General features: G+C 70.8%; 222 protein-coding genes, 1 tRNA gene and 11 pseudogenes (2 of these 234 cut by a window edge). 154 read left to right on the plus strand and 80 right to left on the minus strand.

Annotated features, from left to right (window positions below; translation table 11 throughout):
• From ACX25U_RS18275 to ACX25U_RS18285, 3 genes are all read right to left on the minus strand, one after another.
• A protein-coding gene (locus ACX25U_RS18275; RefSeq protein ID WP_454393398.1) for a hypothetical protein crosses the window boundary here: on the minus strand, positions 1–245 show its 5' portion. Its footprint begins 205 nt before the window's first position; the window shows 245 of its 450 coding nt (coding positions 1–245); the start codon lies at positions 243–245; its stop codon lies off the left edge, out of view.
• Positions 246–337: 92 nt separating this feature from the next.
• A complete protein-coding gene (locus ACX25U_RS18280) occupies positions 338–997 on the minus strand; it encodes a response regulator (RefSeq protein WP_454393400.1) in 660 nt (219 codons plus the stop codon).
• A 2-nt stretch (positions 998–999) separates the two neighbouring features.
• A complete protein-coding gene (locus ACX25U_RS18285; RefSeq protein WP_454393402.1) occupies positions 1000–1953 on the minus strand; it encodes a HAMP domain-containing sensor histidine kinase in 954 nt (317 codons plus the stop codon).
• 587 nt (positions 1954–2540) lie between these two features.
• Here ACX25U_RS18285 and ACX25U_RS18290 point away from each other — a divergent pair.
• The 7 genes from ACX25U_RS18290 (at position 2541) to ACX25U_RS18320 (ending at position 12782) form a co-directional block, all read left to right on the plus strand.
• Positions 2541–2867: a TraR/DksA family transcriptional regulator gene (locus ACX25U_RS18290; RefSeq protein WP_454393404.1), complete on the plus strand. Its 327-nt coding sequence runs from the start codon at positions 2541–2543 to the stop codon at positions 2865–2867.
• Between the two features lie 45 nt (positions 2868–2912).
• Positions 2913–3287, plus strand: a complete 375-nt coding sequence (locus ACX25U_RS18295; RefSeq protein WP_454393406.1) for a TraR/DksA family transcriptional regulator — start codon at positions 2913–2915, stop codon at positions 3285–3287.
• Positions 3284–4096 carry a rod shape-determining protein gene (locus tag ACX25U_RS18300; protein ID WP_454393408.1) on the plus strand — a complete coding sequence of 271 codons (813 nt, stop codon included), beginning with the start codon at positions 3284–3286 and terminating at the stop codon, positions 4094–4096. Before ACX25U_RS18295 ends, ACX25U_RS18300 begins: the two co-directional genes overlap by 4 nt.
• 32 nt (positions 4097–4128) lie before the next feature.
• The gene (locus ACX25U_RS18305; protein ID WP_454393410.1) at positions 4129–4782 is read left to right on the plus strand and encodes an Rv1733c family protein; all 654 of its coding nucleotides are present in this window, start codon (positions 4129–4131) and stop codon (positions 4780–4782) included.
• A 496-nt stretch (positions 4783–5278) separates the two neighbouring features.
• Positions 5279–7312, plus strand: coding sequence for an SPFH domain-containing protein (locus tag ACX25U_RS18310; RefSeq protein ID WP_454393412.1), 2034 nt, complete (start codon positions 5279–5281; stop codon positions 7310–7312).
• A 230-nt stretch (positions 7313–7542) separates the two neighbouring features.
• Positions 7543–12618 (plus strand): DNA repair ATPase, encoded by a 5076-nt coding sequence (locus tag ACX25U_RS18315; RefSeq protein WP_454393414.1) that lies wholly within the window; start codon positions 7543–7545, stop codon positions 12616–12618.
• A gap of 5 nt (positions 12619–12623) precedes the next feature.
• Positions 12624–12782, plus strand: coding sequence for a hypothetical protein (locus tag ACX25U_RS18320; RefSeq protein WP_454393416.1), 159 nt, complete (start codon positions 12624–12626; stop codon positions 12780–12782).
• 72 nt (positions 12783–12854) lie between these two features.
• Here the strand turns inward: ACX25U_RS18320 and ACX25U_RS18325 are convergent, their stop codons facing one another.
• Positions 12855–13511, minus strand: a complete 657-nt coding sequence (locus ACX25U_RS18325; RefSeq protein WP_454393418.1) for a phosphatase PAP2 family protein — start codon at positions 13509–13511, stop codon at positions 12855–12857.
• Between the two features lie 409 nt (positions 13512–13920).
• Complete coding sequence (locus ACX25U_RS18330) at positions 13921–14724, minus strand: hypothetical protein (protein ID WP_454393420.1); 804 nt, start codon at positions 14722–14724, stop codon at positions 13921–13923.
• 460 nt (positions 14725–15184) lie between these two features.
• On the opposite strand from ACX25U_RS18330, the gene ACX25U_RS18335 reads away from it, so the two are divergent.
• From ACX25U_RS18335 to ACX25U_RS18380, 10 genes are all read left to right on the plus strand, one after another.
• Positions 15185–16180 carry an AfsA-related hotdog domain-containing protein gene (locus ACX25U_RS18335; protein WP_454393422.1) on the plus strand — a complete coding sequence of 332 codons (996 nt, stop codon included), beginning with the start codon at positions 15185–15187 and terminating at the stop codon, positions 16178–16180.
• On the plus strand, positions 16177–17223 hold the full coding sequence (locus ACX25U_RS18340) for a beta-ketoacyl-ACP synthase III (RefSeq protein WP_454393424.1): 1047 nt from the start codon (positions 16177–16179) through the stop codon (positions 17221–17223). The genes ACX25U_RS18335 and ACX25U_RS18340 overlap by 4 nt, the downstream gene beginning before the upstream one ends.
• Before the next feature lie 76 nt (positions 17224–17299).
• Positions 17300–17539, plus strand: coding sequence for an acyl carrier protein (locus ACX25U_RS18345; RefSeq protein ID WP_454393426.1), 240 nt, complete (start codon positions 17300–17302; stop codon positions 17537–17539).
• On the plus strand, positions 17536–18768 hold the full coding sequence (locus ACX25U_RS18350) for a beta-ketoacyl-[acyl-carrier-protein] synthase family protein (protein WP_454393428.1): 1233 nt from the start codon (positions 17536–17538) through the stop codon (positions 18766–18768). Before ACX25U_RS18345 ends, ACX25U_RS18350 begins: the two co-directional genes overlap by 4 nt.
• Positions 18769–18785: 17 nt before the next feature.
• Entirely contained in the window at positions 18786–19751 is a 966-nt protein-coding gene (locus tag ACX25U_RS18355; protein WP_454393430.1) for an aldo/keto reductase, read from the plus strand.
• A 4-nt stretch (positions 19752–19755) separates the two neighbouring features.
• On the plus strand, positions 19756–21084 hold the full coding sequence (locus tag ACX25U_RS18360) for an HAD-IB family hydrolase (protein WP_454393432.1): 1329 nt from the start codon (positions 19756–19758) through the stop codon (positions 21082–21084).
• On the plus strand, positions 21071–22159 hold the full coding sequence (locus ACX25U_RS18365) for a 3-oxoacyl-ACP synthase (RefSeq protein ID WP_454393434.1): 1089 nt from the start codon (positions 21071–21073) through the stop codon (positions 22157–22159). The genes ACX25U_RS18360 and ACX25U_RS18365 overlap by 14 nt, the downstream gene beginning before the upstream one ends.
• Positions 22156–23724, plus strand: a complete 1569-nt coding sequence (locus ACX25U_RS18370; RefSeq protein WP_454393436.1) for an MFS transporter — start codon at positions 22156–22158, stop codon at positions 23722–23724. Before ACX25U_RS18365 ends, ACX25U_RS18370 begins: the two co-directional genes overlap by 4 nt.
• A complete protein-coding gene (locus tag ACX25U_RS18375) occupies positions 23721–25235 on the plus strand; it encodes an FAD-dependent monooxygenase (RefSeq protein ID WP_454393438.1) in 1515 nt (504 codons plus the stop codon). The genes ACX25U_RS18370 and ACX25U_RS18375 overlap by 4 nt, the downstream gene beginning before the upstream one ends.
• Entirely contained in the window at positions 25232–25621 is a 390-nt protein-coding gene (locus ACX25U_RS18380; protein ID WP_454393440.1) for a PPOX class F420-dependent oxidoreductase, read from the plus strand. Before ACX25U_RS18375 ends, ACX25U_RS18380 begins: the two co-directional genes overlap by 4 nt.
• 24 nt (positions 25622–25645) lie before the next feature.
• On the opposite strand, the gene ACX25U_RS18385 is transcribed toward ACX25U_RS18380, so the two are convergent.
• Positions 25646–26179 (minus strand): cysteine hydrolase family protein, encoded by a 534-nt coding sequence (locus tag ACX25U_RS18385; RefSeq protein ID WP_454393442.1) that lies wholly within the window; start codon positions 26177–26179, stop codon positions 25646–25648.
• Between the two features lie 63 nt (positions 26180–26242).
• Here ACX25U_RS18385 and ACX25U_RS18390 point away from each other — a divergent pair, with 63 nt between their 5' ends.
• The 5 genes from ACX25U_RS18390 to ACX25U_RS18410 all read left to right on the plus strand — a co-directional run bounded on the left by ACX25U_RS18390 (position 26243) and on the right by ACX25U_RS18410 (position 32532).
• Positions 26243–27142: an alpha/beta fold hydrolase gene (locus tag ACX25U_RS18390; RefSeq protein WP_454393444.1), complete on the plus strand. Its 900-nt coding sequence runs from the start codon at positions 26243–26245 to the stop codon at positions 27140–27142.
• A 22-nt stretch (positions 27143–27164) separates the two neighbouring features.
• Positions 27165–27404, plus strand: coding sequence for a hypothetical protein (locus ACX25U_RS18395; protein ID WP_454393446.1), 240 nt, complete (start codon positions 27165–27167; stop codon positions 27402–27404).
• Between the two features lie 199 nt (positions 27405–27603).
• Positions 27604–30990: a BTAD domain-containing putative transcriptional regulator gene (locus ACX25U_RS18400; RefSeq protein WP_454393448.1), complete on the plus strand. Its 3387-nt coding sequence runs from the start codon at positions 27604–27606 to the stop codon at positions 30988–30990.
• Complete coding sequence (locus ACX25U_RS18405) at positions 30984–32288, plus strand: MFS transporter (protein ID WP_454393450.1); 1305 nt, start codon at positions 30984–30986, stop codon at positions 32286–32288. The genes ACX25U_RS18400 and ACX25U_RS18405 overlap by 7 nt, the downstream gene beginning before the upstream one ends.
• A gap of 7 nt (positions 32289–32295) precedes the next feature.
• A complete protein-coding gene (locus tag ACX25U_RS18410; protein WP_454393452.1) occupies positions 32296–32532 on the plus strand; it encodes a hypothetical protein in 237 nt (78 codons plus the stop codon).
• A gap of 222 nt (positions 32533–32754) precedes the next feature.
• On the opposite strand, the gene ACX25U_RS18415 is transcribed toward ACX25U_RS18410, so the two are convergent.
• Positions 32755–33990, minus strand: a complete 1236-nt coding sequence (locus ACX25U_RS18415; protein WP_454393454.1) for a threonine/serine exporter family protein — start codon at positions 33988–33990, stop codon at positions 32755–32757.
• A 585-nt stretch (positions 33991–34575) separates the two neighbouring features.
• Positions 34576–34842 (minus strand): GlsB/YeaQ/YmgE family stress response membrane protein, encoded by a 267-nt coding sequence (locus tag ACX25U_RS18420; protein WP_454394352.1) that lies wholly within the window; start codon positions 34840–34842, stop codon positions 34576–34578.
• A gap of 248 nt (positions 34843–35090) precedes the next feature.
• On the opposite strand from ACX25U_RS18420, the pseudogene ACX25U_RS18425 reads away from it, so the two are divergent.
• The 3 genes and pseudogenes from ACX25U_RS18425 to mgtA form a co-directional block, all read left to right on the plus strand.
• Positions 35091–35640: pseudogene (locus tag ACX25U_RS18425) on the plus strand (TerD family protein); the annotation flags it as partial.
• Positions 35641–36135: 495 nt separating this feature from the next.
• Complete coding sequence (locus ACX25U_RS18430) at positions 36136–36522, plus strand: ArsR/SmtB family transcription factor (protein WP_454394354.1); 387 nt, start codon at positions 36136–36138, stop codon at positions 36520–36522.
• Positions 36515–39199 (plus strand): magnesium-translocating P-type ATPase, encoded by a 2685-nt coding sequence (gene mgtA / locus ACX25U_RS18435; protein ID WP_454393456.1) that lies wholly within the window; start codon positions 36515–36517, stop codon positions 39197–39199. Before ACX25U_RS18430 ends, mgtA begins: the two co-directional genes overlap by 8 nt.
• A gap of 436 nt (positions 39200–39635) precedes the next feature.
• Here mgtA and ACX25U_RS18440 read toward each other — a convergent pair whose 3' ends face one another.
• Entirely contained in the window at positions 39636–41192 is a 1557-nt protein-coding gene (locus ACX25U_RS18440; protein ID WP_454393458.1) for an LCP family protein, read from the minus strand.
• 155 nt (positions 41193–41347) lie between these two features.
• Between ACX25U_RS18440 and tatA the strand changes: the two genes are divergently transcribed.
• Positions 41348–41632, plus strand: coding sequence for a Sec-independent protein translocase subunit TatA (gene tatA / locus ACX25U_RS18445; protein WP_454393460.1), 285 nt, complete (start codon positions 41348–41350; stop codon positions 41630–41632).
• An 18-nt stretch (positions 41633–41650) separates the two neighbouring features.
• On the opposite strand, the gene ACX25U_RS18450 is transcribed toward tatA, so the two are convergent.
• Positions 41651–41881 carry a hypothetical protein gene (locus tag ACX25U_RS18450; RefSeq protein ID WP_454393462.1) on the minus strand — a complete coding sequence of 77 codons (231 nt, stop codon included), beginning with the start codon at positions 41879–41881 and terminating at the stop codon, positions 41651–41653.
• A gap of 253 nt (positions 41882–42134) precedes the next feature.
• Here ACX25U_RS18450 and ACX25U_RS18455 point away from each other — a divergent pair, with 253 nt between their 5' ends.
• The 5 genes from ACX25U_RS18455 (at position 42135) to ACX25U_RS18475 (ending at position 46367) form a co-directional block, all read left to right on the plus strand.
• Positions 42135–42710: a TerD family protein gene (locus tag ACX25U_RS18455; RefSeq protein ID WP_454393464.1), complete on the plus strand. Its 576-nt coding sequence runs from the start codon at positions 42135–42137 to the stop codon at positions 42708–42710.
• Positions 42711–43262: 552 nt separating this feature from the next.
• Positions 43263–43559 carry a GYD domain-containing protein gene (locus tag ACX25U_RS18460; protein WP_454393466.1) on the plus strand — a complete coding sequence of 99 codons (297 nt, stop codon included), beginning with the start codon at positions 43263–43265 and terminating at the stop codon, positions 43557–43559.
• 741 nt (positions 43560–44300) lie between these two features.
• Positions 44301–44549, plus strand: a complete 249-nt coding sequence (locus tag ACX25U_RS18465; RefSeq protein WP_454393468.1) for an SCO4226 family nickel-binding protein — start codon at positions 44301–44303, stop codon at positions 44547–44549.
• A gap of 328 nt (positions 44550–44877) precedes the next feature.
• The gene (locus tag ACX25U_RS18470; RefSeq protein WP_454393470.1) at positions 44878–45426 is read left to right on the plus strand and encodes a SigE family RNA polymerase sigma factor; all 549 of its coding nucleotides are present in this window, start codon (positions 44878–44880) and stop codon (positions 45424–45426) included.
• On the plus strand, positions 45423–46367 hold the full coding sequence (locus tag ACX25U_RS18475) for a hypothetical protein (protein ID WP_454393472.1): 945 nt from the start codon (positions 45423–45425) through the stop codon (positions 46365–46367). The genes ACX25U_RS18470 and ACX25U_RS18475 overlap by 4 nt, the downstream gene beginning before the upstream one ends.
• 123 nt (positions 46368–46490) lie before the next feature.
• Here ACX25U_RS18475 and ACX25U_RS18480 read toward each other — a convergent pair.
• Positions 46491–46673 (minus strand): annotated as a pseudogene (locus tag ACX25U_RS18480) (hypothetical protein); the annotation flags it as partial.
• A 218-nt stretch (positions 46674–46891) separates the two neighbouring features.
• Between ACX25U_RS18480 and ACX25U_RS18485 the strand changes: the two are divergent.
• Both ACX25U_RS18485 and ACX25U_RS18490 read left to right on the plus strand, forming a co-directional pair.
• Complete coding sequence (locus tag ACX25U_RS18485) at positions 46892–47083, plus strand: hypothetical protein (RefSeq protein ID WP_454393474.1); 192 nt, start codon at positions 46892–46894, stop codon at positions 47081–47083.
• 960 nt (positions 47084–48043) lie between these two features.
• Entirely contained in the window at positions 48044–49363 is a 1320-nt protein-coding gene (locus ACX25U_RS18490; RefSeq protein ID WP_454393476.1) for a phosphatase PAP2 family protein, read from the plus strand.
• 963 nt (positions 49364–50326) lie between these two features.
• Here ACX25U_RS18490 and ACX25U_RS18495 read toward each other — a convergent pair.
• Positions 50327–50591: pseudogene (locus ACX25U_RS18495) on the minus strand (MerR family DNA-binding transcriptional regulator).
• Positions 50592–50768: 177 nt separating this feature from the next.
• Here ACX25U_RS18495 and ACX25U_RS18500 point away from each other — a divergent pair.
• Positions 50769–51143, plus strand: coding sequence for a hypothetical protein (locus ACX25U_RS18500; protein ID WP_454393478.1), 375 nt, complete (start codon positions 50769–50771; stop codon positions 51141–51143).
• Positions 51144–51640: 497 nt separating this feature from the next.
• Here ACX25U_RS18500 and ACX25U_RS18505 read toward each other — a convergent pair whose 3' ends face one another.
• Together ACX25U_RS18505 and ACX25U_RS18510 are read right to left on the minus strand one after the other, a co-directional pair.
• The gene (locus ACX25U_RS18505; protein WP_454393480.1) at positions 51641–51844 is read right to left on the minus strand and encodes a cold-shock protein; all 204 of its coding nucleotides are present in this window, start codon (positions 51842–51844) and stop codon (positions 51641–51643) included.
• Between the two features lie 625 nt (positions 51845–52469).
• Positions 52470–54236 carry a SpoIIE family protein phosphatase gene (locus tag ACX25U_RS18510; protein ID WP_454393482.1) on the minus strand — a complete coding sequence of 589 codons (1767 nt, stop codon included), beginning with the start codon at positions 54234–54236 and terminating at the stop codon, positions 52470–52472.
• A gap of 846 nt (positions 54237–55082) precedes the next feature.
• Between ACX25U_RS18510 and ACX25U_RS18515 the strand changes: the two genes are divergently transcribed.
• Complete coding sequence (locus ACX25U_RS18515; protein WP_454393484.1) at positions 55083–55469, plus strand: type II toxin-antitoxin system RelE/ParE family toxin; 387 nt, start codon at positions 55083–55085, stop codon at positions 55467–55469.
• Positions 55466–55804: an XRE family transcriptional regulator gene (locus tag ACX25U_RS18520; RefSeq protein ID WP_073951158.1), complete on the plus strand. Its 339-nt coding sequence runs from the start codon at positions 55466–55468 to the stop codon at positions 55802–55804. Before ACX25U_RS18515 ends, ACX25U_RS18520 begins: the two co-directional genes overlap by 4 nt.
• A 407-nt stretch (positions 55805–56211) precedes the next feature.
• On the opposite strand, the gene ACX25U_RS18525 is transcribed toward ACX25U_RS18520, so the two are convergent.
• The 4 genes from ACX25U_RS18525 to ACX25U_RS18540 all read right to left on the minus strand — a co-directional run bounded on the left by ACX25U_RS18525 (position 56212) and on the right by ACX25U_RS18540 (position 59679).
• On the minus strand, positions 56212–56706 hold the full coding sequence (locus ACX25U_RS18525) for a hypothetical protein (RefSeq protein WP_458633812.1): 495 nt from the start codon (positions 56704–56706) through the stop codon (positions 56212–56214).
• Positions 56703–57338 carry a hypothetical protein gene (locus tag ACX25U_RS18530; protein WP_454393489.1) on the minus strand — a complete coding sequence of 212 codons (636 nt, stop codon included), beginning with the start codon at positions 57336–57338 and terminating at the stop codon, positions 56703–56705. The genes ACX25U_RS18525 and ACX25U_RS18530 overlap by 4 nt, the downstream gene beginning before the upstream one ends.
• 446 nt (positions 57339–57784) lie before the next feature.
• Positions 57785–58207: a hypothetical protein gene (locus ACX25U_RS18535; RefSeq protein ID WP_454393491.1), complete on the minus strand. Its 423-nt coding sequence runs from the start codon at positions 58205–58207 to the stop codon at positions 57785–57787.
• 92 nt (positions 58208–58299) lie between these two features.
• Positions 58300–59679: a hypothetical protein gene (locus tag ACX25U_RS18540; protein WP_454394356.1), complete on the minus strand. Its 1380-nt coding sequence runs from the start codon at positions 59677–59679 to the stop codon at positions 58300–58302.
• A 161-nt stretch (positions 59680–59840) separates the two neighbouring features.
• On the opposite strand from ACX25U_RS18540, the gene ACX25U_RS18545 reads away from it, so the two are divergent.
• Entirely contained in the window at positions 59841–61076 is a 1236-nt protein-coding gene (locus ACX25U_RS18545) for a molybdopterin-dependent oxidoreductase (RefSeq protein ID WP_454393492.1), read from the plus strand.
• A 322-nt stretch (positions 61077–61398) separates the two neighbouring features.
• Here ACX25U_RS18545 and ACX25U_RS18550 read toward each other — a convergent pair whose 3' ends face one another.
• From ACX25U_RS18550 to ACX25U_RS18560, 3 genes are read right to left on the minus strand one after another with little or no spacing between them, the layout of a single operon-like run.
• Positions 61399–62163 (minus strand): class I SAM-dependent methyltransferase, encoded by a 765-nt coding sequence (locus ACX25U_RS18550; protein ID WP_454393494.1) that lies wholly within the window; start codon positions 62161–62163, stop codon positions 61399–61401.
• On the minus strand, positions 62160–62897 hold the full coding sequence (locus ACX25U_RS18555; protein WP_454393496.1) for a TIGR04282 family arsenosugar biosynthesis glycosyltransferase: 738 nt from the start codon (positions 62895–62897) through the stop codon (positions 62160–62162). The genes ACX25U_RS18550 and ACX25U_RS18555 overlap by 4 nt, the downstream gene beginning before the upstream one ends.
• Positions 62894–63589 carry a glycosyltransferase family 2 protein gene (locus ACX25U_RS18560; RefSeq protein ID WP_454393497.1) on the minus strand — a complete coding sequence of 232 codons (696 nt, stop codon included), beginning with the start codon at positions 63587–63589 and terminating at the stop codon, positions 62894–62896. The genes ACX25U_RS18555 and ACX25U_RS18560 overlap by 4 nt, the downstream gene beginning before the upstream one ends.
• Positions 63590–63712: 123 nt before the next feature.
• Here ACX25U_RS18560 and ACX25U_RS18565 point away from each other — a divergent pair, with 123 nt between their 5' ends.
• Positions 63713–64447: a response regulator transcription factor gene (locus ACX25U_RS18565; protein ID WP_454393499.1), complete on the plus strand. Its 735-nt coding sequence runs from the start codon at positions 63713–63715 to the stop codon at positions 64445–64447.
• Positions 64448–64449: 2 nt separating this feature from the next.
• The gene (locus ACX25U_RS18570; RefSeq protein ID WP_454393501.1) at positions 64450–65562 is read left to right on the plus strand and encodes a sensor histidine kinase; all 1113 of its coding nucleotides are present in this window, start codon (positions 64450–64452) and stop codon (positions 65560–65562) included.
• Positions 65563–65596: 34 nt separating this feature from the next.
• Here the strand turns inward: ACX25U_RS18570 and ACX25U_RS18575 are convergent, their stop codons facing one another.
• The gene (locus tag ACX25U_RS18575) at positions 65597–66598 is read right to left on the minus strand and encodes an NAD-dependent epimerase/dehydratase family protein (protein WP_454393503.1); all 1002 of its coding nucleotides are present in this window, start codon (positions 66596–66598) and stop codon (positions 65597–65599) included.
• Between the two features lie 137 nt (positions 66599–66735).
• On the opposite strand from ACX25U_RS18575, the gene ACX25U_RS18580 reads away from it, so the two are divergent.
• On the plus strand, positions 66736–67479 hold the full coding sequence (locus tag ACX25U_RS18580; protein ID WP_454393505.1) for a flavodoxin family protein: 744 nt from the start codon (positions 66736–66738) through the stop codon (positions 67477–67479).
• A gap of 645 nt (positions 67480–68124) precedes the next feature.
• On the opposite strand, the gene ACX25U_RS18585 is transcribed toward ACX25U_RS18580, so the two are convergent.
• From ACX25U_RS18585 to ACX25U_RS18595, 3 genes are all read right to left on the minus strand, one after another.
• The gene (locus ACX25U_RS18585) at positions 68125–68850 is read right to left on the minus strand and encodes a hypothetical protein (RefSeq protein WP_454393507.1); all 726 of its coding nucleotides are present in this window, start codon (positions 68848–68850) and stop codon (positions 68125–68127) included.
• 381 nt (positions 68851–69231) lie between these two features.
• Positions 69232–69654: a PIN domain-containing protein gene (locus ACX25U_RS18590; protein ID WP_454393509.1), complete on the minus strand. Its 423-nt coding sequence runs from the start codon at positions 69652–69654 to the stop codon at positions 69232–69234.
• Positions 69651–69866, minus strand: coding sequence for a type II toxin-antitoxin system VapB family antitoxin (locus tag ACX25U_RS18595; protein WP_046249112.1), 216 nt, complete (start codon positions 69864–69866; stop codon positions 69651–69653). Before ACX25U_RS18595 ends, ACX25U_RS18590 begins: the two co-directional genes overlap by 4 nt.
• A gap of 678 nt (positions 69867–70544) precedes the next feature.
• On the opposite strand from ACX25U_RS18595, the gene ACX25U_RS18600 reads away from it, so the two are divergent.
• Positions 70545–70859 (plus strand): type II toxin-antitoxin system RelE/ParE family toxin, encoded by a 315-nt coding sequence (locus tag ACX25U_RS18600; protein ID WP_454394358.1) that lies wholly within the window; start codon positions 70545–70547, stop codon positions 70857–70859.
• A gap of 2 nt (positions 70860–70861) precedes the next feature.
• The gene (locus ACX25U_RS18605) at positions 70862–71212 is read left to right on the plus strand and encodes a helix-turn-helix domain-containing protein (protein WP_454393510.1); all 351 of its coding nucleotides are present in this window, start codon (positions 70862–70864) and stop codon (positions 71210–71212) included.
• Between the two features lie 478 nt (positions 71213–71690).
• Here the strand turns inward: ACX25U_RS18605 and ACX25U_RS18610 are convergent, their stop codons facing one another.
• Positions 71691–71942, minus strand: coding sequence for a hypothetical protein (locus ACX25U_RS18610; RefSeq protein ID WP_454393512.1), 252 nt, complete (start codon positions 71940–71942; stop codon positions 71691–71693).
• A gap of 889 nt (positions 71943–72831) precedes the next feature.
• Between ACX25U_RS18610 and ACX25U_RS18615 the strand changes: the two genes are divergently transcribed.
• The 4 genes from ACX25U_RS18615 (at position 72832) to ACX25U_RS18630 (ending at position 76771) form a co-directional block, all read left to right on the plus strand.
• Positions 72832–73236 (plus strand): hypothetical protein, encoded by a 405-nt coding sequence (locus ACX25U_RS18615; RefSeq protein WP_454393514.1) that lies wholly within the window; start codon positions 72832–72834, stop codon positions 73234–73236.
• Between the two features lie 8 nt (positions 73237–73244).
• On the plus strand, positions 73245–74756 hold the full coding sequence (locus ACX25U_RS18620) for a hypothetical protein (protein WP_454393515.1): 1512 nt from the start codon (positions 73245–73247) through the stop codon (positions 74754–74756).
• Complete coding sequence (locus tag ACX25U_RS18625; protein ID WP_454393517.1) at positions 74753–75475, plus strand: hypothetical protein; 723 nt, start codon at positions 74753–74755, stop codon at positions 75473–75475. The genes ACX25U_RS18620 and ACX25U_RS18625 overlap by 4 nt, the downstream gene beginning before the upstream one ends.
• Positions 75476–76474: 999 nt before the next feature.
• Complete coding sequence (locus ACX25U_RS18630) at positions 76475–76771, plus strand: hypothetical protein (RefSeq protein ID WP_454393519.1); 297 nt, start codon at positions 76475–76477, stop codon at positions 76769–76771.
• A 537-nt stretch (positions 76772–77308) separates the two neighbouring features.
• Here ACX25U_RS18630 and ACX25U_RS18635 read toward each other — a convergent pair.
• The 3 genes from ACX25U_RS18635 to ACX25U_RS18645 all read right to left on the minus strand — a co-directional run bounded on the left by ACX25U_RS18635 (position 77309) and on the right by ACX25U_RS18645 (position 79405).
• Positions 77309–77557: a DUF7660 family protein gene (locus ACX25U_RS18635; protein WP_454393521.1), complete on the minus strand. Its 249-nt coding sequence runs from the start codon at positions 77555–77557 to the stop codon at positions 77309–77311.
• 399 nt (positions 77558–77956) lie between these two features.
• Entirely contained in the window at positions 77957–78235 is a 279-nt protein-coding gene (locus ACX25U_RS18640) for a hypothetical protein (protein ID WP_454393523.1), read from the minus strand.
• A gap of 933 nt (positions 78236–79168) precedes the next feature.
• The gene (locus ACX25U_RS18645; RefSeq protein WP_454393525.1) at positions 79169–79405 is read right to left on the minus strand and encodes a hypothetical protein; all 237 of its coding nucleotides are present in this window, start codon (positions 79403–79405) and stop codon (positions 79169–79171) included.
• Between the two features lie 172 nt (positions 79406–79577).
• On the opposite strand from ACX25U_RS18645, the gene ACX25U_RS18650 reads away from it, so the two are divergent.
• Entirely contained in the window at positions 79578–80273 is a 696-nt protein-coding gene (locus tag ACX25U_RS18650; RefSeq protein ID WP_454393527.1) for a hypothetical protein, read from the plus strand.
• Between the two features lie 1317 nt (positions 80274–81590).
• Here ACX25U_RS18650 and ACX25U_RS18655 read toward each other — a convergent pair.
• Positions 81591–82685, minus strand: coding sequence for a DUF1152 domain-containing protein (locus tag ACX25U_RS18655; RefSeq protein WP_454393529.1), 1095 nt, complete (start codon positions 82683–82685; stop codon positions 81591–81593).
• Between the two features lie 85 nt (positions 82686–82770).
• Between ACX25U_RS18655 and ACX25U_RS18660 the strand changes: the two genes are divergently transcribed.
• From ACX25U_RS18660 to ACX25U_RS18720, 13 genes are all read left to right on the plus strand, one after another.
• Positions 82771–83511, plus strand: a complete 741-nt coding sequence (locus tag ACX25U_RS18660) for a GntR family transcriptional regulator (RefSeq protein ID WP_454393531.1) — start codon at positions 82771–82773, stop codon at positions 83509–83511.
• A 278-nt stretch (positions 83512–83789) separates the two neighbouring features.
• Positions 83790–84227, plus strand: coding sequence for an ATP-binding protein (locus ACX25U_RS18665; protein WP_454393532.1), 438 nt, complete (start codon positions 83790–83792; stop codon positions 84225–84227).
• A gap of 89 nt (positions 84228–84316) precedes the next feature.
• Entirely contained in the window at positions 84317–85045 is a 729-nt protein-coding gene (locus ACX25U_RS18670; RefSeq protein WP_454393534.1) for a GntR family transcriptional regulator, read from the plus strand.
• Positions 85046–85172: 127 nt separating this feature from the next.
• Positions 85173–85523 carry an SCO3933 family regulatory protein gene (locus tag ACX25U_RS18675; protein ID WP_254588188.1) on the plus strand — a complete coding sequence of 117 codons (351 nt, stop codon included), beginning with the start codon at positions 85173–85175 and terminating at the stop codon, positions 85521–85523.
• A gap of 5 nt (positions 85524–85528) precedes the next feature.
• Positions 85529–86902, plus strand: coding sequence for an FtsK/SpoIIIE domain-containing protein (locus ACX25U_RS18680; protein WP_454393536.1), 1374 nt, complete (start codon positions 85529–85531; stop codon positions 86900–86902).
• A gap of 83 nt (positions 86903–86985) precedes the next feature.
• Positions 86986–87615, plus strand: a complete 630-nt coding sequence (locus ACX25U_RS18685) for a DUF2637 domain-containing protein (protein ID WP_454393537.1) — start codon at positions 86986–86988, stop codon at positions 87613–87615.
• Positions 87616–87633: 18 nt separating this feature from the next.
• Positions 87634–87825 (plus strand): hypothetical protein, encoded by a 192-nt coding sequence (locus ACX25U_RS18690; protein ID WP_454393539.1) that lies wholly within the window; start codon positions 87634–87636, stop codon positions 87823–87825.
• Positions 87825–88016, plus strand: a complete 192-nt coding sequence (locus ACX25U_RS18695; RefSeq protein WP_254588184.1) for a mobile element transfer protein — start codon at positions 87825–87827, stop codon at positions 88014–88016. The genes ACX25U_RS18690 and ACX25U_RS18695 overlap by 1 nt, the downstream gene beginning before the upstream one ends.
• 9 nt (positions 88017–88025) lie before the next feature.
• Entirely contained in the window at positions 88026–88220 is a 195-nt protein-coding gene (locus ACX25U_RS18700; protein WP_390434180.1) for a hypothetical protein, read from the plus strand.
• Between the two features lie 14 nt (positions 88221–88234).
• A complete protein-coding gene (locus tag ACX25U_RS18705) occupies positions 88235–88492 on the plus strand; it encodes a SpdD protein (protein ID WP_454393542.1) in 258 nt (85 codons plus the stop codon).
• Positions 88493–88622: 130 nt separating this feature from the next.
• A complete protein-coding gene (locus tag ACX25U_RS18710; protein WP_454393544.1) occupies positions 88623–89924 on the plus strand; it encodes a replication initiator in 1302 nt (433 codons plus the stop codon).
• Positions 89921–90133, plus strand: a complete 213-nt coding sequence (locus tag ACX25U_RS18715; RefSeq protein ID WP_058916388.1) for an excisionase family DNA-binding protein — start codon at positions 89921–89923, stop codon at positions 90131–90133. The genes ACX25U_RS18710 and ACX25U_RS18715 overlap by 4 nt, the downstream gene beginning before the upstream one ends.
• Complete coding sequence (locus ACX25U_RS18720) at positions 90133–91302, plus strand: tyrosine-type recombinase/integrase (RefSeq protein WP_454393546.1); 1170 nt, start codon at positions 90133–90135, stop codon at positions 91300–91302. The genes ACX25U_RS18715 and ACX25U_RS18720 overlap by 1 nt, the downstream gene beginning before the upstream one ends.
• A gap of 49 nt (positions 91303–91351) precedes the next feature.
• On the opposite strand, the gene ACX25U_RS18725 is transcribed toward ACX25U_RS18720, so the two are convergent.
• Positions 91352–91425 (minus strand) — tRNA-Gly (locus ACX25U_RS18725).
• A 502-nt stretch (positions 91426–91927) separates the two neighbouring features.
• Here ACX25U_RS18725 and dcd point away from each other — a divergent pair.
• Both dcd and ACX25U_RS18735 read left to right on the plus strand, forming a co-directional pair.
• The gene (gene dcd / locus ACX25U_RS18730) at positions 91928–92503 is read left to right on the plus strand and encodes a dCTP deaminase (protein ID WP_454393548.1); all 576 of its coding nucleotides are present in this window, start codon (positions 91928–91930) and stop codon (positions 92501–92503) included.
• 15 nt (positions 92504–92518) lie between these two features.
• Entirely contained in the window at positions 92519–93016 is a 498-nt protein-coding gene (locus ACX25U_RS18735; RefSeq protein WP_454393550.1) for a phosphoribosyltransferase, read from the plus strand.
• 81 nt (positions 93017–93097) lie between these two features.
• Here the strand turns inward: ACX25U_RS18735 and ACX25U_RS18740 are convergent, their stop codons facing one another.
• Entirely contained in the window at positions 93098–94093 is a 996-nt protein-coding gene (locus tag ACX25U_RS18740; RefSeq protein WP_454393552.1) for a Yip1 family protein, read from the minus strand.
• Positions 94094–94186: 93 nt separating this feature from the next.
• Here ACX25U_RS18740 and ACX25U_RS18745 point away from each other — a divergent pair, with 93 nt between their 5' ends.
• On the plus strand, positions 94187–94537 hold the full coding sequence (locus tag ACX25U_RS18745) for an antibiotic biosynthesis monooxygenase family protein (RefSeq protein WP_454393554.1): 351 nt from the start codon (positions 94187–94189) through the stop codon (positions 94535–94537).
• A 101-nt stretch (positions 94538–94638) separates the two neighbouring features.
• On the opposite strand, the gene ACX25U_RS18750 is transcribed toward ACX25U_RS18745, so the two are convergent.
• Positions 94639–96921: a (Fe-S)-binding protein gene (locus ACX25U_RS18750; protein ID WP_454393556.1), complete on the minus strand. Its 2283-nt coding sequence runs from the start codon at positions 96919–96921 to the stop codon at positions 94639–94641.
• Positions 96922–97113: 192 nt separating this feature from the next.
• On the opposite strand from ACX25U_RS18750, the pseudogene ACX25U_RS18755 reads away from it, so the two are divergent.
• The 5 genes and pseudogenes from ACX25U_RS18755 to ACX25U_RS18775 all read left to right on the plus strand — a co-directional run.
• Positions 97114–98085 (plus strand): annotated as a pseudogene (locus ACX25U_RS18755) (MraY family glycosyltransferase); the annotation flags it as partial.
• A 631-nt stretch (positions 98086–98716) separates the two neighbouring features.
• Complete coding sequence (gene dnaK / locus ACX25U_RS18760) at positions 98717–100564, plus strand: molecular chaperone DnaK (protein ID WP_454393558.1); 1848 nt, start codon at positions 98717–98719, stop codon at positions 100562–100564.
• On the plus strand, positions 100561–101253 hold the full coding sequence (gene grpE / locus ACX25U_RS18765) for a nucleotide exchange factor GrpE (protein WP_454393560.1): 693 nt from the start codon (positions 100561–100563) through the stop codon (positions 101251–101253). The genes dnaK and grpE overlap by 4 nt, the downstream gene beginning before the upstream one ends.
• Positions 101254–101292: 39 nt before the next feature.
• Positions 101293–102471: a molecular chaperone DnaJ gene (dnaJ, locus tag ACX25U_RS18770; RefSeq protein WP_454393562.1), complete on the plus strand. Its 1179-nt coding sequence runs from the start codon at positions 101293–101295 to the stop codon at positions 102469–102471.
• Position 102472: 1 nt separating this feature from the next.
• A complete protein-coding gene (locus ACX25U_RS18775; RefSeq protein WP_454393564.1) occupies positions 102473–102919 on the plus strand; it encodes a heat shock protein transcriptional repressor HspR in 447 nt (148 codons plus the stop codon).
• A 91-nt stretch (positions 102920–103010) separates the two neighbouring features.
• On the opposite strand, the gene ACX25U_RS18780 is transcribed toward ACX25U_RS18775, so the two are convergent.
• Positions 103011–105419: a PA14 domain-containing protein gene (locus ACX25U_RS18780; protein WP_454393565.1), complete on the minus strand. Its 2409-nt coding sequence runs from the start codon at positions 105417–105419 to the stop codon at positions 103011–103013.
• 306 nt (positions 105420–105725) lie between these two features.
• On the opposite strand from ACX25U_RS18780, the gene ACX25U_RS18785 reads away from it, so the two are divergent.
• Positions 105726–106832, plus strand: coding sequence for a sugar ABC transporter substrate-binding protein (locus tag ACX25U_RS18785; RefSeq protein ID WP_454393567.1), 1107 nt, complete (start codon positions 105726–105728; stop codon positions 106830–106832).
• A gap of 196 nt (positions 106833–107028) precedes the next feature.
• A complete protein-coding gene (locus ACX25U_RS18790; protein ID WP_454393569.1) occupies positions 107029–108072 on the plus strand; it encodes a LuxR C-terminal-related transcriptional regulator in 1044 nt (347 codons plus the stop codon).
• Here ACX25U_RS18790 and ACX25U_RS18795 read toward each other — a convergent pair.
• Together ACX25U_RS18795 and ACX25U_RS18800 are read right to left on the minus strand one after the other, a co-directional pair.
• Positions 108035–109018 carry a helix-turn-helix transcriptional regulator gene (locus tag ACX25U_RS18795; protein WP_454393571.1) on the minus strand — a complete coding sequence of 328 codons (984 nt, stop codon included), beginning with the start codon at positions 109016–109018 and terminating at the stop codon, positions 108035–108037. The two genes, ACX25U_RS18790 and ACX25U_RS18795, sit on opposite strands and share 38 nt — an antisense overlap.
• A 19-nt stretch (positions 109019–109037) precedes the next feature.
• Positions 109038–109982 carry a helix-turn-helix transcriptional regulator gene (locus tag ACX25U_RS18800; protein WP_454394360.1) on the minus strand — a complete coding sequence of 315 codons (945 nt, stop codon included), beginning with the start codon at positions 109980–109982 and terminating at the stop codon, positions 109038–109040.
• Between the two features lie 170 nt (positions 109983–110152).
• Between ACX25U_RS18800 and ACX25U_RS18805 the strand changes: the two genes are divergently transcribed.
• Together ACX25U_RS18805 and ACX25U_RS18810 are read left to right on the plus strand one after the other, a co-directional pair.
• A complete protein-coding gene (locus tag ACX25U_RS18805; RefSeq protein WP_454393573.1) occupies positions 110153–110356 on the plus strand; it encodes a hypothetical protein in 204 nt (67 codons plus the stop codon).
• A 4-nt stretch (positions 110357–110360) separates the two neighbouring features.
• Positions 110361–110696: a hypothetical protein gene (locus tag ACX25U_RS18810; protein WP_454393575.1), complete on the plus strand. Its 336-nt coding sequence runs from the start codon at positions 110361–110363 to the stop codon at positions 110694–110696.
• 148 nt (positions 110697–110844) lie between these two features.
• On the opposite strand, the gene ACX25U_RS18815 is transcribed toward ACX25U_RS18810, so the two are convergent.
• Positions 110845–111264 (minus strand): pyridoxamine 5'-phosphate oxidase family protein, encoded by a 420-nt coding sequence (locus ACX25U_RS18815; RefSeq protein ID WP_454393577.1) that lies wholly within the window; start codon positions 111262–111264, stop codon positions 110845–110847.
• Between the two features lie 174 nt (positions 111265–111438).
• On the opposite strand from ACX25U_RS18815, the gene clpB reads away from it, so the two are divergent.
• Both clpB and ACX25U_RS18825 read left to right on the plus strand, forming a co-directional pair.
• Positions 111439–114045, plus strand: coding sequence for an ATP-dependent chaperone ClpB (gene clpB, locus ACX25U_RS18820; protein WP_454393579.1), 2607 nt, complete (start codon positions 111439–111441; stop codon positions 114043–114045).
• Positions 114046–114238: 193 nt separating this feature from the next.
• Positions 114239–114769, plus strand: a complete 531-nt coding sequence (locus ACX25U_RS18825) for a YbjN domain-containing protein (protein ID WP_454393581.1) — start codon at positions 114239–114241, stop codon at positions 114767–114769.
• A 116-nt stretch (positions 114770–114885) separates the two neighbouring features.
• On the opposite strand, the pseudogene ACX25U_RS18830 reads toward ACX25U_RS18825, so the two are convergent.
• Positions 114886–115323, minus strand: a pseudogene (locus ACX25U_RS18830) (aminotransferase class I/II-fold pyridoxal phosphate-dependent enzyme); the annotation flags it as partial.
• Positions 115324–115404: 81 nt separating this feature from the next.
• Here ACX25U_RS18830 and ACX25U_RS18835 point away from each other — a divergent pair.
• Both ACX25U_RS18835 and ACX25U_RS18840 read left to right on the plus strand, forming a co-directional pair.
• The gene (locus ACX25U_RS18835; protein ID WP_454393583.1) at positions 115405–115890 is read left to right on the plus strand and encodes a prevent-host-death family protein; all 486 of its coding nucleotides are present in this window, start codon (positions 115405–115407) and stop codon (positions 115888–115890) included.
• The gene (locus tag ACX25U_RS18840; protein ID WP_454393585.1) at positions 115887–116237 is read left to right on the plus strand and encodes a hypothetical protein; all 351 of its coding nucleotides are present in this window, start codon (positions 115887–115889) and stop codon (positions 116235–116237) included. Before ACX25U_RS18835 ends, ACX25U_RS18840 begins: the two co-directional genes overlap by 4 nt.
• A 99-nt stretch (positions 116238–116336) precedes the next feature.
• Here ACX25U_RS18840 and ACX25U_RS18845 read toward each other — a convergent pair whose 3' ends face one another.
• From ACX25U_RS18845 to ACX25U_RS18865, 5 genes and pseudogenes are all read right to left on the minus strand, one after another.
• On the minus strand, positions 116337–117305 hold the full coding sequence (locus ACX25U_RS18845; protein ID WP_454393587.1) for a hypothetical protein: 969 nt from the start codon (positions 117303–117305) through the stop codon (positions 116337–116339).
• The gene (locus ACX25U_RS18850) at positions 117306–117932 is read right to left on the minus strand and encodes a hypothetical protein (RefSeq protein WP_454393589.1); all 627 of its coding nucleotides are present in this window, start codon (positions 117930–117932) and stop codon (positions 117306–117308) included.
• A 36-nt stretch (positions 117933–117968) separates the two neighbouring features.
• Positions 117969–118733, minus strand: a complete 765-nt coding sequence (locus ACX25U_RS18855; protein WP_454393591.1) for a response regulator — start codon at positions 118731–118733, stop codon at positions 117969–117971.
• Between the two features lie 227 nt (positions 118734–118960).
• Positions 118961–120160, minus strand: a complete 1200-nt coding sequence (locus ACX25U_RS18860; protein WP_454393593.1) for a pyridoxal phosphate-dependent aminotransferase — start codon at positions 120158–120160, stop codon at positions 118961–118963.
• 125 nt (positions 120161–120285) lie between these two features.
• Positions 120286–120704: pseudogene (locus ACX25U_RS18865) on the minus strand (radical SAM protein); the annotation flags it as partial.
• A gap of 80 nt (positions 120705–120784) precedes the next feature.
• On the opposite strand from ACX25U_RS18865, the gene ACX25U_RS18870 reads away from it, so the two are divergent.
• Entirely contained in the window at positions 120785–121669 is an 885-nt protein-coding gene (locus tag ACX25U_RS18870) for a CPBP family intramembrane glutamic endopeptidase (RefSeq protein ID WP_454393595.1), read from the plus strand.
• 279 nt (positions 121670–121948) lie between these two features.
• Here the strand turns inward: ACX25U_RS18870 and ACX25U_RS18875 are convergent, their stop codons facing one another.
• Together ACX25U_RS18875 and ACX25U_RS18880 are read right to left on the minus strand one after the other, a co-directional pair.
• Positions 121949–122218 carry a three-helix bundle dimerization domain-containing protein gene (locus ACX25U_RS18875; protein ID WP_454393597.1) on the minus strand — a complete coding sequence of 90 codons (270 nt, stop codon included), beginning with the start codon at positions 122216–122218 and terminating at the stop codon, positions 121949–121951.
• A gap of 23 nt (positions 122219–122241) precedes the next feature.
• Positions 122242–122595 carry a hypothetical protein gene (locus ACX25U_RS18880; RefSeq protein WP_454393599.1) on the minus strand — a complete coding sequence of 118 codons (354 nt, stop codon included), beginning with the start codon at positions 122593–122595 and terminating at the stop codon, positions 122242–122244.
• A 416-nt stretch (positions 122596–123011) separates the two neighbouring features.
• On the opposite strand from ACX25U_RS18880, the gene ACX25U_RS18885 reads away from it, so the two are divergent.
• The gene (locus ACX25U_RS18885) at positions 123012–123452 is read left to right on the plus strand and encodes a DUF7144 family membrane protein (RefSeq protein WP_454393601.1); all 441 of its coding nucleotides are present in this window, start codon (positions 123012–123014) and stop codon (positions 123450–123452) included.
• A 385-nt stretch (positions 123453–123837) separates the two neighbouring features.
• On the opposite strand, the gene ACX25U_RS18890 is transcribed toward ACX25U_RS18885, so the two are convergent.
• Positions 123838–124302 carry an NUDIX hydrolase gene (locus ACX25U_RS18890; RefSeq protein ID WP_454393603.1) on the minus strand — a complete coding sequence of 155 codons (465 nt, stop codon included), beginning with the start codon at positions 124300–124302 and terminating at the stop codon, positions 123838–123840.
• Between the two features lie 18 nt (positions 124303–124320).
• On the opposite strand from ACX25U_RS18890, the gene ACX25U_RS18895 reads away from it, so the two are divergent.
• The 23 genes from ACX25U_RS18895 to ACX25U_RS19005 all read left to right on the plus strand — a co-directional run bounded on the left by ACX25U_RS18895 (position 124321) and on the right by ACX25U_RS19005 (position 147467).
• On the plus strand, positions 124321–125100 hold the full coding sequence (locus tag ACX25U_RS18895) for a GntR family transcriptional regulator (RefSeq protein WP_454393605.1): 780 nt from the start codon (positions 124321–124323) through the stop codon (positions 125098–125100).
• Positions 125101–125239: 139 nt separating this feature from the next.
• Positions 125240–125596, plus strand: a complete 357-nt coding sequence (locus ACX25U_RS18900) for an SCO3933 family regulatory protein (protein WP_454393607.1) — start codon at positions 125240–125242, stop codon at positions 125594–125596.
• Between the two features lie 3 nt (positions 125597–125599).
• Positions 125600–126955 (plus strand): FtsK/SpoIIIE domain-containing protein, encoded by a 1356-nt coding sequence (locus ACX25U_RS18905; protein ID WP_454393609.1) that lies wholly within the window; start codon positions 125600–125602, stop codon positions 126953–126955.
• A gap of 84 nt (positions 126956–127039) precedes the next feature.
• Entirely contained in the window at positions 127040–127702 is a 663-nt protein-coding gene (locus ACX25U_RS18910) for a DUF2637 domain-containing protein (protein WP_454393611.1), read from the plus strand.
• Positions 127703–127787: 85 nt separating this feature from the next.
• Positions 127788–127973 carry a hypothetical protein gene (locus ACX25U_RS18915; protein ID WP_454393613.1) on the plus strand — a complete coding sequence of 62 codons (186 nt, stop codon included), beginning with the start codon at positions 127788–127790 and terminating at the stop codon, positions 127971–127973.
• Complete coding sequence (gene repSA, locus ACX25U_RS18920) at positions 127966–129342, plus strand: replication initiator protein RepSA (RefSeq protein WP_454393615.1); 1377 nt, start codon at positions 127966–127968, stop codon at positions 129340–129342. Before ACX25U_RS18915 ends, repSA begins: the two co-directional genes overlap by 8 nt.
• 2 nt (positions 129343–129344) lie before the next feature.
• On the plus strand, positions 129345–129542 hold the full coding sequence (locus ACX25U_RS18925) for a helix-turn-helix transcriptional regulator (RefSeq protein ID WP_454393617.1): 198 nt from the start codon (positions 129345–129347) through the stop codon (positions 129540–129542).
• The gene (locus tag ACX25U_RS18930; protein ID WP_454393619.1) at positions 129542–130804 is read left to right on the plus strand and encodes a tyrosine-type recombinase/integrase; all 1263 of its coding nucleotides are present in this window, start codon (positions 129542–129544) and stop codon (positions 130802–130804) included. The genes ACX25U_RS18925 and ACX25U_RS18930 overlap by 1 nt, the downstream gene beginning before the upstream one ends.
• An 828-nt stretch (positions 130805–131632) precedes the next feature.
• On the plus strand, positions 131633–132160 hold the full coding sequence (locus ACX25U_RS18935) for a DUF2617 family protein (RefSeq protein WP_454393621.1): 528 nt from the start codon (positions 131633–131635) through the stop codon (positions 132158–132160).
• Between the two features lie 90 nt (positions 132161–132250).
• The gene (locus tag ACX25U_RS18940; protein ID WP_454393623.1) at positions 132251–133843 is read left to right on the plus strand and encodes a polyamine aminopropyltransferase; all 1593 of its coding nucleotides are present in this window, start codon (positions 132251–132253) and stop codon (positions 133841–133843) included.
• Positions 133844–133937: 94 nt separating this feature from the next.
• On the plus strand, positions 133938–134828 hold the full coding sequence (locus ACX25U_RS18945; RefSeq protein ID WP_454393625.1) for an SRPBCC domain-containing protein: 891 nt from the start codon (positions 133938–133940) through the stop codon (positions 134826–134828).
• Between the two features lie 616 nt (positions 134829–135444).
• Positions 135445–136233 (plus strand): aldose epimerase family protein, encoded by a 789-nt coding sequence (locus ACX25U_RS18950; RefSeq protein ID WP_454393627.1) that lies wholly within the window; start codon positions 135445–135447, stop codon positions 136231–136233.
• A gap of 10 nt (positions 136234–136243) precedes the next feature.
• The gene (gene pyrE, locus ACX25U_RS18955; RefSeq protein WP_454393629.1) at positions 136244–136792 is read left to right on the plus strand and encodes an orotate phosphoribosyltransferase; all 549 of its coding nucleotides are present in this window, start codon (positions 136244–136246) and stop codon (positions 136790–136792) included.
• 157 nt (positions 136793–136949) lie between these two features.
• On the plus strand, positions 136950–137981 hold the full coding sequence (gene fbaA, locus ACX25U_RS18960; protein WP_454393631.1) for a class II fructose-bisphosphate aldolase: 1032 nt from the start codon (positions 136950–136952) through the stop codon (positions 137979–137981).
• 123 nt (positions 137982–138104) lie between these two features.
• On the plus strand, positions 138105–139619 hold the full coding sequence (locus ACX25U_RS18965) for an MFS transporter (RefSeq protein ID WP_454393633.1): 1515 nt from the start codon (positions 138105–138107) through the stop codon (positions 139617–139619).
• Positions 139620–139623: 4 nt separating this feature from the next.
• Positions 139624–140037, plus strand: a complete 414-nt coding sequence (locus ACX25U_RS18970; protein WP_454393635.1) for a DUF3151 domain-containing protein — start codon at positions 139624–139626, stop codon at positions 140035–140037.
• 151 nt (positions 140038–140188) lie between these two features.
• On the plus strand, positions 140189–141055 hold the full coding sequence (locus ACX25U_RS18975; protein ID WP_454393637.1) for a tryptophan 2,3-dioxygenase family protein: 867 nt from the start codon (positions 140189–140191) through the stop codon (positions 141053–141055).
• The gene (gene kynU, locus ACX25U_RS18980; RefSeq protein WP_454393639.1) at positions 141048–142256 is read left to right on the plus strand and encodes a kynureninase; all 1209 of its coding nucleotides are present in this window, start codon (positions 141048–141050) and stop codon (positions 142254–142256) included. Before ACX25U_RS18975 ends, kynU begins: the two co-directional genes overlap by 8 nt.
• A gap of 193 nt (positions 142257–142449) precedes the next feature.
• A complete protein-coding gene (locus ACX25U_RS18985) occupies positions 142450–143388 on the plus strand; it encodes an alpha/beta hydrolase (RefSeq protein WP_454393641.1) in 939 nt (312 codons plus the stop codon).
• Positions 143389–143508: 120 nt separating this feature from the next.
• Positions 143509–144876 carry a sensor histidine kinase gene (locus ACX25U_RS18990; RefSeq protein WP_454393643.1) on the plus strand — a complete coding sequence of 456 codons (1368 nt, stop codon included), beginning with the start codon at positions 143509–143511 and terminating at the stop codon, positions 144874–144876.
• Entirely contained in the window at positions 144873–145547 is a 675-nt protein-coding gene (locus ACX25U_RS18995) for a response regulator (protein WP_454393645.1), read from the plus strand. Before ACX25U_RS18990 ends, ACX25U_RS18995 begins: the two co-directional genes overlap by 4 nt.
• A gap of 73 nt (positions 145548–145620) precedes the next feature.
• Positions 145621–146841, plus strand: coding sequence for a cytochrome P450 (locus ACX25U_RS19000; protein WP_454393647.1), 1221 nt, complete (start codon positions 145621–145623; stop codon positions 146839–146841).
• A 23-nt stretch (positions 146842–146864) separates the two neighbouring features.
• On the plus strand, positions 146865–147467 hold the full coding sequence (locus tag ACX25U_RS19005) for a Uma2 family endonuclease (RefSeq protein ID WP_454393649.1): 603 nt from the start codon (positions 146865–146867) through the stop codon (positions 147465–147467).
• A 9-nt stretch (positions 147468–147476) separates the two neighbouring features.
• On the opposite strand, the gene ACX25U_RS19010 is transcribed toward ACX25U_RS19005, so the two are convergent.
• Together ACX25U_RS19010 and ACX25U_RS19015 are read right to left on the minus strand one after the other, a co-directional pair.
• Positions 147477–149120 (minus strand): ABC transporter permease, encoded by a 1644-nt coding sequence (locus ACX25U_RS19010; protein ID WP_454393651.1) that lies wholly within the window; start codon positions 149118–149120, stop codon positions 147477–147479.
• Entirely contained in the window at positions 149117–150031 is a 915-nt protein-coding gene (locus tag ACX25U_RS19015) for an ABC transporter ATP-binding protein (protein ID WP_454393653.1), read from the minus strand. The genes ACX25U_RS19010 and ACX25U_RS19015 overlap by 4 nt, the downstream gene beginning before the upstream one ends.
• 74 nt (positions 150032–150105) lie before the next feature.
• Between ACX25U_RS19015 and ACX25U_RS19020 the strand changes: the two genes are divergently transcribed.
• A complete protein-coding gene (locus ACX25U_RS19020; RefSeq protein WP_454393655.1) occupies positions 150106–150603 on the plus strand; it encodes a GbsR/MarR family transcriptional regulator in 498 nt (165 codons plus the stop codon).
• Between the two features lie 67 nt (positions 150604–150670).
• On the plus strand, positions 150671–151279 hold the full coding sequence (locus tag ACX25U_RS19025; RefSeq protein WP_454393657.1) for a Uma2 family endonuclease: 609 nt from the start codon (positions 150671–150673) through the stop codon (positions 151277–151279).
• Between the two features lies 1 nt (position 151280).
• Here ACX25U_RS19025 and ACX25U_RS19030 read toward each other — a convergent pair whose 3' ends face one another.
• On the minus strand, positions 151281–152147 hold the full coding sequence (locus ACX25U_RS19030) for a diacylglycerol kinase (protein ID WP_454393659.1): 867 nt from the start codon (positions 152145–152147) through the stop codon (positions 151281–151283).
• 196 nt (positions 152148–152343) lie between these two features.
• On the opposite strand from ACX25U_RS19030, the gene ACX25U_RS19035 reads away from it, so the two are divergent.
• From ACX25U_RS19035 to ACX25U_RS19060, 6 genes and pseudogenes are all read left to right on the plus strand, one after another.
• Positions 152344–153627: an adenylosuccinate synthase gene (locus tag ACX25U_RS19035; RefSeq protein ID WP_454393661.1), complete on the plus strand. Its 1284-nt coding sequence runs from the start codon at positions 152344–152346 to the stop codon at positions 153625–153627.
• Between the two features lie 97 nt (positions 153628–153724).
• Entirely contained in the window at positions 153725–154576 is an 852-nt protein-coding gene (locus ACX25U_RS19040; protein ID WP_454393663.1) for a helix-turn-helix domain-containing protein, read from the plus strand.
• A gap of 11 nt (positions 154577–154587) precedes the next feature.
• Complete coding sequence (locus ACX25U_RS19045) at positions 154588–154779, plus strand: DUF397 domain-containing protein (RefSeq protein WP_454393665.1); 192 nt, start codon at positions 154588–154590, stop codon at positions 154777–154779.
• Between the two features lie 175 nt (positions 154780–154954).
• Positions 154955–155353: a hypothetical protein gene (locus tag ACX25U_RS19050; protein WP_454393666.1), complete on the plus strand. Its 399-nt coding sequence runs from the start codon at positions 154955–154957 to the stop codon at positions 155351–155353.
• Positions 155353–155628 (plus strand): hypothetical protein, encoded by a 276-nt coding sequence (locus ACX25U_RS19055; RefSeq protein ID WP_454393668.1) that lies wholly within the window; start codon positions 155353–155355, stop codon positions 155626–155628. Before ACX25U_RS19050 ends, ACX25U_RS19055 begins: the two co-directional genes overlap by 1 nt.
• 200 nt (positions 155629–155828) lie before the next feature.
• Positions 155829–155987, plus strand: a pseudogene (locus ACX25U_RS19060) (IS5/IS1182 family transposase); the annotation flags it as partial.
• 35 nt (positions 155988–156022) lie between these two features.
• Here ACX25U_RS19060 and ACX25U_RS19065 read toward each other — a convergent pair.
• The 7 genes from ACX25U_RS19065 to ACX25U_RS19095 form a co-directional block, all read right to left on the minus strand.
• On the minus strand, positions 156023–156520 hold the full coding sequence (locus ACX25U_RS19065; protein WP_458633813.1) for a hypothetical protein: 498 nt from the start codon (positions 156518–156520) through the stop codon (positions 156023–156025).
• A 15-nt stretch (positions 156521–156535) separates the two neighbouring features.
• Entirely contained in the window at positions 156536–156961 is a 426-nt protein-coding gene (locus ACX25U_RS19070) for a hypothetical protein (protein WP_454393672.1), read from the minus strand.
• Between the two features lie 289 nt (positions 156962–157250).
• Positions 157251–157820, minus strand: coding sequence for a DUF6507 family protein (locus tag ACX25U_RS19075; RefSeq protein ID WP_454393674.1), 570 nt, complete (start codon positions 157818–157820; stop codon positions 157251–157253).
• Between the two features lie 102 nt (positions 157821–157922).
• Positions 157923–158573, minus strand: coding sequence for a hypothetical protein (locus ACX25U_RS19080; RefSeq protein ID WP_454393676.1), 651 nt, complete (start codon positions 158571–158573; stop codon positions 157923–157925).
• 81 nt (positions 158574–158654) lie between these two features.
• Positions 158655–158855, minus strand: a complete 201-nt coding sequence (locus ACX25U_RS19085) for a hypothetical protein (protein WP_454393678.1) — start codon at positions 158853–158855, stop codon at positions 158655–158657.
• Positions 158852–159556: a GntR family transcriptional regulator gene (locus ACX25U_RS19090; RefSeq protein WP_454393680.1), complete on the minus strand. Its 705-nt coding sequence runs from the start codon at positions 159554–159556 to the stop codon at positions 158852–158854. Before ACX25U_RS19090 ends, ACX25U_RS19085 begins: the two co-directional genes overlap by 4 nt.
• 141 nt (positions 159557–159697) lie before the next feature.
• On the minus strand, positions 159698–161053 hold the full coding sequence (locus ACX25U_RS19095; protein WP_454393681.1) for an aminotransferase class III-fold pyridoxal phosphate-dependent enzyme: 1356 nt from the start codon (positions 161051–161053) through the stop codon (positions 159698–159700).
• A gap of 191 nt (positions 161054–161244) precedes the next feature.
• Here ACX25U_RS19095 and ACX25U_RS19100 point away from each other — a divergent pair, with 191 nt between their 5' ends.
• Positions 161245–163245 carry a serine/threonine-protein kinase gene (locus tag ACX25U_RS19100; RefSeq protein ID WP_454393683.1) on the plus strand — a complete coding sequence of 667 codons (2001 nt, stop codon included), beginning with the start codon at positions 161245–161247 and terminating at the stop codon, positions 163243–163245.
• A gap of 6 nt (positions 163246–163251) precedes the next feature.
• On the opposite strand, the gene ACX25U_RS19105 is transcribed toward ACX25U_RS19100, so the two are convergent.
• Positions 163252–163998 (minus strand): SLATT domain-containing protein, encoded by a 747-nt coding sequence (locus ACX25U_RS19105; RefSeq protein WP_454393685.1) that lies wholly within the window; start codon positions 163996–163998, stop codon positions 163252–163254.
• Positions 163999–164251: 253 nt separating this feature from the next.
• Here ACX25U_RS19105 and ACX25U_RS19110 point away from each other — a divergent pair, with 253 nt between their 5' ends.
• The 7 genes from ACX25U_RS19110 (at position 164252) to ACX25U_RS19140 (ending at position 170686) form a co-directional block, all read left to right on the plus strand.
• The gene (locus ACX25U_RS19110) at positions 164252–164596 is read left to right on the plus strand and encodes a YbaB/EbfC family nucleoid-associated protein (protein ID WP_454393687.1); all 345 of its coding nucleotides are present in this window, start codon (positions 164252–164254) and stop codon (positions 164594–164596) included.
• Between the two features lie 58 nt (positions 164597–164654).
• On the plus strand, positions 164655–165254 hold the full coding sequence (recR, locus tag ACX25U_RS19115) for a recombination mediator RecR (RefSeq protein ID WP_454393689.1): 600 nt from the start codon (positions 164655–164657) through the stop codon (positions 165252–165254).
• Positions 165247–165906, plus strand: coding sequence for a DUF5063 domain-containing protein (locus ACX25U_RS19120; protein WP_454393691.1), 660 nt, complete (start codon positions 165247–165249; stop codon positions 165904–165906). The genes recR and ACX25U_RS19120 overlap by 8 nt, the downstream gene beginning before the upstream one ends.
• A 199-nt stretch (positions 165907–166105) precedes the next feature.
• Positions 166106–167383, plus strand: coding sequence for an aspartate kinase (locus ACX25U_RS19125; RefSeq protein ID WP_454393693.1), 1278 nt, complete (start codon positions 166106–166108; stop codon positions 167381–167383).
• Positions 167380–168432: an aspartate-semialdehyde dehydrogenase gene (locus ACX25U_RS19130; protein WP_454393695.1), complete on the plus strand. Its 1053-nt coding sequence runs from the start codon at positions 167380–167382 to the stop codon at positions 168430–168432. Before ACX25U_RS19125 ends, ACX25U_RS19130 begins: the two co-directional genes overlap by 4 nt.
• A gap of 398 nt (positions 168433–168830) precedes the next feature.
• A complete protein-coding gene (locus ACX25U_RS19135; RefSeq protein WP_454393697.1) occupies positions 168831–169535 on the plus strand; it encodes a SigE family RNA polymerase sigma factor in 705 nt (234 codons plus the stop codon).
• A gap of 104 nt (positions 169536–169639) precedes the next feature.
• Positions 169640–170686 carry a hypothetical protein gene (locus ACX25U_RS19140; RefSeq protein WP_454393699.1) on the plus strand — a complete coding sequence of 349 codons (1047 nt, stop codon included), beginning with the start codon at positions 169640–169642 and terminating at the stop codon, positions 170684–170686.
• A gap of 55 nt (positions 170687–170741) precedes the next feature.
• Here the strand turns inward: ACX25U_RS19140 and ACX25U_RS19145 are convergent, their stop codons facing one another.
• Positions 170742–171533: an SURF1 family protein gene (locus ACX25U_RS19145; protein ID WP_454393701.1), complete on the minus strand. Its 792-nt coding sequence runs from the start codon at positions 171531–171533 to the stop codon at positions 170742–170744.
• 122 nt (positions 171534–171655) lie between these two features.
• Between ACX25U_RS19145 and ACX25U_RS19150 the strand changes: the two genes are divergently transcribed.
• Complete coding sequence (locus ACX25U_RS19150; protein ID WP_454393703.1) at positions 171656–173491, plus strand: prolyl oligopeptidase family serine peptidase; 1836 nt, start codon at positions 171656–171658, stop codon at positions 173489–173491.
• A gap of 398 nt (positions 173492–173889) precedes the next feature.
• On the opposite strand, the gene ACX25U_RS19155 is transcribed toward ACX25U_RS19150, so the two are convergent.
• Positions 173890–175836, minus strand: coding sequence for an NAD-binding protein (locus tag ACX25U_RS19155; RefSeq protein WP_454394361.1), 1947 nt, complete (start codon positions 175834–175836; stop codon positions 173890–173892).
• Positions 175837–176147: 311 nt separating this feature from the next.
• Between ACX25U_RS19155 and ACX25U_RS19160 the strand changes: the two genes are divergently transcribed.
• Positions 176148–176735 (plus strand): RNA polymerase sigma factor, encoded by a 588-nt coding sequence (locus tag ACX25U_RS19160; protein ID WP_454393705.1) that lies wholly within the window; start codon positions 176148–176150, stop codon positions 176733–176735.
• Positions 176725–177480, plus strand: coding sequence for a hypothetical protein (locus ACX25U_RS19165; protein WP_454393707.1), 756 nt, complete (start codon positions 176725–176727; stop codon positions 177478–177480). The genes ACX25U_RS19160 and ACX25U_RS19165 overlap by 11 nt, the downstream gene beginning before the upstream one ends.
• Here the strand turns inward: ACX25U_RS19165 and ACX25U_RS19170 are convergent, their stop codons facing one another.
• The 9 genes from ACX25U_RS19170 to ACX25U_RS19210 all read right to left on the minus strand — a co-directional run bounded on the left by ACX25U_RS19170 (position 177481) and on the right by ACX25U_RS19210 (position 186308).
• Complete coding sequence (locus tag ACX25U_RS19170) at positions 177481–178350, minus strand: serine/threonine-protein kinase (RefSeq protein ID WP_454393709.1); 870 nt, start codon at positions 178348–178350, stop codon at positions 177481–177483. It abuts the gene before it with no gap.
• Entirely contained in the window at positions 178347–180254 is a 1908-nt protein-coding gene (locus ACX25U_RS19175; RefSeq protein ID WP_454393711.1) for an ABC transporter ATP-binding protein, read from the minus strand. Before ACX25U_RS19175 ends, ACX25U_RS19170 begins: the two co-directional genes overlap by 4 nt.
• Positions 180255–180262: 8 nt before the next feature.
• Complete coding sequence (locus ACX25U_RS19180; RefSeq protein ID WP_454393713.1) at positions 180263–180490, minus strand: hypothetical protein; 228 nt, start codon at positions 180488–180490, stop codon at positions 180263–180265.
• 220 nt (positions 180491–180710) lie between these two features.
• Positions 180711–182174: a HAMP domain-containing sensor histidine kinase gene (locus ACX25U_RS19185; RefSeq protein ID WP_454393715.1), complete on the minus strand. Its 1464-nt coding sequence runs from the start codon at positions 182172–182174 to the stop codon at positions 180711–180713.
• Positions 182171–182905 (minus strand): response regulator transcription factor, encoded by a 735-nt coding sequence (locus ACX25U_RS19190; RefSeq protein WP_454393717.1) that lies wholly within the window; start codon positions 182903–182905, stop codon positions 182171–182173. Before ACX25U_RS19190 ends, ACX25U_RS19185 begins: the two co-directional genes overlap by 4 nt.
• A gap of 137 nt (positions 182906–183042) precedes the next feature.
• Entirely contained in the window at positions 183043–183261 is a 219-nt protein-coding gene (locus ACX25U_RS19195; RefSeq protein WP_454393719.1) for a hypothetical protein, read from the minus strand.
• 40 nt (positions 183262–183301) lie between these two features.
• A complete protein-coding gene (locus tag ACX25U_RS19200; RefSeq protein ID WP_454393721.1) occupies positions 183302–184297 on the minus strand; it encodes a S1C family serine protease in 996 nt (331 codons plus the stop codon).
• 105 nt (positions 184298–184402) lie between these two features.
• Positions 184403–185443: a LacI family DNA-binding transcriptional regulator gene (locus ACX25U_RS19205; RefSeq protein WP_454393723.1), complete on the minus strand. Its 1041-nt coding sequence runs from the start codon at positions 185441–185443 to the stop codon at positions 184403–184405.
• Positions 185444–185528: 85 nt separating this feature from the next.
• On the minus strand, positions 185529–186308 hold the full coding sequence (locus tag ACX25U_RS19210; RefSeq protein WP_454393725.1) for a response regulator transcription factor: 780 nt from the start codon (positions 186306–186308) through the stop codon (positions 185529–185531).
• A gap of 295 nt (positions 186309–186603) precedes the next feature.
• On the opposite strand from ACX25U_RS19210, the gene ACX25U_RS19215 reads away from it, so the two are divergent.
• The 8 genes from ACX25U_RS19215 to ACX25U_RS19250 all read left to right on the plus strand — a co-directional run bounded on the left by ACX25U_RS19215 (position 186604) and on the right by ACX25U_RS19250 (position 191772).
• Positions 186604–187494 carry an alpha/beta hydrolase gene (locus ACX25U_RS19215; protein WP_454393727.1) on the plus strand — a complete coding sequence of 297 codons (891 nt, stop codon included), beginning with the start codon at positions 186604–186606 and terminating at the stop codon, positions 187492–187494.
• A gap of 38 nt (positions 187495–187532) precedes the next feature.
• A complete protein-coding gene (locus ACX25U_RS19220) occupies positions 187533–187787 on the plus strand; it encodes a MoaD/ThiS family protein (RefSeq protein WP_454393729.1) in 255 nt (84 codons plus the stop codon).
• A 3-nt stretch (positions 187788–187790) separates the two neighbouring features.
• The gene (locus ACX25U_RS19225; RefSeq protein WP_454393730.1) at positions 187791–188951 is read left to right on the plus strand and encodes a hypothetical protein; all 1161 of its coding nucleotides are present in this window, start codon (positions 187791–187793) and stop codon (positions 188949–188951) included.
• A gap of 114 nt (positions 188952–189065) precedes the next feature.
• Positions 189066–189800 (plus strand): LmeA family phospholipid-binding protein, encoded by a 735-nt coding sequence (locus ACX25U_RS19230; RefSeq protein WP_454393734.1) that lies wholly within the window; start codon positions 189066–189068, stop codon positions 189798–189800.
• Between the two features lie 206 nt (positions 189801–190006).
• Complete coding sequence (locus ACX25U_RS19235) at positions 190007–190087, plus strand: putative leader peptide (protein ID WP_355139345.1); 81 nt, start codon at positions 190007–190009, stop codon at positions 190085–190087.
• A gap of 140 nt (positions 190088–190227) precedes the next feature.
• A complete protein-coding gene (locus ACX25U_RS19240) occupies positions 190228–191073 on the plus strand; it encodes a sulfurtransferase (RefSeq protein ID WP_454393736.1) in 846 nt (281 codons plus the stop codon).
• Between the two features lie 54 nt (positions 191074–191127).
• Complete coding sequence (locus ACX25U_RS19245) at positions 191128–191415, plus strand: DUF1416 domain-containing protein (RefSeq protein ID WP_381776405.1); 288 nt, start codon at positions 191128–191130, stop codon at positions 191413–191415.
• Between the two features lie 99 nt (positions 191416–191514).
• Positions 191515–191772, plus strand: coding sequence for a DUF3099 domain-containing protein (locus ACX25U_RS19250; RefSeq protein WP_454393738.1), 258 nt, complete (start codon positions 191515–191517; stop codon positions 191770–191772).
• A gap of 18 nt (positions 191773–191790) precedes the next feature.
• Here the strand turns inward: ACX25U_RS19250 and ACX25U_RS19255 are convergent, their stop codons facing one another.
• Both ACX25U_RS19255 and ACX25U_RS19260 read right to left on the minus strand, forming a co-directional pair.
• On the minus strand, positions 191791–192153 hold the full coding sequence (locus tag ACX25U_RS19255; RefSeq protein ID WP_454393740.1) for a DsrE family protein: 363 nt from the start codon (positions 192151–192153) through the stop codon (positions 191791–191793).
• An 18-nt stretch (positions 192154–192171) separates the two neighbouring features.
• Entirely contained in the window at positions 192172–192573 is a 402-nt protein-coding gene (locus ACX25U_RS19260; RefSeq protein ID WP_454393742.1) for a hypothetical protein, read from the minus strand.
• 175 nt (positions 192574–192748) lie between these two features.
• Between ACX25U_RS19260 and ACX25U_RS19265 the strand changes: the two genes are divergently transcribed.
• The 5 genes from ACX25U_RS19265 (at position 192749) to ygfZ (ending at position 196009) form a co-directional block, all read left to right on the plus strand.
• Positions 192749–193591 carry a helix-turn-helix domain-containing protein gene (locus ACX25U_RS19265; protein WP_454393743.1) on the plus strand — a complete coding sequence of 281 codons (843 nt, stop codon included), beginning with the start codon at positions 192749–192751 and terminating at the stop codon, positions 193589–193591.
• A complete protein-coding gene (locus tag ACX25U_RS19270; protein ID WP_454393745.1) occupies positions 193573–193782 on the plus strand; it encodes a DUF397 domain-containing protein in 210 nt (69 codons plus the stop codon). The genes ACX25U_RS19265 and ACX25U_RS19270 overlap by 19 nt, the downstream gene beginning before the upstream one ends.
• Positions 193783–194003: 221 nt before the next feature.
• Positions 194004–194579: an FABP family protein gene (locus tag ACX25U_RS19275; protein ID WP_454393747.1), complete on the plus strand. Its 576-nt coding sequence runs from the start codon at positions 194004–194006 to the stop codon at positions 194577–194579.
• A gap of 16 nt (positions 194580–194595) precedes the next feature.
• Positions 194596–195033: a Fur family transcriptional regulator gene (locus tag ACX25U_RS19280; protein ID WP_454393749.1), complete on the plus strand. Its 438-nt coding sequence runs from the start codon at positions 194596–194598 to the stop codon at positions 195031–195033.
• A gap of 10 nt (positions 195034–195043) precedes the next feature.
• Complete coding sequence (gene ygfZ, locus ACX25U_RS19285; RefSeq protein ID WP_454393751.1) at positions 195044–196009, plus strand: CAF17-like 4Fe-4S cluster assembly/insertion protein YgfZ; 966 nt, start codon at positions 195044–195046, stop codon at positions 196007–196009.
• A gap of 20 nt (positions 196010–196029) precedes the next feature.
• Here ygfZ and dtd read toward each other — a convergent pair whose 3' ends face one another.
• Positions 196030–196455: a D-aminoacyl-tRNA deacylase gene (gene dtd, locus ACX25U_RS19290; RefSeq protein ID WP_454393753.1), complete on the minus strand. Its 426-nt coding sequence runs from the start codon at positions 196453–196455 to the stop codon at positions 196030–196032.
• 199 nt (positions 196456–196654) lie between these two features.
• Between dtd and ACX25U_RS19295 the strand changes: the two genes are divergently transcribed.
• The 6 genes from ACX25U_RS19295 (at position 196655) to ACX25U_RS19320 (ending at position 202875) form a co-directional block, all read left to right on the plus strand.
• Complete coding sequence (locus ACX25U_RS19295; protein WP_454393755.1) at positions 196655–197305, plus strand: RsiG family protein; 651 nt, start codon at positions 196655–196657, stop codon at positions 197303–197305.
• Positions 197306–197397: 92 nt separating this feature from the next.
• Entirely contained in the window at positions 197398–198360 is a 963-nt protein-coding gene (locus ACX25U_RS19300; protein ID WP_454393757.1) for an asparaginase, read from the plus strand.
• Positions 198361–198416: 56 nt separating this feature from the next.
• A complete protein-coding gene (locus tag ACX25U_RS19305) occupies positions 198417–199676 on the plus strand; it encodes a GNAT family N-acetyltransferase (protein ID WP_454393759.1) in 1260 nt (419 codons plus the stop codon).
• A 390-nt stretch (positions 199677–200066) separates the two neighbouring features.
• Positions 200067–200978: a winged helix-turn-helix domain-containing protein gene (locus ACX25U_RS19310; RefSeq protein WP_454393761.1), complete on the plus strand. Its 912-nt coding sequence runs from the start codon at positions 200067–200069 to the stop codon at positions 200976–200978.
• A 266-nt stretch (positions 200979–201244) separates the two neighbouring features.
• Complete coding sequence (locus tag ACX25U_RS19315) at positions 201245–202126, plus strand: GntR family transcriptional regulator (RefSeq protein WP_454393763.1); 882 nt, start codon at positions 201245–201247, stop codon at positions 202124–202126.
• Positions 202127–202155: 29 nt separating this feature from the next.
• Entirely contained in the window at positions 202156–202875 is a 720-nt protein-coding gene (locus ACX25U_RS19320) for an HAD family hydrolase (protein ID WP_454393765.1), read from the plus strand.
• On the opposite strand, the gene ACX25U_RS19325 is transcribed toward ACX25U_RS19320, so the two are convergent.
• Positions 202866–203048, minus strand: a complete 183-nt coding sequence (locus ACX25U_RS19325) for a hypothetical protein (RefSeq protein WP_454394363.1) — start codon at positions 203046–203048, stop codon at positions 202866–202868. The two genes, ACX25U_RS19320 and ACX25U_RS19325, sit on opposite strands and share 10 nt — an antisense overlap.
• A gap of 177 nt (positions 203049–203225) precedes the next feature.
• Between ACX25U_RS19325 and ACX25U_RS19330 the strand changes: the two genes are divergently transcribed.
• The 4 genes from ACX25U_RS19330 (at position 203226) to ACX25U_RS19345 (ending at position 208062) form a co-directional block, all read left to right on the plus strand.
• Positions 203226–204098 (plus strand): winged helix-turn-helix domain-containing protein, encoded by an 873-nt coding sequence (locus ACX25U_RS19330; RefSeq protein ID WP_454393767.1) that lies wholly within the window; start codon positions 203226–203228, stop codon positions 204096–204098.
• Between the two features lie 262 nt (positions 204099–204360).
• Positions 204361–206544 carry a phosphotransferase gene (locus ACX25U_RS19335; RefSeq protein ID WP_454393769.1) on the plus strand — a complete coding sequence of 728 codons (2184 nt, stop codon included), beginning with the start codon at positions 204361–204363 and terminating at the stop codon, positions 206542–206544.
• An 89-nt stretch (positions 206545–206633) separates the two neighbouring features.
• Positions 206634–207518 (plus strand): hypothetical protein, encoded by an 885-nt coding sequence (locus ACX25U_RS19340; protein ID WP_454393771.1) that lies wholly within the window; start codon positions 206634–206636, stop codon positions 207516–207518.
• A 175-nt stretch (positions 207519–207693) separates the two neighbouring features.
• Positions 207694–208062 (plus strand): VOC family protein, encoded by a 369-nt coding sequence (locus ACX25U_RS19345; RefSeq protein ID WP_454393773.1) that lies wholly within the window; start codon positions 207694–207696, stop codon positions 208060–208062.
• 16 nt (positions 208063–208078) lie between these two features.
• On the opposite strand, the gene ACX25U_RS19350 is transcribed toward ACX25U_RS19345, so the two are convergent.
• Positions 208079–208987 (minus strand): aminoglycoside phosphotransferase family protein, encoded by a 909-nt coding sequence (locus ACX25U_RS19350; RefSeq protein ID WP_454393775.1) that lies wholly within the window; start codon positions 208985–208987, stop codon positions 208079–208081.
• A gap of 297 nt (positions 208988–209284) precedes the next feature.
• On the opposite strand from ACX25U_RS19350, the pseudogene ACX25U_RS19355 reads away from it, so the two are divergent.
• The 4 genes and pseudogenes from ACX25U_RS19355 (at position 209285) to ACX25U_RS19370 (ending at position 211992) form a co-directional block, all read left to right on the plus strand.
• A pseudogene (locus ACX25U_RS19355) lies at positions 209285–210012 on the plus strand (class I SAM-dependent methyltransferase).
• Between the two features lie 139 nt (positions 210013–210151).
• Entirely contained in the window at positions 210152–210727 is a 576-nt protein-coding gene (locus tag ACX25U_RS19360) for a helix-turn-helix domain-containing protein (protein ID WP_454393777.1), read from the plus strand.
• A 98-nt stretch (positions 210728–210825) separates the two neighbouring features.
• On the plus strand, positions 210826–211521 hold the full coding sequence (locus ACX25U_RS19365) for a hypothetical protein (RefSeq protein WP_454393779.1): 696 nt from the start codon (positions 210826–210828) through the stop codon (positions 211519–211521).
• Positions 211522–211638: 117 nt separating this feature from the next.
• The gene (locus tag ACX25U_RS19370) at positions 211639–211992 is read left to right on the plus strand and encodes a DUF2516 family protein (protein WP_454393781.1); all 354 of its coding nucleotides are present in this window, start codon (positions 211639–211641) and stop codon (positions 211990–211992) included.
• Between the two features lie 18 nt (positions 211993–212010).
• On the opposite strand, the gene ACX25U_RS19375 is transcribed toward ACX25U_RS19370, so the two are convergent.
• The 3 genes from ACX25U_RS19375 to ACX25U_RS19385 all read right to left on the minus strand — a co-directional run bounded on the left by ACX25U_RS19375 (position 212011) and on the right by ACX25U_RS19385 (position 215669).
• The gene (locus ACX25U_RS19375) at positions 212011–213339 is read right to left on the minus strand and encodes a PP2C family protein-serine/threonine phosphatase (RefSeq protein ID WP_454393783.1); all 1329 of its coding nucleotides are present in this window, start codon (positions 213337–213339) and stop codon (positions 212011–212013) included.
• A 277-nt stretch (positions 213340–213616) separates the two neighbouring features.
• On the minus strand, positions 213617–214717 hold the full coding sequence (locus ACX25U_RS19380) for an NlpC/P60 family protein (protein WP_454393785.1): 1101 nt from the start codon (positions 214715–214717) through the stop codon (positions 213617–213619).
• 166 nt (positions 214718–214883) lie between these two features.
• On the minus strand, positions 214884–215669 hold the full coding sequence (locus tag ACX25U_RS19385; RefSeq protein WP_454393786.1) for a class I SAM-dependent methyltransferase: 786 nt from the start codon (positions 215667–215669) through the stop codon (positions 214884–214886).
• 286 nt (positions 215670–215955) lie between these two features.
• Here ACX25U_RS19385 and mshA point away from each other — a divergent pair, with 286 nt between their 5' ends.
• Both mshA and ACX25U_RS19395 read left to right on the plus strand, forming a co-directional pair.
• Positions 215956–217305 carry a D-inositol-3-phosphate glycosyltransferase gene (gene mshA, locus ACX25U_RS19390; RefSeq protein WP_454393788.1) on the plus strand — a complete coding sequence of 450 codons (1350 nt, stop codon included), beginning with the start codon at positions 215956–215958 and terminating at the stop codon, positions 217303–217305.
• Positions 217286–217804, plus strand: a complete 519-nt coding sequence (locus ACX25U_RS19395; protein WP_454393790.1) for a YbjN domain-containing protein — start codon at positions 217286–217288, stop codon at positions 217802–217804. The genes mshA and ACX25U_RS19395 overlap by 20 nt, the downstream gene beginning before the upstream one ends.
• A gap of 30 nt (positions 217805–217834) precedes the next feature.
• On the opposite strand, the gene ACX25U_RS19400 is transcribed toward ACX25U_RS19395, so the two are convergent.
• On the minus strand, positions 217835–219100 hold the full coding sequence (locus ACX25U_RS19400) for an MDR family MFS transporter (protein WP_454393792.1): 1266 nt from the start codon (positions 219098–219100) through the stop codon (positions 217835–217837).
• A gap of 187 nt (positions 219101–219287) precedes the next feature.
• Between ACX25U_RS19400 and ACX25U_RS19405 the strand changes: the two genes are divergently transcribed.
• A complete protein-coding gene (locus ACX25U_RS19405; RefSeq protein ID WP_454393794.1) occupies positions 219288–220049 on the plus strand; it encodes a phosphoglyceromutase in 762 nt (253 codons plus the stop codon).
• Positions 220050–220127: 78 nt separating this feature from the next.
• On the opposite strand, the pseudogene ACX25U_RS19410 reads toward ACX25U_RS19405, so the two are convergent.
• A pseudogene (locus tag ACX25U_RS19410) lies at positions 220128–220430 on the minus strand (tyrosine-type recombinase/integrase); the annotation flags it as partial.
• Here ACX25U_RS19410 and ACX25U_RS19415 point away from each other — a divergent pair.
• The 4 genes and pseudogenes from ACX25U_RS19415 to ACX25U_RS19430 all read left to right on the plus strand — a co-directional run.
• Positions 220428–220607, plus strand: a pseudogene (locus ACX25U_RS19415) (ATP-binding protein); the annotation flags it as partial. The pseudogenes ACX25U_RS19410 and ACX25U_RS19415 sit on opposite strands and share 3 nt — an antisense overlap.
• 2 nt (positions 220608–220609) lie before the next feature.
• Positions 220610–220906 (plus strand): annotated as a pseudogene (locus ACX25U_RS19420) (hypothetical protein); the annotation flags it as partial.
• Positions 220907–221094: 188 nt separating this feature from the next.
• On the plus strand, positions 221095–221526 hold the full coding sequence (locus tag ACX25U_RS19425) for a hypothetical protein (protein WP_454393796.1): 432 nt from the start codon (positions 221095–221097) through the stop codon (positions 221524–221526).
• 179 nt (positions 221527–221705) lie between these two features.
• Positions 221706–221927 carry a hypothetical protein gene (locus ACX25U_RS19430; RefSeq protein WP_454393798.1) on the plus strand — a complete coding sequence of 74 codons (222 nt, stop codon included), beginning with the start codon at positions 221706–221708 and terminating at the stop codon, positions 221925–221927.
• 734 nt (positions 221928–222661) lie between these two features.
• Here ACX25U_RS19430 and ACX25U_RS19435 read toward each other — a convergent pair.
• Both ACX25U_RS19435 and ACX25U_RS19440 read right to left on the minus strand, forming a co-directional pair.
• Complete coding sequence (locus ACX25U_RS19435; protein WP_454393800.1) at positions 222662–223237, minus strand: lamin tail domain-containing protein; 576 nt, start codon at positions 223235–223237, stop codon at positions 222662–222664.
• A 463-nt stretch (positions 223238–223700) separates the two neighbouring features.
• Positions 223701–223829, minus strand: the 3' portion of a protein-coding gene (locus ACX25U_RS19440) for a hypothetical protein (protein ID WP_454393802.1). It continues 27 nt past the right edge of the window; the window shows 129 of its 156 coding nt (coding positions 28–156); its start codon lies beyond the right edge, outside the window; its stop codon occupies positions 223701–223703.

Genomic DNA, 223829 nt, shown 5'->3' on the forward strand with positions numbered 1-223829 from the left:
ACGGCCCCGCACTGCTCATCGGCCCGGGGAACACCGCCGGGAGGGCCCTCCCGGCCGGCGTCCCCACCCACGTCCACGGGACCGGGGTGCCGCTGGGCGCGGGGGGCGGTGTCGCTGTGTGCGACGGATGCCGCCGTCGTGGGGTACGGGGACGGACTGCCCGCGAAGAGGGTGAGGAGGGTGAGGAGGACCGCTGCCAGGAGGGCCGGGGGATGGCTGGGGACGCCGCGTGGAGCGCGGTGCATGCGGCGTCCCCCTTCCTGTGGGTGCGGGTGTCGGGCCCGGGGTCCCGACCGGGGAGTGGACAGCCAGGACCCCAGGTGGTCGTGGGGCACGGTCAGGGTTCGATCAGACCGGCGCGGATGGCGTAGCGGGTGAGGTCGAGACGGTCGCGCAGACCGAGCTTGTGCAGCAGGTTGGCGCGGTGCCGCTGCACGGTCTTGATGCTGATGAAGAGGATCTCGGCGATCTCCTTCGAGGAGTGCCCCTCCGCCACCAGCTTGAGGACCTCCTCCTCACGCGGCGTCAGGACCTGGTCCGGGGTCTCCTCGCCGTGGCGGACCCGGTCGAGGTAGTTGCGGATCAGCGCGGTCACCGCCCCGGGGTAGAGGAACGGCTCGTCGCGCATCGCGGCCCGGCAGGCGGCGACCAGGTCCTGGTCGGCGACGGACTTCAGCACGTACCCGCTGGCCCCGGACTTCAGCGCCTGGAAGAAGTACTGCTCGTTGTCGTGCATCGTGAGCATCAGGATGCGCAGATCCGGCTTGAGCGTCACCAGCTCGCGCGCGGCCTGCAGACCGGTCAGGCGGGGCATCGCGATGTCCAGCACCGCGAGGTCCACGTCGTGGGTGCGGGCCATCTCGATGGCCTCCGCGCCGTCACCGGCCTCGGCGACCACCTCCAGGTCCGGTTCCTGGTCGAGGATCAGCCGCACTCCCCGCCGTACCAGAGCGTGGTCGTCGGCGAGCAGGATACGGATCTTGGTCGGGTCGGACATGATCAGGGCTGCTTCCTGGGGACGGGCGCGGTCAGCCGGACCTGGGTTCCGGCCACAGGGGCGGGGACGATGTCGAGGCGGGCCCCGATGAGCAGGGCCCGCTCACGCATACCGCGGATGCCGGCGCCTTCGCACGCGGCCTTGATGCCGCGCCCGTCGTCGGTGATGGCCAGCTCCACGGCACCGTCGGTGCGCCGCAGGCTGACCTCGATCCGTTCGGCGTCCGCGTGCCGGGCCACGTTGGTCAGGCTCTCCTGTGCGACACGGTAGAGGACGAGCTCGGTCTCCGGCTCCAGGGAGGGCAGGTCGGCGTCGAAGCGCCGTACCATCTGCAGCCCGGTGTGGGTGGCGAATTCGCTGGTCAGCGAGGTCAGCGCGGCGACCAGACCGAGGTCGTCCAGGACCCCCGGCCGTAGCCGGCGCACCAGCCTGCGGACCTCGTCCAGGCTGCCCCGGGTGATCTCCTGCGCCTGCTGCAGCTCGTCGCGCAGCGGCGGCTGGGCCTCGTCCGCGGCCCGCTTGAGCGCGAGCAGGATCGCGGTCATGCTCTGGCCCACCTCGTCGTGCAGTTCCTGCGCGATACGGCGCCGCTCGGCCTCCTGGGCGAGCAGGACCCGTGCGCTGCTGGTGGCCCGCTCGTTCTCCAGCCGGTCGAGCATGGCGTTGAACGTACGGATCAGTTCGGCGACCTCACCGCCGCCGGGCACCGGCAGGCGCTGACCGGGGCGCAGCAGGTCCACCGTGGTCATCAGCTTCGTCAGCCGGTCCAGCGGGGACAGCCCCCACCGCAGCAGAGCGGCGTTGGCGACCAGCATGACGGCCAGGCCGCCCACCAGAATGATCGCCTCGGTCAGCACCACCGGCACCGAGACGGTCACCGGGGCCCACAGCAGCAGCGCGGTGGCCGAGCCCAGCACCACGGCATTGAGCCCGAAGATCCGCCAGAACAGGGACACCGGGGTTACGCCTCCTTCCGTGACGCGGTCTGCCTCCACTGTCGGGCATCGCGCACCCCGGACGAGCTGCGGCCCCTGAGCGTGTTTCGAAAGTCCCTCCCCCAGCCTGGCGGCTGGGAGGTGCCCCCGGGCACGGCGCCTCGCCGCGTTGTCGGGGTCGCCCGCGTACGCCCGGTACGCGGGCGACCCTCCGCCTTGCGATGCACCGCACCGGACGCCGCGGGGCCCGCCCTCCGGGCGGACGGCGCTGCTTTCGAGACACGCCCCAGAGCCTGTCGGACAGGACAGGCCCTGGTCCCGACCGAAGCCTGTCGGTCCCGACCGGGCCACCCGCCAGTCTGCCGCGGCCGGCCGTCGGGGTCGATGGGGCACGGTCCCCATTTGGCCGGGCACGGCCTACCCATGCCCCCACCGAGTGGACTCCCCGACCACCCGCAAATGGGTCCTGGACCCGATGGGAAACCGCGGCGCGGTCGTCCAGCGTTGAGGTGTGACCGACCCCGTCCCCCCAAGCAGTCCGTACGGATCGCAGAGACCACAGGGATCACACGGATCACGCGAACCACGCAGACAGAAAGGCACTGACGATGTCGCTCGACGCCGCCCGGACCGAACCCCGCCTTGAGCGCGTTGCCGCCGAGGAGGCCCGCCGGCGCCTGGAACACGCCCGCGGGACCCGGCTGGTCCAGCTGGAGGCCCTCGGTGAGACCGGGCAGACGGCGGACGACCACCTGATGTCTTCCCAGCGGGAAGCCATCGAGCGCGTCCTGAAGGAGATCGACGAGGCGTTCGCCCGTATCGAGGACGGCACCTACGGAACCTGCCTGGGCTGCGGCAAGCCGGTCCCCGCGGAGCGCCTGGAGATCCTGCCCTACACGGGGCACTGCGTCTCCTGCCGGCGCCGCACCGCCTGACCCTCTCCGTCCCGCCCTCGTCTCCCGCCCTGCCCAAGGGGTGAAGTGGTGAACAACCAGATCATCGGCGACCGCGACACGCACCTGACGTCCGAGGACCTCGTCGCGCTCCGCGAGAGCCTCGACGAGCAGCGGCTGTTCCGCCAGGAGCAGCTGCAGCAGATCTCGGCCGCCGCGACATCCCGCGCGGACGCGGTGCTCCAGCGGCAGGCCGCCTCGCAGGTGGAGGTCCGCGTCAAGCTCGCGGCCTCCGCCCGCATGGTCCTCGCCGACGTCGAGGCCGCTCTGGCACGCATGGACGAGGGCAGCTACGGCACCTGCCACCTGTGCCGGCGTCCCGTCGAACGGGAACGTCTGGTGATCGTGCCGCAGGCCCGCTACTGCGCGCGCTGCCAGCAGGTCAGGGAGGCCGGACGATGACCATGACCCAGCGCTCGCGCGCCGCCTCCGCCACCACCCGGCACCGGCCGTGGCCGCTGGGCCGGCAGGGCTGCGGCGTCGCCCTCGACATGGGCAGCGCCCGCACCCGCGCCTGGGTCGCCGGCCGGGGGCTGGTCATCGACGTCCCCACGGTGACCTTCCCCGGCGCCGGCGCGGTGTACCCGATCCAGCGCGGCGCGATCATCGACACCGCCGGCACCGCCCGGATGCTCGAGCGCCTGCTCGGCCACCGGCTGCCCCGCTTCACCCGCCCGCTGGTCGTCGTCACCGCTCCCGTGCTGGACGGCGTCGCCTACCGCAACGAGGCGCGTACGGCGGTGGAGGTGCTGCGGCCGCGCGGTGTACTCACCATCCCCAGCGCCCGGGCGGTGGCGCTGGCCGCGGGCGCGGACCTGACGCGTCCGCTGCTCGTGGTGGACATCGGCGCGCACCTCACCGAGGTGGTGCTGCTGTCCGAGGGCGCCGTCGTCGACGCGCGCCGCACCGCGCTGGGCACCGCCGACCTCGACACCGCCTCGCCGCTGCAGATCTGCGACGCGGTGGCCACCATGGTGACCGCGATGCTGCGGCAGGACCGTACGTCGCTCACCATCGACGCCCTGCGCCGGGGCGCGCTACTGGCCGGCGGGGGCGCCCTGCGCCCCGAGATCACCTACCACCTCACCGGCAGGCTGCACGCGCCCCTCAAGGCCGTGGCGGCGCCGCACACCGCCGCCGTCCGCGGAGCCGCCACACTCCTGGAGTCCGTCCGCGACCACCCCTCGGACACGGACTCCGCCCCCCTTTGAGCCGCAGTCGCCCTGGGAAGGAGAGTCACACCATGTCCGGCGGCCTCCCTCGGGCACAGCCGCCCCCCGAAAACCTGCCCTCCGAAGAACCGGCTCCCGAAGAACTCCCGCGCGTCACGCTGTGGCGCCTGCGGCGCAACCCGCTGCGCCGCCCCACCGATCTGCTGCAGGCGTGGATCGGCCTCGGCCTGCTGCTGGCCGTGCTGGCCGCCGTGCCCGCGGCCGTGTTCCTCGTCGGCGACACCGCCTCCCGCCACTACGTGCGGACGGCCGAGCGCCAGGAACAGACGAGGTGGCAGACCGCCGCGGTCCTCGTCCACGACGCCCCCCGCCACCCCGAGCCGGGCTCGGTCGAGGCGAAGAAGGCCCGCTACCCGGTCCAGGTGCGCTTCACCGACCCGGGCGGCCTCACCCGCACCGCGCGGGCCGGTGTCCATCCCGGCCTGTCCGCCGGCAGCAGCGTCGACATATGGACGGACACGGACGGGCGGATCACCGAGCCGCCCATGACCGAGGACCAGATCCGCAGCCGCAGCATGGGCTGGGCGATCATCGCCGCCCTGACCGTCTGCGGCGCCGGCGCGGCCACGTACGGGCTCGCCACCCTGGTACTCCGCCGCCGCAACCTCTCCGCCTGGGCCATGGCCTGGTCCCACACGGCCCCCCGCTGGACGGCGTCCCGTTAGCGCCCGCGGCGGCGGAGGGATCCGTCGTACGACGACGGCGAGGGCCGCGGGGCCGCCCCACGGGGGCCACCCGTACCGGCCACGAAAGCCGCACGGGTGGTGCGGGTGGGAACAACCCGGCCGAAGGCGAAGCCGAGGCCGCAGAACCCGCGCCGCCGCCCCACGTTTGATGAGGCCCCGTCATCCCCCGGCATGGAACACCCACCGAACATTGCCGGAAACCGGCAATGCGCGAACAGTGAACCCGCGGGCAGAATGTCGCGCGGGGAGCACCGCGGACGGTTCCGGTGCCGGACACCGGCAGACGTCCGGCCAGGAACCGGCAGGGGGAATGTCCGCCACCCGGTGCGCCGCAGGCGAAACGAGGGGGAACACTCCGCGGCGCACCCCCCGCTCGCCCGGCGCCCGCACACCGCGCCGGCCACCGCAGGGTTCCGACCCCGGCCACCCCGGGCTCGCCCTTACTCACCGTCCCTCACCATCAAGGACGTATGCCATGGATGTCATCGGAGCACTCGCCGCGGCCTGCCTGATCCTCGTTCTGCTCGCACTGTTCACCTTTTCCCGGCTGTTCCGAAAGGTGGAGCAGGGCAAGGCCCTGATCGTCTCCAAGACGCGCAAGGTCGACGTGTCCTTCACCGGGCAGGTCGTGCTCCCGGTGCTGCACAAGGCCGAGGTGATGGACATCTCGGTGAAGGCCATCGAGATCACGCGCACCGGCCGCGAGGGGCTCATCTGCCGGGACAACATCCGCGCCGACATCCGCATCACGTTCTTCGTGCGGGTCAACAAGACCGCCCAGGACGTCGTCAAGGTGGCCCAGGCCGTCGGCACCGCCCGTGCCAGCGACCGGGACACGCTGCAGGAGCTGTTCCACGCCAAGTTCTCCGAGGCGCTGAAGACCGTCGGCAAGCAGATGGACTTCACCGACCTCTACACCAAGCGCGAGGAGCTGCGGTACCGGATCATCGAGGTCATCGGTGTCGACCTGAACGGCTACCACCTCGAGGACGCGGCGATCGACTACCTGGAGCAGACGCCGCTGACCCAGCTCGACCCCGGCAACGTCCTCGACGCCCAGGGCATCCGCAAGATCACCGAGCTGACCGCCGTGGAGCACGTGCGCACCAACGAGGCCCAGCGCACCGAGGAGAAGGAGATCACCCGGCAGAACGTCGACGCGCGCGAGGCCATCCTGGAGCTGGAGCGCCGGCAGGTGGACGCCGAGATCAAGCAGAAGCGGGAGATCGAGACCTCCCGCGCCCGCGAGGAGGCCGAGACCGCCCGCGTGGTGGAGGAGGAGCGGCTGCGCGCGCAGAGCGCCTTCCTGCGCACCGAGGAACAGCTCGGCGTCCAGCGCGAGAACCAGGCCCGCGAGGTCGCCGTCGCCGCGAAGAACCGCGAGCGGGTCATCGCCATCGAGAACGAGCGCATCGAGAAGGACCGTCTCCTCGAGGCCATCGCCAGGGAGCGGGAGACCCAGCTGACCCGGATCGCCGCCGACAAGGAGGTCGAGGCGGAGAAGCGGGAGATCGCCGAGGTCGTGCGCGAGCGGGTCGCCGTGGACCGTACGGTCGCCGAGCAGGAGGAGTCCATCAAGAAGCTGCGCGCCGTGGAGGAGGCGGAGCGCGAGCGCCAGGCCGTCATCATCGCCGCCGAGGCCGAGGCGCAGGAGAAGCTGGTCAAGGACATCAAGGCCGCCGAGGCCGCCGAGCAGGCCGCCGCCCACCGCGCGGCCGAGGAACTCACCCTGGCCGAGGCCCGGTTGAAGACCGCCGACCTCGACGCCCGGGCCAAGGTGCGCCTGGCCGAGGGCATCCAGGCCGAGGCCGCCGCCGAGGGGCTGGCCGCGGTGAAGGTCCGCGAGATGGAGGCCGACGTCATCGAGAAGGCCGGCCGTGCCGAGGCCGAGGCGATGGAGGCCCGGATGCGCGCGGAGGCCGAGGGCGCCCAGGCCAAGGCGCTGGCCGAGGCCGCGGCGATCGGCGAGAAGCTGAAGGCCGAGGCGGCGGGTCTGACCGAGAAGGCGGCGGCGATGGCCGCCCTGGACGAGGCGTCCCGCCAGCACGAGGAGTACCGGCTGCGGCTGCAGGCGGAGAAGGAGATCCGGCTGGCCGGCCTGGAGGCGCAGCGGCAGGTCGCCGAGGCGCAGGCCACGGTGCTGGCGACCGGTCTGGAGCACGCCGACATCGACATCGTCGGCGGCGAGTCGGTCTTCTTCGACCGGCTGATGTCCGCGATCTCGTTCGGCAAGGGCGTCGACGGGTTCGTCGAGCACTCCTCGACCGCGCGGGCGCTGGCCAAGCCCTACCTGGACGGCTCGGCGAGCCTCTCGGACGACCTGGGCCGGATCCTCGGCTCCGTCTCCACGGCCGACGTGCAGAACCTGACCGTCTCCGCGCTGCTGATGAAGCTGATGAAGACCGGCGGCACCGACGCCGGGCAGCTGCAGCAACTCCTCGACCGCGCGGGCGAGCTGGGCCTGGCCGACACCCCGCTCACCGCCCTCAACGGCACCGCCAGGGCCTGACGACCGGATGGTCCCGGAGCCGCCGCCAGGTACGGCGGCTCCGGCCCGCACGTTTTCGTGAAGGGACGCACCGCCCGTGACTCCGCTCCCCTCCTGAAGGAGGGGGCTTCCAGCCCGAAGGCTGCGGGCCGGCCCGAACCGATTGCTCACGGAACGCGCAGACGCCACCAGAAACCAGGGAAGTGATTCCCCCACCGGCTGTGGCCGGCGGTTCCCTCGCTAGGAGACAGATGGCAACCGCCCTGGAGACGGGTTCGTACGACTCCGTGGACACCGGAACGTACGAGGTACTGCGCGACCGGCTCACCGCGCAGGCCGCCGAACTCGCCCGCGGTGCCGAGCTCCTCAACGCCCGCCGGGCCGAGGAGTTCGGCGCCACGCGCCTGGACCTCACCGGCACCGGCCGGCTGCGCACCGAGCACCCCAGCGTGCCCCGGGACGTCGTCGCCGTCGGCGACCACCTGCTGTTCGGCTACAACGGCGTCCGGTCCGAGCCCGAGGTGGGCGACGTCCTCGCCCTGCACGACCGCGAGCTGAACCGGCTGCCCGAGGACGCGGTGCCCGGACTCCTCGACGACCCGGCCTTCGTACGGGAGTTCGCGGCCCTGCACCGCTACTACCGGCAGGCCCGCCTGCTGAGCCTGCGCCGCGTGGACGGCCGGCTGCTGGCCGTGTTCCGGACCGGCGAGAAGGCCGACGACATCCGGGTGCTGCGCTGGACGCTCACCGTCGACGGCCGGGCGGCGTTCCTGGACGCGCGCGGCGAGCGCGACCACGTGCTGCCGCCCTCCCACGACTTCGAGTGGACGGAGGCGGGCCGCCAGGACCACGTGCTGGGCCGGCACCCGCACGTCTCGGTGCGCGGCGAGGTCTACGTCTCCACCGTCGGCGGCAGCCTCACCCTCAAGACCGAGAACGACACCGAGACCGGCGAGGGCATCCACGGCGAGCCGGTCGACGAGCCGCTGCAGTCCCTGGCCGACGCGGACATCGCGCACGCGCGCGTGGGCGCGCTGATCCTGCTGCGCGTCCGCCCCTACAAGGAGGCCGCTCACCGCTACCTGGTCTTCAACACCCTCACCAGGGGGGTGCTCCGCCTCGACGGCATCGGGCAGGCCTGCCGCCGTCTGCCCGAGGACCAGGGCATCGTGTTCCCCGGCGGCTACTGCCTGGCCACCGGCGCCCACAAGACGTACGAACTGGACACCTCCGGCCTGGAGTTCGAGCGCGAGGTGCGTTCGCCGTACGGCGAGGACGTGCTGTACGCCTTCCACGCGCGCGCGCAGGGGCGCAGCCTGCTGCTGTCGTACAACACCATCCGCGAGGAGGTCGCCACCCCGCTGTCCTGCCAGGGCTGGGCCCTGTTCGACGACGGCACGCTGACGGCGCTGCGCACCGACCCCTCGGCGGGCCCCGCCGAGCCGGGTCGCGTGCACCCCCTCCAGCTGTGGTCCTCCCCCTACGTCTCCGACACCCACGCCGCCACCACCGGGACCGGCCCCCTCGGCCGGGTCGGCAACGCCGACCTCGTACGCGGCATCTCCGACTGCCTGTCCATCAGCCGCGCCGTCGCCGAGACCACGCCGACCGTCGAGGTGTACGAGGCGCTGGCCGCCGCCTGCGTCCGCGCCCTCGACAGCCACCACTGGCTCGGCGAGGAGGACCTGGGCGACCTGCGCACCCCGCTGGACGCCGTACGGGCCACCGCCGAGCAGGTGCTGGAGGAGTTCCGCACCGTACAGACGCTGACCCGGCGGGCCGCCGACGCGCTCGAGGCCGCCGCCGAACGGCTCGCCGCGGTGGTGCGCCGGCTGCGCGGCGAGGCACCGCGCGGGGCCGCCGCCTGGGTCGGCGGGATCAGCGAACTCCGCCAGGCGCAGGGCCACTTGCTGACCCTGAAGGAGATGCGGTACGCCGACACCGCCCGCATCGACGAACTCGCCGCCGAGGCGGAGTCCGACCTCGCCACGTTCGGGCAGCGCGCCGTCGCCTTCCTGGCCCGCGAGGATGCCTTCGCCGACCACCACGACGAGGTCGAACGGCTCGTCGCCGACGCCGAGTCGATCGGCTCCGTCGCCGAGGCGGCCCCGGTCGCCGGCCGGCTCGACGACCTCGCCGGCACCCTGCGCACGGTCACCGAGGTCGTCGCCGGCCTCGACATCGGCGACGCCACCGTGCGCACCTCCGTCCTGGAACGCATCGCCGAGGTGCTGGGCGGCGTCAACCGCGCCCGCGCCCTGCTGGACGCCCGCCGCCGGGAGCTGCGCGACCAGGAGGGCCGCGCCGAGTTCGCCGCCGAGTTCGCGCTGCTCGGCCAGGCCGTCACCGGCGCGCTGGCCGCCGCGGACGACCCCGAGGCCTGCGACGAACAACTCGCCGCCATGCTGGTCCGGTTGGAGAACCTGGAGTCCCGGTTCGCCGAGTTCGACGACTTCCTCGGCGAACTCGCCGACAAACGCACCGAGATCTACGACGTCTTCTCCGGCCGCAAGCAGAGCCTCCTGGACGCCCGCGCCCGCCGCGCCGAACAGCTCGCCGCCTCCGCGGCCCGTGTACTGGAGACGATCGCCCGGCGCGCGGCCACGCTCCCCGACGCCGACGCCGTCAGCACCTTCTTCGCCTCCGACCCGCTGGTCGCCAAGGCCCGCCGCACCGCCGAGGAACTGCGCGGACTCGGCGACCCGGTACGGGCGGAGGAGCTGGACGGCCGTCTGAAGGCCGCCCGCCAGGAGGCGGCCCGCGCCCTGCGCGACCGCGCCGACCTGTACGCCGACGGCGGCCGCACCATCCGCCTGGGCACCCACCGCTTCGCCGTCACCACCCAGCCCCTCGACCTCACCCTGGTCCCGCACGGCGACGGCCTCGCCTTCGCCCTGACCGGCACCGACTACCGCTCCCCGGTCACCGACCCGGACTTCGCGGCCACCCGCCCCCACTGGGACCGCCACCTGCCGTCCGAGTCGCCCGAGGTGTACCGCGCCGAACACCTCGCCGCCCGCCTGCTGCGCGAGCACGGCGCGGTCGCCCTGGCGGCGGCCGACCTGCCCGCCCTGGTGCGCCGGGCCGCGGAGGAGGCGTACGACGAGGGCTACGAGCGCGGCGTCCACGACCACGACGCCGTGGCGATCCTGACCGCCCTGCTCCCCCTGTACGAGCAGGCCGGGCCCCTGCGCCACGAACCCGCGGCCCGCGCCGCCGCCCACCTGTTCTGGACCCACGGCACCACCCCCGCGGCCCGCGCGACCTGGACCCGCAGGGCCGTCTCCCTGGCCCGCGCCCGGGACACCTTCGGCCCGTCCCCGGCGATCGCCGAACTGGAGACGGAACTGGCGGGGGCGATCGCGGCCTGGCCGGCGAACGCCGACGGGGCCGCGTCCGCGCGCGGGGCCGAAGCGGTCTTCGCGGGTGGCAACGCAGCGGCCCCCATGGGCGCGAGCGCCCCTTCCCCCGTGGGTGCCCTCACCTCCGCGGGTGCGGGTGCCCCGGCCTCCGCGGGTGCGCCCGCACCGGCCGCCCTGGACGCGGGCGCCGACGCCTCCGTGGGCGCGCACGCCCTCGCCCGCGCTGCGGCCTCGTACCTCTTCGAGGAGCTGACGAGCGGCCCCGACGGCTTCGTCGTCAGCGCCGCCACCCGTACCCTGCTCGACAAGTTCCGCCGCACGGTGGGCAGTTCCGCCTACGACGAGGATCTGGCCGCGCTCGACGACCTCGCCGCGCGCCGTCAGCTGGCCGGGGCGTGGCTGTCGGCGTACGTCACCTCCACCGGGACCGGGATCGCCGCCGGGGACCTGGCCGAGGCGGTGGCCGCCGAGCTGTGCCCGGACCTGACGCGCTACGAGTCCGAGGTCTCCCCGGTGACCACGGCCGAGGGCCTGCTCGGCACCCACCCGCGCCTCACGGGCCGCACGCTCACCCTGCGGATCGACGAGTTCCTGGCCCGGACGAGGCGGTTCGCGGAGGGCGACGTCCCCGCCTTCCGCGCCTACCAGCGCCGGCGCACCGCCCTGGTGGACGCCGAGCGCGCCCGGCTGCGCCTGGACGACCACCGCCCGCGCTCCATGGCGGCGTTCGTCCGCAACCGGCTCATCGACGAGGTCTACCTGCCCCTCATCGGCGACAGCCTCGCCCGCCAGCTCGGCACCGCGGGCGAGACCAGGCGCGCCGACACCGGCGGCCTGCTGCTGCTCGTCTCGCCGCCCGGCTACGGCAAGACCACGCTCATGGAGTACGTCGCCGACCGCCTCGGCCTGATGCTGGTCAAGGTCGGCGGCCCGGCCCTCGGCCACGCCGTCACCTCGCTGGACCCGGCCGAGGCGCCGAACGCCACGGCCCGCCAGGAGATCGAGAAGATCAACTTCGCGCTGGCGGCGGGCAACAACACCCTGCTGCTCCTGGACGACATCCAGCACACCTCGCCGGAGCTGCTGCAGAAGTTCATCCCGCTGTGCGACGCCACCCGCCGTGTCGACGGCGTGTGGAACGGCGAGGCACGCACCTACGACCTGCGCGGCAAGCGCTTCGCCGTCTGCATGACCGGCAACCCGTACACCGAGTCCGGCGACCGCTTCCGCGTCCCGGACATGCTCGCCAACCGTGCCGACGTCTGGAACCTCGGCGACGTACTGACCGGCAAGGAGGACGTCTTCGCGCTCAGCTTCCTGGAGAACGCGCTCACCGCGAACCCGGTGCTCGCCCCGCTGGCCGGTCGCGACCGCCGCGACCTGGACCTGCTGCTCCGGCTCGCCGCCGGCGACCCCGCGGCCCGCGCCGACCGGCTCGCCCACTCCTACGCGCCCGCCGAGGTGGAGCAGATCGTCGCCGTGCTGCGCCACCTGCTCACCGCGCGCGAGACGGTCCTCGCGGTCAACGCCGCCTACATCGCCTCCGCCGCCCAGTCCGAGGCGACGCGCACCGAGCCGCCGTTCCGGCTCCAGGGCTCCTACCGCACCATGAACAAGATCGCCCAGCGGCTGCGGCCCGTCATGAACGACGCCGAACTCTCCGCCGTCCTCGACGACCACTTCACCGCGGAGGCCCAGACCCTCACCGGCGGAGCCGAGGCCAACCTGCTGAAACTGGCCGAACTGCGCGGCACCCTCACCCCCGGACAGGCCGACCGCTGGACCGAGCTGAAGTCCGCCCACGCCCGCGCCCAGGCCCTCGGCGGCCCCACCGACGACCCCCTCAGCAGGGCGAGCGCCGCCCTCGCCCTGCTGGCCGACCGGATGAGCGCCATCGAGTCCGCCCTCACCGGCGGCACCGCCTCCCGGGCCCGGCACGCGGCCGACCGCGGGAAGGAGCAGTGACGACGGTGACGACACTCACGACGGCGATGACGGGGATGTCGCCCTTCCTGGTCCCGCTCACCACGGCGACGCTGATCGTGGCGGCCTGCACGACCGTGCTGGTCCGCCGCGACCGCCGCCGGGCCCACGCCTACCGCAGCGGGCCGCTGCCCGAGGACGACTGACCGACGCCGCCCCCGGACACCGGTCGCTCGGCCGGTGTCCGGGGGCGGACGAACAGCAGGGGGACGGCGACGTCAGCGCGCTCGTGCCGGCCGGCCCGTCACCGCGCCCGGGGCGATGAGCAGCGGGGCCAGTGCGCCGGTGCGCAGCCGTCGTACGAGGGGCACGGCGAGCAGGCGCGCCGCGAGGACGACAAGCAGGGTGACGACGGTGCCCACCAGGGCGCCGACGGCGACGTCGTGGGGGTAGTGGGCGCCGACGTACACCCGTGAGGCGCCCATCACCACCGCCGCGAGCAGGGCGATCGACCCCAGCCACCGGCTGACGACCAGCAGTGCCACCGCGAAGGCGAAGGCGACCGTGGTGTGATTGCTGGGGAAGGCGTAGTCGTCCATGGGGGGACACGCCTCGACGAGGAAGTCGTGGGGCAGGGCCCGGCAGGGGCGCTGCTCCTGGAACAGGTTCTTGAGCCCGCTGTTGGCGACGTACGCGATGACGACGGCGAACGGCGTGGCCAGTACGGCGGCCATGACCGCGTTCCCCTGGTGCCGGGCGCGCCACCAGGCCACCAGGCCGAGGACCACGAACACGCCCATGCCGACGGAGGAGTACGTCTCCGCGGGCCCGTTCAGCCAGGGCGTGTGCCGGGCGAACTCGGTGACGTCGGTGTAGAGGCCGCCGGTCATGGCCGCGCCGTCGAGTCCCTGGGCGGGCGGGGAGGAAGTCGTCATCAGGTGGATCTCCGGGGCACAGAAACGGAATCCTCGGTGAAGCCGAGCCGTCCGAGGGGTGAACGTCTACAGATTGGTAGACGGTAGCAGCCGGCCGCCCGGTTGCCTCAGGCACGGTCCGGCTTGCCCCGGGCCCGGTCCGCACGGAGGCGGGCGTCCCCACAGAGGCGGGCGTCCCCACGGAGGCGGGCGTCCCCACGGAGGCGGGCGTCCCCACGGAGGCGGGCGTCCCCACGGAGGGCCGATGGGACCGCCCGGCGGCTCCGGGGACCGGTCGAGGGCGGCCCCGGCGGGTGGACGAGACCGAGGACGGCTGCGGATCGGGTCACCCCGGCCACGACGGCGGCGGGCGGCAGCCGGCGGCGGTCCGCGGCGCGGCGAGCCGAGGGCGGGCGCCCACCGCTCCAGGTCACTCCTGCCGCGCCGTGGGCCCCTTGCCCTTCTCGGCGGCCTGGGACGGGCGGGCCTGTCCGGCGGTGGGCCGGGTGGTGTTGCCCTTGTCCCTGCCCTTCGCCTTGCCCGGGTTGCCGGGCTGGGCCTGTCGCAGTCGGTCGGCGCAGTAGGCGGCGACGTTGTCCTCGCCGCCGGCGGCCGCGAGGAAGCGTTGCCAGGCCGCCGACTCCAGTGCCTTGCCGCTGCCCTTCACCGACGGGTACGCCCGGCAGTGGGCCTGGACGTCCTCGGCCGTCGGCGGGCGTTCGGGGGCGGGGGTGGCGGAGGGGCCGCCGGGAGTCGTGGGGGACGTGGTGTCGTACGGCGTCGGTGCGGAGGGCGCGGGGGGAGCGGGGTGCGCGGGCCTTACGGGGGCCGAGGCGGAGGGACGGCGTGGTGCGGGGCCGTCTTCGTCCTGCCGGTCGTGGCTCTTCCCGGGCGTGCCGATTGCCGCCATCGCCACGCCGCTCAGCGTCAGGCCGCCGACGAACACGGCGACGGCGGTCTTCAGCGAGCGGCGGGCCGTACCGCGCCGTGGCCGCCAGTCGTCCCGCTTCCTCGTCCGCGCCTGCTGGTGGGTCCCGCTGTCCCGCGCGGCACGGAACGCCGCCAGGGCCTGTTGCTCGGCGGGAGCGTCAGGAGTTTCGGCGCGCAGCGCGCGGCCCAGCGCCGACTGCAGGTTGTCGACGACCGCCGCGCCGCTGTCCGGGCCGGGCATGCGGCTGCCGCCACCGGCGCGTCGGCGGGCGGGGCCTACGCCGTCGCTGTGTCCGTCACCCATACCCGTATCCGTTCCGGTGCGATCGTTGCCCACTGATTCAACGGATCAGACGCCGTCGTTGCTCATCGACTCAACGGTTCCGGCGTCGTCGTCGCTCATTTCGACTGCCTCAGCGTACGAAGCCGCTCCTGCGTCACACCTGTCGCGCCGAACCGGCCGGACGCCGGGTGAGGGAGACGGCGGGTGTCGCGGCAGCTCGCCGTGTGACGTGTCGCCGACCGGTGGGGCCGCCGCCGTCGCCGGGGCGGGGTTCGTCTCGGTCGTGGCGCCGCAACGCAGGAGTGGCCGGCCCGACCAGGAGTCAGAGCCCTTACACGCTCCGACAGTGGCGCGAAAGAGGCCGTGACTAGCTTCCTCTCCATCAGCCGCGGACGTGTGCGTCCACCGGCGCACCACCAGGAGATTCCGAGAGCGCCGGTGAGGGGAACGACCGCGTTCTCGAGAGAGGGGCTATCCGCCGATGACGGTGTCCACAAGTGCCTTCACCCCCGGTCTTCGGGAGCTGGAATTCGTCCGGTCCGTCGACCGGCGCCTGCTCCACCGCCGGGCCCTGTCGGAAGTATTCCTCACCGACACCTCGGCGGTGGACGGTCAGCGCTTCCTCGCGGGCGCACAACTTCCTTCGTCTCACGCCTATTTCACGGATCACGTCGGACACATGGCCGTCGACCCGGTCCTCCTCCTGGAGTGCGCCCGCCAGGCCGAGACCTACGGCGCGCACCGCCACCTCGGCGTCGACGGCGACACGAAGTTCGTCCTGCAGTCGTGGTCGATGCGGCTGCCCGGCCTGTTCACCGCGCGCTCCGGCGACCCGGTGGAGCTGACCATGGAGGTCGCCACGGATCGCCCCGCCGGCGCGAGCGCGGCCGCGCGTTCGGTCACGTACGACATGCGCCTGCTGTTCTCCGGCCGGGAAGTCGGCGAGGTGCGCATGGCGGTCGGCTACCTGTCGTCGGCGACGTACTCCTTCATCCGGTCCAAGCGGCGCGGCAGCCCGCCCGTCTCGTCCGACGACGTCGCGGCCGTCCCGGCGACGGTTGCCGCGCGGGACGTCGGGCGCGCGAGCCCGGTGAACGCGCTTCTGGTCGACCCGGTGCGGGACGGTGACGGCATCACCGCCGGCGTACGCGTCCCCAGCGACAACCCCAGCATGTTCGACCACGCGCAGGACCACCTGCCGGGCATGGTGCTCACGGAGGCCGCACGGCAGGCGGCCCTGCTGGCCGGCGCCCGGCTCCTCGGGCAGTCCGCGGACGCGACCACGCTGGTCGGCTTCGACCTCGGGTTCGTCAGGTTCGCCGAGCTCGACGCGCCGACCACGGTCAGCGCGGTCCCGGAACGCGACGGCGACGGGATGAGGACCTTCCGGGTGGCCTTCCGGCAGAACGGCGAGGAGATCGCGTCCGGCACGGTGGACACCACCGCCGTGCCCGCGTCGCACCGGAGGACGCGGTGAGCGGACGCGCGGCGGTGCTGGCCGGACTCGGTGGCTGGCTGCCGCCGACGAGGGTCACCAACGACGACCTCGCCCGGCAGCTCGACACCAGCGACGAGTGGATCACCACGCGCACCGGGATCCGGCAGAGGTTCGTGGTTCCGCCGGGGCTGTCCACCTCGGGTCTGGCGATCGAGGCCGGGGCGCGGGCGCTGGCCTCGGCGGGTACGGACCGGGTGGACCTCCTCGTCCTCGCCACCAGTACCCCGGACCACCCGTGCCCGGCCACCGCGCCGGAGGTGGCGAGCCGGCTTGGGCTCGGCGAGATACCCGCGTTCGACGTGGCGGCCGTGTGCACGGGGTTCGTCTACGCGCTGGCCACCGCCTCGAGCATGATCAGCACGGGGCTGGCCGGCAGCGCGCTGGTGATCGGCGCCGACACCTTCTCCACGATCCTCGCCCCCGAGGACCGTACGACCAGGGCGATCTTCGGGGACGGCGCGGGCGCCGCGGTGCTGCGTGCCGGACACGAGGGGGAACCTGGTGCGCTGCTCGGGTTCGACCTGGCCAGTGACGGTTCCCAGGCCGACCTGATCACCGTGCCGGGAGGCGGTTCCGAGTACCGCTCGAAGGGGCTCGCCGAGCCGGGCGACTCGTTCTTCGCCATGCAGGGCCGTTCGGTGTTCCGCAACGCGGTGACGCGGATGAGCGAGTCGTCGCGGCGGCTGGTGGAGCATCTCGGCTGGCCGGTCGGATCGGTCGACCGGCTCGTCGCCCACCAGGCGAACATCCGCATCCTGACGGCCGTCGGCGCGGAACTCGGACTGCCCGAGGAGAAGGTGGTCGTCAACCTCGGCCGGGTCGGCAACACCGTCGCCGCCTCCATACCTCTGGCGCTGGCGGACGCGGCGCACACCGGATGCGTCGCCCCCGGTCACCGGGTGCTGCTGTGCGGCTTCGGCGGGGGCCTCACCTGGGGAGCCGCAGCCCTGGAGTTCCCCGAACTGTCCGTCGAACCGCTGCCGGGTCCCCCGGCGCCGGCCGAACCCGCCCACGCGAGGTAGCCGGCCAGGCCGAAGACCCGTGCACGCCGAGCAACCCGCACACACGAAGACAACGCATCGAGAAGAAGGCGAAACCATGAGCGCGATACAGGAAAAGCTGACCGATCTGCTCGTCACCCAGCTCGGCGTGCCCGCCGGGAAGATCGAACCGGAGATCTCCTACAAGGACCTCGCCCTCGACTCGCTCGCCCTGATCGAACTCACCATGATCATCAATCGGGAGCTGGGGACCGACCTCGGCGACGACCTCCTGCAGGGCGAGACGACGATCACCGAGACCGTCGAGATCATCGAGTCCCGGGGTGTGCGGGCGTGACCACCGCGTCGAACGGGGCCGTGGCGATCACCGGTGTCGGACTCGTGACCGCGGCCGGCCCGGACGCGCGGACGAGCTGGGAGCGGGTGTGCTCCGGCCGGCCGACCGCCGCCCCCGATCCCGAACTCGCCGGTCTGCCGGTCGACTTCTCCTGCCGTGTGCCCGGCTTCGACGCCGGGGCGCTGCTCGGGCCGGGCAGCGCCTGGCGGCTGGACCGCTTCACGCAGCTGGCGATCGTGGCCGCCCGCCAGGCACTGGCCGACGCGGGCCTCGACCCGGAGAGCTGGGACGGTACCCGGGTCGGTGTCATCGTCGGCAACTCCCTCGGCGGCACGGCGACCTGGGAGGGGCAGCACCGCCGGTTCCTCGAGGACGGGCCGAGGAGCACCTCCCCGCTGATGATCCCCATGGGGATGTCGAACATGGTCGCGGGGCATCTGGCCATCGACGTCAAGGCGTACGGACCGAGCATGGTCACGGCCACTGCCTGCGCGTCCGGTGCCAACGCGATCGGTCTGGCCCGGGACCTGCTGCGGTCCGGCACCTGCGACGTGGTGCTGGCCGGGGGCGCCGAGTCCGCGCTGACGCCCGCGACCATCACCGGACTGACGCGGATGGGCGGGCTGTCGGGGCGGCGTGAGGACCCGGCCACCGCGTCCCGGCCGTTCGACGCGGCGCGCGACGGCTTCGTCGCCGCGGAGGGTGCGGGAATCCTCGTACTGGAGCGGCCCGAGGACGCGCGGGCGCGCGGTGTCCCGGTCTACGCCGACGTCGTGGGCTTCGGCTGGTCGTCCGACGCGCATCACGCGACCGCCCCCGACCCCAGTGGTGCGGGGATGGAGCGTGCCCTGCGCGCAGCCCTCGCCGACGCGGGGGTCGGCGCGGGCGAGGTGGACCACGTGAACGCGCACGGCACGTCCACTCCGCTCAACGACGTCACTGAGGGGCGCGTGCTGCGCCGGGTCCTCGGCGAGCGTCCGCTGGTCACCTCGACCAAGGGCGTCACCGGCCATGCGCTGGCGGCGGCCGGCGCCATCGAGGCCGCCTTCACCGCGCTGGCACTGCGCCACCGGGTGGTCCCGCCGACGGCCAACCTCACCGAGCTCGATCCCGAGATCGACCTCGACATCCCCACGAACACGGCGGCCGAGGCGGATCTGGAGGTCGCCGTGAGCACGTCGCTCGGTTTCGGCGGCCACAACGCCGCACTCGTACTCGCGGCCGCCTGACAGGAGAGGAAGCGAAAGTGCGCCTGAGGAATCTGGGCAACACGGGAATCAAGATCGGCAGCGTCGGCCTCGGGTGCATGGGCATGAGCTGGCTGTACCAGGAGTCCGCACGCGACGACGACCGGTCCATCCAGGTCATCAACGAAGCACTCGACCTCGGCGGGAACCTTCTGGACACGGCCGACCTCTACGGGGCGGGCCACAACGAGACGCTGCTGGGCAGAGCCATCGCGGGCCGCCGGGAGGAGGCCGTCGTCGCGACGAAGTTCGGCATCGTCCTGGACGACCTGAAGGCGCGGGCCGCCCACCGCGACACCTCACCGGCCCATCTGCGCACTGCGGTCGAGGCCAGCCTGCGGCGGCTGGGCACCGACGTCATCGACCTGTACTACGTCCACCGCATCGACCCGGCCGTGCCACTGGCCGAGACGTGGGGCGCGATGGCCGGGCTCGTCGAACAGGGCAAGGTGCGCTGGCTCGGCCTGTCGGAGGCGACCGTCGCACAGGCCCGGGAAGCGCACGCGATCCACCCGGTGACCGCCGTCCAGTCCGAGCTGTCGCTGTGGACGCGCGACGCCCTCGCGGGCGAGGCGGGCGGGATGGTCGGCTGGTGCGAGAGCGTGGGGGCGAGCTTCGTTCCCTTCGCTCCGCTGGGCCGCGGCTTCCTCACCGGGACGCTGCACGCCGGCCAGTTCGAGGACAGCGACTTCCGCGCCGCCAGCCCGCGTTTCCACCGCGCCGCGATGGAGGCCAACCAGCGCATCGTCGACGTGATCCGTGAGGTGGCCGACCGCCGTGCGGTCACGCCCGCCCAGGTCGCCATCGCCTGGACGCTCGCGCAGGGCGAACGGGTGGTGCCGATCCCCGGCACGAAGAACTCCCGCTATCTGCGGGAGAACCTGGCCGCGGCGGAGGTCCACCTCACCGAGGAGGACCTGGCCGACCTGGACGGACTGCCCCCGGCCCGGGGAAGCAGGTACTGAGCGCATGAGCGGCAGTACGCGACACACCGGCGGCGAGCGCGCGAGCGGGCCCGCGCGGCCGGTCCGGATCGCCTTCTTCGACGTCGACGAGACGCTCATCGGCGTCAAGAGCATGTTCTCCTTCCTGGAGTTCCACCTCGCCGATCCGGATCGTTACCGGGCGGCCGCGGGCACGCTGACGCGAGCGGCGCGGTCCGGCGTGCCCCGCGAGGAGACCAACCGCGCCTACTACCGCAACTTCGCCGGAATGGAGCGGGCGGCGGTCGTCGAGAGCGGACGGCGCTGGTTCTCCGGCGAGCGTCGGCGCGCCGGGTTCTTCCACCGGGAAGCCGTGGGCGAGCTGCGCCGGCTCCAGGCCGAGGGGTACCGCATCGCCCTGGTGTCCGGATCGTTCCGCGCCTGCCTCGACCCGATCGCGGAGCACCTCGGTGCGGACCATGTGCTGTGCAGCGAGCCCGAAGTGGTCGCGGGCCGCTACACCGGCGAGGTGCTCAGCACCGTGATCGGCGAGGGAAAGGCCACGGCCGCCCGCGCCCTGATGGACCGGTCGGGAGCCCGTCCCGAGGAGTGTGCGGCGTACGGCGACCACGCTTCCGACCTGCCGCTGCTGACCTGCGTGGGCCGGGCGGGGGTCGTCGGCGACGACCCGGTGCTCGCCGGGCACGCCCGTCGCCTCGGCTGGATCAGGCTCCCCCAAGCCGCCGGGCCCGAAGCTGCCGGGCTTGAAGTTGCCAAACCCGCAACTGCCGGGTCTGAAGCCGTCGGGCCTGGAGCTGTCGGGTCTGAAGCTGCTGGGTCTGAAGCTTTCGGGCCTGGAGCTGTCGGGCCTGGAGCTGTCGGGCTTGGAGCCGCCGGGTCCGAAGCTGCCAAACCTGCCGCTGCTGGGTCCGAAGCTGTCGGGCTTGGAGCCTCCGGGTCCGAAGCTGCCAAACCCGCCGCTGCTGGGTCTGAAGCTTTCGGGCCTGGAGCTGTCGGGCCTGGAGCTGTCGGGCTTGGAGCCGCCGGGTCCGAAGCTGCCAAACCTGCCGCTGCTGGGTCCGAAGCTGTCGGGCTTGGAGCCGCCGGGTCCGAAGCTGCCAAACCCGCCGCTGCTGGGTCCGAAGCTGCCGGGCCTGAAACGGACGGGCCTGAAGCCGCCGAACCCGCAGCGGCCGGGTTCACAGCCGCAGGCCGGCGGGCCGCCGCCGCGGACCCGGAACCCTGGCCCGCGCGCCTCACCGGATCCGCCCGTCCGGCCCGCTCCGTCCATTCCGCCGGCTCCGTCAGCCCCGCCGGCGCCCCATCGGCCCCATCCACGTCGAGCACGGAGGAACTCACAGATGCGACTCGGTAACGGGCTGGGCATCCGGGCCGTCACGACCTGGCTGCCGCGGACCGTCGAAACCGCCCGGGACGCCCTCGCACGCGGCAGGATCAGCGAGGAGGACCTGAGGAACACCGGCGTCACCGAGGTCCCCGTGGCGGACACGGTCCCGGCTCCGGACATGGCGGTGGCGGCGGCCCGCGACGCACTCGCCGCAGCGGGCTGGGACGGCGCAGGTCTCGGTTTCACCACGCACGCCTGGATCCACCACCAGGGGCACGACTTCTGGTCGCCCGCGCACTATGTGGCGCACCGCGTCGGCGCGGTGCGCGGAGTGCCGCTGGGCATCCAGGTGATGTGCAACGGCGGCGGAACCGCACTCGAGGCGGCGGTGTCCCGGCTCCTGGCGGACCCCGCCACCGGCTCCGCGCTGGTCACCACCGGCGACCGTTTCCCCGACGAGGGGTTCGACCGCTGGGCGGGCGACTACGGCGTCTTCTACGGTGACGGCGCCACCGCCCTCCTGCTGCACGAACGCGACGACGCCGTCGACGAGTTCACGCTGCTGGGACTGTCCAGCGCCGCGGTCTCGGCGGCCGAGGGACTGCACCGCGGCCGGGACGAGTTCACCCCGGCCGGCCGGTGGATCAGTGACCGGATCGACGTCAGGCGCACGAAGAAGGCGTACATCACCGACGTCGGCCTCGACAGCTTCTACGGCGGGGTGCACAACGCGCTGCGCACCGTCGTCACGACGGCGCTGGAAGAGGCCGGCATCGACCTGGACGATCCGCGCATCGGTGTCCTGACCCTGCCCCGGGTGGGCATCAAGGTCCGCCGTGAGACGTACCACCCGGCGGTCGAGGGCCTGACGAAGGCACGCGTCGTCGAACTGGGACAGCGCACCGGCCACTTGGGCGCCGGCGACATGGCGGCGAACCTGACCGCCCTCCGGGAGCGGGAACTGCTCGCACCGGGCGGGATCGCCCTCGCGATCTCGGCGGGCGGGGGTTTCGGCTTCACCTGCGCGGTCGTCGCCCGGCCCGTCCGCCGAGCGACTCCCACCACACATCCCCCAACGCCCCTGGAAGGGAACGTTTCATGAGCACGGCTCGTCCGGACACCGCCCGCGGCAATCCGACGCTGACCCTCGCCGCGGTGTGTCTCGCCGTCCTGGTCCTGCCCGCCTCGCTGACCGGTACCTCGGTCGCCCTGCCGGACATCAACTCCACCCTGCACGTGGGACTCGTTCCGCTGCAGTGGGTGGTCAACGCCTACAACCTGGCCTTCGCCTGCTTCATGCTGGGCTGCGGCTCACTGGCGGACATCCTGGGGCGGCGGCGGGTGTTCGCCGTCGGTACCGTTCTGTTCGCCGCCTCCAGCCTGGTCAGTGCGGTGACGTCGAGCATCGTCGTGCTCGACGTGGCCCGTGCGGTCGCCGGACTCGGGGCCGCCGCGGTGATGACGGCGGGTGCCGCCATGCTCGCCACGACGTTCGAGGGTGCCGCACAGGCCCGCGCCTTCGCGGTCCTCGGCTCGTCGGCCGGTGCCGGCCTGGCGCTCGGCCCGTCGAGCGCGGGCCTGCTCGTCAACACCTTCGGCTGGCGTGCGGTGTTCCTGTCGCACATGGTCGTCGCGGTGGTCGCGCTGGCCGCGGTGCCACTGATGCCGGAGTCGAGGAACCCCGCCGCCACCAAGGTCGACTGGGCCGGCACCACGACCTTCACGTCGTCCCTGTTCTGCCTGATGTACGCCATCGTGCAGGGCCCGCAGCAGGGCTGGACCAGTGGTACGACGCTGCTGCTGTTCGCCTCCGCGGCCGTGCTGATGGCACTCTTCGTCGTCGCCGAACTGCGCCAACGCCGGCCCATGTTCCAGCTCTCGCTGCTGGGGCAGGGCCGCTTCATGGCGGTGTCGCTGATCCCCGTCGCGCTGTCCTTCGGTTTCGTGTGCCTGCTGGTGCTGCTGCCCACGTACTTCACCTCGGTGGCGGGGATGAGCACCAACGCCTCGGGTGCCACGATGATGCTGCTCACCCTGCCCGTCCTGGTGGTGCCGCTCGCCGTCGGCAAGCTGGTCAAGAACGGGGTGTCCACCCGGCTCGTGCTCACCCTGAGCCTCGTGGTCGCCGCGGTGGGCGCCGGCTGGCTCACCCTGATCGCCCCGGACGTGTCGGTGGCCGAGCTGGCCGGTCCGCTGCTGCTGCTCGGCATCTCGATGGGCATGACCGCCGGTCTGGTCGACGGCGTGGCGATCACCTCCGTGGAGCCCGCCCAGGCGGGGGCCGCCGCGGGCATGTTCAACACGATGCGCCTGGCCGGTGAGGCGTTCGCCATCGCCGTGATGAGCGCCGTGCTGCTCAACTCGACGCGCTCGCACATCATCGACGGCCTGCCCGGAGTACCGGGCGCGAAGGGTGTCGAGGCGGGCGTCCTGGCCGACCGCGTGATCAGCGGCGACCTGGCCGGAGCGGCGGGCACCGTCGCCGCCTCCGCCCGCTCCCGCCTCCACGACCTGCTGGCCGGCAGCTACACCGACGGCCTGCACGTCGTGCTGTGGGTGGTCGTCGCGGTCTGCGCCGCGAGCGCCGTACTGGTGGGCGTGATGCTGCGCGAGCCCGCCCAGCAGGCCGTGACCGCCGAGCCCGCCGCCGAGGAGGCGGCCGTATGAGCGCCCCCGCGGCCGCGCTGCCCGTGCTCGTCACCGGCGCGGGACCGGCCGGGCTGACCGCGGCGACCGAACTCACCAGGCGCGGCGTACCGGTCCGCTGCGTGGACAAGGCCGACGGCCCCAGCACCCTGTCCAAGGCGCTGGGCCTGTGGCCGCGGACCGTCGAGCTGATCCATCGGGTCGGCGGGCGGGAGCTGCTCGCCACCCGCGCGCTGCCCCAGTCGCAGATGCGCTACTACTCCGACGGGAAGGTCGTCGCCGATCTCCGCTACCGCCCGGCGACCCGGCCGCTGATCTGTCCGCAGCCGGACATCGAGGAGGTGCTGCGGGCCAACCTCGCCACCGCGGGGGGTGCCGTGGAGTGGGCGACCGAGCTGCTCGGCTTCGAGCAGCTCGGCGACCGGGTCCGGGCGAGGCTGCGCGGCCCGGACGGCACCGAGCACGAGGAGGAGTTCGCGTACCTGGTGGGTGCGGACGGGGCGAGCAGCACCGTCCGCGGACGCCTGGGCGTCGGCTTCGAGGGCTCCACGTACGAACTGCGGTTCGTGGTGGCCGACGTGATGGTCGACACGTGTTTCGACCACCGCATGACGCACTACTTCTGCTCGCCGCGGGGCATCCTGGTGGCCTGCGGCCTGCCGGACGGACGCTGGCGCGTGTTCACCTCGGCGCCCCCCGGGGTCACCCGGGAGGACGTCGACCTGGCGGCGGTGCAGCGCCTGGTCGACGAGCGCGGGCCGGGCGGCATCCGGCTGCGCGACCCCGACTGGATCAGCGTCTTCGACGTGCACGCCCGGCACGCTGAGACGACCCGGGTCGGCCGGGTCTTCCTGATCGGGGACGCCGCGCACATTCACAGCCCGGCGGGCGGTCAGGGCCTCAACACCGGTGTCAACGACGCCCACAACCTGGCGTGGAAGCTCGCCCTCGTCTGGCACGGGCGCGGCGCCGAACGGCTGCTGGACACCTATGTCGGCGAGCGCGGCGAGGTGGCGCGCGCGGTGGTGCGTCAGGCCGACGTGCAGACCAGGCTGTGGCTGCTGCGCGAGCGGCACCAGGTCGTCCTGCGCGACAGCGTGCTGCGGGTCGCCTCCGGCCTGCGCCTGTTCGACGTCGCGTACATTCCCTGGCTCGCCGGCCTGCGGACGAAGTACCGGACCGACGCGCCGGCCGGCGGCAGGGCCGCGGGCTTCGTGCCCGGCGCGCTGGTGCCGCAGCCGCTGCGCGGCCGGCTCGACGACCTGCGGCACACATTGATCCTGGCCGGCCGGCCGGACGAGGCGGTGCGGGAGCTGACGCGGTGGTGCGCGGACCGGCTCGACGCGGTACTCGACATCCGCACCGTGGCACGCCGCGGCCGGCCGGCGCTGGTGCTCGCCCGGCCGGACGGCCACGTGGACCTGGTCACCAGGGACGTCCCGGTGGTGCGAGCACGACTGACCGACCTGTTCCGGCCCCTGCTCGGGGCCCGGCAGGAGGAACAAGAGAAGGCGAGGGCACACACGGTATGAGTCTCATTCCCGACAGTCACAGGGATCTGCTGGAGCGGCCGCTCTTCGGCCACCTGGCCACGATCCGTCCCGCGGGCGGACCCCAGGTGAACCCGATGTGGTTCTCCTGGGACGGCGAGTACATCCGCTTCACCAATACGACGATCCGCTACAAGTACCGGAACATCACGGCGAACCCCCAGGTCGCGGTGTCGGTCAACGATCCGGAGCAGCCCTACCGCTACCTGGAGATCCGCGGCGAGGTGGTCCGCATCGACGACGACTCCTCGGCCGAGTTCTTCGCGCGGCTCGCGGAGCGGTACGGCATGAGGCTGGACGGCCCGCCACCGGACGCCGAGCACCGGATCGTGTACGTGGTCAAGCCCACAGGGGTCAGCCACCAGTGAGCGGGACGACCACGGGCCGCCGGGTCAGTTCCCGGCGGCCCGCACGGCCAGGAGGTCCGCGACGTGGGCGGTGCGCGCGCCGAGCGCGGTGAGCCGGTCGAGCGCCTCGCGGTGCTGCGCCTCGTCCACGCTCGCGGTGGCGTCGGTGACGACCACGACGCCGTAGCCCAGGCGCAGCGCCGTGGCGGAGGTGGCCGCGACGCCGTGCGCGGTGGACAGTCCGGCGACCACCACCTCGGTGACCTCCTCGCGGCGCAGGATCCCGTCCAGTTCGGTGTCCTCGAAGGCGTCGAGCCCGTGCTTGGTCACCAGGTGGTCGCCGGGGCGTGCTTCGCAGCCGGGGACCAGCTGGTTGGGGGCGGCCCCGGTACCGCCGTCCGCGCCGTCGGCCCGTACGTAGCGGACGAGGACGACGGTCGAGGAACCACTGTCCGAGAAGTGATCGCGCAGCCTTCCGCACGCCTCGACCACGGCGTCACCGCCGATCGGCCGCCACGGCATGTCGACGATCCACCGCTGCAGATCAACAAGCACAAGTGCCGTACGGGCGCTGGTCATTGGTTCCCCCAGGGACGGATGATCGGCGGTCCACCGCACACTACCAAGGGGGAGAACAGCCCAGTGGAGAGGCCAATCACGACGCGGGACGGCCTGCGGCTGTGGACGGAGACGTTCGGCAGCCGCCGTGATCCGGCGGTGCTGCTGGTGATGGGCGGCACGGCGCCCGGCATCGTGTGGCCGGACGAACTGTGCCGGCTGCTCGCCGCGGACGGCTACTTCGTGGTGCGCTACGACCACCGGGACACCGGCAGATCGGGGAAGTCCGACGGCGAGTACGACCTGTCGGCGCCGGCGTCGGACGCCGCCGAGGTGATCACCGGACTCGGGCTGGGCCGGGCGCACGTGGTGGGCCAGTCGTTCGGCGGCATGGTGGCCCAGCTGCTCGCCCTCGACCGGCCCCGACTCGTACGGTCGCTGGTGCTGTTGTCCAGTTCCCCGGACGCGAACGGCGACGTGTGGCTGCCGCCGCGCACCGGTCTGCCCGGTCCACGCCCGTCGATGCTGGAGCGGGCGGACCGACTCGCGGCTTCGCCGCCGCGCGGCCCGGAGGAAGCCCTGGCCGCGGCGGTCGACGGCTGGCGGGTGCTGGTGGGACCCGTGGCGCCGTTCGACCAGAACTACTGGAAGGACCTGGTCCGGCGCGTGATGGCCCGTGGAGAACTGCCCGACACCTCCGGGCGTCACCTGAGGGCCCTGGACCGCACGCCCCCGCTCACCGGCCGGCTCCCCGCTCTCGACGTGCCGACGCTCGTCGTGCACGGCGAGCAGGACCCGGTCTTCCCGCCGGAGCACGGTGAGGAGCTGCGCCGGGTGATCCCCCACGCGCGCCTGTGGCGTATCGCCGGCATGGGCCACATCTTTCCCCCGCACTGGTCGTCGACGATCCGGACGCTGATCGTCGATCACCTCCGCCGGTCCTGCCCGTCGGATCCCACGGCCCGGCGTGCCCGCCGGGCCTGACCCGCGCATGAAGGAGACTGTGATGCGTCGTCACCTGACGGGCCGGTCCGCCTCCGTGTATCCGAGGGCACGGGTGGGCGCGGCGTCGGGCGACTCGGCGCACGGCGGCTCCGGAAGTCCGGAGGAGCGGACGCGGTTCCTGCGGGCCCTGCGCAGCCCGCGTCCCCTTTACTCCCTCGACGACGCGGTGCCGTCGGATCCGCTGACGACAACGATCTGCTGGTTCACCGGCACGGCCTCAGCAAGTGCGCCGGGTGCCTGAAGCACCGGAATTCGTTGAATTGTTGAGGAGTTTTCCGTGTGACTTACCGAACAACGCGCCGTCACCGGAACGTCATTGCCGGTCCCTTATTCTGGCAACTGCACAGCCCGATGGTCCCCTCTCGTACGCATTCGGCAATGGTGCCGTGCTTATGCCGGGGGAGGGCGGTGCATACGCCTAGGGGGAAGGCAAGAACCGCATGGTGCGAACGTATTTCGTCCCATCGCCGAGTCCCGTCGCGCACCGCGCCGGGAACAGCTTCGGGATTCTGGGAACACTCTCCGCGTCAATCGCGGGCAAAGAAAAGGCAATCGATTCCGGAAAACTCCGGGTACTCCTGGCCGCGTTGCTGCTGCGGCCCGGATCGGTGGTCGACAACGACCGTCTCGCCGACTGGCTGTGGGACGAGCACAAGCCGTCGAACCCGCGCGGGGCGCTGCACACGTACGTACGCCGGCTGCGGCTGCTGCTCGGTGACGCGAACCTGGTGGAGACCGCCGCCGGCGGCTACCGGATCGACGTGGACGAGGACGAGCTGGACCTGACGCGGTTCCGCCGCCTGACCCGGACCGCGCAGCAGACTCGGACGCCGGAGGAGCGGGCGCGGCTGCTGGCCGAGGCGCTGAGCGTGTGGCGCGGGGCGCCGCTAGCCGACGTCCCGTCGGACTCGTTGCGCCGTGACGAGTCCCCGGCACTCGAGGACGAGCGACTCGGCGTACTGGAGGCGTACTTCGAAACCGAGCTCCACCTCGGCAGGCACGCTCAACTGGTCAAGGAACTGCGCACGGCCGCGATGGACAATCCGCTGCGGGAGAACTTCTGGAGCCTGCTGATGCTCGCCCTGTATCGCTCGGGGCGGCAGGCGGAGGCACTGGACGTCTACCAGCAGGCCCGCCGCGAACTGATCGAGCAGCTCGGCATCGAGCCCGGCGAGCGGCTTCGCGCGCTGCACACCGGAATCCTCGAGTCGGACCCCGCCCTGGCGGCCCCGGACGGGCCGCGCCCCGGTGTGGACGGGGTCGTCACCGTGCCGGCGCAACTCCCGCCGCTGGCGCTGGGGTTCGTGGGGCGCGATGACGTCGTCGACCGGGTCGAGGCGGTCCTTCCCCCGGTGCCGGGCCGTACCGGGGTTCCCGTCGTGGTCCTGTCGGGACCGCCCGGGGTGGGCAAGACGGCGCTGGCGGTGTGCCTCGGCAGGCGGACGCGCGCCGCGTTCGCGGACGGACAGCTGTATGTGAACCTGCGCGGCCACGAGCGGGGCGGGGCGTATGCGCCGCTCCCGCCGGACCAGGTGCTCTCGCAGTTCCTGCGGGGCCTCGGCGTGCCGGCGGAGCAGATCCCGGTCGACCCGGTGGAGCAGGCGAACCTCTACCGGTCGAAGCTGACCGGGAAGAACGTCCTGGTGGTGCTGGACAACGCCGCCGGCGTGGAGCAGGTCCTCCCGCTCATCCCGGGGGACGCGGGATGTTCCGTTCTGATCACCAGCAGGCGTCAGCTCCGCTCCCTCGTGGTCACGCACGGCGCCCAGGTGATCGGCGTCGGCACGCTCGGACCGCAGGAGTCGGTCGAGCTGGTCACCGGCATGACGCGCCAGGCAGGGGTGGAGATCGGGCCGGAGGTGGTGCGCGAAGTGGCCGCCCTGTGCGCGTACCTGCCGCTCGCCCTGCGGATCGCCGCGGCCAACCTGATCAGCGCCCCGGGCGGGCAGACCGACGACTATCTGGAGAGGCTGCGGCGTGGCAACCGTCTTGCCGCCCTCTCCGTCGACGGCGACACGACGTCCGCCGTCTCCACGGCCATCGCCCTGTCGTACGACGCCATGACGCCGGACGACCGCACCGTCTTCCGGCTCACCGGACTGTTCCCCGGCGCCGACTTCACTCCCGCGGCCGTCTCGGTTCTCGCCGACATCAGTGAGGCGCAGGCGCGGACCGGCCTGAGCCGGCTGGAGACCGCGAGCCTGCTGCAGCAGACCGCTCCGGGGCGCTACCAATTCCACGACCTGCTGCGCGAGTACGCGCAGGACCGTGCGCTCGAGGAGCACTCGGCGCAGGAGCGGGCCGAGGCCCTGGAGCGGCTCGGCCGGTGGTATCTCGCGGGCGCGTGCGCTGCCGCCGATGTGCTGTACTCGGAGTTCGTCCGCCTCGCCGAGCCGGCCCGGCCGAACGCGACCTTCGACGCGCCGCGGTTCCGGGACGAGAGCCATGCGATGGCCTGGCTGCTGGCCGAGCGGCGCAACCTGATGGCCTGTGTGCGCCACTTCGGCACACACGGTCCGCACCACCTGTCCTGGCACCTGGCCGACGCGCTGCGCGGCTTCTTCTGGACGGGCAAGTACCGCACCGAGTGGGACGAGACGACCCGCATCGGCCTGTCCGCCGCCGAGTCCACCGACGACGAGCCCGGTATCGCGGCCATGCACCGCAGCCTCGCCAACCTGTACAACACGCTGGGCGACTACGAACGCGCCATCGCACACCAGAAGCAGAGCCTCGCACTGCACGACCGGCTCGGCATGGCCGAGGAGGTCGCGGCCACGCTCAACAACATGAGCCTCGCCCACCTCAGCCTGGGCCGGGGCGCGCAGGCCGAGAAGGCGGCGCGGCAAGCGCTCGACGTCGCGCACAGTATCCGCTCGCCCCGTCTCGAGGCCACCACGCAGGGCCTGCTGGGGTTCATCCACTGGACGCAGGGCGACATGGCGCGTGCCACCGCGTGCCTCACGGCGTCGCTGGCCACGGCCGGCCCTCTCGGCCTGCACCACATCACCTCCTACAGCCTGCGCAACCTGGGCCTGGTGCGCCAGGCCACCGGAGAACTGCCCAGGGCGCGGTCCTGTTTCACGCGCGCGTTGAAGGCCTCCGAGTCCATCGACTCCTCCTACGACAGGAGCATCTCGTTGTACGGGCTCGCACTGGTCGACCTGGACCTCGGCCGGCACGAGACCGCGCTGGAGTCGGCGCGGCGGGCGCTGAGTTCGTTCCAGGAGTGCGGCGACCGCACCTACGAGGTGGAGACGTTGTGCCTGCTGTCGGCCATCAGCGCGGGTCTCGACGCACTGGAGGAGTCGGCCCGTTACGCGGGCATGGCGCTCGACGGGGCCCGGCAGATCCGGTACGTCGACGGCGAGGCGTACGCGCTGGCACGCCTCGCCGTCACCGACCGGTTGCTGGGCCGCGAGGAGGCCGCAGGACACGCCGAGGCGGCCCGCTCCCTGGCCGAGGCCGGCGCGAACCCCATCGCCTGCAGCAAGGTCCTCCTGGAACTGGCCCCGCTGTACCTGAGCCTGCGCGACCCGGACCGCGCCGAGGAGTGCGCGCAGTCGGCGCTCGCCCTGTCACAACCGACCGCGCAGCGCCTGAACGTCGCCAGGGCCGAGCACGTCCTGGGCGCCGTCGCCGCCCTCGCCGGCGACCACGCGTCGGCACGCGCGTACTGGAACCGGGCCCTGGAGGCATTGACCGAGATCGGCGCCGCCGAGGCCGACGACGTACGCGCCCGGCTCGAAGCCGGCCCGTCACCCTCACCACAGACCAGGACGACCAGGACGACCAGGACGACCAAGACGACTAGGACGACATGGTGAACAGCCTTGCGACTGCGGCGAGTCCAGCACACACGAGGCGGGGCGGGCTGCGCCGGACGGTTGCCGCCTCGGTCGGCAATGCCATGGAATGGTTCGACTGGGGCGTGTTCGTCACGTTCGCCGCGCTGCTCGGCGAGCAGCTCCAGCCGGCCGGCAGCGCGGCCACGAACGTCCTGCGGACCTTGTCGGTGTTCGCCGTCGGGTTCCTGTTCCGGCCGCTCGGCGGGGCGCTGATCGGCGCGTACTGCGACCGCCGCGGCCGCAGCGCCGCCCTGCGGCTGTCCCTGCTGACGATGGCGGGCGGCAGCCTCCTGATCGCGCTCATCCCGCCCTACCGGACCGTCGGCGTCCTGGCCCCGGTACTGCTGGTGACGGCCAGGGCGTTGCAGGGACTGTCCGCGGGCGGCGAGGGCGCGGCGATGAGCACGTACGTCAACGAGACGGCCCCGGCCGGGCGCCGGGGCCTGTACTCCAGCGCCATCTACATCAGCACCACGCTCGGTACGCTCGCGGCCACCTTGTTCGCGCTGCTGCTGCACACCACGCTCACCCCCGCACAGCTGGGCAGCTGGGGCTGGCGCGTCCCTTTCGCGCTCGGCGCGCTGCTGGCTCTGTACGGCTGGTACCTGCGCGGCCGGATGGGTGAGACGCCCGTCTTCGGCACGGTGCGCGAGCGACCGCGCAACCCCGCGTGGCAGGTGGTGCGCACGCACCCGCGCGCGGCGGTTCGCGTGGTCGGCTTCACCCTGGGGGCGACCGTCGTCTACTACACCTTCGCCTCCTACCTGCCCCTGTACTCCCAGCTCCGGTACGGGATGCCGGCGAACACCGCGCTGTGGGCCGCGGTCGCCGCGCAGACGGTGTTCATGGCCGCGCTGCCCGTGCTCGGCATGGCCGCCGACCGGTTCGGGCGCCGCCCGCTGCTGCTGGTGTTCGGCTGCGGGTTCACCTGCCTGTCCCCGCTGTTCCTGGGGGTCCTGTCGGGCTCCGCCGTGCGGCTGTTCGTGGTGATGACGGCGGCGCTGCTGCTGTTCGGCTGCTACGCGGCGGCCGCGCCGGCGGCGACGCTGGAGATGTTCCCCACCGCCCTGCGGTCCAGCGGCGTCGGGCTGCCGTACGCACTGACGGTGGCCGTGTTCGGCGGCACGGCCCCCTATCTGAACGAGTACCTCGTCACACGCGGCCACGCCGACTGGTACCCGTGGTACGTGGCGGCTCTCTGCCTGCTCAGCACCGTTTCGTTCGCCCGGTACCGGGAGACGAAGGACGTGAACCTGGCGACCGTCGGCCGTACTTGACCACGACGTGGGCCTGGTCTTTCATCGGATCTCCTCCAGCGAACCCCGGGCCACCGGCTGGGCGAACAGCTGGAGCGTGGCCTTGCCGGCCGCGGTCACCGGCTCGGTCGTGGTGTTCGCCCTGGTCGACCGGCTGCGACCTCATCCGGACCGGCTGCTCGCCGACACCACGGCGACCGCGGCGGGGCTGGTCGTCGCGATGGCCGTGTTCACGGTCGGCTCCCGCGTGCGGCGGAGGGCCTGACGCGCCGTACGGACGCGGGGACCGGTGCGGTGGCCGACGTGTTCTGGGACTGCGTGCCCTCTGGCACCGCTGCCGGGGAGCCGGCGCCGTACTGCTCGGCGTCGCTCTGCTCCTCGCCGCCGGAGCGGCCGGCGGTCCGCGCTGCGGGCGGCCCGGCTCATGCGGGCCGCGCAGTCCTGCTCGGTGAAGGCCGCCGGTGCGTGGGTCACGGTGCCGCCTCGTCTACGTGTCGCCGTGCCCCTGCGTGAGCGCTTCGCCGACCACCAGGCCGATGGCGAGGGCGGTGACGATCGTGACCAGCTTCAGCAGGTCCTGGAAACCCTCGACATAGCCGCCGGCCAGAGTGGTCAGGCCGCGCATGCCGAGCGAGCCGACGGTGAGCGCGAAGAAGCCGGGCAGGATCAGGATCAGCCGGGGCGGGCGGCGCGGCCCGCGCGCGATCAGCGTGGCCGCGGCGGCGAGGACGACCGCGGCGACGAAGGTGCCGCCCGTCTCCCCGGCGAGCTTCGTGAGCGCCGACTGCACGCCGACGGTGACGTAGACGAGCAGGAGCAGCGGCCAGAAGAAGCGCAGGGGGATCGCGAAGGCGAGCAGGGTGCCCGCCGTGAAGACGATCCAGGCCAGGAACAGCGCCCACCGGGGCAGGTCGGAGTGGGCGGCGAGGTCGAAGAGGGCGTGGGGGGAGGCGCCGGCGAAGAGGACGCCGAGCAGGACACCGACATACAGCTGGACCAGCAGGAAGACGGAGTAGACGAGCCGTATCGCACCGGTGGTGATCAGACCGGCGACCAGCTCGGCGGTCGCCGCGCTCAAGTAGTCCCCGGGGACGAAGTAGAACAGCGCCGGGAGCATCAGCAGAACGGGACCACCGTGCGCGGGGCCGTCGGCGAACAGCTCGATCGTGACGACGGAGACCGCCGTCGACACCGCCAGCGGAAGGAACCGGTGCAGCCGGGGCACGCGGTCGGCGGTGACCGCGAGAGCCGCGGCGAGCGCGCCCAGCACGGCCGTGGTGGCGATCTCGTACCAGGTGGGCTGCATCAACGGCGCGAAACCCAGCGCGAACAGTACGATGCCGAGGAACTTCAGCCACCACGGGTACGGCACCGGCGCCGCCTCGATCTCCCTCAGCCTGCGGTCGGCCTCCGCGATCCCGGTCCGGCCTGCCCGCACATCGGCGAGGAGCGGCTTGAGCGCGGCGACCTGGTCGAGGCGGAAGACCTCCGGGAAGCCGTGCACGATGACGGTGCGGGTACCGCCGTCCGCCGCGGTGACCGTGAGCACCGCCGCCTCCGGCACCAGCAGCAGGGACGTGGCGCCGCCGAAGGCACGGGCACTGCCGGCCACGGCTCGCTCGATGAGATGGGCACCCTCGCCGGACGAGCGCAGCAGCAGGCCGGTCAGCCGGGCCAGGAACGCCGCGAGATCGTCGAGATTTGCGACCGATCGCTGCTCCACGCCGCCTCCAACGCCCGCGTCCTCGCTCCGGGAACAGGAGTTCCAGCCTGCACGGACGGCTGACTCCCGGCATCTCGGGCAGCACGGCCCCCGTCGTCCGAACGGTTCACTCGTCCTGCGTCCGGCCGCGCTCCCGACGTGCCGAAGCAAGCGGCGGCGCGGACGGAGGTGACAACGGCCGCCAACCGCACTCCGACCCGGGTGGCTCCGGCCCTGATGACCACCGCATCCGTGGCCAGTCCGCGGGCGGCGCCCACGACGGCCGTGTACGGCCTGGCCTGCGCCTCCCTCTGCCTCGTCCCGGCGATCGTGTTCCTGCTGCCGGCCGCGCCGATACAGGCCGATGCCGGCCCAGAGGCTCACTTCGCCGTCGGCGGCGGGTTTCTCGCACGCGTCGCGGTCATGAAGTCGGGCCTGCGCACCCACGGACTTCCGCTTCTGGACGACACGCTCCCGAGTCGCCGTGGCCGACCTCGGCCGTGTCCCCGGGCACATCGACCGGATCGCCTTCACGGTCAGCTCGTTCACCGGGCCCGTTGCCTGCCACCGCCGCCCACCTGCGACCGGGGCGGGCCGGCAGCAGGGTCAGTCGCGCGAGTTGCCGAACAGCAGGCGGTAGCCGATGAGCAGGACCAGTGAGCCGCCGATCGCCGCGCCCCAGGTGTATAGGTCGAAGAAGTTCTTCTCCACCGGACGGTCGAGGAAGCGGGCGGAGATCCAGCCGCCGATGAACGCTCCGGCGATGCCGATGAGCGTCGTGCCGATCAGGCCGCCCGGGTCGCGTCCGGGCAGCAGGATCTTGGCGATGGCTCCGGCGAGCAGGCCGAGGATGATCCAGCCGATGATGCCCACGTTGTTGTCCTCCGGTCGAGTCGGGCCGGGCGGAGTCCGCCGGGCGCCGACGCTGTGGATTGCCTGATTGCGCAAGCTTATGGACAGTTCCGGGGGCGTGGCGAGGGCCGTCGGCAACTGCGGTTGAGCCGTTGAGGTTTCGTCACTTGCCCATGACATCGCGCAATCCGGGAACCGGAAGGGATCGGGGTCGCGCTGATCACGATGATCACGGGAAGCGGAAGCAGCCGCGGAGGACGTGCACGAGTGTGTCCCTGACCGAGGGCGGCAACGCGTCGCCGAGCAGGCAGGCCCCGGGCCTGACCGCGGTGACGGTCGGGCTGGGCCGGCAGGCGAACACCGGCTGCGACCTGGACGCCGGCGCACTGCTGTGCGACCAGGCCGGGAAGGTGCTGTCCGACGAGCGCTTCGTCCTCCTCAACGACCTGAGCAGCCCCGACGGCTCGGTCCGCCACTCCGGCGGCGGCAGCCCCGTCGGCGGAGACGGCCGGCAGATCCACGTCGACCCCGCCCGGGCCCTGCGGACGTCGTGAAGACCGTCTTCTCGGTGTCCTCCACGAGGGCGCAGCCCGCGGCCAGGGCTTCGGCCAGGTGCACCGCGCCCACATCCGCGTCCTCGACCGGGAATCGGGCGCCGAACCGGCCCGCTACGACCTCGCGTCCGGCGGCCTGTCGAGTGAGACCGCGCTGGTGCCCGGCGAGCTGTACCGGCACGGTGCGGAGCGGAAGTTCCGTGGGGTCGGCCAGGGTTGTGCCTCCGGCCTCGAGGGCGTCGCCACCGACCACGGCGCGGACGTCCTGCGGGAGACGGCGCCGGGCCCGTCCCCCGTCACTTCGCCGCAGGCGAGCACCAGTACGTACGTGCCGCCCCGGCCACGGCCCCTGCACGACGACCGTGACGTGGTCCCCGCAGCGGGGCGCGTCCCGGCCGATCCAGGCGTGCGGTGGCTGTGCACAGCGGGTGCGGACCACGCCGCCGCCGTTCTGCACACCGCCCCAGCAGGGGTGTCTGCGGCCCGCGCCGCAGGGCTGTCCGCGGCAGGGAGACGCGCGCCGCTTCGGCACCGGCGCGCTCATCGCTGCCGGCGCGGCCGGTCCGGCCGGTGGTGCGCCGCTGAACGAGGCGTTCGATGACGACGAGCCGGAAGTGGTCGTCGACAACTACTACGGGGACCGACATACGGTCGATCCCTCTCGCGCCCGGCCGTCGGTGAGGACGGCCGGGTCTCATGGAGGCGCGGGCACGCCGAGGTCGCACGCCTACACTGGATGGGCGCGTGTGCGGCGGCTGTGATGTGGGCGGGACAGGAGAGGACCGTGTCGGAGAACGTCGGTGACTTCGAGGATCCGTCCGCCGATGTTCTGGCGGAGGCGGCCGCGGCGTTCGGGCTGCTCGCCTCGTCGGCCCGACTGCACCTGATGTGGGCGTTGTCCCAGGGCGAGAGCGACGTCACGCACCTCGCCGACCGGGTGGGCGGTGCGCTGCCCGCGGTCAGCCAGCATCTGGCGAAACTGAAGCTCGCCGGACTCGTGCGCTCGCGCCGTGAGGGCAGGCGACAGGTCTACTACGTCGACGACCCCGACGTCGTGACGGTGGTGCGCGTGATGGTCGGGCAGCTGACCGCGCGCTCGCATCACGCCTCCGCACCGGTACGCCAGCTGCGCGGGACCGGTGGCTGAGACCACTGCGGCTTCGGGGCAGCACGCCGAGACGTCCGGTCCCGTGGCCGTATCGGCGCCTGGTGGCGGCCAAGGCCTCGCCGCTGTGGGGCCTCGTCCGGGACTCGCGGCGCCGTCCGTGCTGGAAGTGCTGCGCCGGCTCGACAGTGGTCCGCGCGGTCTGACGGAAGCGCAGGCCGAGGAGCATCTGGCCCGGTCGGGCGCGAACACGGTTCCGGCCCAGCGTGCGGCCTCGTGGCCGCGGCTGTTCGTCCGCAGCCTGCGGGACCCCTTCACCGCGGTCCTGTTGTGCCTCGGGGTGGTGTCGGCCGCCGTCCTCGCCTGGGGAACCGCCTCGGTGACCCTCCTCCTGGTCGTGGTGAGCTGCGTGCTGCGCGCGTCCGGCGAGCACCGGGCCGACCGGTCCATGGCCGGACTGCGCGAGCTGGTCGCCACCACCGCCACCGTGCTGCGCCGCGCGGACGACGAGGACACGGCCGCGGCGCCGACGGTCCGCGAGGTCCCCGTGGACGAGCTGGTTCCGGGCGACGTGGTCCGGCTCGGGCCGGGCGACCTGGTTCCGGCGGACGTACGTCTGCTGCGCGCGAGCGGCCTGACCGTGCACCAGGCCGCGCTGACGGGGGAGTCGGCCCCCGTCACGAAGTGCGCGGACGACCTCCCCCGCGGGGCCGGGGGCGGCGTGTTCGAACAGCCGCAGCTGTGTTTCCAGGGCAGCAGCGTCGCTTCCGGCAGCGCCACCGCGGTCGTCACCGCGACCGGCGCGCACACCCGGTTCGCCGCCGCCCACGGCCGGGCCCCAGGCCGGGCGGAGGCGAGCGCCTTCGACCGTTCCGTGCACGGCATCTCATGGATCCTGATCCGGTTCATGCTGCTCACCCCGCCGCTGGTCCTCATGGCCAACGCGGCGCTGCGCGGGCGCGGCCTGGAGACGCTGCCGTTCGCCGTCGCGGTGGCGGTCGGGCTGACGCCGGAGATGCTGCCGGTCATCGTCACCACCTGTCTGGCCCGCGGGGCCTCGCTCCTGGCCCGTACGCACAGGGTGATCGTCAAACGGCTGCCCGCGCTGCACGACGTCGGCGCCGTCGACGTCCTGTGCCTGGACAAGACCGGCACCCTCACCCAGGGCCGGCCGGTCGTCGACCGCGCTCTCGGCCCGGACGGCCGGGACGACCCCGAGGTCCTGCACTGGGCCGCCGTGAACGCCTGGTGGACCCTGCAGCTCGCCGACCTGCCGGCACCCGACGCCCTCGACGAGGCGCTGCTGGACGCGGCCGACGAGGACACGCTCATGGCGTACGACGGGACAGCGGCCGTCCCCTTCGACCCCCTCCGCCGCCTCGCCACCGCCGTGGTACGCACGCCCGGACGTCTCGGCACGCACACCCTGGCCGTCAAGGGAGATGTCGAGGCCGTCCTGCGACGCTGCGCCCTGCCGGAGGACGACCGCGAACGGCTCCGCGTCCTCGCCGCCGACCAGGCCGACGGCGGCCTGCGCGTCCTGGCGGTCGCCACCGCCGAGCGCCAGGCGCGCGCCCGCGGCTACACCCCGGCCGACGAACGCGGGCTCACCTTCCGCGGCCTGGTCACCCTGCGGGACGCGCTCGCGCCCACCGCCGCCGACGCGCTGAACGTCCTCGACGAGCGGGGCGTCACCGTCAAGATCCTCACCGGTGACCACCCGGGCACCGCCACCCGCGCCTGCCGCGACCTCGGCATCCCCGTCGCCGAGGACGGTGTGCTCACCGCCGACCGCATCGACGGCCTCACCGACGCCGGCCTCGCCGACCTGGCCCGCCGTACGACCGTGTTCGCCCGCTGCACCCCCGAGCACAAGGCCCGGATCACCCGGGTGCTGCGGACGGCCGGGCACACCGTGGGCTTCCTGGGCGACGGCGTCAACGACCTGCCCGCGCTGCGCGCCGCCGACGTCGGCATCGCCCCCCGCGGTGCCGCCGACGTGGCCCGCGAGGGCGCCGACGTGGTGCTCGCCGAGAAGGACCTCACCGCGATCGCCCACGCCATCCGCGCGGGCCGGCACGCGAGCGGCAACATCGCCACCTACCTGCGCATCACACTGTCCTCGAACCTCGGCAACGTCATCGCGATGCTGTCGGCGGGCCTGCTCCTGCCGTTCCTGCCGATGCTCCCGGCACAGGTCCTGGTCCAGAACCTGTGCTTCGACGCGGCCCAGCTCGCCTTCGCCCACGACCGCCCGCACCCCTCGGTGCTGTGCCGGCCGACCGTGCTGCGCCCACGCGACCTGCTGCGCTTCATCACCGCCTTCGGCGTCCTCAACGCCACCGCCGACCTCGCCACCTTCGGCGTCCTCGCGTTCGCCCTGCACGGTCCGGGGACCGGGGACGACGAGGCGGTGTTCCACTCCGGCTGGTTCACCGAGAACCTGCTCACCCAGGCCCTGGTGATGCTGCTGCTGCGCGCAGGCCGCCACCGCGTCGAGGGCCACAAGCCGGGCCCGCTCACCTGGGCCGCGGCGATGCTGGCCGCCATCGGCCTGCTGCTACCGCCCTCGCCCCTCGGGTCGTGGCTCGGCCTGACCGCGCTTCCGGCTGTGTACTACCTGCTGCTCACGGCCGTTCTCGTGCTCTACGCCGGCGGCCTCCTGGCGGCCAGGACGCGCTACGAGCGACGGCGTGCGGAGCGGGGGACGGTGTGGTGAGGCACGGGCGCGCACGCGGCGAAGCGGCGACCGGCGTCTCGGGGGAGGAGAGCGCGTCGCCGGACGAATCGCCGCCAGGGCGATTCGTCGTCCGGCAGCCATGGCCTCCAGATGGGCGATAGGGTCCGAATTGCCCGGTCGGCGAGAACCAAGTCGGTCGGGCCTACCGCCGGGCTGGCGGGATGTCAGGTCTGTGGAGCCGGCGTAAGACCGATGGTTGGCACTCCAACCCTCGCCGTTTGTTCGGGTCGGCAGCTGTCGATGAAGCAGAAAGCTCAACCCGCGAGGGTTGAATCCCCCTGCTTCAGCTGGGGGAGATGTCAACGCGACGGTACTCCGCAGCCCGGATCCACTCCGGCGGTCAGGGCCGCGGTCAGGGCGCGAACACCGCGATACGCGGGGTCGCCGGTGTGCGTGGCCGGGCCATGGCGTCCCGTCAGCCACCGGAGCCGTACGACAGGTTGGAGCACAGGTCGTCGTCCGCCGAGCGGGCGTCGTCCGCCACCGAGCTGGGGACGGCGGTCGGCGCCGCCGGCGTGGAGGGGCTGGTTGCGGCGTAGGAGGCGCCCACGACCACGTTGATCCCCGACCCGCCGATGGCCTCGAGCCCGGAACCCGGGAAGAGCTTGGCGACCGTCTCGGCCTGGCTCCGCAGGCCCGTGCCGTACTGGATGACCGTGGTGGTGTGCTGCCGGCTGCTCGCGTTGGCGGTGCCGGTGACGGTGAAGCCGTGGTCGGTGAGCGTGGCGGCGGCCTTGGAGGCCAGGCCGCCGGTGGTGGTGCCGTTGTACACGGCGACGTCGATGCCGTCCCCGGAGACGTTCTCGCCGGTGCTCGGCGATGCGGCGGCGGACGCGGTGGCGGTGCCCTTCCTTCCGCTGGCGTCCTTGCCGTCGAGGGTGCGGTCGGCCTTGAGCGAGGCCCACAGGTCGGAGGCGTCCGGCTCGACGACCGCGATGTTCGCACCCTGGTAGTGCCAGGGGATGGTCACGAACTTGGTGTTGTGCAGGTCGATGTCCTTCAGCGACAGGGCGAAGGAGATCAGCTTGTTCGCCGTGCTCAGCCCCGGGTCCACGGTCATGGACCCGGTGGCGGCGGTGGCGAGCGGCAGCAGCCTGGTCGGGGTGAGGCCGTCGCTCTTGATCTTCTTGAGGAGGCTGGAGACGAAGGCTTGCTGGCGTTTGATCCGCCCTATGTCGGAGCCGTCGCCGATGCCGTGCCGGATGCGGACGTAGTCCAGCGCCTTCCGACCGGAGACGGTCTGCTCGCCCTTCTCGAAGATCAGCTCGCCCTTGGTGGTGCGTTTGGGGTTGAGGTCCTTCTGGTAGAGGTCCTGCGGGAGACACACCTTCACCCCACCGACCACGCCCGTCAGCTCCGCGAAGCCCTTGAAGTCCACGACGACCGTGTGGTCGACGCGCAGCCCGGTGAGCTCCTCCACCGTGTTCTGGGTGCAGGCCGGGTTGCCCTTCTCGGTCTGCCCGACCGAGAAGGCCGAGTTGAACATGGCGTTGGTCCGGGTCCTGGTCCAGCTGCCGTCGGGCAGTTTGCACGGCGGGATGGTGACCAGGGTGTCGCGCGGGATGGACACCGCGATCGCGTGTTTGTGGTCGGCGTAGATGTGCAGCAGGAACGCCGTGTCGGAGCGGCCGATGTCGTCCTTGCTCCCGCCGCCCAGCGCACTGTTGCCGTCGTTGCGCGCGTCCGAGCCGATGACCAGGACGTTCTTGCCCTTGGACGAGCCGGCGTCGGGGCGGTTCCTGGACAGGCCGTCACCGTCGAAGGCGTCGATGCTGCCGTTCAGCTTCAGGTAGATCCAGCCCAGGCCGGCCGTGCCGAGCAACGCCACCGCCAGCGCGATGAGCAGCGCTGTCCGCAGCGGGCTGCGTTTGCGTCGCTGCGCCGCGCGGCTGCCACGTGTCCTGCCACGGCGGGGCGGCTCCGCCCGGCGCCGGTGGCGGGAGGGTATGGCCCGATCGCTGGTGGTGGTCATTCGTGTGCCCTCGTCCGTCCGACTCATACGGAAGGGGACAACTGACCCCGCCCCATGGTTGTACAGTTGTAAAGTTGCGCAATGTGGCAATGAATCCAGATGGTGCGCGCCGTCCCGCGCGTACCGCTGGCCGGCGGAGGGAAGGGGTGGACGGGATGCTCCGTAACGCACTGGAACCCTGGCACCTGCTGATCGTGGTGATGGTGATCATCGTGCTGTTCGGCTCGAAGAAGCTGCCCGAGGCCGCCCGCGGGCTGGGGAAGTCGATGCGCATCCTCAAGAGCGAGGCCAGGGCCATGAAGGAGGACGGCGCCACGCGGCACTCCGCCGACCCGGCCGGGCACGCGACCGCTCCCGAGCCCGCGGCGCACGTCATCCAGGCCGCTCCTGGCGAGACCGCCACGGCCCGCCCGACCGCCGAGGGCCACTCGGCCCACTGAGTTCCGCGGTCGCGTCCGTCAGGGGCTGGCGATGTCGAAGCCGTACCGCAGCGGCTCGCTGGTCACGCCGTAGTCGCGGCGGTAGACATACACCCCTTCGACGTGCATGCCGTGCGGTGCTGCCTCCACTCGGCAGGGGCACGTCACCTGGATCACGCGCGGCCGGTCGGAGACCTTCATCCGCAGTCCGTCCGCGGGCCCTCCGGCGAGCACCGCGTCTTCCCATCCCGTCACGTCGGTAGTCTCCACGGCGAACAGTTTAAAGGTTGCGCAAGTCTTGGGAGTAGTGAGGCAGGTCACGACCGCTTCGGCCGCCTGGGTGGCATCGGGGAGGTCCTTGAACTCCGGCAGTTCGTCCGGGCCGAAGAGCAGGGCGGCCCGCCCGGTGCGGGAACCCGTTGCGCCAATGCTTTAGAAGTTGCGCAAGCGCGGGAACCGCAGCGGCGGGGTCGGCGTTGAAACCAGTGACCGTACAGACAGCCCGCGATCGGGAGGATGAGCCATGGGGATTTCCCTGGCCAAGGGCGGCAACGTGTCGCTGAGCAAGGAAGCGCCGGGCCTGAGCGCCGTCGTGGTCGGACTGGGCTGGGACGTACGCACCACCACCGGTGCGGACTACGACCTGGACGCCTCCGCCCTGCTCTGCGACGCGTCCGGGAAGGTCGTCTCCGACCAGCACTTCGTCTTCTACAACAACCTGAGGAGTCCGGACGGTTCGGTGGAGCACACCGGCGACAACCTCACCGGCGAGGGCGAGGGCGACGACGAGTCGATCAAGGTGAACCTGGCCGCCGTGCCGGCCGAGGTCGCGAAGATCGTGTTCCCGGTCTCCATCCATGAGGCGGAGGTGCGTGGCCAGAGCTTCGGGCAGGTGCGCAACGCGTTCATCCGTGTGGTGAACCAGGCGAGCGGCCAGGAGATCGCGCGCTACGACCTGTCCGAGGACGCTTCGTCGGAGACCGCGATGGTCTTCGGAGAGCTGTACCGGCACGGCGGTGAGTGGAAGTTCCGTGCGGTCGGCCAGGGTTACGCCTCCGGTCTGCGTGGCATCGCGCAGGACTTCGGCGTCCACGTCTGACCGCACCGCCCTCAGTCCCCCGTCGCCCGCTTGGCCATCCCCATCCCCCACGAGCGGGCGGCGGGCCCAGCCCGATGGGAACGACCCGAGCGACGCCGTCACCAGGCCGTGTTCACACGGCTACCAAACGGGCTCTCGATCAGCACCAAGCTCAATCGACGTCCTCCGGACGGGCACCACACCGGATTTTCCCGGCCACGGGGCGGGACCGACGGGGCCCGGGATGACTACCAAGGACCCCTGTTCTCACGCACGGCACCAGCCGCGATCACCTGATCGAGACGCCCGTTCGATGGACACCACTCCGTCGATGCGCACTCCGGCGGAGCGGCTGAGCGGTGGAGCGGGGCGGCTGAGGTCGGACCTCGGTGAGCTGTTGGGTGTCACCTCGCTGGTTGGCGTGGCTGCCATGCGTGCGCCTCTGGTTCCAGTCGCCGTGATCAATCGCCTGTGTCGCTCGCACTGCTCGTTCGGGTGCGTACCTCATGCGGGTTTCAGGACGGTTGTCCAGGATTGACCTCACGATACGTTTCCTCGTGAAGGCGAAAGAACATGCCGACGTACATCACGTTGCTGAACTGGACCGACCAGGGGGTCCGAAACTACAAGGACACCGCGAAGCGCGCCGAGACCTTCGGTGCAGCGGCACAGAAGACCGGGGCGAAGCTCCTGGACATCTACTGGACCGTCGGTCCATACGACCTCGTGGCCGTCGTCGAGGCACCCGACGACGAAACCGCCACCGCAGCGCTCCTGCAGCTCGGCGGGGTGGGCAACATCCGTTCCACGACTCTGCGGGCCTTCGGCCGGGAGGAGATGGAACGCATCATCGCCAAGGCGGCCGGCTGACGACCTCCGCGCACTGCACGCGACGGCGTCCGGCGAGCCGGCTCGGCAGGGCGCCTTGCGACCCTGCCGAGGTGCCCGAGTCGTCCACCTGCGGACCTGTCAGGTCCACCACCCCTCACTGTCCTACTCGTCGTTGTCGCTGCACTGGTCGCCGCGTGCTTCGCGTGCGGTGCGGCGGTTCTTCACCGCCTGGACGGAGCTTCCATTCCCGTCGCCTGCCTGCGGGCGGGGACTGCCTTCGCCGGGCCATGATGTTGATTCTGGCCGTTCTGCCCCTGCTCGGCTCATGGCTGTTGTGATCGATGCCGGGCCGGAGACCAGCGCCTGCCAAGCTGAGGGCACTACTCGCGCTCTCAGCTTGGGAAGCGATGGCGCTTGGGCGGCCGTGTGTCTGTGACCTGCGCAAACGTCGTGCTTGCGTCGTCGTGCGGGCGCAATCGCACCGCCGCTGACCGTGGTTGTCCGCTCTTACGGGCACGCTGTGGGCACGGCTTCGAGGAACGGCGGGCGGAGTGCCCGAACGCACGGGGATCCGCGCCTGGCCGGTGACGGCGGCGACGCGCTCGAAGTTCCGGTCACGGTGGAGAAGGGGCAGCCCCTCGATGTCGCATGTGCTGGAAACCGGCCGGCGGGTGCCGCACGGTCGCCATCACGGTCGTACAGGCACAGGATGGACGTGACGAAGCCGGCAAGCGACTCGGCATCCACCGGGACGCGGCAGTCGGAAGGAGGCACGACGCCATGCCCCAGTTCATGGACGTCCACCACGGAATGAAGGGCCTCACGGCCGACCAGCTGATGGAAACCCACAAGGCCGACCTGGCCATCGAGAAGGAGGAAGGCGTCCACTTCGAGAAGGCCTGGGCGGACCCGGAGTCCGGAACCGTCTACTGCCTCTCCGAGGCCCCCTCGGCCGAAGCGGTCCAGCGCATTCACGAACGCGCTGGTCACCGGGCCGACGAGATCCACCCAGTCCCCCTGACCGCGTGAAAAAAGCCCTCTGCCCACGGAGAACCTCAGGCGGGGGGCAGCGGCGGCTGCTGCCGGCGGGCGCGGATCCGCAGGCCGCGGTCGAGGCCGCCCCGCCGCTGCCCCTCGTGCCCGCCCGGAGGAGCGAAGCGACGACGGGTGCTTGAACCCGTGAAGGAAGTTGTTGCTCAGGCTTCTGCCGGGTTGTTGTCCGCTCCCGGGAGATGCTTGGCACTTCGGTCCCCGCTGATGGTTGTCAGTGGCCCCGCTCACCTGACCGACGAGGCACCGGATCCCGGGCAACCGAATCCGCCGAAACTGTGGTCTGGAGGGCGAGGGAGGGTGCTTGATGCAGGCCAAACAAGAGGCCGAGTTCCAAGAATTCGTCAGAGCGCGGTGGTCCCATCTCGTACGGACCGCGTATCTGCTCACGGGCGACGTGCACCACGCCGAAGACCTGACTCAGACGGCGCTGGCCAAGGCGTACCGCTCATGGCGGCGCGTCTCGCGCAGCGACAGCCCGGAGGCGTACATCCGGCGGATACTGGTCAGCTGCAACAGCGACCGGTTCCGCAAGCGGCGGGTTACGGAGGCTCTGACCGCGGCGCCGCCGGAGGTGGCCGGGCGCGACGAGGCCGTCTCGTGGGCCGACGAGCGCAGCACCCTGCTCGCGGCGCTGGCCGGACTGCCGCCGAAGCAGCGGGCGGTGATCGTCATGCGCTACTGGGAGGACCTGTCCGAGGCCGAGGTCGCCGAGGTGCTCGGCTGCTCGCCCGGCACGGTCAAGAGCCAGGCGTCCAAGGCGCTGGCGAAGTTGCGTACGCATCCGGGGCTCGCGCTGGTCGTGGACGAACCTGTCCGCAGCCGAGTGTCGTCCGGGCAGGGAGGCAGCAAGTGAACGAGGAGCAGAAGCCGCAGGGGACGGGAGCCGGCGGGGACTTCGAGGAGCAGCTGCGCGAGCTGCTCGCCGTGGACGCGAACACGATCCGGCCCGCGCCGGTGCCGTATCCGGCGATCCGCCGCCGGGGCACGATCGAGCGGCGGTGCCGGGTGGCAGCGGCCGGGGCGACCCTGGTGACGCTGGCGGCGCTGCCCGTGGGGGCGTACGCGCTGGCCGACGGGGGCGCGGGCGGGGACACGGCGGCGTCGGTCGGCGCCATGCCGCGGACGTCGGCGACGCCGGCCCCGACGCCGTCCGCGTCGCCGTCGGGGCCCGCGCGCCCGGCCACGGAGGGCCAGCTCCTGGACGGGATCACCTTCGGGCAGGCCGTCGACGGGCTGCAGAAGTGCCTCGCATACGACCGGTCGCACGACGCACGCCGCCCGTCCGGCTTCCGCACTGACCTGGGCGCTGCAGAGGGCTACCGGATCATCCTGGCGATGAACAGCACCGGCGACTCCAACGCGCCCGGCGATGGCATGTACGTCGTCGCGGTGAAGGAGCAACCGAAGCAGACCCGGCTGATCTGCAACGTGAAGGGCGGCGAGGCGAGCGGCCTCAACACCAGCGTGGGCTCCGACGATGTGCCGGGCGCCGGCCCCGTGCTGGCCGACATCAACGGCGGCAAGCTCTACCAGCAGTCGTTCCTCGACCGCGGCAGCTGGAAGCTGCCGTTCCGATGGGGTGTCATCGGCACCGTCGAGCCGTCAGTGGCCCGGGTGACCGTCTCCTACGGCGGCGCCACCAGCCAGGCCGCCCTGGACCACGGCTGGTTCGTCGCCTCTGGCGTCCTGAACCAGCAGGTCACCGCGGCCCCGCGCATCAAGGGTTATGACGCCGACAGCAAGCTGGTCTACGACTCCGACAAGGACAAGAACTACGAGAAGCGGCTGCCGTAGCGCCACCCGGCCCGGGGGCGCCACACAGGGGGCGGCGTCCCCGGATCTCGGTCAGCGGTGCGGCACGAGGGCCTCTCCGGTCGCCGGTGCGGACGCGGCAATCCACACCGAGCCAGAAGGCCCTCACCCACCTTGTGATCCCTGAGCCGAGAGCTCCGTCACCCTTGCGTCCGGGATGCGCCCGAGGGGCGCGCCGTACTGCTCCTGCCGGCTGTTGACGAGGAGTTGCCGCAAGTCGTCGCGCCGCGAACCGCTGAGGTTCAGGGCCTCGGTGATGCGGCGGAACGTCGTGTGGGTGACTCCGCGACCACTGGTACGGCATCTCCACCACCGCCGACTTCGAGAAAACCGTCCAGTCCATGACCAACAAGGACCCGGCCTCCTTCTGGAGGACCCACCGCATCCGGTAAACACCCCCGGCACGACCACACCCGCGGCGGTGCCTTCTCGCCGGCGGGCACCGAACTCTGCGGCGAGATCATCACAGCGACGCCGCCCGGCCGTTCGGGCTACGCCGCGGCACGATGGTGCGCGCCGGGCAGTCCTCCGAGAAGGCCGCGCTGATCCATCAGCACTTCCATCAGCACTCCGACGAGGAGCGGCAGGAGGAAGAGGTCGCCGTCGGCCTCGACACCACCGTCCGCAAGGCCCGGGCTGAGGCCGCCGAGAAGGCGTCCGAGAAGCCTTCTGGCACGAATCCGGCACGCGGCAAGTGATCACCACCCACAACGACAAGGCCCAGGCCGCTGACCTGGGCCTTCTGCATGGAGCGGGTGACGAGGACCGAACTCGCCCTCTCAGCTTGGGAAGTGACGGCGCTTGTGCGCCCACATGGCTATTGACCTGCGCAGATCCGCTGTGCTTCCCTCCCCGTGAGGGCCTGGGGCACCGCTGTTGACTGTGGCTGTCGGCTCTGAAGGGCACACCAAGGGCGCGGGTGGCGTACAGGGGCGGACCGAGGGGGTACGAGGTGTCTCGGGGCTTTGGGAGATGCATCGGGATCGCGGGCGAAGTGACCGCTGCGCCCATGCGCATACCTCGACCGGGCCTGCCCCGGCAGCGGGCGCCACGAGGCCGATGCTTCTTAATACGGCGGCCTCGTGCCCCTGCCGGTCCGTAGCGATCCTCGTACGTCCGCCGAACGAACCCCCTGACATCACCGTCACCGCTGTCGCACCGCAGGTTTCCACGGGCGTCGCCCGCGACGATGCCCGTCCTGCCGCTCGCCGGTGATGTTGCCGGCTGCGACGACCGCGTCACAGGAAGCGCACCAGTCGGAGAACACCCTCACACAGGAGCCGGGGGCGTCGTCTCGGGCGGTCTGCTGCGGTGGGCGCGACCAACGGTACTGAGAACAGCAGCAGTCGGGCTGATGTCAGCATCGTAGGCGGGGTTGCCAAGGCGATGTCCCGCACCGGAGCCGGGGGGTGGCTCGCGGGACGGCGACGGACCCGCCGCAACCCGGGCTGTGATCTTTCCGTCTTGCTTCGGAGGGCAACTCTTCGTGAGGGAAAAGCGGTTCCGGCCGGAAGGTGACGAGCGAAACCCACCCTGATATGACCAACATCTAACAAAGCGGCCAAGAATTGAGACACATACCACCGCGGGAATTTTCGCGAATAGACCGGGGAACCGAGTTCTCCGCGAGGCGTCGACCACGGGCGAGACTCTGGGCCGTGGCGGGTGTCGCGGCCCTCGGATTCCTCATCGTGCTGGAGTTCGCCGCGCGTCGCTACGGCCTACCAGGGCCGATCACCAACCAGGTGCGAGAGGTGGTGGCCGCCCCCAAGTCGGGCGGCCTGCTGTACGCCGCCATGGCGTTGATGATGGTGGTCCTCACCTGGCGGCAACGGTTCATCGCGGCGGGTGCGGCGATCGGTATCGATATCGCCTTCTCGCTGGTCCGGTGGGCGGTGGACGCCAAGACGACCGACGGCCACCCCTTCGGCAACGGCGCATTGTGGGTGATTCTGGGCTACGCGGTCATCGCTGTCACTCGCCGCACCGGCCGGGAACGCGTCCTGCTGCTGAAGGGCGTCGGGCTGGGCCTGCTGCTGGTGGCCGGCCGCAAGACCGGCGACACATGGCTGCTCATCACCTCGAAGACCCGCCCGGCGGTGCTCGACCAGTACGTGGCAACAGCCGACCACGCGCTGGGCGATCCGTCATGGCTGGTAGGCCGGGTCGTCACGGCCACCGGCCCCATCGGCTTCAATTTCCTCGACACCGTCTACGGTCAGCTCGCGGTGGCCGCGGTCGTCGTCGCGCTGTACCAACTGCGCGGCGTGGCGGTCGAGCGCCGCTTCCCGGGCCATCACCTGGTGCGCACCTTTCTGGTGATCGGCCTTCTCGGGCCGGCCTTCTACATGATCTTCCCGGTGGTCGGACCGATCTTCGCCTACGGCACCGGCACCGAGTACTGGGCGCCGATCAGCCTGTGGTCGCCGGACATTTCGTCCAGCGGGCACTGGGCGGTGGCCGACCTGTGGCCGCAAACGCCACCGCCGATCAACACCCCGCACCCCATGCCGTTCGACGGGATCACCCCGCGGAACTGCATGCCCAGCCTGCACACGGCGTGGGCCGTCGCGATCTTCATCCATTCCCGGAAGGGCCCGCGCGTTCTGCGGTACGGGGGCACGTTCTGGCTGATCGCCACGCTCGCCGCGACGCTGGGATTCGGCTACCACTACGGCGTGGATCTCATTTCCGGCGTGGTGTTCACGCTCACGATCGAGGCAGCTCTGCGGTCGTACGACCGCGGCTGGGACCGGTCAGGGATCCGGCTGGTCGCATACGGAACAACGGTCTTCGCCGCGCTGCTGGTGTCCTACCGCTTCCTGCCGTTGAAGATGGCCGAGCATCCGTGGGTGTCCGGACCACTGCTCATGCTGGCGATGACCTCAGTGGTCTACGGCTACGTACGGACCACCGCAGCGTGGGAACCGAGGGCCGCACCAGCGCGACGACCGGAACCGCAACCAGAACCGATCTGAATCGTGGTGCACCGGGTTGCCGGCTGCGCGCCGCCCGAGTGAGGCCGGGATGTCGGCGTCACAAGGGCACCCGTGCCATCGAGGCGCCGACCTCAGGCCATTGCCGCCCCGCACGACGCAGGCCCCACCACTGGGGGTCGCCCCCTCCTGGACCGGCTGAAGGGATCGGGACATCACCTCAAGGAGCCAGAGGGATGCGGCTGCCCGTATGGGTGCGAGCATCACTCGCGTGTCCGGGATCGGGCATGGAGAGGTCGCCGCTCCCGACGGCACCGTACGTCATGTTGAGGCGCTTGGCGGCAGGTTGGACCTGGTCGCCGTCTTCGGTGACCACATGCTGCGGATGCCGACAAGCGGTGATCAGGGCAGCGCGGCGGCGTAGCGGGCCCGGAGGTTTTGGGGCGGTGTCATGCGGCGCGCACCGCCCCGCAGTGTTCTTACAGAGACCGGCCGGTCTCAATCAGGCGCTCGTGCCCGCCGCGCGCCCGATCTCCGAAGGTGCGGAGGGGCGAAAAGTGCCGCGAAGTCGGTGGCAAAGCGAAAGTCCCAGGCCACTGACCTGGGACTTCTCTCTGGAGCGGATGACGAGGATCGAACTCGCGCTCTCAGCTTGGGAAGCGACGGCGCTTGCGCCCGCTTTGCGGCCCTGACCTGTGCGGATGCCTTCAGCTGACGGTAGGCGTATGGGTCCGACGGTACCGCTGTTGATCCTGGTTGACCGCTCTCAAGGGCACGCGAAGGGCACGGGGCGCAGAAGACGTGACCGAACCGCCCATGCTGCTCGCGCTGTGCTCGGAGGTGCGCGGCGCGCATGCCGGTCCTCGATGTGCCGTTGCGGTCGCACATGCCTGCCATGGTCCCGGCCGCCGGTCGGGAGTGTGTGCGCGGGCACCGTGGTGGCGTCGATGCCGTCGGTTTCTCATGGGCCCCGTTCGAGCCGAACGGCCCCGCGTCCACGCGCGCTCAGCTGGAAGGGGGACTGGAACTGTCGGTCGATCCTTTCGCGGCACGGCGGTATTCGGCGTTGATGCGCCGGGCTTCCTCCAACTGGTCCTCGCGGGAGTACCGGCGATGTCCGCCCTCGGAGCGGAGCGGAGTGATCAGACGGGCTTCGCCGAGGGCTCGCAGGAAATCCGGGGTGGTGCCGAGCATCTCGGCGGCCCGGCCGATCGTGTACGCGGTAGTCATCGTCGTTCAGGCGATCACTGAGCGGATTGCCTGCTGTCATGTCACCTCGTTGCGCGACGCGTCGAGGGGCCCTGGTGCCGTACAGCACCAGGGCCCGAAGGAAATTCGACACCACGTGTCGGCTCTACTGCGCAGGGAGGCGGCCGACCGGACGGCGGGCCCGGTCGCCTCACGCTCAGGAGCGGGCCGGAACAGGCCGCCGAATAGAATCGCTTCCATGTCGAACGCTGATGAGCTGCTCATCGCCGTCGCCGCCATGGTGGAGTCGGAGCCAAGCAATCAGATGTCGCTGACCGTGGTCGTCGGTGGTGCTGTCATCACCGGCCGACTGGCTCCCGAGGCCATGTGGCGGGAGCGCGTTTCGGAGGTCCTGAGGGACTCGGACCGTCTTGGCCCGTTCTCCGAGGTCTTCACCGGCCATCGGGGAAAGGGGCGGCCCGACCGTGGCGAGGCACCCACGCATCTGCACTTTCATCTCGCGCGGATCGTGCAGGGCAGTGTCGGTATCCCGGAGACGGGTGGGATGTACCGTGTCGCGATCAAGGATGTCAGCGCCTGGACCGTGGGCGATTTCAGCTACTCCGAGCAGTGAGACGCCGGCCCTGGTGGCGGCTTCCGCCCGTTCTCATACGCCGGGCACGGCCTCGGGACGGGCGTGGCAGGTGAAACGGTACGGTCACGCCTTCATGGTCGAGGGCGGCCAGCAGCGGCGCCGGCATGGCGAGATCGGCGAACGACTCGACGGCGGGCAACGCGGGCGTGACCGTCTTCGGTAGCGCGAACTCGTTCCTGGGCGCGGTCTGCCGACGTCCGCCGCCCTGGGAGCGGCGCGGAGCGCCGGAGCGGTTGGCGGCAGAGCCCCCGAAGTGGCGGTATGCGTGGGTTGTGCGTGCAGTGCGTGCGCGGTTCATGCGGAACCTTCCCCGATGTGGGCGCGTATCAAGGAATTTCCACAGCAGAATGAATGGCGCAGAGAATCGCGAGAAAGAGTCGGAAATGACGGGGTCGAATCACCCTGAAAATGAAACGAGCTGGGGCCCGCACCCCAAGGTGCGGGCCCCAGCTGCAAAGTATGCGTTAGCGCCGGTGTCAGGCGGGAACGATGTTCTCGGCCGTCGGGCCCTTCTGGCCCTGCGCGATGTCGAACGACACCTTCTGGCCTTCCTGGAGCTCACGGAAGCCCTGGGTGGCGATGTTCGAGTAGTGGGCGAAGACGTCGGGGCCGCCGCCGTCCTGCGCGATGAAGCCGAAGCCCTTTTCGGCGTTGAACCACTTCACGGTGCCGGTAGCCATGTCATTTCTCCTTCGGAAACGGTGCTCGGAGTCCGCCTTGCGCGGGATCCGTGTCGCCGTGATGATCAGCCCGTCGGAAAATGAACCTTCTGGCAACCACAACTGCAACTGGTTCGACAGTAGCACGGAGGCCTCGGCCATGTGCGGCGAACCGTTCCGCTCCGCCTGCCGAGAGCTGAATATTCACCGCACTCCGTGCCGATTTCCCCGCTCGGGCCGGAGATGTTTATTCGCCCGGGAACGCAGTGTCGCTGTCCAGCGTTTCCCGCCACAGCGCCATGGCCTGCCCGGGCGGGGCTGTGGGACGAAGCGCGATCGTCAGTGGACGGGACGCCGGCGAACGTGTCGACGACCCGGTGCCGAGATGAAGGCCACACCGGGGCGGAGTGCAACGGCCGCTCCGCCGGCACGTTCCCGGCCGGTCGCCGGTCGCCGGTCGCCGGTCGCCGGTCGCCGGTCGCCGGTCGCCGGTGGCCCGACTCGGGTGGCTGTAGTGACCGGCATGCGCCGGAGACGACACCCTCCCGGCCTTGCCGCCCGGCCCGTTCCACGCTCTGGTGCCGGCTCCGGGGACGTGAGCATCGCCGTCATCGTTCAGTCCTCGGTGCTCGAGCCTCGGTCCCGGTCACGGCACGGGCAGGCGCAGGGCGAGCAGGGCGATGTCGTCGGTGCTGCCGGGTGGCATCCGGGCCGACAACTGGTCGCACAGGGTGTCCAGTGGTTCGTGGGCGAGGGCGAGGGCATGGCGGCGCAGCCGGCCGAGCCCGGTGTCCAGGTCGCTGCCGGGGATCTCGATCAGGCCGTCGGTGTAGAGCAGGAGCGTGGACCCCGGCGGCAGGGCGTGGGCGGCACTCGGCCGCCGACCCGTGACGCCCAGGCGGGCTCCGAGGAGGAGTCCCTGACCGGCTTCCAGGTACTGCGCGTTCCCGTCGGGGGTCAGCAGCAGGGGCGGCGGGTGCCCGGCACTGGTCCAGTGCAGCGTCCACGGGCCGTTGTCCGGGCCTTCCACCCGGGCGAGGACGAGGGTGGCCATCGGTACGGTCGTGATGGCGTGCATGGCGTCGTCGAGGCGGTCCACGACGGCCCCCGTCGGACCGGTGCGGTCCCAGGCGAGGGAGCGCAGGATGCCGTGCAACTGCGCCATGCCGGCCGCGGCGGTCAGATCGTGGCCCACGACGTCGCCGATGACCAGGGCGAGCGTGCCGTCCCTCAGTGTGAACGCGTCGTACCAGTCGCCGCCGACCTGAGAGCCGGCCGGAGCGGGCTGGTACCGGGCGGCCAGCTGGATCCGGCCGTGCTGGGGCAGCGAGGGAAGGAGGTTGCGCTGCATGGCCTCGGCGACGGCGCGCTGGCGGCCGAACCGGCGGGCGTTGTCGATGACTGGACCGACCCGGCGGCCGATGTCGCTCACCACGTCCAGGTCGCCGGTGTCGAAGGGACGTGCCGGGTCGGTGCGCACCAAGGTCAGGGCACCGGTGACCTGCCGTCCGGTGCCCAGCGGCACCGTGATGGCGGATGCCGCGCCGGTTGCTGAGAGGAAGGCGCTGTGGACGGCGGCCAGAGGGGAGTCGGGCGGTGCGCCCATGTCCGCCCGGTCCTGCAGGACGGGATCGCCTCCGTTCAGTACCTGGACCAGGGGCGAGTGGGCCGTCTCCCCGGCCGGGGGCAGATGACCGCGCCAGTCCTCCTGTCCGGCGTCACGGCCCTCGGGGCCGGTCACGGCCACCCGGTGCACCTGACGGGAGCCGACCCGGAGGTCCACCGCCGCCCAGTCGGCCAGGCGGGGAACCAGAAGCCGGCCCAACCGGGCGAGGGCCTCGTCCACCTCCAGGGTCTGGCCGAGCACGTCGGTGATCTCCGCAACGAGTGTCAACCGCTCGGTGAGTCCCTCCAGGGCGCTCGTATGGGCGGCTCGTTCCGCCTGTTCCACCGCCTGTTCCGTACGGTCCGCCTGTTCTGCGCGTTCCGCGCGTTCCCGGCGGGCACCGCGATCCGCTGCGGTCTCGGCGATCAGTACGACCATGCCCTGGGAGACGCCGCCGTCCGTCAGGGGCGAAGCCGACCAGGAGACCGGGATCAGCCGTCCGTCACCCCGCAGGCACCTGTCGTCCCCGCGCGCCGAACGCCCCTCGGCCAGCGCCCGCAGCAGCGGGCAGTGCTCTCGCGGGATCCGGGCGCCTTCCGGGTCCCGATGGCACAGGTCATGGACGTCCTGGCCGTACATCACCGCTGCCGCGCGACCCAGCAACTGCTCGGCGGCCGGGTTGACCGCGACAATCCGCCCCGCCGGGTCCACCACAGCCACGGCCGTGCCCAGCTGCTCGATGACCTGTTGCCACAGACCCGGTTCCGCCGCCGACAGCCGCCACTCACGCTCTCCGCTGGGCTTCACGCCCTCCACCACGCCGCCCTTCCCCTCACGGAACACTCCGCCGCCGGGGCCTCGGCCCCGGAAGGTCACAGAAACTCAAGTGCCCCGATGGCCCCGTGCGAGAACTCGGCCGCACGGCCGACACGATGATCCGCTGCCTCCACCTCCAGGGGTAAGCCCCACCGCGGACGCCTGCGCGCGGACCGCTGGATACGGCGTCTGTGCGACACCGCTGTACGGCCGGCCCGGCCGGGCCGGCCTGATCACTACCAGTGTCGGCCAGGATCCGCCCGGCCTGCCTGAGGTTGCCGGTACGGACCGCGTCGGCCATCGCGGCCCTCGCCGCGGGCATGGGCGTGTCCGGTGGGACCACGAGCAGCGAGAAGTGGTCCCCGGCCCGGAGCACCTGACCGCCGCCTTCGCGCCCGCGGCACCCTCGCCCACGGAGGGACCACGAGTGGACCGGCCGCACCCTGGCCGGAGGCCGTTGGCCTGGGAGTTTCCTCTGGAGCGGGCAACGAGAACCGAACTCGCGCTCTCAGCTTGGGAAGCGACGGCGCCTGTCAAGTCATGTGGCCTCTGAACTGGTCATACGCAGCTGATACTGGGCCGCCGGCGTGCTGGATCACACCGCTGTTCACCGTGACTGTCCGCTTTTACGGGCACGCTATGGGCACGCGTCAAAGGCGCCGAGCCGCAAGCGGCGCTTGGCGGATCGCGGCGAGCTCGGTGCGCTGTCCCGGGGAGCGACCCGGGGATGGCCATCGCAACCGCACCGAGTGGGTACTTTCACTCGCCGTACGGGTCGGGACGAGGTTTGCAGCCGCCGGCCGCTTCGGCACGGCCTGTGTTAACGCTTGCATTAACATGGGGCTCGTGGCTCAATGGGAAGTGGTCCTCGTCACGGAGGTCGCGGCGTGGTTCGAGGCGCTGGCCGAGGAGGACTGGGACAGCGCCGAACAGGTGGAAGACGCCATCGACATGCTGGCGGCCGTGGGCCCGACGCTCGGCCGCCCGCTGGTCGACCGGATCAAGGGTGCCGACAACCATCACTTGAAGGAGCTGAGACCGGGTTCGTCCGGGAACAGCGAGATCCGGATCCTCTTCGCTTTCGATCCGGTGCGCCGGGCGGTGCTGCTGGTGGCCGGGGACAAGGCCGGAAACTGGCAGCGTTGGTACGACGTCAACATCCCGATCGCCGAGGAGCACTACCGGGCGCATGTGTCTGATCTTGAGACCAGGGAGTACGAATGAGCACGGTCGGCTGGGAGGAGACCAAGCGCAAGGCGCGCGAGCGGCGCGAGGCCGCTGGGCTGCCGGTGCGTTCGGCTCAGGAGAAGCAGGCGGCCATGGACAGGCTGACTGCTGAGGTGCGCGCTCACAAGCTTGCGGAGGTCCGACGTGAGCAGGCGTTGACCCAGCGCCAGGTCGCCGCATCCATGGGGGTCTCGGCACCTCGCGTCTCCGCGATCGAGCACGGCGAGCTGGACCGGGCCGAGGTGGCGACACTCCGAGCCTATGTGGAAGCGCTGGGTGGTCGGCTGCGTGTAGTCGCGGACTTCGGAGACGCGGAGTACACCGTGGCCTGAGCCGGCTGCCGCTCTTGCCGCCCGGCACGGACAGCTCTTCGACGCGCTCCAGAACCCGTGGAAGCCCTCGCGCGGGCATGGAAAGCCCTCGGCAATGAAGAAGGCCCGGGTCTCTGACCCGGGCCTTCTTCGTGGAGCGGGTGACGAGAATCGAACTCGCGCTCTCAGCTTGGGAAGCTGCGGTGATCCGGGACGGATTCGCGGGCTGACCTGCGCGTACGTTGGCCTCGGGGCCGCGGTGGACGCTGGTGCGTTCACCGTGGTTCCCCGCTGTTCCCCGCCCTGTCTGGTGCGCTTGTGGTGCGGTCACAGTGCAGCGCGTGGACCGAGACCCGCGTTGAATGCTGCCGTTTGCTGGGGCGGACTGGGCACCTCCTGACAGCGGTGCCGGGAGACGCCCAGCGGGCTCACATGGCGTCGATCTGCCAGGCGATCATGCCGGTTGCCCCATCGGCACCGTCAACGTCGATGCGAACCGGCTTGTCCGCGATGATCCGCTGCTGAACCACCGACTCATCGCACGGCACCTTGCTCTCCGTGCCGACGCTCGCAGGCTCGAATTCCAGTCGTGCGCTGCCGCTGCCGACGCATACCAAGTTGAGCCGGTAGGTCTTTCCCTTGTCCAGGTGGGGCTCAATGTGGATACCGTCGGTCACGCGTTCTGCGCCGGCCTCAACCAGCGTCCCGCTATGAACGGCGGCGAGGGCCGCCTGGGCCTGCTCGGTGAGCTTCTTCTCAGACGGCCCGGTTGCTGTCTGAGACAAGCTCGGCACAGGCGACGGTGAAGAATTCGCGCCCTTGTCCCCATCATTGGCGGACGTCGTGCACGCGGCGATCAGGAAGGCTGACACCAAGACGGTGCCTCCGGCGAACCACGTCGTGCGTGAGCTCGATTGAGTCATGTCGCGGTTTCCCAGTACTTCCAGCCGGTCTCGGACGTGGGCAGCGTTGCCGTGCCGTGGCCGATCTCGACACCACCGCAGCCGTTACCAGTGGACCGGTACTTCTTCCACGTCACCTTGTAGCCCCATGAACCGTACTGCAAGTGCCCGTACTTACCCCGGGCAATGTTGCGGGTGTAGGTGTGCCCCGTCGAGATCGAGACACTACCGGCGATCTTGTAGCTGATGGACGACTTGGCCGCCGCGACGACCAAATTGGCTTCCCCCGAGATCGTGCCGGTCACCTCGGCCGTGATGGTCCCCGTCTTGGTCACGCTGACGGTCATGGTCCCACCCGGACCGTCCTTGTACTTGGTGCCGTTCCACCATGACGGTACGTGGTAGCCCTTCTTCGACGTGATGCTGACCCACGTCGACGGGCCGTCACACCGGTTCGGCTTCATCGTGTGAAGCGGCTGTTCGGTGTCTTCCTCCCAACCCTGCCTATCGTTGATGTCCTGCGTTTGATCAGCGGAAACGGCCGTATCGTCGGTCGGTACTTCCGCAGCGGCAGCAGCGCCCGCAGTGCCGAAGCACAGAAGCAGAGCTGCAATGGCAGCGCCGGTCGGAGCGCGCCGTGAGCCGATGCCCATGTAACACCTTTCTGGTGGACCGCCCCCGTGGCGATCAAGCACTTGGACACTACGTTTGGGGCATGCACGCGACAAGCGGATGTTCGATGCTCTGAGGAGAACTTGAGCATGCAATGCGTTTTCGTCGCATCGCCCAACCCGAAGCGAGAACCCTGGAATCGAGGTCGGCGGAGTTTGATTCGAAAATCAACCACCCGCGCAGGTCAGACCGCTTCCGCTGACCAGCGGACCTGAAGAAGCCCACGGCTCTGACCAGCACAGACACCTGGACCTTGGGGTGGTCGTGTGAGCCGCAGTGCACCGCTGTTGACCGTGGTTGTCCGCCCTTACGGGCATGGATTGGGCACGGCCTCGGACTGTGCCGCTCGGCAGTCCCCTCCTGGTCGGTGGAGCCGTACCGGATGGCACGTCGACCGATGCGCGTCCGGGCGAGCTTGCGTGTGCAATCAGCAGCCACTGGCTGGTGAGGGGCGCAGTCGCACTGCGGGCTGGTTCCCTGTGAGCACCCCCGACGCGGTGGAGCGGGCCGACTTCAGGGAGCCTGTCCGCGCGCAGGTGCCGGGTGGACAGTGTTCCCGGGCCGAAGACGGGGGCGCGCCGTGCGTGACGGAGGCACGTTCCTCATGGGCGGTGCCCCACTCGGGCGGCAGGTCCGCGGCGAAGGCGCGTCCCTCGTCGAGCCATGCGCCGAGCGTGTAGTCCTCCGCGGCCGCGGCGCCGTCGACCAGGATCCAGCCGCGCATCGGGCGGCCGGTCATGTCGAAGACGCGCGTCCCCGGCCGGGCGAACGCCGCGACGGTCACGTGCGGGCCGACCCTGACCACGGGGTCGTCGGTGACGCCGACGGCCATGTCGAGCTCAGGAAGCACGCCGTAAGGGTGACCTCGGCCCCGGTTCCGAAGCCGCCCCCGGCCGTCACGGCGATCGTCATGGTCTCGAGCTTCCGTCTCCTCGGGAGCGGTCACCACCCGGTGAGCAGCAGATGGTTGAGGAGCAGGGCGAGCAGCGCCTGGGCGGTGAGCCAAGCGCGGATGGGGGTCCCCCCTGCTGGAGCGGAGCCGGAAGCTCGGGGGAGGGCGAGGAATGCGCACGCCGGGAGCAGCCACAGCGCGAAGGGCAACCAGATGCGTTCCGTCTCCGCCTTGCTCATGCCGGACAGGTCGGCGACCAGCAGGGCGAGGAGGGCGGCGGACACGAGGAGTGCGAGACGGGCCTCGGCTGTCCGGTCGGGGGCGTCGCCGCGGCACCGGACGAGCACCGCACCGGTCCGCCGCAGGCCCGCCGCCGTCGCCAGGCCCGTGATGAGTGCCGTGCAGGCGAGGTTGGCCCACACCCAGTAGCCGTAGGGGCGGACACCGCCGGCGCCCTGGTAGTAGCGCGTGACCAGCAGGTGGTAGGCCTCCCACCAGTTGAACCCGGCGAGCGTGAACGCCGTCGGGACCACCGCCAGCCCGGCGAGCAGGGGCACCAGCAGGGCGGGGCGTTCCCGGATCCCGTGTCGGCCGAGCACCAGTACCGCCGCCGCGATCAGCGCGACGAGTGTGAGGCCGTACGACAGGTAGCAGGTCAGGCCGAACAGCAGCCCGGACGCCCCTGCCCACCACAGAGACCGTCCGGTGACCGCCAGCGCGAGCAGCGCCACCGCCCATGCAGCCACCGCCGCGAAGTACGCGTCGGCCGAGGTGCCCATCCATACGGCGGCCGGGGCCAGGACGAGGAAGGGCGCCGCCCCTCGCGCGAGTCTCTCGTCGGCCAGGGCGCGGACCGTGACCAGCACGGCCGCGCAGGCCGTCGCCCCGACGGTGATGCACCACACCCCGGCCCAGCCCCCGCCCCGCAGCCCGATCCGGTCGAGCAAAACGAAGGTGAGCGTGGCTGCGGGCGGGTGGCCGGCGATGTGGGCGGGCCAGTTGTCGGGGGAGCCGAGCAAGATGTGCTGGGTGAAGTCCCGCAGCGTCGCCGGGATGTCATGGAAGCGGTCGATGACCTGGAGGTACTCGTGGCGGGTGGTGAGCCGGACGGCGATGCCCCGGTGCCAGCCGTCGACCAGGGCGAGGGAGTAGATCCACGCCATGGCCGTGCCCCACGTCAGGGGAACCAGGGCCCGCCAGGGGAGACGGGCCGCGAGGGCGGGGCCGTACGCCACGGTGGCGACCGCCACCAGGACGGCCGCCGGAGTGCCGGGGCCGAGATGGGGTTCCCAGGACGCCAGCAGCGGGGGCCAGTTGACGAACAGCGTACGGCGGGTCCCCTGGATGTGGTGGCCGACGAGCACGGCCGTTGTCACGAGCAGCACGGCGGCCCCGGCTGCGTACAGGTCACGGCTCAGGCCACGGGGCACGCCGGAGCGCGCGGTGCCGGGCTCGGTGGAGGGCAGGGTACGGATCACACCGGAACGCTAGGCCGCGCGGCCGGTCACGGACCGCCGTCCGGGCCCGATGTCAGCGTTTCGTCATGGGTCGCGCACCCTTTCGCGGGGTGGTTCCGGCCTACCGTCGGAACATGCGCGACCCCGACGCCCCACGGCTTCCCTCCTCGCCCGGCTTCTGGCGCAGCCCCCTGCGAGGCCCCTGGTTCACCTCGGTGCTGGGCCTCGTCCTGCTCGTCGGCATCACCGTGCTGTTCGTGACGGGCCTGGTCTCGTACGCCGCTTACAACCCCGGCCTGTCCCCGGTGAACGACAAGACACCGGGCAAGGGGATCCTCGGCTTCTACCTCTTCGCCTGGCCGACGGACCCGCACTGGCTGTACCGGCTCAACCAGGGCGTCCACGTCACCCTCGGCACCACCCTGATCCCCGTCCTGCTCGCCAAGCTGTGGTCCGTGGTGCCGAGACTGTTCGCGCTGCCGCCGGCCCGCTCGCTCGCGCACGCCCTGGAGCGGATCTCGCTGCTGCTCCTGGTGGGCGGCGCGCTGTTCCAGTTCGTGACCGGTGTGCTCAACGTCCAGCTCGACTACGTCTTCCCCGGCTCCTTCTACCCTCTGCACTTCTACGGAGCATGGGTGTTCTTCGCCGCGTTCGTCGCCCACGCGCTGCTGAGGATGCCCACGGTGCTGCGCAGTCTGCGGCACCCGCGGGAGGAGAGGAACGACCTGGTGTCTCCGCGCCCCGCCGAGCCGACCGTCTCCCGGCGGGGTGCCCTGTGGTTCGTCGGGGGCGGCTCGCTGCTGCTGTTCGCCACCACGGTGGGGCAGAACTTCGACGGTCCGCTGCGGCGCACCGCCCTCCTCGCACCGCACGGCGGCGGCGATCCCGGCAGTGGCCCGAACGGCTTCCAGATCAACAAGACCGCCGCGTACGCCGGGATCGATGCGGCGGAGACGGGCGAGGACGCGTGGCGGCTCGTCGTCACGGGGCGCACGGGCACCGTCCGCCTCCGCCGGGACGAGCTGCTCCGGCTTCCCCTGTACAGCGCGGCACTGCCCATCGCCTGCGTGGAGGGCTGGTCGACGTCGGACCAGTGGTGGCGCGGGGTGCGGCTGCGCGACCTCGCGGCGCTCGTCGGGTACGACGACCCGCCGGACGTGTTCGTCGAGTCCCTCCAACGGAGCGGCGCCTTCCGGAAAGCCGCCCTGCGCGCCAACCAGGTGGCCGACCCGCGTTCCCTGCTCGCCCTGTACGTCAACGGCGAGGAGCTGTCCCCCGACCACGGCCACCCGGCGCGGATCATCGTGCCCGCCGCGCCCGGTGTGCTCAACACCAAGTGGGTGGCCCGGATGACGTTCGGAGACCTGTGATGCCTCGGCTGCTTCCGCGCGTTCCGATCGGCAGTCCCCTGCAACTCCTGCTGCTCGCCTGCTCGTTCGCGCTCGCCGCCTATGCGGGTGTGCGGCTGCTCGCGGACGACTGGTTCGGCGTGGCGCTGTGGTTCGTGGGGGCGGCGCTGCTGCACGACCTCGTGCTGCTGCCCTTGTACGCGGTCGCGGACCGGGCGGCCGTACGGGGGCTCGGCGCGGTCCGGCGCCGGGAGTGGGCGCCGTACGTGCGCGTACCGGCGGCCCTCTCCGGGCTGCTCCTTCTCGTGTGGTTCCCGCTGATCAGCGGCATGGTGGAGCGGCGCTACCGGTTCGGCACCGGGCTGCCGGCGGACGTGTTCCTCGCCCGCTGGCTGCTGATCACCGCCGTCCTCTTCGGCGGCTCGGCGCTGCTGCTGGCGCTGCGGCTGCTGCGGCTGCGCAGGGCGGCGAAGCACCGTCCGCCGGCTGTCCACTGACCGGCCCGCTCCCAGTCCTGTGCGTACCGGAGCAGCGCCCGCGTGCCGAGCCGCGCCCAGGGGAAGAGTGCGCCGGTTCCACCGGCGTCGGTGAGGCCGACGACCTGCACCTGGGCGCGTTCGTCGACGTCCACCGGGGCGGTCTCGGCGATCAGCAGGCCGCCGGGGCGCAGGAGCCGGGCCACCCGGTCCAGGAGCGCACGCGGGGCACCGCCGATGCCGACGTTGCCGTCCATGAGCAGGACGGTGCCCCAGCGCCCCTCGCCGGGCAGCGGTTCGAAGACCGAGCGCCGCAGCGCCCGACCGCCGAGCCGCACGGTGTGGTCCACGGCGGCCTCGCTGACGTCGACGCCGAGGACGGCCCGGCGCCGGGCGGCGAGTTCCGCCACCAGCCGCCCGGGCCCGCACCCCACGTCCAGCACGGTTCCCTCGCAGCGGTCCAGCACGTCCCGGTCGACCGCGTCGGCCCGGGCGCACCAGCGTTCCACCTCCAGCGGCAGCAGCCAGCCGTCGGCGCGGCGCAGGAACAGCGGGCCGCGGCCGGCGCGCAGGGCGGCGGCGTAGGGGTCGGCGGTCGCCCAGGCGAGGGCGGTGGTGGGTGGTGTGCTCATCGGGGTACGGCCGGCGGCGAGTCCGGTGGGGAGTCCGGCCGGCCGGCCGGTGGGAGGTCCGATCCAGGGTCCGGCTCCGTGGCCGGCGGCGAGTCGACCCCCGTGACCGGCCGCGCATCCGGCCCCGCGACCGCCGTGCACCGGGCCAGCCGGGCCGCGAAGCGGCCGTGCGGGGCCAGGGCGGCGACGGCGTGGGCGTCGGCGGCGGTGTCGACGTCGCGCAGGGGCGGCAGGTCGCGCACCCGCAGGCCGGCGGTGAGGAGCCGGTCCCGTTGGGCTGCTCCCGTCACCGAGGTCGACATGGGCACGCCCCGCAGCAGGTCGGGATCGGGGCGCGCCAGGCCGAGGGCCCAGAAGCCGCCGTCCTCGGCCGGGCCGAAGTGGGCGTCGCAGTCGGCGAAGTCCACGGTGAGCAGTTCCGGCGTCACCTGCGGGGTGTCCATGCCGATGAGCAGGGCCGGGCCGTCGCAGCGCGCGAAGGCGTCCGCCAGCCGCTCGTCCAGCCCGCCCGCGCACTGCGGTACGACGTCGAAGCCGGGCGGCAGCCAGGGGCCGGGGGCGCCGTCGAGGACGAGCATGCGCCGGGAGGCGGGCGTGGCCGCCACGGCGTGCAGGGTGTCCGCGAGGGCCGCCTCGGCCAGCTCCGCCGCCTGACCGGGCGTGAACGGCGGGGTGAGCCGGGTCTTGACCCGGCCCGGCCGCGGCTCCTTGGCGATGACGAGGAGCGTGGTCAACGGACGGTTCCTCCTCCGTGCACGGGGGGTTCGCTCAACACGCGGCTCATGTCCCGTACGGCCTGCCAGGTGCCGCGCCAGGTGCCCGTCACCTTTGAGGCTCCGGTGCGCGGCAGGTACGGCACGTCGTGCTCGGCGATCCGCCAGCCGGCGTCGGCCGCGCGGACGACCATCTGGAGCGGATAGCCGCTGCGCCGGTCGGTGAGGCCGAGGGCGAGCAGGGGCTCGCGGCGGGTGGCGCGCAGGGGACCGAGGTCGTGCAGGCGCAGCCCGGTGCGGCGGCGCAGCATCCGCGCGAGCGCCAGGTTGCCGGCGCGGGCGTGCGCGGGCCACGCGCCCCGGCCCCGCGGACGCCGTCGGCCGAGCACCAGGTCGGCCTCGCCGTCCCGGACTTCACGGACGAAGGGGACGAGGAGCGACGGGTCGAGGGAGGCGTCGCCGTCGCAGAAGCACACCACGTCGGCGGTGGCGGCGGTCAGCCCGGCGTGGCAGGCGGCGCCGAAGCCCCGGCGCGGCTCGTGCACGACGGTCGCGCCGCACGCGCGGGCGACCTCGGCCGAGCCGTCGGTGGAACCGTTGTCGACGACGAGCGCGCGCCAGCCCGGCGGGATCCGTTCGAGCACCCAGGGAAGGGCCTCGGCCTCGTTCAGGCAGGGCAGCACCACGTCGACGTCCGAAGGAGTCGTCGTCACGGTCTCACCCTACGAATGCGAATCGGGCATACCGGACTTCCGCTCCTTACGAAACGCGGACGTCCAAGGCCAGGGCAGTGCTCGGGCGCGACACCGCCGACGGCGCGGTGCCAGGCTGGAGGCATGCAGCAGGAGCCGTACGAGCCCCTGGGGGCGCAAGCCGCCGACGGGTCCCCCCGAATCCTGGTCGTCGACGACGATCCGACCGTCGCCGAGGTCGTCGCCGGGTATCTGGACCGCGCCGGTTACGTCGTCGACCGCGCCGGCGACGGCCCGACGGCCCTCACCCGTGCCACCGCGCACTGGCCGGACCTGGTCGTGCTCGACCTGATGCTGCCCGGTATGGACGGCCTGGAGGTGTGCCGGCGGATCCGCGGCCACGGCCCCGTGCCGGTCATCATGCTCACCGCCCGCGGTGACGAGGACGACCGCATCCTGGGCCTGGAGGTCGGCGCCGACGACTACGTCACCAAGCCCTTCAGCCCCCGCGAGCTGGTGCTGCGCGTGGAGTCGGTGCTGCGCCGCAGTGGGCCCGTCGCCCACAGGCATCGGCTGGAGGCGGCCGGTCTGACCGTCGACCCGGCGGCCCGCCGGGCCACCAAGAACGGCACCGAACTGGCGCTCACTCTGCGGGAGTTCGACCTGCTCTCCTTCTTCCTGCGTCACCCGGGGCGGGCCTACGGCCGCGAGGACCTGATGCGCGAAGTGTGGGGGTGGGACTTCGGTGACCTGTCGACCGTCACGGTCCACGTCCGCCGCCTGCGCGGCAAGGTGGAGGACGACCCGGCCCGGCCCCGCCTGATCCAGACCGTGTGGGGCGTGGGCTACCGCTTCGACCTCACCGGCGAGGAGGACTGACCGTGCGTGACACCCTCCTCATCGCCCTGTACGCCTTCGCCGGTGCCGCCGCCACAGGTCTGGTCGGGGCGGGCGTACTGCGCCTGATCCGGCGCCGCTCGCTGACCGCCTCGCTCGCCGTGGTCGCGGCGGTCGGGGTCGTCGCGATGCTCGCGGGCACGCTCGCCGTCGCCCGGGCGATGTTCCTGTCGCCGCACGACCTGACCGTCGTCACGACCGTCGTCGCCATGGCGGCCGTCGTCTCCCTGGCCACCGCGTTGTTGCTGGGCCGCTGGGTCGTCGCCCGCAGCCGCGAACTCGCCGTGGCCGCACGCTCCTTCGGCGACGGCGGTGACTTCGCCGCGCCCCGGGGCCCGACCACCGCCGAATTGGACGAACTGAGCCGCGAACTGGTGGCGACCAGCGCCAGACTCGCCGAATCCCGGAAGCGGGAACGCGCGCTGGAGACCTCCCGGCGTGAACTCGTCGCCTGGATCTCGCACGACCTGCGCACCCCGCTGGCCGGCCTGCGCGCCATGTCGGAGGCCCTGGAGGACGGCGTCGCCGCCGACCCCGACCGCTACCTGAGGCAGATGCGCACCGAGGTCGAGCGCCTCAACGACATGGTCGGCGACCTCTTCCAGCTCTCCCGCATCCACGCCGGCACCCTGCCCCTGGCCCCCACCCGGATCTCCCTGTACGACCTGGTCGGTGACGCGCTGGCGGGAGCCGACCCGCTCGCCCGGGAGCACGGGGTGCGGCTGGTGGGCGACCGCATCGAGCCGGTACCGGTGGAGGTGGACGGCAAGGAGATGAGCCGGGTGCTGGGCAACCTGCTGGTCAACGCCATCCGCCGGACGCCGGCCGACGGCACGGTCGCGGTCGCCGCGGAGCGTTCCCCCGAGGGCGTGGTGCTGTCGGTGACGGACGGCTGCGGCGGCATCCCCGAAGAGGACCTGCCGCGCGTCTTCGACACCGGCTGGCGCGGCACACACGCCCGGACGCCCCCGGCCGGCGCGGGCCTGGGCCTCGCCATCGTCCGGGGGATCGTGGAAGCGCACCAGGGCCGGGCCACCGTACGCAACACTCCCGGCGGTTGCCGCTTCGAGGTGGTGCTGCCCGCCGCCGCTTCCTGAACGCGGGCAGCACCACCGGTCCACCGCGGCGGTCCTACGCCCCCCGCATTCCGGCCCGCGCGAACTCCGTCATGCCTTCCTCGAAACCGACCTCCGGCTTCCACCCCAGCCCGGTCCGCAGCCGCGACGAGTCCGCGGTGATGTGCCGTACGTCCCCGAGCCGGTACTCGCCGGTGACGACCGGCTCAGGACCGCCGTACGCGGCGGCCAGCGCCCGCGCCATCTCGCCGACGGTGTGCGGTTCACCGCTGCCGGTGTTGTACGCCGTGAGCAGACCCCGGGCGGCCTCCGCCTCCAGCGCCACCGCGTTGGCCGCCGCCACGTCCCGGACGTGCACGAAGTCCCTCAGTTGCCGCCCGTCCTCGAACACGCGCGGTGCTTCGCCCCGGGCGAGCGTCGAGCGGAAGAAGGAGGCGACACCGGCGTACGGGGTGTCGCGGGGCATTCCGGGGCCGTACACGTTGTGGTAGCGCAGCGACACCGCCGACCCGCCGGTGCAGCGGGCCCAGGCGGCGGCCAGGTGCTCCTGGGCGAGCTTGGTCGCCGCGTACACGTTCCGGGGATCGACCGGGGCGTCCTCGCCGACCAGACCGGGGGAGAGGCCGTCCCCGCACACCGGGCAGGCGGGCTCGAACCGGCCCGCGTCGAGGTCGGCGACGGCACGCGGCCCGGGCCGTACGACCCCGTGCCGCGGGCACTCGTACCGCCCCTCCCCGTAGACGACCATCGACCCGGCCAGCACGAGGCGCCCGACGCCCGCCTCCGCCATGGCGGCGAGCAACACGGCGGTGCCCAGGTCGTTGCGCGAGACGTACTCCGCCGCGTCGGCGACCCCGTTGCCGAGCCCGACCATCGCGGCTTGGTGGCACACGGCGTCCACACCGGACAGGGCGCGGCCGACGGCCGCCGGGTCCCGCACGTCGGCGCCGGGATCCTCCCGCACGTCGAACACGAGCGGCTCGTGTCCGCGCTCCCGGAGCGCGGCGACGACATGGGACCCGATGAACCCGGCACCGCCGGTGACCAGTACGCGCATACGGCCACGCTAGGTCCGCACCGGCGCCGCACCACGGGACCGCGCCCGCACGTCATGACTCCGTAAGGCATGCGGGGGAGGCATGCGCGGGTGCGTCAAACCAGGACGAACCGGAAACCGTGCGAGAGGCTGCCCCCATGACAGCCTCACCCTCCACCGAACCCTCCGCCGACACCCCGTACCGCTACGACGACCTGACCGCTCTCTACTTCAACTGCACCCTCAAACCGTCTCCACAGCTCAGCCACACCCAGGGCCTGATCGACAAGAGCCGGGCCATCATGGACGCCGTCGGCGTGACCACGGACCTGATCCGCGCCGTGGACCACGACATCGCACCCGGCGTCCACCCGGACATGACCGAGCACGGCTTCGCCACCGACGCCTGGCCCGGACTGTACGAGAAGGTGATGGCCGCCGACATCCTCGTGCTCGCCGGCCCGATCTGGCTGGGCGACAACAGCTCCGTCACCAAGCAGGTCATCGAGCGTCTCTACGCCTGTTCCTCGCTGCTCAACTCCCAGGGTCAGTACGCCTACTACGGCCGCGTCGGCGGCTGTCTGATCACCGGCAACGAGGACGGCGTGAAGCACTGCGCCATGAACGTCCTCTACAGCCTCCAGCACCTCGGCTACACGATCCCGCCCCAGGCGGACGCCGGCTGGATCGGCGCGGCCGGCCCCGGGCCGTCGTACCTCGACCCGGGCTCGGGCGGCCCGGAGAACGACTTCACCAACCGCAACACCACCTTCATGACCTGGAACCTGATGCACCTCGCCGCCCTGCTGAAGCACGCCGGAGGCATCCCCGCCCACGGCAACCAGCGCTCGCAGTGGGACGCCGGCTGCCGCCCGGGCGCGGACAACCCCGAGCACCGCTGACCGGTCCCCGGCGGACGTAAGGGTTTCGTCATCCGCCAGGCAGCCCAGGACGGCCGCTCCGTCCGTTGAATGGGGGTTGAGACGAGTGACTTCCCAGGAGGTGGGCGGTATGGGGCGGGGACGACTGGAGCGGCCGGCGTCGGACGAGTCGTGGGAGCTGATCACTCCAGTGCTTCCCGTAGGCGCTGCCGCAGCACAGGACGGCCGCCGGCCTGGGGCACGCAAAGGGGCGCCGCCCTCAGTCGGACTGGACAACAACAAACCCCAGGCCGCTGACCTGGGGTTTCTCTCTGGAGCGGGTGACGAGAATCGAACTCGCGCTCTCAGCTTGGGAAGCGACGGCGCTTGGATTGCCTCGTACCCTCTGACCTGCCCAGATTCGTGGTGCTGCTGGAGGTGCGGCGGCCTGATGGCACCGCTGTTCACCGTGGTTGTCCGCTCTTTTGGGCACGCCGTGGGCACGGGGACGCGACGAGCTGACGCGCGGGGCCTGCGAGAGTCTTCCTCTGCCAGGTTGAACATGGCACATCGGCTGGCTCTGCTGTGCCATTGCGGATGCGCACAATGGTTGGCTGTTCCGTCCCTGCCGTGACGAAGTTGTTCCCGCCTGGTCGGTGACCGGCGTAGGGCCGAAAGCACCTCCGCTCAGGAGGCAGCGCGGGGAGGCTCCAGAATCGGGTTCCAGGCAAACCAGTCCAGGACATCGGAACCGAGGTCCCATGGGGCATTCAGCAGCGCCTTCTCCGTTGCTCGAAGGTCGGAGGAGACCGACTCGGGTGCCGGTCCGACGTCCTTCATCAGGTCCCCCCACTTTTGGTGGAACTCCTCGTCCTCGCCTCGCAGTCGGCTGATCGCGGCCTCCACGCAGAGGGGCCACTTCGGCATGCCGAAGTGGTCATCGTGGGTGCCGATCTGAGGGGCGGAGAGGAGGAGCAGGAAGTCGTCCGGGAGCAGTCGCTTTTCGAAGTGCCTCAGCGCGTCGATGCGCTGTTTGACGTGCTGCTTGATCTCTCCGAGGAACCCCCAGCCGAAGTCTGTCAACGCCCCGTCACAGCCCGGCCAGAGTGCCTCTCGGTCCAGGATCACGTCTTCGAGTCCGTAGAGACGGAAGCGGTCACGGCTGGTCAAGGTGTCGTACGCCTGCTTCGTCAGCCACGTGTTGCGGGCGAACATCACGCCGTCGCTCAGGTTCTTGCGTCGCTTGGTCGGCCGGGACGCGTGTGCATCCTCGATTGGGCCGTTTCGCCACACGGACAGGACGAGACCGTGGGCGGCCGCCCAGCGGAGCCCGTCGGGTGATTCGAGAACGCCCATACCGACGATCTGTTCGCGCGCCCACGCGAGCCGCTCCTGCAGCTCTTCGTCCGTCACAGCCTCATACCTCCCGCCCCCACGGCAGCCGACTTCATCGTCGGCGTCCCCAGCCCGACCGTACTTCGTGTGCCGTGTCCGGGAGAGCTCTTTCAGGGGCTGCGTTAGGTCCGGTGGCGGAGGGACCCCTGTGCAGGCGCACGCGGAGAGGGTTCAGCGGCGGCCACAGAACTCAGGACGGATCGGTGGAAGGGCTCCTGCGATGCGGACCTGCTCCGGGTGGACGCCACCGGCGCGGTAAAGCGGACCCATCTCCGGGAGAAGCGGGCATCCAGTCGGGGAGCACCTTCGCGCATGCGCCGATTCCCGGTCCCAGCCCCGCGGCCACCACAGGCCGGTGGCCGCGGCTTCCACGGAACAGCCGACGCCCGGCCCCTTGGTTCATTTGCCGGGTTCTGGTCCGTACCACTGGAGCGCCTGGCCTGTGACGGCAGCGATGCATTCGAAGTCCCGGTCGCGGTGCAGGAGGGTCAGTCCCTGCAACTCGGCCGTGGCGGCCACCACGAGGTCGACGGCTCCGGCACTGCGGTGCTGTCCGCGCTGGGTGAGGATGTCCTGGACCTGCCAGGCGCGGTCGTAGGCGCGGTCGTCGACCGGCACCCAGCCGAAGAGCAGGCGCAGGTCCTCGATGCCTTGTGCGCGGTCGGCGGCGGAGCGCGCGCTGAAGAAGAACTCCAGCTCGGTGATGGGGCACGTGGCGATGAGCCCGGCTGCCGCCGCCTGGTCCCATCCGTATTGCTCGGCGTCGCCGCGCAGCAGACGGGCGAGTGCGCTGGTGTCGACCAGGAACTGAGCGGCGTTCACCGACGGTAGTTTCCCTTGTCCTCAAGGAGATCGAGATCGAAGGCGCCCTCGGCCGCCGCTGCCCGCAGGCGGGTGAGGGCCAGAGCCCGCCGCCGGTTCTCCAGCACCTCGCGCAGGGCGGTGTTCACCGTCTCCTTCTTGGTGCTGGTGCCGAGGGCCTTGGCCACGTCGGCGACCAGCTGGTCGTCGAGGTCTATTACGGTGCGAGTCATTGATGCACCTCCGCAGATATATTGAGTGCCATCAAGTATATACGAGGATGCTGCCCCTGCTGGATGGTGACCGCGGCCGGATGCCGGTGTTCCCGTGCCCAGCTCTCCGACGCGTAGGTCGACTGAGGGGAGTCGTCGCGACTGCACATGGACGCCGATCCCCTGCCCTGGTTCGCAAGATCACAAAATGCCGGTTCTACCCTGCAGGTTTCGATCTCCATGACGGACAGCCTGGTGCCCAGGGCCGCGGGCGCGGCGCGATACCGCGACTCGAGATCGAGAGATTCACCTCTCCAGGTAAAGACCTCAGCCCTCACGGTGAGGACCCTGCTGCCCGAGGTGAGGAGGCAGTCCGATGGGGTGGATCACCGTGGGATGGGGCGCCGCCGTAGGACTGTTCGTGATGCGCTTGCTGCTCCGCCAGGTGCGAGAACTCCTGCTGGACGTGAGCGCCGTTATTCGCGCGTGGCGTGAGCTTCTGAATGTGGTGAGAGAAGTGGGCCTCCCACCAGGGGTGGTGGTCCATGAGGGAGTCCTGCCGGCGGGGCCAGTGCCGGAACAGTCAGCTTGCCGCCGTTTAAGGAAAACCTTAAACTCTTCATGCTGGTGTCGAGGGGAGTCGTCTTGAACTGAGCGATCAAGGTCACCGATGAGTACGCGGAGTGGTGCCGGCAGCTGATCAAGGAGGACTTCGGTTCTGCCTCCCAGGCTGCCCAGGCCGTTGCCGCACTGCGTGACGCTGGTCCCACTCTGGGCCGTCCTCTTGTGGACCGGCTGAAGGGATCGGACCTACATCACCTCAAGGCGTTGAGGCCGGGATCGGGTGGCCGGTCCGAGATCCGGATCATCTTCGCCTTCGATCCGACTCGCTCGGCCCTGCTGCTCCTCGGCGGCGACAAGGCGGGAAACTGGGATCGTTGGTACCGCGACAACAGTCCTCTGGCTGAACAGCTCAATCGCGACTACACCGGTGAACGGAGGACTGAGGAGTAAGCATGCCCAAGAAGGCCCCACAGGACTGGGAGACCCTGGAGCAGGAGCTGTACTCGGCCGGTGTGGATGCCGCTGAGGTGGAAGCTGGTTCGCGTCGTCTGCTGGCGGAAGCCCGTGGGCATCAACTCGCCGAGGCGCGCAATCAGTACGGGCTGGCCCAGAGGGACGTGGCTGCCCGTATGGGTGTGAGCATCGCTCGGGTATCCCAGATCGAGCACGGTGAGGCCGCCACTCTCGATGTCATCGCACGTTACGTCGAGGCGCTCGGCGGCAGGTTGGACCTGGTTGCCGACTTCGGTGATCACACGCTGCGGATGCCGGCAAGTGGTGATCAGGGCAGCGCGGCGGCGTAGCTGGCCCGAAGGCTTTGCGTGCGGTGCATGCGACGCACCGTCCGGCAGCGTTTTTCGGGGAGCAGCAGGCTGAGGGCTCTCCTTGTTCGATCCTGCGTAGCTTGGCGTGAAATCGCAGGTCAGCGGCACGCACTGGCGTGAGGAGCAGTGGTTGGCCGGTCTCAACTAGGCGCTTGTGCCCTCCGCGTGCCCCATCTTCGAGTGCACGATGGTGCGAAACGCACCGAAGAGCCAGCGGCAAAACACAAGCCCCAGGCCGCTGACCTGGGGTTTCTGCTGGAGCGGGTGACGAGAATCGAACTCGCGCTCTCAGCTTGGGAAGCTGCGGCATTTTGAGGTCGGTTGGAGGGCTGACCTCGGTGAAGGCCGGGTCGTGACCTCGTCGGGCCCGGCTGCTTTTACCGTGATTCCCCACGGTTTCCCGGCTGATCCGGTGCGCTTGTGGTGCGGGCCCTACTGTCGGCGGCCGTTGCCCGATTCAACGTTGACGGCCAGATACTGGTTCGATGACGTCAACCCAGACACGGTCAGTCCACGGGTTGCCTTCCACCCCGAGGCGGGCAGCTACCACATCGTCGAGGAAATGTGCCTGAGCCACCTCGACCGTCTCGTTGGGCCACCACAGCGAATCGCACTCGGCGCGCAGCAGGAAAGGTGTCCCGTCGATCTTGAAGCGGTATGGGTGGACCCAGTCCTGCTGACAGCGTGGACAGACAAGTTGGGTCGACATGACCGGCACGACAACCGGACGGTGGTGCACGCTTTCCAAATGTTCGCTTGGACGTCCGGAGAGACTCGTGAGCGTCCTGACCTGCTGCGGAGCGTCTCGCGGGTGGGTTCTGGGACGGCCCTGGACGTGGGTGAATGAGACCGGGACTGAGACCACGGGAGTCACTTACCGACGTCAGGCCGCACCACTGGAGAGGGTGTCCGGTGATCGCGGCGCTGCATTCGAAGGGTGCGGTCGCGGTGCAGGGGGACCACTGCTGGGTGCTGGCGTTCCCGATGGATGTCGCGACCACGACGCTGCGGTGGTCGTCGGAAATAACGGTGTTGAAACCAGAATCACCGCATACTTCGCCCGGGTGCGACCAGACACGGCCTCCGCACGACAGCCGGTGTCCATTGAGACCCAGACCGTAGCCGGGAACAGCCAATGGTCTTGCGTCCTTCGAAGTTCGGCGGCATCAAACAGGACTTCTCCGCCGCAAGTTGCCCGCACCGGGCGGTGATGGTCGAGGCGCACGCCGGGTACGGAGCCATCATGCTGACTGCTCTGCGGGCTGGTTCGTTGCCGTGGAGGAGGCGAACACCGTCAATCTGGAGAACGAGGTCATTTCTCCGGCAGCTTCAGGCACACCAACGCTTCGGGTCTTCGTACACACTCCCATAACCCCATCGCCATCCGCCCTCCTCGCAGGAGTGAGACCCGTTCGGGGGACCTGGGCACGGGTTGAGCTGAACTGCCTACTAAGTACAGGTGGTTGATAGATTTATGCGAACGACGGGTGGTAGCCATTGCAAGGCCTGCCGCAGGACGGCGGGGGACAGGGGACGAATTGGCTTGGGAAGAGTGGGAGAGGGCCAAGGCTACGGCGTCGGAGGGCCGGGCTGCCCGGATGCAGCTGAATCAGGCCGGACCGGGAGGTGCTGGTGACTCGGATCTCGTGGTGTACCAGGACGACCTTGGGGCCGTCGGTCACGAGGCGTTCATCCTCCACGGCGAGCTGAGGAAGAAGGCCGACATCGCTGGGACGGGCGCGGACAAGAACGGATCCGGGTCCACCATGCAGGCGGCCGCCGCGCTCAAGAGCCGCAGCCTCAGGCTCGGTTCGGAACTGGAGTCGACCGTCGAGATCTGGACCTCGCAGGTGAAGCACGTCCTGCAGGCCTGCGCGCACATCTCCAACCACCTCGACTACAGCAAGAAGCTGCACGCGCGGGAGGACGCCAGGATAGCCGCCGAAATCCGTGGCCGTACGGGACCGTTGCCCGTCTCGGTGCTGAACGACTACTTCAAGTAGGAAGCGTCATGGGAGATTTCTCGTACTCGGACCTCATGGCCCTGGACCTCACCAAGCTGGGCACGGCCGCGTCCGACTGGAGAACGATGGCCGGTGAACTGGCCAAGCTCACGACCGACGTACGGGACGGCTTGACGAAGAAATCCGAGGGAGCCCGCTGGAAGGGTGTCAACGCTGGCGTGACCAAGGACTTCGTGCGCAAGACGGCCAAGGAGTTCACGGACCTCCAGACAGAGGCCGAGAGCATCGCCAACGTCCTCACCGACGCGCACGCCGAGCTGACGCGGTACCAGAAGCAGGCGCAGAGCCTCACCGACTCGGCACGCAAGGGTGACCCGGCCCGCACTCCACCGGACCTGGGGCTCCTCGTCTCCGACGGTCCGGGCGGCACGGTCCGCGTCACGGAGGCGATGTGCGCTCCCGACGGCCCCGACCAGCGGACCAAGGACCGCATCCAGTGGTACGCGGACACCCTCACCGGAATCGTCCAGCACGCCGCCGAGGTCGACGCGGCGGCCGTACGCGCGCTGCGCAAGAGCCACGGCAACGACCCGCACAACGCGGGCCACGCCAGGTACACGTCCCTCGACGAGGAACAGCTGCCGCGCGCGAAGGAACTGGCCCGGCTCGCCGGGGACGCGAACCCGAAGCAGCGGGCCGAACTGCGGCGCCTGTGGGAGTCCCTGAGCCCCGAGGCACGGGCACAGCTCTGGCTGGCGCAGAAGGACGACCTGATGGCAGCGGGCATCCTGAGCCCCGCCATGCCGCAGATCGCGCCGGACGTGGGTTCGGGGAAGCACGGGTCCGAGTCGCCGGGCCTCGACGAGTGGCTCACCAAGCAGAAGATGGAACTGCTGACAGAGGGCGCCGATTGGAAGGGCATGACGGACGCGTCCCGCCACATGGCGCACTACCTGGGAAACAGCGGCAGTCCTATGAACCTGCCCGTGGACAAGATGATGACGGACGTCCCTGCCTTCAAGTCGTACGTCGACGACATAGTCCGGCTGAACCAGGACGACTGGCGCAAGCAGGCCCTCGAGGAGTTCAGGAAGAGCGGTGGAAAGCCGGTCGCCTTCCCGGTCGAGGCGAAGCAGCCCCAGGGCTTCTACTTCTCTCAGCAGAACCCCAACTGGTTCTACGCGGTGGGTGGCACCAACACCAACGTCACCGGTGTGGTGACGGCCGTTCCGGATGCGAAGGGCAACCCAAAGATCAGCATCGACTACCAGGCGAACGTCTGGGACCGCTACAACTGGGACGAGAACAAGGGCGTCAAGATCGGTCCGCTGGACATCCCCGACGGACAGATGGCCAAGCTGCACCGGGTGGGCTTCGCTCAGGAGTTCGACATGTCGGGCAGCAGCAGCGTCAAGCACTACGATCTCGGCTCCTCGGAGCCCAACGGCGACCCGCTACCGGATCCTGACGACAGCAGGGACGGACGCTTGGACCTCGGCCGGGAGCAACAGCAGGACCGTAAGACCGGCAGGACGGTGGAAAGGGTGGTCGGCCGATGAACGACGTCCATGCGTACCGGGCACCCGAGGAAGGCGGAGGTGGCGGCAGGGGCGGTCGTGGCAGCCGCCGTTGGTGGCTCATCGCCGGCGTGACCGTCGGAGTGCTGGCCCTCTCGGGCGCCGTGACCGCAGCGGGGTGGCTCCTCGCCGACCAGGGCGGCGACAGCACCGGCGGCCGCGTGGCGGAACAGGCGGCGGACGCGAGGTGGGCCGAGGGGATCACGCCGGAGTGGATGAGCGAGCAGATGGGCCTTGACATCCCGGTCACGGCCCGGTCCCCTCAGGCCGCGTACGAGGTCACCTCCCGCTTCGACACGGGCCTCCTCACCTTCACACTGACGAGGTCCGAGGCGGAGACCTACCTGGAGGAGCATCCCCCGGAGGGCAAGTGGCTGGAGCCGTCCTCCGCGCAGGTCGACATCAATCCTCATGACTTCGCGCACCTCGGGCTCCCGGAACCGGAGACGTTCAAGGACGGCATGCGCTACGGCTACGTCTGCCCCGACGCTGCCCAGGCCGCCGAGGATCCCGGCGCCTCCGGCACCCCTGACAACCCGTACGGCACGTCCGACGCCTACGACACGTCCGACGAGCGCTGCGTCCGTCTGTACGCACACGAGTACTCACCGAAGCACACTCGTATCTACCTCCGTGCCCACTTCGAACCCGGCATCAGCCCTCTTCCTGCGACCCCGTCCTCATCGGCATCGGCGGACTGAGGACCTCGTCGGAGACTGTCCCGGAACGCACCTTGGCGGAAGGCCGGGCAGCGAGTGGCCGGCCACACTCCCGGTTGAAGGGCGGCCAGGTCATCAAGCCACATAAGCAGGCGTGAGAGATGCGGGTCCTTCTCTATACCGACGTTCGCCGGCAGTGCAGACGGAATCTCGGGAGTGTCCACCTGGACCGGAACGCGGACGGGATTCCTGCGGGCCGCGCGCTCGAATTCCTTGGCGATGTCCCGCTGCACCTTTTCGATGTCCCGCTTGTTGATCTTGAACCCGGCCATGCGGGGCCTCCTGGTGTCGGTGACATCAATGAGCCTAATGAGCACCACTGACAACAGGGGGTGTCGAAGAGCAGCGGCGGTTAGTGCGCACAAGGCAAACCGAGGGACCCTCGTCCGGCACCAAGCCATCACTGCGTGCGGGTCAGCGGACGGCGGCTCTGGCGAACTGCAGCTTTGCGAGCGCGACTTCGCACCTCCTATGGCGGCTAGTGGCGCAGATCACACAAAAAGCGTCTCGCTATTTGAGACGCTTGAGGGCTGTGTTGCCCAAAAGGGCAATCGAGCGCCCTTGGGGTGGTCATTCGATGTCGACTTGGGGCACACAGAGGGCACGCCGCCCCTGAATTGGACTAGACAACAAAGAACCCCCGGGCCTCTGGCCTGGGGGTTTTGCTTGGAGCGGGTGACGAGAATCGAACTCGCGCTCTCAGCTTGGGAAGCTGAGGTGATCCCGGGCTTGCCGTGGACCTGACCTGCGGAACAGGCGTCTCGACGTCTGGTGGCCGGTCCGTTGATTCCCCGGTGTTCCCCGCGGTTCCCCGTACGATCTGGCACGTGTCTGGCACGACCTCTTCGTCCTGGAGCAACTTAGGGGTGGGGCGGAGTCTTGGGTTGCTGTGGTTCCTACCTGCTCTGATGGTCCGCAGACGTCCGCGCTTGTCTGCCGTTGTTGGTCTGCGGGTCCCGGGGACGCGATACAGTGCGCGCCGTGGACATATCCGGCTGGTTCGTCTGGATCGCTCTCGGTCTGGCCGTCTTGCAGGCCCTCGGCCTCGTTCCCGTCATCCGCCGACTGCGTGGCTCCGACTCATCGATGCGTTCCGAGGCGCGCCTTGACCTGTTGGACGTCGTCGGCTCCCTGCTGCTCTTCGGCGGCCTGCTGCTGAGTCTCGCAGTGGCGGAATCCTGGTTCTGGCTCATCTTCGTCGGCTTCGCGCTTATGGCCGCCGTCTACGCCGTGAAGGGTGTCCACTGGGTCCGCGCTCGCCGCCGTCCCACGGCCTGATCCAAACGACAGGCTCTAACTGCTCGGTGCACTACGTCTTCTTGCCCTGGGTCTTGCCGGGGATCTTGGTGGCCTGCGTTTTCGCTGTTCAGGAGCAATGGGCACGTGCGCCTGGTAGTCGATGTTGGTCATCATTGGCCACTGTCGAGCGACCTCGGACGGCCCAGGGACGGCCCAGCTTCGGCGCGCTCGGCTGACGGCCAGCACCCTCGATGCGCCCTGTCTGAACCTCAGCCGACGACAGTCAGCCACGACGATGGGTCAGCCGCCCGTGCAGGCACGCGTGTGCCTCGCTGTGCCCCCGCCGGCCTGAGCCACGCTGTCGGCCGTCGACCAGCACAAGCCGCTACGACGGAAGCGGATACGTGGCACCTTGCGTGATGACCTCTTCGTCCCGAAGGAACTTTGCTGGGCGCTCGACCTCGGGCTGGTACGTCTCTCACCTGCTGCGACGGTCCGCAGATGTGCGCGGTTGTTCGCCGCTGTACGTCGGCGTTGTCACGCAGTTAGACACGCAGCCGAGACTTCGCGACCCGGCTACTCGTAGACGGTTGCCGCTCGCAAGGCTCGTGCGAAGAAGCTCCAGTCGCCGCTGGCGGGCAACTCGCGGCCGGCGTTGCGGTACCAGCCGTCCGCATCCTCGATCCACGCTGCCAGGGCCTCCAAGAAGCTTGCGAGGTCCTCGTTCTCCCAGGAGCTGCCTTCCTCGGCGTGGCTGCGGTGGAGTGCACGAACGAAGGCGGCCAGATCTGCTCTGCTGTCGACGTGCTCGGGAGATGCGGTCATACGCGGCACCCTAGTTGGCGCGCCAACTGCCGTGGGTTCGCCAGATCCGCCAGCTCTGGTCTTCCTCAACTCTGCTTCACTGATGAGCACCTGCGCCGGTACCCGAAGCACCCTCTCTGAGCAGGGGAAGAGCCGTCGTCGACTGTCGTCATCTGTCATCGTTGAGCACCCCCGCACGGCCCACAGACGGCCCGAGCGGGGGTGTCGCGGTGCGCCCCTTGATGCGAACCACGGGCGGGGCGGTTGCTGAGGTCTGCTCGGCCGCTCACGTGGCTGTCCGGAGGCCGGGACAGACGCCGATGGTCGCGGTTGTTGATGTCAGCCCGGCCGGTCAGCCCAGACCCCGCATCGCCCTCGGCGCCTCGGCCCCGTCCTTCGCCATGGCACGGATGTGAGGCACTAGATCAACTTCTCGACCTGGAAGCCAAGACGCTGCAACCAGGAGACTGCGTGATCCCTGCCGCCGCTGAACTCGCCGGGAGCCAGTGCGCGGCCTTGGTCCCACTTGTGCGCCACTCCGGCGATCGCCTTCGAGTCGTACTCCCGCCCCTCGTGCACGAGAACGTACGAATGGGCCTTGCCGAAGTGGTACGTCTCCAGGAACGCCTCGCGGCCCAACTCGTCGTGCTCGGCAATGGCCTTGAGCACTGACTCCCGTGTGATTGCTCCTCTATGCATGGCCGAAGGCTACGGCCGGCCACTGACACTCGCGGTCGGTGGGGTCTCAATGGGCCTGGCAGGCGTCGGCAGCTGCGATCGGCGGCCGGTCTACTGATCAGCCCTTCCGCTGGCCAGATCTGATGGCTAGCCGACCTCTTCGTCCCGAAGCAACTCGGATGAAAGGCAGGGATGATGTGAGAGGTCTAGGGTGCGCTGATCGTAAGACGACCTCTCGCTCGCTTGTTTACAACATGTAGGTGCCGTTTAAGCATCTTCGGGGCAGAGCTGATGGTGTATCAGGGGCCGTGGTGGGGTTTTCGTTGAGTCGAGAGGGTTGTGTTCCAGCGGGTGGAGTGTTTCAACGGTGAACGTCTTCGCTCGGTTCTGTAGCACGTGCTGTCTGACGAGTGCAGATGGGCCTGCTGTGCGAGATGAGTGACCCGGCGGGCCCAAGGACTGTGACAGTCAGGGCAAGTTTGCAGAACCTTCTCCAGAAGATGCGCCGTGCTTGAACCTGTGTTGGGCTAAAGGAGTGAGGGCGGTTGGGTGGAAACCTAGCCTGTCTTCAAGGAGTTCATATGCACGTGGCTTCAAGCCTACGTGCTTGAGCATTGATTTAGTTGAGGTGAGTGGACCGGGCCAGCCAGTATCGGCGCCCGTGGCCCCCGCAGCTATTTCAGGCGTGAAAGCCGTTGATGCGGCAGGCGCTGCATTGCGGACGATTGTCATCTCGGTTCCTGGCTGGCGCCATAAGTGACTCTGGCGATTGGCGCGGCCATGCCAAGCGCCACTGTCTGAGCGGATGGCCATGGCATGGGAGGGAGCCATCGTGCCGAGGTCACGCCCAGCTCACCCCAGCGGCTTCCTAGCCGGGTCCTGATGGCCTCCTGGTGATTGGAGAGACCGATGAAGAAAATGATCGTGTCGGCTGCAGCAATAGTCGGTGTGCTCCTAGGAGGGGCGGGCACCGCCACTACTGCCGAGGCGCGGCCGTGTCCGCCGTGCCCGTGCCCGTGTGCGCAGCGATTGCCGCAGCAGCAGCAGCAGCAACAGCAGCAGCAGCAGCAGCAGCAACAGCAGCAGCAGCAGCAACAGCAGCAGCAGCAGCAGCAGCAGCAGCAGCAGCAGCAACAGCAGCAGCAGCAGCAGCAGCAGCAGCAACAGCAGCAACAGCAGCAACAGCAGCAACAGTCGGGTTAACTGGCGACGCCCTTGCTTTTTCGAGCGGCTTCTAGCCAGGTCCTGATGTCCCTTAGTGACAGGAGAGGCTCATGAAAAAGATGATCGCATCGGCTGCAGCAATAGCTGGTGTACTCGCGGGAGGGCTGGGCACCACAAATGCATCGGCTGCCGACATTTCGTGCGCCCTGACAGCCGGCCCAGGCGGCTTTGTTGGGGCCTCGGGCCGAGGATTCCCGGCGGGCGAGACGGTGACTGCAAGGAACTCTGCGGGCTCCACGGTGGGTACATTCACCACGACGCCTGGCGGTTTCTTCGAATTCTCCGGCCTTCCGAACGATACCTACACGGTCACCTCGAAGTCCGCCACGGTGACCTGCCCGAGGCTGGCCTCCTCGCCGATCGAGACAAAGCCAAGGGGACAGCAGCAGCAACAGCAGCAGCAGCAACAGCAGCAGCAGCAGCAGCAGCAGCAACAGCAACAGCAGCAGCAGCAGCAACAGCAGCAGCAAGAGCAGAACGTCATTGTGCAGCAGCCGCCGGGGACGAAGACCCCTCCGCCGGACACGGGGACGAAGACCCCTTCGCCGGGTACGGGCTCGTACCCGTCACCGGGTACGAGCCCGTCACCGGGTACGAGCCCGTCACCGGGTACGAGCCCGTCACCGGGTACGAGCCCGTCACCGGGTACGAGCCCGTCACCGGGTACGAGCCCGTCACCGGGTACGAGCCCGTCACCGGGTACGAGCCCGTCACCGGGTACGAGCCCGTCACCGGGTACGAGCCCGTCACCGGGTACGAGCCCGTCACCGGGTACGAGCCCGTCACCGGGTACGAGCCCGTCACCGGGTACGGGAACCAACGCGCACTGAGCTGACCGCTTGTCCACATCTTGTGATCGGCGGGGCTGACCGTCCACTCCTCACAGGCCGGCCTACTGATCATCGGTCCGGCTGACCAGCGAGGCTGAAGAAGCCCACGGCTCTGAACAGTTCAGATGCCGTGGGCTTCTGTCGTTGTTGGTCGGCGCCGACTGACCTCGGACGGCCCACAGACGGCCCAGGATGGCAGATGGCTGAGCCGTTGTGATGTCGGTACCAGGCAGGCTCGCGGTCAGCTGGTCGCTCAGTAGAAGCGGGAAATCTTCCGGACGGGCGGCCAGGTCGCCTCTCCTCCCGCGGCTCTAGGCACGCGACGCTGCGCACGCTCCTCGAATGACCGCTTGACTAATACATCAGGACACGGGCCGATTCACTTCCATACGTCGGGGTGACAGCATGAGCAAGGCGACTCTACGAATCATTTCCGTTGCCACAGCAACCTGTTCCTGTATAGCTGCGGGTGTTTCGGCCACTCCGGAGAGTGAGGCACACACCTCGTCACTGCATGGTCGGATCGAGCCTGCGGAGTCGGCTCTCAAGTGTTACAAAACCATCCGGGACCCGTATTCAGTTGCGTGCTACCGGCTTTCATACAGGCCACTACTCGAAGGTGGGCGGATTATCTTCGTCCCCTTCCTTGTCCAAGTGTCCACGCCCTCGAACTCTCCGCCGACAATAATTGTCGACAAACTCCCATCGACCTGACATCGATATTTTTTATGGTGCCTCGTTCTCGGCGGCGCCAAGGGAGATACGCGCGATGTCGCACCGCAGCGGGCCTGGTGGTCGGCGTCCAGTCCGCCTGAAGCGGTGCGCGAGCCAGCCGGGCTGAAAGCGCTCGGGTTACAGCAACGGCTCGGGTCATGCCGCGTTGAGTCGTCATGGCGCATCTGGCCTGCATCTTCTGCGGTTGTGGTGAGTTAGGCCGTCGGTCTCTCGCGCTACTCACTCGCAGAGGGAGGACGCCGCTGTCGGCTCCGTGACGAGGTCGGCGGAACGGCTTTGGGCTGGAGCTGCTTTGGCGCGAGTGATCATGGCCCCGTAAGCTTCCGGCGCGTCGGGCAGTCTGTGGACCTGCCCGGTAAAGCACGACGTTGGGGCCATGATCTTCGAGGCTCGCGCCAAAGTGGCTGCCTAAAGCCGTGGAGCCGACCGGCCCTAGCCACAGAGGGTTTTTCCTACCTCTGCCCGCATGCACGCAGCGCGCCGCCGGGCGCGGCCAGCCGGGGCGCAGACAGGAGGCAGGCCGCGCCGCAGAGGCGGCGCGCGCCCGCGCCGTGCGCGGGCCTTGAACCCGTGAAGAAAATTGTTACTCAGGTTGCATCTGAGATGTGCCAGAGGGGCGCGTCGTACTGCTCTGGTCGGTTGCTGATGAGGAGTTGCCGCAAGTCGTCGCGCTGCGAGCCGCTGAGATGCAGGGCCTCTGTGATGCGGCGGAACGTCGTGTGGGTGACTCCGCGGGCTCGGGCTTCGGCTTCGAACTGGCCGAGCTGGGCCCAGATTGCGGCCAGGTCCAGCTTGGTCGGCTGCTGCTCCTTGAGCCATAGAGCCTTGTTGCGCTCGTAGTCGATCTCCGAGTGGCCGCAGATCTCGCGGCTGTAGGCCTCCACCTCGTCCAGGTGCGCGGTCGCCATGATGGCTCGGGCCAGCTGGTTGCGGCTGACGGCGTCGTCCAGGTCGACCTCGTGCACCATCGGGCTCTCGTCCGTGAGCGGTACGGGGAGCCCTGCGTCCCGGATCTCGCATGTGCCTCGCACGCCTCGGGCCGTTGCTGCGAGGAGCCCGGTCGCCTCGGACGGGTGCCACTCCAGGACCGGGCTGATCGTCTCCGCGTCGCTCGCGGTGAAAGTGTGGACGACGGGGCCCAGCACGTCGCTCACGTCTTCCGGCAGGAGTTCGCCGTCCAGGCCCGGACCCGCGACCAGGAGCCGCACAGGCGCGTTCACCTGACAGCAGGCTGCCAGCGTGAGGGCGTCGGCAAGTGGGCTCTTCAGTGTCGGCTCGTCGCCCCGCGCGAGGATGTCCCCGCCCACATCCAGGAGGTCGATCGACTCGGGCTCCAAGTGGGACACGAGGTCTTCGAGTTGGTGGGTGAGGCCTTCTGCTCCCTGGTAGGGATCGAGCAGGGCGAAGGTGCGCGGGAGCTCCGCTGCGAGTCGGGGGAGTGTGGATCCTGCGGGTGCGATCGGGCGGGCTTGCGCCGGCACTGCCCAGACGGCCGGGGTGAGGCGTTCCAGGCCGGTGAAGTCGGCGGGTCGCCGCGGGCCCGGTAGTGGGTCGATCAGGAGGCGGTCCCAGGCGTACGTGAGGATCACCGCCTGGTCCTCGTCGCCATAGAGGGCGGCGTGAAGCATTGCGGCGGCGACTGCGTCGCCCCCTCCTCCTGCTGCGACGATCAACCGCGTCATGCGCTCAGACTACGGGTTCACGGGTTGGCCACTCACCCTATAGTGGCCAAAGGCCATAGCCACTTGGACAAGGAAAGGAGGGGAGATGCCACAGATCGAAGAGGCTCAGCCCAAGTATCTCCAGATCGCCCACTACATCCGCGATCAGATCCTTCGGGGCGACCTGCGGCCGGGGGACGAGGTTCCCTCGGAACGGCAGCTCGCCGCGGACTGGAAGGTGTCCCGGCCCACGGCCGCGCGGTCGCTGGAGGCGCTGAGCCATCAGGGCCTGGTCGAGAAGCGTCAGGGCTCGGGGACGTACGTGCGCAGCCTCGAAGTGAACCGGCGTGCACGGGAGTTGTACGGGCGCGCCCGGCAGACCGGGAAGATCTACACGCCCGGAGAGTACGCGGTGATCACTTCGGCCGGTTGGCTGGAGGCTCCGGACCACGTCGCCGAGGCCTTGGGTCTGGTGAAGGATCGCCGAGCCGTGCACCGCCGGCGCGTGACGAACAACCAGGATGGTCCGATCACGCTGTCCACCTCGTGGTTTGCTCCGGACGTCGGCCAGCGCGCGCCCAAGCTCACGGATCCCGAGCGGATCCAGGAAGGGACGCTCATGTATGTCGAGAGGATGACAGGGCGTCAAGGCAGCTACGCGGAAGACCGCATGTGCGCTCGGGCCGCCACGGACGAGGAGGCGGCCGACCTGCGGTTGGAGCCGGGGTCCGCGGTCCTCATCGTCCATCACGTCGTCTTCGACCTCCAGGACCGGCCTTTGGAGTTCGCCGAAGCCACCTATCCCCCGCTCCGCTGGGCGTTCGAGCAGGGCTACCCGCTTACCTGACGGCTCGCCAGTTACGGCGAATCGCTTGCGCTCCCAAAGTGGCTAATGCCACTATCCACAAAGTGGCTAAGGCCACTTGGAGGAGAAGGAGGCACGACGTGACGAGTCGGCGGCCGGAGCAGAGTGCGCGGTTAGCTTGCCGGGGGTGTCGGGGGCGTGGGTGGAAGCGCGTCGGCTCCCGAACCGCGCTGGCGCTCTCCACGGCCAATGACCGCAGCCGTGCCACGTCAAAGCGGCGCTGCCTCGACTGCGACGGCAGCGGCAGGGAGTGAGCACGCATGGCCTACACGATCGACCGTTACCCCTGCGAGGACTCACCGCGGCTCGGAGCGATGACCTTGCAGCCGGAGCCGGAATCCGTGCCCCGGGCCCGGCGCTGGTTCCGGAAGTTCATCGCTCCGTACAACCCGGCCTGCTCGGTCGACGACTGCGCGTTGATGATCTCGGAGCTGGTGACCAACGCCATCCGCTACGGAAAGTCGGACGACCCCTGGCTGGTACGGGTCGAGTGGTTCCGCGAGGGAACCTCGCTCCGCGTCGAGGTGCACAACCCGGGCTTCCCGGCGAACGTGCGGCTGCGGCACCCGGACGCCAACGACGCGCACGGGCGGGGGCTGCTCCTGGTCGACTCCATCGCCGACTCATGGCATTCCGGGCCCAGTCACTTCGGCGGAACGGTCGTCTCCTTCGTGGTGGCTGATGCCTGGCCGGCGTGATGGGATAGCCCACCCTCACTACTGCCAGGGTAGATACATCGCTAGTCTGGTTGACCAGTTGACTTGGCCAATCTCGACAGGCGGCGTTCATGGCGTATGAAGTGGAGCCACCGAAGTACGTGCGCCTTGCGCAGACGCTCCAGGGCCGCATCGAGGACGGCACGTATGCGCCCGGCACCCGTGTACCGAGTGAGAACCAGCTGGTGCAGGCCTTCGGGATGTCCCGCCCGACCGTCGTCCGGGCGCTGGAGCTGCTGAAGCGGGACGGCTGGCTGGAATCCCGGCAGGGGTACGGCACGATCGTCCGGGGTCGACCGGAAGTCGTCGAACAGAAGGACCGGCGGGGGCGTGAGGCGCTGGAGCGCGACGAGTCGCAGGGCGCGGGCCGCCTGATCGAAGTCAGGCACGTGCCTGTCCCGGCTCGGGTCGCCTCGGCGCTTGGCCTGCCGAAGAGGGCTGAAGTCCTCATGCGCCGCTTCCTGGTCGAAGAGGACGGCGAAGCCGTCGAGTTGGTGACCTCGTACTTCCCCGCCGGCCTGGTCGAGGGCACTGACCTGGGGTCCGATGAACCCCTGAGCGGGAATCTCCGCGAACACCTCGAAGCGCGGAAGAAGGTCCGCTTCGACCACGTGACCGAGCGGATCTCCGCCCGGCTGCCCGAGGCGCGTGAGGCCGAACTGCTGGATCTATCGGACGGCGCTCCCGTGCTGAGCGTCTTGGTCATCGCCTGTGACGCCTCTGGCCGGGCCTTGCAGGTCTCTGACGTGCTCCTCCCGGCTGACCGGCAGGAACTCGAAGACACCTACCGCCTGAGCTGATGCCCACCTGGGGGCGAAACACCCGCGATAGCAGCTTGACAAGTCAACCTGTCATCTCTAGCTTCGAACTTGCTAAGTCAACCTGTCAGGTTGGCAGGTTGATCGACTCTCAGAAGGAGCAATCCCTGTGCGTGTGATCCGCGTTGACGCCTCGACCGCCACGATCCTGCTCACCGAGGCTCCGGCGCCGAAGGTGCGCGACCGGCAGACCGGCGAGATTGCCAAGGATGCGGTGACCGGTGAGGCACTGATGACCGTCGGCGTCGTCTACATCGACGAGGGCGAGTCGTCGCTGATCCAGGTCACCGTCCCGGAAAGCGGAGTGACCGAGGGCCTGACGGTCGGTGCTCCGGTCTCGCTGCCGGGTCTGGTGGCGCGGCCGTGGCAGAGCGTGTTCAACGGCAAGGAGCGGCACGGCATCGCTTACCGGGCGACCGCCGTTGCTCCGGGCGCCTTCCCGATGGCTCAGGCGGGCTGATCGCCGTGACGGACCTGGTGACGTTGGCCGAGCTGGGCGGTTCGCTCGTTGCGATAGGCGGCGCCGCGTACGCCCGGCACGCCTACCCGGCGGCGTACTGGTCCACGGTCGGGCTGCCGCTCTCGGTGGCCCGGCTGCTGGCCTCGTACTCCTCGACCATGGACGCCTGCGGCCTGACCGTGCAGCCGTCCCGGTGGCGGGCGCTGGCCGTCCGGGCGGCCACCCGCCGTGAGGTCCGGCCGGTGCCTCCTCGTCGGGGCAGCATCCGGCCCACCACGACCGGCCTGCGCATGCGGCTGCGGCTGGCTCCGGGCCAGGAGCCGGCGGACGTGGCGGCCTCGGCCGAACGCCTCCGGCACGCCTGGGGCGTCCACGCCGTCCATGTGCGGGACATCAAGCCCGGCGTCGTCGAACTGCGGCTCGTCGGCTTCGATGTGCTGCGCAAGGTGCGGATGCCCCGTCGCCTCAACGGCGGCCCGCTTCAGATCCCTGTGGCGTTACGGGAAGACGCGACCGCGTTCGTGCGGGACTACCGGACCGTGCCGCATGAGCTGGTGCTCGGCGCCACGCTCTCGGGCAAGTCCATGTACCTGCGGAACCTGCTGACCGGGCTGGCTGCTCAGCCGGTGGTCCTGGTCGGCATCGACTGCAAGCGCGGGGTCGAGCTGGCACCCTTCGGGCCCCGGCTCTCCGCCCTGGCGACCGACCCGGACCAGGCGGCCGAACTGCTCCCCGCACTCGTCAAGGAAATGGAGGACCGATACGACCTGATCAAGGCCCGGCAGGGCATCGCGCCCGGCACCCCGGAAGAGCTGATCACCTCGGACATCTGGGGACTGCCAGAGGACGAACGTCCCGCTCCGATCGTGCTCTTCATCGACGAGGTGGCCGAACTCTTCCTCGTCGCCACGCGGAAGGAGGAGGAACGGCGGGACGAGATGGTCACCCAGCTCATCCGGCTCGCCCAACTCGGCCGGGCCGCCGGGATGTACCTCGAAGTCTGCGGGCAGCGCTTCGGCGCCGAGCTGGGCAAGGGCGCGACCATGCTCCGCGCTCAGCTCACCGGCCGCGTCTGCCACCGCGTGAACGACGAGGCCTCGGCCAAGATGGCGCTCGGCGACATCGCCCCTGAGGCCGTTCTCGCGGCCTGCGCCATCGCCCCCGATCTGCCCGGCCTGGCCGTCGTTGGCGACACCTCCGGCGGCTGGTCCCGCATCCGTACCCCCTACCGCTCTCTCGCCGACGCTGCGGCCACCTGCCGCGCGACGGCTCACCTCGCCCCCGACGTACCGGCGCTCGATCCCTTCCGGCCGTACGTCCCGCCGATGCCGGTGGAGGCGTCCGGGCCGGTGGCCACGGCTCACCCGGTCACCGAGTAAGCGCACCCATTCCCACGGCCGGCACGGCCGTCCCGTGCCACGTCCCTACCCCCTCCATGCCTGGAACCGGAAGGAGCTGCGCCGTGCGTGCCCTGCCCGTCCGCCTCGACGTCGTACTCGTCCAAGCGCTGATCGCCGCCGCGCTGTCCTTCGCCCACCTGCACGACCTGGCCGCGGCTGCCGGACAGCACGGATGGAAGGCGTGGGCCTATCCGGTCTCCGTCGACCTGCTGCTGGTGGCGGCCTGGCGGCGGCTCCGCTCCGGCGGGGCGAAAGCGGCCGGATGGTGCTGGTTCCTCGTCGCCCTGACCGCCTCGCTCGGCGCCAACGTCGCCACGGCCGGGCTGCTCGACCTGGGCGCCGTACCGGCCTGGTTGCGCATCCTCGTCGCCGGATGGCCTGCGGTCGCCTTCCTGGGCGGGACGCTGCTCGCCCACGGAGCAACCGCAGATGCCCCAGCTGCGGAGCGCGAGTCGGCCCCGGAACCCACAGCGCCCGAATTCCCTGCCTCTGCATCCGAGTTGCCCGCTGCGGAGCCGGAATCGGCTCCGCCCTCCACGACCCCGGTTCCGCCGGCGCTCGTCACGCTCGCGCGCAAGGTCGCCGACGAACACCGCGCCCGGACCGGAACGCCCATCGACACCTCGACCCTTCGCGCCCGGCTCGGCGTCCCGCTGCCGCTGGCCGAAGCCATCGCCGCCCAACTCACCTGACCTGGAGGACTCTCCACCGTGCGCCCGTCCACGCTCCGCGCGCTGCAACGCGCCGCCGAGCTGACCCGACAGAACCGCCTCACCGAAGCCGTGCTCATCGCCGAGCCCGTGATCCTCGCCGCCGACAGCTACGAGGGCGACGAGATCTTGCGCTGGCTGGCCGACCACGTCACCGACTTCACCGGCGAAGACCCGAAGGAGACCCGCTGATGACCGCCAACCGCCGCTTCCGCAACGTCGCCCGCATCGGCCCCGTCCAGGTCGCCACCTACTACGACGGCCGGGGCCGCGAGAAGCACACCGCCGCCTGCACGGCCCCGCGCTGCGGCTTCGCCACCGACTACGACAGCCGCGCCGCCGCCGAGCTGGCCGCCCGTACCCACCGCTGCGCCGTCCGCTGAAGGGATCCCGTGACCGTCTCGCTGCCGCTCGTCTTTGTCCTGGGCGTCATCGCTTGGGCCGCGATCAAGTTCCTCGGCGTCCGGCTCTGGGCCGCCGTCGTGATCGCGCTGTTCGGCTTCTGGCTCTCGCACACCTTCCTCGCCCCCGCCATCGAGTCCGGCACCCGTTCCGGGGTCGACGTCGTCAACGGCACCCACGAATGACAAGGAGGTCCACCGTGCTCCGCCCCAAACTGCCCGACATCCCGACTCCGCCGACGACAACCGTCACCCCTCAGCAGACACAGGCTCCGGCCTCCTCCGCCGGCCGCCCCATCGCCCCGTACGTGGGCGTCGGTGTCGGCGCGGTCGCCGCCGTGGTCGTCGTCGGAATCGTGCTCACCGCGCTCCTGGCGGCCCTCGCCGTATCGGCCGTGTCCGTGGCCATCGCCGCCGTGGTCCTGCGCTCCCTCCTCAGCAGCGCGAACAAGCGCTGACCGGCCGCCGGGGCGGCAAACGCCGCCAAGCATCCCGCCGCCCCGGGCCCGTCCCTCTCAACCGTCGCAACAGCCGAAAGGAACTGCCATCATCACCCGGCAGACTCCGCCCCCGCTGGCGGAACTCTCCATGCTGGCCTCCCTCGGCACCATGCCCGAGCTGGCCCGCCAACTGTCCGGCCTGGGCGGCTGCACCCGCCCCGTACGCCTCGACGGCCACCGCACCGAATACGCGGTGGACCGGACGACCGGCGAGATCGGCCGCGTCCTGCACCACCTGGACTCCTCGACCCTGCCCGCCGGTCAGCTCCTTACCCGCTGCAACAACCGCCGCGCCACCCGGTGCACGGCCTGCGCCGAGACCTACCGCCGCGACACCTACCACCTGATCACCGCCGGACTGCGCGGCGGCAAGGGCACGCCCGAACGGGTCGCTACCCACCCGCGCGTCTTCGCCACCTTCACCGCCCCCGGCTTCGGCCCGGTCCACAACCGGCCCTCCGGCGGCCGGAACTGTCGCTGCGGCGTCCGGCACGAGGAAGGTGACGCCGTCCTGGGGACGCCCCTCGACCCGGAGTCCTACGACTACGAAGCGGCCGTGCTGTGGAACGCGCACGCCGGGGCGCTGTGGCGGCGGTTCTCGATCTACCTCCGCCGGGAGGTCGCCAAACGGGCTGGCCTCACGCAGCGAGCATTCCGGGACCACGCCCGGATCTCCTTCGCCAAGGTGGCCGAGTACCAGAAGCGGGGCGCCGTCCACTTCCACGCCGTGATCCGCCTCGACGGTCCCGACGGCGGCGACTCGGCACCTCCCGCCTGGGCCACGGCCGAGCTGCTGACCGATGCCGTCCGGGCCGCTGCCGCCACCGCGCGGGTCGACGGGCCGGTGGTCGGCGAACGGGTCCACTCCTTCGTCTTCGGCCGACAGCTCGACGTCCGCGCGATCTGCTCCGCCGACTTCGACGACGGCCAGGAACTGACCGAGCGGGCCGTAGCGGCGTACATCGCCAAGTACGCCACCAAGGGCGCCGAGACCGCGACCGGCACCTTGGACCGGCCGATCAGGTTCCTCGCCGAGCTGGCCCAGGCACGGATCACCGAACACGCCCGGCGCATGATCCGCACCGCCTGGACCCTGGGCGCCCGCCCCGAACTGGCAGACCTCCGCCTGCGGGCCTGGGCCCACATGCTCGGCTTCCGCGGCCACTTCTCCACCAAGTCCCGCCGCTACTCCACCACCCTCGGCGCCCTCCGCGATGCCCGCGCCGACTGGCGCCGGACCCAAGCGGCTCCGCTCGTCCTGCAGGACGGCGAAACCACGCTCGTCCTCGCCCACTGGGTCTTCGCCGGTACCGGCCTGTCCCGCGCCGAAGCCTGGCTCGCCGCATCCCTCGAACCCGCCCCCGGAACGGAAGGAGAGCCAACCGTATGAACGACCGCTATCTCTCGGTGGACCAGGTCGCCGAGCTGCTCGGTACGACCGCCCGTTTCCCTCGGCGGCTCATCGAAGAGCGGCGTATCCGGTACGTGAAGGTCGGCCGGCACGTCCGTATCCCGGCGAGCGCGGTCGAAGAGTTCATCACATCCCACACGGTGGAGCCGCGCAGGCGGCCCCGTGCTCGCTACGGGAGGGCTGCCTGATGGCCAACAGCAGGGGCAGGCGGCGCCGCTTCGGGGCGATCAGGCGGCTGCCTTCCGGTCGGTACCAGGCGCGCTATCCGGGCCCTGACGGCGTGATGCGTCCGGCTCCCTTCACCTTCGAGACGACAGCCGACGCGGATGACTGGCTCGCCGAAAAGCAGACCGAGATCCGCCGGGGCGAGTGGAGAGATCCCGAGGCCGGCGCGGTGAGCTTCCGGGCCTACGCCGACAAGTGGGTGGAGGAGCGCGAGTTGGCTCCGCTGACCCGGGACCTCTACCGCTACCTCCTCGACAAGCACATGACCGCCTTGGCGGACTTGGACCTGGACGAGATCACCGCACCTCGTGTCCGTGAGTGGCGAGCCGAACGACTGCGGATCACAGGCGCCAAGACGATCACAGCCAAGGCGTACCGGCTCCTGAAAGCCATCATGGAAACCGCCGTCGATGACGAACTGATCCAGCGCAACCCGTGCCGGATCAAGGGCGCTGGCAAGGAGAAGGCCACCGAGCGGCGCATCGCCACCGTTGCCCAGGTCGACGCGCTCGCCAACGCGGTGGGGATGCGGTGGCGGCTGATGGTGTACCTCGGTGCCTACGGGCCGATGCGACCGGAAGAGCTGGCCGGCCTCCGGCGCCGGGACGTCGACGTCGACAACCTGCGCATCCGGGTCCGCCTCGCCGAACCGGAGCGGATGAACGGGCGGCGCGTCCAGGGCGACACCAAATCCGAGGCAGGAACCCGGACTGTGATCCTTCCCGCATTCCTCCGCCGAGAGCTCCGTTGGCACCTGGAGAGCTACGCCGAGCCGGGGCCGGACGGGCTGGTCTTCGTCGGCGAGAAGGGGGCTCCGTTTCGGCGCAGCACCTTCGGGCGGAAGTGGCGCAGGGCGCGGGAGATCGTCGGCATGCCCGAGGGCTTCCGGTTCTACGACCTCCGCCACACGGGGCACACGCTGTCCACGCGGTCCGGTGCCACCCTCAAGGACACGATGGTCCGCGCCGGGCAGTCCTCCGAGAAGGCCGCGCTGATCTACCAGCACTCCGACGAGGAGCGGCAGGAGGAGGTCGCCGCCGGCCTCGACGCCACCGTCCGGAAGGCTCGGGCTGAGGCGGCGAAGAAGGCGGGCGACAAGCCTTCTGGCACGAATCTGGCACGCGGCGAGTGATCAGCAAGGACAGCAAAAAGGCCCGGGTCTCTGACCTGGGCCTTCTTCGTGGAGCGGGTGACGAGAATCGAACTCGCGCTCTCAGCTTGGGAAGCTGATGTTCTACCATTAAACTACACCCGCGTAAGACGCCGACCGGAATCCGGGTCCGGCGCTCGCTCACTGTACCTCATCACTGGCCCCCGGTGCTCAAGCCGAGGGGCCTGCGTGCGTTTCAGGGGGGTGGGGGAGCTGCGGGGGAGCGGAGTTGGGGCGTACGGTGATGGTGGGGGAGAGGGGGCGTGTGAGGTAGGAGCTCCGCGTGGTGGGCGTCTATTTGATCCCTTATTGTGGCTTTTGTCGTCAGGTGGCAAGAGGCCAGACGCGGCTCTGGGGAAGGGATTCAAGGGACTTGATGGAGCGCACCGTCGTCCGTTGTGCCGAGGGGCACGTGTTCAGCACCGCTTCGTTTCCGATGCAGCAGGCCGAGCGGCTCGGCCCCGGCCGGCTCGTGAGATGTCCACGGTGTGCCCGGCTCCGCAGTGCGGTGCCGGTGACCCTGGGGAAGCGGTAGAGCACCGCGGCAGTCGGCGCGTGGAGTCGTCCTGATTGTGGGGGCTCCGCGCGCCTTGCGTATCCTCAGGACGTGCTTCTCTCAGACAAGGACATCCGGGCCGAGATCGACGCCGGGCGGGTGCGGATCGATCCCTACGACGAATCCATGGTGCAGCCGTCGAGTGTCGACGTGCGGCTGGACCGCTACTTCCGGGTGTTCGAGAACCACCGCTACCCCCACATCGACCCCTCCGTCGAGCAGCCGGACCTCACCCGGCTCGTCGAACCGGAGGGTGACGAGCCCTTCATCCTGCACCCCGGGGAGTTCGTCCTCGCGTCCACGTACGAGGTCATCACGCTTCCCGTCGACCTCGCCTCCCGGCTCGAGGGCAAGAGCTCGCTGGGGCGGCTCGGACTCGTCACCCACTCCACCGCGGGGTTCATCGACCCCGGCTTCTCCGGGCACGTGACCCTGGAGCTGTCCAACCTCGCCACCCTGCCGATCAAGCTGTGGCCCGGGATGAAGATCGGGCAGCTGTGCCTGTTCCGGCTCACCTCGCCCGCCGAGGCCCCGTACGGCAGTGAGCGCTACGGCTCCCGTTACCAGGGACAGCGCGGGCCCACCGCCTCCCGGGCCTACGTCAACTTCCACCGGACCCAGGTCTGAGGGGCACCGCCGACCATGAGTGACGCACGCGAGAACCTCAGCTACGAACAGTTCGGCACCGCCGTACGCGAACTCGCGCAGACCATCGCCGACGACGGGTACGAGCCGGACGTCGTGCTCAGCATCGCGCGCGGCGGTGTCTTCGTCGCCGGCGGCCTCGCCTACGCCCTCGACTGCAAGAACATCCACCTGGTCAACGTGGAGTTCTACACGGGTGTGGGGACGACCCTCGAGATGCCCGTCATGCTCGCGCCCGTCCCCAACGTCATCGACTTCACCGACAAGAAGGTGCTCATCGCCGATGACGTGGCCGACACGGGCAAGACCCTGAAGCTCGTCCACGACTTCTGCCTCAAGGCCGTCGCCGAGGTCCGCTCCGCCGTCATCTACGAGAAGTCCCAGTCCCTCGTGAAGTGCGAGTACGTCTGGAAGCGCACCGACGACTGGATCAACTTCCCGTGGAGTGTCCAAGAGCCGGTGGTCAAGCGGGCCGGGCAGGTGCTCGACGCCTGAGGGGGCAGGAGCAGAGAGAAGCGGGGAAAAGAGAGGGGCCCGGCTGCGGCCAGGCCCCTCTGACGCGCGCGTCGCCGCCCGTCAGAACGTGCCCAGCTTCACGATCGACAGCAGGGCGATCAGCTGGATCGCCGAGGCGCCCAGGGCCTTCGGCCAGGGGAGGTCGTGGGAGCGGCTGACCATGAGGGTCAGCAGGGTGCCGGCCGCGATCCAGGTGGCCCAGCCGAGCAGCTGGACGAAGCCCGCGTCGCCGCTGAAGAACATGGCGAAGAGCAGGCGCGGTGCGTCCGTGATGGACGTGATCAGCATGGACAGGCCGACCGTGGGCTGCCACGCCCCGTCGCCGCCGAGCTGGCGGGCCAGGGTGTGGGTGACCACGCCCAGGACGAAGGAGCTGATCACCATGGCCACCGCGGTGATCAGGACGATCGGGATCGCGTTGGACAGCGTGGCGTTGATGGCGTCCTCGCGGGCGCCGTCGAAGCCGAAGACCGCGAGCAGGCCGTAGAGGAACGTCACGATGAGGGCGGGGCCCCACATCGTGTAGTCGCGCATTTGGAGGAAGGTCTGGTTGGGCGAGAGGACGATGCCCCGCAGCAGGTCCTTCCAGTGCATCCGGGGGCCTATCGGGCCGGCCGGGGCCGAGCCCGCGCGGTAGGTCCCGCCCTGGCTGTACGGGTCCTCGCCGACCGCGAACGCCTGGGTGTGGCCCGGGTTGTTGGCCGAGTACGGGTCGGGGCCGCCCTGCGGGTAGCCGCCGCCGTCGCCGAAGTACTCCGGCTCGCCCTGGCCGCCGCCGTGGCCACCACCGTTGGCCTGCGGCCACTGGGCGCCGCCGGCTCCGTACGGCGGTCGCTGCCGCGGGTACGGCTGCGGCGCCGGCGGGTAGCCGTACGACGGCGCCTGGGGCGCCTGCTGTCCGTACGGAAGTTGTTGGGGTCGCGCGTGCGGCGCGCGGTCGTCCCGGCCGCCGCGCCCGATCCTGAATCCAGCCACGTCATCGAACGTACCCGGTCCCGGCAAGTCCCGGGCCGGGCGCGGGTGCACGGACGGGGCTTTGCGGCCGAGCTGTGACATCCCCTAAGGGACGGTCTGGGGGAGATTCCAGGGAGGAGCAGGGAGGCAGAGGGGCCGAGTGGCGGGCCGACCGTCACCGGGCAGGATGGGACCATGAGCGTAGTCAAGATCAATGTACTGACCGTGCCCGCCGAGCAGCGCGAGACGCTGGAGAAGCGGTTCGCCTCCCGGGCCCACGCCGTCGAGAACTCCGACGGGTTCGAGTGGTTCGAGCTCCTGCGCCCCGTCGAGGGCACCGACACCTACCTCGTCTACACGCGCTGGCGTGACGAGGAGTCGTTCCAGGCCTGGATGGAGGGGCCGATGAAGGCCGCGCACCACGGCGCGGGCGAAGGCGAGGGCGGTGAGCGGCCCCGGCCCGCGGCCACCGACTCCACCCTGTGGTCCTTCGAGGTGGTGCAGCAGGCCGGGCCCGGGCCCCAGGGCGGCGCCGGAGCGTCGTAGGGATCGTCGTAAAGACTTGTCGTAGGGACGAGGACGCCCCCGGGCCCGTACCGCGAAAGGTACGGGCCCGGGGGCGTCGGGCGTTCGGCGGTCGGCGCCGCCTACTTCACCGGTTCCGGTTCCGGTGCGCTCTCGCCGGCCGTCTCGCCCGCCGGGCCGGCCGGGGTCTTGACGGAGTCCAGCAGCAGCTGGGCGACGTCGACGACCTGGACGGACTCCCTGGCCTTGCCCTCGTTCTTCTTGCCGTTGACCGAGTCGGTCAGCATGACCAGGCAGAACGGGCAGGCGGTGGAGACGATGTCCGGGTTCAGCGACAGCGCTTCGTCGACGCGCTCGTCGTTGATGCGCTTGCCGATCCGCTCCTCCATCCACATCCGCGCGCCGCCGGCGCCGCAGCAGAAGCCGCGCTCCTTGTGGCGGTGCATCTCCTCGTTGCGCAGGCCCGGGACGTTGGCGATGATCTCCCGCGGGGGCGTGTAGATCTGGTTGTGGCGGCCCAGGTAGCACGGGTCGTGGTAGGTGATGAGGCCCTCGACCGGGGTGACGGGGATCAGCCGGCCGGCGTCGATGAGGTGCTGCAGCAGCTGGGTGTGGTGGATGACCTCGTAGTCGCCGCCGAGCTGGGGGTATTCGTTGCCCAGGGTGTTGAGGCAGTGCGGGCAGGTGGCGACGATCTTCTTCGCCGCCCTCGGCTTCCGCGACTCGGGCGTGACGGTGCCGTCGTCGTCCGTCTCCTCGCCGAAGGCGGTGTTCAGCGCGGCGACGTTCTCCATGCCGAGCTCCTGGAACAGCGGCTCGTTGCCCAGGCGGCGGGCGGAGTCGCCGGTGCACTTCTCGTCGCCGCCCATGATCGCGAACTTGACGCCCGCGATGTGCAGCAGCTCGGCGAAGGCCTTGGTGGTCTTCTTGGCGCGGTCCTCCAGGGCGCCGGCGCAGCCGACCCAGTACAGGTACTCGACCTCGGACAGGTCCTCGAGGCCACGGCCGACGACCGGGACCTCGAAGTCGACCTCCTTGGTCCACTCCAGGCGCTGCTTGGTGGCCAGGCCCCAGGGGTTGCCCTTCTTCTCCAGGTTCTTGAGCATCGTGCCCGCCTCGGACGGGAACGAGCTCTCGATCATGACCTGGTAGCGGCGCATGTCGACGATGTGGTCGACGTGCTCGATGTCGACCGGGCACTGCTCGACGCAGGCGCCGCAGGTGGTGCAGGACCACAAAACGTCCGGGTCGATGACGCCGTTGTCCTCCACGGTGCCGATCAGCGGGCGCTCGGCCTCGGCCAGCGCCGTGGCCGGCACCTCGGCCAGCTGCTCCTCGGACGCCTTCTCCTCGCCCTCCATGGTCTTGCCGCCGCCGGCCAGCAGGTAGGGGGCCTTGGCGTGCGCGTGGTCGCGCAGGGACATGATCAGCAGCTTCGGGGAGAGCGGCTTGCCGGTGTTCCAGGCCGGGCACTGCGACTGGCAGCGGCCGCACTCGGTGCAGGTGGAGAAGTCCAGCAGGCCCTTCCAGGAGAACTGCTCGACCTGGGAGACGCCGAAGACGTCGTCCTCGCCGGGGTCGGTGAAGTCGATCGGCCGGCCGCCGCTCGTCATCGGCTGCAGCGCGCCCAGGGCCGTGGCGCCGGTGGCGTTGCGCTTGAACCAGATGTTGGGGAAGGCCAGGAAGCGGTGCCAGGCCACCCCCATGTCGGTGTTGAGGGAGACGGTGATCATCCAGATCAGCGAGACGCTGATCTTGATCATCGCGACGAAGTAGACCAGGTTCTGCAGCGCGGCCACGCTCAGGCCCTTGAAGGCCAGGACCAGCGGGTAGGAGGCGAAGTAGGAGGCCTCGTAGCCGTCCACGTGATGCAGGGCCCCCTCCAGGCCGCGCAGGACGTAGATCGCCAGCCCGATGGTGAGGATGACGTACTCGACGAAGTACGCCTGCCAGGCGGTGGAGCCCGCGAAGCGGGACTTGCGGCCGGCCCGGGAGGGCAGGCTCAGCAGACGGATCGCCATCAGCACGGCGATGCCGAGCACCGTCATCACGCCGATGAACTCGATGTACATCTCGAACGGCAGGAAGCCGCCGAGCACCGGCAGCGTCCAGTCGGCCCGGAACAGTTGGCCGTAGGCCTGGGCGAGGGTCGGCGGCAGCGTCAGGAAGCCGATCGCCACGAACCAGTGGGCGACGCCCACGATGCCCCACCGGTTCATGCGGGTGTGGCCGAGAAACTCCTTCACCAGGGTCACGCTGCGCTGGTAGGGGTTGTCGGTCCGGGAGCCGGCGGGCACGGGCTGGCCCAGCCTGAAGTACCGGACGAACTGGCCGATGGCACGGGCGAGCAGCGCGACGCCGACCACGGTCAGGACCAGCGACACGATGATCGCGGCGAGTTGCATGGGGGCTCCTGAGGCGGCCTCGAAATTACTGAGCGGTAACTTATGCAGTCCGTCTGAGACTACCCCCATACTCCGTCGCAATGTAGCCGGGTGCGGGGTGATCTGGGTCGCTGAGGGTCACCTGAAGATCCAACCCTGTTCCGATCGTGTTATTCGCACCCAATCGACCCATATACCCCTAATTTAAGAACCGTGCTCTACGGGATCGCCACCGCCATCACCGCCCTCCTCCTCGCCGCCGTGCTCTCGGCGCTGCTCCGGGGGCCCGCTCTGCGGCTGGGTCTGGTCGACCGGCGGCGGGTGCGGCCGGTGCCACTGCTGGGCGGCGTGGCCGTGGTGCTCAGCACCTGCCTGGTCGCCGCGGTCGGCGGCTGGACGGGTGCCGCGCCGCTGGGCGACGGGGTGGGCCGGCTGCTCGCCGCGTCCGCCGGGGTCGCCGTCCTGGGGCTGGTCGCGGACCTGTGGCGGCTGAAGACGCCGTTCCTGCTCGTCGGTACGGCAGTCGCGGCGGCCTTCGTGGTGCCGTACGACGAGACCGGGCTGCCGGCCGGGATCGCGGCCGTGGCCTGGATCGCCTGCATGGCCGCCGCCTTCCGGGGGCTCGACCACGCGGACGGCCTCGCGGGCACGGTCGGGGTGCTCACCGCCTTCGGGGCGGGCGCGTGCGCGGCGGCCGAGGTGATGGACGACCTCGTGGTGCTGCTGAGCGTGCTGGCCGCCGCCCTCACCGGTTTCCTGATGCACAACTGGCATCCCGCGCGGATCGCGTTCGGGGCCAGCGGCTCGCTGTTCACCGGCTTCCTGCTCGCCTCCGCGGCCGTGCTCACCCGTACCGGGTACGGCCCGTTCTCCACCGTGGCCGTGCTGTTCGCGCTCACCGCCACCGCGAGCGCCGACGCCGTCCTGGTCGTCCTCTCGCGCAAGCTGGCCGGGCGTCCCGTGCTGCGCCGCGGTCCCGACCACCTCGCGCACCGGCTGCGCCGCCTCGGGCCGACTCCGCCGGGCGCGACCGTCCTGCTCGGCGCCGGCACCTTCGCCGCGGTGCTCGTCGGGGTGCTGGTGCACTCGGGCTGGGCCGCGCCGAGGAGCGTGCTGTGGGTGGCCGGGGCGAGTCTGGCGGTCGTCCTGGGGCTGCTGCGCGTCCCGGCGTACGGCCCCCGGCGGCAGACCGGACCGCACGGTGTCCGCACGCACACCGACCCGCACGGCACCCGCGTGCCTGTCCGGGTTCCCGGCACCCGGGGGCGGACCGAGGGCCGCGGCGCCCGGGGCCTTCCCACCGCTCGCGGTGTCACGCGCACGCGTACGGACCCGTCCGATGTCACACGTGCCCGTACGGATCCGTCGGGCGGCCCCACACGTGCGCGTACGGACCCGTCGAGCGGCCCCCCGCGCGCGCGTACGGCAGTCCCCGGCACCCGCTCCCGCTCCCGCTCCCGCAGTGAGCAGCCCTTCTGGACCACCCGGCCCCGGGCCCGGTCCGACGTCTACGACTACGACGCCCCGACCCGGGCAGACGCCCCTGGAGCCGGGGCGACCCGCGGGGCCCGCGAAGCCCTGAGAAGCAGGTGGCCCTACGACGCCGGAGCCGCCGTCCGCGCCCCTCGCGCCTCCCGCCGTCAACCTCCGTATCCGGCTCCGCCGCCCCAGAAATCCACATCGCCCCAGGTCAGAGCGCCCTTGCGTGTAAGGGATGGATAAGAGTTGAGCCGAGCAGGCTCAGGTCTGTTGACCCGGCGGTGAGCCTCAGGCACACTTGAGTCCGTTCCACTCAAGTCAGCTGGAGGAATTCACCATGGCACGTGCGGTCGGCATCGACCTGGGCACGACTAACTCCGTCGTCAGCGTTCTGGAGGGCGGCGAGCCCACCGTCATCACCAACGCCGAGGGCGCCAGGACCACGCCGTCCGTCGTCGCCTTCGCCAAGAACGGCGAGGTGCTGGTCGGCGAGGTGGCCAAGCGCCAGGCCGTGACCAACGTCGACAGGACCATCCGGTCGGTCAAGCGCCACATGGGCACCGACTGGAAGATCAACCTCGACGGCAAGGACTTCAACCCGCAGCAGATGAGCGCCTTCGTGCTGCAGAAGCTGAAGCGGGACGCGGAGGCCTACCTCGGCGAGAAGGTGACCGACGCGGTCATCACCGTGCCGGCGTACTTCAACGACGCCGAGCGCCAGGCCACCAAGGAGGCCGGCGAGATCGCCGGTCTGAACGTGCTGCGCATCGTCAACGAGCCGACGGCCGCCGCCCTGGCGTACGGCCTCGACAAGGACGAGCAGATGATCCTCGTCTTCGACCTCGGTGGCGGTACGTTCGACGTCTCGCTGCTGGAGATCGGCGACGGTGTCGTCGAGGTGAAGGCCACCAACGGTGACAACCACCTCGGTGGTGACGACTGGGACCAGCGTGTCGTCGACTACCTGGTCAAGCAGTTCCAGTCCGGCCACGGCGTGGACCTGTCCAAGGACAAGATGGCCCTGCAGCGTCTGCGTGAGGCGGCGGAGAAGGCCAAGATCGAGCTGTCCTCGTCCACCGAGACCTCGATCAACCTGCCCTACATCACCGCGTCCGCCGAGGGCCCGCTGCACCTGGACGAGAAGCTCACCCGCGCCCAGTTCCAGCAGCTGACGGCCGACCTGCTCGAGCGCTGCAAGACGCCGTTCCACAACGTCATCAAGGACGCCGGCGTCTCCGTCAGCGACATCGACCACATCGTGCTCGTCGGCGGTTCCACCCGTATGCCCGCGGTCGCCGAGCTCGTCAAGGAGCTGACCGGCGGCAAGGAGGCCAACAAGGGCGTGAACCCGGACGAGGTCGTCGCCATCGGCGCCTCGCTCCAGGCCGGTGTCCTCAAGGGCGAGGTCAAGGACGTCCTGCTGCTCGACGTCACCCCGCTGTCCCTGGGCATCGAGACCAAGGGCGGCATCATGACCAAGCTGATCGAGCGCAACACCACGATCCCGACCAAGCGCTCGGAGATCTTCACCACGGCCGAGGACAACCAGCCGTCGGTGCAGATCCAGGTCTACCAGGGCGAGCGCGAGATCGCCGCGTACAACAAGAAGCTCGGCATGTTCGAGCTGACCGGTCTGCCCCCGGCGCCGCGCGGCGTCCCGCAGATCGAGGTGTCCTTCGACATCGACGCCAACGGCATCATGCACGTCACGGCGAAGGACCTCGGCACCGGCAAGGAGCAGAAGATGACCGTCACCGGCGGCTCCTCGCTCCCGAAGGAAGAGGTCGACCGCATGCGCGAGGAGGCCGAGCGCTACGCGGAGGAGGACCACAAGCGCCGCGAGGCCGCCGAGGCCCGCAACCAGGGCGAGCAGCTCGTCTACCAGACCGAGAAGTTCCTCAAGGACAACGAGGACAAGGTCCCCGGCGAGATCAAGACCGAGGTGGAGTCCGCCGTCGCCGAGCTGAAGGAGAAGCTCAAGGGCGAGGACACCGCCGAGATCCGTACCGCCACCGAGAAGGTCGCGGCCGTCTCCCAGAAGCTCGGCCAGGCCATGTACGCCGACGCCCAGGCCGCGCAGGCCGCGGGCGGTGCCGGTGAGGCCGGTGCCGGCCAGGCCAAGGCCGACGACGACGTGGTCGACGCCGAGATCGTCGACGACGAGCGCAAGGACGGTGCCGCGTGACGGAGAAGTCCCCCGGCTTCGAGGAGCACCAGCCGCAGCCTCCACCGCAGCAGCCCGACGACACCCCCGGCACCACGCCCGAGGAGACCGAGTCGCAGGCCGCCGCCCAGGACAAGGACGCGGATCAGACCGCGGAGGCGGCCCCGGCGGCCGGGCTGACGGCCCAGCTGGACCAGGTGCGTACGGCGCTGAGCGAGCGCACGGCGGACCTCCAGCGGCTGCAGGCCGAGTACCAGAACTACCGGCGCCGGGTCGAGCGCGACCGGATCGCGGTGCGGGAGATCGCCGTGGTGAATCTCCTGTCCGAGCTCCTGCCCGTGCTCGACGACATCGGCCGCGCGCGGGACCACGGCGAACTGGTGGGCGGTTTCAAGTCCGTCGCCGAGTCGCTGGAGACCGTGGTGGCGAAGATGGGGCTGCAGCAGTACGGCAAGGAGGGCGAGCCCTTCGACCCGACGATCCACGAGGCCCTGATGCACTCCTACGCACCGGACGTCACCGAGACGACGTGCGTGGCGATTCTGCAGCCCGGGTACCGGATCGGCGAGCGCACCATCCGCCCCGCGCGGGTGGCCGTGGCCGAGCCCCAGCCGGGCGCGCAGACGGTCAAGCCGGCCGAGGAGTCCGGTACGGCCCAGGCCGCCGAGCAGGGCGAGGACAAGGAGAACGGTGGCCCGGAGGAGGGCTGACGTAACAGCGGACGACGCACGAGAGGAGGGACGTCGGGGATGAGCACCAAGGACTTCATCGAGAAGGACTACTACAAGGTCCTCGGCGTCCCCAAGGACGCCACCGAGGCGGAGATCAAGAAGGCGTACCGGAAGCTCGCCCGCGAGTTCCACCCGGACGCCAACAAGGGCAACGCCAGGGCCGAGGAGCGCTTCAAGGAGATCTCCGAGGCGAACGACGTGCTCGGCGACCCCAAGAAGCGCAAGGAGTACGACGAGGCCCGCGCCCTGTTCGGCAACGGCGGCTTCCGCCCCGGGCCGGGCGCCGGCGGCGGCTCCTTCAACTTCGACCTGGGCGACCTCTTCGGCGGGGGCGCCCAGGGCGGCGGGAGCGGCGGCTTCGGCGGCGGCCTCGGGGACGTCTTCGGGGGCCTGTTCAACCGGGGCGGTGCGGGCACCGGCACGCGCACCCAGCCCAGGCGCGGCCAGGACATCGAGTCCGAGGTCACGCTGAGCTTCACGGAGGCCATCGAGGGCGCCACGGTGCCGCTGCGGATGTCCAGCCAGCAGCCGTGCAAGGCCTGTTCGGGCACCGGCGACAAGAACGGCACACCGCGCGTGTGCCCGACCTGCGTCGGCACCGGGCAGGTGGCGCGCGGCTCGGGCGGCGGCTTCTCGCTGACCGACCCGTGCCCCGACTGCAAGGGCCGCGGGCTGATCGCGGAGAACCCCTGCGACATCTGCACGGGCTCCGGGCGGGCCAAGTCGTCCCGGACGATGCAGGTGCGCATCCCCGCGGGCGTGGGCGACGGGCAGCGCATCCGGCTGCGCGGCAAGGGCGCTCCGGGCGAGCGCGGCGGACCGGCGGGCGACCTGTACGTGGTGGTGCACGTCGGCGAGCACCCGGTGTTCGGCCGCAAGGGCGACAACCTCACCGTCACCGTGCCGGTCACGTATCCCGAGGCGGCTCTCGGCGGCGAGGTCCGGGTGCCCACCCTGGGCGGGCCGCCGGTGACGCTGAAACTGCCCCCCGGTACACCGAACGGCCGTACGATGCGGGCCCGTGGCAAGGGCGCGGTCCGCAAGGACGGCAGCCGCGGCGACCTGTTGGTCACCGTGGAGGTGAGTGTCCCCAAGGACCTGTCGGGGAAGGCTCGTGACGCGCTCGAGGCGTATCGCGAGGCCACCGCCGGCGAGGACCCGCGGGCGGAGCTGTTCGAGGCCGCGAAGGGAGCATGAGATGGACGGCCGCCGTCGCAACCCGTACGAACTGACGGAAGACACACCGGTGTACGTCATTTCGGTGGCCGCCCAGCTGTCCGGACTGCACCCGCAGACGCTCCGTCAGTACGACCGGCTGGGCCTGGTGTCTCCCGACCGCACCGCCGGGCGGGGCCGCCGCTACTCGGCCCGCGACATCGAACTGCTCCGCCAGGTGCAGCAGTTGTCGCAGGACGAGGGCATCAACCTGGCCGGCATCAAGCGGATCATCGAACTGGAGAACCAGGTCACCGCCCTGCAGTCCCGCATCGCGGAGCTGCAGGCGGCCCTGGACGGCGCGGCGGCCACCATGCGGCAGCGCGAGGCCGCCGTACACGCCTCCTACCGCCGGGACCTGGTCCCCTACCAGGAGGTCCAGCAGACCAGCGCGCTGGTGGTGTGGCGCCCGAAGAAGGCCAAGGACTAGAACCGGTCCCCGTACACGCACGGCGGCGGCCCCGACCTCTCGAAGGCCGGGGCCGCCGCCGTAGCCGTGCCCGCCGCGCGGGGGCGGTCGGTCAGAGCCAGTCGGCCCAGATGCCGTACGCCCGTTCCCTCACGACCTGTTCGTTGCCCTCGGGGTCGCTGTAGACCGCTCGGTAGTAGTACAGGTTGAACAGGTCCTCGTGCACTTCGGTGTCCGTGTGGTCGACAGTGACGCCGTCCTCGATCCTGCCGGTGGTGAGCGTGGTCCAGGTGGCGGAGGCGGCGTCCCAGCGCTCCCAGCGGTAGTCGGTCCAGCCGCCGCACGGCATGTCGTTGAGGGCGGTGCCGCAGCGGACGTACAGGCCCGGGTACTGGGCCACGTCGACGGTGGTGCCGCTCCAGCCCGGGGGCCGGGTGTCGGGCAGGGCGACCGTGATGTCGGCCGGGTTCCAGAAGTCGGGGCCGTTGTCCCAGTCGATCATGTCGTAGGCGGCCACCTTGTAGACGTGTTCCCGGCCGTCGTGCAGCGTGGGGCAGAGGACCTCGGTGCGGGCCATGGACGTGCCCCTCGAGCAGTTGCTCCGCCAGACCGTCTCGCCGGTGTCCGGGTCGGGCACGCCCTGCCACACGTCGTAGCCGAGGACGTCGTCGTCGGCCGGCGGGCTCCAGGAGAGGCGCACGCCCATCGGGACGGTCTCGGCCCGCAGACCGACGACCGGGGCGGGGCGCACCGTGTCCTGAGTGGTGGCGGTGACGGGTGCGCTGGGCGCGGAGGTGTGCCCGTAACGGTCGACGGCGACGATCCGGTACTGGTAGGTGGTCTCGGAGGCGCCCGAGGCCTCCAGGCAGGAGGCGTGGACGGCTCCGCCCCAGGCCGCGTAGTCGGGGTCGCGGGAGTCGGGCGTTGTGTACGTCCAGGTGGTCGGCGGCTGGAGGGGGCCGTCGGTGTCGGAGGGCGAGCACTGCTCGATGGTCGTGCTCTCGCCGGTCGCGGGGTTCGTACGGATGATCCGGTAGGCCGGGTGGTGGTCGTTGCCGGCGGACCAGGGGTCGGAGCTGCGCCAGGTCAGCTCCACCCCCTTCTGGTGGGCCTGCGCCCTGAGCATGTACGGCGCGGTCGGCTCGGGCCGGTCGGCCATCCGCAGGGTGATCTCGGCGGGGGCGGAGGCGTTGCCGAGGGCGTCCAGTGAGCGCACCGCGTACCGGTACTCCTCCGCCGGGGCGGTCTGCCGGCGCGGCACCACGTCGGTGCGCGTGGTGGCCGCGGTGTCGCCGAATGCCTCCAGCCAGGTGCCGGTGGCCGGGTCGAGCTGGAAGACCTCGTACCGGGCGGCGTCGGCGTCCGCCTTCCACACCAGGTGCGGGACGCCGGAGCGGTACTCGACACGCGCGCCGACCGGGACCGCCGGCGGTACGGTGTCGAAGAGTTTGAAGGTCGTGGCGGCGGAGTACGCCGACCAGTTGCCGGCCGCGTCGCGGGCCCGCCCACGGTAGGTCGCCGTCGAGCCGTCGGCGGGCTGCCCGCGGTCGCAGAAGGGGCCCCTGGTGCCGGTGTAGACGGTCGTCCAGGCGCCGGTCGCGGGGTTCCGGCGCTGCGCCTCGTACCGCACGATGTCGGCGGCGTTGGCGAGGGTCGTGACGAGTTCGGGGCCGGCGACCCTGTCGTCGTCGGCGCAGATGTCCAGTTCGAGGAACGGGGCGGCGGGCGGTGTCCTGTCGACGGTGGTGACGGGCCGGTCGGCGCTGCCCGCGGACTCGTTGCCGGCCTTGTCGCGGGCGCGGACCTCGTAGTAGAAGACCTGGCCCGTGGGCGGCGGGGTGTCCGTGGCGGAGGTGGCCGTGGTGGTGGCCAGGCGCGTCCAGCTGCTGCTGCCCTTCGGGCGCCGGTACAGGCGGTACCCGGAGAGGTCCATCTCCTTGTTCTTGGCCCAGGTCACCCTGGCCTTGCGGGTGTTCTTGTCGTACGACACGGAGACGCCCGTCGGTGCGAGCGGCCTGACCTTGTCGACGCTCGCCGAAGTCCGCGGCGCGTAACCGAACTTGACGTTGGCCCGCCCCGTCCAGTTGACGTAGTCGACGCGCAGCGTGTGGGTGCCGGACGGGATCGTGACGTTGACGGTCCTGCTGACCGTCGAGGACACGTTCTTCCACAGGTCGACCTTGCGCTTGCCGTCCAGGTAGACCCGCACGCCGTCCTGCGCGGCGACGCTGAACGCGAACGGCCCGCCCGATCCGAAGTTCCGTGACACGGTCCAGCGCACACCGAAGTTGTCCCTGGGGAGGCCGGCGGCCGGGGCGCCGGTGCCCCAGTTCTCGTTGATCGCGCTGTCGCAGCCGGTCTTCTTCGGCGCGCCGGAGAACGTCGTGTTCGCGTAGAACTGCCGCTTGTAGACGGGCGAGGCGCAGGTGGTGGCCGCGGAGGCCGGGGCGGTGGCCGAGAGCAGACCGCAGGCAGCGGTGAGGACGAGGGCCGTGGCCGTCGTGCGTCTGGCTGGGTTCATTCGATCCTCTGAACGGAATGGGAATGGCGGAGCGAGGCTCCCGTGATCATGACTCGCGAGGCGGGGAGTTGGTTGTACGGATCTTCGCCCGGCGGTGAACTGCAGCCCGGTGAAGAGTCCGTAAAGAGCGTTTGGAGGAGATTCCGCAAGGCTGCGCAAGGTCTTCACGGCGGCAGCGGAGCGTGGTGTTGTCATCTCGTTAAGTGGTTCCGCTTGACTCCGATGGTCGCCTCCGCGTTGGCTTTTCAGTCACCTGGGTCGCAATGCTGCGCCCTCGTCCGGAAGGCACCAGAAGTGAGCACCTCGATGCGTCGTATCGTCATAGCCGTGGCCGCGCCCGCGCTGACCTTCTCGCTGGCCTCCTGCGGGGCGCTCGGCGGATCAGGAGCCGGCGCCGACGCGAGTCCGACCAAGGGCAACGACGTGACGGTGGGTCTGCTGCTGCCGGAGACCGCCAACACGCGGTACGACAAGTTCGACCACCCCATCATCAAGAACAAGGTCGCCGCGCTGACCCGGGGCCAGGGCAGGGTCGAGTACGCCAACGCGGAGGCGGACGCCGGCAAGCAGGCCGGCCAGATGCAGAAGATGATCGACGACAAGGTCGACATCATCCTGCTCGACGCCGTCGACTCGCACGAGATCGCCGGCATGGTGAAGAAGGCCAAGGACGCCGGCATCCCGGTCATCGCCTACGACCGGCTCGCCGAGGGACCGATCGACGCGTACATCTCCTTCGACAACGAACTGGTCGGCGAGGTGCAGGGCCGTTCCCTGCTGGAGGCGATGGGCTCCGGGACCGACAGCTCCACCAAGATCGTCATGATGAACGGCTCGCCCACCGACCCGAACGCCAAGCAGTTCAAGGAGGGCGCGATCGCCCAGCTCACCGGGAAGGTGACGATCGCCAAGTCCTACGACACCAAGGACTGGAAGCCGGAGAACGCCCTGGCGAACATGAACCAGGCGATCAGCGCGATCGGCAAGAGCAACATCCGCGGCGTCTACGCCGCCAACGACGGCATGGCGGGCGCCGTCATCAAGTCCCTCAAGGCGGCGGGCGTCACCGACGTGCCGGTCACCGGCCAGGACGCCGAACTCGACGCCGTGCAGCGGATCGTCTCCGGCGAGCAGTACATGAGCGTCTACAAGTCCTACCCGGTCGAGGCCGAGACCGCCGCCGAGATGGCCGTGGCCAAGGTCCAGGGCAAGGACATCCAGTTCGACGCCCTCACCCGGGACAAGGTCAGCAGCCCCACTCACCAGGGCATCCCCGCGCAGCTGGTCTCCGTGGTCGCCCTGACCAAGGACAACATCGAGGAAACGGTCATCGCCGACGGCATCTACAAGAAGGCCGACATCTGCACCGGCACGTACCAGGAGGCCTGCGCGGCGATCGGCCTCAAGAAGTAACCGCCGTTCCGACGTGCCCCGTCGGGGTCGTTCCACCGCCGTCACCCTGCCGCAACGCGCCGGACGGAGCCCGGGGCACACCGGGTGATACCGGTGGTTTCCGGTGGCCGCGCCGGTGGAAGCCGTGTTGCACAGCCGGTCCGGTCCGCGCATAGTTGCGCTGCGGAAGAGGCGGAAACCGGGGGTGTGATGGGCCATGGCCGGGCACGGAACCGAGGAGCATCCACACGGTGCCGACCGGCTGTGCGAGGCCGGGGACCGCGTGTATTCCCGGGCCGTACGACGGGGCCGGGTGCCGCGCCGGGACGCCGGGCCGGTGCCCTGCCTGCTGGAACTGGCCCTGCTGCACCCGGACCCCGACGACATGGACTTCCTGGTGCCGACCGCGCCGCAGGAGGTCATGACCCGGCTGCTGCGCGGGATGTACGACGAGGTCAGCGAGAGCCATCGGCGGGTGGGCTCGGTGGTGGCCGCCTTCGAGCGGTACGCCGGGCTCGGCCGCCAGGTGCGGGAGCCCTCCGGGGGCGCCGAGGGCACGGCGATCCGGGTCCTTGACGGACTGTCCCGCATCCAGGCGGCCATGGACGAGGCGACCCAGGCGTGCACCACCGAGGTGCTGACCGTCCAGCCCGGCGGCATCCGCCGCGAGCACGAGCTGTCGGAGGGGCTGCACCGGGCCCTGGCGCTGCGCGGCCGCGGGGTGCGCATGCGGGACCTCTACACCCACGTGGCCCGGCACGGCCAGGGCCTGCTCAACTACCTGGAGCTGATGGGCGGCACGGTCGAGGCCCGCACGCTCGACGAGGTCATCGACCGGCTGATCCTCTTCGACCGCACGGTCGCCTTCGTGCCCGCCAACGCCGACCGCACGATGGCGCTGGAGCTGCGCCATCCCGCGCTGGTGGAGTACCTGGTGACGGTCTTCGAACGGCTCTGGCGGCTGGCGATCCCGCTGACCGCGCCGCTGCCCGACACGGGCATCGAGGGCATCTCCCACCGTGAGCAGTCCATCGCCGCGCTGCTGGCCGAAGGCCACCAGGACGCGGTGATCGCCGAACGGCTGGGCATCAGCGTCCGCACCTGCCGCGCGCACATCGCCCGCCTGTCGGAGACCCTGGGCGCGGCCAGCCGTACGCAGCTGGGCGTCCGCATCGCCCAGGCCGGCCTGGACGGCCCGCCCCGCACCTCGGAACCGGCTTCGCTCAGCGCTCCCGGTCAAGAATCCCCGACCGCCCGATGAGGTAACCGAGCTGCGCCCTGCTCGCACTGCCGAGGGTGGCGGCGAGCTTGGCGATGTGCTCACGGGCGGTCCGCACGTTCATGCCGAGGCGGTCGGCGATCACGGCGTCGGTGTGCCCTTCGACGAGGAGGGCGGCTATGGCCCGCTGCCGGGACGTGACGCCGTCCGTGGGGGGCTGGTGGACGGTGAGGGGGTACATGGGGGTGGCGAGGCGCCAGAAGCGGTCGAAGACGGTGCCCAGGTACTCGACGAGTGCGGGGATCCGGATCTCCAGGGCCAGCGTGCGGTCCGCGTCGGCCGGGATGAAGGCGACCGCGCGGTCGACGAGGATCAGCCGCTCGGTGACCTCGTCCAGCGTACGGGCCTCGACGTCGCCCTCCAGACGTTCGTAACGAGCGAGGACCGTGGGGGCGTGGCGCAAGGTGTGCTGGTAGAGGGCGCGGATGCGGCCGCCCCGGTCGAGCAGCGCCTGGTCGCGCTCGATGGCGTCCGTGTGGACGCCGGGGTCCGGGCCGATGTGGCTGGTGCGGGGTTGCACCGTGAGCACTTCGGTGGCATCCGCCATGACTTCCGCGATGGTCCGGCCGATGTGCTCCTTGTCGCTGAGAACCGTGACGCCTGGTGTGCTCGCCGCGGCGCCGGGGGGCCGACTCGCCTGCAGGAACGGTTCGAACCTCTCGGCCAGCCGCTCCTCGCGCCGTCGCTCCTCGGCGATGCGTTCCCCGGTGGTGCGCAGCAACCGGTGCAGGGCGGTGGCCGGGGCCACCGGTTCCAGCCGGCCCAGGTCGTCGACGGCCGGGTGCAGCAGGCCGAAGTCGAGCAGGCAGGGGGCGCTTCGGGCCTCCTGGGCCCCTATCCGCCCCTCGCGCAGGGCTCGTTCGTACAGCGCCGTTCCCGCGGAGCAGAGGTCCTCAGGACCGTGCTCCGGATGCGGTGCCGGGCTCACCGGGTTCCTTCCGTCGGCTTCAGGACTCCTGCTTCAGGATGCCGGACTGCGCGATGAGGTAGCCGAGTTGGGCCCGGCTTCCGCTGCCCAGCGCGGAGGCCAGTTTGGCGATGTGGGCCCGGCAGGTGCGGACGTTCATGCCGAGCCGGCGCGCGATGGCCTCGTCGACGTGGCCCTCGACGAGGAGTTTGGCGATGGAGTGCTGGATCTCCGTGATGCCGTCGGAGGCGGTCTCATAGGGGGCTTTGGTGCTCAACGGCACCGCGCGGGTCCACATGAACTCGAAGACCTTGATCAGGTAGCGGACGAGACCCGGATGGCGCAGCTCCAGGGCGACTTGGCGATCATCACGCGTGGGGATGAACGCGACGGTCTCGTCGCAGATGACGAGACGCTCCACCAACTCGTCGATGGTGCGGTACTCCACCTTGCCTTCGGAGAACTGGGCCACGTAGCCGAGCGTCTCGGGGCTGTAGCGGGCGGTGTGCTGGTACAGCGTCCGGATGCGCACGCCGCGCTCGATCAGCGGCCGGTCCCGTTCCAGCCCCTGCACGACGATGTGTTCGAGGCGGCGGCTGCTCGGCTGCACGGTGAGCATCTCCGACTGGCACTCGGCCGTGGCCAGGTCCAGCGCCGCGTTGATCCGGTCCAGGCCTTCCAGCACCGAGATGGAGTGCGTCCCCGTCGTGACCTGGGCGCTGAGCGCCATGAACGGCTCGAGTGTCTCCGCCAGCCGCACGGACAGCCGTCTGCGCTCGGCGATCTCCCGCTCGATGGGGTTGAGCCGGTGGGCCAGGGCGACCGAAGGCGGTACAGGGCGCAGCCAGTTCGGATCGTCCGGATCGGGATGGAGAAGGGCGAACTCCATCAGGCAAGGCGCGGGGTCCGCGTCCGCACGGGCGATGCGTCCCGTGCGGAGCGCCTTCGCGTACAGACGGCTGCCCGCCTCGCACAGCTCGCTCATCGCGTGGGGATGCGGCGCCTTCGTCCGATTAGTCAAGAAATCTCCACCCCCCAGGGTCCTGAACATGCAGGAACATGATGCACCGTTTGGGTGGCCATGACGTGCCTGAATGAGCCATCGTCTTGTTCGACGGGGGAAGAGGGGACCTTCACGTGAGGACGAAGCCGACTATGAGCAAGAGAATGCTTCGCTCGGTGCTTGTCGCCGCCTTCTCCGCCGTCATGGCCATCACCGCACTGGTTGGCCTGTCCGGCGCGAAGGACGATGTCCGGGCGGACAGCACATGGGGAGTGGTTGCACCTGGCGGTGCCAAGGATTCCGTCGGTGCGGCACCGGCGTCTCCCGCGGGTGCAGACGACAGCACATGGGGCTGAACTGATGACAACTCCTCCGGACGACCGCTCCTTCCGTCGTGAAATGGCCACCGCCTACCGTTCCGGCTGGCACTTCATCGACCTGGTCACCGCCATCCCCCACAGCGGTGACTCGCTGATGGTGACCGTCTTCGGTGAGCCGGTCGTCGTCACGCGGGACGACGACGGAGACGTACGGGCGTACCGGTGTCTGCGGCGGCCACGGGGGGCGCCGCAGCCCGTACGGTGTGCCGTCCGCTATGGAATGATCTTCGTGAACCTGGACCAGCGGGACCACCGGCAGGTGGCGCCGGAGCCCGCAGACCTCAGGACCATCTCCGCCACCCCCCGCAGTGCCTGACGCGATTCCCCCGTCGTAACAGATCGCTCAGGTGCTTCCCCCCGCAGCGGCGTCACCGTGACCTGAACACGGTGACGCCGCTGCAGTTTTCCCGGAAATCTCCGGGTATCGGCGCATTCGATCACTGGCCGGAAACGGCCGTCCGCGCTCAGCCGCGCCCCAGCGCCCGGGTCAGCTCGATCTCGATCACCACGCGGGACGGGTTCGGTGCCGGTGTCCGCTCGTAGCGCTCGGCGTAGCGCCGCTCCGCCTCCGCGATCCGGTCCGGCTCCGCCCGGACGAACGCGCGTCCCTCCAGCGTCGCCCACCGCCGCCCGTCCACCTGGCACACCGCCACCGGGGCGCCCTGCGGGCCGGCCGCCAGCACATGGGCCACCTTCGCGCTCGACTTGTTCGTGATCACCCGGGCCAGCCGCGCCCGCGGGTCGTATGTCACTCCGACGGGAACGACGTGCGGGGTGCCGTCGAGGCGGAGGGTGGTCAGCGTGCACAGGTGCCGCTCCCGCCAGAAGCCGAGATACGGCGTGTCGGGGGCGCCCGGGTCCAGGGAATACGTGGTGGTGGCCATGAACCCGAAACCTAGCCCGCCCCGCCCGCCCGGGCCCTCGCGACCCGGGCCGCGGCGGAGCTCCCGAAGAAACCTTGAGTGGAATAGACTCAAGTTTGTGTAGGTTGACTGAGTCAGCACTGGGAGACGTGGCTGAGCGCTGACGCCAAGGGGCCAAGGAGGAGAGAAGCGACCGTGGACGCCGAGCTGACCAACAGGAGCCGGGACGCCATCAACGCGGCCGGCAACCGGGCCGTGCGGGAGGGGCACCCCGACCTCACCCCCGCCCACCTGCTCCTCGCGCTGCTCGAGGGGCGAGGCCGTCAAGAAAACGAGAACATCATCGACCTGCTGGCGGCCGTCGACGCCGACCAGGCAGCCGTCCGCTCCGGCGCCGAGCGCGTGCTCGCGTCCCTGCCCAGCGTGGCCGGGTCCACCGTCGCACCCCCGCAGCCGAACCGCGAGCTGCTGGCCGTGATCGCGGACGCGCAGAGCCGGGCGCAGGACCTCGGGGACGATTACCTGTCCACCGAGCACCTGCTCATCGGTATCGCCGCGAAGGGCGGCGCGGCCGGCGAGGTGCTGACCGGGCAGGGGGCCGGTGCGCAGAAGCTGCAGGACGCTTTTCAGAAGGTGAGGGGAGGGCGCCGGGTGACCACACCCGACCCGGAGGGCCAGTACAAGGCCCTGGAGAAGTTCGGCACGGACCTGACCGCGTCGGCGCGCGAGGGCAGGCTGGACCCGGTCATCGGCCGGGACCACGAGATCCGCCGTGTCGTGCAGGTGCTGTCGCGCCGTACGAAGAACAACCCGGTCCTCATCGGTGAGCCCGGCGTCGGCAAGACCGCCGTCGTCGAGGGGCTCGCCCAGCGGATCGTCAAGGGCGACGTGCCCGAGTCCCTGAAGGACAAGCGGCTGGTCGCCCTGGACCTCGGGGCGATGGTGGCGGGCGCGAAGTACCGCGGCGAGTTCGAGGAGCGGCTGAAGACCGTCCTCGCCGAGATCAAGGACTCCGACGGGCAGATCATCACCTTCATCGACGAGCTGCACACCGTCGTCGGCACGGGCGCCGGGGGCGACTCCGCGATGGACGCCGGCAACATGCTCAAGCCGATGCTGGCCCGCGGCGAGCTGCGCATGGTCGGTGCCACGACGCTGGACGAGTACCGGGAGCGGATCGAGAAGGACCCGGCCCTCGAGCGGCGCTTCCAGCAGGTGCTGGTCGCCGAGCCGACCGTCGAGGACTCCATCGCGATCCTGCGCGGGCTCAAGGGCCGCTACGAGGCCCACCACAAGGTGCAGATCGCGGACAGCGCGCTGGTGGCCGCCGCGACCCTGTCCGACCGGTACATCACCTCCCGCTTCCTGCCCGACAAGGCGATCGACCTCGTCGACGAGGCCGCCTCCCGGCTGCGTATGGAGATCGACTCCTCGCCCGTCGAGATCGACGAACTCCAGCGTGCCGTCGACCGGTTGCGGATGGAGGAGCTGGCGCTCGACAAGGAGACCGACGCGGCCTCGCGCGAGCGGCTGGAGAAGCTGCGCCGCGACCTCGCCGACAAGGAGGAGGAGCTGCGCGGCCTGACCGCCCGCTGGGAGAAGGAGAAGCAGTCCCTCAACCGGGTCGGTGAGCTGAAGGAACGGCTGGACGACCTGCGCGGCCAGGCCGAACGCGCCCAGCGCGACGGCGACTTCGACAGCGCCTCCAAGCTGCTGTACGGAGAGATCCCCAGCCTGGAGAAGGAGCTGGAGGCCGCCTCGCAGGCCGAGGAGGAGGCCGCCGGGGACACCATGGTCAAGGAGGAGGTCGGCCCGGACGACATCGCCGACGTGGTCGCCTCCTGGACCGGCATCCCGGCCGGCCGCCTCCTCGAGGGCGAGACGCAGAAGCTGCTGCGCATGGAGGACGAGATCGGCAAGCGGCTGATCGGCCAGACGGAGGCCGTACGGGCCGTCTCCGACGCCGTACGCCGCAGCCGCGCGGGCATCTCGGACCCCGACCGGCCGACGGGCTCGTTCCTCTTCCTCGGCCCGACCGGCGTCGGCAAGACCGAACTCGCCAAGGCACTCGCCGACTTCCTCTTCGACGACGAGCGGGCCATGGTCCGCATCGACATGTCGGAGTACGGCGAGAAGCACAGCGTGGCCCGGCTGGTCGGCGCCCCGCCCGGCTACGTCGGTTATGAGGAGGGCGGCCAGCTCACGGAGGCGGTCCGCCGCCGCCCGTACAGCGTGGTCCTCCTCGACGAGGTGGAGAAGGCCCACCCGGAGGTCTTCGACATCCTCCTGCAGGTGCTGGACGACGGCCGCCTGACGGACGGCCAGGGCCGTACGGTCGACTTCCGCAACACCATCCTGGTGCTGACCTCCAACCTGGGCAGCCAGTACCTGGTCGACCCGCTGACCAGCGAGGAGGAGAAGAAGGAACAGGTGCTGGAGACGGTCCGCGCCTCCTTCAAGCCGGAGTTCCTCAACCGCCTGGACGACCTGGTGGTCTTCTCCGCCCTGACCAAGGACGAGCTGGGCCGGATCGCGAAGCTCGCCATCGACCGCCTCGCCAGGCGCCTGGCGGAACGTCGCCTCACCCTGGACGTCACCCCCGACGCCCTGGCCTGGCTCGCCGACGAGGGCATGGACCCGGCCTACGGCGCCCGCCCGCTGCGCCGCCTGGTCCAGACCGCCATCGGCGACCGCCTCGCCAAGGAGATCCTGGCCGGCGAGATCAAGGACGGCGACACGGTCCGCGTCGACCGCTTCGGCGAGGGCCTGCTGGTGGGCCCGGCCACCGGGAAGACCCTGTAACGGCGCCTACGATCCCCCTCGGCCCCCTTCCCCGGTGAGCGTGGGAGGGGGCCGAGGGGTGCGGGTACTCGGGAGCACGGCTGCCCGGGTGACCGGATCCTGTCAGCCGAGGGCTGACAGGGGCTGCCGGGGCTTGCCACCACCCTCCCCGGATGGGGGAGGATGGCGGGATCCGTACGAAGGGAAAAACACGGTGAGCATCGACCCGTCCTCGATTCCGAACTTCGGGGGCCAGCCCGAGCCGCAGCCCCAAGGACCGGCGGGCCCCGTCGTCCCGGATCAGGACCTCGTGAAGCAGCTCCTGGACCAGATGGAGCTCAAGTACGTCGTCGACGACGAGGGCGACCTCGCGGCGCCGTGGGAGCAGTTCCGTACGTACTTCATGTTCCGCGGCGAGGACGAGCAGCAGGTCTTCTCGGTGCGGACGTTCTACGACCGGCCCCACAAGATCGACGAGAAGCCCCAGCTGCTCGAGTCCATCGACGACTGGAACCGTAGGACCCTTTGGCCCAAGGTTTACACCCACACCCACGACGACGGCACCGTCCGCCTGATCGGCGAGGCCCAGATGCTGATCGGCATGGGCGTGAGCCTCGAGCACTTCGTCTCCTCGACGGTCAGCTGGGTACGGGCCGCCATCGAGTTCGACCGCTGGCTCGCCGAGCAGCTCGGCCTCGAACAGGAGATCGACAACGCGGAGAAGCCCGAGGACGACGAGGAGTAGTCCCACGGCAGTTCTACGGCGGTGTCCGCCCGCTCACGAGCGGATACGTCCCGTAGGCCGACGAGAGCCCGGCCGGAGCACAGACCGGGCTCTCGCCGTACGCGACCCGTGACCGGTCAGCCGGCCAGGGTTTTCAGGCGCTTGGCCGCCTCCTGGAGCACCGCCGGCTGTTTGCAGAAGGCGAAGCGGACGAAGGGGGCTCCCTCGGCGCGGTGGTCGTAGAAGACGGCGTTCGGGATGGCGACCACGCCCACGCGTTCCGGCAGGGAGCGGCAGAAGGCGAAGCCGTCCGTTTCCCCCAGGGGGCGGATGTCGGTGGTGATGAAGTACGTGCCCGCCGGCCGGAACACCCCGAAGCCCGCCTCGGCCAGGCCCGCCGCCAGCACCTCACGGCGGGCCCGCATGTCCTCGCGGAAGGCGGTGAAGTACGACTCCGGCAGTGCCAGCGCCTCGGCGACCGCGTACTGGAAGGGGCCCGAGGCCACGTACGTCAGGAACTGCTTGGCCGAGCGCACCGCCGTCACCAGGCCGGGCGCCGCGGTGATCCAGCCGACACCTCGTTCGCACACCTGTTCTTCCTGGTCGGCTGCCGTATCGTCCTGGAAATCAGAGTGTAGTCAGAGTACAGTCTGAGTATGAGCATCGCGCATTCGGTATTCGAATCGGAATCCGTCTCGTTCACCGATCTGTCCCGGAACCCGAAGGCGGTCGCCGCGAGGGCCGCAGCCCTGGGACGCCTGCGTGTCACGCACCGAGACGCGCCCGACATGGTGCTGACCACGGCCATACACGCAGAGCGCACCGAGGAAAACCTGACCACCGCGTCCCGACTGTTCCTTGCCTTGATGAAGCAGGACGGCGGCGCCAGGTCGCTTCTGCTCGCGCTGCCCGAGGTGTTCCCGTGGGTGCGTCACCTGGACGACGAAGAGGTCCGGGAATTCACCGTCGAGCTCCTGGAGGCGCTGTCCGACGCCGCAGAGCTGGGCGCCAGGGAGGCTGTGCATCGAGCGATCGTCTCGTGGCGGGCAACCGCCCGCATCAACGCGGATCCCGACCAGCTCAGGGAAGCGCTCCGTCCGCTCGATGACGTCGACCTCGGCCCGGTCGAGGTGCACGAGTGAGCCCGAAGAAAGGCGATCGGGTCAGCGTCCCTCCGCTGAGCGGCTGGAACGTTATTTATGGAACGACGGAGGCCGCGACAGGCTGGGAGGAGCTGTGCCGGGTGGCGCTGCCGAACGCGCATCGCTGCCTGGAAGCCCTTCGTGCAGACCCGTTGTCGCGGGCCAACTGGAATCGCCAGCACCAGCTCCGCGGCAGGCACGCCACCAGGGAGTGGAAGGGCTCCGAGTTGGAGCAGTGGGAGTACGAGATCACCAGCGGCGGCCGGGTCCGCTACCTGGTCAGCCCGGAAACCTCGACTGTGATCCTCGTTTACGCATCTCCGCGACACCCGAAGGACACCGAATAGCCTCCAGTGCTTCGCGCTTGTCGGAAGGCGGAGTGATGCCGGGCGGCCCTGCCCGACGCCCACCGACGACGCGCTCTGTGCTGCAAAGCCCCACCGTGCTCAACCCCGGTCCGTATCCGGCAGCATCGCGTCCGCGATGCCGAGCGGAACCGACTCCAGCCCGGTGGTCTCGGCGAGAGCTGAACGGAGCGCCGATCGGAAATGGTCGACGCCAAGTGCCCTCGCGGCGATCAAGGCCAGAGCTGTGATGTCCACGTCGCACACGTCCACGGGCGCGGCACCGTTGAACCATAGCCGCTTGTTCGCCATCGCCAGGTCGACCGCCGTGCTGTACCGCTGCGCCATCGTGCGGAGATGACCGATGACGGAGTCCGTCGCGCCCGGCCCGGAGCGGAGCAAGCGGGAGGCGATGTCCCAGTACACGCGGATGGGAGTACCCAGCGCGCCGACGGTGGCCACACCACGTCGATGAGGCGACCGGGAGAGCAGTAGTTGCAGGTGCCGTTCGATGCGAACATACCGTGCGGCGTATTCGTCCAGTTCAACGTCTGTTTTGCCTGGCGCGGCGTGGCCGGCTTCCGAATTTCGGACCATCCCAGCGGCGGCGACAAGCAGATACGCCTGCTGCTGCGGGTGCGACAGGGGCTCCGGCAACGGGCCGTCCCCCCGCACCTCGCCGTCCGGTCTGTGCCGACCGGTCATCATCTCGATCCGCGAGGCCACTTGCGACAGGTTCGGGGGCTCGGCGGCGTAGGCAACCAGGAGGTACGTGCCGAACCCGTGGCCGAGATCGTGCAGGATCCCACCCGCCGCGGACAGCAGTCGCCTGGCCCGCTCAGTGTCGAACAGCATGGCCCACTGGCCGGCGAGCCGCAAAGAGGTGGACGTGTCCACTCTCACTTCCCAGCCGGGAACGTCGGACACCGAGGCGCCGGTGTCGGGACCGTCTCCTTGCGGAGGACCGTACAGACCTCGCGAAACCGTGTTTGCGTAGGACTCGAAGAAGTCGGCCGTGCGACGGGCCTGATCGGGATCGATCTGCAGCAGACGCAAAGCGCGCTCGTTCACTCAGATCAACTCGCGAACGTTGCTGAGTTTGTCAGGAAAGGTGAACCGAGGGTTGGAGTGGGTCCATGCCCGCGAGAAGGTCAGCCGTCGGCGGTTCCAGAGCCACTTCTCACAGCTGTGGATGTGGTTGTCCGGGATTATGATCTTGGCGACGATCTCGCCTTCCGGCTGGTAGGCCGAGTACCGGCGATAGGTGTTCAGATCGCGCACTTCTTCGGCGACTCCCTCGACCTCGACCGCGGGGCGTGGGCCTACGAGAACCCAGCAGCGGAAGAGATACGCGGTCTCGCGTTGGCCGAACTCGGTCGCGAACCACAGGGCGGTCCGCCGGGCGGTGTGTGCGAAGTTCGTCTTCGCGAAGGTGGCGCGCTCGATCGAGCCCGCCGTGAGCGAGATGAACGGGGTCTGTTCGTTGAAGGGCCTTCCGGTGGCGGGGTCAGGATCGGTGAAGTGATTGACGTGCATGTCGATGTTGTCATCGGTCAACTTCTCACGTGTCGCTTCCGGGCTGATGGTATGCACCTTCCGCCACCAGTTGCAGATGATCCCGGTGCGGTCGTCAATGACGTTCTTCGCCTCCGAGTCGCCTCCCAGCGACATACCCTTGAAGCACCACTGAACGATCACTGCTGCTCCGATCCTCGGCGCATTCGCGCCGCGTACTCAGCCGAGAAGGATGCGCATGGCCGTCTGGAACAGAACCTGGGCGCTGTTGGTGGATCCCTGCGCACCTCGGCGCCGTGCCTCCGCCCTGAGCTCCTGCGAGTCCGCGCTCGCGTAGATCAGGAAGGGGACGGTGTTGCCGCGCTCGCGCAGCTTCTCCAGCAGGACGTAGCCTTCCCGCGGACCCTCTCTGCGGCCCATGTCCGAGATGATCAGTGCGAAACTCTGACTCTCTGTTCTCGCGAGAGCCTCGTCCGTCGAAAGTGCCAGCGAGATCTGCAGGCCGACCGCTTCGAAGGCGCGCCGCTCGTTGACGTTGTTCTCGGGACGGTCGTCGACCCACAGCACGTGGGGGCGCGCCGCTGCGACGCCTCGTGCCGGTAGCGCGTCCTGCACGGACCTGACGATTCCCTGGATGTCCGGCGCCGACGTTGTCGGGTCTTCCATCTTGACGGAAGCAAGTGTCAGTGACGCCGTGGCGGACATCAGCTTGACGAAGTTCTCCTCGCTCTTGAAATCACCGGGTCCGAACAGCTTCGTGCTGTGCATGCTCACCAGCCATGCAAAGATCCCCAGCACGAGGACCGGAAAGATCACCAAGAAGTAGATGAGCGGGGTCTTCTCGGTCGTGGAGAGCGAGTCGGCGAACCCTGTGACCAGGGCAGCGAATCCGTAGACCAGGACGATGAACAGCGCGATGATGCCCAGCGGATTGCGGGACAGACCCTGGGCGGCCTTGCTGAAGTCTGCTAAAGGGCTCGTCACTTCTGCTTCCCTGGTGTCAACGGCGGTCTCCCGCCAAATTAGTCAAGGGCTGTTGTCAGAGCGTAGCCGTCTGTAGCAGCGCACTGTTCTGCTTCCTGCCTTCCGGCAACTCAAGAACATCCGCTGGCGCTCCGCGGCTTCGGTCCGGACGTCTTGCCGGCAGCGGTCGTCCCCGGCCTGCGCTCCGTGATCGCGGTCGTCACGTCGTCGGCGGACATCTCGGGTGGTCAGCCGGCCAGGGTCTTCAGGCGCTTGGCCGCCTCCTGGAGCACCGCCGGCTGTTTGCAGAAGGCGAAGCGGACGAAGGGGGCTCCCTCGGCGCGGTGGTCGTAGAAGACGGCGTTCGGGATGGCGACCACGCCCACGCGTTCCGGCAGGGAGCGGCAGAAGGCGAAGCCGTCCGTTTCCCCCAGGGGGCGGATGTCGGTGGTGATGAAGTACGTGCCCGCCGGCCGGAACACCCCGAAGCCCGCCTCGGCCAGGCCCGCCGCCAGCACCTCACGGCGGGCCCGCATGTCCTCGCGGAAGGCGGTGAAGTACGACTCCGGCAGTGCCAGCGCCTCGGCGACCGCGTACTGGAAGGGGCCCGAGGCCACGTACGTCAGGAACTGCTTGGCCGAGCGCACCGCCGTCACCAGGCCGGGCGCCGCGGTGATCCAGCCGACCTTCCAGCCGGTGAACGAGAACGTCTTGCCGGCCGAGCCGATCGTCACCGTGCGCTCGCGCATCCCCGGGAGCGTGGCGAGGGGGATGTGCTCGGCGTCGTCGAAGACCAGGTGCTCGTAGACCTCGTCGGTGACCACCAGCAGGTCCCGCTCGACGGCCAGCTCGGCGATCGCGGTCAGCTCCTCGCGGGTGAGGACCGTACCGGTCGGGTTGTGCGGGGTGTTGATCAGCAGCAGCCGGGTCCGGTCGGTCACCGCCGCGCGCAGCTCGTCGAGGTCCAGGCGGAACGCGGCACCCTCCTCGAGGTGCGGGCGCAGTGTCACCGGTACGCGCGTGCCGCCCGCCATCGCGATGCAGGCCGCGTAGGAGTCGTAGTACGGCTCCAGGGCGATCACCTCGTCGCCCGGTTCGACGAGAGCCAGCAGCGCGGCCGCGATCGCCTCCGTGGCGCCGGCCGTGACCAGCACCTCCGTGTCCGGGTCGTAGGACAGCCCGTAGCGCCGCAGCTGGTGCGCGGCGACGGCGGTGCGCAGCTCGGGGACGCCCGGGCCGGGCGGGTACTGGTTGCCGCGACCGTCGCGCAGCGCGCGCACGGCCGCCTCGCGGATCTCCTCGGGGCCGTCGGTGTCGGGGAAGCCCTGCCCCAGGTTGATCGACCCGGTCGACACGGCCAGGGCGGACATCTCGGCGAAGATCGTCGTCCCGAACTCGGCGAGCCGGCGGTTGAGGAGCGGGCGTGCGCTGGAGGTCATGGCGGTCATCCTGCGCCGAAGCTCTGGACTTCCTCAACTCTGCTTCACCGATCGGCACCTGCGCCGGTACCCGAAGCACCGTCTCTGAGCAGGGGAAGAGCCGTCGTCGACTGTCGTCATCTGTCATCGTCGAGCACCCCCGCACGGCCCGGAGACGGCCCGAGCGGGGGTGTTGCGGTGCGCCCCTCGATGTTCCGCGAGGTGACGGTCATGGTCGCGCCCGTTGGAACGCCGAGGTTCCGCGCCAGACTGAGCGAGTTGAGGGCGCTGTGGTAACTGCCCTGCCTGCGGATGCCGTCATTGGTCGATCCGACACCCTCCAGCGAGACCCTGAGCAGGTCCAGGTGCGGAGCGATCTCGGTCAGGCGGTGCTCGATCCGGTACCCGTTGGTGCAGATCTCCACGCGCTGGCCCAGCTCCTCCTTGGCATGGCGGACGACCCGCGCGAGGTCCCGGTGGACGAACGGCTCCCGCCGAGCAGGGTCACGGCCCCCGTGCCGTACTCGTCCCGCATCAAGGCGAGAAGGCTGACGGCTTCCTTGGCGGTAAAGGACCCTGAGGCGACCCTGACGCGTCCCGGAACTAACCCTGCAAGCCGTGGCGATTGCTCTGCAGCAGAGAAAGGATGCGGTCATGATCTACACGGCACAATCCACCCGGCCTGATAGTGCGCGTCGTGCGCTGGAGCTAAAGAGCGTCAGCCGTTACCGCCATCCCCTCGCCTTCTATGTCCTTGCCACCGCCATCCCGTGGGCGCTGTGGTTCACCGCCGCCTGGCTGTCGCACCAGCCCGATCCCAGCCAGGGCACTACCGCCGTTATGACCGGCCTCGGCCTGGCCGGTCTCGCCGCCCCGATCGTCGTGGCGATCTGGTTCATCCGCAGGGACGGGCTCACCCGCGACGTCCTCGCTCGCCTGGTCGCGCCGCGCGGCACTCGCGCCTGGGTCTGGCTGGCGGCCGTCGGCCTGCTCCCCGGCGCCCTGCTCGTCGCTACCGCGATCACCATCCCGTTCGGCTACGACGTCTCGCAGTTCGAGCTTCGCAACGGCTTCACGTTCGCGGCGGGCCTGCTGCCGGCGTGGATCACGCTCGTTCTGGCCCCCGTCCTGGAGGAGGTCGCCTGGAAAACCTACGGCACGGATGCGCTCGCGTCCCGGATGAACGTCCTGTGGACGTCGTTGCTGTTCGGTGTCGTCTGGGTGCTGTGGCACGTGCCGCTCGGCTTCATCAAGGGCAACTACCAGGCGGAGGTCGTCGAGGAGGGCCTGATCCACAGCCTCAACTACGGTGTTTCGCTGATACCGTTCGTCATCCTGATGAACTGGCTCTACTACCGCGCCGGCCGCAGCGTCCTCGTCGCGATCGTCTTCCACCTCGCCGCCAACTTCGGCAACGAGATGTTCCTCACGCACCCGGACACCAAGGTGATCCAGACCGTCCTGCTTCTGGTGCTGTCCGTCATCGTGGTGTGGCGCGATCGGGAGTTGTTCCTGACGCCTCCCGGACGCCGCGCGTGACCCTGCCTGGTGCGAGACATCCCGGCGGTGGACTTGGAAACAGGCAGGGCAGCAACGTCCTCGCGTGTTCGAATCCCACACCCTCCGCCTCCGAACAAAATTCTCATCCACAAGTCTTGACTACTGCTCCCTGTTCAGGCGTCTTGACACACTCACCCCACGCCTAACTACACGGCATTGGCCTTTAGCGGCTGCGTATACGGCGTGCCAGGATCTCCCTCCGAAACGGGAGGGGCGATCATGAGTTCATACGCTGCTGCGCTGGCTGGCTCGATGGCGCTACTCGTCGCCTGCGGGGGAGTCGCGACCTCGGGCCTCCGGGTTGTCGAGGGCGGCGCGCGCCGCGCGCTCGACGAGAATTGGAACATAGTTACGCACGCGTGCATTGCGGAAGCGGTGGTGTGCGGCGGTCACTTCCGCTCTGATCCGCTCCTTTGAGTGCCGGTCCGCATAGGCGGCCTCCAGCCGAGCAATTACCTGCTGGATGGCGGCATGTTCCCCTGACCGGTCATTCGGCGCCCGCCGTCCTGAGTGCGCACCGCTCGCCATATCGTGGCGCCCGCCTTCAGGGGCTACTCCTGCGCAGTGGATTCCTTCCCGGTGGGCGCGGGCTCCGCCTGGTTGCTCCTGCGGGGCTGGACCTCCGGCGGCTGAGCCCTGCCGCTGCGCAGCATGGCATATCCGGCATATCCGAGGCCTCCGGCGACGGCGACGGGCCACTCCAGGACGCCCACGGTAGCCAGGGCCGCAAGCCCGAGGTAGAGGGGAGCTCCGCCCTTGGCGGGCAGCACCTGGCGAGCCACGTTGACGGGAGTCATCGCGATGTGGGCCACGCGGCGCGCCTGGTGTTGCATGGATGCGCCCGAGGTCGTCTGCGAGCCGGTTGCGGTGCCGGCGGTAGTCGGCGCCGCCTTGGTGGTGGTCATGAACTCTCCTCACCGCTGCGTTGATGTACATGAAAGAGGCTAAATGCCATCCATCGCCATAGATCGGATATCTAGGCCGCAGGAGTGAGGCCCTTGAGGTCGGTGGAGCCTCGATGGGCGAGTCAAGCTCCATCGAGCGCGATCAGTAGCCGAAGAAATGGGCGGGCGCCCCACTGGCCTGGGGCGTTGCGCGCGATCAACGCTGTGACCTGCGGCTGGGCCGTCAACGGTTGTCAGCGTTGGTCGCCGTTGTGCACCCTCGTACGGCCCCGAGACGGCCCGAGGCTCGACCTGGAGGATGGGCTCTGACGTCACAGCTCAGGATGCCGGTGGAGCGCGGTCGTGCCACGCTGGGAGAGGTCGCGCCGCTCCGAGCGTTCGGTAGACGCATGGCCCTGCCACCCAAGGAGTCCGACATGGCCCGTGACGCCGTCCCACCCAGAACGGCCAATGCGAACCCACGGCCGTGGCATGCAGCCGTGTCGGGTACAACCGTCCTCGCAGCAGCACTGATGATCTTCGGTGGTGCGATGGCGATCTTCGAAGGAATCGCCGCCATCGCCAAGGATGATCTGTTCATTGCGACGCGCCACTACGTGTTCGAGTTCAGTCTGGCGGGCTGGGGCTGGGTGCACTTCGTCCTGGGCATTGCCATTGTCATTGCCGGGTGTGCCGTGCTCAGCGGAGCGCTGTGGGCACGCTTCTTCGGCGTATTCGTGGCAGGGCTTGGTGCGATTGCCAACTTCCTGTGGGTGCCGTACTACCCCCTCTGGGCCCTGACTCTGGTCGCCGTCAACATCTTCATTGTCTGGGCTCTGTGCACGGGTATGCACAGAGAGGCTGACGCCGAACAATAGGCATGATGATGCGGGCCGACCGTGCGGCGGTGCCTGATACGCCTGCGGTCGGTGGAGCGGCTTTGGGCTGGAGCTGCTTTGGGGCGAGTGATCATGGCCCCGTAAGCTTCCGGCGCGTCGGGCAGTCTGTGGACCTGCCCGTTAAGCACGACGTTGGGGTCATGATCTTCGAGGCTCGCCCCAAAGTGGCTGCCTAAAGCCGTGGAGCCGACCGCCCCAGCCACGACGTGTTTTGACCTCATGCACTGTGTGCCTGCCTCTTGGGCGGGAGCGGGCGGCCGGCGGTGCCGAGCGGGGCGGAGACATGAGCGCGGGCGCCGCCGGCCGCCCGCTCCCGCCCGGAGGAGCGAAGCGACGACGGGTGCTTGATGAAGTAGGGAAAGTCTTATCCCACTGGGATGAGCCGCTTGCCGTCGTGGCTCCGTACATGGGGTCCGTTGCCGTCCAAGGCGTCCAGGAGTCGGACCGCGTAGACCTCGGACATGCGCTCGCTGACTTCGTCAGGCGTGAGCCAGTCGACGGCCGTCGACTCGCTCGACGTGCGTTCGGTGCCGCCGGAGGGCTTGCAGCGGAAGACCAGGGCCACGATGCCTCGGGTGGTGTTCTTGTAGACGCCGGTGAGTTCGTCCACCTCGACGTGGATGCCGGTCTCCTCCAGAACCTCGCGGACGACGCCCGCTTCCGGGGTCTCATTGAGTTCGAGTACGCCGCCGGGGAGCTCCCATGTGCCGTTGTCGGCGCGGCGAATCGCCAGGAGGCGGCCGTCTTCTCGCACCACTACTCCGGCTACGGATACGGAGTGCAGCGGCGTGGAGGGTGCTTCCTGTGATTCACTCATGTACAGGAGCATAGGAGGCAGAGAAGGACTATGGGAACCGCAGCAGGAGGTGGGAAGTCCGTACCTCGGTACGTTCAGATCGCCGAGGAGATCGTGGAGCAGATCCGGGCGGGTGTCCTCAAGCCTGGTGACATGGTGCCGAGTGAGTCGGAGTTGGTCGACCGCTACGGCGTGTCGGGCGGCACGATCCGTAAGGCCATGGTGGAGGTGCGGGCAAGCGGGCTCGTCGAAACCCGGCACGGCAAGGGCTCGATCGTGAAGGACCGGCCGCCGGTACGGCACCGCTCCTCCGACCGTTTCCGCCGCTCACATCGTCAGGGCGGTAAGGCTGCCTACCTCGCCGAGTCCGCGCAGTCCGGCGCCACCGCCAAGGTGAGCGTCCTCTACATCGGTCCCATGGACGTGCCCGAGGATGCCGCGCAACGGCTCGGCGTTCCGGCCGGCGCTCAGGTGCTCGCCCGGCGACGCCTCTACTTCCGCAACGGCACTCCCGTCGAGACCGCCACCTCGTATCTCCCGTGGGACGTGGTGAAGGAGATCCCGGAACTGTTCGCCGAGAACCCCGGCGGCGGTGGCATCTATGCCCGACTCGAGGACCACGGTCATGAGTTCGCGGAGTTCGTCGAGACGCTGCAAGCGCGTCCGGCCTCCAAGGCGGAGGCGTCCGAGCTGGCGCTGAGCCCGGGTGCCCCGGTGGTCCACCTGGTGCGTGAGGCCCGTACGACCGAGGGCCGCGTGGTGGAGGTCTGCGACACGCTCATGGCCGCTGACCAGTTCGTTTTCGAGTACCGCATCCCCGCTGTCGACTGACGTACCCTCAACTTCTCGCAGCCCGCCGTGACTTGTCGGCCGCGGCGGGTTGGCTCATGTATAGGAGTGGTGCACTCTTCTTCATGTCACTCATGTACATGAGTGGCGGAGTCCAGCCTCTGTAGAGGAGTGATCTGTTGTGCGTCAGATTCCCGTCGACACCTCCGGCGCGACCGTGATGGTCGCCAAGGCCCCGCAGCCCAAGGTCCGTGACCGCCGTACCGGCGAGATCGCCACCGACGCCGAGACCGGCGCGAAGCTGATGACGGTCGACGTGATGTTCGCGGCGAACGACGAGGTGGAGATCCTGTCCCTGACCGTCCCGGAGCCCGGCATCTCCGGTGACCTGGTCATGGGCACCCCGGTCGCCCTGACCGGCCTGATCGCCCGGCCGTGGGAGAACGAGTTCAACGGCCAGAAGCGGCACGGGATCGCCTTCCGGGCGGTCGCGGTGACCTCGCTGGTCGACACCGCCGCGAAGCCGAAGGCGGCCTGAGCCATGACGTGGCCGACGGTCTTATTGCTGGTGGTCGTCGTCGCTGCGGGTTTCCTGCGGTGGCGGCGTCCCGCCTGGTACTGGCTGACCTTCGGGGTCACCCTCGCCGTCCTGCGGGTGCTGGTCCGCTACGGCTCGGTCATGGACGCCTGCGGCCTGACGGTCCCGCCCTCGCGCTGGCGGCTGGCGCTGGCCCGGATGGCCAACCGCCCGGCGCCGGAGTCCCGTCCGCCGCGCATCCTGCAGCTGCGGCCCACCCGCACCGGCCTGGTCCTGCGGCTCAAGCTCCGCCCGGGACAGGACGCCTTCGACGTCGCCGCCGCCTCGGACCGGCTGCGCCACTCCTTCGGTATGTACGGCGTCACCTCCCGTGAACTGCGCTCGGGGGTGGTCGAGGTGCGGATGACCGGCTACGACGTGCTCCAGCGGGTGCAGATGCCCGCCAAGACCGACGCCCGCCCGATGCGCATCCCGGTGGCCCTGCGGGCGGACGGCTCGGTCCACTACCGCGACTACCGCGCCGTGCCGCACGGTCTGACCCTCGGCGCGACGGAGTCCGGCAAGTCCGTCTACCAGCGCAACCTCGTGGCCGGTCTTGCCCCGCAGCACGTGGCCCTGGTGGGCATCGACTGCAAGCAGGGGGTGGAGCTGTTCCCGCTGGCGCGCCGGTTCTCCGCGCTCGCCGACAACCCGGACACCGCGCTGGAGCTGCTGGAGGCGCTGGTGTCCCACATGGAGGAGGTGTATCAGCTCATCCGGGCCGAGCAGCGGATCAGTGTCGCGGTGCCGGACGCGGAGATCGCCGCCGACATCTGGGACCTGCCCGCAGAGGTGCGGCCGGTGCCGGTGGTGGTCCTGGTCGACGAGGTCGCCGAACTCGCGCTGTTCGCCGGCAAGGAGGAGGAGAAGCGCCGGGACCGGATCATCACCGCCCTGGTCCGCCTGGCCCAGCTCGGCCGTGCGGCCGGCATCTACCTGGAGATCTGCGGGCAGCGCTTCGGCTCCGAACTCGGTAAGGGCATCACCATGCTCCGCGCCCAGCTCACCGGCCGCACCGCCCACCGCGTCAACGACGAGACCTCCGCGAATATGGCCTTCGGCGACATCGCCCCGGACGCCGTGCTGGCCGCCATCCAGATCCCGGCCGAGATGCGCGGGCTGGCCATCGCCGGGGACTCCTCCGGTGGCTGGCACCGCATCCGCGCCCCGCACACCTCGCTGCGCCAGGCCGTCAACCTCTGCAACAAGCACGCCGACCGCACCCCCGACCTGCCCGCCCTGGCCGCCTACCGGCCCGCGGTCGCCTCGCTGCCCCCGGCCCGCGTGCCGCTGTCCAAGACAGCCCCCGCCACCGCCTGACCCACCACCCTCCCACGGTCGGCGCGACCGCCCTTCGCGCCAGGTCCCTACCCCCGCCATGCCTCATCACAGGAAGGAGCCGTGATGGCCCGCCCCGCTCTCCGCGTCGACGCCGTGTTCGTCCAGGCCGTCATCGCCGGGGCGCTGTCCTTCGCCCACCTGCACGACCTGGCCGCCGCCGCCGGACAGGACGGCTGGAAGGCCTGGGCCTACCCCGTCTCGGTGGACCTGCTGCTGGTCGCCGCCTGGCGTCGGCTGCGCACCGACGGCCCGTCCCGGCTGGCCTGGTGCTGGTTCCTCATCGCCCTTATCGCCTCGCTCGGCGCCAACGTGGCCACCGCCGGACTGCTCGACCTGAACGACGTCCCTGCCTGGCTGCGCATCCTGGTCGCCGCCTGGCCCGCGCTGGCCTTCATGGGCGGCACCCTGCTCGCCCACTCACCCGCGGATCGCTCCCCGGCTCCGCCGGCACCTTCCGCCCCGGACCCGGACCCCGCTCCCGAGATGGAGCCCGAACAGGCCGCCGCCGAGCCGGACCCGGCCCCGGTCGCTCCCGCTCCGTCCCGGCCGGTCGTGCAGCTCACCCCCGGCACCGCGCTCGCCCTGGTCGGCGGCGGCACCGCCGTGGTCCTGGTCGTCGGCGCCGTCCTGGTCTCCCTGCTCCTGGCGGTCGCCGTCACCGCCGCCTCGGTCGCCGTGTGCGCCCTGGTCGTCCGCTCGCTCGCCTCCGCCCAGCACCGCCGCTGACCGGCCGCCGGGTGGCGCACAAGCCGCCAAGCACGCCGCCACCCGGGGCCGTTCCCTCCAACCGCAATCGAAAGGAACCACCATCATGGCCCAGCCCACCCCGCCCGCGCCGAGGATCTGCCCGGCCTGCGACGGCTTTGCCACGGTCGCCGTCACCCTCGGCGGCCGCGACCCGCGCGGCCATCTGCACACCATCACCGCCCACTGCCCGGCCTGCCACGGCACCGGCACCGCCCCCGCCCGCCGTGTCCGGGAGGGGGCCCGTGCCTGAGACGCTGCTCGACCCGATCACCATCGGCGACCTGCTGCGGGTGGCCTCGGCCTTCGACTACCACCGCTGGGAGGACCAGGTCCGCCGCACCGGCGGCTGCGCCGATCCGATCCATCTGCGCGGCTGGGTGCTGCACAAGGACAAGACCACCGGCCAGGTGCTGCACCACTACTCCACCGAGCACGAGCCGGGCGGGCGCCTCCGGGTGGCCTGCGGCAACCGCCGGGCCTCCCGCTGTCCGGCCTGCGCCTGGACCTACGCGGGCGACACCTACCACCTCATCCGCGCGGGCCTGGCCGGGGACGACCGCCGCGACATCCCCGCCACCGTCCGGGACCACCCGCGGGTGTTCGCCACCCTCACCGCGCCCTCGTTCGGCCCGGTCCACAACCGGCCCGACCACGGCACCTGCCGCTGCGGCACCCGCCACGCCCCGGACGCCCCGGAACTGGGCACCGCCCTGGACCCGGCTTCGTACGACTATGCGGGCGCGGTGCTGTTCAACAACCACGCCGGACAGCTCTGGCAGCGCTTCACCACCCGGCTGCGCCGCGAAATCGCCACCCGTGCCGGCCTTTCCCGCCGGGAACTTACCGATCATCTTCGCGTCTCATACGGCAAGGTCGCCGAGTTCCAGAAGCGCGGCGCCGTGCACTTCCATGCCGTGATCCGCCTCGACGGACCCGACGGCCCGGACACCCAGCCGCCGTCCTGGGCCACCACCGGCCTGCTCGCCGACGCGATCCGCGCCGCCGCCGCGCACTCCTACACCTCGGTCTCCGTCCCGGCCGCCGAGGACCAACCGGCCCGCACCTTCCGCTGGGGCACCCAGCTCGACGTCCGGCCGGTCAAGGCGTTCGGGGACGGCTCGGAGATCACCGAACAGGCCGTCGCCTCCTACGTCGCCAAGTACGCCACCAAGGCCGCCGAGAACACCGGCACCCTCGACCGCCGCATCGGGGAGCTCGCCGAGCTCGACCGCCACGGTGTCCCCGACCACACCCGCCGCCTGATCGAAGCCTGCAAGATGCTCGACCCGCTGTATCCGGACCGGCGGCTGTGGGCCTGGGCGCACATGCTCGGCTTCCGCGGCCACTTCTCCTCCAAGTCCCGCCGCTACTCCACCACGCTCGGCGCCCTGCGCCAGGCACGCGCCGACTACCGCGCCGCCCAGGAACACGCCGCCCTCGGCCTGGACGACGCCGAGCCGGACACCGTCCTGGTCCTCGCCGACTGTCAGTACGCCGGGCACGGTCACACCCCCGGGGAATCCGTCCTCGCCGCCACCATCGCCCGCGGCCTCCAGCTCAACCGCGAGACCGCCCGCGAAGCCCTACGCGACCAAGCCGCCGACGAAAGGGAGTGCTGACCATGGCCGCGCAGCTGCCGAACCGGTTCCTGACCCCTGAGGACCTGGTGGAGATGTTCGGGCTGCCCAGCGTCGAGACGGTCTATCAGTGGCGCCGCAAGGACACCGGTCCCCGCGGCTTCCGCGTCGGCCGGCACCTCCGCTTCGATCCGAACGACGTGAGGGCCTGGGTCGACTCCCAGCTCGGGGAGGCTGCCTGATGGCCGGACACGTCCAGGACCGCTGGTTTCGGACCGAGACAGGGCCGGATGGCAAGACCCGCAAGGTCAAGACCGACCGCCACGGCGTCGGCCTGCGCTACCGCGCCCGGTACGTCGGCCCGGACGGCACCGAGAAGTCCAAGAGCTTCCCCGACGGCAAGAAGCGCCTTGCGGAAAAGTGGCTCAGTGCCGTCGAGACGGACATGACGCGGGGGCAGTACACCGACCCCAAGTCCATGCAGATCACGTTTCGGCAGTACGCCGAGAAGTGGTTGGACAGCAAAACACCCAGTGCGACGGCCAGGAAGGAACTCGGCCGGCGCCTGCGACTGCACGCCTACCCGGTGCTTGGCTCCCGGCCGGTTGGGACCTTCCGGCCTGAGCACATCAGGGAGTTCCTCGCCGCCCTGGAAGCGAAGCCTGGCGTGGGCCCCTCCTACGCCCGAAACATCTTCGCGGACGTTCAGCCGGTCCTCTCTGCCGCTGTCGATGACTCGTTGCTGTCGCGCAACCCGTGCAGCGCACGGAGCGTCCGGCGACCCAAGCCTGACGCGCATCCCGTGGTCCCGTGGGTGCCCGCCCAGGTGTTCGCCGTTCGATCGGCCCTGCTGGAGCGGTACCAAGCGATGGTCGATGTTGGCGCCGGATGCGGTCTGCGTCAGGGCGAGGTGTTCGGACTGGCTGAGGATGCCATCGACGCCGAGGGGCGCACGCTCCATGTCGTCCGACAGATCAAGCACGTGGAAGGGCACCCGGTCTTCGCTCTCCCCAAGGGCGGCAAGAAGCGGGACGTGCCGTTGCCTGACTCCGTGGCGGAAGCCCTCCGGGCGCACATGGATGCCTACAAGCCCGTAGAGATCACGCTGCCGTGGGACGTGCCGGAGGGGCCGAAGGTGTCCGCTCGGCTGATCTTCACGGCTGAGCAAGGGGGCATGGTGTGGCGGAGCAACTTCAACGGCAAGGAGTGGAAGCCCGCTCTCGCGGTCGCGGGCCTCATCCCGGAAGCGGACGATGACGGCAAGTACGAGTCCGCGCGCGAGCACGGCATGCACGCCCTCCGGCACTTCTACGCCTCCGCGTTGCTGGACGCGGGCGAGAACATCAAGGCCGTCAGCGAGTACATGGGGCATGCCGATCCGGCGCTGACGCTGCGGGTGTATGCCCACCTGATGCCCGACAGCCGCGAGCGTGCCCGGCGTGCCATCGACACTGTGTTTCAACGTGCCTCTGAGGAGGAACACGGCCCACAGACGGCCCAGTGAGCTTCGAACGGCCCCTGATCTGCCAATCGGCGCAGGTCGGGGGCCTTTTCCTTGTGCTGACCCTCAGAACTTCCTCAAGTGTGCTTTGACCGGTCCGGCGGCCGGGCATGTCCTGCTCACGCTACGAGCGTGGCGCCCACGGGGGGTCGGAAGGAGGGGACGCCATGGTTCTCGGCGTCTTTCTGGCAGTGATCGCGGTGATGTTCCTGGCCGGGACGGCCACCGCGCGCCGAAAGGCCCACCGCGGCCGGTACGCCAAGGCGCGCGGGGGCCGGCGCGCGCGGTCGCTCAGCGGGGGGAGCGCGGACGGCGGCACCGGCTGGTGGGTCGCGTCGGACGGCGGCTGCTCGTCCGGAGGCTCGGGTCACTCGGGAGGGCACCACTCCGGTGGCCACCACTCGTGTGGGGGTCACTCGTGCGGGGGGAACTCCTCGTGCGGCGGTGGGTCGTCGTGCGGGGGCGGATGCGGGGGAGGCAGCTGACACGGGGCAGCTGAGCTGCGCAGGGGGAACCGCATCCGGGCCGGCGCCCGCCGGGAGGCACTCTCCGGCGGGCGCCGCGGCGCCGACTGGCGCGCCTTGGCACATGCCATGGTTGAACAGTTGAGCTGTGAGGCCCTCTGAGGGATGGAAACCCCGTGAAATTGGGTAAAAACGCTGTGGTGGGACCGCTGTTCATGATTCCCTCTACGTCACCTGCGCAGCCCCTCGGACGTTCTGCACACCCCCCTCCCGAACTGGGCTGACCGGGCCGTTGTCCCCGTGCCGACGGGGCGCTTTGGCCCATGCCTCCCCTTTCTTTTTCTTTGCGTGCCAGTGGAGCCGATCCATGCTCACGACCCTGAACACCTCCTACACCGACACGCGCGCGGCCGACCTCGCCTGGGCCCTGGGGCGCGAGCCGCTGCCCGCACTGGCCACTTTGGATCTCGAACTGACCGGGGCGCATATCCAGTTGAGACTCCTCGGCGCGTCCCACCAGGTGCTCCTGGAGGAGGACCGGGGCAACTGCTCGGAGACCGTGGCGTGCATGCCGGGCTCCAGCACACCGCTGCCGCTCGGCGTCGCCAAGCGGGTGGACGACTGGGAGTACGAGTTCGCGGCCCGCGTCGAGGTGCTCTCGCCGGGCTCGTTCGCGGGCCGCGCCCAGGAGTTGCTGGCCCTCGTCTCCGACCATCCGCACGGCCTCGCGGGCGTCTTCCCGGGCAGTCCGAACGCGTTCACCGCGATGCTGGCGCAGCGGCACGAGGGCCAGGTGCACTGGCGTACCTGGCACGCCTACCCGCAGGACGGCCAGTTGGTGGCGACCCGGACGAGGGTGGGGGTGCGCCGGTCCGCGCCGACCGGAACCGGTTGAGCGCGGACAAACACGGGATGTGTCGGCAAGTGTCCTTTCCATACGTGTGGGTGACGAAGCGTCCCACGCCCGTGACGTAACGTCGCAGTCGTGATCGAATCGCACGCCCCGGCCCCACCCGGCTCGGCGCCGCCCTTCAGTGGCCCCGCGAGGCTGCCCGTCCGGCCGGGCACCGGCCGGTTCCTCGTCCTCGCGGGTGTCTTCGTCTGCGCGGCCTGCGGACTCGTGTACGAGCTCGAACTCGTGGCGCTGGCCTCGTACTTGATGGGCGACTCGGTCACCCAGGCGTCCGTCGTGCTGTCCGTCATGGTGTTCGCGATGGGGATCGGCTCGCTCGCCGCCAAGCGGCTGCGCCGGCACGCCGCCATCGGCTTCGGCGCGATCGAGGCGACGCTCGCCCTGGTCGGGGGCTGCAGCGCCATGGCGCTGTACGCGGTGTTCGCCTGGACCGGCGACTGGGGCGGCATGTGGGCGGACGGGCCGCGCTGCCTGCTGGTCGTCTTCTCCCTCGCCATAGGCCTGCTGATCGGCGCCGAGGTGCCGCTGCTGATGGAGCTGATCCAGCGCATCCGCCGCCAGGACGCGGGCGGGGCGGTCGCGGACCTGTTCGCCGCGGACTATGTGGGCGCGCTCGTCGGCGGGCTGGCCTTTCCGTTCCTGCTGCTGCCGCTGCTCGGGCAGTTGACCGGCGCGCTGCTGACCGGCGCGGTCAACGCCGTGGCCGGTGGCGGGCTCGTCCTCGGGCTGTTCCGGCGGGACCTGAGCCCGCGCGGCCGGTGGCTGCTGCTCGTCGCCAACCTCGCCGTGCTCGGGCTGCTCGCCTCGCTGGCCGCGCTGGTGGGCGACTTCGAGCGGGCCGCGCGGCAGGCGGTGTACGGCGGGGACGTCCGGGTGGCGCTGCGGACCGGCGAGCAGGAGGTGGTCCTCGTCGGAGGCACCCACGGGCGTCCGCCGAAGCTGTTCCTCGACGGGCGGCTGCGGGCCGGCGGCCGCGACGAGCGCCTCCACCACGAGGCGCTCGTCCACCCCGCGATGGCCGGGCCGCACGCGCGCGTGCTGATCCTCGGCGGCGGTGACGGGCTCGCCGCCCGCGAGGTGCTGCGGCACCCCGGCGTCGAGCGGGTGGACGTCGTCGAGTCCGCCCCGGCGGTCGTCCGGCTGGCGCGCGGCGATCCGGCACTCGCCCGGCTCAACGCACACGTCTACGACGACCCACGCGTGCGCGTGAGCACCGCCGACGCCTTCCACTGGCTGCGGGGGGCGACGCCGGCGGCGTACGACGTGGTGATCGAGGACCTGCCCGATCCGGGCCTCACCTCGAGTACGAAGCTGTACGCGCAGGAGTTCTACGGCCTGACCCGGCGGGCCCTGGCGCCCGGCGGCCGGCTGGTGGTGCACGCGGGCCCGGTCTCCTCCCGCCCGCGCGTGTTCTGGACGGTGGAGTCCACGATCCGCGCGGCCGGACTGCGCACGGCGCCGTACCGCGTGACCGGCCGCGGCCCCGGCGACTGGGGCTGCATCCTGGCCTCCCGTACCCCGCCGGCCCTCCACCTGGACCCGCACGCCCCCCACCCGAGCACCCTTACCACGGCGTCGCTCACGGCGGCTGCCGATGCCGCCGCCCGGACCCGCGTCCCCGACCTCCCGCCTTCGACCCTGGTGCACCCTCGCTACAGCGGCTGACGCCTGACCGCGCCCGGTCGCGTGGTGGCGGGGTGAGGGAGTTTGTGGATGAGAGGAGGGTATTCGGGGGCGGTACTGGGTACGCTCGGCTGACATGGAGCACGAGGTGTTCGTTCCGGTTCCGGCTCAGCGGGTGCGGGTGGCGCTCGCCGACCCCGCGCGGGTGGCCCGGGCGGTTCCCGGGCTCCAGCAGGACGCGGGCAGCGAGCCCGTCACCGGCCGGCTGAAGGTGCGGATCGGCAGCCACTCCATCACCTACCGCGGCACCCTGCGTGTCTCCGCCCGCGACGACGGTTCGTACGCCGTCGAGGGCGACGCGACCGAGTCCCGCGGCACCGGCTCGGTGAAACTCGCCCTCACCCTCCGCCTCCGCGACACCGACGACGGCTCCACGCTCACCTTCGACGGCACCGTCTCCGCCGACGGCCGCGTCACCGAGCTGCCCCCGGAGGCCGTGCACACGGCGGTGATCCGCCTGTTGAACCGTTTCGTGGAGAACCTGGCCGCCGAGCCCCCCGAGCCGCCGGCCCCCGAGTCCCTGGCAACCGAGGACTTCGCCCCTCTGGCCACCGGCGACTTCGAGGCCACCCCGGACGCCGACGACGCGCCTGCGCCTCCGCCTGCCGAACCCGGCGAGGCCCCCGAGACCCGCTCGGCCGAGCCCGCCTCCGCCTTCGACGCCGAGGTTCCGCCCTCCGCCCTCGACCCGCTGGCCGACGAGGAGGACGAGGACGACGAGCCCCCCGTCTCCGAGGACTTCACCGAGGCCGCCGAGCCGCCCGCCGAGGCGGCGCACGCGCGGCGGACGATGATCGGGCGCAGCGCCGAGGAGGTGGACCACGCCCCGCCCCGCGGCCGCTACGCCCCCGTCCCCGCCCCGCTCACCGTCTCCGCCGGCCCCACCCTCCGCTGGGCGGCCCCCGCGGCGGCACTGGTCGTGGCGTCGGCGATCGTCGTGGGCCGGGCCCTCAGACGCCGCCGCTGAACACCCGCGCGGCCGGCCGGTACCCGCCTCGCGCCCGCCGGGCCGCACCTGGTTTGCGCGGCCGGGGTGTATCCGCCTTGCGCGGCCGGGGCGTCCGCCTCGCGCGGCCGGGGCGTCCGCCTCGCGCGGTGGCACCGCGCGGCCGGCCGGTACCCGCCTCACGCCTGCCGGGCCGCACCTGGTTTGCGCGGCCGGGGCGTCCGCCTCGCGCGACTCACCCGCCCCGCGGAGGCATCACGCGACCGGACGGCACTCGCCTTGCGCCGTGGCGTCACGCGGTCGGGCGGCACCCGTCTTGTGCCGCTGGGGCGAGCATGTCTTGCGCGTCCGGGACGGCCGCCGTGTGCGGCTGCACCGTGTGGCCGGGCGGGTCTGCCTGTGCGGCCGGGCCGTACTCGTCCTGTGCCGCCGGGGCGTGTCCGCCGTGCACGGCCAAGGCCCCTGTCTCGTGCGGCGGCACCGTGCGGCCGGGCGGAGCCTGTCTCGTGCGGTCGCACTCGCCTTGTGCCGTGGCGTCACGCGGCCGGGTCGTACCCGCCTCGCGCGGCCCGGTCCGCCTCCGCACCGTCGCCCCCGGCGGAAGCCACCGCCGTGATCCGCACAGTAGCCTCGTTGCGTGAGTAACGAAGACATCACGCTGACCGCGGGTGACGCGGAGGCGACCGTGCGGCCGGGTAACGGAGGGCGCATCGCGGGACTCCGCGTCGGAGGGCTGGAGCTGCTCCGCCAGGGAGAGCGGTTCGGCTGTTTTCCGATGGTCCCCTGGTGCGGCCGTATCCGCGACGGCCGGTTCCGGGACGGTGCCACCGTCCACCAGATGCCGCTCAACTCCCCGCCGCACGCCATCCACGGCACCGTCCGCGACGGCGCCTGGCGCACGGCCCGCACCTCGGCGAACGAGACGGTGATGACGTACGACCTGGTCGACCCCTGGCCCTACCCCGGCCGCGTCACCCAGGCGGTCACCCTGACCGAGGACGCCCTGACACTGACGATGTCCGTGGAGACGTACGAGTCCTCCTTCCCGGCCCAGATCGGCTGGCACCCGTGGTTCAACCGCAACCTCGGGCGGGACGACGTACAGCTCGACTTCCAGCCCGCCTGGCAGGAGGAGCGCGGCGAGGACCACCTGCCCACCGGTCACCGCATCGACCCCAAGCCCGGCCCCTGGGACGACTGCTTCGGCATGCCCGGCGGCGTCGACGTCACGCTCACCTGGCCCGGGCAGCTGGAGCTGAAGGTGACCAGCCCCGTGGAGTGGGTCGTCGTCTACGACGAGCAGCAGGCCGCCGTGTGCGTGGAGCCGCAGACCGGTCCGCCGGGAGGCCTGAACACCCTCCCGCGCCTGGTCACACCGCTGGAACCGCTGGAGGCCACGACGACCTGGACCTGGCGCCGCGCTTAAGCTGGCTGGCATGAGCGACGTTCGCGGCGAGCTGCTGCAGCAGATCAAGGACAAGGCCGTGGTGCACGGCAGGGTGACGCTGTCGTCCGGTCTGGAGGCCGACTACTACGTCGACCTGCGCCGCATCACCCTGGACGGCGAGGCGGCCCCGCTGGTCGGCCAGGTGCTCCTGGACCTGACCGCCGACCTCGAGTTCGACGCGGTCGGCGGCCTGACCATGGGCGCCGACCCGGTCGCCGCGGCGATGCTGCACGCCGCCGCCGCGCGCGGGCGCAGGCTGGACGCCTTCGTGGTGCGCAAGGCCGCCAAGGCGCACGGCCTGCAGCGGCGCGTGGAGGGCCCGGAGATCAAGGGCCGCCGGGTGCTGGTCGTCGAGGACACCTCCACGACCGGCGGTTCCCCGCTCACCGCCGTGGAGGCCGTGCGCGAGGCGGGCGCCGAGGTCGTCGCCGTGGCGACGATCGTCGACCGGGCGACCGGCGCGGACGAGAAGATCCGTCAGGGCGCCGGGGTGCCGTACCTGTTCGCGTACTCGAAGGACGAGCTGGGCCTGGACTGAGCCGGTGGGCGGACCGGGAGACCCGGTTTTCCACAGGCTGGACAGGGTGACCGACACTTCCGGCAACGTCTGCGAAGATGGGGCCGACGATGACGTCACTCCCTAGGTCAGGGCCGTAAGCACGCAGACGCACCCCGCAGATACAAGGAGCGGACAGATGCCCATCGCAACCCCCGAGGTCTACAACGAGATGCTCGACCGGGCGAAGGCAGGCAAGTTCGCCTACCCGGCCATCAACGTGACGTCCTCCCAGACCCTGCACGCGGCTCTGCGCGGTTTCGCGGAGGCGGAGAGCGACGGCATCGTCCAGATCTCCACCGGCGGTGCGGAGTTCCTGGGCGGCCAGTACAGCAAGGACATGGTCACCGGCGCCGTGGCCCTGGCCGAGTACGCGCACATCGTCGCCGAGAAGTACCCGGTCAACATCGCGCTGCACACGGACCACTGCCCGAAGGACAAGCTCGACGGGTACGTACGCCCGCTGCTCGCGATCTCCGAGGAGCGCGTCAAGGACGGCAGGAACCCGCTGTTCCAGTCCCACATGTGGGACGGCTCCGCCGAGACCCTGGCCGACAACCTTCGGATCGCCCAGGAGCTGCTGGTCCGCACCGCCGCCGCGAAGATCATCCTCGAGGTGGAGATCACCCCGACGGGCGGTGAGGAGGACGGCGTCTCCCACGAGATCAACGACAAGCTGTACACCACGGTCGAGGACGCGATCCGCACCGCCGAGGCCCTGGGCCTCGGCGACAAGGGCCGCTACCTGCTGGCCGCGTCCTTCGGCAACGTGCACGGCGTGTACAAGCCGGGCAACGTCGTCCTCCGCCCGGACCTGCTGAAGGAGCTCAACGAGGGCGTCGCGGCGAAGTTCGGCCGCCCGGCCGACAGCAAGCCGTTCGACTTCGTCTTCCACGGCGGCTCCGGCTCCACGGAGGAGGAGATCCGCACCGCGCTGGAGAACGGCGTGGTGAAGATGAACATCGACACGGACACCCAGTACGCCTTCACACGCCCCGTGGCCGACCACATGTTCAAGAACTACGACGGCGTCCTCAAGGTCGACGGCGAGGTCGGTTCCAAGAAGACCTACGACCCGCGCACCTGGGGCAAGCTGGCCGAGGCGTCGATGGCCGAGCGCGTGGTGAAGGCCTGCGGTCACCTCCGCTCGTCGGGCACGAAGATCAAGTAACTTCGCGGTGCCTTCCGACGGGTCCGGTGCCGCGGCACCGGACCCGTCGCCGTCCGTCCTCCGTCCGCCCCCTGCCCGTCCGCCCGCCTGGCTCCGGACCGGCCGGCGCGGGATGATCCCACCATGGCTGTCACCGCACAGCACGCCCCGGCCGTCCGGATCTCCACCCCCACCGGCCGCTGGATCCTGCTCACCACCGTGCTCGGCTCCAGCATGGCCCTGCTGGACTCGACCGTCGTCAACGTCGCCCTGCCCCGCATCGGCCGCGACCTGGACGCGAGCCTCGCCGCCCTGCAGTGGACGGTCAACGCGTACCTGGTCACCCTGGCCGGACTGATCCTCCTCGGCGGCTCGCTCGGCGACCGCTACGGCCGTCGCAGGATCTTCGTGCTCGGGGTCGTATGGTTCGCCACCGCCTCCCTGCTGTGCGGCCTCGCCCCGAACGCGGCCGTCCTGGTCGCCGCCCGCGCCCTGCAGGGCATCGGCGGTGCCCTCCTCACCCCCGGCTCCCTCGCCCTCATCCAGGCCTCCTTCCACCCGGACGACCGGAGCAGAGCCGTGGGCCTGTGGTCCGGTTTCGGGGGCATCGGTGCGGCCGTCGGCCCGTTCCTCGGCGGATGGCTGGTGGCCGGGCCCGGCTGGCGCTGGGTCTTCCTGCTGAACATCCCCCTGGCCCTGATCTGCGCGCCCATCGCCGTACGCCACGTTCCCGAGTCGGCCGACCCCGCCGCCCACGGCCGCTTCGACGTCCTGGGCGCGACGCTCGGCGCGCTGTCCCTCGCCCTGGTGACGTACGCCCTGATCGAGGCCCGCAACGGCTCCCTGGCCGTCACCCTGACCGCGACCGCGGGCGTGCTGGCCGCCGTCGCCTTCGTGTACGTCGAGAAGCGCCGCCCCGATCCGATGATGCCGCTCGACATCTTCGCCTCCCGCCAGTTCACGGCGGTCAACGCGGTCACCCTGTGCGTGTACGCGGCCTTCGGCGGCTTTTTCTTCCTCACCGCGCTCCAGCTGCAGGTGGTGGTCGGCTACTCGCCGCTCGCCGCGGGCACCGCCCTGCTCCCGACCACCGTCCTCATGCTGCTCTTCTCGGCCCGTTCGGGCGCCCTCGCCGACCGCATCGGCCCGCGCCTGCCGCTCACGGTCGGACCGCTCCTCTGCGCGGCGGCGATGCTGCTGATGCTGCGGGTCGGCAGGGGCGCGGACTACGCGACCGACGTCCTGCCGGCCCTGCTCGTCATGGGCGCCGGCATGGTCACCCTGGTCGCCCCGCTGACCGCCACCGTCCTCGCCTCGGTGGACACCTCCCGCGCCGGCCTGGCCAGCGGCGTCAACAACGCCGCCGCCCGCGCGGCCGGCCTGATCGCGGTGGCCGCCCTGCCGCTGCTGTCCGGCATGGGCCCGGAGGCGTACCGCTCGGCGACCGCCTTCGACGCCGCGTTCCGGCAGGCGATGCCGATCTGCGCGGGCGTGCTGGTGCTGGGCGCGGTCCTCGCCTTCGCGACCGTCCGCCGCCCGGCCCCGGACTGCCGTCACCCCGAGTGCCGCACCCACGGCTGGGTGACGGCACCCCCACTGGAGGGCCGCCGGGCACGAGGCGGGGCCCTGCGTGCTCCCGGTACGGATGCAGCAGACTGAAGCCATGAGCATTCACGAGAACCTCCTGGGCGGCCCGCCCCCCACCCACCTCCCCGACGACCCCGAGCCACGCGAGCTGCTCGCGAAGGGGACCTCGCCCACCGAGGTCGCGGCGCGGTACCCGGCGTCGTCGCTGGCGTGGGCGCGGTTGGCCGACGACGCGTTCGAGCGGGGCGCGGCCGTGGAGTCGTACGCGTACGCCCGTACGGGTTACCACCGCGGTCTGGACGCGCTGCGCCGCAGCGGCTGGAAGGGGCATGGCCCGGTCCCCTGGGAGCACGAGCCGAACCGCGGCTTCCTGCGTGCGCTGCACGCCCTCGCGCGCGCCGCGCAGGCCATCGGCGAGCAGGAGGAGTACGAGCGCTGCGCGCAGTTCCTGAAGGACTCCTCCCAGACGGCGGCGCAGACGCTGGGCTGAGCGGCGTACGACGGACGCGGGGCCCGCCCCGAACGACCGGACGGGCCTTGCGGTCCGCGCCCGTGGTGCGCAGGATGCCGGTGGGGACCGGGGCCCCCGTGCCGGCATCGGCAGGGGCGGACCGCTACCCGGAGTACAACAGGAGACAGCGATGTCCCAACAGGCTCACCCGACCCCTCAGCACACCGAGGCCGCTGAGGCCAATGAGCCCGAGACCCCGCATCTCGACTTCGAAGGCACGACGCCGTACGAGGACTACGTCAGGGCGGACGTGCTCACCCACCTCCAGCAGCCCCTCTCGGACGATCCCGGAGAGATGGTCTTCCTGGTCACCACCCAGGTGATGGAGCTGTGGTTCACCGTCATCGTGCACGAGTGGGAGACCGCCGCCCGTGCCCTGCGCTCGGACGACGTACCGACGGCGATCGCCGCGCTGAAGCGGTCCGTACGGGAACTGGAGGCGCTGAACGCCTCCTGGAAGCCGCTCGGACAGCTCACGCCGGCCCAGTTCAACAGCTACCGCGGCGCCCTCGGCGAGGGTTCCGGCTTCCAGTCGGCGATGTACCGCCGCCTGGAGTTCCTGCTCGGCGACAAGTCCGCGTCCATGCTCGTCCCGCACCGCGGCGCCCCCCGCGCCCACGCGGAACTGGAGAAGGCGCTGCACGAGCCGAGCCTGTACGACGAGGTGCTGCGGCTGCTCGCCCGGCGCGGGTACGCCATCCCGGACACCGTCCTCTCCCGTGACGTGTCGCTGCGCTACGAGCCCTCGGAGGAGGTCGAGGCCGTCTGGTCGGCGCTCTACTCCGGTGACCCGGACGACGAACTCGCCCGCCTGGGAGAGGCGTTGACGGATGTCGCCGAGCTGGTCTGGCGCTGGCGCAACGACCACCTGGTCGCCACCCGCCGCGCGATGGGCGCCAAGCCCGGCACGGGCGGCTCCGCCGGGGTGGCCTGGCTGGAGAAGCGAGCCCGCAAGAACGTCTTCCCCGAGCTGTGGACGGCGAGGTCCCATGTCTGAACTGGCGGTCAGGGCAGAGAAGTCGGACGCGGCGGACGAACTGGCGGGGCTCCGCGACCGGTTCGTTCTCGACGAGGTCGTCTACCTGGACGGAAACTCGCTCGGCGCCCTCCCCGCGAACGTCCCGGACCGGATCGCCGACGTCGTACGCCGCCAGTGGGGCGAGCTGCGCATCCGCTCCTGGGAGGAGAGCGGCTGGTGGACCGCGCCCGAGCGGATCGGCGACCGGATCGCCCCGCTGGTCGGGGCGGCACACGGCCAGATCGTGGTGGGCGACTCGACGAGCGTCAACGTCTTCAAGGCGCTGGTGGCGGCCGTACGGATGGCCCGGGAGCCGGGCGACGGCGGGGGCGGCGACCGGGACGAGATCCTCGTCGACGCGACGACGTTCCCCACGGACGGCTACATCGCGCACTCCGCCGCCCGCATGACGGGCTGCACCCTGCGCCCGGTGACGCCGGCCGAGGTGCCCGGGGCCCTGTCCTCCCGCACCGCCGCGGTCCTGCTCAACCACGTCGACTACCGCACCGGCCGCCTGCACGACCTGCCCTCCCTCACCGCGGCCGTGCACGCGGCGGGCGCGTACGCCGTCTGGGACCTGTGCCACAGCGCGGGTGCCCTGCCGGTGGGGCTGGACGAGCACGGCGTCGGCCTGGCGGTCGGGTGCACCTACAAGTACCTGAACGGCGGCCCGGGTTCACCGGCGTTCCTGTACATCCGCCGCGACCTCCAGGACCGCTTCGACTCCCCGCTGCCCGGCTGGAACTCGCACGCCGAACCCTTCGGCATGCGGGACGCGTACGAGCCGGCGGCGGGCGCGCTGCGCGGCCGGGTCGGCACCCCCGACATCCTCTCCCTGCTCGCCCTGGAGGCGGCGCTGGAGGTCTGGGACGGGGTGCCGATCGAGGCCGTACGCGCCAAGTCCCTCGCGCTGACGGACTTCTTCCTGGAGTGCGTCGCCGCGTACGTCCCCGCCGGACGCGTGGAGTGTCTGACCCCGGCGGCCCACGGGGAGCGGGGCAGCCAGGTGGCCCTGCGCTGCCCGGACGCCGGGGACGTGATGAGACGGCTGATCGAGCGCGGCGTGGTCGGCGACTTCCGCCACCCCGACGTGCTGCGCTTCGGCTTCACCCCGCTGTACGTCGGCTTCGCGGACGTGGAGCGGGCGGCGCGGGTGCTGGCGGAGGAGCTGCTCGGCTGACCCGCCGTCGGCACGGCCGATTCCGACGGACGGTTCTGCCGCGCGGTCCACGCCGTGCGGCAGAACCGTCCGGCCTCACCGAGCGTGACATCCCCGCCTCCGCGCACGTCACCGGCCTGATACCGTCCCGGCCAACGGCCGAGCGATTTCCCTCCGGTCCGCCAAATCCGTTCCGTCGCTGAGAGGTTGAAGCATGCCGGACGCCGCCGCACCGCGCGATGCCGCAGAACCGGAGAACATCGCCGGCCGTGACGCGGCCGCGCGCGCCGCCGCGGAGGAGGAGTCGGCCTTCTCGCACGCGCCCGTCGACCCCGACGCCACGGCCGCCTACGGCGACCACCCCGACCAGGTCATCGACTTCTACGGCCCGCGCGGCACCCCCGACTCCCCTGCGCCCTCCTCCCCGGCCCCGCTCGTGGTGGTGCTGCACGGCGGCGCCTGGCGGTACCCGTACGACCGCCGCCACATCACCCCCTTCGCGGACTTCCTCGCCCGCCGCGGCTTCGCCGTGGCCAACGTCGAGTACCGGCGCGGCAGCGCCACCTCGGAGGCCGGCGGCGAGGCCCCGGTCGCGGGGCGCTGGCCGGACACGTTCGACGACGTGGCCGCCGCCCTGGACGCCCTGCCCGCGCTCGTACGGCAGGCGCTCCCGCAGGCCGACATACGACGCACGGTGATCACCGGTCACTCGGCGGGCGGCCACCTGGCCCTGTGGGCGGCGGCCCGGCACGTCCTCCCCGCGGACGCCCCCTGGCGCATGGACCATCCCGCTCCGCTGCGGGGCGTGGTCGCCCTCGCCCCGATCGCCGACTTCGCCGTCGCCGGGAAACTGGACGTGTGCGGCGGAGCGGCCCGCCAACTCCTGGGCGGCGACGAGGGATTCGTGGAGCGGCAGCCGTACGCCGACCCGGCCCTGCTGCTGCCGACCGGCATCGCGACGACGCTGGTCCAGGGCCGCGACGACCTGGTCGTACCGCAGGCGGTCGCGGAGTCCTACACGGAGGCGGCGGCGAAGGCGGGCGAGCTGGTGGGCCTGACCCTCCTGGAGGAGGTCGGCCACTTCCCCCTGATCGACCCGGCGGCGGACGCGTGCGCGGTGGTGGCGGAGGAGATCGCGCAGCTGGCGTGGTGAGCGTGGGGCGAGGCGGTTCCGAGCGCGCGGCGGGAGTTCCCGTAGTACCTGAGGGGGATCCCGAAGTACCCGTCTCACTGGGGACGACCGCGGTCCCCGTCTCCCCCTACCGTTTTCATCGTGACCGAGACGACCCAGACGCAGCGGACGACGCCGGACGGCGCGTTCAGCGCGTACAAGCCGCGCAGCCCTGAGTACAAGCTGGCCGCGAACGCCCTGCGCGGGCTGCGGCAGGATCTGTTCCAGGGCGCCTTCGCCTACCGTCCGATGCGCCGTATGAGCGTCGACGGCCCGCTGACCCGGCGGCTGTCCGGACGCATGCGGGAGTACGCGGCCTGGACCCCGCACGCCGTGGTGGTGGGGGCCGGTCTGCTGGCCATGTTCATCGCGTGGGCCAGCGCCTACGGCGGCCCGGTGGCCCCGGTGTCCGCCCTGCTGGCCCTCGCCCCGGTGCTGCTCACCCTGGCCCGCCCGGTCGGAGCCTTCTGGCTGTCGCTGATGGCGAACGCCGTCTCGTCGACGGTCGCCCACGTCTTCGGCAACTGGCCGTGGCAGCCCGGCAGTTTCCTCGCGCACCTGGTGGTGCTCACGGTGGTGGCCATACGCACCCGGCCACGTATGGCGGCGTGGATGTGGGCGGGCACGGCTTTCTACGCCTTCACCGTGGAGACCGTGTCCGGCTATCACTATCGCAACAACTCGGCTCCCATGCTGGTCTCCTCCGCGCTCCTCCTCCTCGTCGTCACCGTCTGGCACATACGTCGCGACGCCAAGCAGGAGGTGACCGCCCAGCAGACGGTGACCGAGCACGAGCGCTCCCGCCGCACCCTGCTGGAGGAGCGCACCACGATCGCCCGTGAGCTGCACGACGTCGTGGCCCATCACATGTCCGTCGTCGCCATCCAGGCCGAGGCCGCCCCCTACCGGGTGCAGAACCCGCCGCCGGAGCTGGAGCAGGCCTTCGCGACGATCCGGGAGAACGCGGTGGCGGCCCTCACCGAGCTGCGGCGCGTCCTCGGTGTCGTCCGCGCGGAGGACTACGAGGCCCCTCAGGCCCCGCAGCCCACCCTCGCCGACCTCGACAGGCTCCTGACGAACGTGCGGGAGGCCGGCCTGACGGTGGAGAGGACGACGATGGGCGCGGTGCGCGAACTCCCCCAGGGCGTGGAGCTGTCGGCGTACCGGATCGTCCAGGAGGCCCTGAGCAACGCCCTGCGGCACGCGCCCGGCGCGAGCGCCCGCGTCGAGATCGGGTACGTCCTCGGCGGGCTCGCCCTGCGCATAGTCAACGGCCCGCCGCCCAAGCCGTCGCTGATGAAGCCCTCGCCCGGATCCGGGCACGGCATCACCGGCATGCGGGAGCGGGTGTCGATGCTGGGCGGCGAGATGACGGCGGGCCCGGACGACGGCGGAGGGTACGAGGTGGCGGTGTTCCTGCCGGTCGCCACGGTGACCGAGCGCGCGGACGACGACGAGGCCGGGGCATGACGACAGGCACGATCCGCGTACTGATCGCGGACGACCAGATGATGGTGCGCGAGGGATTCTCGGTCCTGCTGAACGCGATGCCGGACATCGAGGTCGTCGGCGAGGCCGTCAACGGACGCGAGGCGGTGGAGCGGGTACGCGAACTGGCCCCGGACGTGGTGCTGATGGACATCCGCATGCCGGAGCTGAACGGCATCGAGGCGACCCGGGAGATCGTCGCCGCGGACGGTACGGCGAAGGTGCTGGTGCTGACCACGTTCGACCTGGACGAGTACGTGTACCAGGCGCTGCGGGCGGGGGCCTCCGGCTTCCTGCTCAAGGACGCCTCGGCGCGGCAGCTCGCCGACGGGGTGCGGGTGGTCGCGGCCGGCGATGCGCTGCTCGCGCCCTCGGTCACCCGGCGGCTGATCACGGAGTTCTCCAAGATGACCGAGCCCCCGCGGCCGGTGGCCACCGCGCAGGCGGCGTACGGGGAGCTGACCGAGCGGGAGACGGAGGTGCTGGTACTGATCGCGCAGGGGCTGTCGAACGCGGAGATCGCCGAGCGGCTGGTGGTCGCAGAGTCCACGATCAAGACCCATGTGAGCCGCATCCTGGTGAAGTTGGGCCTCAGGGATCGCACCCAGGCGGCGGTGTTCGCCTACGAGGCGAGACTGGTCACGCCGGGCTGAGCCCGCCGGCCGAGCCGCGTGAGGTCGGCGACACCCCTGGTCAGACCGGGGGCGGCCGGGCTAACGTCCGGGCATGTCCGCACTTTCCGACCTCGCTTTCGACCCGTGGGACCCGGCGTTCGTCGCCGACCCGTACCCGGCCTACGCCGAGCTGCGTGCCCAGGGCCGCGTGCTCTACTACGAGCCCAGCGACCAGTGGCTGGTCCCGCACCACGCGGACGTCTCGGCGCTGCTGCGGGACCGCAGGCTGGGCCGGACCTACCTGCACCGGTTCACGCACGAGGAGTTCGGCCGTACGGCGCCCCCGCCGGAGCACGAGCCGTTCCACGTCCTCAACGACCACGGGATGCTCGACCTGGAGCCGCCGGACCACACCCGGATCCGGCGGCTGGTGTCGAAGGCGTTCACCCCGCGCACGGTGGAGCAGCTGAAGCCGTACGTGCACCGGCTGGCGAACGAGCTGGTCTCCGCCCTGGTGGAAGCGGGCGGCGGCGACCTGCTCACGGACGTCGCCGAACCGCTGCCGGTCGCCGTGATCGCCGAGATGCTGGGCATCCCCGAGGCGGACCGGGCCCCGCTGCGGCCCTGGTCGGCGGACATCTGCGGGATGTACGAGCTGAACCCGTCCGAGGAGACGGCGGCGAAGGCGGTGCGGGCGTCGGTTGAGTTCTCCGACTACCTGCGCGAGCTGATCGCCGAGCGCCGCAAGGAGCCGGGCGAGGACCTGATCTCGGGGCTGATCGCGGCGCACGACGAGGGCGACCGGCTGACGGAACAGGAGATGATCTCCACGGCCGTACTGCTCCTCAACGCCGGTCACGAGGCCACGGTGAACGCCACGGTCAACGGCTGGTGGGCGCTGTTCCGCAACCCCGGCCAGCTGGCGGCCCTGCGCGCGGACCACTCCCTGATCCCGTCCGCGATCGAGGAGCTGATGCGCTACGACACCCCGCTCCAGCTCTTCGAGCGCTGGGTCCTGGACGAGATCGAGATCGCCGGCACGACGATCCCCAGGGGCGCGGAGATCGCCATGCTCTTCGGCTCGGCCAACCACGACCCGGCGGTCTTCACCGACCCCGGGCGCCTGGACCTCACCCGCCGGGACAACCCCCACATCTCCTTCAGCGCGGGCATCCACTACTGCATCGGCGCCCCCCTGGCCCGTATCGAACTGGCGGCCTCCATGGGAGCCCTGCTGGAGCAGGCCCCCACGCTCGCCCTGGCGGCGGAGCCGCAACGGAAGCCGAACTTCGTGATGCGGGGGCTGGAGGGGTTGAGCGTGGTGATCGGCTGACGCCATATCCGTCGTGGTGCACCATGACGGACATGGCAGAGCGCACGACGCACGCGTCCCAGATGTCCGTGGAGGAGTTCGAGGGAATCGCCGAGTTCGCGGCCGGGGAAACCGACGACGCCGTCGGACTCGAGTTCATCAACGGGCGGATCGGGGCCAAGGGGGTACCTGACGGCGACCACAACACCATCGTGATGTGGCTGATGCGGCGCTGCATGCAGTCGCGGCCCGACCTGGACCTGTACCAGGGGCAAGGGCTGAGGGTGGAGAAGTGCCGTAAGGGGCGAGCGCGTCCGGACGGAGTGCTGGTGCCCGCCGCGCACTTCGCGGGGCAGGGTGAGTGGGCGCCGACCGAGGGAGTGCTCCTGGTCCTGGAGGTCACGTCGTACGACTCGGACACCGATCAGCGTGACCGCAAGGAGAAGCCCTTGGCCTACGGCGACGCGGGCATTCCGTTCTACCTGTTGATCGACCGCGACGATTCCTCCGTCACGCTCTACAGCGACCCCGCCCCGGGTGAGGGGTACCGCAGTGCCGACAAGAGGTCGTTCGGAGTCAAGCTCTCGCTGCCGGAGCCCCTCGGTATCGAGCTCGACACCGAGGAGCTCAAGCAGTACGCCGACTGAGCCGCACGCTCAGCCGCCGATGTCCCGCCTGCGCAGACCCGCCAGCCCCCCGGCCACCAGGAGCACGGCGAGCGTCAGCAGGACGCCGACCGGTCCCCACTCCATCCGCCCGCCCGGCAGCTTCGGCAGGTGCCCGAAGGGAGAGAGGTCCAGCACGATCTGCGGGACGTTCAGCGCGGGACCGATCCAGCCGATCAGCAGCACCATCCCGGCCACGCCCCACGCGGCCACGGCGCCCCGCGGCAGGACGCCGTGGAGCAGGACGGCGATGCCGCCGATCACCCACACCCCGGCCACCTGCACCAGGCACGCGCCGAGCACCGGCCCGACCTGCCTGCCGTGGCCGACCGCGATGCCCAGCCCGGCCAGGAGCATGATCAGGACCGAGCCGCCGAAGGCGATCAGCAGATGCCCGGCGGCCCAGCGCAGCCGGCCCACCGCGCCCGCCAGCACCGGCTCGGCGCGGTTCGAGCTCTCCTCGCCGCTCAGCCGCAGCACTGAGGAGACGACGTGGAGCGCGGCGACCAGGCCGAGCATCCCGACCATCGCGGCGAGGAAGGCATCCGTCAGGCCGGCCTGGCCGCCCATCCGCTGGAAGATCTCCCGGGCCTTGGCGTTGTCGCCGACCAGTTGGGCCGCGCCGTCCGCCATTCCGCCGTAGACGACCCCCGCGACGAAGAAGCCGATGCTCCAGCCGAGCACGCTGCCCCGCTGCAGCCGCCAGGCCAGCGCGCCCGCCGTCCCCAGGCGGCCCCGGGCGGGTCCCGGCCGGGTCGGCAGGAAGCTCATGCCGATGTCCCGGCGCCCGGCCAGCCCGTAGGCGACCGAGGCCTGGACGACCGCCGCGGCGGCGAACAGCAACAGCACCCACCAGCGTTCGGCGGCGAAGGCCCGCAGGTTCTCCAGCCAGCCCAGCGGGGACAGCCAGGTCAGCACGGACGAGCCTCCCCCAGCGCTGAACGCCTGGGCGGTGCCCCCATCCGCCCCCGAGTCGCCCGCCGCACGCAGGACGAAGGCCGCGCCCAGGACGGCGGAGGTCAGGCCGCGGGCCAGCCGGGCGCTCTGAGTGAGCTGGGCGACGATCGCCGCCATCGTGGCGAAGACCATGCCCACGCCCGCCACGCCGAGCCCGAAGGCGAGGGCCCCGGAAGCACCCTGCCCTGCCAGACCGGCCGTGATCAGCAGGGCCAGGGCCGCGTTGGCGACCGCCGCCGCCAGCAGCGCCGCCGTCAGCGGGGCCCGGCGGCCCACCATCCCGGACGACACCAGTTCCTGTCGTCCGCTCTCCTCCTCGTCCCGGGTGTGCCGTACGACGACGAGCAGGCTCATCACGGCGGCGAGCGCCCCCGCGTACACCCCGACCCGCCAGGCCGTCAGCGCGCCCAGCGAGTCGCCGAACACCGGGCCGACCATGGCGCGCAGGGAGGCGTTCGTCGCCATCTGGCGCATCAGGTCGGCGCGCTCGGCCGGGGTGGCGTACAGGCCCTTGATCGTGTTCGGCATGGACAGGACCATCAGCGCGTTCACCGCGACCCACACCGGGATCAACACGCGGTCGCGGCGCAGGGCGAAGCGCAGCAGGGTGCCGGTGCCGGCGAGACGGCGGGAGCGGCCGGCCCGCGCGGCAAGGACAGGCGAGGCCGCGGCGGTCATCGCGCCACCTCCACGGTCCTGTCGTCCGCCTCGCCCTGGTAGTGCCGCAGGAACAGCTCCTCCAGCGTCGGCGGGGTGGAGGTCAGCGACCGTACGCCCGTCTCGCTCAGCGAGCGCAGCACCTCGTTCAGCTTGTCGGTGTCCACCTGGAGGCGGACCCGCCGGCCCTGTACGTCGAGGTCGTGGACGCCGGGCAGATGGGCGAGCCCGTTGGGCGGCCCGGCGAGCTCGGCGGTGACACTCGTGCGCGTGAGGTGGCGCAGGTCGGCCAGCGAACCGCTCTCCACGGTGCGGCCCTTGCGGATGATGCTCACCCGGTCGCACAGCTCCTCGACCTCGCTGAGGATGTGGGAGGAGAGCAGGACGGTGCGGCCCCGGTCGCGCTCCTCCGCCACACAGCGCTGGAAGACCTCCTCCATCAGCGGGTCGAGCCCCGAGGTCGGCTCGTCCAGGATCAGCAGGTCGACGTCGGAGGCGAAGGCGGCGACCAGGGCGACCTTCTGCCGGTTGCCCTTGGAGTACGTCCGGCCCTTCTTCGTCGGGTCCAGCTCGAACCGTTCGACCAGCTCGTCCCGGCGCCGCCGGTCGAGTCCTCCGCGCAGCCTGCCGTACAGGTCGATGACCTCGCCTCCGGAGAGGTTGCGCCACAGGGTCACGTCCCCGGGGACGTAGGCGATCCGGCGGTGCGCCTCCACCGCGTCCGTCCAGGGGTCGCGGCCCAGCACCCGCGCGACGCCGGAGTCGGCGCGCAGCAGGCCGAGCAGGACCCGGATGGTGGTGGACTTGCCGGAGCCGTTGGGGCCGAGGAAGCCGTGGACCTCGCCGGTGGCGACGTCCAGGTCGAGGCCGTCCAGGGCGTGTGTCCGGCCGAAGGACTTGTGCAGCCCGGAGACCGTGATTGCCTGCGTCATGCTTCGCAACGTACGCTTCCTTCAGAAATTTGTGAAGTTAAGAAAGCGTATGAATCGCGGATAGGCTGGACGGCATGGCGGAGTCGAAGGCGGCGGTGGAGCGGGACCCGGAGGCGGTGTCGCGGTTCGTGGAACACTTCGCGGCGCAGCTCGTCGAGGCGGGCGTGCCGCGCATGCCGGCCCGGGTCTTCGCCGCGCTGCTCGCCTCCGACTCGGGCACCCTGACCTCCGCCGAGCTGGGCGAACAGCTGAGGATCAGCCCGGCGGCGGTCTCCGGCGCGGTGCGCTACCTGTCCCAGGTGCACCTGGTGTCGCGGGAGCGGGAACCCGGTTCGCGCCGGGAGCGCTACCGGGTGCACAGCAACCAGTGGTACGAGGCGCTCACCAGCCGTGAGGCGATCATCAAACGGTGGGAGGGTGCCCTGCGCGAAGGCGTCGCCGGCCTGGGCGCGGAGACTCCGGCGGGCCGCAGGCTGGCCGAGACCCTGGAGTTCTTCGAGTTCATCGAGCGGGACGTGGCGGGGATGATGGAGCGGTGGCGTCGGTATCGGGAGGAGAACCTGAGCGGATGATGTAGTCGGTCGGCTACGCTGAGTGGCGGGCTGGTTCGCTTCAGAGGGAGGGCGCATCATGACATTGATGACAGAGCGACTGATGATGAGCGACCCCGAGTCCGGAAGCTTCGAGGCGTTGCTGGACGCCCTCGAGGAGCTGGATGAGCTAGTTGCGCGCGTCGGCTTCAGGGCCGAGATCATCAGGGGGAGCGTCGTCTTGTCGCCGTGGCCGAAGGGGTACTACCACCGCGTGATGCGTGTGGTGTGCGAACAGCTGGCGCCGCATCTTCCCGAAGGACACGACATCGGCTACGGCCCGTTCCTGTATGTCTTCCCAGGGGACGAGTGCGCATACGGGCCGGACATTCATGCGGCGCATCACCGGGCCTTTGAAACGGAGAGCAACTACTTGGACGGCGAGGCCCTGTCCTTTGTCGCCGAGCTGACCTCTCCCTCCACGCGGAAGGACGACCTGACCGGCAAGGTCGAGGTCTACGCCAGGGCCGGTGTCCCCGTCTACCTGATCCTGGACATACAGAAGGAACAGGCCACCGTTTACGGGTCTCTGTCAGGGAACGAGTACCAGATCCGCATCAGCAAGCCGTTCGGCGAGAAACTTTCCATTCCGGGGCCGTTCGACTGCGCCCTCGACACGAGCGAGTTCCACCGGCCTGAGAAGAACGCTCAAGCCTGACTCATCCCGCCGCGCCCGCCGGCAACACAAGCCCCCAGGCCCCCTCCACGACCCGCCACGTCCGCGTCCGCACCGGCCCTGACACCACCGCGTCCGCCCGGTACCGGAAGTCCGCGCCCGAGACGGTCACCGTGCGCCCCTTCGCCAGCAGGGGCGACGCCTCCGCACCGGGCCCCGACAGCGGCCGCACCTCCACCGCCGCCATCCCGGAATCCCCCGGCGTGACCGCCACCGCCTCCACCGGCTGGTCCAGGTCCACGACCGTCACCCCGTCGACCTCCACGCGCAGCCGGGAGGCACCCGGCCCGGCCACCGCCGTCGCCCTCGGCGGGCGGGTCACCAGCGTCCGTACGAGGGACTGGCAGGTCCGCAACCACGGGTGCCCGGCCCCTGCCGACACGGCCGTGGCCCCCACCGGAGCGTCCCGCAGGGAGACCGGCGGAATCCGCAGAGCCCCCAGCACCACCCCGTCGCTGTCGTCGACGAGCAGATCCAGCCGCCGCTCGACGCCGTCCAGCACCGCCCTTGCCGCCGCCACCGCCCCCGTCGGCACGCCCAGCGAACGGGCCAGGGACATGACACCCCCGACCGGCACGATCGACAGTACGCATTCGGCCAGCTCCCGCTGCCGGTGCAGCACGGACACCGCCCGCAGCAGCGCCCGGTCGTCGCCGATCACCACCGGCCGCCGCGAGCCGCGCCGCGCCAGCGCGCGGGCGAACTCCTCCGGCCCGTCCGGCAGGCACACCTTGGTGGCGGCACCCCCGCTGAGCACGTCCTTCGCGATCCGTACGGATTCCCCGTCCGTCCGCCGGGCGACCGGGTCGATGACCACCAGCAGCTGATCGGACGTGGGATGAGTCGCCACCTCGGTCCTGCCTCGCTTCCTCGGGTAGCATCTTTGTGCAAGAGCCCCTTTGCGCTATTGCGCCGGGGGCTTCGTCTATTCCGGGGCATCCGGTCCGACGGGTTGTGCGGCCGACCACGGTCGCGGGGATACGCGGCTGTGAGCCCGCGTACGCCCCTGACCTTGGACATGCCCCGCCCGGAAGGGGTGTACGCGCGTGCCCGCACTTGTGCTGCTCGGTGCTCAGTGGGGTGACGAGGGCAAGGGAAAGGCCACCGACCTGCTCGGTGGCTCGGTGGACTATGTGGTGCGTTACCAGGGTGGCAACAACGCCGGCCACACCGTCGTCGTCGGTGACCAGAAGTATGCACTGCACCTCCTCCCTTCCGGAATCCTGTCGCCCGGTTGTACGCCGGTCATCGGCAACGGCGTCGTCGTCGACCCGTCGGTCCTGCTCTCCGAGCTGAGCGGTCTGAACGAGCGCGGAGTCGACACCTCCAAGCTGCTGATCAGCGGCAACGCCCACATCATCACGCCGTACAACGTCACTGTCGACAAGGTGACGGAACGCTTCCTCGGCAAGCGCAAGATCGGCACCACGGGCCGGGGCATCGGCCCGACCTACGCGGACAAGATCAACCGCGTCGGCATCCGGGTGCAGGACCTGTACGACGAGTCGATCCTCACCCAGAAGGTGGAGGCGGCCCTCGACGTCAAGAACCAGATCCTCACCAAGCTGTACAACCGGCGCGCGATCACCGCCACCCAGGTGGTCGAGGAGCTGCTGGGCTACGCCGAGCAGATCAGGCCGTACGTCGCCGACACGGTGCTGATCCTCAACCAGGCGCTGGACGACGGCAAGGTGGTCCTCTTCGAGGGCGGCCAGGGCACGCTGCTGGACATCGACCACGGCACGTACCCGTTCGTCACCTCCTCCAACCCGACCGCGGGCGGCGCCTGCACGGGTGCCGGCGTGGGCCCGACGAAGATCAGCCGCGTCATCGGCATCCTGAAGGCCTACACCACCCGCGTCGGCGCCGGCCCCTTCCCGACCGAGCTGTTCGACGAGGACGGCGAGGCGCTGCGCCGCATCGGCGGCGAGCGGGGCGTGACGACCGGCCGCGACCGCCGCTGCGGCTGGTTCGACGCGGTGATCGCCCGCTACGCGACCCGGGTGAACGGCCTGACGGACTTCTTCCTCACCAAGCTCGACGTCCTGACCGGCTGGGAGCAGATCCCGGTCTGCGTCGCCTACGAGATCGACGGCGAGCGCGTCGAGGAACTCCCGTACTCCCAGACCGACTTCCACCACGCGAAGCCGGTCTACGAGTACCTCCCCGGCTGGCAGGAGGACATCTCCAAGGCCAAGACCTTCGCCGACCTCCCGAAGAACGCCCAGGCCTACGTCAAGGCCCTGGAGGACATGTCCGGCGCCCCGATCTCCGCGATCGGCGTGGGTCCGGGCCGCGACGAGACGATCGAGATCAACTCGTTCCTCTGACGAGTCGCCCTTCCGGGAGATTTGACAGGACGGCCGGTGCGGTGAACCGTACCGGCCGTCCCACATCGTCGAAAGCGGTGACAGGGGGAGCCGTCCGATGCCCGTACGAAAGCCGTCCACTGAACGGCAGCGTCGTCTGGGTGCCGAGTTGCGCAGAATGCGTGAGCACATCGGCATGTCGATCAACGAGGCCGCCGCCCTGCACCGTACGGACCGGACGACGGTCAGCAACACGGAGTCGGCCCGTTCGGGCGTGAGCAGCGATCGAGTGCGGGTATGGGCCGCCAACTACCGCTGTCCCGACGCCGAGTACATCGACGCGCTGGCCGAGATGGCCCGGGAACGCGGGCCGTACTGGTGGGACGAGTACCGGGACACGCTGTCCGCCGGCCTGCTGGACATCGCGGAGATGGAACACCACGCGGTGGCTTTGCGCTCCGCACAGATCATGCACATGCCCGGCCTGCTTCAGCTCCCCGACTACATGCGCGGCATCTTCGCGGAAGCGGTTCCGGCCATGTCACCCACCGACCTGGACCGGCACGTGGCTTTTCGATCGAGGCGGGCAGAGCTGCTCGACCGCTCGAACCCGCCACTGTGCGAGTTCCTGATCCATGAGTCCGCGCTGCGGATGCGGTTCGGGGACCGCCACGTCCTGCTGCGGCAGATCGAGCACTTGCTGAAGCAGGCCGAGCGGCCCAACGTCACGCTCCGGGTGGTGCCGTTCAGTGTGGGGGGCTTCGCGAACGCGGGCAGCTCGACGCTGTACGCCTGCGGCCCCGTACCGCAGTTGGACACGGTGCAGATCGACGTACCCACGGGCGTGAGCTTCCTGCACGCCGAGACCTATCTGGCGAACTACCGCGCCGTTCTGGACCGGATGCGTGAACGTGCCCTGGAGCCCAGCGAGTCCATCAACTTCATCCGGCGGGTAGCGGAAGAGATCTGAGGCAGGAGCAGGTGGAACTTCACTGGCGGAAGTCGTCCTTCTCGGCGGACACCGGGAGCTGCGTAGAGATCGCGGAACAGGGCGATCGGATCTTCCTGCGGGAAGGTGACGACCCGGACGTGGTCGTGCAGACCACTCGCCGCAAGTTGCGGGCCTTCCTGGAGGGGGCGAAGGCCGGCGAGTTCGACCGCTTCGCGACGTAGTGCCCGATCACTTGATAGGACTTCGCACAACATGTTGTCTGGCGCATCACGCTGCGCGTACGCTGTGTAGTGCCTGTCGAGCAATCGGTAACAATCTGGCGGGCAGTGCACAGAAAACGCCCCGGAGGTGAGCCACCACCCCGGGGCGGAGCCAACGCTGCGAAGGAGCGTCAGCATGACCAAGCCTATTCGGCTTGCCCTGGAACGAACACTTGCCCTGCTCTTCTCCCTCCTTCTTCCGGCCACCGGCCGGCGCCGCAGGATGGGGCGGCCGGGACACGCACCCACATCCCCACACACCCTGCCCGGGCTGCGCCTGCTGATCCACCGCACCGCTGTGCCCGGACTGTGCGCCGCCCTTCCGGCGAAGCCCCGCGCCCGGACCGGGACCGGAACCCCCACCCTGCTCCATGACACCGGCCCCCTCGTACGCCCCTACCTGCTCGCCCACGAACGGTGGCAACGGCAGACGGAGCGCCGCGCGGCTCTCGTACTCGCGCTGGAGGGAATCGACGTCGGACCGTGGGTGATCCACGGCCACCGCGTCGGCACTCCCACGGGGGTGGCGGCCTGATGAGTACGGCACCGAACGCGCGGGTCCAGGTGAGCCGCGTCCCCAGCAAGCCGGTCCGCCGGCAGGACGACGGAACCATCGCCATCGACCTGTGGCTGCGCCGCGACGGGGTCTTCGACGCGGACGCGGCACTGCGCCTCACGTCCGCCGAGGCCGAACTGCTCCACGCCCAACTGTGCTACGCGCTCGCCGACGAGCCCGTGACCACGCCGGCGAACCGCACCCCGGACTGCCGCAAGCCTTCGGCCGGCAGCCCGGGGGCCCACTGGCCATAGGCGCCGGGCACACGCACCCCTGAATCCGTCGATCTTGTCGTGGCCTGCCTCAGACTCGCGATGCGAGCGCGGGGCAGGCCCGCACTCGATACCGTCGACCCTGGAACCGACTCCCGATCGCATCGGAAACCCATTTGCCGTATGCCGTCGCCAGCGGGGCGGCCAGCAGCATGGTCAGGCTCTGGCTGACACGGTGCAACGGCGTTCGCCCCCTCGGCTTCGACAGCGAGATCCGCAAACGCCGTAATGAAGCCGAGCGCGTGGTCAACCGGCTCGAGAACTCCCGAGCCGTCGCGACCCGCCACGACAAGAGGGCCTACGTCTTCCACGGCACCATCACCACCGCCGCGATCCGGTAATGGCTCCGCCCATAGCCCGTCATGCAAGATCGAGGCTAGTTCCCGGCTGGTTGGGTGACGACGATTCGCCAGATCACCGAATTGGCCGCTGAGAACTTCCACGCCAGTTCGTGCATATTGGCGTGCGGTATCTCGGCGGTGAACACGCCGCTCCCGTCACCGCACTGAGAACCGGCGAGGGGCTCTCCGGCGGCGATGATGTTGAACTTGGAGGGGCCGGCGCACGTCCACATCACCATGATGGATGAGGCTTTCCCCGCTGACGCGGGAAGCGTGACACCGCCCGCACCGTGACCCGACCCCGTGTACAGCGTCTTCGACCCGACAGAGATCGGAGACTGGACCGGATCGGGAAGGCGGTCCGGGCTCGTCGGGGTCTGGACCGGAGAGGGAGCCGCGCCGGTCCCCGTCGTCGCTTTCGCCGGAGGCGGTGTCGCCCCGTGGGTGGCGGTCGCCCGGGGGTGAGCGCCGCCGGAACAGGCCGACACAAGCACCAGGGCCGACAGGCCGACGGCCGGCAGGGAAAGCTTCATCAGATCGTCCTCGACTCAGGAGTGGGCGATGTAGGGCGAGAGCGCCGGGAGCTTGGCGGTCCCGTGGTTGGAGACGATCCACTTGCAGCCACCGTTCGTGGAACCCCGTTCCCAGTTGAAGGAATATCCCTTCGAGCCGAGGGCAAGCCATCCGTCCTTCTGGCTCGCCGGAACTTTCCACGTTCCGCTCAGGGTGACGGTGGTGGTCTTGGCGTAGGAGATCGAGCCGCTGATGGTCTCCTCGGCGGAAGCGACGAGGATTGACTCGCTCAGCTTGACCGAATACGTCACGGTGCCGGTCCAGGTGTGGCCCTTGGCCACCGAGACCGAGAGCGTGACGCCGGACTGCCCGTAGACGGTCTTGCTCTTGTCACCGACGAACGTGCTCTTGACGTTGTAGAAGCGGAAGCCCGGGTCGGGCGGGCAGCCGTCCGTGTGCACCGGAACGTCGGCGTCGGCGTCCGCCGGCGCCTGAGGGATTGGGTTCCCATCCTGGTCGGCATTGACCGACGTCGGGGCGTCTTCCGCAAAAGCAGTGCCCCCTCCCCCCGCCCCTACAGCGAGAAAAGCGGTCAGCGCAGCGGCTGTGCATGCGCGAGTTAGTGCGGCATTCATGGTTTCCTCCCTTCACCCCCCTTCGGGAGTGGCATGGACAGAACAATCATGGAATGCCTGGGTGATCGTCAAGAAAAATCGAACAATTTGAGCGAGGTTTGAGCTCGACAATCGACTATGAGCCACTGCTTACGTCATGGTCCCTGTCAGGCGAATGCGTGCTCGGGTCTTGGGCCAGGGCGATTGCAAAGTCGGATGATCTTGGATCGGTGCTGATCAGCCGAGGCCGAGGAGGGCCAGTGGCCGCTCGAAGGGGCGGAGGGACATCTCCCGGAGCCCGGCGGCGATGTTGGTGCGGCCGGCGGCACGGAGCTGGTTGATCGCGAAGCTGCGGAGGGTCGCCGTTCGCCGAGTCGCTGGCGCGCAGCGGCAGGAACGCCATGTTCGTCTCAGTGCCCTGCTCGAATTGCGCCAACGCAGCGGCCACCAGGCCGGCCCCGCCACCCGTGCCCTCCGTACCGAAGGACCATGTGCCCGCCGACTGCATCGCGCCGTCCACGCTCTTCCCGTACAAGGTGATCCCGGCGTTCATGCCCTCAGCGGCATTCCTCACCTTGGAGATCACCGACTGCACCCCTGCGGGCGCGATGTCCCAACCCGTCACACCAACCCCGTGCCTCTTCCGGCAGACACGTTCCCTCAGGACACCCGGCGCCGCAGGCACCACTGAGAACAGAGCTTCCATCTCCAGCAGGCCGCTTGTTGCAGCAGCAACGCACTCAAGCCAAAGAGCCGGAGAGCAAGGTCACTTCTGCGGGCGGTCTTCGGCACTCACCCAGCGGTCCGGTCAGCTGAAGACGATCATCGAGCCCTGGGCCAGGCTTCGTGTAGCCGCCCCGTGGAGGCCCAGCCAGACGTGGCGTTCGCGGGCGAAGGGGCTGGGGTCGTAGGGGGCGGGGGCGGCCGGTTGTTCCAACTCCGTGGGAGCCGTGGGAGGCTCCGGCGGAGCCGGGGGGTTGGCCGGGTCGATGCCCAGGGACGGGGCGACGTACTCCAGCTCGCGCAGGAGGGTCTGGGAGGAGCCGAGGGGGCCGCCGCCGGCGAGGAGTTCGTCGTTGGACAGGGGATGCGGGAAGTCCATGGGGACGTAGGCGCCGGCGTGGTCGTAGTGCCAGACCAGGTGGGACTGCTGGGCCGTCGTCTCGAACATCTCCAGCAACTGCTCGTAGTCGCCGCCCAGCTCGTCGACCGGGGTCAGCGGCAGGCCGCAGACCTGCAGGAGGTAGGCGCGGCGCAGGAAGTGCAGCGCGTCGTAGTCGAAGCCGGCCACCGGCGCCACCTCCCCGGACAGGCCGGGCATGTACTGGTACACCGGCACCGGCGGGAGCCCGTTCTCGGCGAGCACCTTGTTGTACTGCGCGAGTTCCTCGGCGAACGGGTTGTCGGGGGTGTGGCACAACACGTCGACGAGCGGTACCAGCCACAGGTCACAGGCCAAAGAGGGCTCCTCGGGGAGGACAGGGCGTCAAGTGTGTTCGGTGCTCAGGAGAGTCTAGAAGCGTAGTCGGTACGGCACCGCTCAGTTCCCCTCGTGCAGGTCCCATACCCACACTCCGCCCGTCCACGTGCCCGGACGGCCGACCAGCTCGGTCACCACTCTCCGCAGGGGGCCGCCGGTGCCGTGGGCGGAGTCGTCGAGGGCGGGGCCGGGCCGCCGGCCCTCGTTGCGGACGGGGACGGTGACGGACTGGTCGACGGCCCGGGTGACGGCCTCGCTCACGCGTCGGCCGCCAGCCGCTCGACGAGAGCGAGGGAGTCCGCGTTGTACGCGGCGATGATCGCGCGGGCGGCCGCGGTGTCGCCCGCCGCCAGGGCGTCGACGAGTGCGGTGTGCCCGGACCACAGCTCGCCGCGCAGATCGGTGCGGCGGCGCAGGTGCTGCACCGCGCACGCCCAGGACTGCACGCGCAGCCGGTGCAGGAAGTCGGAGAGGTAGGGGTTGCCGAACAGGGCGGCGAGTTCCCGCCAGAAGCGCAGGTCGTAACCGATCAGGACGGTCAGGTCGCCCGCGGCGGCCGCGCGCTGCGCCTCCTCGCCGCGCCGGCGCACCCCGGCGATTACGGCCTTGAGGCGCGGATCGTCGGGACGGCCGAAGCCCCTGGGGCCCTCGGTCACGATCCGGAACATGCCGTCGGTGACCAGGCCGCGGGCCTCGATCATCGCGCGGAGATCGTCCAGGGAGTACTCGCGCACCCGGAAGCCGCGGTGCTGGTCGGCCTCCAGCAGGCCCTGCGCGGACAGGTCGACGAGCGCCTCGCGCACGGGCGTCGCCGACACCCCGTACTGCCCGGCGATCTCCTTGACCGTGCACTCCTGCCCCGGCTGCAGCCGCCCGGCCAGCACCTCGTCCCGGAGCGCGTCCGCGATCTGCTGCCGCAGGGTGCTGCGCGTCACGGGGCCGGTGCCGCTGATGCCGGGCATGGTCGGGGCGTCTCCTTGCGCGTGCGGGTGACGTACTCGTACGTCCATGTGTCCATGTCTACGAGCACGCCACCTTACGCGTTCGGTTTCCCCCGAACCCGGCACGCCGGGACCGCGCGGCCGCTTCGGCGTCCTGTGCGGCTACTCGGTGTGCTCGTCGGCCACCGACAGGGCCGCGTCCAGCGCCGCCAGGCCCTCCTTCAGCTCGGCCGCGGTCGCGTTGCACGGCGGGACGACGTGCGTGCGGTTCATGTTGATGAAGGGCCACAGGCCGTTCGCCTTCGCGGCGGCGCCGAAGGCCGCCATCGGGGCATTCGCCTCCCCGGCCGCGTTGTACGGCACCAGCGGCTCGCGGGTCTCGCGGTTCTTCACCAGCTCGACGGCCCAGAACATGCCGACGCCGCGCACGTCTCCGACGCTCGGGTGCCGCTCGGCCAGCTCGCGCAGCGCCGGCTCCACGACCTCGGCGCCGAGCCGCTGGGCGTTCTCGACGACGCCCTCCTCGGCCATCACGTTGATCGTCGCGACGGCCGCCGCGCAGGCCAGGGGGTGCCCGGAGTAGGTGAGACCGCCGGGGTAGGCGCGCTTGCCGAACGTCTCCGCGATCCTCCCGGAGATCGCGACGCCGCCGAGCGGGACGTACCCGGAGTTCACGCCCTTGGCGAAGGTCATCAGGTCCGGTACGACGTCGAAGAGGTCCGCCGCGAACCACTCACCGGTCCGACCGAACCCGGCCATGACCTCGTCCAGGACGAAGACGATCCCGTACTTGTCGCACAGCTCGCGCACCCCGGCGAGATAGCCGGGCGGCGGCACCATGATCCCGGCCGTGCCGGGGATGGTCTCCAGGATGATCGCGGCGATGGTCGCCGGCCCCTCGAAGGCGATCGTCGCCTCCAGGTGCTCGAGCGCCCGCGCGCACTCCTGCTCCTCGGTCTCGGCGTAGAAGCGGGAGCGGTAGAGGAAGGGCGCCCAGAAGCGCACGACGCCGGCCGAACCGTTGTCCGACGGCCAGCGCCGCGGGTCGCCGGTGATGTTGACGGCCTGCTGCGTACCTCCGTGGTACGAGCGGTACGCCGAGAGAACCTTGGGCCGCCCGGTGTGCAGCCGCGCCATGCGCACCGCGTGCTCGACGGCGTCGGCGCCGCCGTTGGTGAAGAAGATCTTGTCCAGGTCGCCCGGGGTCCGCTCGGCGATCAACCGCGCCGCCTCGGACCGCGCCTCGACGGCGAACGCCGGCGCGAACGTGGCCAGGTTCGCGGCCTGCTCCTGTATCGCGGCGACGACCTTGGGGTGCTGGTAGCCGATGTTGGTGTAGACGAGCCCGCTGGCGAAGTCCAGGTAGCGCCTGCCGTCGTAGTCCCAGAAGTACGACCCTTCGGCACCGGCCACGGCCGGCGGGTCGATGAGGTCCTGCGCGGACCAGGAGTGGAACACGTGCGCACGATCGGCGGCCTTGACGGCTGCGCCGGCTTCGGGATTCGGCTGAGGGGTCATGCGGGCGAGCGTAAACGGACGCGACGGGGGCGCGACATCGGCGCCCTGTCTGCGGTCGCGGGGTTTTAACGACAGGTTGTCGCTGTTACGGAACCGTAGACACCGGGTCGCCCGCCCGCGCAGGCCGCCGCACTATCCTCGGTCTGTCGCACAGGGGCGTATCGGGGGATATCGGGGGAGGCGGTTCGGCCATGGAGAAGCTGGGGCCCGACGATCCGCAGGGGATCGGTGCTTACCGGCTGCTGGCGCGGCTCGGGGCCGGGGGCATGGGGCGGGTGTATCTGGCCCGGTCGGACCGGGGGCGGACCGTCGCCGTGAAACTGGTGCGGCAGGAGCTGGCGCAACAGGAGGAGTTCCGGGCGCGGTTCCGGCAGGAGGTGCAGGCCGCGCGGCGGGTCGGCGGCTACTGGACGGCGCCCGTGCTGGACGCGGACACCGAGGCCGCCGTGCCGTGGGTGGCCACCGGGTACGTCGCCGGGCCCAGCCTGCAGCAGGTCGTCGGGCACGACCACGGCCCGCTGCCCGAGCGGTCGGTACGGATCCTCGCGGCCGGACTGGCCGGTGCGCTCAAGGACATCCACGCCGCCGGTCTCATCCACCGCGACCTCAAGCCGTCCAACGTGCTCGTCACGATCGACGGCCCGCGCGTCATCGACTTCGGCATCGCGCGGGCGCTGGAGACGGTCACGGACGGCGGGCTCACACGGACCGGCGCGCTGGTCGGCTCGCCCGGGTTCATGGCGCCGGAGCAGGTGCGCGGCGACCGGATCACTCCGGCGTGCGACGTCTTCTGCCTCGGCTCGGTGCTCGCGTACGCCGCGACCGGCGCGCTGCCCTTCGGCGGTACCGACAGCGGGGTGCACGCGCTGATGTTCCGCATCGCCGAGGAGGAACCCGACCTTCAGGCGCTGCCCGAGGGCATCGCCGATCTCGTCCACGCCTGCCTGCAGAAGGACCCGGCGGCGCGACCGGCGCTGGAACAGATCCTGGAACGCACCGGCGCCGAGGACACGGTGGCCGACGGCCGCTTCCGCGACCCGTGGCTGCCGAGCGCCCTGGTCGCCCAACTCGGGCGCCACGCCGTCCAGTTGCTGGACGCGGAGAACCCGGAGGATCCGCAGGCGCAGGGGGAGCCCGGCCCGGACGAGGCGGCCGGTGCCGGCGCGGTGGAGCTGACCAAGGGGGAGAGGAGGGCGGTGTCCGGGCCCGCCGGGGAGGCGCCCACCGTCGTCCAGCCCGCCGCCGCTCCCCAGCCCTCGCCCCAGCCCTCGCCCGAGCACTCGGCGACCGCCGACGCCTCCGATGCCGGCGCCGCCGGTGCGTCGTCCACCCCACCGCCCCCCGGACAGCCCGGCGGAGGCGCGAACACCCCGGTCAACCACCTCCCCACGATGGTCGCGGGCCAGGCACCTCCACCGGGACCGGCGCCCGTCCACCCGGCGTACGGTTTCCCCCAGCAGCACCCACAGCACGCCGCCTACGGCTACCCGCAGCAGCCCGCAGTTCCGGGGCACCACCCCTACGGCGGCCTGGGCGCGACCCCACCGTACGGTCCGCCGCCGTACGGCCCGGGCCCCCTGCCGCCGCAGGAGCCGCGCCGGAGCGGTCGCTCCACGGCGGCGCTGGTCGCGGTGGCGCTGGTGGTGGCGCTCGGCGCGGGCGGCTCCGTGTACGCCCTGATGCGGGGCGGCGGCAGCGACGACAAGGGCGGCGGCCCCGGCCCCTCGCCGGCCGTCGGCACGCCCGTCGCACCGACCACGCCCGAATCGAACGGCTCCGATCCCGGCCAGGCGCCCTCGCAGCCGGACTCCCCGTCCCCGGCCGGCGGAGTGATCCCGACCGCCTACCTCGGCAACTGGACGGCGACGATCGACAACGCCTACGGCGCCAACACCCGCCAACTCACCGTCAGCCAGGGGAACACGGGCGACACGGTGCTCACGGTCGTGGCCGACGGACCCACCGACGGCGGCGGCACCTACCACTGTGTGTTCGCGGCCCGGCTCGCCCAGCAGCCGAGCGGAAACGGCCCGTTGGAGATCGGCCCCTCCACCGTCACGGCCGGCGACCGGGGTTCGGGGTGCAACCCGGGCGCGGCTTCGGAGATCACCCTGCTGCCGGACGGCAGCCTCCAGCGCGTGATGACCGGCGGTGGCGGCAAGGACGCGAAGCTGACGTTCACCCGGCAGTGACCGGCGTCACCGCGGCTCCGGCGGCCGCTGCCGGGGCATGTTCGGCCGTGCCGCGCCCGGCGGCAGCGCGGGGCGCCCCTGCCCGCCGCCCACCTCGGACCGCCCGCCGCCCGGCACTGCGGACTGCAGGCCCATCGGCGCCGCCCCGATCCGGAACTCCACCATCCAGTCGGCCGTCTCGGTGCGCACCAGCTCGGTCACGTCCTCCGAGAACCGCCGCAGCACCGTGAGGCACCGCTCGGCGGCCTCGCCGGCCGTTCCCTCGGCGGGGCCCAGGATCTCCCGCACGTTCTCCGACGCCCAGTCGAACTGCAGTGCCTGCAGCCGCCGCTGCACGGCCTGCGCGGTCGCCACGTCCCGCATCCACCCGGACGTCACCCCGAAGTACCGGTCGATCCCGACGCACGAGGCGGACAGCAGCAGCGCCATGTACCCCCACGGCGCCACCCCGTCCACCGCCCCGGTCAGATCCAGCAGCGGCAGCACCGCCCCGGCCACCGCCCCCGCCGCGGTCCCGCACCGCAGCGCCCGCGCTCCGCGCCGCTTCCACACCCGCTCCGCCAGATACCGGGCCACGGTCTGCAGCGCCCCCCGCTCCACCCAGCGGTACAGCTCGTCCAGCCGCTGCGCCGGCTCGGCCCAGTCGCCCAGCGGAAAGGGCCGCCCGGTCAGGTCGCCCGGCCGCAGCCCGGCCACCCCGTCGTCCCGCCCGTCCTGAGGCGGACGCTCGGGCTGCATCTCCGGCTGACCCACCCGGCACTCCCTACTGATCACGGTCCGTGACGCTGGCTGACACGCCGGACCCTTCCTACCCCCCAATGGGTGGCGAAGAGGCGGGAAGCGCGGCTTTTCCGCTCGGAAGGGGGCGTTGATCAGGTATAGGGCTCATCCGAGAGTCACCCGAAAGAGTGGCGGAGCGCTGGCTGCCCGGACCACGTAGGCTCGTGCCAGCGGGAAACCGGAGACGGTCCCCGCCCGGACAGCCGTACGAAAGCAGGAGCTGATCGTGATTCCCGGTGGTGGCCAGCCCAACATGCAGCAGCTGCTCCAGCAGGCCCAGAAGATGCAGCAGGACCTGCAGCGGGCGCAGGAGGAACTGGCGCGGACCGAAGTCGACGGGCAGGCGGGCGGCGGCCTGGTCAGGGCCACCGTCACCGGTGCCGGCGAGCTGCGCGCGCTGAGGATCGACCCGAAGGCGGTCGACCCCGAGGACACCGAGACCCTGGCCGACCTGGTCGTCGCGGCCGTCCAGGCGGCCAACGAGAACGCCCAGACGCTCCAGCAGCAGAAGCTGGGCCCGCTCGCCCAGGGCCTGGGCGGCGGCAGCGGCATCCCGGGACTGCCCTTCTAAGAAGGGCGCCGGACAACTACCGTACGTACCGAAGCGAGTCAGAAAGGGCGGCAGTCCGTTGTACGAAGGCGTGGTCCAGGACCTCATCGACGAGCTCGGGCGGCTGCCCGGCGTCGGTCCCAAGAGCGCGCAGCGGATCGCCTTCCACATCCTGCAGGCCGAACCGACGGACGTACGGCGCCTCGCCCAGGCCCTGCTCGAGGTGAAGGCGAAGGTCCGCTTCTGCGCGACCTGCGGCAATGTCGCGCAGGAGGAGCTGTGCGGGATCTGCCGCGACAGCCGCCGCGACGTCTCGGTCATCTGCGTGGTGGAGGAGCCGAAGGACGTCGTCGCCATCGAGCGCACGCGTGAGTTCCGCGGCCGCTACCACGTGCTCGGCGGGGCGATCAGCCCGATCGAGGGCGTGGGCCCGGACGATCTGCGCATACGAGAACTGCTGGCCCGCCTCGCGGACGGCACGGTCACGGAACTGATCCTGGCCACGGACCCGAATCTCGAAGGCGAGGCGACGGCGACGTACCTCGCCCGCATGATCAAGCCCATGGGCCTGAAGGTCACCCGCCTGGCCAGCGGCCTTCCGGTGGGTGGCGATCTGGAATACGCGGACGAGGTCACCCTCGGCCGTGCCTTCGAGGGGAGACGACTCCTAGATGTCTGACGCCACGCTGCACGCCGTCGGTCGGAATCCGGACGACTTCGCGGTCCAGATCGCCGATCAGATCGAGAGTTTCCTGGTCGCGGTCACCGAGGTCGCCAAGGGCGACGAGCCGGACTCGGCGGTGCCTTTCCTCCTGCTGGAGGTCTCCCAGCTGATGCTGGCCGGCGGCCGCCTCGGCGCGCACGAGGACATCGTGCCCGAAGAGCGGTACGAGCCCGACTCCGGCCCTGAGCAGGACGTGGACGCCCTGCGCGAGAACCTGGCCCGCCTGCTGGAGCCGATCGACGTCTACTCCGAGGTCTTCGACCCCTACGAGCCGCGCCGGGCCCCCGTCCCCGCCCGTATCTCCGACGACCTCGCGGACGTCGTGGCCGACCTGCGCCACGGCATGGCCCACTACCGCGCCGGGCGCATCGTCGAGGCCCTGTGGTGGTGGCAGTTCTCCTACTTCTCCAACTGGGGCTCCACGGCCTCCGCCACCCTGCGCGCCCTGCAGTCCCTGGTCGCCCACGTCCGTCTCGACCAGCCCCTGGAGGAGCTGGACGGCCTGGACATCGACCAGGGCATGGGCGACGACACCCTGGAATTCGAGGCCGGCAAGGTCATGGCGGAGGAAATCGCGGAACCACTGGGCCTGCGTCGGGTGACGTGACCCGTCGCAGGCCTTCCTTGTGACCCCGCCCACTTTTCGCGTGGCGTTCCGCGTGGTGGGCATGAGCCGTCCTGGAAAGCGGGCGACGGGTATCTCACGATGTGGTATCGCGGAGGGGAAATTCGGACGCTCGATAAACTGAGTCGACCGCACCGCATCTGCGTATGTGCGGGAGACACGGACTGAGCGAGGAGCGCACGTGGGCCTTGTCGTGCAGAAGTACGGAGGCTCCTCCGTAGCCGATGCCGAGGGCATCAAGCGCGTCGCCAAGCGAATCGTGGAAGCGAAGAAGAACGGCAACGACGTTGTCGTGGTCGTTTCCGCGATGGGCGACACGACGGACGAGCTGATCGATCTCGCCGAGCAGGTTTCCCCGATGCCTGCCGGGCGCGAGCTCGACATGCTGCTGACCGCCGGAGAGCGGATCTCCATGGCCCTGCTGGCCATGGCGATCAAAAACCTGGGTCACAAGGCCCAGTCGTTCACCGGCAGCCAGGCAGGTGTCATCACCGACTCGGTCCACAACAAAGCCCGGATCATCGATGTCACCCCGGGCCGCATCCGGACCGCGCTGGACGAGGGCAACATCGCCATCGTCGCCGGTTTCCAGGGTGTCAGCCAGGAGGGCAAGGACATCACCACGCTGGGGCGCGGCGGCTCCGACACCACCGCCGTGGCGCTCGCGGCCGCCCTCGACGCCGAGGTGTGCGAGATCTACACCGACGTCGACGGCGTGTTCACCGCCGACCCGCGTGTGGTGACGAAGGCCCGGAAGATCGACTGGATCTCGTTCGAGGACATGCTCGAACTGGCCGCGTCCGGGTCCAAGGTGCTGCTCCACCGCTGCGTGGAGTACGCCCGCCGGTACAACATCCCGATCCACGTCCGCTCCTCCTTCAGCGGGCTGCGCGGCACGTGGGTCAGCAGCGAGCCGATCGAGCAAGGGGACAAGAAGGTGGAGCAGGCCATCATCTCCGGTGTCGCACACGACACCTCCGAGGCCAAGATCACGGTCGTCGGCGTGCCCGACAAGCCCGGCGAGGCCGCGTCCATCTTCCGTACGATCGCCGATGCCGAGATCAACATCGACATGGTCGTGCAGAACGTGTCCGCCGCCTCCACCGGCCTGACGGACATCTCCTTCACGCTGCCCAAGGCGGAGGGCCGCAAGGCCATCGAGGCGCTGAAGAAGAACCGGTCCGGCATCGGCTTCGAGTCCCTGCGCTACGACGACCAGATCGGCAAGATCTCCCTGATCGGCGCGGGCATGAAGACCAACCCGGGCGTCACGGCGGACTTCTTCACCGCGCTGTCCGACGCGGGCGTGAACATCGAGCTGATCTCGACCTCCGAGATCCGTATCTCGGTCGTCACCCGCAAGGACGACGTGCCGGAGGCCGTGCGCGCCGTGCACACCGCCTTCGGGCTGGACTCCGACAGCGACGAGGCCGTCATCTACGGAGGCACCGGGCGATGACCGGCCGACCGACGCTCGCGGTCGTGGGAGCGACCGGAGCGGTCGGCACGGTCCTGCTCAAGATCCTGTCCCAGCGCGCGGACATCTGGGGCGAGATCCGTCTGATCGCCTCCCCGCGCTCGGCCGGCCGCAAGCTGGCCGTGCGCGGCGAGGAGGTCGAGGTGCTCGCGCTCACCGGAGACGTCTTCGACGGGGTGGACATCGCGCTGTTCGACGTCCCCGAGGAGGTCGCCGCCGAGTGGGCGCCGGTGGCGGCGGCCAGGGGCGCGGTCGTCGTGGACAACTCCGCGGCCTTCCGTACGGACCCGGACGTACCGCTCGTCGTGCCCGAGGTCAATCCGCACGCGGTGCGACGGCGCCCGCGCGGGATCGTCTCCAGCCCCCACTGCACCACCCTGTCCATGATCGTGGCGCTGGGCGCACTGCACGCCGAGTTCGGCCTGCGCGAGCTCGTCGTCTCCTCGTACCAGGCGGTCAGCGGGGCCGGGCGCGCGGGCGTGGAGACGCTGCGCCGGCAGCTGTCCCTGGTGGCGGGTACGGAGCTGGGGGCCGGCCCCGGCGACGTACGGCGGGCGGTCGGGGACGACACCGGGCCGTTCCCGGAGCCGGTGGCGCTGAACGTGGTGCCGTGGGCCGGGTCGCTGTGCGACGACGGCTGGTCGTCGGAGGAGGTGGCGCTGCGGGACGAGTCCCGCAAGGTCCTCGGCCTGCCGCGGCTGCCGGTCGCCGCGACCTGCGTACGCGTACCCGTGATCACCACGCACTCCCTGACGGTGCACGCCCGCTTCGAGGACGAGGTCACCGTCGACCGGGCGCGGGAGATCCTCGCCACGGCACCCGGGGTGGTGCTGTACGACGACCCGGCCGCGGGCGAGTTCCCCACGCCCGCCGACGTGGTGGGCACCGATCCGACGTGGGTCGGGCGGGTGCGCCGGGCGCTGGACGACCCCACCGCGCTGGAGCTCTTCGTGTGCGGCGACAATCTGCGCAAGGGCGCCGCACTCAACATGGCGCAGATCGCGGAGCTGGTGGCCGGCGATCCTCGGTGACGTGCCGTGACTCCTGTCGCAGAGCCGGGTCACCGGCGGAAATCTCGTGGCCACCCCCTGCTTTGTTTGTAGGATCCATGTGAAAATCATGGTTCGGCTAGTGGTCCGGACCAGTTGATCCGTGCCGTCTCGGCGGCGGAAGATTTCCCTCCCCGTCCTGCGCAACCGCGCCAAGGGCGGGGAGCGTCTTTGCCGTCGCCCTTCGGGGGCGTGGGGACACTGCGGGACGTGGGGACGTCCCGGTGATTCAGGCATAGGGGATGAGCGGGACGCATGAGGGCATATGAGGCGCGGTCTGTCGTGTCGCCTGCCGCGAGATCGATGCAGGACGCGTCACACGGCGCAAAAGTGATGCCCGGCGCGTACAACCCCGGCGGGGGCAGACGTGTCCAACTGGCGTGGCAGAGGTTCTCGACTTCTCCCCCAAGCTCTTCGAGCAGGGGGTACCCCCAGCGGCGACCCGCGGCACGGCCCTGCGGCCGGCTCGCGCGGCGCTCCGTCCCCGCATGCCAGGCATGCCCGGCGGCATTCCGGTGATCGCGCCCGTGCCCGCCGCGCGGCCCGCCCGCATACCCAGTCAGCGTGACGGTGCCGAGGAGACCGTGGCGGCCGGCACCACCGTCGACCACCTCACCGAGACCTACCGCGCGCACTACCGCTCACTGCTGGGCCTTGCGGCCCTGCTCCTCGACGACACCGCCTCCTGCGAGGACGTCGTCCAGGAGGCGTTCATCCGCGTCCACTCCGCCCGCAAGCGCGTCCGCGACCCGGAGAAGACCCTCGCCTATCTGCGGCAGACGGTCGTCAACCTCTCCCGTTCGGCCCTGCGCCGCCGCATCCTCGGCCTGAAGCTGCTGTCCAAGCCGATGCCGGACATGGCGAGCGCGGAGGAGGGCGCCTACGACCAGCTGGAGCGCGACTCCCTGATCAAGGCGATGAAGGGCCTGCAGCGCCGCCAGCGCGAGGTCCTGGTGCTGCGCTACTTCGCGGACATGACCGAGGCACAGGTCGCCGAGACCCTGGGGATCTCGCTCGGGTCGGTCAAGGCGTACGGCTCACGGGGCATCGCGGCGTTGCGGGTCGCGATGGGGGCGCGGGCATGAGGGAGAAGGACGAGGGGCGCGACGAGCATGAGCCCCACGCCCGGCAGGAGCCGACGCGGCCACATGAGCACGAGCACACGCAATCGCACGCTGGGAATGGAACCGTGAACGACAGCCCCGACGAACTGGGCCCCGACGGGCTCGACTCGGACGAGCTGGAACTGCGCAGGATGCTGCATCAGGCGGTCCAGGACGTCGAGCCACGCGGCGGCGCACTGGAGCACTTGCGGCGCGCGGTCCCGGCTCGACGCGCCCGCAAGCGCCAGGCCGCCGTCGGCATGGCGGCCGCAGCCCTGTTCGTGGGCACCGCCGTCCCCGCCCTCGTGCACGTCTCCCACTCCACCGGCTCCGAGGCCAACCCGGCCATCGCCGGCCAGGCCTCCGAGGCACACGGCGGCACGGGCCAGGGCAAGGACCCGGACGGCGGCGAGAGCGGCATCAGCGGCTCCGCGGACAAGGCCACCGGCAAGGGCGGGAACGGCGGCAAGGACGGCCGGAAGGACGGCACGGGCACCGGTACCGGCCCCGTCGGCGGCCCGGACAACCCCTCGGCCGACCCCGGCAGCGGCACGCCCGCGTGCACGGCCTCCCAACTCGACTCCGCCACCGCCACCGTCGAAGCCCCGGACTCGGCCGGTGTCGTCCACGGCACCTTCCACATCGTGAACGTCTCGTCCAAGGGCTGTTCGGTCGGCGGCCCGGGCAAGGTGGTCCCGCTCGCGCAGGGCGCGGCCGACGACACCAGGATCAGCGTGGTCGACCACGTCTCGGGCGACGCGGCGGCCGGGCTGCCCGACCCCTCCACGGAGACCCCAGGACTGCTTCTGCTGCCCGGTGCGGCGTACGAGGTGAAGTTCGCCTGGGTGCCCTCCCAGACCTGTCCCACCACCGGCGGCGGCAGCCCCGGCGACAGCGAGACCGGCGGGCCCTCATCCGATCCGACCCCGTCCCATGGCACGAGCACCACGGGCGCGGCGACCACCGGCAGCGACTCCGGCCTCACGCCCCAGACGCTCAGGACGGACGGCCCGGCCGACGGCAGCGTGGTGGTCTCCTACACGGCGGAGGCGGGCTCACCCACGGTGTCGACGACGGTCTCGGACGCGTGCGCGGGGACGGTCTATCGCACGGGAGTGCTGACGGCGTCGTAGCAGGTCGGTCGGCCTGCGGGCGGTCGTGCCGCCGGGGTGGGGGAGCCGGTCCGGCTCACACGGCGGCGACCTGCTCCTCCTCGGCCTCCAGTCCGAGCTCCGCGTCCCGTACCGCCTCCACCTCGCGCCGGACCAGGCGGAACCACATGAAGATCACGAACCCGGCGAAGACGAACCACTCGCCGGTGTAGCCGAGGTTCTGGAACGCCTTCAGGTCCAGCCCGGTGTTGCTCGGCGCCTTCGCCGGCACCGCCGTCATCCCGGAGTCGCCCCGGTTGAGCGTGACCCAGGCGTCGTAGAGGTCGTAGGGCACGACGTTCACCAGCGAGGCCGCGCTGATCGCGGCGGTCTGCCCGGACGGCAGTCCGCCGCGGGCGCTGACCCCGTTGTCACCCGGCGTCTCGGATGCCTGCAGCGCACCGGTGACCGTGATTTCGCCCGTGGGCGGTGCCGGGGCCTTCGCCGCGTCCGTGTTCCCGGGGGTCCCCGGCAGCCAGCCGCGTACGACCGGCAGCGCCTTGCCGGAGTCGGTGCGCAGCAGCGTCAGCACGTAGTACCCGCGCTTGCCGTCCAGCTCGCGGTCCGGGATCAGCAGCTGTTCGCCGTACCGGCCGGTCGCGGTGGTCTGCATGCCGGAGGTCCGCTTGTCCACCGGCAGCAGCTCTTCCAGCGGGCGCGGCGCGTCGTTGCGGTAGGTGGCGGCCTGTTCGTCCGCGGTCCGGTGGTCCTGCACCCGCGCCTCGAACCGGCCCAGCTGCCACGAGCCCATGAAGACGCAGAAGGGGATGGCGAGCAGCGCGAAGACGTTGATGCCCCACCAGCGGGGCGTCAGCAGAAACCGGTACACGCCTTCAAAGGTACGGTGCCGTGCGCCTCGTCCGGGCCGCGGGGTCGCCCGACGGGCCACTTTTTCCACAGGCTGGGGATGCTGGTCGGCGCGGTGTCGGTGGGACCAGGCAGTATGGGGTCATGACTGAGAGCAACGGGTCCGACTCGCCGCAGCAGCTCGACCGGCGGGCGCTCATCGAGGAGATGCCGGACTGGGAGAAGCGCTTCCGCGCGCCCCGGGTGTCGCTGCCGGACTGGGCGGAGGACGCACCGGAGCGTTCCCTGTTCGTGTCGAACGCGACAGGGACGTACGAGCTGTACGCCTGGGACCGGGCGACGGGTGAGCAGCGGCAGGCGACCGACCGGCCGAACGGTACGACGGACGGTGTGCTCTCGCCGGACGGGCGCTGGATCTGGTGGTTCGACGACAAGGACGGCGACGAGTTCGGCATCTGGCGGCGTCAGGCCTTCGAGGGCGGGGCCGACGAGGCGGCCGTGCCCGGTCTCGAGGCGTCGTATCCGGCGGGGCTGGCGCTCGGGCGGGACGGGCGGACGGCGGTCGTGGGCCGGTCGACGGACGAGGAGGGCACGACCATCCACCTGGCCCGCGAGGGTGAGGCGACGGTGGAGATCTACCGGCACCGCGAGTCGGCGGGCGTGGGCGACCTCTCGCACGACGGCACGCTGATCGCCATCGAGCACACGGAGCACGGCGACGCGATGCACTCGGCGCTGCGTGTGCTGCGCGTGGACGGTACGGCGGTCGCCGAGCTGGACGACACCAAGGGCGGGACGGTCGAGCTGGGTCTGGAGGTGCTGGGCTTCGCCCCGGTCGAGGGGGACGCGCGGCTGCTCGTCGGCCACCAGCGGCGGGGCCGCTGGGAGCCCCTGGTCTGGGACGTGACGACGGGCGAGGAGACGGACCTGTCCCTGGACCTGCCCGGCGACGTGAGCGCGGAGTGGTACCCGGACGGCACCGGCCTCCTCGTCGCGCACAGCTTCGAGGCACGCAGCGAGCTGTTCCGCTACGACCTGGCCACCCGCGAGCTGACGAAGATCCCCACGCTGCGCGGCACGGTCTCCGGGGCGACCGCCCGCCCGGACGGCAGCGTGGAGTACCTGTGGTCCTCGGCGGCCGAGCCGTCGGCGGTGCGTTCGACGGGCGGCGGGGTGGTCCTGGACCCGCCCGGCATGAAGTCCCCCGGTTCGGTCCCGGTGGAGGACGTATGGGTGGAGGGCCCGGGCGGCCGCATCCACGCCCTGGTCCAGAAGCCGGAAGGCGCCACCGGCCCCCTCCCCACGGTCTTCGACATCCACGGCGGCCCCACCTGGCACGACAGCGACTCCTTCGCCGCGGGCCCGGCCGCCTGGGTCGACCACGGCTACGCGGTGGTCCGCGTCAACTACCGCGGCTCCACGGGCTACGGCCGCGCATGGACCGACGCCCTCAAGCACCGGGTGGGCCTGATCGAGCTGGAGGACATCGCGGCGGTCCGCGAGTGGGCGATCACCTCGGGTCTCGCCGACCCCGACCGCCTGATCCTCACCGGCGGCTCCTGGGGCGGCTACCTCACCCTGCTCGGCCTCGGCACCCAGCCGGACGCCTGGACGCTGGGTATCGCGGCGGTCCCGGTCGCCGACTACGTCACGGCGTACCACGACGAGATGGAAGCGCTGAAGGCCATGGACCGCACGCTGCTCGGCGGCACCCCCGAGGAGGTCCCGGAGCGCTTCGAGGCCTCCTCCCCCCTCACCTACGTCGACCGGGTCGAGGCCCCGGTCTACATCTCCGCCGGCGTCAACGACCCCCGCTGTCCCATCCGCCAGATCGAGAACTACGTCAAGCGCCTCCAGGCCCGCGGCGCCGTCCACGAGGTCTACCGCTACGACGCCGGCCACGGCTCCCTGGTCGTGGACGAACGCATCAAACAAATCCGCCTGGAACTCGACTTCGCGGACCGTCACCTGCCGAAGTGAGGGGTGGGAAGCGGAATCCGCGCCGAGGGACGCGGACGCCCGCTGGGGTGCGGGGCGTGTGCGCGGGCTGAGGTGCGGGGCGTGAGCCCGCGCTGGGGGCGCAGAGCGTGTGCCCGGGCTGGGATGTGGGGCGTGTGCCCGGGCTGGGGGTGCAGGGGGCGGAGCCCCCGCTCGGGTTCAGGGGCGAAGCCCCTGGTGGGGTCCAGGGGCGGAGCCCCTGGGATGGGAATGGGTAAGGGCGGCGGGGGCGAAACCCCAAAGCCCGCACCCCCAACGGTCCCGCACCCCCAACGGTCCCGCACCCCCAACCGTCCCGCACCCCCAACCGTCCCGCACCCCCGCACCCCTAACCGGCCCGCACCCGTTCGCCCCGCACGGGACGCCGCCCCGCCCGCCCCCTACGTCCCCGTCCGCTCCCGGGACCGACGACCCAACAGCTCTGCCAGCCCCCGCCGGGTCGCCGCAAGGACTACTCGGTCCTGGGGCCGGAGGACATAGGTGCCGGGAAGGTTCCACACCAGCTCCGACCCTCCGGCCGGGTCCGCGGCCGCCTCCGCGGCCGGGGCACGGCGGCCCCCGGCCGTCATGCCCACGTCCAGTGCCAGCACACGCCAGTACCCGTCCCGGAAGGCCTCCGCCACCGTCCGGCCCTCCAGCTGCGCATGCCCGGCCACGTCCACGGACGCGAACAGCAGCACCCGCCGCTCCACGGGGATCGCCCCCAGGACCTGCCGCCCGAACATCGCCCCGGCGAACGAGGGCGCCGCCAGGTGCGACACGCTCCGGCTCCGCGTCAGCGCCCGCGGGTGCGCCGCCCGCAGCGTGCGGTACACCGCGGTCGCGAAGTCGTCGTCGTACAGCCGCAGCATCGCCCGCAGATCGGGCCGCACGGACCGCGCGTACAGCACGGCCTCCAGGTTCGTCGTGTCCGCGCTGGTCACCGCGAGCAGCGAGTGCGCGCGGTGGATCTTCGCGGCCTCCAGCACACCCTCCTGCGTGACGTCCCCCAGCACCACCGGCACCCGCAGCCGCCGCGCCGTCGCGATCCCGCGCGCCTCGGGGTCGGACTCCACGCACACCACCGGGATCCGCAGCTCCCGCAGCCGCGTCAGCACCCGCGTGCCGATCTTCCCCAGCCCCAGCAGCACGACATGCCCGCCCAGCCCGCGCGGCGGCTTGCGCAGCGCGGCGGCCGACCGGAACATGCCCAGCGCCTCCAGCGCCGCCGCCAGCAGCACCGGCAGCAGCAGCAGCCCCACCAGCCCGGACAGCAGCTGCAGCACCTGCCGCCCGACCGGCTCGCCCAGCGCGGGGTCGTCGATGGCGAACAGGTCGAGCAGCGTCAGGTACAGGGCGCCCAGCGGATGCACCTCCGTCACCACCCACAACGCCACCGCGAGCGCGAACACGCACGCCACCAGCCCCGCCACCGTCCACCGCAGCCGCCGCGAGAACAGCGACGCCAGCGGCGGTACGGCGGCCGCGACCGCGCGGGCGGCGGACAGCGGCGGACCGGCGGCGTACGACACCTGCTCCAGCACCACGGTCCCGCGCCCCGTGGCCGCCCGTACCGCCGCCTCGTCCGGCAGCAGCCGCGGCCCCTGCTCCCCGCTGTCCTCGGAGCCGTCCGCACCGGCCGGGTCGCTGCTCGTCGCGGACAGCAGCGCCAGGGTGCACAGCCCGGGGTCGGCGACCCGGCCCGGCGCGGGCGGCGGCCGTTCCACCGCGCGCAGCAGCAGCCCGTCGGTCTGGACGACCTTGCTGGTGCCGGCGACGGCGCTGGCGACCAGGGCGGGCGCGGCCGTGTCCGCGTCGGACAGCACCGTCGTGGACGCGTCCGAGCCCAGCGCGCCCCCGCCCAGTACCGCCTCGCCGTCCCCGGTCGCCAGCGCGGCGGCCTGGTCGAGGAGCTCCTCGATGTGCTGGCCCAACCGCCGGTTGTACAGGCGCAGGACGAGCCGCAGCCGCGGGTTGAGGCGGCGGGCGGTGAGGGCGGCGCGGATGTTGGTCTCGTCGTCCTCGTACACCAGGGCCAGCGCCGCCGCCCGCTCCACACCGGCGTCCGCGAGGACGGCCTCGGTCAGCTCGGCGGCCTCCACCTGCCGGTCGGCTCCGCCCGGTTGACCCGACCCGCCGCCACCGCCGGCGCCGTTGCCGCCCGCCCGGTTCACCGCCGCGCTCACCACCCGGTCCAGCAGCGCGGAGGCCGTACGGGCCCGGCCCACCACCGGTGGTCGTACCGTGCGCTCGGACGGCGGCACGACCAGCGTCACCTGCTCGCCGTACACACCCCGCAGTTCGGCGGCCAGCCGGTGCGCGAGCCCGTCGTCCCCGCACACCACCATGTGCGCGCCCGCGACCCCCGGCACGCCACCCTGATACGGAACGCTCCCCACGGGGGGAAAGACTGCCGTACCGGGACGGGTGGTTCCACACACCACCCTGCCGCCACTGCCGACTGCGCGGCCGCGCGATCCACGACCACGGCTGCCGGCCGGACTCCCGGCTCCAGGCCGCCGGCACCCACCCGACGCGCTCCGACCGACCGCCGGAACGGATACAGCAGGCGCGGAGGGCGGACCGGCGCAAGAATCGGACTATGGGATTCCGTTTTGATCGGGCAATCTCCGGGCGGGGGTGGGCCGTATATACGGATGTGTCGAGGTTCCGGTTCCCCGTGGGCCGCCTTCCGGACGAGGCTCTGCTGTCCGGGCTGGCCACCGGCGACCCGGATCTCGCCGTCGGTTTCGTCCGCAGGTTCCAGCACCGGGTCTTCGGCGTGGCCGTCGCGGTCACGGGGGATCCGCAGCTCGCCGAGGACGTTGCCCAGCAGACGTTCGAAAGGGCATGGCGCCATGCACAGATCTACGACTCGCGGCGTGGATCGGTCACCACCTGGCTGACCACGATCGCCCACAACCTTGCCATCGACGCCGTCCGCTCGCGGCGTCCGGAGCCGGTCGCGCCGGAGGACCTCGACGCGATCCTGGACGTCGTCAGCGAGACTCCCGAGCGGTACGCGCTGGCCGACGAGGCGTCCTCCCGGCTGCGTGCCGCCATGGCCGAACTGCCGCCCGAACAGGGCCGCGCCCTGGTGATGGCCGGTATCTACGGCATGACCGCCCAGCAGGTCGCCGAGTGGGAGCACATTCCACTGGGCACCGCCAAGACGCGGATCAGGACGGGGATGGGAAAGCTGCGGACCACGCTCGCTTCCTTCCAGCGAGGGGACAATGCCCAGTGAGCTCACCTGCGAGGAGCTGCGCGAGATCGGCGCCGAGCTCGCGCTCGGCGTGCTGCCGGGCCGGCAGCGGGCGGGTGCCGTGGCGCACCTGGAGGGGTGCGCGGACTGCCGGGAGTACGTCCAGCATCTGACCCTCGTGGGTGACCGGCTGATCGGGCTGCTCCCCTGCAGCGAGCCGCCGGTCGGGTTCGAGAGCCGGGTCGCGCAGGCGCTGACGCAGGGAGCGGCGGGACACGAAGGGGCTTCGCACACCCGCGGATCCGGCATCCCGCGCCGGAGAGCCTTCGGCCGGATACGGCCGCAGGTCGCCGCCGTCTCGGGCGTACTCGTCATCGCCATCGGATTCGGCGGCTGGGCGGTCGGCACGGCGATCGAGGACACCATGGCCCGCCCCGCCCCGGCCGCCGCCGGGACGGGCATGCTGTGGGGCGGACTCGTCTCCGCCGACGCGGCCGGCAAACCGGCCGGTGAGATCTACGCCCACCGGGGCTCCCCGGGCTGGATCTACATGACCGTCGACCTTCCCGGGCGCAGCACGTCCCACGACGGGAAGGTCACCTGCCTGCTGGTGCACAAGGACGGCACCACCGTCCGCGTCGGCGAATTCACCCTGCGCGGCGGCCGCGGCTCCTGGGGCGGCCCGGCCGCCATCGACCCCGCGACGCTGACCGCCGTCCGGGTGACGGCACCCGACGGCACCGTACTGGCCAGGGCCCACCTCGCCGCAGGCACCGACGAGACGTAGTCAGGGGACGGACAGCAGCGCGCCGAGCTCCGCGCTCAGTTCGGGAACCGTGGGACGGTCCGCCGGGTCCCGGCTCAGGCAGCCGTCGATGACCGCGGCGAGCGGGCGCGGCAGGCGCCGCAGGGACGTGATCGGCGGGGCGGCCGCCTCCAGCTGCGGGTAACGGCGGTCATCCGCGGTGCTGTCGTATGGGGTGCGGTCGTACGCCCCCTCGTCGTCCCCGTGGAAGGGCACGTCACCTCCGGCCACCTCGTACAGTGTGACGCCGATGCCCCACACGTCGGCCGCCGCCGTCAGCGAATCGCCGCGCGCCTGTTCCGGCGAGAGGTAGCAGAACGTGCCCACCCCGAGCGGCGCCGGCCCGGGCGGCCGGGCCAGGCTGAGGTCGAGCACCTTGGCGTGCCCGCGCTCCACGACGACGTTGGACGGCTTGAGGTCCAGGTGGAGCAGGCCCCGGCCGTGCAGGTAGTGGGCCGCGGAGCACAGCTGCACCCCGAGGAGTGCCACGTCGGTGGCGGCCGGCCGGCGCCGTAGCCGGTACAGCAGGTGCGTGAGCGTCTCCCCGGTCAGCGTCTCCTGGACGACGAGCGGCTCGGGCGTCACGAAGGTCTCGTACGCGCGGACCAGGTGCGGGTGGGTGAAGTCGCGCAGCCACCGGCCCTCCTGCAGCAGCTGGTCGGCCAGTTCCATGTCGTCGCGAAGATCCGGGCGCAGCACCTTGATGACGCACCGGCAGGCTCTCTCCTCGCTCCAGGAGTCGTACAGGTCCAGCCACCCGGTGCGGGCCAGGTGCCCGAGGATCTCGTAGCCCGGCACCGGCCGGGTGCCCGCGGTCAGCGGCGGTGCCGGAGCTGCCTGGGTGGTGGTCATGGCCACACCGTGCCCTGCGGTGGCGGGCCGGCCTGCGCGGGAGTGGTCGTGGCGTGCAGCCGGTGCAGCCGGGCGTACGTGCCGCCGCGCAGGAACAGGTCGTCGTGGGTTCCGGACTCCACGACCCGGCCGTGGTCGAGCACCACGATCCGGGTGGCGTCGCGGACCGTGAGCAGGTTGTGGGAGATGACGACGGTTGTCCGGCCGGCCATGAGGCGGCGCAGCGGGTCCATGATCCGGCGGCCCGACTCGGCGTCCAGGCCGGTGGTGGGCTCGTCCAGCAGCAGCACGGGCGCGTCCCTGACCATCGCGCGGGCGATGGCGAGGCGCTGGCGCTGTCCGCCGGACAGCATCCGGCCGCGCTGGCCGACCACGGTGTCGTAGCCCTCCGGCAGCAGCCGGATGAACTCGTCGGCGTCGGCGGCGCGGGCCGCCTCGACGATCTCCGCGTCGGTCGCGTCGGGCCGGCCGTAGGCGATGTTCTCCCGCGCCGTGCCGTGCAGGACGAGCGTCTCCTGCAGGACCACGGCGACGCTGTCCCGCACGTCGGACAGGAGCAGCTCCCGCAGGTCGATGCCGTCGAGGCGGACGGCGCCCCGGTCGGGGTCGTAGAAGCGCAGCTGCAGCTTGGCCACCGTGGACTTCCCGGCGCCGCTCGCCCCCACCAGCGCCAGCGTCTCGCCGGGGCCGACGCGGAACGACACGTCGGACAGCGCCCAGCGGGAGGTGTCGGGGTAGCGGAAGGACACGCCGTCGAACTCGACCTCGCCGCGGGCCCGGCCGATCCGCCGGGCCTCCGGTGCCTCGCGCACCTGGGGTCGCTGGTCGAGTAGTTCGGCGATGCGCTCCGCGGAGGCGGAGGCGGCGAAGAAGGCGGTGCCGAGGTGGGACAGGTCGCGAACCGGGCTGTAGAGCTTGCCGATCAACGCCAGGAAGACCAGCAGCCCGCCCAGCGTGAGCTGGCCCTGTGCCAGTTTCCAGGTGCCCAGGCCCATGACGGCGAGGCCGCCCAGCACTTCGATGAGCTCCACGAGCGGCTGGTAGACGGCCCAGATGCGCGTCGAGGCCATCACGGCGTGGTACCGGCCCAGGTTCTCGCGCTCGAAGCGGTCCTGTTCCCAGTCCTGCCGGTTGTACGCCTGGACCAGGGTCATGTTGCCCAGCGACTCCTCGACGACCGCGCTGAGCGAGCCGCTGCGGCGCCTGCGCTCCCGTGACGCCTGCTTGGTCAGCCGGGAGAAGTGGCGGGCGGCGCCCCAGAACAGCGGCACGATGACGATCGCGAGGAGGGTGAGGTCCCAGCTCAGGTAGAAGAGCAGACCGAGGAAGATGCCCAGCTGGAGCAGGGCGTAGAGCACGTCCACGATGCCCGAGAGCAGGAACGTCTCGACGGCGTCCACGTCCCCCGTGACCCGCGACAGCAGATCCCCCAGCCGCCGCCGTTCGAAGAACCCCGGCGACAGCCCCTTGACGTGCCGGAAGACGTCGGAGCGCAGGGCGAGCAGGAAGCGTTCGCTGACGTAGGCGGATGTCACGGAGTCACCGAAGCCCAGGAGGCCGGAGAGGAGGAAGAGCCCGGCGTACGTCGGCGCGATCCACAGGAAGGGCGTGATGTCCCTCGGCACGAGCACCTCGTCCACCATGATCTTGAACAGCCACAGTTCGGCCGCGTCGATCAGGGGCTGCGCCAGACTGAGCAGGACGAGCGGCACGAGCCAGAGCCGACGGCCGCGGGTGTAGGGCCAGAAACGCCGGAACACTTCGCGCAGGGACAACGGCGGGGCGGCCGCGACCACGCCCTCCGACTCCACGCCCACCGACAGCAGACGCCGCAGGACATGCCGACGGAACGGACCGGCTCCTTCGGGTGCCGGTCCGCTCCGTCCTGGATTGCTGGTGGCCAAGATCGTCCTCAGTAACGCCCGTAGCCGTAACCGCCGTAGCCGCCGTAGCCGCCGTAGCCTCCGCGGCCGCCGTAGCCTCCGCGGCCGCCGTAGCCTCCGCGGCCGCCGTAGCCTCCGCGGCCGCCGTAGCCTCCGCGACCGCCGTAGCCTCCGCGGCCTCCGCGGCCGCCGCGGCCTCCGTGGTCCCCGCCGTCGTGACGGTTCAGGGTGGGGAAGAGAGCGTTGAAGATCGCCATGACATTCCTCCTGCTCGAAAGATGTCTCAGTAGTAGATACGGAGCAGATCCGGATTGGGATGGCGTTTCGGGAGAATTGCAACGAAATTTCTTCCCGGTGGAGGGGCGGCAGGCCGGGCGGGAGGTCACCCGCCTCGAGCACCTCGGTATCCCACCCTCGGCGCAGAACCTCGCCACCCGGGTCCATGACACCTGGGCCGAGCACCGTCCGTACCGATCCTCAGGCGCCCGTTCCGTACGGCCCCTCCGGTGGCGGGGTGGGGGCGCCCGGGAGGCGTACCGTCGCCATCGTGCCGCCGCCCTCCGCCCGGGTCAGGGTGACCTCGCCGCCGGCCTGCTGGATCGTGCGGGCGACGATGGACAGGCCCAGGCCCGAGCCCGGCAGGGCCCTCGCGCTCGGGGAGCGCCAGAAGCGGTCGAAGACGTAGGGGAGGTCGTCGGCGGGGATGCCGGGGCCGTGGTCGCGGACGGTGAGGGCGCCCTGTTCGAGGACGACCTCGATCGTGCCGCCCCCGGGGCTGAACTTCACCGCGTTGTCGAGGATGTTGACGATCGCCCGCTCCAGCGCGGACGGCTCCGCCCGTACGTACCAGGGGTCCAGGTCCGCCGTGATGGTCAGCTCCGGGCCGCGCAGCCGGGCGCGGCGCAGCGCCGCCTCCACGGTGTCGTGGAAGGCGACGACCTCGACCCGTTCGCCCCGCTGTCCCTCCGAGCGGGACAGTTCCTGCAGGTCGCCGATCAGGGAGGCCAGCTCGGTCACCTGGGCCTTGACCGAGGCGAGCAGCGCCTTGCGGTCGGCCTCGGGGAGCGGGCGGCCGGTCTCCTCGCTGCGGGTGAGGAGTTCGATGTTCGTACGGAGTGATGTCAGGGGGGTGCGCAGTTCGTGACCGGCGTCCGCGATCAGCTGCTGCTGCAGGTCCCTGGAACTGGCCAGCGCAGAGGTCATGGAGTTGAAGGAGCGGGACAGGCGGGCGATCTCGTCCTCGCTCTCGTCCTCCACGGGGATGCGGATCGTCAGGTCCTCGGTGCGGGCCACGTGTTCCACCGCCTGGGTGAGCTTGTCCACCGGACGCAGACCCGCTCGGGCGACCGCGAGGCCGGCGGCGCCCGCGCCGAAGACTCCTATGCCGGAGACGAGCAGAAGCAGCAGGGCCAGGTCGTCGAGGGTGTTCTCGGTGTCCTTGAGGGAGAAGCCGAGCATGAAGGCGACGCCCGGGTAGGCCACGGCGTTGGGACCGGGGTTCGTCGGGACGCCGAGCGTCATCACGCGGACGTTGTCGCCCTGCGTGTCGGTGGTGGTGTGGAAGGCGCGCCCGCGCACCTCGGGGGCGGCGGCCACCTTCTTGTCCATGGCCGTGACCTTGATCACGCCCTCGGACCAGGGGGCCACGCAGAACTTGCCCTGCGATGTCACCAACTGCACGTAGAGGTACGACCGCTGCATGTCGCCCGGAGAGTCGTCCGGCGTCCGGGTGCAGTTGGCGGCCAGTTGCGTCGCCGTGGTGGCGGTCACCCTGCCATAACTCGCGAGCCGGCTGTCGACCTCGTCGTACAGCTTCCCCCGCACGACGAACCAGCAGGCCACCGAGGCCGCCGCCACCGCCAACGCCACTGCCGCCGCCACCAACAGGGCCAGGCGGGAGCGGATCGGCAGCGTGCGGAACCGGCGGACGACCTTCCTCACTCGGCGCCGCCCTGCCGCAGTACGTACCCGACCCCGCGGACGGTGTGCACCAGACGCGGCTCGCCGCCGGCCTCGGTCTTGCGGCGCAGGTACATGACGTAGACGTCGAGGGAGTTCGACGAGGGCTCGAAGTCGAAGCCCCACACCGCCTTCAGGATCTGCTCACGGGTGAGCACCTGGCGCGGGTGGGCCATGAACATCTCCAGCAGGGTGAACTCCGTGCGGGTCAGCTCCACCTGCCGGCCGCCGCGCGTGACCTCGCGGGTGGCGAGGTCCATGCGCAGGTCGGCGAAGGTCAGGGCCTCGCCCTCCTGGGCCGCGCCCGCCACGGCCGCCGCGTACGAGCTGCGGCGCAGCAGCGCCCGGATACGGGCGAACAGCTCGTCCAGCTCGAACGGCTTGACCAGGTAGTCGTCCGCGCCGGCGTCCAGACCGGTGACCCGGTCGCCGACGGTGTCGCGGGCGGTCAGCATCAGGATGGGGATGGTGTCGCCGGCGCCACGGATGCGGCGGGCCGCCGTCAGGCCGTCCATCCGGGGCATCTGGATGTCGAGGACCACCAGGTCGGGCTTGTACGCGCTCGCCTTGTCCAGCGCGTCCGCGCCGTCGACGGCGACCTCGGTGTCGTACCCCTCGAAGGCGAGGCTGCGCTGGAGCGCTTCGCGTACCGCCGGCTCGTCGTCGACGATCAGGATGCGCTGGGGGTCACGGTCGCCATCGGCGGGGCTCATCGGTCGTTGTTCCTCGGGTGACTCGGGCTCGTGGCGGGGCCGACTCGGTCGCGGGACCGGCCGGTCCGGGGCGGGACGTTCTCAGCGTCGCACGTTTCCGGGCCGCATCGTGCGGCCCGGAGTGCGCGTGCCGTGACTCATGCCGCCATCGCCGTGAGCCGCCTCAGCGGCACCTTGTACCGGTGCGGACGGTCGGCGGAGGTGCGCAGGCCCATCAGCTGGGGGACCGCGACGACCTCGGGGGCGCGGTGCGCCGGGCTGTGGAGTTCCTTCGCGACGGTCAGGGCCTGGGAGAGGCCGCCGGGGACGGTCGCGTCGACGGTGTCCGTGGTCTCGTGCACAATCTGCTGGATCATGTCGTACTCCTTGCCGTGTTGCCGTGGGTTTTGTCGCCGCTCAGTTCTGCGAGCCGGAGCGCAGCGTGGCCAGGTCGGACTTGACGGTGTTGACCGGGATGGCGAAGCCGAGGCCGACGCTGCCGGCACCGGACGAGTCCGAGCCGGAAACGGCCGAGTACATCGCCGAGTTGATGCCGATGACGTTGCCGCCCGCGTCGATCAGCGCGCCGCCGGAGTTGCCCGGGTTGAGGGACGCGTCGGTCTGGATCGCCTTGTAGGTGGTGGTGGAGGAGCCTGTGTCGCCGTTGAACTGCCGGCCGCCGAACTCGAACGGCCACCGCCCGTCGCCCTGCCCCTGGTCCTCGCCGGTCGGCACGGTCACGTCCCGGTCGAGGGCGGAGACGATGCCGCTGGTGACGGTGCCCGTCAGCCCCTCGGGGGAGCCGATCGCGATCACCTGATCGCCGACCGCCACGTCGTCGGAGTTGCCGAGGGCGGCCGCCTTGAGGCCGGAGGCGCCCTGGAGCTCGATCAGGGCGAGGTCCTTGGAGCCGTCGGTGCCGACGACCCGCGCGGTGTACGAGGTGCCGTCGCTGGTCCGCACCTTGATCGACGAGGCACCCGCTACGACGTGGTTGTTGGTGACGACCTCGCCGCCGCTGGTGACGATCACACCGGAACCGGTGGACGTGCCGGTGTCCAGGGTCGCGGTGACCTCTACGACGCTGGGGCTGACCGCCTTGGCGATCGCGGCGACGCTGCCCCGCCGGCCGACGGGCACCACGTTGATGCCGGTACTGCTGGAGGCGACCGTCTTCTGACCGGTCAGCTCCTGGAAGGCGAAGGCGGTGCCGCCGCCCACGGCCGCGGAGGCGATCGCCACCGCCGCCAGCAGGGCGAGCGGGCCCCGGGAGCGCTTCCTCGACGCGTGCGCGGGGGACGCGGGAGGCGCGGGTGCGTACGCGGGCGGGGGCGGCCACTCCGGGTTCACCGGGGCCCGGCCGTCACCCCGGGGGTCTTCGTACTCGCCGCTGCGGCGGATGCTCTCGCTCATGACAATGAGAGTGACCCGTGATCATGAGAGACACCTGAGTCCCGGCTGAGAAGCCCGACAGAACCTCGTATGCCCGATATGGGCAAGCATCGCGCGGCGGGGCGGCTACTCCGCGCTCCCCGGCTCCTTGCAGCCGCAGGAACTCCGTACCACCAGCCGCGACGGGAACACCCTCAGCCGCTCCCGCCGTGAACCGGCGACCCGCAGCGCGTCGTCCAGCACCAGGTCCACGGCTGTCCGGGCCATCGCCGACCGGTCCGAGGCGACCGTCGTCAGCGGCGGATCCGCCAGCGCCGCCTCCTTGATGTCGTCGAACCCGGCCACCGCCAGCTCGCCCGGCACGTCGATGCGCAGTTCGCGCGCGGCCCGCAGCAGGCCGATCGCCTGGTCGTCGGTGGAGCAGAAGACCGCCGGGGGACGGTTGGGGCCCGAGAGGATCTCCAGGCCGACCCGGTAGGCGTCGTAGCGGTTGTACGGCGCCTCGAACAGACGCCCCTCGGTGGGGAGGCCGGCCTCGGCCATCGCGCGCCGCCAGCCCTCGACGTGGTCGGAGACCGGGTCGCCCACGGCCGGGGTGTCGGCCGTGCCGCCCACACAGGCGACGTACTCGTAGCCGTGCTCCAGCAGGTGGCGTACGGCGAGCTGGGCGCCGCCGAGGTCGTCGGTGACCACGGCCACGTCGTCGATGGCCTCGGGCCGCTCGTGCAGCAGCACCACCCGGGCGTCCCAGGCCTCGATCTCGGCGGCGGCGAGGTCGTTCAGCGCGTGGCTGACCAGGATCAGGCCGGAGACGCGCATTCCGAGGAACGCCCGCAGGTAGTGGACCTCGCGCTCGGCCACGTAGTCGGAGTTGCCGACGAGCACCATCTTTCCGCGCTCGGCCGCGGCCCACTCCACCGCGTGCGCCATCTCGCCGAAGAAGGGCTGGCGGGCGTCCGGGATGATCAGGCCTATGAGGTCCGTACGCCGCGAGGCCATCGCCTGGGCGACCCGGTCGGGCCGGTACCCCAGCTCCTTGATCGCGGCGAGGACGCGCTCGCGCGTGGCCGGGGCGACCGGCCGGGGTCCGTTGTTGATGACATAGCTGACCACGGCGGTGGAAGTTCCCGCCAGCCGCGCCACATCGTCCCGAGTCACCTTGGCCACGCGCGGAGTCTACGCGGATGGATCCGCTCCGGGCAGGGCGTATCGAAGCTTGGACGTGCGGACGCGATGTCCTGCCCGAGCGCCCCTACGCCTCCGCACGGGCCCGCCCCGCCACCGGACCGTCCGCGGCGTCCGGATTGTCCGGCTCTGGCCGGGCCGCCTTGGTCTTGGTCTCGTCCGCGGCGCGCTCGGCCTTTTCGGGGATGACGAATCGATAACCGACGTTCCGGACGGTCCCGATCAGCGACTCGTGCTCGGGGCCGAACTTGGCCCGCAGCCGCCGCACGTGCACGTCGACCGTCCGGGTGCCGCCGAAGTAGTCGTAGCCCCAGACCTCCTGCAGCAGCTGGGCGCGGGTGAAGACGCGGCCCGGGTGCTGTGCGAGGTACTTCAGGAGCTCGAACTCCTTGAAGGTCAGGTCCAGCACCCGCCCCTTGAGCTTGGCGCTGTAGGTCGCCTCGTCCACGGACAGGTCGCCGGTGCGGATCTCCATGGGGGAGTCGTCGCCCGCGAACTGCCGGCGGCCCATGGCCAGCCGGAGCCGGGCCTCCACCTCGGCGGGGCCGGCGGTGTCCAGCAGGACGTCGTCGATGCCCCAGTCGGCCGTGACGGCCGCGAGGCCGCCCTCCGTGACCACGAGGATCAGCGGGCAGCCGAGGCCCGTGGAGCGCAGCAGCCGGCACAGGCTGCGCACCTGCGGCAGGTCGCGCCGCCCGTCGACCAGGACGACGTCGGCGCTCGGGGTGTCCACGAGCGCGGGTCCCTCCGCCGGGGCCACGCGCACGTTGTGCAGCAGCAGGCCGAGGGCGGGGAGCACCTCCGCCGACGGCTGGAGGGCGTTGGTCAGGAGCAGCAGGGAACTCATCGCATCCCTCCCTCGGGCTCTCGGCTTCGCTCGGGCGGGAAGGACTCCCCCGGCCGGGGCGTCATGCGTTCGTGCACGGTTCGCTCGTCCATGCGTCTGGTTCCTCCTCGGGTCCCTGCGAGGACGTCTGCGGCACTGCTTCGTCGGTGGTGCGAATCCCGCGCCCCTGGGACCCGCTGCGCGATCGACGGCCCCGTACACCCGCGGTTTCCCGCGCCGTGTACAACGCTTCCGAAAGCACGAAAGGACCCGGGGGCTTCGCTGCCCGAGTCCTCTTGGCAGCAGAATAACCGACATGAGCACGGGATCGGCAGGTCATGTGGCGCGTCCGACGGGCGTCCCGGAGTCCGGCACGGCGCGGGGAAGGCGTCTCAGGACGTTCCTGCGCACGGCGGACGGGGTGGCGCTCGACGCGGTCCACGAGCCGGGTGCGCCCGCACACGAGGGCGCATACGGGGGCGCGCATGGGGGCGCGTACGAGGGGTCCGGTGACCTGGTGTTCGTGATCGCACACGGTTTCACCGGAGACCTGGACCGGCCGCACGTGCGCCGGGCGGCGCGGGTTCTGGCGCGCTACGGCGCCGTCGTGACCTTCTCCTTCCGCGGACACGGGGCCTCCGGCGGGCGCTCGACCGTCGGCGACCGTGAAGTGCTGGACCTGGCGGCGGCAGTCGCGTGGGCGCGGGGCTTCGGGCACGCGCGCGTGGTGACCGTCGGCTTCTCCATGGGCGGTTCGGTGGTGCTGAGGCACGCGGCCCTGCACGGCGACCCGGCGGACGCGGCACAGGCCGAGGCGCGCACGGACGCCGTGGTCTCCGTCAGCGCGCCCGCGCGCTGGTACTACCGGGGCACGGCCCCCATGCGCCGGCTGCACTGGCTGGTCACGCGCCCCGAGGGCCGCCTGCTGAGCCGCTACGGGCTGCGCACCCGCATCCACCACCGCGACTGGGACCCCGTCCCGCTCTCCCCGGTGGAGGCGGTCCCCCGCATCGCGCCCACCCCGCTGCTGATCGTGCACGGCGACCGGGACGGCTACTTCCCCCTCGATCACCCCCGGATGCTGGCCGCGGCCGCCGGTGACCACGGGGAACTGTGGCTGGAGCCCGGCATGGGCCACGCCGAGAACGCCGCCGCCGACGAGCTCCTGCACCGCATCGCGCGCTGGACCCTCGCACAGGCGGGCTAGCCTGACCCTGTTCATTGCCGAGTGACTCGAGGGACGGGATGGCGAAGGTCACGGTGCGCTACTGGGCGGCGGCGAAGGCCGCGGCCGGGGTCGCCGAGGAGCCGTACGAGGCGGAGACGCTCGCCGAGGTGCTCGACGCGGTGCGCGAGCGGCACCCCGGCGAACTCGTCCGCATCCTGCGGCGCTGCTCGTTCCTGATCGACGGTGACCCCGTGGGGACGCGCGGACATGAGACGGTACGGCTGACCGAGGGCGGCACGGTCGAGGTGCTCCCGCCGTTCGCAGGAGGGTGAGCGATGACCGACCGGCCGTATGAGCCGTATGAGGGGTCCTGGAACGAGAACCCCTACGACGGGCACGACCCGTACGCGCAGCAGTACCCGCAGGCGCCCGCCCCGCAGCAGCCGTACCCGCACCCCCAGCCGCAGGCGTGGCCCGGGCAGCAGGCGTACGACGATCCGCAGGACGCCCACCAGTACACGCAGCAGTGGCAGGGGCAGACCTGGGACACCCAGACGCACACGCGGCCACCCGCCGCCGCGGAGACGGCGTACCTGCCGCCGGTGGGAGCCCAGGAGCCGGCGGCGGCCTACGCGCAGCACGCACAGCCACAGCCACAGCCCGCCGCTCCCGCGCCGGCCGGCGACCCCTCCGGCGACGAGCCCGCCTACGGCCCCGCCACCCTCGCCGGCAACGCCCGCGTCACCGACGCCCAGCGGGCCCGCGCCGAGGGGCGCTCGCCGATCATCGAACCCGGGATGCAGCCGGCCGCGCTCACCGCGCTGCTGGGCCTGCTGCTGGCCGGCACGGCCGAGCTCGGCATCTACGCGCTGCTCGTGCCGCTGGTCGTGCTCCAGGCCGTGACGGCCGCGGGCTGGTTCCGGCTGAACGGCATGTGGCCCGCCCGCCAGGGCATCGCCCTGGGCTTCGCCGGCGCGCTCGCCGCGGACGCGGCCGTGCTGGGCGCGGGCCGCGAAGACGCGCCGGCGGCGATCCTGGGCACGCTCGGGGTGTGGGTGCTGCTCTCGCTGGTCCTGCAGCTGCGCTCGCACGCCGACCCGGACGAGCGGATGTACGGCCTGATGACGACCGTCGCCTCGGCGGCGCTGGCCATCGTGGCGACCGGCTACCTGGCCGCCACCCCGCACGCGGTCGCGGTCGGCGCGACGGCGGTCGCGGCGGCCGTCCTGGCGCGTGCGCTGCCGCTGCCCACCGCGGCCTCCGTCGTCGTCTCGCTGCTCGCCGCGGCGGGCACGGGCATCGCGGTCGGCGGCATGACGGGCCTGGGCGCGAAGGGCGCGATGCTCGGCGCGGGCGCGGCGGTGTGCGCCCTGATCGGCCACCGTGCGGCCGGCTACGACTACCCTTCGCGCTTCGTGCACTTCACGGCCGGCGTCGCCCTGCCGCTCGCGGCCGCGGCACCGGTGGTGTGGGTGCTGGGGCGGGCGCTGGGGTAGCCGCAGCTCCTGTCACAGCTGATCGACAATTCCCGGGGCGGGCCGTTTTCGGGCGTTAGGCTCCCGCAGACGGCCGCCCGGTCGTCGGGATCGCCGACCTTGGGGGGACACCGCATGCGCGCGCTGCGAATACTTCTGACCGTCGCCGTGATCCTGGGCGTGCTGTTCGTGGTGGTCGACCGGGTCGCGGTGCACTTCGCGGAGAACCAGGCGGCCGACAGGCTCAGGACGACCGAGAACCTGGCGAGCACCCCCGACGTGTCCATCAAGGGCTTCCCGTTCCTGACCCAGGTGGCGAGCGGTGAGCTCGACGACGTCGAGGTCGGCATCAAGAACTACGAGGCGGCCACCGGCAACGGCGAGCAGAAGATCCGTATCGACGACATCAGGGCGGACATGAGGGGCGTGCGCTTCTCCGGCGACTACCGCTCGGCCACCGCCTCCGACGCCACCGGAACCGCGACCATCGCCTACGACGAGCTGCTGAAGGCCGCCAAGTCCGGGCCTGAGCCGGTCGGCTTCGGTGTGACCGCCCAGGTGGTCGGCTTGTCCGACGGCGGCAACGGCAAGATCAAGGTCGACGTCGCGGCGACCCTGTTCGGTGCGAAGCTGCCCAGGATCTCGGTGCTCAGCTCAATCACGGTGAAGAACAACAGGGTCCAGGTGGAGGCCGACGCGCTGCCCAGGTTCGGCGGCGTGCGGCTCGTCGAGAACCGGATCCGGTCGGTCACCGACTTCCAGCAGGCGATCGACCGGCTGCCCGGCGAGGTCCGGCTGGACTCGGTGCGGGCGGTGGAGGACGGCGTCGAGATCACGGTGAACGGTTCGGACGTCAGGCTCGCCGGGTAGGACGAAGTCGGCGGACGAAAGGGTGTCCGACTGGCGAGACACCTCGTCCGCACCGCAGATGCAGCGCGAAGCGAGGAGAGGCGCGGGCGCCCGGAGGCCGTAGGAGGCGACTCGACCCCTCTCCTGTTCCCACATCCCGGACGATACTGTCTCAGTATCCGACACGCCGGTGACACAACCGCCCATTCCTCCCTACGATCGACCCCATGCAGCGACAGGCGGATCTCACGAAGCGGCGGGCAGTGGACCTGTGCCGCGTGGCCGCCATGCTCTGTCGCACTTCCTGAGCGGGAGCTTCCTCCCGTATCACCGGCCCCGCACGTGACCCGGGGCCATCCGTGCGCCGCGTACACCGGCACCGCACCGCGTATCGGCGCGCCCCCGCACTTCGCACGCCCCGCCGCAACTGCCCCGGAGGAGATTGAGCATGAGCCGCAGCGACGTACTGGTCGACGCCGACTGGCTCCAGGAGCACCTGGACGACCCGAGCATCGCCATCGTCGAGGTCGACGAGGACACGTCCGCGTACGACAAGAACCACATCAAGAACGCCATCCGGATCGACTGGACCAAGGACCTCCAGGACCCGGTCCGCCGTGACTTCGTCGACCAGGAGGGCTTCGAGAAGCTCCTGTCGGAGAAGGGCATCTCCAACGACCACACGGTGGTCGTCTACGGCGGCAACAACAACTGGTTCGCCTCGTACGCGTACTGGTACTTCAAGCTGTACGGCCACGAGAACGTCAAGCTCCTCGACGGCGGCCGCAAGAAGTGGGAACTGGACGCCCGCGAGCTGGTCGACGGCACGGACGTGCCGGAGCGTGCGAAGACCGAGTACAAGGCCAAGCCGCAGGACACCTCCATCCGCGCGTTCCGCGACGAGGTCGTGGACGCGATCGGCAAGCTGAACATCGTCGACGTCCGGTCGCCCGACGAGTTCTCCGGCAAGCTGCTCGCCCCGGCCCACCTGCCGCAGGAGCAGTCGCAGCGCCCCGGCCACGTGCCGACCTCCCGGAACATCCCGTGGTCGAAGAACGCCAACGACGACGGCACCTTCAAGTCGGACGAGGAGCTCAAGGCCCTCTACGAGGCGGAGGAGATCGACCTGGCGAAGGACACCATCGCCCTGTGCCGCATCGGTGAGCGCTCCGCGCTGTCCTGGTTCGTCCTGCACGAGCTGCTCGGGGTCCCGAACGTCAAGAACTACGACGGCTCCTGGACCGAGTACGGCTCCCTGGTGGGCGTGCCGATCGAGCTCGGCTCCGGCAAGTAAGACGGTTCAGACCGTTTCGACCTCTTCGACCTCATCGAACCTCTGGAGTAGCACATGTGTGGAGCGAAGGCCGGCGGCCCGGACGCCTCGACGATCAAGCCCGGTGAGACGACGATCCAGGGCCAGGTGACCCGCGACGGCGAGCCGGTGACGGGCTACGTCCGTCTGCTGGACGCGACCGGCGAGTTCACCGCGGAGGTCCCCACCTCCGCCACGGGCCAGTTCCGGTTCTACGCGGCCGAGGGCACCTGGACCGTCCGCGCCCTCGTCCCCGGCGCCACCGCCGACCGCACGGTCGTCGCCCAGCAGGGCGGCCTCGCGGAGGTAGCGATCGCGGTCTGACCGCGCACCATGCCGAAGGGCCGCGTCCCACGGGTCGGACACCCGGGCCGCGGCCCTTCGGCATGCCATGGGAAGGTGGTGCGGACCTACCCTGGGCATATGTACGCACGACGGCGTCATGCTTACTTCGCCATGATGGGCCTCTGCATCGGGCTGTTCGTCCTGGCGTGGGGTGTCGTGCGGATCTGGTCGGTTCCCGCGGCGGTCGGCATGTGTCTGGTCGCCATGGTGATTCCGCCGGTCGCCGCGATGGTCGCCAACCGGCGCGGGCCCGAGGACCGCTGGTGGGACGACCCGTCCGGCGACCCGAAGTCCGACGAGTGGTGGGACGAGCTGGACGGCAAGAAGCGCCACTGACCCCCGTGGAGGGGTGTCTCAGTAGACGAGTGCCTGCGTCTCGTCGCCCAGCGCCTCCTGGACGAAGACCTGGGCGCCCGCGATCCGTACGCCCTCGATGACGTCCTTCTCCGTGATCTCGCGGCGGGCCGCGCACTGCGTGCACAGGGTGATCCGGCCGGCCGCCAGGATCGAGTCGATCAGGTCGGGCAGCGGAGCGGCGTGCGGCAGCTCGAACTCGGCGGCCCGGCCCGGCAGCGCGAACCAGGAGGACTCCCCGGTCAGCCAGAGCGAGACGTCGACCCCGCTGGCCACGGCCACCGCCGCCACCGTGAACGCCTGCGAGCACCGCTCGGGAGCGTCCCCCCCCGCCGTCACCTTGATCACGAGCTTCTTCGCCATGCCGGAAGCGTAGCCGCCTCATGCGCGGTGCTCCTGCCGCCGGTGCTGGCGCAGCAGGACGTTCGCGTCCGTCTCCGCGCTGCCGTCGTGCACCGCGCGTGCGGCCTCCCGCCGCTCGTCCAGCTCCGTGCAGACCTCGCAGCCGCGTACCGGCAGCGGCGGGCGGCTCAAGTCCTCGGGGTCGGGCGCGCTCGCACCGGCGACCCGCGTGCGCTCGTTCGCCGCCCACACTCCGGCGCTCAGCCGTTCCCCTGACGTCGCGAGCCGCAGCGACGCCGGATCCGCCTGCCACTCCCGGCCGCCGCCCACGGGACGCAGCAGCGCGTACGGTCCCGACCGGTCCTGGTACTCGCCGACCTTCTGGGTGGCCGGGTCGAATACGAGCGTGCCGTGGGCGAGCGGTGTCGGCTCCGTCGTCATTGCGCCAGTTCCTTTCGTGAACGTCTGCGCAGTGCGCGAGCAATTCACTACGCTGCGTGTTCGTACGAGATGAGCATGGCCTGTGTGCAGCGTCGAAACGCTGCCGACGCGGTGTCCTTCGCCGGCTCACCGCGTTATTTCCACACCTTCGACAGCCGCTTTCCGGGGGAACGAGATGCCATCGAGACGAGTGATCACGGGACGGAGCCAGGAGCCCCGGAAGCGGTTCGCGGAGGAGCTTCGGCTCCTGCGGAACGAGCGGGGCCTGAGCCTTCGAGAGCTCGCGAAGGTCGTGGGCTGGGACTCGTCCCAGTTCGGAAAGATGGAGAGCGGTCAGACGCTGGGCGGCCCGGAGGTCGTACAGGCCCTGGACACGTACTACGGGACGCCGGGGCTGCTGCTGGCCCTGTGGGAACTGGCGGTGGCGGACCCGACGCAGTTCAAGGAGCAATACCGGCGGTACATGATGCTTGAGGCGGAGGCGGTGAGTCTTTGGCAGTACTCCGTGAGCAGGCCGCCGGGATTGCTTCAGACAGCCGGGTACGCGCGGGAAGCGCTCGCGGCGGGTGGTCTCAAAGGCAAAGACCTGGACCAGCAGGTCGAGGCGCGCATCGGGCGGCGGAAGGTACTGGAAGAGGAGGACGCTCCACCGTTCCGGGTCCTTCTTTCGGAAACGGTGCTGCGGAACTCGTTGCGCGACCCTCGAGCGTGGAAGGAGCAACTGGGTCACCTTGTGGAGGCTTCGGAACGTCCGAACATCACCCTTCACGTGTTGCCGTTCGGCACCGGACTGCATGGCCTGGACAGCACTGACGTGATGTTCCTGCGGCTGCTGGACGGTCGTACGGTGGCATACGCCGAGAACGACGTACGAGGTGAACTCGTCGAAGAAACAGGCAGGGTTGAGCGCCTGCACCGCACCTATGATTCCGTACGGGACGTGGCTTGGGGCCCTGCCGAGTCGCGGAAGTTCATCCTGCGGATGTTGGAGGAAGTGCCGTGCGAGCCATCGACCTGAGCAGTGCGATGTGGCGCAAGAGCAGCTACAGCAACTCCGACGGCGGTAACTGCGTAGAGGTCGCCCCCAACCTCCCCTCCGTCGTCCCCGTCCGCGACAGCAAGGCTCCCGCCCGAGGTGCCCTCCTCTTCGAGGCCCCCTCCTGGGCCTCCTTCGTCGGCGCGGTGAAGAGCGGATCGCTGCGGGGCTGACCCCGGGCAGCGCACCTCACGGAGAGGGCCGGACCCCGGCCGACTAAGCTGGGGTCCGGCCCTGTGTACGTACCGCACCGCGCTCAACAAGGAGCACCCCGTGACGATCTTCTTCGAAGCCCTGCTGGTCCTGGTCTGCGTCGGCGTTCTCGCTTTCGCCTACCTGACCGTGAAGAAGCTGTACCAGGGCCAGCGCTGACCACGACCAGGAAACGCCGCTCATGATCGAGATCCCGTCCGACCTCCACAAGGACCTGGTTCCCCTCGCCTTCCTGCTCGGCGACTGGGCCGGCGTCGGCGTGCACGACTTCCCCGGCGCCGAGAAGTGCAACTTCGGCCAGGAGGTCACCTTCACCCACGACGGCCGGGACTTCCTGGAGTACCACTCCCGCACCTGGGTGCTGGACAAGGACGGCAACAAGGTCAGGCCGCTGGAGTCCGAGTCCGGCTTCTGGCGGATCGACGCCGACCGCAAGGTCGAGGTCACGATGACCCGCGACGACGGCGTCATCGAGATCTGGTACGGCGAGCTGGCGCGCAACAAGCCGCAGATCGACCTGGTGACGGACGCGGTCGCCCGCACCGCCGCCTCCCGCCCCTACACCGGCGGCAAGCGGCTGTACGGCTACGTCAAGAGCGACCTGATGTGGGTCGGCGAGAAGCAGACCCCCGAGGTCGAGCTGCGCCCCTACATGTCCGCCCACCTGAAGAAGGTCGTCACCCCCGAGCAGGTCGAGCGCTGGGCCAAGGCCCTCCCCGACGACCTGCCGGACGACGGGATCGCGTTCTTCAAGTAGTCCTAGACTCTTCGGTGTGGTGAGCACCGACTGGAAGAGCGACCTCAGGCAGCGCGGCTACCGGCTGACGCCGCAGCGGCAACTCGTGCTCGAAGCCGTGGACACCCTGGAGCATGCGACCCCCGACGACATCCTCGGCGAGGTGAGGAAGACCGCGTCGGGGGTCAACATCTCCACCGTCTACCGGACCCTGGAGCTGCTGGAGGAGCTGGGCCTGGTCAGCCACGCCCACCTCGGCCACGGCGCGCCCACCTACCACCTCGCCGACCGCCACCACCACCTGCACCTGGTCTGCCGGGACTGCGAGAACGTCATCGAGGCCGACGCGGAGGTGGCGGAGGACTTCACGGCCAAGCTGCGGCAGCAGTTCGGCTTCGACACCGACTTGAAGCACTTCGCCATCTTCGGCCGCTGCGAGGACTGTTCTCGGAAGGGCTCGACCACCGCGTCGTAGGCTTGCCCGTATGAAGAGCCCCCTGCTGTCCCTGCCCGGCGCAGTCCCCGCCGAGGGTGTGGACGAAGGCGTCGCCGCCCACTACGGCGACCTGTTCCGCGAGCAGCGCGCCCTCGCGGGCGGCACCGGATTCGTCGACCTCTCGCACCGCGGTGTCGTCACCGTCTCCGGCGAGGACCGGCTCAGCTGGCTGCACCTGCTGCTCACCCAGCACGTCAGCGAGCTGCCCGCCGGCCAGGCCACCGAGGCGCTGATCCTGTCCGCGCACGGCCACATCGAGCACGCGCTCTACCTGGTCGACGACGGCGAGACGGTCTGGGCGCATGTGGAGCCCGGTACCCAGGAGGCGCTGATCGCGTACCTGGAGTCGATGAAGTTCTTCTACCGGGTCGAGGTCGCCGACCGCACCGGCGACTTCGCCGTCGTGCATCTGCCGGCCGGTTCCATCGCGGAGGTGCCCGAGGGGGTCGTCGTACGGGAGACCGCGTACGGCCGTGACCTGTTCCTGCCGCGTGCGGACCTGGAGTCGTACGCCCGGGCGGCCGGCCCGCCGGCCGGGATCCTCGCCTACGAGGCGCTGCGCGTCGAGCAGCACCGCCCCCGGCTCGGCTTCGAGACCGACCACCGCACCATCCCGCACGAGCTGGGCTGGATCGGTACGGCGGTGCATCTGCAGAAGGGCTGCTACCGCGGTCAGGAGACCGTGGCCCGGGTGCAGAACCTGGGCAAGCCGCCGCGCCGCCTGGTCTTCCTGCACCTCGACGGCAGCGAGGTCCACCTGCCGGTGGCCGGCACGGAGATCCGCCTCGCCGACGAGGGTCCGGACGGCCGCAGGATCGGTTTCGTGACCACGTCCGTACGGCACTTCGAGCTCGGCCCGATCGCGCTCGCCCTGGTCAAGCGGAACGTTCCGGTGGACGCGCGGCTGATGGCGGGGGAGACGGCGGCGGCACAGGAGGTCGTCGTAGAGCCGTAGCGGCCGTAGCCCTCCGGGGGCTACATCTCCAGCAGGACGGTGAACGGGCCGTCGTTCGTCAGCGACACCCGCATCCGCGCGCCGAACCGGCCCGTCGCCACCGTCGCGCCCAGCGAGCGCAGCTGGGCGACCACCTCGTCGACCAGCGGCTCGGCGACCTCGCCGGGGGCGGCCGCGTTCCAGGTGGGGCGGCGGCCCTTGCGGGCGTCGCCGTACAGCGTGAACTGGCTGATGACCAGCAGTGGGGCGCCGGTGTCGCTGCACGACTTCTCGTCGTGCAGCATGCGGATCGACCAGAGCTTGCGGGCGAGCTGGGCCGCCTTCTCCTTGGTGTCCTCGTGGGTGACCCCGACGAGGACGCACAGCCCCTCGCCCTCGATCGCTCCCACCGTCTCGCCGTCCACGACGACGCTCGCGCCGTCCACCCTCTGCACCACCGCACGCATGCCGACCATCATGCCCGTGAGTCGTCCGGGTGCATGGGAGTGTCCCCTGCACGAAGAGCTCGAGGGAGGGTCCATTCGTGCTTCTTTCTGCCCCGTAACCCCCCATCCGGGGCCGATCAGGGGCACTCGGTCACATACTGGCCACTCAGAGTGGCACGATGCTTCCCGTACGCGCCGGTCGAGGGGACGGTTGAGGGGCATGAGCACATCGAGTACCGAGCGGCAGCCCGGGGCGGCCTCGCCGATCCACGAGGGCGTTCCGGAGACCCACCGGCCGCCCGTGCAACGCACCGACAGCCCGGCGCTGCCCACGGAACCGGCGGAGCCCGGCCTGACGGAGCCCGGCCTGACCGTGCTGAGCCTGCCCGAGCTGCGCGCCCTGCGCAGGCAGGCGCAGCGGGACGAGGCCGACCTGAGTTACGTACGGCGGCTGCTGCAGGGGCGGATCGACATCCTGCGCGCGGAACTGGCCCGGCGCGGGCCGAAGTCCGTCCTGGACGCCGGGCAGGCGCCCGCGCCCGAGCGGGCTTCCGTCGTCGAGCGGCTCGCGGAGATCCTCAAGGACGCGCCCGCCCGGCAGCGCTCCTCCGCCCGGCATGTGACGCTCGGCACACCGCACGGGGAGGAGTACCGGCGGCTGGCCGCGCAGATGCTCGCCGAGGTCGAGCTGTCGGACCTTGGCGCCCGTACGGACCTGGAGCTGGGCGCGGCGATGGGGCGGCTCGTGCGGTACGAGCAGCAGGTGTCCGGGCGGCGGCAGGAACTGCAGCGTACGGCCGACGACTGCAGCGCGGAGATCGCCCGCAGGTACCGTGAGGGGGAAGCACAGGTGGACGACCTGCTCGTCTGACGCGACGGCCGCGGAGACCCCGGGCCGGCGTGGGCGGCAGGTCGCCCCGTGCTTCGGGTTTCCCAGTCCGTCGTCCCGGAAGGCCACCGCCGATGTCCGCGTCGTCAGCGTCCGTCATACCTCCTGTCCTGGCGGAGGTGGTCCGCTCGGGGTTCGTGGAAGGGCGGCACCGGGGCAGCCTGGTGCTGCTGGGCGCGGACGGTTCGGTGGAGCTCGCGCTGGGGGATGTGACCGCGCCGGTCTTCCCGCGCTCGTCCAACAAGCCGATGCAGGCGGCGGGTGTGCTGCACGCCGGTCTGGAGCTGGACGGTGAGCGTCTCGCCCTCGCGGCCGCGAGCCACTCCGGGGAAACGTTCCACCGGGACCTGGTCCACAAGATGCTCGACGAGCACGGGCTGACCCCGGCGCAGCTGCTGTGCCCGCCGGACCTGCCGCTGGACCCGGAGGAGAAGGAGACCTACCTGGCGGCCGGGGCGGCGCGCGACCGGGTGGTGATGAACTGCTCCGGCAAGCACACCGCGATGCTGGCGGCGTGCGCGCTGCGGGGCTGGCCGCTGGAGTCGTACCTCGACCCCGCGCACCCGCTGCAGCGGCTCATCCACAGGGTTGTGGAGGAGGCGGCGGGCGAGCCGGTGGCGGCGGTCGGTACGGACGGCTGCGGCGCGCCGCTGACGGCGATCAGCCTCACGGGCCTGGCCCGCGCCTACCGCGCCTTCGTCCTGGCCGCACCCGGCACCCCCGAACGCCGCGTCGCGGACGCCATGCGCGCCCACCCCGAGTACGTCGCCGGCACCCGCCGCCCCGACACCTGGCTGATGCGCGAACTCCCCGGCACCCTCTCCAAGATGGGCGCGGAAGCGGTCCAGGCGGTGGCCCTCCCGGACGGCCGGGCCCTGGCCTTCAAGATCGACGACGGCGCGACCAGGACCCTGGGCCCGGTCCTGGCCCGGGCCCTGACCCTGATGGGCCTGAACGCCCCGGTGCTCGACCGCATCGGGCGCGCCCCGCTGCTGGGCGGCGGACAGGAGGTGGGGGAGATCCGGGCGGCGTTCTGAGCGCCGGCGCCGAAATCCCCGCGACACCCCGTACCCCCTCCCCCTACCGTCGACCCATGACTGCCGCCCGCCCTCACATCGACGTACGTCCCATCAGCGAGAACGAGATCCCGGACTGGACCCGTGCCCTGAACACCGGCTTCCTGCGCGGCCCCGACGTCTCCGACGCCGAGATCGCCGACCGCATGTCGTACATCGTCCCGTCCCGCACCCTCGGCGCCTTCGACGCCGGCCGGTGCGTGGCGACGTTCCGGTCCTTCGCGCAGGAGCTCACCACCGTCGGCGGCGCGACCGTCCCCGCCGACGCGATAACGAACGTCACCGTCACCGCCACCCACCGCCGCCGCGGCCTGCTGACCCGCATGATGGCCCACGACCTCGCCGCCGCGAAGGACCGCGGCGACGTCGTCGCGACCCTGATCGCCGCCGAGTACCCGATCTACGGCCGCTACGGCTTCGGCCCCGCCACCTGGGCGACCGAGTGGACGATCGACGTCCCCCGGGCCGGCCTCGACCCGCGCTGGGCGGGCCCCGAGGACGGCGGCCGCGTCGACCTCGTGGACGGCGAGGACGTACGCAAGCTCGGCCCCGAACTGCACGAGCGGCTGCGCCGCGCCCAGCCCGGCGCGATCGACCGCTCCGAGCGCTGGTGGCAGGTCAGCACCGGCGCCCTGCGCCCGGACCCCAAGGCGTGGACCGAGCGCTTCCACGCCGTGTACCGCGCCGCGGACGGCACGGTCGAGGGCCTGGCGTCGTACGTGTGCGACGACACCTGGGGAGACGCCAAACAGCCGCTGAACACGGCCACGGTGAAGGGCCTCGTCGCGGTCACCCCGGCCGCCGAACGCGCCCTGTGGCTCCACCTGTGCTCGATCGACTGGATCGTGAGGGTCAAGAGCGGCTGGCGGGCCCCCGACGACCTGCTCCCCCTCCTCCTGCCCGACCCGCGCGCCGCCACGATCACCACGCAGGCGGACTGGTTGTGGGTGCGGATCCTGGACGTCGTACGGGCCTTGGAGGCACGGACGTACGAGGGGACGGGGACGCTGGTGCTGGACGTCGTCGACCGGGCCGGGACGACCGGTGGGCGCCGGCGGCTGGAGGCCTCGCCCGCCGGGGCGTCCTGTACGCCGACGACCGAGAGCGCCGATCTGACGCTGGACGTGGCGGAGTTGGCGGCCCTGTGGCTCGGCGACGAGTCCGCGGTGCGGCTCGCCGCGCTCGGCCGGGTCCAGGAAGAACGAGCGGGCGCCGCCCAAGTGGCCGACGCCCTGCTGCGTACGTCCAGGCGGCCTTGGTGCCCGGACGTGTTCTGAGCGCTCCTTCCCGCCGGTGACGGTTGACAGGGATGACGCATCCGTAGTTTGGCTGTTGAGTTGTGGCTGTGCGTGGCGGTCTTCGGTTGTGGCTGTGCGAACGAGTGTGGAGTTGTGACTGTGCGCCGTCTGTTCAGTTGTGACTGTGCCGTGCGGTGCCGAGTGCCGGCTGCCGCTCCCGTTGGCTCGCCCACCGACCGAGCTCCCGGCTCCCCTCCGGAAGGGAGCACGGCCCGGCGTTCCCCAACCGTCACCCTGGTGGCCAACACTTGGAAAGTTTGGCCATGTCGCTCAAGTTGGCTACCAACTTCACTCTTCTTATCTCCGTTGGGAAGCGACTCATAACCACCTTTCCCCGAACTGCCGGAAGATGGCGAGAAGTTGTACTGTTTGGCCGTGGACCCGGAACACGCCTCCGCCAATGGGCGGAAGAGGTCACATCGGCCACAGAGGTCACACCACGAGGTGGCCGACGAACTGCGCCGCCGGATCACGAGTGGTGCGCTGCGGCCGGGTCAGCGCATGCCCACCCAGGCCAAGCTGGCCGTCGAGTTCGGCGTCGAGCGCGGAGCCGTCCGCCAGGCGCTGCGCATCCTGCAGTCGGAGCACCTGCTCACCAACGTGTCCAAGGGGAGCCCGGCGACCGTCGCGCCCGACCCGCGGCGGGACCCGGCCGGTCCCGCCGCCCCGCCGCTGCCCACCACGGTCGCCCTCGCCCCCCGTGTCGTCGCCGCCTTCGGCGCCTCCCACGTGCGGATCGACGCCCTGTGCCTGACCGCGGTCTCGCTCACCATGGCCATCGGCGAACCGTTGCGGCAGATCCACGCCGGGCGACTGAAACCGGCCAAGGTCGACGTCCGCGTCCTGCTGCCCAGCCGCGACATCGACCTCGCCTTCCCGGCGCCGGTGGACGACGCCTCCGCCGCCGGCCGGCTGCGCCGGCGCTGGCTGGACCAGCGCAACGCCCAGGGGCAGGTGCTCAGACACAACCTGCTGGCCCTGCGCGCCACCCACGGCACCGACGTGCACGTCGGCTTCCGCGCGCTGCCCTTCACCCCGCCGGTCAAGCTGTACCTGCTCAACGACTCGGAGGCGCTGTTCGCGTACTACACGCTGAGCCGGCGCGAGCAGGAGATCGACCACGAGTCCCTGACGCTGTACGACGCCGAGGGCACGCAGTCGATGCTGTTCGCCTTCGAGCAGGGCGCCGACCCGCGCGAGACGACGTTCGTCGAGCAGTCCCACCTGTGGTTCAACGCGCTGTGGGAGACGATCAGTTCGGAGCTCACGCTCACGGGCTGACGTCTCGCACGGGCCACAGGGCGGGCCCCGCGAGCGGCGTCGCCGGCACCGCGGCCCCCACCGAGGACGACTGACGGAAGAGCGAGGGCGGGCACGACGGTTCCCCCTTCGGACGGTCGCCTCCCGGTACGAGGACATACCGGGAGGCAAAACCTTCGCCAACTCAACCAAGTTGGTGACCAGCCCTGTTGAAGTTGTCCCCAATTGGTTGCCATCTGTGAGCAAGTTCCAAACAACTCCCCTTAGATGGACCGAAGTTGTAGCGTTTGGCTGTGACCCAGGAGAGCGTGGCCGTGAACGGCAGCAGCAGAAGAAGCTCACCCCAGGAGATCGCCGACACCCTGCGGGAGCGGATCCGCACCGGCGTGCTCCAGCCGGGCGACCGCCTGCCCACCCAGGCGGAACTCGCCGACGAGTTCGGAGTGGAGCGTGGCACCGTGCGCCAGGCGCTCCGGGTGCTCCAGGAGGACGGCCTGCTCAGCAACGTCACCAAGGGCAGCCCGCCGCGGATCGCCGTCCCCGTCGCCGCCCGCGCGGAGCCCCAGCCGACCATGGTGGGCCTCGCGCCGCGGCTCGTGGAAGCCTTCTCCGCCCGGCAGGTGCGGGTCGACGCGGCCTGTCTGACCGCCGAGACGCTGATGATCGCCCTGGGCGAGCCCGTGCGCCTGATCCACGAGGGCCGGCTGTGCCCCGAGGCGATCGACGTGCGCATCCTGCTGCCGTCCCGGGACATCGCCCTGGCCTTCCCGATATCGGTGGACGGACCGAGCGAGAAGGACCCGGTCCACCGGCGCTGGCTCGCCCAGCGCAACGCCCAGGGGCACGTCCTGCGTCACAACCTCTACGCCCTGCGCGCCACCCACGGCATCGACGTCCGCGTGACCTTCCGCGCGCTGCCCTTCACCCCGCCGGTCAAGCTGTACCTGCTCAACGGCGCGGAGGCGTTGATGGCGTACTACATGATCGCGCGCCGCGAGGAGCAGGCGGACGACGCGACGCTGGACATGTACGACGTCATGGGCAGGGAGTCCCTGCTGTTCCACTTCGAGAAGGCGACCGGACAGCGGGACGCCGCTTTCGTGAAGGAATCCCAGAAGTGGTTCGACGCCCTCTGGGAAACCATCACCACGGACCTGACACTCTCCTAGTGACCTCTGATACGACGCAGACCGAAACGGTGACAGCTCAGACCGGAAACGAGACCGAGAAGCTGCGGAATCTGATCACACGCGCCCGGGTCGTGCTCTGGGACTTCGACGGACCGATCTGCCATCTGTTCGCCGGGCACTCCTCGGAGCGGGTGGCGACCGAACTGGTGCAGTGGCTGGAGGGCCGGGGACTGCACGGCCTGCTGACGGACTCCGAACGCGAGTCGCTGGACCCGCATGTCGTCCTGCGCGCCGTGGACCGCCGGCACCCCGGCAGCGATCTCGTCGCGGAGCTGGAGGCGCGGCTGACCCAGGAGGAGACGCACGCCGCCTCCTCCGCCCGGCCCACCCCGTACGCCGACGCGCTGATCCGCACCTGGACGGCGCTGGGCTCCCGCCTGGCCATCACCACGAACAACTCGCCCCTCGTGGTGCGCGCTTACCTGGACGGCCGTGACCTCACCTCCTGCTTCTCCCCCCACGTCTACGGACGCACCCAGGACCTGCAGCACCTCAAGCCGGACCCGCACTGCCTGAACCGGGCCCTGAACGCGACGGGCGCGGCCCCCGCCCAGGCCCTGATGATCGGCGACACCCCCTCGGACCACGAGGCCGCCCAGAGGGCCGGCGTACCCTTCCTCGGCTACGCCCGCGACGCCCGCAAGGAGAAGCTCCTGAGGGAGGCCGGCGCCACCGTGATCGTGGAGTCACTGGAGCCCGTACTGCGCGTCCTGCGGGATCAGGCCTGAGCCATCAGTAGGGTGAAGACGACGGCCGCGCCGACCGCCAGCCTGGCGTTGCGGGCCCGTACGCCCACGGTGACCGTGACCAGCAGAACCAGTCCCAGCAGACCCAGCCTTGTCCGGGCCTCGTGCGTGAGGAGGAACTCCCCTAGGACCCGGAGCAGTTGCAGCAGGACCATGTTCCCCACCAAACCTTCCAGTTTCAGTGTGGCGGCCAACCAGTGGGCCAATTGGGCTGATTGTCTTGGAGTGGATGTCCCCTGCCTGGCTGATCGCTTAACGCGGCAGTCTCACATGACTGTCGCGGAAGGCGAAAAGGCGGTTTGCTGGTGGGCTGCCAGCGGTACGGTCAGGTTGTGAGCGAGGAACACGCGGGCGACGGTGGGGGCAAGGAGTTCCGCCGAGTCTCCGACGAGTTGCGGGCCCGGATGGCGGACGGCAGGTACCCGGTGCGCTCCTTCCTGCCCTCGCAGCGCGATCTCGCGGAGGAGTTCGGGGTCTCCCGGGACACCGTGCAGCGGGTGCTGCGGGAGCTGAGCAACGAGGGCTGGACCGAGTCCCGGCAGGGCAGCGGCACCCGCGTCATCAAGAACCAGCGGATACAGTCCTCGACGGCCAAGGCCACCCGGTCGCACCGGGGTGTCACGCTGGGTCCGCTGATCAGCGAGGCGTTCGAACAGCCCGAAGTAGCTCTCGATGTATACACGTTGACGTCCGAGTCGCTGGACGCGCACATCCGGCTCCAGGCGGAACGGATCAGAGGCGGCTTCATCCAGCCCCAGAGCATCTCGCTGCGCATGCTCCTGCCGGCCACGTCGTCGCCGCTGCCCTATCCGAGGGCCATGGACGACGAGAACGCCCCTCGTCTGCGTGACCGCCTGCTCGCCATCACGAACCGCCACACGGACTCGCTGCGCAATGTGCTGCGCGAGCTGCGGACCGAGAAGCTGGTGCCCGTGGTCGACGTGCAGATCCGGCACGCACCGTTGACGCCGACCTTCAAGCTCTATGTCCTCAACGGCGTGGAGGTCCTCTTCGGGCCGTACGAGGTGATCGAGCGCCCCGTGGTGCTCGAGACCGGCGAGGAGATCAGGGCGCTCGACGTGCTGGGGCTCGGCGCCACCCTCACCCACCACGTACGCGACGCGGGCCCCGATTCGCCGGGCTCGGTCTTCGCGACCTCGATGCAGTCGTGGTTCGAGTCCGTGTGGACTTTGCTGTCCGATTGACGAAAAATGCCACAGCGGCCCCAGGGCTGTGCTGTAACATGCCCGCACCGCGTGAGCAACAGCTCCGTTTCACGCGTACAGCACGCAAGAGGTGGTGTGCAAGGCGACCTCGAAGGTGCGGCGCAGGCCCGGGCGCACAGGTAGGGGCACACCAACCGTTGTGCCGGCCTGAGGTGCGCTGCGCTCGTATTCGATATGACCTGTGACGTACCTTTTGTCACACCAATGTTCTCGCCTGAGCACTTGAGCAACTGGAGCAGCCGTGGGCGCACCTCCCCCTCCCCGTCCCGTTCTCGGGGAACGCGTCCTCCGCGACGTTCAGGCGTTCGTGCGGCTCGCCGCCGAGCTGGGCGAGGCGAGCAGCGGCCACCACAACCAGAACCACGTACTGCCCCTGACGGAGCGCATGGCACGGCTGCTGCGCAAGGAGGCCGGCACATCCGTGACCGTGCGGATCCGCCGTGCCCAGGCGCTGCCCGTGGTGATCAGAACCTGGGAGAACGAGGCGGAGATCCTCGACGGCGTCAGCGGCGTGTTGCCCAACGTTCCGGAGTGCCTGGTCAAGCAGGACTCCTTTGCAATCCACAGGTATGTCGAGGGCGTGCCTTTCTCCAGTGTCTGCGGCAACGGCAAGCCCGTGGACACCCTGCTCGTCAAGGCGCTGGCGGAACTGCTCGCCCGGATGACGCAGGTCCGCCGGGAGGCGCTGCCCCCGCTGCCCCCGCAGTGGCCACGCAATGACAAGGACAGCCAGGCATTTCTGCAGACGCTGGCGCGGCTTGCGGACCGGCAGATCAGGCAGTCCAATTGGCATGCCTTCGGTGGCCTGTTCGCCGCCTTGGGCGTCCCCGAGGACGCTCTGATCCAGTTGGCCGAGCGGGTGCCCGCCATGGCCCGCCGGCCGTACGGCCTGCTCCACGCGGACCTGCACCGCGACAACCTGATCATGTCGTACGGTGGCGATCCGGCCCTCTTCTGCGTCGACTGGGAACTGGCGACCTACGGGGACCCGCTGCACGATCTCGCCATCCACCTGGTCCGTATGCGCTACCCCAGACACCAGTGGGCCGAAGTGATCGACGCCTGGGCCGAAGCCATGGACCGGATCCGCCCCGCGGCCGTCAACGGCCTGGCCACGGATCTGCGGCACTACGTCGCCTTCGAGCAGGCGCAGTCCGTCTACCCGGACGTGATGCGGGCCGCGCAGGCCCTGGAGGACGCGCCCGACCAGAAGAGCCTGGACGAGGCGACGACGTCTGTGCGCCGGGCACTGGAGACGGGCGCCAAACCGCTCGGGCTCAGAAACGTTCCGGACACCGCGGAGATCGAGCGTGTCCTGTTCCGGTGGCGGGCTTCCAGGGCGGTGATGAGGAACGGTGGCGCGAGCCGGGTGCGGGCGGCGATCTCGTGGTCGTGGGACCCGCGCCTCCCGCAGCGGCCCGACTTCCCCGCCTCCGCCGTCGACCACGCCTTGCTCGCCGAGGGGATGGCTCCGGCCAGCCGGGTGTTCAAGGGCACCGCACACCTCAACTCGGTGGTACGGGTACCCGGGTTCGACTCCCCGGTCGTGGTGCGCCGCAAGGTGGCGAACGTCTGCCGCCGTGAGCCCAGTTTCCTCAGCGAGCACGCCGTACTGCGAGCCATCGAGCAGTCGGGCGTCCCGGTGGCGGCACCGAAGGCCCTCGCTCTGGGCCGCAGCCACCAGGGGGAGCAGTACGCCATCCACACGTATGTCGGCCCCGAGGACACCGACCGTCCGCCCAGCCACCCGGAGCTCGGCCTGCGGCCGCACGAGGCGGACGGGCTCGTCGACCAGCTGTGCGCGCTGACGGACGTGGACTACGAAGGGCTCGACCCGCTCGCGGGCAAGTGGCCCTTCTTCACCTGGTTGTGCGACCAGCTGGTGATCCTGGTGGACAAGCTGCCCAAGGAGTCTCGGCAGCTGGCCCGGCTCCTCGGCCTGCCCGACGCCCACCGGCTCGGGCAGATCCTCTCCCGGCACCGGGTCAGCCCCCGCCGTCCGGCACTCCTGCACGGCGACCTGAACCCGTGGAACCTCGTCCGTCGCGACGACGCTCACGCTCTCACCATCATCGACTGGGAGATGGCGCTGATCGGCGACCCGCTGTACGACCTGGTCCGGCACATGCATCTCACGCCGACCCGCCCGGAGATCCGCGAACGCATGTTCAACCGCTGGGAGCGCCGCCTGCCCGCCGAGTACACGACCGGCTGGCGCCAGGACTGGCGCGTGTACCGCCGGCTCGAGACCGTGCGCTCCGCGTACGTGGACCTGGACCGCCTGGTGACCGGAGCGAGCCTGGACGCCCCCAACGTCCGCCGGGCCGTCGACTCGTACGCGGTGACCCTCGCGGTGGCCACCGGGTTCCTCGGCCTGACCGTCCGTTCCACGGCGAACCCGTATCTTGCCCGTGCTCTGGCCTGAGGAGACCATGACAGGACCGGGAAACCAGTCTGTCCGCGGGCCTGTGACGGCCCGTCGGGCTGGTCGACGCAGGACGGGGAGGGTCGCGCATGGCCGCAGGGACCAGAGCACCGGACGAAGGGGGCGTTGGACGACTGCGTCGACTGCAGGAGCGCTACGAGCCACTGATCACGCGCGTCCTGCTGCTCGGCATCTTCGCCACCGGCCTGACCGCCCAGTTCGTCAAGCCGGTCGGAGACGCACTGGAGGACAAGGTCTACCTGGGCGGCGCACTGCTCGGCCTCGTCGGCTACGTGCTCTACGACCAGGTCAAGGAGCTGAGCGCGTCGGTCAGGACGCCGGCTCGCGCCCTGGTGAACTCCGGTGAACTGGGGATCTTCGTCAGCGAGGCCTTCCAGGCCCGCAAGGTCGAGATCAGCTTCCTCGGCTACACGGGCGAGACGCTTTACAACGCGCTGTACCACCGCCTTGAGGACCTCTTCGACAGCCCGGGACCCACCCGGCGGGTCTCCATCCGCATGCTGGTCCCCGACTTCGGCCTGCCGATGACCGTGCCGTCCCGGGTCGGGGTGAACGACACCCCGGAGGACGACGCCGACTTCCGCAAGCGCATGGAGGAACGCTGCCGCGAATACGACAGCATCCTGTCCGACCTGTCCGAACGGCTCACCGCGACCGGCAGAGTGGTCGTCCAGTGCGAGTACCGCCTCTACCCCGGCATCCCCCGCGACAAGATCTGCATCTTCAACCGGCAGCGCGTCCTGCACGGCCTCTACGACCTCTCCGCCCGGATGCGCCTGCAGCACATGGGTCCGGAGTTCTACGATCCCAAGGGTTTCAGAACGGACCTCAACGTCTGGTCCCGCGAGGGCACGGCCGCCGCGGAGACAGCCGTGTCCACCTGGAACAAACACTTCGACGACCTGTGGAATCTGGCCACACTCCCACCCTGGCGTCGGCAACCGCCCCCCTGACGCCGTTTTGCCCCTGCGTAGGCTCGTGCCCTGAACGAAACCGGCACGCCCGAACCCAGACTGCGCGAGCGCAGGAGGCAGCGGATGTACCGGGAGGCGTCGGACACCGCCGTACGGCTTCTTCCTGCAAAAGGGGGACGACGGCGTGTTGTCCACCGATTGGCCCGAAGGTGCGATGCCCCTGCAGATGAAGTTGAGCGCGATAACGCTCGACTGCCCTGATCCGCCGGCTCTGGCGGCGTTCTACCAGCAGGTCACCGGCCTCGAGCCCCACCCGAGCTCGAACGCCGACTTCGCCGGTCTCAGCAGTGAGGACGGACTCCTCATCGGCTCTCAACGGGTCGACGGCTATCGGGCTCCGAGCCGGCCCGACCAAACCGTTCCCCAGCAGCTTCACCTCTGCTTCGAGGCCGTGGACCTGGACGAGGCCGAGGCGCGGCTGCTGGAGCTGGGCGCGGACAAGCCGGATCAGCAGCCGCATGAGGACAGGTGGCGGGTCCTCACCGATCCGGCTGGGCATCCCTTCTGCATCGTCAGAGGCTGATGGGTGTCCTGTCCCATCAACGCGCAGCGGCGTCGGTGAGGATTGCCTGAAGTCGTACTCGGCATTCGGCGACGAAGGCGGGGAAGGTGTGCCAGTAATAGGAGATCCCGCTGACGCCCACCGCGATCGCCCAGGCGCGGGCGCGGGCCCAGGTCGAATCGTCGAGGTCCAAGGTGTCCCAGTAGGCCTGTCGTGCTTGTGGCGGCAGGTCCCAGAGTGTGGAGTGCTCGGCGTCGGGAAAGCCGACCGAGAGTCCTCCGAAGTCGATGACCGCGTGGAGCTTGCCCTCCCGGACCAGGAGGTTGGTCGGCTTGAGGTCGCCGTGGAGCCACACGTGAGGTCCGGAGGGCTCGGGCAGTGCGAGCGCGGCTCGCCACAACTGTTCCAGAGCGTCGACGTCGAGCTCGGAACCCACGGTGGTTCGGCAGTCGTCGAGACACCTGCTGATCCACTGGTCGCAGGGCCCCAGGCTGCCTCCGCGGTACCAGCTGAGGCCACCCGTGCGAGCCGCTCCCATGAGATCGATGCCGTGGAGCTCCCGCACGACCGCCGCCAGGTCGGCTCCGAAGGCGGCCCAGTCCCGGACGGTGTCCGGGCCGGCTTCGTCACCGTCGATCCAGCGGTAGACCGACCAGAGGAGGGGGAAAACGCCGGTGGGCGTCCCGGCGTGGACGGGCTCAGGAATCGGGCAGGCAAGAAGGGGTGCCAGGCGAGGAAGCCATTCCTGCTCTTTCCGCACGGACTGTGCCTTGTCGGCGGTTCGGGGAAGTCGCACGAGCAGGTCATCGCCCAGCCGGTACATGGTGTTGTCCGTGCCCGCGCCCGCGGGCGACAACGGCAGGTCGGCCCACTCCGGGCGCTGTGTCTTCAGCAGTGACCGGACCAGCGTCTCGTCGACTGGGATCTCGTCATCGTGAAGCGTCACGCCGGAAGTCTCACAGCCGGAGGGAACAGGAAGCCAGTGACTTTCCGTCAACTCTGGCCCGGGCCATCGAATACTTCGAGCTCGTCAAGTACCCACCTGGTGATCGGCTCGTAGCCCATGTGTCTGTGTGCGGTCGCCGACCAGTAGAGGCCGGGACAGCGAGCTCCGGACCGGACCGAGCCCCCCGGCGACCTGACCGATCCGCCCTGAACACCGTTCACCGCAGACCCCGATGCCGCCGGCCAGGCAGCGAAATCGAGTAGGAGTCCAAGCCCGGATCCCCATACGTTCGGCTGCATGGCTGACGAGTGTTTCGGGCATCCACGCCTTGCCGCGATCCATGACCCGCTCGACCCTGATCGCAGCGATCTCGACGCGTACCTCTCCGGATGGCGGAGGAGTTCGGGGCGCGTCAGGTGCTGGACATCGGCTGCGGAACAGGTGGGTTCGCGCTCCTGCTGGCTGACCGCGGGATCGAGGTCGTCGGCGTCGATCCCGCCCAGGCACCCATCGACGTGGCCCGAGGCAAGCCGGGTAGCGAGCGAGTGCGCTGGATCTGCGGTGATGCGGCGGCACTCCCCCCGCTGCGGGTCGACCTGGCGACCATGACAGCGAACGTCGCCCAGCAGATCGTCGACCCACAGGCATGGCGGAAGACCCTGCGTTGCGCCTACGAAGCACTGCGACCCGGCGGGCATCTGGTGTTCGAGACCCGGGACCCGGCCAGGCGAGCCTGGGAGGAGTGGAACCGTGAAGCTTCCCGCAGCATGACGGAAATCCCAGGCGTCGGCGCGGTCGAGAGCTGGGTCGAGTCGACCGAGGTGAGCGGGCCGCTGGTGACCTTCCGCTGGACCTATGCCTTCGCCGCGGACGGGCAGGTGCTGACGTCGGATTCCACGTTGCGCTTCCGTGAGCGGCAGGAGGTCGAGACGGAACTGGTCGCCCACGGGTATGTGGTGGAGGACGTTCGCGACGCGCCCGACCGGCCGGGCAGGGAATTCGTCTTCGTCGCGCGACGTCCATGAGCCGGCCCGGCGGGAAACCGCCACGTGTACGGGGGAACGGACAGGCGCAGTGCCGGACGGACGGTCGGAGCGGACACGTGGCGCACTCTTGCAAGCAGGTTGCTTGCATTTGTTAGCGGGGGTGGTGCAAGGTGGAGGCATGGCATCGCTCAACGTCGGCAATCTCGGTGAATACCTGCGCGAGCAGCGGCGCAACGCGCAGTTGTCGCTGCGGCAGCTCGCCGATGCCGCCGGGGTGTCCAATCCGTACCTGAGCCAGATCGAGCGCGGGCTGCGCAAGCCGAGCGCGGAGGTGCTGCAGCAGGTCGCCAAGGCGCTGCGGATCTCCGCCGAGACGCTGTACGTGCGGGCCGGCATCCTCGACGCCGAGCGGGACCGGGACGACGTGGAGACGCGCGCCGTCATCCTCGCCGACCCCTCGCTGAACGAGCGGCAGAAGCAGGTGCTGCTCCAGGTCTACGAGTCCTTCCGCAAGGAGAACGGGTTCGGGACCGCCAAGGCGGACGACCGGGCGGACGCCGAGGTGCACGGCGACCCGCCCGCTCAGGACGACGACACCGGCGACACCACCGAGCACGGCGACCACACGGCCGACGGCGGCAGTGGCGGCACCATATCCAGCGGCACCACGCCCGCCCCCGCCAAGCGGCGCCGTACCCGTACGTCCGGCGGCAATGACGCCGATCCGCGGCAGGCGGCCAGCTCATCCCAGTGATCCCACGACCGCACGACCCAGCAGGGCCGGGCAGTCGGCCCCTCCAGCCGCGGCAACCCAAAACCCTCAGCCACAAGCGATCCGGGAGGACCATCCTCATGGCCATCACCGACGACCTGCGCAAGACCCTCAGCGACCCCAAGCCGCTCTACTTCGCCGCGGGCACCGCGGACCTGGCCCTGCAGCAGGCCAGGAAGGTGCCCGCCCTGGTGGAGCAGCTGCGCGCCGAGGCCCCGGCCCGTATCGACGCGGTGCGCAACACCGACCCGAAGGCCGTCCAGGAGCGGGCCGCCGCCCGCGCCAAGGAGGCCGGTGCCCGGGTCAAGGAGACGCAGGAGAACTTCCAGGCCAAGGTCACCGAGTTCCTGAACTCCTTCGACTCCGACCTGAAGAAAATCGGCACCAACCTCGACTCCGACCTGAAGAAGCTCGGCGAGACCGCCCAGGACCTCGCCCTGCGCGGTGTCGGCGTCGCCGCCGAGTACGCCGTGAAGGCCCGCGAGACCTACGAGAAGGTCGCCGAGCACGGCGAGCAGACCGTGCGGACCTGGCGCGGCCAGGCCGCCGAGGGCATCGAGGACATCGCCGAGGAGGTCGAGGAGCTCGCCGTCGCCGTCGAGCCCAAGGCCGAGCCCGTCGAGGTCAAGGCCGAGACGGCCGAGACCAACGGGGGCAAGCCCGCCGCGGTCCTGGTCGAGTCCGACGCGGCGGACAGGAAGGCCTCCGCCAAGAAGGCCCCGAACGGCCGCAAGACCCCGCCCGCCGGGAAGAAGGCCACCCCGCCCGCCAAGTAGGCGCGGCGTGTCAAAGAACAGGGAGCGGGCCGGGCACTCCTTGAGTGCCCGGCCCGTTCTTACGGATACACGGCGGCCGGACACGGGTACGGTGGCCGTACAGAGGACTCGACCCGGATGGTGGGCATTGTGCTGATGACGGCGTTCGGCGGCTTTCTGTCGCTGCTCTACCTGGCGATGCTGGTGCTCGCCGTGGTGGCCCTGACGATGGCCGCCCTGTACCGGGATGACGCGTACCGCGCGGCCGAGAAGCAGAGTAAGGGCTTCTGGCTGATCATTCTGGGTATCACGGTCGCGGTGAACCTGCTGGTGCCGATGCTCTTCCTGCAAATCGTGGGCCTTGTCGCCACGATCGTCTTCTTCGTGGACGTTCGCCCCGCGCTCAAGCAGGTCTCGGGCGGCGGCTTCGGCCGTCGCCGTCGCGGCAGTAGCAGCGACGGCCCGTACGGGCCGTACAACGGCGGTCGGTGACCGCCCGGCGCCGGTCGCCTACGGCTCCCGGTCCAACAGGACCACCGCCACGTCGTCGGTGAGCTCTCCACCGTTGAGCTCACGCACCTCGTTCACCGCTTCCCGGAGCAGGTCCTCGCCGCGCAGGCCCTGGGCGAGCTGGCGGCGGACCAGCTCCACCATGCCGTCCTGGCCGAGCCGTTCGCCGCCCTCGCAGATCCGGCCCTCGATCAGGCCGTCGGTGTAGAGCATCAGGCTCCACCGGGCGCCCAGCTCCACCTGCATCCGGGGCCAGCGGGCGCCGGACAGCAGGCCGAGGGCGGGACCGTTGTTGTCGTACGGCAGCAGCCTGGCCGACCTGCCCGGAGCCATCACCAGCGGTGACGGGTGACCGGCCAGGCACAGGCCGGCCCGGCGCCCGTCGGGCGCGATGTCCACCGTGCACAGCGTGGCGAAGATCTCCTCGTCGGAGCGCTCGTGCTCCAGCACCTGCTGCAGCGTGTTCAGCAGCTCGTCCCCGCACAGCCCCGCCAGCGTCAGCGCCCGCCAGGCGATGCGCAGCTCCACGCCGAGCGCCGCCTCGTCGGGACCGTGCCCGCAGACGTCGCCGATCATGGCGTGCACGGTGCCGTCGGGGGTGCGCACGGCGTCGTAGAAGTCGCCGCCGAGCAGCGCGCGCGAGCGGCCGGGGCGGTAGCGGGCGGCGAAGCGCAGCGTGGAGCCGTCCAGCAGCGGGGTCGGCAGCAGGCCCCGTTCCAGGCGGCGGTTCTCCTGTGCGCGCAGCCTGCCCTCGGCGAGCCGGCGTTCGGCGGTGTCGGACCGCTTGCGCTCCACCGCGTACCGGATCGCGCGGCTCAGCAGCCGTCCGTCCAGCTCGTCGCGGAACAGGTAGTCCTGGGCGCCCACCCGCACCGCCTGGGCGCCGCGCTCGGCGTCGCCGGAGGCGGTCAGCGCGAGGACGGCGTGCCGGGGCGCGAGCTCGAGCACCTGCTTGAGCACGGCGAGCTCGTCGTCGGCGCCGGCGGACCGGCCGGGCGCGGGCAGCGCGAGGTCCAGCAGGATGCAGTGGACGTCGTCGGTGAGCAGCCGCGCGGCCTCGGTGAGGTTGCGGGCCGTACGGATCCGGACCGGCTTGCCGGAGGAGTCGAGCAGCTCGGGCACGATCGGCGAGCCGCCGGGATCGTCCTCGATCAGCAGCAGCGTGAGAGGGCTGCTGGTGGCAGGGGCGGTGTCGCGGTTGTCCTTCTCGACCGGCGCCTCTGTGCGCGGGGCCTGTGCTGCTGAGGGGCCGCCGCCGTGGGACACGGTCTGCGCCTGACCACTGTCCGCGGCCGGGAGCACTCTCTGCCGCGGTACGGGCACGGGCATCGTCCTGGGTTCCTTCCCTCCCCCCGAGGGTGGTGGGCACGAGGGACCTCGCCCCACCGACGGGGACCATAGCGGTAGTCGGCGCCCCAGCGGAATGGTGTGAGGCACGTCGCTCGGCGTTCGGCCGCTGTCATATGCCGCGATACCTGCCGGAGTTGGACAGGTCGGCAACGGGAGTGGAATGACGAAGGTCACGCACCGTCCGGGTTTGGCCGCGAACCGGCGTGCGATGAATCACGTGGCCGGGGTCACCGGCCCCCGGCGCCTCACGAGAGCCTCAGTCCGGGTCCGGCCGTACGACGCCCAGAATCGGCATCGAACCCGCTCCCGCGAGCGTCACCGTCCGTCCCGGCCGCGGAGCGTGGACGATCGTGCCGTCGCCGACGTACATCGCGACGTGGCTGGCGTCGCCGTTGTAGATGATCAGGTCGCCGGGCCGCATGTCCTTGATCCCCACGCGCTCCAGCTGCTTCCACTGCTCCTGCGAGGTGCGCGGCACGGGACGGCCGGCCGCCGCCCAGGCCTGCGAGGTGAGCCCGGAGCAGTCGTACGACTGCGGGCCCTGGGCGCCCCACTCGTAGGGCTTGCCGAGCTGGGCCGTGGCGAACTCGACCGCCTTCTTGCCGGCCTCGGAGGCCTTGCCGTTGATCTCCTTGAGGATTCCGGTGTCCAGCCAGGCCGTCTGCGCCCGGTCGGCGGCCTGCTGCTCCAGCTGGGCGAGGCGCTCGCGCTGCCGCTTCTCCAGTGTGGCCTCGAGCTGCTCGGCCTCCTTGACGCGCTGCTCGATGCGCTTCTTGGCCGTGGCCTTGGCCTTGCGGTTCGCCTCCAGCTTCCGCAAGTGGTCGGCGGCGTCCTCCGCGTACTGCTTCAAGTCCTGCTGGGTGCGGGCCGTTTCCTCGATCAGGGCCTTGGTGGCCCGCTCGCCCTGCAGTACCCGGCCGGCTCCGTCGAGGAAGACCTGCGGGTCGTCGCTGAGCATCAGCTGGGCCTCGGGCGGCAGGCCGCCCATGCGGTACTGGGCGCGGGCCGCGGCACCGGCGCGGTCCTTCAATTCGTCCATTTCCCGCTGTTTTTCGGCGATGTTCCGGGTCAGCTCGGCGATCTCGGCGGACTGCTTCCTCGTCTTCTCCGCGGCCGAGTTGTAGGCGTCGGTGGCGACGGCCGCGTCGTGGTAGAGCTTGTCCAGCTTGGTGCGGACCGCCTCGAGGTCCCTGTCCGGCGGGAGCGTGGCCGACGGGGAGGCGGACGGGGAGGCGGACGGCGCCGGTGCCGGGTCGGGCAGCACGCTCGCGAACGCCGTGCCCGGTGCGCCCAGCAGGGTGATCGCGCAGACCACGGTCACGGCCGCCGCGAGCACGGTGCGCCTGCCCCGTTCCATATCCGCCCCCACGTGATTAACCGTCAGTAACTTACGGTGTCCGGGGGATCTTGCCACGCTTTGGCGTGGAACGACAGAGGCAGGTCCCTCCCGCGACGATCTCCCGCCTGTGTGACGAACGGCTCACAGAGATCGTTCCATCGGCGGACCGGACCGAGGGCACGGTTCAGCCGCGCGGCGCCAACGCCTCCCACCTCACCGTCACTTCGCCCTGCCGCCACCTCGCCGGCCCGTCCGTCACCGGCCAGTCCGCCGCGAGGTCGCGCACCGCGCGGATCCAGCGCTGGCGGGCGCCGTAGGAGGCGTAGGGCGCGGCGGTCGCCCAGGCGCGGTCGAAGTCGCGCAGGAAGGCGTGCACCGGCTCGCCGGGGACATTGCGGTGGATGAGCGCCTTCGGAAGGCGTTCGGCGAGGTCCGACGGGCGGTCCAGGGAGCCGAGACGGGTGGCGAAGGTGACCGTGCGGGGACCCTCCGGACCGAGCGCCACCCACACGTGCCGGCGCCCGATCTCGTCGCACGTGCCCTCGACGAGCAGGCCCCCGCGCGAGTGCCCGTCCGCCGGGGCGAGGCGCGCGCACAGCCGCTCCCAGACGGCGGCGACCTCGGTCTCGTCGTACTGCCGCAGCACGTTCGCCGCGCGGATGAGGTGCGGGCGCCGCGGGACCGGCACCTCGAAGCCGCCGTGCCGGAAGACCAGCCCGTCGCGCTCGTACGGCTTTGCGGCCACGACCCGGGCCGGTTCGATCTCCACGCCCACCACGCGCGCGCGTGGCGCCGCGGTGCGCAGGCGGTGCAGCAGTTCGACCGCCGTCCAGGGGGCGGCGCCGTAGCCGAGGTCGACGGCCACCGGATCGGCGGCCCGCCGCAGCTCGGCACCGTGCGCGGCCGCGATCCAGCGGTCCATGCGGCGGAGCCGGTTGGGGTTGGTCGTCCCGCGCGTCACCGTTCCCACGATGGGGGTCCCCCCGCTCGAGCGAAGCCGAGAGTGGGGGAGGGTCGCTGCGCGGGATGTCATACATATGAGGGTATGAGGGCGCGGGGCGCCGGCCGCCCGGACGTAACGCACCCCACACGGCACGCGCACGTGCGGCGCGGGTGCGGGTGGCGCGTGCCGACGACCCTGGTAATGATTCGGTAAAGGACCTCGCGGCGGAAATGGAGCCGCCCCCTCCGGCGTTGGCCTCTGAGGGCGCCCGGCGCGCTCGGTCCGGCATGCCCGCAGCAAGGAGGAACGCCACGTGAGCCAGTACGTCAGCAGGCTCGGGCGTCGTTCCCCGGGGGCTGCCTCCCGGCTGCGGCTGTACCGCCGGCCGCGCCGCGTGGCCATGCTCTCCGTGCACACCTCACCGCTCCACCAGCCCGGTACGGGCGACGCCGGCGGCATGAACGTCTACATCGTGGAGCTCGCCCAGCGCCTGGCCGCCCAGGGCGTCGAGGTGGAGATCTTCACCCGGGCCACCGCGGGAGGACTGCCGCCCGCCGTCGAGCTCGCCCCCGGCGTCCTCGTCCGGCACGTCGACGCCGGCCCCTACGAGGGCCTGGCCAAGGAGGACCTGCCCGCCCAGCTGTGCGCCTTCACCCACGGCGTGATGCAGGCCTGGGCCGGCCACCGCCCCGGCCACTACGACCTCGTCCACTCCCACTACTGGCTCTCCGGCCACGTCGGCTGGCTCGCCGCCCAGCGCTGGGGCGTCCCCCTGGTGCACGCCATGCACACCATGGCCAAGGTCAAGAACGCCAACCTGGCCGACGGCGACACCCCCGAGCCCGCCGCCCGCGTCATCGGCGAGACCCAGATCGTCGACGCCGCCGACCGGCTGATCGCCAACACCGACGAGGAGGCCGACGAGCTCGTACGGCACTACAGCGCCGACCCCGCCAAGGTCGCCGTCGTGCACCCCGGCGTGAACCTCACCCGCTTCCGCCCCGCCGACGGCCGCGCCGCCGCCCGCGCCCGCCTCGGCCTGCCGCAGGACGCCCTGATCCCGCTCTTCGCCGGCCGCATCCAGCCGCTCAAGGCCCCCGATGTGCTGCTGAGGGCCGTAGGGGTCCTCCTGGAGGAGCGGCCCGAGCTGCGCTCCCGCATCGTCGTGCCCGTCGTCGGCGGCCCGAGCGGCAGCGGCCTCGCCAAGCCGGAGGGCCTGCAGAAGCTCGCGGCCCGGCTCGGCGTCGCCGACGTCGTACGGTTCCACCCGCCCGTCAGGCAGGACCAGCTCGCCGACTGGTTCCGGGCCGCGTCCGTACTGGTGATGCCCTCCTACAGCGAGTCCTTCGGTCTGGTGGCGATAGAGGCACAGGCGGCCGGCACCCCGGTGCTCGCCGCCGCGGTGGGCGGACTGCCGGTCGCCGTGCGCGACGGCGAGACCGGATTCCTGGTCCAGGGCCACGACCCGGCTGCCTACGCGCGCGTGCTGCACGCCTTCGCCGACGAGCCGCACCTCGCCGACCGGATGGGCGCCGCCGCCGCCCGGCACGCGCGTTCCTTCGGCTGGGACGCCTCGGCGGCGGCCACGGCCGACGTGTACACGGCCGCGCTGCAGTCCCACCGGCGTCGCGTACGCTCCCCCCATGGGCAACGCCAAGGGTGAGGCAGAGCAGCAGCGCGCGGCACAGGTCATCGAGGGCGTCCTGAAGGACGCCGAACTGGAGTGGGAGAGCCCCCAGCCCGGCACCTACGTGGTGAAACTCCCCGGCACCCGCAAACTCTCCACCACCCTGCAGATGATCGTCGGCCGCCACTCCCTCTCCCTCAACGCCTTCGTCGTCCGTCACCCCGACGAGAACGAGTCCGGTGTCCACCGCTGGCTGCTGGAGCGCAACCTCAAGCTGTACGGCGTGAGTTACGCCGTCGACCAGCTCGGCGACGTCTACGTCACCGGCCGGCTGCCGCTGGCCGCCGTCACCGCCGACGAGGTCGACCGGCTGCTCGGCCAGGTCCTGGAGGCGGCCGACGGCAGCTTCAACACCCTGCTGGAACTCGGCTTCGCCTCCGCGATCCGCCGGGAGTACGCCTGGCGCGTCTCGCGCGGCGAATCGACCCGCAACCTCGAGGCGTTCACGCACCTGACCCAGCGCCCGGCCGGCTGAGCCCGGGCCCGTACCGCGTCACCTGCTGACTCAGGCGGTACCCACCTCGGCCCTGGTCTCGACCTGGGTCCCGACGGCGGCTGTCTCGTCCTTCGGCAGGCGCCGCATCAGCGCCCCGTAGCCGACGGCGGCGGCCGTGCCGACGGCGGCGCACATCCCCCACAGCCATCCGGCGCCGAGCCGGTCGATGACGACGCCGGACATCAGGGGCGCGATCAGTGCGGCCACCGACCAGGACAGGGTGTAGACGCCCTGGTAGCGACCGCGCCCGTGCACCGGGGAGAGCCGGACGACCAGCCCGGTCTGGGTCGGCGCGTTGATCATCTCGCCGAGGGTCCACACGCACACCGTGAGGGCGAAGACGCCGACCGATCCGGCGAAGGCGGTGAGCCCGAAGCCGTAACCGGCGAGGAGGGAGGAGACGATCAGCAGCCGCCCGGGGTCCCGGTGCTGGATGAAACGGGTGACCGGGATCTGCAGGGCGACGATCAGGACGCCGTTGACGGCGATGGCCATGCCGTAGTCGGCGGGCGTGAACCCGGCCCGGCCCATGGCGATGGGCAGCCCGACGGCCCCCTGCTGGAAGACGAGGGCGATGAGGAAGGACGTCCCGACGACGCCCATGAACCGCCCGTCCCGCAGAACGGCCCACAGACGGACGTCCGCACCCCCGCTCTCGTGGCTTCCGTGCTGCCCGGGCCCCGGCCGGGACTCGGGCAGCTTCACGAAGACGAGGATCGCGCAGGCCATCGTCATCCCGGCCTCGACCAGGAAGCCGGCGCGGTAGCTGACCTCGGCGATGAAGCCGGCGGCCATGGAGGAGACGGCGAAGCCGAGGTTGATCGCCCAGTAGTTGAGCGAGAAGGCCCTCACCCGGTCCTCGGGCCGCACGATGTCGGCCATCATCGCCTGCACGGCGGGCCGCGAGGCATTGGAGGCCATGCCGACGAGGAAGGCGACGGCGGCGATGGAGACGGGATCGCGCACGAACCCGAGCGCCGCGACGGCGACGGCGGTGGACGCCTGGGCCACGAGCAGCGTCGGCCGCCGCCCGAGCCGGTCGGCCATCACACCCCCGGCGAGCGAGGAGACGACCCCGCCGAGCCCGTGCAGCGCGACGACCAGACCGGCGTACGAGGCGGAGTAGCCGCGGTCGAGCGTCAGGTACAGCGCCATGAAGGTGGCGACGAAGGCGCCGAGCCGGTTGACGAGGGTGCTGGTCCACAGCCACCAGAACTCGCGGGGAAGCCCGGAGACGGTCTCGCGAGCGGCACGTCTGAGACGGGTGACGGACATGGAGGACCTCGAAATGTAAGCGGCCGTAGTGGTGAGCACAACTTACATGGGCGGCCCTCTGCCGGCCCACTCGATTAACCGGCCCCATCACCTGCCACCGGCCGCGCTGCGGGTGACCGCCCGCCCGCCCGTCCGCCTGCCGGGCGGCCCCGGCAGGCGCCCGAACCCGTGGATTACGCTCTGAGACATGGCCGACGCACCGTACAAGCTGATCCTCCTCCGCCACGGCGAGAGCGAGTGGAACGCGAAGAACCTGTTCACCGGCTGGGTGGACGTCAACCTCAACGACAAGGGCGAGAAGGAGGCGGTCCGCGGCGGTGAGCTGCTGAAGGACGCCGGCCTGCTGCCCGACGTGGTCCACACGTCCGTCCAGAAGCGCGCGATCCGCACGGCCCAGCTCGCACTGGAGGCCGCCGACCGCCACTGGATCCCGGTCCACCGCTCCTGGCGCCTGAACGAGCGCCACTACGGCGCCCTCCAGGGCAAGGACAAGGCCCAGATCCGCGAGGAGTTCGGCGAGGAGCAGTTCATGCTGTGGCGCCGCTCCTACGACACCCCGCCGCCCCCGCTGGACCGCGACGCCGAGTACTCCCAGTTCTCCGACCCGCGCTACGCGATCCTCCCGCCGGAGCTGCGCCCGCAGACGGAGTGCCTGAAGGACGTCGTCGTCCGTATGCTCCCGTACTGGTTCGACGCCATCGTCCCCGACCTCCTCACCGGCCGTACGGTCCTGATCGCCGCCCACGGCAACAGCCTGCGCGCCCTGGTCAAGCACCTCGACCAGATCTCGGACGCCGACATCGCGGGCCTGAACATCCCGACCGGCATCCCCCTGTACTACGAACTCGACGCCGACTTCCGTCCCCTCAACCCCGGCGGCAAGTACCTCGACCCGGAGGCCGCCGCGGCCGCGATCGAGGCGGTCAAGAACCAGGGCAAGAAGAAGTAGCCTTTGTGATCATGCCTCCGACCTGCGCTTACGGCGCGGATCGGGGGCATTTTCGCGGCCTGGGCCCACTCTGGGCCCTCAGTGCCCCGGGTCGTACGGCCGGAGCGCACGTCCGAGAGCCTTCCGGGCACGGCCCCGGCTGCTGGGCATGAGGTGGGTGTACACCCTCGACGTCAGCCCCGGGTCGGAGTGGCCGAGGCACTCGGCAAGGGCCTTGATGCTCTCGCCGGAGTCCAGCAGGGCGGACGCGTAGAAGTGCCGCAGGGCGTGCATGCCGTGCTCGCGAGCGGCGGCGTGCTCGCGGCTCTTGGCCTGCGGGACGACGCCGACCTTCGCGAGAGCGGGCTTCCAGTGGTCCTCGTTCAGCGACGTACGCCAGACGACGGAGGCACGACCGCGGCCCCCAAGGCCGAGCACCAGGACCAGGACGCCGAACACGGCCGGGGTCTGGGCATGGTCAGCGCACTCGCCCACCGCGTCGTGGTCCACAACAGCCGGGGCGGCCACACGGTCACCGCGGAACTCTTCACCGACGCACGCCCAGGAGACCACCCGTGCCGATGGACAAGCCCCGCCGCGGCCACTGGTGCGAGTGCTGGACCGAAGACCTCACGGACCCGACGGCGAGGCCGGCACTCCGAGCATCCTTCGACGCCTACTCGGCACCCCAGGCAGACAGATGGGGCGCCGTTGCCCTCCGGACGAGCACACCAGCACTCGACGCGGGAGCCTCGGACGAAGCATGGATGTGGCTGTACGAGGGTCGCATCGAGACGAGGCGTGCCCTGCTGCGCTCGGAGCGCTGCGCATTATCAGTAACCCACGAAGGCACCCGCATTACATGGACGATCCAACCAGGGGATTGACAGCCACAGAATTGGAGATGGCGTCAGGCACCGACTGAGCCCGCGCGAGCTCTGTGCGGAGTACCCGCGGCTCACTGCGAGATCGTCTACGAGATCCCGATCAACCGCTAGGGCTGTCCGGCGGATCATGGTGCTGGCAAAGTGGGCCCGTGAGTTAGAGCGTCTTCCTGCTCCGGTTCTTGGACGGCGAGGTCGTCGCTCTGAACGCCGAACACTTCCGGCAGCTGACTGAGCCTTACGTGGTGGCGGGCGGCCCGGAGGAGGGCTTCTCCCAGCTCCGCGCGGAGGATGGGGGTGAGGCGGATCTGTACCACGCGTCCCAGGCCGAAGACGGAATGTCGTCCGTGATGGCGACGCACTTCGCCCGTGGCGCGATGAGCGGCGTGCTCACCCGGCTGGCGGCAGCCCTTGGGGCCTCGATAGTCCCCCAGGACGGTGGCGCGCTGATCTTCCACGAGGACGACCGCCGTCATCTTCCTGCGCAGTTCAAGGAGAAGGTCGGGTCGGCGACACGAGCCGGTGGCGTGAGTAGGGCCAGTGGGGGCGGTCGGAGCATACGCGTGCCTGATCGGTCGGCGCACTCGCCATCGTGGCTGACTGTCGTCGGCTGAGGTTCGTGCCACAACCGTGCCGGATGCAGGGGGCAGCACGGTCAGCGAAGGAGACCTACGGCTCAGTTTCGCCTCACCAGGTCTCGGAACCCCAGGTCAGTGGCATGAAGCGGTTGTTCCCGTCCGGATCTGTGCCGACGGCCACAGCGAACGGGATACACGTAGGCGCATACTGAGCCATGACAAAGCCTGCTGCGCCGAAGCGTCATTTGCCTACCAGCCCCTTCAAGGCCCCGGTCACACCGGCTCCCAAGCACTTCGCCGTGGGCGACCAGGTCACACACGACATGTACGGCCTCGGCCGGGTGATCGGCATCGAGGCCGGAATCGCGGCGCTCGTGGATTTCGGCTCGGCGCAAATGCGGATCTTGAGCCCGTACGCCAAGATGACCAAACTGTAGGACCGCTGTGCCCGGTCCCGGCACACCAGGCCCCGTCAGGGACCTGTAGCGAAAGGGAGACCTCCCATCGACATGACGTCGCTGTTCTCCGCCCTGGAAGGGCAACCCCGCCGCCCCGCGGCAGCATCGCCGCCTCCGACGACCAACCCCTTCCAGGCCCCGGACTTCGGGGAAGACGAGACCTTGCCGCTCGAGGACGCACAGGAGCCCGCCTCGGGCATACGTGCGGCGCGGCCCGAGGCGGCTTAGCTCCACGAATGACGGTGGCTCCGGCAACCGGCCGTGGACCGTCTTCCGTGCTGCAGTGAGGAGTGCGGCCGTCTCAGTTTCCCTCTCATTCCAGCCCCGTTCACCGTCGTTCGGACGAGACCGTGTGCCGGGTCCTTCCCGTAGCGAGGCCACCCATGAACACAGGTGAACAGCCCTGTACGCGCCCCGACTAGGCGCCAACAGACATGGAAAGCGTGCACACAGGAAGCGCGCCGGATGCACTGACCCGCGTGCGCGTCGAGCGCAGATGCCGTCGCTCATGCGCCCTGTCCTCTGCGCGCAAGGTCGCGCACGCTGAACAACACAACCTTGGGGCGCACTGTTGGGGGTGGACGGTGGGCGAGTGGAAGCAAGGAAAGTGCGGTTGGCCGAAGGCAGGCGGCGGCCGCTGTCAGAACAAGAGGAAGGGCCCCTCTTCGCGGTTGTCCCGCGAAGAGGGGCCCTTCTGCTGAGGCGCGACCGGGTCAGCGGTGGTCGGTGCGGTGGTGGCCCTCGTTGCGGTGGTCGTCGTGACGGTTGTCACGGCGGTCGTCGCGGCGGTCGTCGTGACGGTTGTCACGGCGGTCGTCACGGTGGTCGTCGTGACGGTTGCGGTCGCGGTCGTTGCCCCACCTCAGGGTGTCCACGACGCGGCCGCGCTCGTTGCGCAGGGTGGCGGTGTCGCGGCGGTCCCAGATCTGGTTGTGGCGGTCCTGGAAGAGGTCCCGGCGGGTGTCGCGGCCTACGCCGGTGTGGACGCGGACCGTGGAGCGGCCATCGAGGCGGTAGTGGCGGAAGGTGTACTTGTGGCCGTGCTGGTCGGACAGTGTCCACCCGCTGAGGTTGACGCTCTGGCGGTTGTTGTTGGTGATCGCCACCCACTCCTGGTTCAGAGCGCGGTTGGAGCGGTGGTCGCGGCCGGAGTCGAGGTGCACGCTGCTGATCACCACGCTCTGGCGGTGCTGGTGCGGGGCGTGGTCGGCCGCGGACGCCGGCAGCGCCACCGTTCCGACCAGGGCTCCGGCCGCGGCAACGGCGGCGGCCAGACGACGGGCGGTCACAGAAACAGAAACGGACACAGGCTCTCCCTGCTTGGTGCGAGCACACCTCGCCCGCTGCGGCGAGCCGCGCGGGAAGGTGTGCGCTGTGCGGGTGGCGGCCGGCTGGCCGCGCCCCCACAGACTGTCCGTTCATTCCGGGACATGTGCGCAATCTCCGGGCTGTGTTACGAACCATCCATATTTCCGTGACTCTTGTCTGTAACAGCCATTCAGGGCCCGAATGCACGCGGTTGACAGGGAGTCAGTAGGGCTGGTCCTTACGGGCGTTGGCCTCTCGTGCCCGTACGCCAGGGTGCGCCACCCCTGCCGTTCTCCGGCCGTCACCCGTGAGTGGGTAACGGCGGCGGCCGGGTGCCCGGCGCACACGGCGCAGGGCCCCGGTTCTCCACCAGGGCCCTGCGACACACCGCGGCCACGTGCCGCCGCGTATACCGATGTACCGATGTGGTGAGCTGCGCCCCCGTCAGCCGCACTGGCAGGGGTTGCCCGACTGGCAGCCGCAGCCGCAGCCCGAGCCGCAGCCGCAGGCGCCGAAGAGCGGGAGGCTCTTGATCTCGGCGGGCTGCTCGGTCTCGCGTTCCTGCGTGGGGTC

The organism is Streptomyces sp. JNUCC 63 (genome assembly GCF_054366325.1).

Excerpts from the sequence above, each read along its gene's own strand:
- ACX25U_RS18470 (WP_454393470.1), top strand. The coding sequence starts at position 44,878 with ATGCAGGCCAAACAAGAGGCCGAGTTCCAAGAATTCGTCAGAGCGCGG.
- ACX25U_RS18975 (WP_454393637.1), top strand. The coding sequence starts at position 140,189 with ATGTCCCAACAGGCTCACCCGACCCCTCAGCACACCGAGGCCGCTGAG.
- ACX25U_RS18460 (WP_454393466.1), top strand. The coding sequence starts at position 43,263 with ATGCCGACGTACATCACGTTGCTGAACTGGACCGACCAGGGGGTCCGA.
- ACX25U_RS18300 (WP_454393408.1), top strand. The coding sequence starts at position 3,284 with ATGACCATGACCCAGCGCTCGCGCGCCGCCTCCGCCACCACCCGGCAC.
- ACX25U_RS19095 (WP_454393681.1), bottom strand. The coding sequence starts at position 161,053 with ATGACCCCTCAGCCGAATCCCGAAGCCGGCGCAGCCGTCAAGGCCGCC.
- ACX25U_RS18290 (WP_454393404.1), top strand. The coding sequence starts at position 2,541 with ATGTCGCTCGACGCCGCCCGGACCGAACCCCGCCTTGAGCGCGTTGCC.
- ACX25U_RS18710 (WP_454393544.1), top strand. The coding sequence starts at position 88,623 with ATGCTGGCCTCCCTCGGCACCATGCCCGAGCTGGCCCGCCAACTGTCC.
- ACX25U_RS18455 (WP_454393464.1), top strand. The coding sequence starts at position 42,135 with ATGGGGATTTCCCTGGCCAAGGGCGGCAACGTGTCGCTGAGCAAGGAA.
- dnaK (WP_454393558.1), top strand. The coding sequence starts at position 98,717 with ATGGCACGTGCGGTCGGCATCGACCTGGGCACGACTAACTCCGTCGTC.
- ACX25U_RS18335 (WP_454393422.1), top strand. The coding sequence starts at position 15,185 with ATGACGGTGTCCACAAGTGCCTTCACCCCCGGTCTTCGGGAGCTGGAA.
- ACX25U_RS18280 (WP_454393400.1), bottom strand. The coding sequence starts at position 997 with ATGTCCGACCCGACCAAGATCCGTATCCTGCTCGCCGACGACCACGCT.
- ACX25U_RS19075 (WP_454393674.1), bottom strand. The coding sequence starts at position 157,820 with ATGGAAGCTCTGTTCTCAGTGGTGCCTGCGGCGCCGGGTGTCCTGAGG.
- ACX25U_RS19265 (WP_454393743.1), top strand. The coding sequence starts at position 192,749 with ATGCCATCGAGACGAGTGATCACGGGACGGAGCCAGGAGCCCCGGAAG.
- ACX25U_RS19255 (WP_454393740.1), bottom strand. The coding sequence starts at position 192,153 with ATGGCGAAGAAGCTCGTGATCAAGGTGACGGCGGGGGGGGACGCTCCC.
- ACX25U_RS19305 (WP_454393759.1), top strand. The coding sequence starts at position 198,417 with ATGACTGCCGCCCGCCCTCACATCGACGTACGTCCCATCAGCGAGAAC.
- ACX25U_RS18885 (WP_454393601.1), top strand. The coding sequence starts at position 123,012 with ATGGCCCGTGACGCCGTCCCACCCAGAACGGCCAATGCGAACCCACGG.
- ACX25U_RS19325 (WP_454394363.1), bottom strand. The coding sequence starts at position 203,048 with ATGGTCCTGCTGCAACTGCTCCGGGTCCTAGGGGAGTTCCTCCTCACG.
- ACX25U_RS18430 (WP_454394354.1), top strand. The coding sequence starts at position 36,136 with ATGTGGGCGGGACAGGAGAGGACCGTGTCGGAGAACGTCGGTGACTTC.
- ACX25U_RS19055 (WP_454393668.1), top strand. The coding sequence starts at position 155,353 with ATGAGTACGGCACCGAACGCGCGGGTCCAGGTGAGCCGCGTCCCCAGC.
- ACX25U_RS18365 (WP_454393434.1), top strand. The coding sequence starts at position 21,071 with ATGCGACTCGGTAACGGGCTGGGCATCCGGGCCGTCACGACCTGGCTG.
- ACX25U_RS18620 (WP_454393515.1), top strand. The coding sequence starts at position 73,245 with ATGGGAGATTTCTCGTACTCGGACCTCATGGCCCTGGACCTCACCAAG.
- ACX25U_RS19120 (WP_454393691.1), top strand. The coding sequence starts at position 165,247 with ATGTCTGACGCCACGCTGCACGCCGTCGGTCGGAATCCGGACGACTTC.
- ACX25U_RS18695 (WP_254588184.1), top strand. The coding sequence starts at position 87,825 with ATGACCGCCAACCGCCGCTTCCGCAACGTCGCCCGCATCGGCCCCGTC.
- ACX25U_RS18400 (WP_454393448.1), top strand. The coding sequence starts at position 27,604 with ATGGTGCGAACGTATTTCGTCCCATCGCCGAGTCCCGTCGCGCACCGC.
- ACX25U_RS18305 (WP_454393410.1), top strand. The coding sequence starts at position 4,129 with ATGTCCGGCGGCCTCCCTCGGGCACAGCCGCCCCCCGAAAACCTGCCC.
- ACX25U_RS19295 (WP_454393755.1), top strand. The coding sequence starts at position 196,655 with ATGAGCACATCGAGTACCGAGCGGCAGCCCGGGGCGGCCTCGCCGATC.
- ACX25U_RS18715 (WP_058916388.1), top strand. The coding sequence starts at position 89,921 with ATGAACGACCGCTATCTCTCGGTGGACCAGGTCGCCGAGCTGCTCGGT.
- ACX25U_RS19380 (WP_454393785.1), bottom strand. The coding sequence starts at position 214,717 with ATGGAACGGGGCAGGCGCACCGTGCTCGCGGCGGCCGTGACCGTGGTC.
- ACX25U_RS18325 (WP_454393418.1), bottom strand. The coding sequence starts at position 13,511 with ATGACGACTTCCTCCCCGCCCGCCCAGGGACTCGACGGCGCGGCCATG.
- fbaA (WP_454393631.1), top strand. The coding sequence starts at position 136,950 with ATGCCCATCGCAACCCCCGAGGTCTACAACGAGATGCTCGACCGGGCG.
- ACX25U_RS18890 (WP_454393603.1), bottom strand. The coding sequence starts at position 124,302 with ATGCTCCTGTACATGAGTGAATCACAGGAAGCACCCTCCACGCCGCTG.
- ACX25U_RS18505 (WP_454393480.1), bottom strand. The coding sequence starts at position 51,844 with ATGGCTACCGGCACCGTGAAGTGGTTCAACGCCGAAAAGGGCTTCGGC.
- ACX25U_RS19360 (WP_454393777.1), top strand. The coding sequence starts at position 210,152 with ATGGCATCGCTCAACGTCGGCAATCTCGGTGAATACCTGCGCGAGCAG.
- ACX25U_RS18640 (WP_454393523.1), bottom strand. The coding sequence starts at position 78,235 with ATGCATAGAGGAGCAATCACACGGGAGTCAGTGCTCAAGGCCATTGCC.
- ACX25U_RS18615 (WP_454393514.1), top strand. The coding sequence starts at position 72,832 with ATGCAGCTGAATCAGGCCGGACCGGGAGGTGCTGGTGACTCGGATCTC.
- ACX25U_RS19245 (WP_381776405.1), top strand. The coding sequence starts at position 191,128 with ATGTGTGGAGCGAAGGCCGGCGGCCCGGACGCCTCGACGATCAAGCCC.
- ACX25U_RS19065 (WP_458633813.1), bottom strand. The coding sequence starts at position 156,520 with ATGAAGCTTTCCCTGCCGGCCGTCGGCCTGTCGGCCCTGGTGCTTGTG.
- ACX25U_RS18785 (WP_454393567.1), top strand. The coding sequence starts at position 105,726 with ATGCGTCGTATCGTCATAGCCGTGGCCGCGCCCGCGCTGACCTTCTCG.
- ACX25U_RS18805 (WP_454393573.1), top strand. The coding sequence starts at position 110,153 with ATGAGCAAGAGAATGCTTCGCTCGGTGCTTGTCGCCGCCTTCTCCGCC.
- ACX25U_RS18800 (WP_454394360.1), bottom strand. The coding sequence starts at position 109,982 with ATGAGCGAGCTGTGCGAGGCGGGCAGCCGTCTGTACGCGAAGGCGCTC.
- ACX25U_RS18670 (WP_454393534.1), top strand. The coding sequence starts at position 84,317 with ATGGCGTATGAAGTGGAGCCACCGAAGTACGTGCGCCTTGCGCAGACG.
- ACX25U_RS19040 (WP_454393663.1), top strand. The coding sequence starts at position 153,725 with ATGCCCGTACGAAAGCCGTCCACTGAACGGCAGCGTCGTCTGGGTGCC.
- ACX25U_RS18500 (WP_454393478.1), top strand. The coding sequence starts at position 50,769 with ATGTCGAACGCTGATGAGCTGCTCATCGCCGTCGCCGCCATGGTGGAG.
- ACX25U_RS18440 (WP_454393458.1), bottom strand. The coding sequence starts at position 41,192 with ATGACCACCACCAGCGATCGGGCCATACCCTCCCGCCACCGGCGCCGG.
- ACX25U_RS18525 (WP_458633812.1), bottom strand. The coding sequence starts at position 56,706 with ATGACTCAATCGAGCTCACGCACGACGTGGTTCGCCGGAGGCACCGTC.
- ACX25U_RS19340 (WP_454393771.1), top strand. The coding sequence starts at position 206,634 with ATGGCCGCAGGGACCAGAGCACCGGACGAAGGGGGCGTTGGACGACTG.
- ACX25U_RS18810 (WP_454393575.1), top strand. The coding sequence starts at position 110,361 with ATGACAACTCCTCCGGACGACCGCTCCTTCCGTCGTGAAATGGCCACC.
- ACX25U_RS18880 (WP_454393599.1), bottom strand. The coding sequence starts at position 122,595 with ATGACCACCACCAAGGCGGCGCCGACTACCGCCGGCACCGCAACCGGC.
- ACX25U_RS18405 (WP_454393450.1), top strand. The coding sequence starts at position 30,984 with ATGGTGAACAGCCTTGCGACTGCGGCGAGTCCAGCACACACGAGGCGG.
- ACX25U_RS19025 (WP_454393657.1), top strand. The coding sequence starts at position 150,671 with ATGACAGAGCGACTGATGATGAGCGACCCCGAGTCCGGAAGCTTCGAG.
- ACX25U_RS19210 (WP_454393725.1), bottom strand. The coding sequence starts at position 186,308 with ATGAGTTCCCTGCTGCTCCTGACCAACGCCCTCCAGCCGTCGGCGGAG.
- ACX25U_RS18790 (WP_454393569.1), top strand. The coding sequence starts at position 107,029 with ATGGCCGGGCACGGAACCGAGGAGCATCCACACGGTGCCGACCGGCTG.
- ACX25U_RS18970 (WP_454393635.1), top strand. The coding sequence starts at position 139,624 with ATGAGCATTCACGAGAACCTCCTGGGCGGCCCGCCCCCCACCCACCTC.
- ACX25U_RS18395 (WP_454393446.1), top strand. The coding sequence starts at position 27,165 with ATGCGTCGTCACCTGACGGGCCGGTCCGCCTCCGTGTATCCGAGGGCA.
- ACX25U_RS19215 (WP_454393727.1), top strand. The coding sequence starts at position 186,604 with ATGAGCACGGGATCGGCAGGTCATGTGGCGCGTCCGACGGGCGTCCCG.
- ACX25U_RS18580 (WP_454393505.1), top strand. The coding sequence starts at position 66,736 with ATGACAGCCTCACCCTCCACCGAACCCTCCGCCGACACCCCGTACCGC.
- ACX25U_RS18625 (WP_454393517.1), top strand. The coding sequence starts at position 74,753 with ATGAACGACGTCCATGCGTACCGGGCACCCGAGGAAGGCGGAGGTGGC.
- ACX25U_RS18530 (WP_454393489.1), bottom strand. The coding sequence starts at position 57,338 with ATGGGCATCGGCTCACGGCGCGCTCCGACCGGCGCTGCCATTGCAGCT.
- ACX25U_RS18575 (WP_454393503.1), bottom strand. The coding sequence starts at position 66,598 with ATGCGCGTACTGGTCACCGGCGGTGCCGGGTTCATCGGGTCCCATGTC.
- ACX25U_RS19240 (WP_454393736.1), top strand. The coding sequence starts at position 190,228 with ATGAGCCGCAGCGACGTACTGGTCGACGCCGACTGGCTCCAGGAGCAC.
- ACX25U_RS19375 (WP_454393783.1), bottom strand. The coding sequence starts at position 213,339 with ATGCCCGTGCCCGTACCGCGGCAGAGAGTGCTCCCGGCCGCGGACAGT.
- ACX25U_RS18345 (WP_454393426.1), top strand. The coding sequence starts at position 17,300 with ATGAGCGCGATACAGGAAAAGCTGACCGATCTGCTCGTCACCCAGCTC.
- ACX25U_RS19150 (WP_454393703.1), top strand. The coding sequence starts at position 171,656 with ATGACTGAGAGCAACGGGTCCGACTCGCCGCAGCAGCTCGACCGGCGG.
- ACX25U_RS19100 (WP_454393683.1), top strand. The coding sequence starts at position 161,245 with ATGGAGAAGCTGGGGCCCGACGATCCGCAGGGGATCGGTGCTTACCGG.
- ACX25U_RS18310 (WP_454393412.1), top strand. The coding sequence starts at position 5,279 with ATGGATGTCATCGGAGCACTCGCCGCGGCCTGCCTGATCCTCGTTCTG.
- ACX25U_RS19130 (WP_454393695.1), top strand. The coding sequence starts at position 167,380 with ATGACCGGCCGACCGACGCTCGCGGTCGTGGGAGCGACCGGAGCGGTC.
- ACX25U_RS19300 (WP_454393757.1), top strand. The coding sequence starts at position 197,398 with ATGTCCGCGTCGTCAGCGTCCGTCATACCTCCTGTCCTGGCGGAGGTG.
- ACX25U_RS18610 (WP_454393512.1), bottom strand. The coding sequence starts at position 71,942 with ATGTCGACCCAACTTGTCTGTCCACGCTGTCAGCAGGACTGGGTCCAC.
- ACX25U_RS18515 (WP_454393484.1), top strand. The coding sequence starts at position 55,083 with ATGGGGCTCGTGGCTCAATGGGAAGTGGTCCTCGTCACGGAGGTCGCG.
- ACX25U_RS19345 (WP_454393773.1), top strand. The coding sequence starts at position 207,694 with ATGCCCCTGCAGATGAAGTTGAGCGCGATAACGCTCGACTGCCCTGAT.
- ACX25U_RS19005 (WP_454393649.1), top strand. The coding sequence starts at position 146,865 with ATGACGGACATGGCAGAGCGCACGACGCACGCGTCCCAGATGTCCGTG.
- ACX25U_RS18520 (WP_073951158.1), top strand. The coding sequence starts at position 55,466 with ATGAGCACGGTCGGCTGGGAGGAGACCAAGCGCAAGGCGCGCGAGCGG.
- dtd (WP_454393753.1), bottom strand. The coding sequence starts at position 196,455 with ATGCGTGCGGTGGTGCAGAGGGTGGACGGCGCGAGCGTCGTCGTGGAC.
- ACX25U_RS18370 (WP_454393436.1), top strand. The coding sequence starts at position 22,156 with ATGAGCACGGCTCGTCCGGACACCGCCCGCGGCAATCCGACGCTGACC.
- ACX25U_RS18740 (WP_454393552.1), bottom strand. The coding sequence starts at position 94,093 with ATGTCACAGCTCGGCCGCAAAGCCCCGTCCGTGCACCCGCGCCCGGCC.
- ACX25U_RS19400 (WP_454393792.1), bottom strand. The coding sequence starts at position 219,100 with ATGTCCGTCACCCGTCTCAGACGTGCCGCTCGCGAGACCGTCTCCGGG.
- ACX25U_RS18655 (WP_454393529.1), bottom strand. The coding sequence starts at position 82,685 with ATGACGCGGTTGATCGTCGCAGCAGGAGGAGGGGGCGACGCAGTCGCC.
- ACX25U_RS18870 (WP_454393595.1), top strand. The coding sequence starts at position 120,785 with ATGATCTACACGGCACAATCCACCCGGCCTGATAGTGCGCGTCGTGCG.
- ACX25U_RS19250 (WP_454393738.1), top strand. The coding sequence starts at position 191,515 with ATGTACGCACGACGGCGTCATGCTTACTTCGCCATGATGGGCCTCTGC.
- ACX25U_RS18720 (WP_454393546.1), top strand. The coding sequence starts at position 90,133 with ATGGCCAACAGCAGGGGCAGGCGGCGCCGCTTCGGGGCGATCAGGCGG.
- ACX25U_RS18380 (WP_454393440.1), top strand. The coding sequence starts at position 25,232 with ATGAGTCTCATTCCCGACAGTCACAGGGATCTGCTGGAGCGGCCGCTC.
- ACX25U_RS18895 (WP_454393605.1), top strand. The coding sequence starts at position 124,321 with ATGGGAACCGCAGCAGGAGGTGGGAAGTCCGTACCTCGGTACGTTCAG.
- ACX25U_RS18665 (WP_454393532.1), top strand. The coding sequence starts at position 83,790 with ATGGCCTACACGATCGACCGTTACCCCTGCGAGGACTCACCGCGGCTC.
- ygfZ (WP_454393751.1), top strand. The coding sequence starts at position 195,044 with ATGAAGAGCCCCCTGCTGTCCCTGCCCGGCGCAGTCCCCGCCGAGGGT.
- ACX25U_RS18565 (WP_454393499.1), top strand. The coding sequence starts at position 63,713 with ATGCAGCAGGAGCCGTACGAGCCCCTGGGGGCGCAAGCCGCCGACGGG.
- ACX25U_RS19365 (WP_454393779.1), top strand. The coding sequence starts at position 210,826 with ATGGCCATCACCGACGACCTGCGCAAGACCCTCAGCGACCCCAAGCCG.
- ACX25U_RS18385 (WP_454393442.1), bottom strand. The coding sequence starts at position 26,179 with ATGACCAGCGCCCGTACGGCACTTGTGCTTGTTGATCTGCAGCGGTGG.
- ACX25U_RS18995 (WP_454393645.1), top strand. The coding sequence starts at position 144,873 with ATGACGACAGGCACGATCCGCGTACTGATCGCGGACGACCAGATGATG.
- ACX25U_RS18550 (WP_454393494.1), bottom strand. The coding sequence starts at position 62,163 with ATGAGCACACCACCCACCACCGCCCTCGCCTGGGCGACCGCCGACCCC.
- ACX25U_RS19200 (WP_454393721.1), bottom strand. The coding sequence starts at position 184,297 with ATGAGCGAGAGCATCCGCCGCAGCGGCGAGTACGAAGACCCCCGGGGT.
- ACX25U_RS19230 (WP_454393734.1), top strand. The coding sequence starts at position 189,066 with ATGCGCGCGCTGCGAATACTTCTGACCGTCGCCGTGATCCTGGGCGTG.
- ACX25U_RS18315 (WP_454393414.1), top strand. The coding sequence starts at position 7,543 with ATGGCAACCGCCCTGGAGACGGGTTCGTACGACTCCGTGGACACCGGA.
- ACX25U_RS19370 (WP_454393781.1), top strand. The coding sequence starts at position 211,639 with ATGGTGGGCATTGTGCTGATGACGGCGTTCGGCGGCTTTCTGTCGCTG.
- ACX25U_RS18745 (WP_454393554.1), top strand. The coding sequence starts at position 94,187 with ATGAGCGTAGTCAAGATCAATGTACTGACCGTGCCCGCCGAGCAGCGC.
- ACX25U_RS19170 (WP_454393709.1), bottom strand. The coding sequence starts at position 178,350 with ATGACCACCACCCAGGCAGCTCCGGCACCGCCGCTGACCGCGGGCACC.
- ACX25U_RS18330 (WP_454393420.1), bottom strand. The coding sequence starts at position 14,724 with ATGGGTGACGGACACAGCGACGGCGTAGGCCCCGCCCGCCGACGCGCC.
- ACX25U_RS18930 (WP_454393619.1), top strand. The coding sequence starts at position 129,542 with ATGGCCGGACACGTCCAGGACCGCTGGTTTCGGACCGAGACAGGGCCG.
- ACX25U_RS18835 (WP_454393583.1), top strand. The coding sequence starts at position 115,405 with ATGAGCATCGCGCATTCGGTATTCGAATCGGAATCCGTCTCGTTCACC.
- ACX25U_RS19020 (WP_454393655.1), top strand. The coding sequence starts at position 150,106 with ATGGCGGAGTCGAAGGCGGCGGTGGAGCGGGACCCGGAGGCGGTGTCG.
- ACX25U_RS18605 (WP_454393510.1), top strand. The coding sequence starts at position 70,862 with ATGCCCAAGAAGGCCCCACAGGACTGGGAGACCCTGGAGCAGGAGCTG.
- ACX25U_RS18750 (WP_454393556.1), bottom strand. The coding sequence starts at position 96,921 with ATGCAACTCGCCGCGATCATCGTGTCGCTGGTCCTGACCGTGGTCGGC.
- ACX25U_RS18875 (WP_454393597.1), bottom strand. The coding sequence starts at position 122,218 with ATGGCGAGCGGTGCGCACTCAGGACGGCGGGCGCCGAATGACCGGTCA.
- ACX25U_RS19395 (WP_454393790.1), top strand. The coding sequence starts at position 217,286 with ATGGGCAACGCCAAGGGTGAGGCAGAGCAGCAGCGCGCGGCACAGGTC.
- ACX25U_RS19275 (WP_454393747.1), top strand. The coding sequence starts at position 194,004 with ATGATCGAGATCCCGTCCGACCTCCACAAGGACCTGGTTCCCCTCGCC.
- ACX25U_RS18660 (WP_454393531.1), top strand. The coding sequence starts at position 82,771 with ATGCCACAGATCGAAGAGGCTCAGCCCAAGTATCTCCAGATCGCCCAC.
- ACX25U_RS18915 (WP_454393613.1), top strand. The coding sequence starts at position 127,788 with ATGGCCCAGCCCACCCCGCCCGCGCCGAGGATCTGCCCGGCCTGCGAC.
- ACX25U_RS18925 (WP_454393617.1), top strand. The coding sequence starts at position 129,345 with ATGGCCGCGCAGCTGCCGAACCGGTTCCTGACCCCTGAGGACCTGGTG.
- ACX25U_RS18735 (WP_454393550.1), top strand. The coding sequence starts at position 92,519 with ATGAGTGACGCACGCGAGAACCTCAGCTACGAACAGTTCGGCACCGCC.
- ACX25U_RS19235 (WP_355139345.1), top strand. The coding sequence starts at position 190,007 with ATGCAGCGACAGGCGGATCTCACGAAGCGGCGGGCAGTGGACCTGTGC.
- tatA (WP_454393460.1), top strand. The coding sequence starts at position 41,348 with ATGCTCCGTAACGCACTGGAACCCTGGCACCTGCTGATCGTGGTGATG.
- kynU (WP_454393639.1), top strand. The coding sequence starts at position 141,048 with ATGTCTGAACTGGCGGTCAGGGCAGAGAAGTCGGACGCGGCGGACGAA.
- ACX25U_RS18935 (WP_454393621.1), top strand. The coding sequence starts at position 131,633 with ATGCTCACGACCCTGAACACCTCCTACACCGACACGCGCGCGGCCGAC.
- dnaJ (WP_454393562.1), top strand. The coding sequence starts at position 101,293 with ATGAGCACCAAGGACTTCATCGAGAAGGACTACTACAAGGTCCTCGGC.
- ACX25U_RS18545 (WP_454393492.1), top strand. The coding sequence starts at position 59,841 with ATGCGCGACCCCGACGCCCCACGGCTTCCCTCCTCGCCCGGCTTCTGG.
- ACX25U_RS18860 (WP_454393593.1), bottom strand. The coding sequence starts at position 120,160 with ATGACCGCCATGACCTCCAGCGCACGCCCGCTCCTCAACCGCCGGCTC.
- ACX25U_RS18910 (WP_454393611.1), top strand. The coding sequence starts at position 127,040 with ATGGCCCGCCCCGCTCTCCGCGTCGACGCCGTGTTCGTCCAGGCCGTC.
- ACX25U_RS19050 (WP_454393666.1), top strand. The coding sequence starts at position 154,955 with ATGACCAAGCCTATTCGGCTTGCCCTGGAACGAACACTTGCCCTGCTC.
- ACX25U_RS19225 (WP_454393730.1), top strand. The coding sequence starts at position 187,791 with ATGACCGACCGGCCGTATGAGCCGTATGAGGGGTCCTGGAACGAGAAC.
- ACX25U_RS19000 (WP_454393647.1), top strand. The coding sequence starts at position 145,621 with ATGTCCGCACTTTCCGACCTCGCTTTCGACCCGTGGGACCCGGCGTTC.
- ACX25U_RS18375 (WP_454393438.1), top strand. The coding sequence starts at position 23,721 with ATGAGCGCCCCCGCGGCCGCGCTGCCCGTGCTCGTCACCGGCGCGGGA.
- ACX25U_RS19010 (WP_454393651.1), bottom strand. The coding sequence starts at position 149,120 with ATGACCGCCGCGGCCTCGCCTGTCCTTGCCGCGCGGGCCGGCCGCTCC.
- ACX25U_RS19015 (WP_454393653.1), bottom strand. The coding sequence starts at position 150,031 with ATGACGCAGGCAATCACGGTCTCCGGGCTGCACAAGTCCTTCGGCCGG.
- ACX25U_RS18360 (WP_454393432.1), top strand. The coding sequence starts at position 19,756 with ATGAGCGGCAGTACGCGACACACCGGCGGCGAGCGCGCGAGCGGGCCC.
- ACX25U_RS18465 (WP_454393468.1), top strand. The coding sequence starts at position 44,301 with ATGCCCCAGTTCATGGACGTCCACCACGGAATGAAGGGCCTCACGGCC.
- ACX25U_RS19180 (WP_454393713.1), bottom strand. The coding sequence starts at position 180,490 with ATGGCGATCTTCAACGCTCTCTTCCCCACCCTGAACCGTCACGACGGC.
- ACX25U_RS19405 (WP_454393794.1), top strand. The coding sequence starts at position 219,288 with ATGGCCGACGCACCGTACAAGCTGATCCTCCTCCGCCACGGCGAGAGC.
- ACX25U_RS19260 (WP_454393742.1), bottom strand. The coding sequence starts at position 192,573 with ATGACGACGGAGCCGACACCGCTCGCCCACGGCACGCTCGTATTCGAC.
- pyrE (WP_454393629.1), top strand. The coding sequence starts at position 136,244 with ATGAGCGACGTTCGCGGCGAGCTGCTGCAGCAGATCAAGGACAAGGCC.
- ACX25U_RS19165 (WP_454393707.1), top strand. The coding sequence starts at position 176,725 with ATGCCCAGTGAGCTCACCTGCGAGGAGCTGCGCGAGATCGGCGCCGAG.
- ACX25U_RS19155 (WP_454394361.1), bottom strand. The coding sequence starts at position 175,836 with ATGGTGGTGTGCGGGGACGACGGGCTCGCGCACCGGCTGGCCGCCGAA.
- ACX25U_RS18775 (WP_454393564.1), top strand. The coding sequence starts at position 102,473 with ATGGACGGCCGCCGTCGCAACCCGTACGAACTGACGGAAGACACACCG.
- ACX25U_RS18595 (WP_046249112.1), bottom strand. The coding sequence starts at position 69,866 with ATGACTCGCACCGTAATAGACCTCGACGACCAGCTGGTCGCCGACGTG.
- ACX25U_RS19220 (WP_454393729.1), top strand. The coding sequence starts at position 187,533 with ATGGCGAAGGTCACGGTGCGCTACTGGGCGGCGGCGAAGGCCGCGGCC.
- ACX25U_RS18945 (WP_454393625.1), top strand. The coding sequence starts at position 133,938 with ATGGAGCACGAGGTGTTCGTTCCGGTTCCGGCTCAGCGGGTGCGGGTG.
- ACX25U_RS18635 (WP_454393521.1), bottom strand. The coding sequence starts at position 77,557 with ATGACCGCATCTCCCGAGCACGTCGACAGCAGAGCAGATCTGGCCGCC.
- ACX25U_RS18965 (WP_454393633.1), top strand. The coding sequence starts at position 138,105 with ATGGCTGTCACCGCACAGCACGCCCCGGCCGTCCGGATCTCCACCCCC.
- ACX25U_RS19430 (WP_454393798.1), top strand. The coding sequence starts at position 221,706 with ATGACAAAGCCTGCTGCGCCGAAGCGTCATTTGCCTACCAGCCCCTTC.
- ACX25U_RS18815 (WP_454393577.1), bottom strand. The coding sequence starts at position 111,264 with ATGGCCACCACCACGTATTCCCTGGACCCGGGCGCCCCCGACACGCCG.
- ACX25U_RS19090 (WP_454393680.1), bottom strand. The coding sequence starts at position 159,556 with ATGCCCGGCATCAGCGGCACCGGCCCCGTGACGCGCAGCACCCTGCGG.
- ACX25U_RS18780 (WP_454393565.1), bottom strand. The coding sequence starts at position 105,419 with ATGAACCCAGCCAGACGCACGACGGCCACGGCCCTCGTCCTCACCGCT.
- ACX25U_RS18905 (WP_454393609.1), top strand. The coding sequence starts at position 125,600 with ATGACGTGGCCGACGGTCTTATTGCTGGTGGTCGTCGTCGCTGCGGGT.
- ACX25U_RS19195 (WP_454393719.1), bottom strand. The coding sequence starts at position 183,261 with ATGATCCAGCAGATTGTGCACGAGACCACGGACACCGTCGACGCGACC.
- ACX25U_RS19190 (WP_454393717.1), bottom strand. The coding sequence starts at position 182,905 with ATGAGCCCCGCCGATGGCGACCGTGACCCCCAGCGCATCCTGATCGTC.
- ACX25U_RS18485 (WP_454393474.1), top strand. The coding sequence starts at position 46,892 with ATGGTGCGCGCCGGGCAGTCCTCCGAGAAGGCCGCGCTGATCCATCAG.
- ACX25U_RS18985 (WP_454393641.1), top strand. The coding sequence starts at position 142,450 with ATGCCGGACGCCGCCGCACCGCGCGATGCCGCAGAACCGGAGAACATC.